General features: G+C 47.6%; 232 protein-coding genes, 4 pseudogenes and 2 riboswitches (2 of these 238 cut by a window edge). Of the genes and pseudogenes, 159 read left to right on the forward strand and 77 right to left on the reverse strand.

Annotated elements, in window-relative coordinates; translation table 11 throughout:
- The 3 genes from ACWJJX_RS08725 to ACWJJX_RS08735 all read left to right on the forward strand — a co-directional run.
- A protein-coding gene (locus ACWJJX_RS08725; protein ID WP_454022905.1) for a heavy metal translocating P-type ATPase crosses the window boundary here: on the forward strand, positions 1-321 show its final stretch. 1,791 nt of this gene lie to the left of the window's left edge; 321 of the gene's 2,112 nt are visible here — the last part of the coding sequence; its start codon lies beyond the left edge, outside the window; its stop codon occupies positions 319-321.
- 117 nt (positions 322-438) lie between these two features.
- Complete coding sequence (locus ACWJJX_RS08730; protein WP_043867421.1) at positions 439-1,110, forward strand: DsbA family protein; 672 nt, start codon at positions 439-441, stop codon at positions 1,108-1,110.
- Entirely contained in the window at positions 1,100-1,519 is a 420-nt protein-coding gene (locus ACWJJX_RS08735) for a disulfide oxidoreductase (RefSeq protein WP_007410015.1), read from the forward strand. The genes ACWJJX_RS08730 and ACWJJX_RS08735 overlap by 11 nt, the downstream gene beginning before the upstream one ends.
- Before the next feature lie 34 nt (positions 1,520-1,553).
- On the opposite strand, the gene ACWJJX_RS08740 is transcribed toward ACWJJX_RS08735, so the two are convergent.
- On the reverse strand, positions 1,554-2,354 hold the full coding sequence (locus tag ACWJJX_RS08740) for a zinc-dependent metalloprotease (RefSeq protein WP_014305811.1): 801 nt from the start codon (positions 2,352-2,354) through the stop codon (positions 1,554-1,556).
- Between the two features lie 222 nt (positions 2,355-2,576).
- On the opposite strand from ACWJJX_RS08740, the gene ACWJJX_RS08745 reads away from it, so the two are divergent.
- From ACWJJX_RS08745 to ACWJJX_RS08765, 5 genes are all read left to right on the forward strand, one after another.
- The gene (locus tag ACWJJX_RS08745) at positions 2,577-3,185 is read left to right on the forward strand and encodes a trimeric intracellular cation channel family protein (protein ID WP_003151732.1); all 609 of its coding nucleotides are present in this window, start codon (positions 2,577-2,579) and stop codon (positions 3,183-3,185) included.
- 172 nt (positions 3,186-3,357) lie between these two features.
- Positions 3,358-5,673 (forward strand): RNA polymerase recycling motor HelD, encoded by a 2,316-nt coding sequence (helD, locus tag ACWJJX_RS08750; RefSeq protein ID WP_454022906.1) that lies wholly within the window; start codon positions 3,358-3,360, stop codon positions 5,671-5,673.
- Between the two features lie 174 nt (positions 5,674-5,847).
- Positions 5,848-7,656: an assimilatory sulfite reductase (NADPH) flavoprotein subunit gene (locus ACWJJX_RS08755; protein ID WP_015387718.1), complete on the forward strand. Its 1,809-nt coding sequence runs from the start codon at positions 5,848-5,850 to the stop codon at positions 7,654-7,656.
- Between the two features lie 27 nt (positions 7,657-7,683).
- Entirely contained in the window at positions 7,684-9,399 is a 1,716-nt protein-coding gene (gene cysI / locus ACWJJX_RS08760; protein ID WP_095324127.1) for an assimilatory sulfite reductase (NADPH) hemoprotein subunit, read from the forward strand.
- 346 nt (positions 9,400-9,745) lie between these two features.
- On the forward strand, positions 9,746-11,761 hold the full coding sequence (locus ACWJJX_RS08765; RefSeq protein WP_015418205.1) for a Na+/H+ antiporter: 2,016 nt from the start codon (positions 9,746-9,748) through the stop codon (positions 11,759-11,761).
- 36 nt (positions 11,762-11,797) lie between these two features.
- Here ACWJJX_RS08765 and ACWJJX_RS08770 read toward each other — a convergent pair whose 3' ends face one another.
- A complete protein-coding gene (locus ACWJJX_RS08770; protein WP_003151740.1) occupies positions 11,798-12,283 on the reverse strand; it encodes a hypothetical protein in 486 nt (161 codons plus the stop codon).
- Positions 12,284-12,504: 221 nt separating this feature from the next.
- On the opposite strand from ACWJJX_RS08770, the gene ACWJJX_RS08775 reads away from it, so the two are divergent.
- Entirely contained in the window at positions 12,505-13,335 is an 831-nt protein-coding gene (locus tag ACWJJX_RS08775; protein WP_025853860.1) for an aldo/keto reductase, read from the forward strand.
- Between the two features lie 32 nt (positions 13,336-13,367).
- Here the strand turns inward: ACWJJX_RS08775 and ACWJJX_RS08780 are convergent, their stop codons facing one another.
- From ACWJJX_RS08780 to modA, 7 genes are all read right to left on the reverse strand, one after another.
- Positions 13,368-14,513 carry an ABC transporter permease gene (locus tag ACWJJX_RS08780; RefSeq protein WP_454022907.1) on the reverse strand — a complete coding sequence of 382 codons (1,146 nt, stop codon included), beginning with the start codon at positions 14,511-14,513 and terminating at the stop codon, positions 13,368-13,370.
- Position 14,514: 1 nt separating this feature from the next.
- Positions 14,515-15,609, reverse strand: coding sequence for an ABC transporter permease (locus ACWJJX_RS08785; RefSeq protein ID WP_014305808.1), 1,095 nt, complete (start codon positions 15,607-15,609; stop codon positions 14,515-14,517).
- A gap of 23 nt (positions 15,610-15,632) precedes the next feature.
- Entirely contained in the window at positions 15,633-16,568 is a 936-nt protein-coding gene (locus ACWJJX_RS08790) for an ABC transporter ATP-binding protein (protein ID WP_003151751.1), read from the reverse strand.
- Positions 16,569-16,687: 119 nt separating this feature from the next.
- On the reverse strand, positions 16,688-17,791 hold the full coding sequence (locus tag ACWJJX_RS08795; protein WP_046341496.1) for a sensor histidine kinase: 1,104 nt from the start codon (positions 17,789-17,791) through the stop codon (positions 16,688-16,690).
- Positions 17,792-17,796: 5 nt separating this feature from the next.
- Complete coding sequence (locus tag ACWJJX_RS08800) at positions 17,797-18,444, reverse strand: response regulator transcription factor (protein WP_014305805.1); 648 nt, start codon at positions 18,442-18,444, stop codon at positions 17,797-17,799.
- A gap of 93 nt (positions 18,445-18,537) precedes the next feature.
- Positions 18,538-19,221, reverse strand: a complete 684-nt coding sequence (gene modB / locus ACWJJX_RS08805) for a molybdate ABC transporter permease subunit (RefSeq protein ID WP_014305804.1) — start codon at positions 19,219-19,221, stop codon at positions 18,538-18,540.
- Positions 19,202-19,999 (reverse strand): molybdate ABC transporter substrate-binding protein, encoded by a 798-nt coding sequence (gene modA, locus ACWJJX_RS08810; protein ID WP_014305803.1) that lies wholly within the window; start codon positions 19,997-19,999, stop codon positions 19,202-19,204. Before modA ends, modB begins: the two co-directional genes overlap by 20 nt.
- Positions 20,000-20,116: 117 nt before the next feature.
- On the opposite strand from modA, the gene ACWJJX_RS08815 reads away from it, so the two are divergent.
- Positions 20,117-21,043 carry a substrate-binding domain-containing protein gene (locus ACWJJX_RS08815; protein WP_015387723.1) on the forward strand — a complete coding sequence of 309 codons (927 nt, stop codon included), beginning with the start codon at positions 20,117-20,119 and terminating at the stop codon, positions 21,041-21,043.
- Positions 21,044-21,073: 30 nt separating this feature from the next.
- On the opposite strand, the gene ACWJJX_RS08820 is transcribed toward ACWJJX_RS08815, so the two are convergent.
- Together ACWJJX_RS08820 and ACWJJX_RS08825 are read right to left on the reverse strand one after the other, a co-directional pair.
- The gene (locus ACWJJX_RS08820) at positions 21,074-22,930 is read right to left on the reverse strand and encodes an LTA synthase family protein (protein ID WP_139885427.1); all 1,857 of its coding nucleotides are present in this window, start codon (positions 22,928-22,930) and stop codon (positions 21,074-21,076) included.
- Between the two features lie 42 nt (positions 22,931-22,972).
- Complete coding sequence (locus ACWJJX_RS08825; protein WP_003151759.1) at positions 22,973-23,455, reverse strand: metal-dependent hydrolase; 483 nt, start codon at positions 23,453-23,455, stop codon at positions 22,973-22,975.
- A 183-nt stretch (positions 23,456-23,638) separates the two neighbouring features.
- Here ACWJJX_RS08825 and sspJ point away from each other — a divergent pair, with 183 nt between their 5' ends.
- Entirely contained in the window at positions 23,639-23,779 is a 141-nt protein-coding gene (gene sspJ / locus ACWJJX_RS08830; protein ID WP_003151760.1) for a small acid-soluble spore protein SspJ, read from the forward strand.
- A gap of 122 nt (positions 23,780-23,901) precedes the next feature.
- Positions 23,902-24,083, forward strand: a riboswitch (Lysine riboswitch).
- 110 nt (positions 24,084-24,193) lie between these two features.
- Positions 24,194-25,606: an amino acid permease gene (locus tag ACWJJX_RS08835; protein ID WP_454022908.1), complete on the forward strand. Its 1,413-nt coding sequence runs from the start codon at positions 24,194-24,196 to the stop codon at positions 25,604-25,606.
- 52 nt (positions 25,607-25,658) lie between these two features.
- On the opposite strand, the gene ACWJJX_RS08840 is transcribed toward ACWJJX_RS08835, so the two are convergent.
- Together ACWJJX_RS08840 and ACWJJX_RS08845 are read right to left on the reverse strand one after the other, a co-directional pair.
- Positions 25,659-26,573, reverse strand: a complete 915-nt coding sequence (locus ACWJJX_RS08840) for a class I SAM-dependent methyltransferase (RefSeq protein ID WP_454022909.1) — start codon at positions 26,571-26,573, stop codon at positions 25,659-25,661.
- A 146-nt stretch (positions 26,574-26,719) separates the two neighbouring features.
- Positions 26,720-27,658, reverse strand: coding sequence for an iron-hydroxamate ABC transporter substrate-binding protein (locus tag ACWJJX_RS08845; RefSeq protein WP_168237168.1), 939 nt, complete (start codon positions 27,656-27,658; stop codon positions 26,720-26,722).
- A gap of 247 nt (positions 27,659-27,905) precedes the next feature.
- On the opposite strand from ACWJJX_RS08845, the gene ACWJJX_RS08850 reads away from it, so the two are divergent.
- The 3 genes from ACWJJX_RS08850 to ACWJJX_RS08860 are packed head-to-tail and all read left to right on the forward strand — an operon-like array spanning position 27,906 to position 30,778.
- Positions 27,906-28,943: a FecCD family ABC transporter permease gene (locus ACWJJX_RS08850; protein WP_172401312.1), complete on the forward strand. Its 1,038-nt coding sequence runs from the start codon at positions 27,906-27,908 to the stop codon at positions 28,941-28,943.
- Positions 28,943-29,953, forward strand: coding sequence for a FecCD family ABC transporter permease (locus ACWJJX_RS08855; RefSeq protein ID WP_025853867.1), 1,011 nt, complete (start codon positions 28,943-28,945; stop codon positions 29,951-29,953). The genes ACWJJX_RS08850 and ACWJJX_RS08855 overlap by 1 nt, the downstream gene beginning before the upstream one ends.
- 18 nt (positions 29,954-29,971) lie before the next feature.
- Positions 29,972-30,778: an ABC transporter ATP-binding protein gene (locus ACWJJX_RS08860; protein ID WP_454022910.1), complete on the forward strand. Its 807-nt coding sequence runs from the start codon at positions 29,972-29,974 to the stop codon at positions 30,776-30,778.
- A gap of 34 nt (positions 30,779-30,812) precedes the next feature.
- Here ACWJJX_RS08860 and ACWJJX_RS08865 read toward each other — a convergent pair whose 3' ends face one another.
- The 3 genes from ACWJJX_RS08865 to ACWJJX_RS08875 form a co-directional block, all read right to left on the reverse strand.
- The gene (locus ACWJJX_RS08865) at positions 30,813-31,235 is read right to left on the reverse strand and encodes a YrvL family regulatory protein (protein ID WP_173613639.1); all 423 of its coding nucleotides are present in this window, start codon (positions 31,233-31,235) and stop codon (positions 30,813-30,815) included.
- 66 nt (positions 31,236-31,301) lie between these two features.
- Positions 31,302-32,462, reverse strand: a complete 1,161-nt coding sequence (locus ACWJJX_RS08870) for an oxalate decarboxylase family bicupin (RefSeq protein ID WP_007410043.1) — start codon at positions 32,460-32,462, stop codon at positions 31,302-31,304.
- A 110-nt stretch (positions 32,463-32,572) separates the two neighbouring features.
- A complete protein-coding gene (locus ACWJJX_RS08875; RefSeq protein WP_003151774.1) occupies positions 32,573-32,728 on the reverse strand; it encodes a YvrJ family protein in 156 nt (51 codons plus the stop codon).
- Between the two features lie 240 nt (positions 32,729-32,968).
- On the opposite strand from ACWJJX_RS08875, the gene ACWJJX_RS08880 reads away from it, so the two are divergent.
- The 5 genes from ACWJJX_RS08880 to ACWJJX_RS08900 all read left to right on the forward strand — a co-directional run bounded on the left by ACWJJX_RS08880 (position 32,969) and on the right by ACWJJX_RS08900 (position 37,312).
- On the forward strand, positions 32,969-33,505 hold the full coding sequence (locus ACWJJX_RS08880; protein ID WP_088005512.1) for a sigma-70 family RNA polymerase sigma factor: 537 nt from the start codon (positions 32,969-32,971) through the stop codon (positions 33,503-33,505).
- The gene (gene rsoA, locus ACWJJX_RS08885; protein ID WP_003151778.1) at positions 33,502-33,738 is read left to right on the forward strand and encodes a sigma-O factor regulator RsoA; all 237 of its coding nucleotides are present in this window, start codon (positions 33,502-33,504) and stop codon (positions 33,736-33,738) included. The genes ACWJJX_RS08880 and rsoA overlap by 4 nt, the downstream gene beginning before the upstream one ends.
- A gap of 173 nt (positions 33,739-33,911) precedes the next feature.
- Positions 33,912-34,631 carry a response regulator transcription factor gene (locus ACWJJX_RS08890; protein ID WP_071392261.1) on the forward strand — a complete coding sequence of 240 codons (720 nt, stop codon included), beginning with the start codon at positions 33,912-33,914 and terminating at the stop codon, positions 34,629-34,631.
- Complete coding sequence (locus ACWJJX_RS08895) at positions 34,628-36,370, forward strand: HAMP domain-containing sensor histidine kinase (RefSeq protein ID WP_070082351.1); 1,743 nt, start codon at positions 34,628-34,630, stop codon at positions 36,368-36,370. Before ACWJJX_RS08890 ends, ACWJJX_RS08895 begins: the two co-directional genes overlap by 4 nt.
- A 63-nt stretch (positions 36,371-36,433) precedes the next feature.
- On the forward strand, positions 36,434-37,312 hold the full coding sequence (locus ACWJJX_RS08900; RefSeq protein WP_070082350.1) for an SMP-30/gluconolactonase/LRE family protein: 879 nt from the start codon (positions 36,434-36,436) through the stop codon (positions 37,310-37,312).
- 51 nt (positions 37,313-37,363) lie between these two features.
- Here the strand turns inward: ACWJJX_RS08900 and ACWJJX_RS08905 are convergent, their stop codons facing one another.
- Positions 37,364-38,155 carry an SDR family NAD(P)-dependent oxidoreductase gene (locus tag ACWJJX_RS08905; protein WP_172614964.1) on the reverse strand — a complete coding sequence of 264 codons (792 nt, stop codon included), beginning with the start codon at positions 38,153-38,155 and terminating at the stop codon, positions 37,364-37,366.
- A 187-nt stretch (positions 38,156-38,342) separates the two neighbouring features.
- Here ACWJJX_RS08905 and ACWJJX_RS08910 point away from each other — a divergent pair, with 187 nt between their 5' ends.
- The 11 genes from ACWJJX_RS08910 to ACWJJX_RS08960 all read left to right on the forward strand — a co-directional run bounded on the left by ACWJJX_RS08910 (position 38,343) and on the right by ACWJJX_RS08960 (position 48,178).
- Positions 38,343-39,287 carry an ABC transporter substrate-binding protein gene (locus ACWJJX_RS08910; protein ID WP_017418938.1) on the forward strand — a complete coding sequence of 315 codons (945 nt, stop codon included), beginning with the start codon at positions 38,343-38,345 and terminating at the stop codon, positions 39,285-39,287.
- Positions 39,250-40,296, forward strand: coding sequence for a FecCD family ABC transporter permease (locus ACWJJX_RS08915; RefSeq protein ID WP_454022911.1), 1,047 nt, complete (start codon positions 39,250-39,252; stop codon positions 40,294-40,296). Before ACWJJX_RS08910 ends, ACWJJX_RS08915 begins: the two co-directional genes overlap by 38 nt.
- Positions 40,293-41,519 (forward strand): ABC transporter ATP-binding protein, encoded by a 1,227-nt coding sequence (locus ACWJJX_RS08920; protein WP_454022912.1) that lies wholly within the window; start codon positions 40,293-40,295, stop codon positions 41,517-41,519. The genes ACWJJX_RS08915 and ACWJJX_RS08920 overlap by 4 nt, the downstream gene beginning before the upstream one ends.
- Positions 41,516-42,085, forward strand: a complete 570-nt coding sequence (locus tag ACWJJX_RS08925; protein WP_102422523.1) for a cob(I)yrinic acid a,c-diamide adenosyltransferase — start codon at positions 41,516-41,518, stop codon at positions 42,083-42,085. Before ACWJJX_RS08920 ends, ACWJJX_RS08925 begins: the two co-directional genes overlap by 4 nt.
- Positions 42,086-42,249: 164 nt before the next feature.
- Positions 42,250-43,518: an MFS transporter gene (locus ACWJJX_RS08930; RefSeq protein ID WP_070082346.1), complete on the forward strand. Its 1,269-nt coding sequence runs from the start codon at positions 42,250-42,252 to the stop codon at positions 43,516-43,518.
- A gap of 166 nt (positions 43,519-43,684) precedes the next feature.
- Positions 43,685-44,065 carry a protein liaI gene (locus ACWJJX_RS08935; protein ID WP_003151789.1) on the forward strand — a complete coding sequence of 127 codons (381 nt, stop codon included), beginning with the start codon at positions 43,685-43,687 and terminating at the stop codon, positions 44,063-44,065.
- Between the two features lie 13 nt (positions 44,066-44,078).
- The gene (gene liaH / locus ACWJJX_RS08940; protein WP_003151791.1) at positions 44,079-44,756 is read left to right on the forward strand and encodes a stress responsive protein LiaH; all 678 of its coding nucleotides are present in this window, start codon (positions 44,079-44,081) and stop codon (positions 44,754-44,756) included.
- A 105-nt stretch (positions 44,757-44,861) separates the two neighbouring features.
- On the forward strand, positions 44,862-45,731 hold the full coding sequence (liaG, locus tag ACWJJX_RS08945) for a LiaG family protein (protein WP_088037297.1): 870 nt from the start codon (positions 44,862-44,864) through the stop codon (positions 45,729-45,731).
- A gap of 26 nt (positions 45,732-45,757) precedes the next feature.
- On the forward strand, positions 45,758-46,489 hold the full coding sequence (gene liaF, locus ACWJJX_RS08950) for a cell wall-active antibiotics response protein LiaF (RefSeq protein ID WP_326355169.1): 732 nt from the start codon (positions 45,758-45,760) through the stop codon (positions 46,487-46,489).
- Positions 46,486-47,568 (forward strand): two-component system sensor histidine kinase LiaS, encoded by a 1,083-nt coding sequence (gene liaS / locus ACWJJX_RS08955; protein WP_003151796.1) that lies wholly within the window; start codon positions 46,486-46,488, stop codon positions 47,566-47,568. Before liaF ends, liaS begins: the two co-directional genes overlap by 4 nt.
- On the forward strand, positions 47,546-48,178 hold the full coding sequence (locus ACWJJX_RS08960; protein WP_003151798.1) for a response regulator transcription factor: 633 nt from the start codon (positions 47,546-47,548) through the stop codon (positions 48,176-48,178). Before liaS ends, ACWJJX_RS08960 begins: the two co-directional genes overlap by 23 nt.
- Before the next feature lie 42 nt (positions 48,179-48,220).
- Here the strand turns inward: ACWJJX_RS08960 and ACWJJX_RS08965 are convergent, their stop codons facing one another.
- Genes ACWJJX_RS08965 through ACWJJX_RS08975 form a run of 3 tightly spaced genes read right to left on the reverse strand, consistent with a single transcriptional unit; the run spans position 48,221 to position 51,847 of the window.
- On the reverse strand, positions 48,221-49,333 hold the full coding sequence (locus ACWJJX_RS08965; RefSeq protein ID WP_173612824.1) for a Ger(x)C family spore germination protein: 1,113 nt from the start codon (positions 49,331-49,333) through the stop codon (positions 48,221-48,223).
- On the reverse strand, positions 49,330-50,430 hold the full coding sequence (locus ACWJJX_RS08970) for a spore germination protein (protein WP_326355168.1): 1,101 nt from the start codon (positions 50,428-50,430) through the stop codon (positions 49,330-49,332). The genes ACWJJX_RS08965 and ACWJJX_RS08970 overlap by 4 nt, the downstream gene beginning before the upstream one ends.
- The gene (locus ACWJJX_RS08975) at positions 50,405-51,847 is read right to left on the reverse strand and encodes a spore germination protein (RefSeq protein ID WP_039253912.1); all 1,443 of its coding nucleotides are present in this window, start codon (positions 51,845-51,847) and stop codon (positions 50,405-50,407) included. The genes ACWJJX_RS08970 and ACWJJX_RS08975 overlap by 26 nt, the downstream gene beginning before the upstream one ends.
- A gap of 116 nt (positions 51,848-51,963) precedes the next feature.
- Here ACWJJX_RS08975 and ACWJJX_RS08980 point away from each other — a divergent pair, with 116 nt between their 5' ends.
- Together ACWJJX_RS08980 and fumC are read left to right on the forward strand one after the other, a co-directional pair.
- Entirely contained in the window at positions 51,964-52,149 is a 186-nt protein-coding gene (locus tag ACWJJX_RS08980; RefSeq protein ID WP_003151806.1) for a YvzF family protein, read from the forward strand.
- A 67-nt stretch (positions 52,150-52,216) separates the two neighbouring features.
- Positions 52,217-53,605, forward strand: a complete 1,389-nt coding sequence (fumC, locus tag ACWJJX_RS08985; RefSeq protein WP_007410064.1) for a class II fumarate hydratase — start codon at positions 52,217-52,219, stop codon at positions 53,603-53,605.
- 36 nt (positions 53,606-53,641) lie between these two features.
- On the opposite strand, the gene ACWJJX_RS08990 is transcribed toward fumC, so the two are convergent.
- Positions 53,642-54,517 carry a TetR/AcrR family transcriptional regulator gene (locus ACWJJX_RS08990; protein ID WP_014305782.1) on the reverse strand — a complete coding sequence of 292 codons (876 nt, stop codon included), beginning with the start codon at positions 54,515-54,517 and terminating at the stop codon, positions 53,642-53,644.
- Positions 54,518-54,695: 178 nt separating this feature from the next.
- Between ACWJJX_RS08990 and spxO the strand changes: the two genes are divergently transcribed.
- Entirely contained in the window at positions 54,696-54,860 is a 165-nt protein-coding gene (gene spxO, locus ACWJJX_RS08995; protein ID WP_003151811.1) for an anti-adapter protein SpxO, read from the forward strand.
- A gap of 27 nt (positions 54,861-54,887) precedes the next feature.
- On the opposite strand, the gene ACWJJX_RS09000 is transcribed toward spxO, so the two are convergent.
- On the reverse strand, positions 54,888-56,243 hold the full coding sequence (locus tag ACWJJX_RS09000) for a sensor histidine kinase (protein ID WP_265210246.1): 1,356 nt from the start codon (positions 56,241-56,243) through the stop codon (positions 54,888-54,890).
- A complete protein-coding gene (locus ACWJJX_RS09005; RefSeq protein WP_007410069.1) occupies positions 56,240-56,917 on the reverse strand; it encodes a response regulator transcription factor in 678 nt (225 codons plus the stop codon). Before ACWJJX_RS09005 ends, ACWJJX_RS09000 begins: the two co-directional genes overlap by 4 nt.
- Positions 56,918-57,193: 276 nt before the next feature.
- Between ACWJJX_RS09005 and ACWJJX_RS09010 the strand changes: the two genes are divergently transcribed.
- A complete protein-coding gene (locus ACWJJX_RS09010) occupies positions 57,194-58,555 on the forward strand; it encodes a S1C family serine protease (protein ID WP_146284087.1) in 1,362 nt (453 codons plus the stop codon).
- Positions 58,556-58,601: 46 nt separating this feature from the next.
- On the opposite strand, the gene ACWJJX_RS09015 is transcribed toward ACWJJX_RS09010, so the two are convergent.
- Positions 58,602-59,066, reverse strand: a complete 465-nt coding sequence (locus ACWJJX_RS09015; protein ID WP_007410071.1) for a Dps family protein — start codon at positions 59,064-59,066, stop codon at positions 58,602-58,604.
- 88 nt (positions 59,067-59,154) lie between these two features.
- Positions 59,155-59,997: an oxidoreductase gene (locus ACWJJX_RS09020; protein ID WP_317461637.1), complete on the reverse strand. Its 843-nt coding sequence runs from the start codon at positions 59,995-59,997 to the stop codon at positions 59,155-59,157.
- Positions 59,998-60,129: 132 nt separating this feature from the next.
- On the opposite strand from ACWJJX_RS09020, the gene ACWJJX_RS09025 reads away from it, so the two are divergent.
- The 4 genes and pseudogenes from ACWJJX_RS09025 (at position 60,130) to ACWJJX_RS09040 (ending at position 63,718) form a co-directional block, all read left to right on the forward strand.
- Entirely contained in the window at positions 60,130-61,911 is a 1,782-nt protein-coding gene (locus tag ACWJJX_RS09025; RefSeq protein ID WP_454022913.1) for a M3 family oligoendopeptidase, read from the forward strand.
- Positions 61,912-62,030: 119 nt separating this feature from the next.
- Positions 62,031-62,468 (forward strand): YusW family protein, encoded by a 438-nt coding sequence (locus ACWJJX_RS09030; RefSeq protein ID WP_369614406.1) that lies wholly within the window; start codon positions 62,031-62,033, stop codon positions 62,466-62,468.
- A 155-nt stretch (positions 62,469-62,623) separates the two neighbouring features.
- On the forward strand, positions 62,624-63,448 hold the full coding sequence (locus ACWJJX_RS09035) for an ABC transporter ATP-binding protein (protein WP_003151820.1): 825 nt from the start codon (positions 62,624-62,626) through the stop codon (positions 63,446-63,448).
- A 2-nt stretch (positions 63,449-63,450) separates the two neighbouring features.
- Positions 63,451-63,718, forward strand: a pseudogene (locus ACWJJX_RS09040) (YusU family protein).
- A gap of 176 nt (positions 63,719-63,894) precedes the next feature.
- Here ACWJJX_RS09040 and ACWJJX_RS09045 read toward each other — a convergent pair.
- Positions 63,895-64,935, reverse strand: coding sequence for a ketopantoate reductase family protein (locus ACWJJX_RS09045; protein WP_454022914.1), 1,041 nt, complete (start codon positions 64,933-64,935; stop codon positions 63,895-63,897).
- A gap of 12 nt (positions 64,936-64,947) precedes the next feature.
- Positions 64,948-65,694 carry an acetoacetate decarboxylase gene (locus tag ACWJJX_RS09050; protein WP_003151825.1) on the reverse strand — a complete coding sequence of 249 codons (747 nt, stop codon included), beginning with the start codon at positions 65,692-65,694 and terminating at the stop codon, positions 64,948-64,950.
- A 121-nt stretch (positions 65,695-65,815) separates the two neighbouring features.
- Here ACWJJX_RS09050 and ACWJJX_RS09055 point away from each other — a divergent pair, with 121 nt between their 5' ends.
- Positions 65,816-66,703 (forward strand): LysR family transcriptional regulator, encoded by an 888-nt coding sequence (locus ACWJJX_RS09055; protein ID WP_077722807.1) that lies wholly within the window; start codon positions 65,816-65,818, stop codon positions 66,701-66,703.
- A 109-nt stretch (positions 66,704-66,812) separates the two neighbouring features.
- On the opposite strand, the gene ACWJJX_RS09060 is transcribed toward ACWJJX_RS09055, so the two are convergent.
- From ACWJJX_RS09060 to ACWJJX_RS09075, 4 genes are all read right to left on the reverse strand, one after another.
- Complete coding sequence (locus ACWJJX_RS09060; RefSeq protein ID WP_007410079.1) at positions 66,813-68,408, reverse strand: MDR family MFS transporter; 1,596 nt, start codon at positions 68,406-68,408, stop codon at positions 66,813-66,815.
- A gap of 19 nt (positions 68,409-68,427) precedes the next feature.
- On the reverse strand, positions 68,428-68,889 hold the full coding sequence (locus tag ACWJJX_RS09065; protein WP_003151828.1) for a MarR family winged helix-turn-helix transcriptional regulator: 462 nt from the start codon (positions 68,887-68,889) through the stop codon (positions 68,428-68,430).
- Between the two features lie 137 nt (positions 68,890-69,026).
- Complete coding sequence (locus ACWJJX_RS09070; RefSeq protein ID WP_003151830.1) at positions 69,027-69,359, reverse strand: spore coat protein; 333 nt, start codon at positions 69,357-69,359, stop codon at positions 69,027-69,029.
- 11 nt (positions 69,360-69,370) lie between these two features.
- Complete coding sequence (locus tag ACWJJX_RS09075; RefSeq protein WP_015418171.1) at positions 69,371-69,628, reverse strand: hypothetical protein; 258 nt, start codon at positions 69,626-69,628, stop codon at positions 69,371-69,373.
- An 89-nt stretch (positions 69,629-69,717) separates the two neighbouring features.
- Between ACWJJX_RS09075 and ACWJJX_RS09080 the strand changes: the two genes are divergently transcribed.
- Positions 69,718-70,626 carry a proline dehydrogenase family protein gene (locus ACWJJX_RS09080; RefSeq protein ID WP_077722805.1) on the forward strand — a complete coding sequence of 303 codons (909 nt, stop codon included), beginning with the start codon at positions 69,718-69,720 and terminating at the stop codon, positions 70,624-70,626.
- Between the two features lie 29 nt (positions 70,627-70,655).
- On the opposite strand, the gene ACWJJX_RS09085 is transcribed toward ACWJJX_RS09080, so the two are convergent.
- Positions 70,656-70,796: a YuzL family protein gene (locus ACWJJX_RS09085; RefSeq protein ID WP_003151836.1), complete on the reverse strand. Its 141-nt coding sequence runs from the start codon at positions 70,794-70,796 to the stop codon at positions 70,656-70,658.
- A gap of 190 nt (positions 70,797-70,986) precedes the next feature.
- On the opposite strand from ACWJJX_RS09085, the gene ACWJJX_RS09090 reads away from it, so the two are divergent.
- The 19 genes from ACWJJX_RS09090 to sufB all read left to right on the forward strand — a co-directional run bounded on the left by ACWJJX_RS09090 (position 70,987) and on the right by sufB (position 87,771).
- Positions 70,987-73,356 carry a 3-hydroxyacyl-CoA dehydrogenase NAD-binding domain-containing protein gene (locus ACWJJX_RS09090; RefSeq protein ID WP_454022915.1) on the forward strand — a complete coding sequence of 790 codons (2,370 nt, stop codon included), beginning with the start codon at positions 70,987-70,989 and terminating at the stop codon, positions 73,354-73,356.
- Positions 73,357-73,366: 10 nt separating this feature from the next.
- Positions 73,367-74,542, forward strand: coding sequence for an acetyl-CoA C-acetyltransferase (locus ACWJJX_RS09095; protein WP_003151841.1), 1,176 nt, complete (start codon positions 73,367-73,369; stop codon positions 74,540-74,542).
- A gap of 19 nt (positions 74,543-74,561) precedes the next feature.
- Positions 74,562-76,346: an acyl-CoA dehydrogenase family protein gene (locus ACWJJX_RS09100; RefSeq protein WP_182069480.1), complete on the forward strand. Its 1,785-nt coding sequence runs from the start codon at positions 74,562-74,564 to the stop codon at positions 76,344-76,346.
- A 113-nt stretch (positions 76,347-76,459) separates the two neighbouring features.
- Entirely contained in the window at positions 76,460-76,816 is a 357-nt protein-coding gene (locus ACWJJX_RS09105) for an arsenate reductase family protein (protein WP_003151843.1), read from the forward strand.
- 59 nt (positions 76,817-76,875) lie between these two features.
- Positions 76,876-77,259, forward strand: coding sequence for a glycine cleavage system protein GcvH (gene gcvH, locus ACWJJX_RS09110; protein ID WP_003151844.1), 384 nt, complete (start codon positions 76,876-76,878; stop codon positions 77,257-77,259).
- Between the two features lie 54 nt (positions 77,260-77,313).
- Positions 77,314-77,550 carry a YusG family protein gene (locus ACWJJX_RS09115; RefSeq protein WP_003151845.1) on the forward strand — a complete coding sequence of 79 codons (237 nt, stop codon included), beginning with the start codon at positions 77,314-77,316 and terminating at the stop codon, positions 77,548-77,550.
- 69 nt (positions 77,551-77,619) lie between these two features.
- Complete coding sequence (locus ACWJJX_RS09120) at positions 77,620-77,985, forward strand: toprim domain-containing protein (protein WP_017418962.1); 366 nt, start codon at positions 77,620-77,622, stop codon at positions 77,983-77,985.
- 2 nt (positions 77,986-77,987) lie between these two features.
- Positions 77,988-78,308: a thioredoxin family protein gene (locus ACWJJX_RS09125; RefSeq protein ID WP_454022916.1), complete on the forward strand. Its 321-nt coding sequence runs from the start codon at positions 77,988-77,990 to the stop codon at positions 78,306-78,308.
- A gap of 96 nt (positions 78,309-78,404) precedes the next feature.
- On the forward strand, positions 78,405-78,755 hold the full coding sequence (locus ACWJJX_RS09130; protein WP_003151848.1) for an SCP2 sterol-binding domain-containing protein: 351 nt from the start codon (positions 78,405-78,407) through the stop codon (positions 78,753-78,755).
- A gap of 110 nt (positions 78,756-78,865) precedes the next feature.
- A riboswitch (SAM riboswitch) is annotated at positions 78,866-78,972 on the forward strand.
- A 105-nt stretch (positions 78,973-79,077) separates the two neighbouring features.
- Positions 79,078-80,103 (forward strand): methionine ABC transporter ATP-binding protein MetN, encoded by a 1,026-nt coding sequence (gene metN, locus ACWJJX_RS09135; RefSeq protein WP_003151850.1) that lies wholly within the window; start codon positions 79,078-79,080, stop codon positions 80,101-80,103.
- Positions 80,096-80,764 carry a methionine ABC transporter permease gene (locus ACWJJX_RS09140; protein ID WP_003151851.1) on the forward strand — a complete coding sequence of 223 codons (669 nt, stop codon included), beginning with the start codon at positions 80,096-80,098 and terminating at the stop codon, positions 80,762-80,764. The genes metN and ACWJJX_RS09140 overlap by 8 nt, the downstream gene beginning before the upstream one ends.
- A gap of 13 nt (positions 80,765-80,777) precedes the next feature.
- Positions 80,778-81,593, forward strand: coding sequence for a methionine ABC transporter substrate-binding lipoprotein MetQ (metQ, locus tag ACWJJX_RS09145; RefSeq protein WP_015418164.1), 816 nt, complete (start codon positions 80,778-80,780; stop codon positions 81,591-81,593).
- Between the two features lie 92 nt (positions 81,594-81,685).
- Positions 81,686-82,063, forward strand: a complete 378-nt coding sequence (locus tag ACWJJX_RS09150; RefSeq protein WP_031306536.1) for a carboxymuconolactone decarboxylase family protein — start codon at positions 81,686-81,688, stop codon at positions 82,061-82,063.
- A gap of 192 nt (positions 82,064-82,255) precedes the next feature.
- Positions 82,256-82,408 carry a hypothetical protein gene (locus ACWJJX_RS09155; RefSeq protein ID WP_003151857.1) on the forward strand — a complete coding sequence of 51 codons (153 nt, stop codon included), beginning with the start codon at positions 82,256-82,258 and terminating at the stop codon, positions 82,406-82,408.
- Positions 82,409-82,584: 176 nt separating this feature from the next.
- Entirely contained in the window at positions 82,585-83,370 is a 786-nt protein-coding gene (gene sufC / locus ACWJJX_RS09160) for a Fe-S cluster assembly ATPase SufC (protein WP_003151872.1), read from the forward strand.
- A gap of 17 nt (positions 83,371-83,387) precedes the next feature.
- Entirely contained in the window at positions 83,388-84,701 is a 1,314-nt protein-coding gene (sufD, locus tag ACWJJX_RS09165; RefSeq protein ID WP_003151874.1) for a Fe-S cluster assembly protein SufD, read from the forward strand.
- Positions 84,701-85,921 carry a cysteine desulfurase SufS gene (gene sufS, locus ACWJJX_RS09170; protein ID WP_007410089.1) on the forward strand — a complete coding sequence of 407 codons (1,221 nt, stop codon included), beginning with the start codon at positions 84,701-84,703 and terminating at the stop codon, positions 85,919-85,921. The genes sufD and sufS overlap by 1 nt, the downstream gene beginning before the upstream one ends.
- A complete protein-coding gene (sufU, locus tag ACWJJX_RS09175) occupies positions 85,911-86,354 on the forward strand; it encodes a Fe-S cluster assembly sulfur transfer protein SufU (RefSeq protein WP_007613601.1) in 444 nt (147 codons plus the stop codon). The genes sufS and sufU overlap by 11 nt, the downstream gene beginning before the upstream one ends.
- Before the next feature lie 19 nt (positions 86,355-86,373).
- Positions 86,374-87,771, forward strand: coding sequence for a Fe-S cluster assembly protein SufB (gene sufB, locus ACWJJX_RS09180; protein WP_003151878.1), 1,398 nt, complete (start codon positions 86,374-86,376; stop codon positions 87,769-87,771).
- Between the two features lie 35 nt (positions 87,772-87,806).
- Here sufB and csn read toward each other — a convergent pair whose 3' ends face one another.
- Entirely contained in the window at positions 87,807-88,643 is an 837-nt protein-coding gene (gene csn, locus ACWJJX_RS09185) for a chitosanase (RefSeq protein ID WP_454022917.1), read from the reverse strand.
- Between the two features lie 133 nt (positions 88,644-88,776).
- On the reverse strand, positions 88,777-89,241 hold the full coding sequence (locus ACWJJX_RS09190; RefSeq protein ID WP_070082327.1) for a DUF2691 family protein: 465 nt from the start codon (positions 89,239-89,241) through the stop codon (positions 88,777-88,779).
- Between the two features lie 211 nt (positions 89,242-89,452).
- Here ACWJJX_RS09190 and ACWJJX_RS09195 point away from each other — a divergent pair, with 211 nt between their 5' ends.
- From ACWJJX_RS09195 to ACWJJX_RS09205, 3 genes are all read left to right on the forward strand, one after another.
- Complete coding sequence (locus ACWJJX_RS09195) at positions 89,453-90,019, forward strand: class I SAM-dependent methyltransferase (RefSeq protein ID WP_454022918.1); 567 nt, start codon at positions 89,453-89,455, stop codon at positions 90,017-90,019.
- A 37-nt stretch (positions 90,020-90,056) separates the two neighbouring features.
- Positions 90,057-91,172, forward strand: a complete 1,116-nt coding sequence (locus ACWJJX_RS09200; RefSeq protein WP_454022919.1) for an NAD(P)/FAD-dependent oxidoreductase — start codon at positions 90,057-90,059, stop codon at positions 91,170-91,172.
- 66 nt (positions 91,173-91,238) lie between these two features.
- On the forward strand, positions 91,239-91,613 hold the full coding sequence (locus ACWJJX_RS09205) for a nucleotide excision repair endonuclease (protein ID WP_007410094.1): 375 nt from the start codon (positions 91,239-91,241) through the stop codon (positions 91,611-91,613).
- A gap of 38 nt (positions 91,614-91,651) precedes the next feature.
- Here ACWJJX_RS09205 and ACWJJX_RS09210 read toward each other — a convergent pair whose 3' ends face one another.
- A complete protein-coding gene (locus ACWJJX_RS09210) occupies positions 91,652-91,924 on the reverse strand; it encodes a DUF1648 domain-containing protein (protein ID WP_007410095.1) in 273 nt (90 codons plus the stop codon).
- 124 nt (positions 91,925-92,048) lie between these two features.
- On the opposite strand from ACWJJX_RS09210, the gene ACWJJX_RS09215 reads away from it, so the two are divergent.
- The 3 genes from ACWJJX_RS09215 to ACWJJX_RS09225 are packed head-to-tail and all read left to right on the forward strand — an operon-like array spanning position 92,049 to position 94,103.
- Positions 92,049-92,579, forward strand: coding sequence for an SdpA family antimicrobial peptide system protein (locus ACWJJX_RS09215; protein WP_029973606.1), 531 nt, complete (start codon positions 92,049-92,051; stop codon positions 92,577-92,579).
- On the forward strand, positions 92,576-93,520 hold the full coding sequence (locus ACWJJX_RS09220; RefSeq protein WP_454022920.1) for a sporulation-delaying protein SdpB family protein: 945 nt from the start codon (positions 92,576-92,578) through the stop codon (positions 93,518-93,520). The genes ACWJJX_RS09215 and ACWJJX_RS09220 overlap by 4 nt, the downstream gene beginning before the upstream one ends.
- Positions 93,513-94,103: a sporulation delaying protein family toxin gene (locus ACWJJX_RS09225; protein ID WP_077722795.1), complete on the forward strand. Its 591-nt coding sequence runs from the start codon at positions 93,513-93,515 to the stop codon at positions 94,101-94,103. The genes ACWJJX_RS09220 and ACWJJX_RS09225 overlap by 8 nt, the downstream gene beginning before the upstream one ends.
- A gap of 33 nt (positions 94,104-94,136) precedes the next feature.
- Here ACWJJX_RS09225 and ACWJJX_RS09230 read toward each other — a convergent pair whose 3' ends face one another.
- Positions 94,137-95,063: a MerR family transcriptional regulator gene (locus tag ACWJJX_RS09230; protein WP_071392251.1), complete on the reverse strand. Its 927-nt coding sequence runs from the start codon at positions 95,061-95,063 to the stop codon at positions 94,137-94,139.
- Positions 95,064-95,259: 196 nt separating this feature from the next.
- Here ACWJJX_RS09230 and ACWJJX_RS09235 point away from each other — a divergent pair, with 196 nt between their 5' ends.
- The 5 genes from ACWJJX_RS09235 to ACWJJX_RS09255 all read left to right on the forward strand — a co-directional run bounded on the left by ACWJJX_RS09235 (position 95,260) and on the right by ACWJJX_RS09255 (position 100,256).
- A complete protein-coding gene (locus tag ACWJJX_RS09235) occupies positions 95,260-96,246 on the forward strand; it encodes an SIS domain-containing protein (protein ID WP_071392250.1) in 987 nt (328 codons plus the stop codon).
- 73 nt (positions 96,247-96,319) lie between these two features.
- Positions 96,320-97,585: an ABC transporter substrate-binding protein gene (locus tag ACWJJX_RS09240; RefSeq protein WP_454022953.1), complete on the forward strand. Its 1,266-nt coding sequence runs from the start codon at positions 96,320-96,322 to the stop codon at positions 97,583-97,585.
- A gap of 24 nt (positions 97,586-97,609) precedes the next feature.
- Complete coding sequence (locus tag ACWJJX_RS09245; RefSeq protein WP_454022921.1) at positions 97,610-98,500, forward strand: carbohydrate ABC transporter permease; 891 nt, start codon at positions 97,610-97,612, stop codon at positions 98,498-98,500.
- A gap of 3 nt (positions 98,501-98,503) precedes the next feature.
- Entirely contained in the window at positions 98,504-99,388 is an 885-nt protein-coding gene (locus tag ACWJJX_RS09250) for a carbohydrate ABC transporter permease (protein WP_003151895.1), read from the forward strand.
- Positions 99,389-99,401: 13 nt separating this feature from the next.
- Complete coding sequence (locus tag ACWJJX_RS09255) at positions 99,402-100,256, forward strand: PfkB family carbohydrate kinase (protein ID WP_071392249.1); 855 nt, start codon at positions 99,402-99,404, stop codon at positions 100,254-100,256.
- Positions 100,257-100,280: 24 nt separating this feature from the next.
- On the opposite strand, the gene ACWJJX_RS09260 is transcribed toward ACWJJX_RS09255, so the two are convergent.
- Positions 100,281-101,009, reverse strand: a complete 729-nt coding sequence (locus ACWJJX_RS09260) for a GntR family transcriptional regulator (RefSeq protein WP_012118372.1) — start codon at positions 101,007-101,009, stop codon at positions 100,281-100,283.
- A gap of 155 nt (positions 101,010-101,164) precedes the next feature.
- Here ACWJJX_RS09260 and ACWJJX_RS09265 point away from each other — a divergent pair, with 155 nt between their 5' ends.
- Positions 101,165-102,271, forward strand: a complete 1,107-nt coding sequence (locus tag ACWJJX_RS09265) for an ABC transporter ATP-binding protein (protein ID WP_168237164.1) — start codon at positions 101,165-101,167, stop codon at positions 102,269-102,271.
- A 48-nt stretch (positions 102,272-102,319) separates the two neighbouring features.
- Here ACWJJX_RS09265 and ACWJJX_RS09270 read toward each other — a convergent pair whose 3' ends face one another.
- Complete coding sequence (locus ACWJJX_RS09270) at positions 102,320-103,189, reverse strand: endonuclease I family protein (protein WP_070082321.1); 870 nt, start codon at positions 103,187-103,189, stop codon at positions 102,320-102,322.
- Positions 103,190-103,408: 219 nt separating this feature from the next.
- Between ACWJJX_RS09270 and allC the strand changes: the two genes are divergently transcribed.
- The 5 genes and pseudogenes from allC to ACWJJX_RS09295 form a co-directional block, all read left to right on the forward strand.
- Entirely contained in the window at positions 103,409-104,650 is a 1,242-nt protein-coding gene (gene allC / locus ACWJJX_RS09275; RefSeq protein ID WP_454022922.1) for an allantoate deiminase, read from the forward strand.
- A gap of 60 nt (positions 104,651-104,710) precedes the next feature.
- On the forward strand, positions 104,711-105,922 hold the full coding sequence (locus ACWJJX_RS09280) for a pyridoxal-phosphate-dependent aminotransferase family protein (RefSeq protein WP_217904225.1): 1,212 nt from the start codon (positions 104,711-104,713) through the stop codon (positions 105,920-105,922).
- 121 nt (positions 105,923-106,043) lie between these two features.
- Positions 106,044-107,240, forward strand: coding sequence for an MFS transporter (locus tag ACWJJX_RS09285; RefSeq protein WP_102422539.1), 1,197 nt, complete (start codon positions 106,044-106,046; stop codon positions 107,238-107,240).
- 1,283 nt (positions 107,241-108,523) lie between these two features.
- Positions 108,524-108,802 carry a hypothetical protein gene (locus tag ACWJJX_RS09290; protein ID WP_077722787.1) on the forward strand — a complete coding sequence of 93 codons (279 nt, stop codon included), beginning with the start codon at positions 108,524-108,526 and terminating at the stop codon, positions 108,800-108,802.
- Between the two features lie 61 nt (positions 108,803-108,863).
- Positions 108,864-108,998: pseudogene (locus ACWJJX_RS09295) on the forward strand (XkdF-like putative serine protease domain-containing protein); the annotation flags it as partial.
- A gap of 108 nt (positions 108,999-109,106) precedes the next feature.
- Here ACWJJX_RS09295 and ACWJJX_RS09300 read toward each other — a convergent pair.
- Positions 109,107-110,702: a PucR family transcriptional regulator gene (locus tag ACWJJX_RS09300; protein WP_014305757.1), complete on the reverse strand. Its 1,596-nt coding sequence runs from the start codon at positions 110,700-110,702 to the stop codon at positions 109,107-109,109.
- 179 nt (positions 110,703-110,881) lie between these two features.
- On the opposite strand from ACWJJX_RS09300, the gene ACWJJX_RS09305 reads away from it, so the two are divergent.
- From ACWJJX_RS09305 to yunB, 6 genes are all read left to right on the forward strand, one after another.
- Positions 110,882-112,243 (forward strand): allantoinase, encoded by a 1,362-nt coding sequence (locus ACWJJX_RS09305; protein ID WP_176283517.1) that lies wholly within the window; start codon positions 110,882-110,884, stop codon positions 112,241-112,243.
- Positions 112,244-112,315: 72 nt separating this feature from the next.
- Entirely contained in the window at positions 112,316-112,669 is a 354-nt protein-coding gene (locus ACWJJX_RS09310) for a YunG family protein (RefSeq protein WP_454022923.1), read from the forward strand.
- Positions 112,670-112,695: 26 nt separating this feature from the next.
- The gene (locus ACWJJX_RS09315) at positions 112,696-113,547 is read left to right on the forward strand and encodes a DUF72 domain-containing protein (RefSeq protein ID WP_014418802.1); all 852 of its coding nucleotides are present in this window, start codon (positions 112,696-112,698) and stop codon (positions 113,545-113,547) included.
- Positions 113,548-113,566: 19 nt separating this feature from the next.
- Complete coding sequence (locus ACWJJX_RS09320) at positions 113,567-114,388, forward strand: sulfite exporter TauE/SafE family protein (RefSeq protein WP_003151913.1); 822 nt, start codon at positions 113,567-113,569, stop codon at positions 114,386-114,388.
- Positions 114,389-114,405: 17 nt separating this feature from the next.
- Positions 114,406-115,800: a bifunctional metallophosphatase/5'-nucleotidase gene (locus tag ACWJJX_RS09325; RefSeq protein ID WP_454022924.1), complete on the forward strand. Its 1,395-nt coding sequence runs from the start codon at positions 114,406-114,408 to the stop codon at positions 115,798-115,800.
- Positions 115,801-115,926: 126 nt separating this feature from the next.
- Positions 115,927-116,685: a sporulation protein YunB gene (yunB, locus tag ACWJJX_RS09330; protein ID WP_039253993.1), complete on the forward strand. Its 759-nt coding sequence runs from the start codon at positions 115,927-115,929 to the stop codon at positions 116,683-116,685.
- Positions 116,686-116,722: 37 nt separating this feature from the next.
- Here the strand turns inward: yunB and lytH are convergent, their stop codons facing one another.
- On the reverse strand, positions 116,723-117,700 hold the full coding sequence (lytH, locus tag ACWJJX_RS09335) for an L-Ala--D-Glu endopeptidase (RefSeq protein ID WP_003151918.1): 978 nt from the start codon (positions 117,698-117,700) through the stop codon (positions 116,723-116,725).
- A gap of 201 nt (positions 117,701-117,901) precedes the next feature.
- Here lytH and lipA point away from each other — a divergent pair, with 201 nt between their 5' ends.
- From lipA to ACWJJX_RS09355, 4 genes are all read left to right on the forward strand, one after another.
- Entirely contained in the window at positions 117,902-118,798 is an 897-nt protein-coding gene (gene lipA, locus ACWJJX_RS09340) for a lipoyl synthase (RefSeq protein WP_003151923.1), read from the forward strand.
- 218 nt (positions 118,799-119,016) lie between these two features.
- The gene (locus ACWJJX_RS09345; RefSeq protein WP_003151928.1) at positions 119,017-119,292 is read left to right on the forward strand and encodes a YutD family protein; all 276 of its coding nucleotides are present in this window, start codon (positions 119,017-119,019) and stop codon (positions 119,290-119,292) included.
- A 25-nt stretch (positions 119,293-119,317) separates the two neighbouring features.
- Positions 119,318-119,752, forward strand: a complete 435-nt coding sequence (locus ACWJJX_RS09350; RefSeq protein ID WP_003151930.1) for a DUF86 domain-containing protein — start codon at positions 119,318-119,320, stop codon at positions 119,750-119,752.
- Positions 119,753-119,785: 33 nt separating this feature from the next.
- A complete protein-coding gene (locus tag ACWJJX_RS09355) occupies positions 119,786-120,556 on the forward strand; it encodes a TIGR01457 family HAD-type hydrolase (protein ID WP_165409391.1) in 771 nt (256 codons plus the stop codon).
- 26 nt (positions 120,557-120,582) lie between these two features.
- Here the strand turns inward: ACWJJX_RS09355 and ACWJJX_RS09360 are convergent, their stop codons facing one another.
- Positions 120,583-121,083, reverse strand: a complete 501-nt coding sequence (locus ACWJJX_RS09360; RefSeq protein ID WP_070082311.1) for a phosphatidylglycerophosphatase A family protein — start codon at positions 121,081-121,083, stop codon at positions 120,583-120,585.
- A 154-nt stretch (positions 121,084-121,237) separates the two neighbouring features.
- Here ACWJJX_RS09360 and yutH point away from each other — a divergent pair, with 154 nt between their 5' ends.
- From yutH to ACWJJX_RS09385, 5 genes are all read left to right on the forward strand, one after another.
- Complete coding sequence (gene yutH, locus ACWJJX_RS09365; protein ID WP_454022925.1) at positions 121,238-122,254, forward strand: spore coat putative kinase YutH; 1,017 nt, start codon at positions 121,238-121,240, stop codon at positions 122,252-122,254.
- A gap of 201 nt (positions 122,255-122,455) precedes the next feature.
- Positions 122,456-123,757 (forward strand): homoserine dehydrogenase, encoded by a 1,302-nt coding sequence (locus ACWJJX_RS09370; protein WP_003151938.1) that lies wholly within the window; start codon positions 122,456-122,458, stop codon positions 123,755-123,757.
- Positions 123,757-124,815 carry a threonine synthase gene (gene thrC, locus ACWJJX_RS09375; RefSeq protein WP_326358917.1) on the forward strand — a complete coding sequence of 353 codons (1,059 nt, stop codon included), beginning with the start codon at positions 123,757-123,759 and terminating at the stop codon, positions 124,813-124,815. Before ACWJJX_RS09370 ends, thrC begins: the two co-directional genes overlap by 1 nt.
- Entirely contained in the window at positions 124,812-125,741 is a 930-nt protein-coding gene (gene thrB, locus ACWJJX_RS09380) for a homoserine kinase (protein ID WP_454022926.1), read from the forward strand. Before thrC ends, thrB begins: the two co-directional genes overlap by 4 nt.
- A gap of 103 nt (positions 125,742-125,844) precedes the next feature.
- Positions 125,845-127,815 carry a S9 family peptidase gene (locus ACWJJX_RS09385; RefSeq protein ID WP_454022927.1) on the forward strand — a complete coding sequence of 657 codons (1,971 nt, stop codon included), beginning with the start codon at positions 125,845-125,847 and terminating at the stop codon, positions 127,813-127,815.
- Between the two features lie 40 nt (positions 127,816-127,855).
- Here the strand turns inward: ACWJJX_RS09385 and ACWJJX_RS09390 are convergent, their stop codons facing one another.
- Positions 127,856-128,191 (reverse strand): NifU family protein, encoded by a 336-nt coding sequence (locus ACWJJX_RS09390; RefSeq protein ID WP_169510385.1) that lies wholly within the window; start codon positions 128,189-128,191, stop codon positions 127,856-127,858.
- Between the two features lie 79 nt (positions 128,192-128,270).
- Here ACWJJX_RS09390 and ACWJJX_RS09395 point away from each other — a divergent pair, with 79 nt between their 5' ends.
- Positions 128,271-128,597: a YuzD family protein gene (locus ACWJJX_RS09395; protein WP_044052935.1), complete on the forward strand. Its 327-nt coding sequence runs from the start codon at positions 128,271-128,273 to the stop codon at positions 128,595-128,597.
- Positions 128,598-128,635: 38 nt separating this feature from the next.
- On the opposite strand, the gene ACWJJX_RS09400 is transcribed toward ACWJJX_RS09395, so the two are convergent.
- Positions 128,636-129,703 carry an NAD(P)/FAD-dependent oxidoreductase gene (locus tag ACWJJX_RS09400; RefSeq protein ID WP_454022928.1) on the reverse strand — a complete coding sequence of 356 codons (1,068 nt, stop codon included), beginning with the start codon at positions 129,701-129,703 and terminating at the stop codon, positions 128,636-128,638.
- A 266-nt stretch (positions 129,704-129,969) separates the two neighbouring features.
- On the opposite strand from ACWJJX_RS09400, the gene ACWJJX_RS09405 reads away from it, so the two are divergent.
- The 4 genes from ACWJJX_RS09405 (at position 129,970) to ACWJJX_RS09420 (ending at position 132,974) form a co-directional block, all read left to right on the forward strand.
- A complete protein-coding gene (locus ACWJJX_RS09405; protein WP_007408721.1) occupies positions 129,970-130,206 on the forward strand; it encodes a YuzB family protein in 237 nt (78 codons plus the stop codon).
- Positions 130,207-130,339: 133 nt separating this feature from the next.
- Positions 130,340-131,557, forward strand: coding sequence for a NupC/NupG family nucleoside CNT transporter (locus ACWJJX_RS09410; protein WP_024085753.1), 1,218 nt, complete (start codon positions 130,340-130,342; stop codon positions 131,555-131,557).
- 123 nt (positions 131,558-131,680) lie between these two features.
- Positions 131,681-132,535, forward strand: coding sequence for a diaminopimelate epimerase (gene dapF / locus ACWJJX_RS09415; RefSeq protein WP_012118345.1), 855 nt, complete (start codon positions 131,681-131,683; stop codon positions 132,533-132,535).
- Positions 132,536-132,611: 76 nt separating this feature from the next.
- On the forward strand, positions 132,612-132,974 hold the full coding sequence (locus ACWJJX_RS09420; protein WP_003151967.1) for a HesB/IscA family protein: 363 nt from the start codon (positions 132,612-132,614) through the stop codon (positions 132,972-132,974).
- Positions 132,975-133,117: 143 nt separating this feature from the next.
- Here ACWJJX_RS09420 and ACWJJX_RS09425 read toward each other — a convergent pair whose 3' ends face one another.
- Positions 133,118-133,879, reverse strand: a complete 762-nt coding sequence (locus tag ACWJJX_RS09425; protein ID WP_454022929.1) for an SDR family oxidoreductase — start codon at positions 133,877-133,879, stop codon at positions 133,118-133,120.
- A 453-nt stretch (positions 133,880-134,332) separates the two neighbouring features.
- On the opposite strand from ACWJJX_RS09425, the pseudogene ACWJJX_RS09430 reads away from it, so the two are divergent.
- The 7 genes and pseudogenes from ACWJJX_RS09430 to ACWJJX_RS09460 all read left to right on the forward strand — a co-directional run bounded on the left by ACWJJX_RS09430 (position 134,333) and on the right by ACWJJX_RS09460 (position 139,203).
- A pseudogene (locus tag ACWJJX_RS09430) lies at positions 134,333-134,769 on the forward strand (GNAT family N-acetyltransferase).
- A 262-nt stretch (positions 134,770-135,031) separates the two neighbouring features.
- Positions 135,032-135,604 (forward strand): hypothetical protein, encoded by a 573-nt coding sequence (locus ACWJJX_RS09435; protein ID WP_017419448.1) that lies wholly within the window; start codon positions 135,032-135,034, stop codon positions 135,602-135,604.
- 66 nt (positions 135,605-135,670) lie between these two features.
- Positions 135,671-136,006: an uberolysin/carnocyclin family circular bacteriocin gene (locus ACWJJX_RS09440; RefSeq protein ID WP_003151973.1), complete on the forward strand. Its 336-nt coding sequence runs from the start codon at positions 135,671-135,673 to the stop codon at positions 136,004-136,006.
- A gap of 82 nt (positions 136,007-136,088) precedes the next feature.
- Positions 136,089-137,744: a hypothetical protein gene (locus tag ACWJJX_RS09445; protein WP_003151974.1), complete on the forward strand. Its 1,656-nt coding sequence runs from the start codon at positions 136,089-136,091 to the stop codon at positions 137,742-137,744.
- Entirely contained in the window at positions 137,737-138,441 is a 705-nt protein-coding gene (locus tag ACWJJX_RS09450) for an ABC transporter ATP-binding protein (RefSeq protein ID WP_003151975.1), read from the forward strand. The genes ACWJJX_RS09445 and ACWJJX_RS09450 overlap by 8 nt, the downstream gene beginning before the upstream one ends.
- Positions 138,438-138,965 carry a stage II sporulation protein M gene (locus ACWJJX_RS09455; RefSeq protein WP_176283514.1) on the forward strand — a complete coding sequence of 176 codons (528 nt, stop codon included), beginning with the start codon at positions 138,438-138,440 and terminating at the stop codon, positions 138,963-138,965. The genes ACWJJX_RS09450 and ACWJJX_RS09455 overlap by 4 nt, the downstream gene beginning before the upstream one ends.
- Before the next feature lie 16 nt (positions 138,966-138,981).
- Positions 138,982-139,203, forward strand: coding sequence for a DUF5970 family protein (locus ACWJJX_RS09460; protein WP_003151978.1), 222 nt, complete (start codon positions 138,982-138,984; stop codon positions 139,201-139,203).
- Between the two features lie 62 nt (positions 139,204-139,265).
- On the opposite strand, the gene guaC is transcribed toward ACWJJX_RS09460, so the two are convergent.
- Positions 139,266-140,246 carry a GMP reductase gene (gene guaC, locus ACWJJX_RS09465; RefSeq protein ID WP_031378398.1) on the reverse strand — a complete coding sequence of 327 codons (981 nt, stop codon included), beginning with the start codon at positions 140,244-140,246 and terminating at the stop codon, positions 139,266-139,268.
- A 217-nt stretch (positions 140,247-140,463) separates the two neighbouring features.
- On the opposite strand from guaC, the gene ACWJJX_RS09470 reads away from it, so the two are divergent.
- A complete protein-coding gene (locus tag ACWJJX_RS09470; protein WP_176212298.1) occupies positions 140,464-140,607 on the forward strand; it encodes a hypothetical protein in 144 nt (47 codons plus the stop codon).
- A gap of 40 nt (positions 140,608-140,647) precedes the next feature.
- Here the strand turns inward: ACWJJX_RS09470 and yumC are convergent, their stop codons facing one another.
- The gene (gene yumC / locus ACWJJX_RS09475; protein WP_020956286.1) at positions 140,648-141,643 is read right to left on the reverse strand and encodes a ferredoxin--NADP reductase 2; all 996 of its coding nucleotides are present in this window, start codon (positions 141,641-141,643) and stop codon (positions 140,648-140,650) included.
- Between the two features lie 311 nt (positions 141,644-141,954).
- Between yumC and ACWJJX_RS09480 the strand changes: the two genes are divergently transcribed.
- The 4 genes from ACWJJX_RS09480 (at position 141,955) to ACWJJX_RS09495 (ending at position 144,604) form a co-directional block, all read left to right on the forward strand.
- Positions 141,955-143,175, forward strand: a complete 1,221-nt coding sequence (locus ACWJJX_RS09480) for an NAD(P)/FAD-dependent oxidoreductase (RefSeq protein ID WP_454022930.1) — start codon at positions 141,955-141,957, stop codon at positions 143,173-143,175.
- A gap of 173 nt (positions 143,176-143,348) precedes the next feature.
- A complete protein-coding gene (locus tag ACWJJX_RS09485; RefSeq protein ID WP_007408708.1) occupies positions 143,349-143,474 on the forward strand; it encodes a YuiA family protein in 126 nt (41 codons plus the stop codon).
- A gap of 68 nt (positions 143,475-143,542) precedes the next feature.
- Positions 143,543-143,863 carry a YuiB family protein gene (locus ACWJJX_RS09490; protein WP_003151989.1) on the forward strand — a complete coding sequence of 107 codons (321 nt, stop codon included), beginning with the start codon at positions 143,543-143,545 and terminating at the stop codon, positions 143,861-143,863.
- Between the two features lie 99 nt (positions 143,864-143,962).
- Positions 143,963-144,604 carry a 3D domain-containing protein gene (locus ACWJJX_RS09495; protein WP_003151990.1) on the forward strand — a complete coding sequence of 214 codons (642 nt, stop codon included), beginning with the start codon at positions 143,963-143,965 and terminating at the stop codon, positions 144,602-144,604.
- 28 nt (positions 144,605-144,632) lie between these two features.
- Here the strand turns inward: ACWJJX_RS09495 and ACWJJX_RS09500 are convergent, their stop codons facing one another.
- A complete protein-coding gene (locus tag ACWJJX_RS09500; RefSeq protein ID WP_003151991.1) occupies positions 144,633-145,109 on the reverse strand; it encodes a divergent PAP2 family protein in 477 nt (158 codons plus the stop codon).
- A gap of 147 nt (positions 145,110-145,256) precedes the next feature.
- Here ACWJJX_RS09500 and ACWJJX_RS09505 point away from each other — a divergent pair, with 147 nt between their 5' ends.
- Complete coding sequence (locus tag ACWJJX_RS09505) at positions 145,257-146,747, forward strand: leucyl aminopeptidase (RefSeq protein WP_003151992.1); 1,491 nt, start codon at positions 145,257-145,259, stop codon at positions 146,745-146,747.
- Positions 146,748-146,879: 132 nt separating this feature from the next.
- Complete coding sequence (locus ACWJJX_RS09510; RefSeq protein ID WP_025650207.1) at positions 146,880-148,208, forward strand: Na+/H+ antiporter NhaC family protein; 1,329 nt, start codon at positions 146,880-146,882, stop codon at positions 148,206-148,208.
- A gap of 45 nt (positions 148,209-148,253) precedes the next feature.
- On the opposite strand, the gene ACWJJX_RS09515 is transcribed toward ACWJJX_RS09510, so the two are convergent.
- Positions 148,254-148,847, reverse strand: coding sequence for a biotin transporter BioY (locus ACWJJX_RS09515; protein WP_102422012.1), 594 nt, complete (start codon positions 148,845-148,847; stop codon positions 148,254-148,256).
- Between the two features lie 99 nt (positions 148,848-148,946).
- Here ACWJJX_RS09515 and ACWJJX_RS09520 point away from each other — a divergent pair, with 99 nt between their 5' ends.
- The 8 genes from ACWJJX_RS09520 (at position 148,947) to ACWJJX_RS09555 (ending at position 162,694) form a co-directional block, all read left to right on the forward strand.
- Positions 148,947-149,543, forward strand: a complete 597-nt coding sequence (locus tag ACWJJX_RS09520; protein ID WP_070082300.1) for a sulfite oxidase-like oxidoreductase — start codon at positions 148,947-148,949, stop codon at positions 149,541-149,543.
- A gap of 175 nt (positions 149,544-149,718) precedes the next feature.
- Positions 149,719-150,588: an alpha/beta hydrolase gene (locus tag ACWJJX_RS09525; RefSeq protein WP_454022931.1), complete on the forward strand. Its 870-nt coding sequence runs from the start codon at positions 149,719-149,721 to the stop codon at positions 150,586-150,588.
- A 135-nt stretch (positions 150,589-150,723) separates the two neighbouring features.
- Positions 150,724-151,509 (forward strand): 2,3-dihydro-2,3-dihydroxybenzoate dehydrogenase, encoded by a 786-nt coding sequence (locus tag ACWJJX_RS09530; protein ID WP_014305732.1) that lies wholly within the window; start codon positions 150,724-150,726, stop codon positions 151,507-151,509.
- 23 nt (positions 151,510-151,532) lie between these two features.
- Entirely contained in the window at positions 151,533-152,729 is a 1,197-nt protein-coding gene (dhbC, locus tag ACWJJX_RS09535; protein WP_063174630.1) for an isochorismate synthase DhbC, read from the forward strand.
- Positions 152,730-152,747: 18 nt separating this feature from the next.
- Complete coding sequence (locus ACWJJX_RS09540) at positions 152,748-154,373, forward strand: (2,3-dihydroxybenzoyl)adenylate synthase (RefSeq protein WP_128574726.1); 1,626 nt, start codon at positions 152,748-152,750, stop codon at positions 154,371-154,373.
- A gap of 18 nt (positions 154,374-154,391) precedes the next feature.
- Positions 154,392-155,318: an isochorismatase gene (locus ACWJJX_RS09545; RefSeq protein WP_003152006.1), complete on the forward strand. Its 927-nt coding sequence runs from the start codon at positions 154,392-154,394 to the stop codon at positions 155,316-155,318.
- Between the two features lie 14 nt (positions 155,319-155,332).
- Complete coding sequence (locus ACWJJX_RS09550) at positions 155,333-162,460, forward strand: amino acid adenylation domain-containing protein (RefSeq protein ID WP_454022932.1); 7,128 nt, start codon at positions 155,333-155,335, stop codon at positions 162,458-162,460.
- 18 nt (positions 162,461-162,478) lie between these two features.
- A complete protein-coding gene (locus ACWJJX_RS09555; RefSeq protein WP_316275806.1) occupies positions 162,479-162,694 on the forward strand; it encodes an MbtH family protein in 216 nt (71 codons plus the stop codon).
- A 44-nt stretch (positions 162,695-162,738) separates the two neighbouring features.
- On the opposite strand, the gene ACWJJX_RS09560 is transcribed toward ACWJJX_RS09555, so the two are convergent.
- The 3 genes from ACWJJX_RS09560 to ACWJJX_RS09570 form a co-directional block, all read right to left on the reverse strand.
- A complete protein-coding gene (locus ACWJJX_RS09560; protein ID WP_039254039.1) occupies positions 162,739-163,416 on the reverse strand; it encodes a YukJ family protein in 678 nt (225 codons plus the stop codon).
- A 117-nt stretch (positions 163,417-163,533) separates the two neighbouring features.
- Positions 163,534-164,664 (reverse strand): alanine dehydrogenase, encoded by a 1,131-nt coding sequence (ald, locus tag ACWJJX_RS09565; RefSeq protein WP_454022933.1) that lies wholly within the window; start codon positions 164,662-164,664, stop codon positions 163,534-163,536.
- 103 nt (positions 164,665-164,767) lie between these two features.
- Entirely contained in the window at positions 164,768-165,997 is a 1,230-nt protein-coding gene (locus ACWJJX_RS09570) for a PucR family transcriptional regulator (protein WP_454022934.1), read from the reverse strand.
- A gap of 315 nt (positions 165,998-166,312) precedes the next feature.
- Between ACWJJX_RS09570 and ACWJJX_RS09575 the strand changes: the two genes are divergently transcribed.
- The 16 genes from ACWJJX_RS09575 (at position 166,313) to ACWJJX_RS09650 (ending at position 184,011) form a co-directional block, all read left to right on the forward strand.
- Positions 166,313-166,606, forward strand: coding sequence for a WXG100 family type VII secretion target (locus tag ACWJJX_RS09575; protein ID WP_003152013.1), 294 nt, complete (start codon positions 166,313-166,315; stop codon positions 166,604-166,606).
- 75 nt (positions 166,607-166,681) lie between these two features.
- A complete protein-coding gene (locus ACWJJX_RS09580; protein ID WP_003152015.1) occupies positions 166,682-166,921 on the forward strand; it encodes an EsaB/YukD family protein in 240 nt (79 codons plus the stop codon).
- 14 nt (positions 166,922-166,935) lie between these two features.
- Positions 166,936-168,222, forward strand: coding sequence for a type VII secretion protein EssB (gene essB / locus ACWJJX_RS09585; RefSeq protein WP_025650213.1), 1,287 nt, complete (start codon positions 166,936-166,938; stop codon positions 168,220-168,222).
- Between the two features lie 57 nt (positions 168,223-168,279).
- On the forward strand, positions 168,280-172,755 hold the full coding sequence (gene essC / locus ACWJJX_RS09590; protein WP_454022935.1) for a type VII secretion protein EssC: 4,476 nt from the start codon (positions 168,280-168,282) through the stop codon (positions 172,753-172,755).
- Complete coding sequence (gene esaA / locus ACWJJX_RS09595; protein WP_454022936.1) at positions 172,752-175,877, forward strand: type VII secretion protein EsaA; 3,126 nt, start codon at positions 172,752-172,754, stop codon at positions 175,875-175,877. Before essC ends, esaA begins: the two co-directional genes overlap by 4 nt.
- Before the next feature lie 7 nt (positions 175,878-175,884).
- Positions 175,885-176,358 (forward strand): type VII secretion protein EssA, encoded by a 474-nt coding sequence (gene essA / locus ACWJJX_RS09600; RefSeq protein WP_454022937.1) that lies wholly within the window; start codon positions 175,885-175,887, stop codon positions 176,356-176,358.
- A 60-nt stretch (positions 176,359-176,418) separates the two neighbouring features.
- Positions 176,419-177,150: a (S)-benzoin forming benzil reductase gene (locus ACWJJX_RS09605; protein WP_182069452.1), complete on the forward strand. Its 732-nt coding sequence runs from the start codon at positions 176,419-176,421 to the stop codon at positions 177,148-177,150.
- Positions 177,151-177,314: 164 nt separating this feature from the next.
- Complete coding sequence (locus ACWJJX_RS09610) at positions 177,315-177,845, forward strand: HD domain-containing protein (RefSeq protein WP_003152022.1); 531 nt, start codon at positions 177,315-177,317, stop codon at positions 177,843-177,845.
- Positions 177,846-177,982: 137 nt separating this feature from the next.
- Entirely contained in the window at positions 177,983-178,219 is a 237-nt protein-coding gene (locus ACWJJX_RS09615; protein WP_003152023.1) for a DUF2642 domain-containing protein, read from the forward strand.
- Between the two features lie 135 nt (positions 178,220-178,354).
- A complete protein-coding gene (locus tag ACWJJX_RS09620) occupies positions 178,355-179,461 on the forward strand; it encodes an AI-2E family transporter (RefSeq protein ID WP_014418769.1) in 1,107 nt (368 codons plus the stop codon).
- A gap of 61 nt (positions 179,462-179,522) precedes the next feature.
- A complete protein-coding gene (locus ACWJJX_RS09625) occupies positions 179,523-179,744 on the forward strand; it encodes a spore germination protein (RefSeq protein WP_003152026.1) in 222 nt (73 codons plus the stop codon).
- A 72-nt stretch (positions 179,745-179,816) separates the two neighbouring features.
- Positions 179,817-180,065, forward strand: coding sequence for a YueH family protein (locus ACWJJX_RS09630; protein WP_003152028.1), 249 nt, complete (start codon positions 179,817-179,819; stop codon positions 180,063-180,065).
- Positions 180,066-180,130: 65 nt separating this feature from the next.
- Positions 180,131-180,529, forward strand: coding sequence for a YueI family protein (locus ACWJJX_RS09635; RefSeq protein WP_003152031.1), 399 nt, complete (start codon positions 180,131-180,133; stop codon positions 180,527-180,529).
- Between the two features lie 96 nt (positions 180,530-180,625).
- The gene (locus ACWJJX_RS09640) at positions 180,626-181,177 is read left to right on the forward strand and encodes a cysteine hydrolase family protein (protein ID WP_025853916.1); all 552 of its coding nucleotides are present in this window, start codon (positions 180,626-180,628) and stop codon (positions 181,175-181,177) included.
- A gap of 17 nt (positions 181,178-181,194) precedes the next feature.
- Positions 181,195-182,661: a nicotinate phosphoribosyltransferase gene (locus tag ACWJJX_RS09645; protein WP_014305722.1), complete on the forward strand. Its 1,467-nt coding sequence runs from the start codon at positions 181,195-181,197 to the stop codon at positions 182,659-182,661.
- A gap of 129 nt (positions 182,662-182,790) precedes the next feature.
- Positions 182,791-184,011, forward strand: coding sequence for an EAL and HDOD domain-containing protein (locus tag ACWJJX_RS09650; RefSeq protein WP_070082287.1), 1,221 nt, complete (start codon positions 182,791-182,793; stop codon positions 184,009-184,011).
- Between the two features lie 6 nt (positions 184,012-184,017).
- Here the strand turns inward: ACWJJX_RS09650 and ACWJJX_RS09655 are convergent, their stop codons facing one another.
- Entirely contained in the window at positions 184,018-184,359 is a 342-nt protein-coding gene (locus ACWJJX_RS09655) for a hypothetical protein (RefSeq protein ID WP_454022938.1), read from the reverse strand.
- Positions 184,360-184,823: 464 nt separating this feature from the next.
- On the opposite strand from ACWJJX_RS09655, the gene degQ reads away from it, so the two are divergent.
- The 6 genes from degQ to ACWJJX_RS09685 all read left to right on the forward strand — a co-directional run bounded on the left by degQ (position 184,824) and on the right by ACWJJX_RS09685 (position 189,637).
- On the forward strand, positions 184,824-184,964 hold the full coding sequence (degQ, locus tag ACWJJX_RS09660; protein WP_003152043.1) for a degradation enzyme regulation protein DegQ: 141 nt from the start codon (positions 184,824-184,826) through the stop codon (positions 184,962-184,964).
- 151 nt (positions 184,965-185,115) lie between these two features.
- Positions 185,116-185,991, forward strand: a complete 876-nt coding sequence (locus ACWJJX_RS09665; RefSeq protein WP_146277410.1) for a polyprenyl synthetase family protein — start codon at positions 185,116-185,118, stop codon at positions 185,989-185,991.
- A gap of 14 nt (positions 185,992-186,005) precedes the next feature.
- Positions 186,006-186,182 (forward strand): competence pheromone ComX, encoded by a 177-nt coding sequence (comX, locus tag ACWJJX_RS09670; RefSeq protein WP_044052947.1) that lies wholly within the window; start codon positions 186,006-186,008, stop codon positions 186,180-186,182.
- Between the two features lie 18 nt (positions 186,183-186,200).
- The gene (locus ACWJJX_RS09675) at positions 186,201-188,507 is read left to right on the forward strand and encodes a sensor histidine kinase (RefSeq protein WP_153986739.1); all 2,307 of its coding nucleotides are present in this window, start codon (positions 186,201-186,203) and stop codon (positions 188,505-188,507) included.
- An 80-nt stretch (positions 188,508-188,587) separates the two neighbouring features.
- Positions 188,588-189,232: a response regulator transcription factor gene (locus tag ACWJJX_RS09680; protein ID WP_003152052.1), complete on the forward strand. Its 645-nt coding sequence runs from the start codon at positions 188,588-188,590 to the stop codon at positions 189,230-189,232.
- A gap of 21 nt (positions 189,233-189,253) precedes the next feature.
- A complete protein-coding gene (locus ACWJJX_RS09685) occupies positions 189,254-189,637 on the forward strand; it encodes a hotdog fold thioesterase (RefSeq protein ID WP_007613430.1) in 384 nt (127 codons plus the stop codon).
- A 39-nt stretch (positions 189,638-189,676) separates the two neighbouring features.
- Here the strand turns inward: ACWJJX_RS09685 and mnhG are convergent, their stop codons facing one another.
- Genes mnhG through ACWJJX_RS09720 form a run of 7 tightly spaced genes read right to left on the reverse strand, consistent with a single transcriptional unit; the run spans position 189,677 to position 195,446 of the window.
- Positions 189,677-190,051, reverse strand: a complete 375-nt coding sequence (gene mnhG, locus ACWJJX_RS09690) for a monovalent cation/H(+) antiporter subunit G (RefSeq protein WP_003152056.1) — start codon at positions 190,049-190,051, stop codon at positions 189,677-189,679.
- On the reverse strand, positions 190,035-190,319 hold the full coding sequence (locus tag ACWJJX_RS09695; protein ID WP_003152057.1) for a Na(+)/H(+) antiporter subunit F1: 285 nt from the start codon (positions 190,317-190,319) through the stop codon (positions 190,035-190,037). The genes mnhG and ACWJJX_RS09695 overlap by 17 nt, the downstream gene beginning before the upstream one ends.
- A complete protein-coding gene (locus ACWJJX_RS09700; RefSeq protein ID WP_278071272.1) occupies positions 190,319-190,795 on the reverse strand; it encodes a Na+/H+ antiporter subunit E in 477 nt (158 codons plus the stop codon). The genes ACWJJX_RS09695 and ACWJJX_RS09700 overlap by 1 nt, the downstream gene beginning before the upstream one ends.
- A 5-nt stretch (positions 190,796-190,800) precedes the next feature.
- On the reverse strand, positions 190,801-192,282 hold the full coding sequence (locus ACWJJX_RS09705; RefSeq protein WP_454022939.1) for a Na+/H+ antiporter subunit D: 1,482 nt from the start codon (positions 192,280-192,282) through the stop codon (positions 190,801-190,803).
- Entirely contained in the window at positions 192,275-192,616 is a 342-nt protein-coding gene (locus ACWJJX_RS09710; protein ID WP_003152063.1) for a Na(+)/H(+) antiporter subunit C, read from the reverse strand. The genes ACWJJX_RS09705 and ACWJJX_RS09710 overlap by 8 nt, the downstream gene beginning before the upstream one ends.
- Positions 192,616-193,047, reverse strand: coding sequence for a Na(+)/H(+) antiporter subunit B (locus ACWJJX_RS09715; RefSeq protein WP_007613424.1), 432 nt, complete (start codon positions 193,045-193,047; stop codon positions 192,616-192,618). Before ACWJJX_RS09715 ends, ACWJJX_RS09710 begins: the two co-directional genes overlap by 1 nt.
- On the reverse strand, positions 193,044-195,446 hold the full coding sequence (locus ACWJJX_RS09720; RefSeq protein WP_454022940.1) for a Na+/H+ antiporter subunit A: 2,403 nt from the start codon (positions 195,444-195,446) through the stop codon (positions 193,044-193,046). Before ACWJJX_RS09720 ends, ACWJJX_RS09715 begins: the two co-directional genes overlap by 4 nt.
- Before the next feature lie 242 nt (positions 195,447-195,688).
- Here ACWJJX_RS09720 and ACWJJX_RS09725 point away from each other — a divergent pair, with 242 nt between their 5' ends.
- Positions 195,689-195,907 (forward strand): hypothetical protein, encoded by a 219-nt coding sequence (locus tag ACWJJX_RS09725; protein WP_070082282.1) that lies wholly within the window; start codon positions 195,689-195,691, stop codon positions 195,905-195,907.
- 44 nt (positions 195,908-195,951) lie between these two features.
- Here ACWJJX_RS09725 and nupQ read toward each other — a convergent pair whose 3' ends face one another.
- The 6 genes from nupQ to malK form a co-directional block, all read right to left on the reverse strand.
- Positions 195,952-196,911 (reverse strand): guanosine ABC transporter permease NupQ, encoded by a 960-nt coding sequence (gene nupQ, locus ACWJJX_RS09730; RefSeq protein ID WP_003152071.1) that lies wholly within the window; start codon positions 196,909-196,911, stop codon positions 195,952-195,954.
- Positions 196,912-197,958: an ABC transporter permease gene (locus ACWJJX_RS09735; protein ID WP_454022941.1), complete on the reverse strand. Its 1,047-nt coding sequence runs from the start codon at positions 197,956-197,958 to the stop codon at positions 196,912-196,914.
- The gene (locus ACWJJX_RS09740; RefSeq protein ID WP_015387787.1) at positions 197,951-199,483 is read right to left on the reverse strand and encodes an ABC transporter ATP-binding protein; all 1,533 of its coding nucleotides are present in this window, start codon (positions 199,481-199,483) and stop codon (positions 197,951-197,953) included. The genes ACWJJX_RS09735 and ACWJJX_RS09740 overlap by 8 nt, the downstream gene beginning before the upstream one ends.
- Positions 199,484-199,624: 141 nt before the next feature.
- Entirely contained in the window at positions 199,625-200,698 is a 1,074-nt protein-coding gene (locus ACWJJX_RS09745; protein WP_007408665.1) for a BMP family lipoprotein, read from the reverse strand.
- A 401-nt stretch (positions 200,699-201,099) separates the two neighbouring features.
- On the reverse strand, positions 201,100-201,807 hold the full coding sequence (locus ACWJJX_RS09750; protein ID WP_003152077.1) for a response regulator: 708 nt from the start codon (positions 201,805-201,807) through the stop codon (positions 201,100-201,102).
- Positions 201,800-203,401 (reverse strand): malate sensor histidine kinase MalK, encoded by a 1,602-nt coding sequence (malK, locus tag ACWJJX_RS09755; RefSeq protein WP_003152078.1) that lies wholly within the window; start codon positions 203,399-203,401, stop codon positions 201,800-201,802. Before malK ends, ACWJJX_RS09750 begins: the two co-directional genes overlap by 8 nt.
- Positions 203,402-203,575: 174 nt before the next feature.
- Between malK and ACWJJX_RS09760 the strand changes: the two genes are divergently transcribed.
- Complete coding sequence (locus tag ACWJJX_RS09760; protein ID WP_007408662.1) at positions 203,576-204,133, forward strand: YufK family protein; 558 nt, start codon at positions 203,576-203,578, stop codon at positions 204,131-204,133.
- Positions 204,134-204,147: 14 nt separating this feature from the next.
- On the opposite strand, the gene ACWJJX_RS09765 is transcribed toward ACWJJX_RS09760, so the two are convergent.
- The 3 genes from ACWJJX_RS09765 to ACWJJX_RS09775 all read right to left on the reverse strand — a co-directional run bounded on the left by ACWJJX_RS09765 (position 204,148) and on the right by ACWJJX_RS09775 (position 207,791).
- On the reverse strand, positions 204,148-204,561 hold the full coding sequence (locus ACWJJX_RS09765) for a thiol-disulfide oxidoreductase DCC family protein (protein ID WP_003152080.1): 414 nt from the start codon (positions 204,559-204,561) through the stop codon (positions 204,148-204,150).
- Positions 204,562-204,582: 21 nt separating this feature from the next.
- Positions 204,583-206,457 carry a transglycosylase domain-containing protein gene (locus tag ACWJJX_RS09770; protein ID WP_014305709.1) on the reverse strand — a complete coding sequence of 625 codons (1,875 nt, stop codon included), beginning with the start codon at positions 206,455-206,457 and terminating at the stop codon, positions 204,583-204,585.
- A gap of 89 nt (positions 206,458-206,546) precedes the next feature.
- Positions 206,547-207,791, reverse strand: a complete 1,245-nt coding sequence (locus ACWJJX_RS09775) for a multidrug efflux MFS transporter (RefSeq protein WP_032862488.1) — start codon at positions 207,789-207,791, stop codon at positions 206,547-206,549.
- A gap of 150 nt (positions 207,792-207,941) precedes the next feature.
- On the opposite strand from ACWJJX_RS09775, the gene kapD reads away from it, so the two are divergent.
- A complete protein-coding gene (kapD, locus tag ACWJJX_RS09780; RefSeq protein WP_003152084.1) occupies positions 207,942-208,559 on the forward strand; it encodes a 3'-5' exonuclease KapD in 618 nt (205 codons plus the stop codon).
- Between the two features lie 24 nt (positions 208,560-208,583).
- On the opposite strand, the gene ACWJJX_RS09785 is transcribed toward kapD, so the two are convergent.
- From ACWJJX_RS09785 to ACWJJX_RS09795, 3 genes are all read right to left on the reverse strand, one after another.
- Positions 208,584-208,970 carry a kinase-associated lipoprotein B gene (locus ACWJJX_RS09785; RefSeq protein ID WP_003152087.1) on the reverse strand — a complete coding sequence of 129 codons (387 nt, stop codon included), beginning with the start codon at positions 208,968-208,970 and terminating at the stop codon, positions 208,584-208,586.
- A gap of 47 nt (positions 208,971-209,017) precedes the next feature.
- Complete coding sequence (locus tag ACWJJX_RS09790; RefSeq protein ID WP_454022942.1) at positions 209,018-210,301, reverse strand: ATP-binding protein; 1,284 nt, start codon at positions 210,299-210,301, stop codon at positions 209,018-209,020.
- Between the two features lie 122 nt (positions 210,302-210,423).
- Positions 210,424-211,587: a MalY/PatB family protein gene (locus tag ACWJJX_RS09795; protein WP_266121865.1), complete on the reverse strand. Its 1,164-nt coding sequence runs from the start codon at positions 211,585-211,587 to the stop codon at positions 210,424-210,426.
- Between the two features lie 86 nt (positions 211,588-211,673).
- Here ACWJJX_RS09795 and ACWJJX_RS09800 point away from each other — a divergent pair, with 86 nt between their 5' ends.
- On the forward strand, positions 211,674-211,934 hold the full coding sequence (locus ACWJJX_RS09800; RefSeq protein WP_003152094.1) for a DUF1871 family protein: 261 nt from the start codon (positions 211,674-211,676) through the stop codon (positions 211,932-211,934).
- Between the two features lie 25 nt (positions 211,935-211,959).
- Here the strand turns inward: ACWJJX_RS09800 and ACWJJX_RS09805 are convergent, their stop codons facing one another.
- Entirely contained in the window at positions 211,960-212,781 is an 822-nt protein-coding gene (locus ACWJJX_RS09805; protein ID WP_003152096.1) for an alpha/beta fold hydrolase, read from the reverse strand.
- A 152-nt stretch (positions 212,782-212,933) separates the two neighbouring features.
- Between ACWJJX_RS09805 and ACWJJX_RS09810 the strand changes: the two genes are divergently transcribed.
- From ACWJJX_RS09810 to yugI, 3 genes are all read left to right on the forward strand, one after another.
- Positions 212,934-213,434 (forward strand): Lrp/AsnC family transcriptional regulator, encoded by a 501-nt coding sequence (locus tag ACWJJX_RS09810; RefSeq protein WP_003152098.1) that lies wholly within the window; start codon positions 212,934-212,936, stop codon positions 213,432-213,434.
- Positions 213,435-214,604, forward strand: coding sequence for an aminotransferase (locus ACWJJX_RS09815; protein WP_003152100.1), 1,170 nt, complete (start codon positions 213,435-213,437; stop codon positions 214,602-214,604).
- Positions 214,605-214,799: 195 nt separating this feature from the next.
- On the forward strand, positions 214,800-215,192 hold the full coding sequence (yugI, locus tag ACWJJX_RS09820; protein ID WP_003152102.1) for a S1 domain-containing post-transcriptional regulator GSP13: 393 nt from the start codon (positions 214,800-214,802) through the stop codon (positions 215,190-215,192).
- A 47-nt stretch (positions 215,193-215,239) separates the two neighbouring features.
- Here yugI and ACWJJX_RS09825 read toward each other — a convergent pair whose 3' ends face one another.
- The gene (locus ACWJJX_RS09825) at positions 215,240-215,476 is read right to left on the reverse strand and encodes a DUF378 domain-containing protein (protein WP_003152104.1); all 237 of its coding nucleotides are present in this window, start codon (positions 215,474-215,476) and stop codon (positions 215,240-215,242) included.
- Between the two features lie 230 nt (positions 215,477-215,706).
- Here ACWJJX_RS09825 and ACWJJX_RS09830 point away from each other — a divergent pair, with 230 nt between their 5' ends.
- Together ACWJJX_RS09830 and ACWJJX_RS09835 are read left to right on the forward strand one after the other, a co-directional pair.
- Positions 215,707-216,870, forward strand: a complete 1,164-nt coding sequence (locus ACWJJX_RS09830; protein ID WP_326358872.1) for an iron-containing alcohol dehydrogenase — start codon at positions 215,707-215,709, stop codon at positions 216,868-216,870.
- 85 nt (positions 216,871-216,955) lie between these two features.
- A complete protein-coding gene (locus tag ACWJJX_RS09835; RefSeq protein WP_326362475.1) occupies positions 216,956-218,128 on the forward strand; it encodes an iron-containing alcohol dehydrogenase in 1,173 nt (390 codons plus the stop codon).
- Between the two features lie 301 nt (positions 218,129-218,429).
- Here the strand turns inward: ACWJJX_RS09835 and ycaC are convergent, their stop codons facing one another.
- Positions 218,430-219,074 carry an isochorismate family cysteine hydrolase YcaC gene (gene ycaC, locus ACWJJX_RS09840; protein WP_003152112.1) on the reverse strand — a complete coding sequence of 215 codons (645 nt, stop codon included), beginning with the start codon at positions 219,072-219,074 and terminating at the stop codon, positions 218,430-218,432.
- Positions 219,075-219,198: 124 nt separating this feature from the next.
- Positions 219,199-219,754, reverse strand: a pseudogene (locus ACWJJX_RS09845) (NADPH-dependent FMN reductase).
- Positions 219,755-220,151: 397 nt separating this feature from the next.
- Between ACWJJX_RS09845 and ACWJJX_RS09850 the strand changes: the two are divergent.
- From ACWJJX_RS09850 to ACWJJX_RS09860, 3 genes are read left to right on the forward strand one after another with little or no spacing between them, the layout of a single operon-like run.
- Complete coding sequence (locus ACWJJX_RS09850; RefSeq protein ID WP_007408647.1) at positions 220,152-221,504, forward strand: glucose-6-phosphate isomerase; 1,353 nt, start codon at positions 220,152-220,154, stop codon at positions 221,502-221,504.
- A gap of 21 nt (positions 221,505-221,525) precedes the next feature.
- A complete protein-coding gene (locus ACWJJX_RS09855) occupies positions 221,526-221,924 on the forward strand; it encodes a transporter (RefSeq protein WP_070082274.1) in 399 nt (132 codons plus the stop codon).
- A 22-nt stretch (positions 221,925-221,946) separates the two neighbouring features.
- Entirely contained in the window at positions 221,947-222,351 is a 405-nt protein-coding gene (locus ACWJJX_RS09860) for a YugN-like family protein (RefSeq protein WP_003152121.1), read from the forward strand.
- On the opposite strand, the gene ACWJJX_RS09865 is transcribed toward ACWJJX_RS09860, so the two are convergent.
- Both ACWJJX_RS09865 and ACWJJX_RS09870 read right to left on the reverse strand, forming a co-directional pair.
- Positions 222,348-223,334 carry a potassium channel family protein gene (locus ACWJJX_RS09865; RefSeq protein ID WP_024085731.1) on the reverse strand — a complete coding sequence of 329 codons (987 nt, stop codon included), beginning with the start codon at positions 223,332-223,334 and terminating at the stop codon, positions 222,348-222,350. The genes ACWJJX_RS09860 and ACWJJX_RS09865 overlap by 4 nt on opposite strands.
- Entirely contained in the window at positions 223,331-223,585 is a 255-nt protein-coding gene (locus ACWJJX_RS09870) for a protein mistic (RefSeq protein ID WP_003152123.1), read from the reverse strand. The genes ACWJJX_RS09865 and ACWJJX_RS09870 overlap by 4 nt, the downstream gene beginning before the upstream one ends.
- A gap of 132 nt (positions 223,586-223,717) precedes the next feature.
- Here ACWJJX_RS09870 and ACWJJX_RS09875 point away from each other — a divergent pair, with 132 nt between their 5' ends.
- The 6 genes from ACWJJX_RS09875 to ACWJJX_RS09900 form a co-directional block, all read left to right on the forward strand.
- Complete coding sequence (locus ACWJJX_RS09875; protein WP_014305698.1) at positions 223,718-223,981, forward strand: hypothetical protein; 264 nt, start codon at positions 223,718-223,720, stop codon at positions 223,979-223,981.
- A gap of 46 nt (positions 223,982-224,027) precedes the next feature.
- Positions 224,028-224,705: a zinc metallopeptidase gene (locus ACWJJX_RS09880; protein ID WP_454022943.1), complete on the forward strand. Its 678-nt coding sequence runs from the start codon at positions 224,028-224,030 to the stop codon at positions 224,703-224,705.
- 42 nt (positions 224,706-224,747) lie between these two features.
- Positions 224,748-226,037, forward strand: a complete 1,290-nt coding sequence (locus ACWJJX_RS09885) for a hemolysin family protein (RefSeq protein ID WP_007408640.1) — start codon at positions 224,748-224,750, stop codon at positions 226,035-226,037.
- An 89-nt stretch (positions 226,038-226,126) separates the two neighbouring features.
- Positions 226,127-227,785, forward strand: a complete 1,659-nt coding sequence (locus ACWJJX_RS09890) for a glycoside hydrolase family 13 protein (RefSeq protein ID WP_454022944.1) — start codon at positions 226,127-226,129, stop codon at positions 227,783-227,785.
- 121 nt (positions 227,786-227,906) lie between these two features.
- The gene (locus tag ACWJJX_RS09895) at positions 227,907-228,323 is read left to right on the forward strand and encodes a secondary thiamine-phosphate synthase enzyme YjbQ (protein ID WP_167860377.1); all 417 of its coding nucleotides are present in this window, start codon (positions 227,907-227,909) and stop codon (positions 228,321-228,323) included.
- A protein-coding gene (locus tag ACWJJX_RS09900) for an NAD(P)H-dependent flavin oxidoreductase (RefSeq protein ID WP_103526672.1) crosses the window boundary here: on the forward strand, positions 228,320-228,550 show its 5' end (the start). It continues 801 nt past the right edge of the window; 231 of the gene's 1,032 nt are visible here — the first part of the coding sequence; its start codon is at positions 228,320-228,322; its stop codon lies off the right edge, out of view. The genes ACWJJX_RS09895 and ACWJJX_RS09900 overlap by 4 nt, the downstream gene beginning before the upstream one ends.

Genomic DNA, 228,550 nt, shown 5'->3' on the forward strand with positions numbered 1-228,550 from the left:
ATTAATGATACGCCTGTGCTTGCCAGAGCTGACATCGGAGCTGCCATGGGGGCTCTCGGTTCTGATGCCGCCGTCGAAGCGGCCGATGTCGTCCTGATGACAGACCAGCCGTCAAAAGCAGCCGAAGCCATCCGGATTGCACGCCGCACACGCCGGATCGTCTGGCAGAACATCGGATTTGCTTTAGGTGTAAAAATCATTTTTCTCCTGCTTGGCGCATTCGGATTCGCCACCATGTGGGAAGCGGTCTTTTCAGATGTAGGCGTCACGCTGATCGCCGTTGCCAACGCGATGCGCGTCATGAGAGTGAAAGCGGAATAATTGTCAAAGATAATTCGTTTTTCAGGGTTTTCTTAAACAAGGTTGTCTTGGTAAAATAGAGAAGCGGGCCATCCGGCATCCGCTTCTTTTTTATTTTAAAAACAATGAGGTGTCTGAGTGAAAAAGAAACAATCGTCTGCGAAATTTGCGGTGATTCTGACGTTAATCGTTGTCGTTTTATTTGCGGCCATCGTAATTATTAACAACCAAACGGAAAAAGCGGGCGAAACAGTCGCCGAACAGCCTTCCATTAAAGGACAGCCCGTGCTCGGCAAAGACAGCGCGCCTGTTACGGTAGTTGAATTCGGAGATTACAAATGTCCGTCATGCAAAGTATTTAACAGCGATATCTTTCCGAAAATCAAAAAAGATTTTATTGATAAAGGCGACGTGAAATTTTCATTTGTGAACGTCATGTACCACGGAAGCGGCTCGCGTCTGGCGGCACTTGCTTCAGAAGAGGTGTGGAAGGAAGACCCGGCATCATTCTGGACTTTCCATGAGAAGCTGTTTGAAGAGCAGCCGTCAAGCGAACAGGAATGGGTCACGCCTGCATTGCTTGAAAAAACGGTCAAAAGCACCGCGAAAAAGGTTGATCCTGACAAGCTGAAGGAAAACCTTGATAAAGAGACTTTTGCAAAAGAGCTGAAAGCTGACACTGACCTGAATGATAAATTAAACATTACGGCGACACCGACGATTTACGTAAATGACAAAGTGATTAAAGACTTCTCTGATTATGAGGAGATTTCAAAAACGATTAAGAAAGAGCTGAAAAATGAAAAATAGAATCGTATTTTTATATGCTTCTTGGGTGATAGCTCTTGCTGCCATGCTCGGCAGCCTTTATTTCAGCGAGATCAGAAAATTCATACCGTGCGAGCTGTGCTGGTATCAAAGAATTCTCATGTATCCGCTTGTCCTGATTTTAGGAATCGCCACCTTCCAGGGTGACACGCGCGTGAAAAAATATGTGCTGCCGATGGCCGTCATCGGCGCGTTTATATCGATCATGCATTACCTTGAGCAGAAGGTGCCCGGTTTCAGCGGCATCAAGCCGTGTGTCTACGGCGTGCCTTGCTCATCTGAATATATTAACTGGTTCGGTTTCATTACCATTCCTTTCTTGGCATTGACGGCATTTATTCTCATTATTATCTGCATGTGTTTTGTCAAAACGGAACGCACGGCAAAATAAAGAGCCTGCTCCATGGGGAGCGGCTCTTTTTCTATTATCTGTACCAAGCTTTGTTTGTCGCAATCTGTCTGTTATGGGAGCTGTCCCAAATATCCACGGAATAGGCATAATCATAATTCATGACGCAGCGGATGCCGCTGCCTTGGGCGTCATGCTGAAGTCCGAAGTTATGGGAAAACTCGTGCTGTGCCGCTTTCGCCGTGTTGGCCGTTCCTTGATCAAGGTTCACGCTGAAAGCCGGGCCGCTCGGTTTGCCGTTATATACATACGCGATACCGCCGGCGTCAAAACTTGATTTTGCGGTAAAACCGACGACAAAATGATAATTTTGATTTCTGAAGCTGCTTTGGAGATTCGATAAAATCTGAGAACTGTTTGAGCCGGAGGAATTCCAAGCCTGCACGGCCTGTACGACGAAATCAATGTTGTGATCACGGTTAAAAGCGACATCCGCCTGCTCCACGATCTGGACGATTCGCGTTTGCCAGTCGCTGTATTTGGCGCGGTATTCAGCGTCCGCCACCGCCAGCACTCTGACCTTCTGGGAGCCCGTGCTGGCTTTAGTTGAGGCTTTATCCTGACTGACATTGGCATTGAATCGTTTCGTGCCGACCTGCTTGCCGTTCTCATCCAGAATTTTTGTGTCAACCGTCTGTTCAACTTGGACCGGGCCCTTCAGATCTTTAAAATGATCGGCTTTCGGAAGCGGGTCCGTATATACCGTTTTCGCCGGCTCCGCATGAGTGTGCGAATGCGTATGGCTTTCGGCTGACGGCAGGCCGGGAATTAATCCGGCGGCCAATAAAACAGGAAAAACAAGTGAACTGATTTTCATCTCATAACCCCCTTTTTGTTAGAGAAAGTATTCAATGAAACTTCCAATAAACCTTCCATTAAAGTATAAAATAGGAAAATATTCTCGCTCTCAGCGGTTGCGGGTGAGGTTGTCCCGGATTAGGAATCAGAATCTTTCAAAAATAAGGTTGATTTTAAGAGAAAGCGATTATAAAATCTAATGGTCGTCAGAAAATTTAACAAATAAAAAGGAGCATATGGAATGGCCTGGGAGCTGCTTAGTGTAATCGGCATCATTGCGTTTGCGGTCAGCGGAGCGATTGTTGCGATGGAAGAGGAGTATGATATTTTAGGCGTGTATATCTTGGGGATTGTAACGGCGTTCGGCGGCGGAGCCATCCGAAACCTGCTGATCGGTGTTCCGGTCTCCGCCTTGTGGGAGCAAGGCGCTTTTTTTCAAATCGCTCTCGCATCAGTTACGATTGTCTTTTTGTTTCCGAAGCTGCTGTTAAGGCATTGGAGTAAATGGGGCAACCTATCCGATGCCATTGGGCTTTCGGCGTTTGCCATCCAAGGCGCTTTATATGCTGTGAAAATGGGCCATCCGCTCAGTGCGGTGATTGCGGCAGCGGTCCTGACCGGCAGCGGGGGCGGCATCATACGGGATCTGCTCGCGGGCAGAAAGCCGCTTGTGCTCAAGGCGGAAATATATGCAGTCTGGGCCGCGCTCGGAGGGTTAATCGTGGGCCTCGGCTGGGCCGGGGATGCCGCCGGTTTGTATGTGCTGTTTCTTGTGCTTGTGGCATGCCGCATCTGCAGTTATGTGTTCAGGTGGCGCCTGCCGATTCGTTCCTATCATATAGAACAGTAAAAAAACCGATTTCACAAACGAAATCGGTTTTTTTGCATAACGACTTCTGATAAAAAAAGACGCCCGATATGATAAGAAAAAGGGTATTTGACCATAATGCTGAATAATATGTTGCATATATGTTTGTATGATGAAAGCCGGACTTGTCAGCTTGATGTCGGAGGTGCCGCTGATGGCAAAACGTGATAAAGAGTGGAAAGAAGAGCAGGAAAGAATCAATTTTGTCATGAAGGAACTGGAACAGAAACAAACTCATCTTGAAGCCTCATCGGGCGGATTAAAGCAGGATATTGTCGGCCTGAGAAAAACGTTTTGGGATGATGTCACCGTGAATATGGATGACGCCCATGAAGCGGCTGAGACATTTTCAAGCATTAAACAGCAGGCGGAAATGCTTTCAGAACGTGAACGGACGCATCGGCTTCAATACCGGCAGCTTCAAAAAATCCAAAAGCTGAAAACCTCTCCTTACTTCGGCCGTGTCGACTTTATGGAAAAAGGGGAGTCCTCTTCCGAGCGGATTTATATCGGGCTGACTTCTTTGATGGATGAAAACAACGAGCAATTTCTCATTTATGATTGGCGCGCGCCCATCTCATCTCTTTACTATCAATATTCCCCGGGAAAAGCCCGCTATGAAGTTCCGGAAGAAACGATAGAGGGAGACATCACACTGAAGCGGCAGTTTATCATTAAAAACGGGACGCTTAAAGCGATGTTTAACACGGATATGACGATTGGTGACGAAATGCTGCAAGAGGTGCTGAGCGGCCATTCCGGACAGCATATGAAAAACATCGTGTCAACCATCCAAAAAGAACAGAACGAAATCATCCGGGATGAAAAAAGCAAATATCTCATCGTTCAGGGAGCCGCCGGAAGCGGGAAAACATCCGCGGCGCTTCAGCGGGCCGCTTACTTGCTGTACCGCGGGCGCGGGGTGCTTGATGCCCGTCAGATTGTATTGTTTTCCCCGAACATTTTGTTCAACAGTTATGTGTCCGCCGTATTGCCGGAATTGGGAGAAGAGAATATGGAGCAGGCCACCTTTCAGGAATATATCATCCGCCGTCTCGGACGAAAGTTTGATTGTGAAAGCCCGTACGAGCAGCTTGAATATTGCCTGACTGAACAAAATAAGGACGCACTTTCCGTAAGGCTCGCAGCCATTGCTTACAAAGCGTCATCAGCTTTTCAGGCCATGATTGACCGCTATGCCGGCTCGCTTTCGGTCTCGGGCCTGAAATGTAAACAGATCAGCTTCCGGGGAGACATCCTGATTTCAAAAGAGCGGATTGAAGCCTATTTTTATTCGCTTGATCAGCAGCTGCCGATTCCGAACAGAGCGGAGCTGACGGCGGAATGGCTTCTCGCGGAAATCAGCACTCTCGAAAAAAAGGAGCGTAAGAAGGAATGGGTCTTGCAGGAGAGCGAGCTGCTTGATAAGGAAGACTATGCTGAGGTTTATCAAACACTCAAGAAGCAGGCGGCAGATGATGAACCTGCATTTGACGACCATCAGCGCGAACAGCGCCTGCTTGGCGCCATTATTGTCGGCAAAGCCTTTAAACCGATTAAGCAGGCCGTCAGACGGCTCGGCTTTCTCGATATAAAACGGATGTATCTCCGGCTGTTTTCAGACTGGGGAGCTGATGAAAAGCCCGATCATTGGGAGAGCATCGGCGCTTTGACCAGAAACGCATTTGCAGAACGGTCGCTTCCGTATGAAGATGCCGCTCCGTATCTGTATTTGCAGGATCTGTTAGAAGGAAAAAGAAAAAACACACAAATGAAGCACGTCTTCATTGATGAAGCGCAGGATTATTCCCCATTTCAGCTCACATATATTCAAAGCATCTTCCCGGCGGCAAAGATGACGGTGCTCGGTGATGTCAGCCAGTCGATTTATGCCCACACCATTACGGGCCCTTCTTCCCTCGCCGGCTGCTTTCGCAATGGTGCAGAAAAGTATGTCAGCCTGAAGCGGACTTACAGATCGACGCGGCAGATTGTTGAATTTACGAAAGCGCTGCTGGCTGACGGCGATGACATTGAGCCTTTTAACCGGAACGGGGAAAAACCGCGTGTTTTGCGGACGGATACAGAAAATGCGCGGCGGGAACAATTGGCGGATACAATCCGGGAGCTCAGACAAAAAGGCTGGGAGACGGTCGCCGTCATCTGCAAAACGGCCGCGGAAGCCAAAAAAGTGTTTCAGGCAGTCAGCGCCGAGAGCGGTGTCCGCTTGATCAATAAAGAAAACCAGCCTTTTCAAAAAGGGGTATGCGTCATTCCCGTTTATTTGGCAAAAGGCATTGAGTTTGACGCCGTCATTGCCGCTGACGCCTCTGCTGCCCAGTACAATAGCGAACATGACCGTAAGCTGTTATATACGGCCTGTACGCGGGCGATGCATCATTTGACCGTATTGTCTCCGGGAGAACCCTCTCCTTTTATAAAAGAAGTGCCCGCCGGCTTATTCGTATAAGCCCTTTGCCGAGTGCAAAGGGCTTTTTATCATTAGTAATCTTAATCGTTGTCATCATGATTATATATTTTACTTACATACAAACTTTCGGTAAAGTTTCAATTAGAATATTATTTTGACAATTCCTATAGAAATAACGTACGTTACGTTTAATTCCTTGTGAGGTGGATATCGTTGCAACTTCAGGTCATGAACAGTCCGTTTAATCAGGAGCAGGCAGAGCTCCTTAACCGCCTTCTGCCGACCTTGACAGAATCACAGAAAATCTGGCTGAGCGGTTATTTGGCTGCGGCCCGGTCCGAATCCGGTGAAACAGCCGCGCCCGCTGCTCCGGCTCCTGCAGAAAGCCCGGCAGTCTCGAAAGAAGTGACCGTATTATACGGATCGCAAACGGGAAATGCGGAAGGTCTTGCGAAACAGACGGTAAAGACGCTTGAGGAACGGGGATTCCAGGTCACCGTCGCGTCGATGAACGATTTTAAGCCGAATAATCTGAAAAAAGTAAACAATTTACTGATCGTGGTGAGCACGCACGGAGAAGGCGATCCGCCGGATAACGCGCTGGCCTTTCATGAATTTCTTCACGGCAGACGCGCGCCGAAGCTTGAAGCGCTCCGTTACTCCGTTTTGGCGCTCGGGGACAGCTCGTATGAATTTTTCTGCCAGACCGGCAAAGAGTTTGACGAGCGTCTTCAAGAGCTCGGCGGCACCCAGCTTGCGCCGCGGGTTGATTGCGATCTTGATTATGATGAGCCGTTTTCGGAATGGCTTGACGCGGTTATCGGCGGTTTGAACGAAGGAGCGGGAAATCAAACAGCCGAAGCGCCTGCCGAGACGCCCGCTCTCGGTGAATCCGTATATTCCAGAACGAACCCGTTTCGGGCGGAGGTTCTTGAGAACATCAATCTGAACGGACGCGGTTCGAATAAAGAAACACGTCATCTTGAGCTTTCGCTTGAAGGATCGGGCCTCGCGTATCAGCCCGGAGACAGCCTCGGCATCTATCCGGAAAATGATCCGGCGCTCGTTGATGAGCTGATCAATGAGCTGAAATGGAATCCGGAACAGGAAGTGGCGGTGAATAAACAAGGAGAGCGCCGTCCGCTGAAAGACGCGCTTACTTCTCATTTTGAAATTACCGTCTTAACAAAGCCGCTTTTGCAAAAGGCCGCACAGTTTACGGCTGATCAAAAGCTGAGTGAACTTCTGGCCGAAGGAAACGAAGAGCAGCTGAAAGCATACACCAACGGCCGTGATCTGCTTGATCTCGTCCGGGATTTCGGTCCGTGGGAAGCTTCCGCGGAAGACTTTCTTTCCATCCTACGTAAAATGCCGGCCCGGCTCTATTCGATCGCAAGCAGTTTAGAAGCGAATCCGGAAGAGGTGCATCTGACAATCGGAGCGGTCAGATATGACGCGCACGGCAGAGAACGCAAAGGCGTGTGCAGCATTTTGTGTGCGGAAAGACTCCAGCCGGGAGATACGCTTCCGATTTACATTCAGCACAACCAAAACTTCAAGCTGCCGGAAAACCCGGATACACCGATCATTATGGTCGGGCCGGGGACAGGCATCGCACCGTTCCGTTCCTTTATGCAGGAGCGTGAAGAAACCGGAGCTGAAGGGAAAACATGGCTGTTTTTCGGGGATCAGCACTTTGTCACTGATTTTCTGTACCAGACGGAATGGCAAAAATGGCTGCAAAACGGTGTTCTCACAAAAATGGACGTCGCTTTTTCCCGGGATTCGGAGGAAAAAGTATATGTGCAGCACCGCATGAAAGAACAAAGCAAAGAGCTGTATGAATGGCTGCAGCAGGGAGCCGCCGTATACATCTGCGGTGATGAACAGCATATGGCGCATGACGTGCACCAGGCGCTTCTCGATATCATTCAGGAAGAAGGCGGCATGAGCCGTGAAAAAGCGGAAAGCTTCCTGGCAGACATGCAGCAGAAAAAACGCTATCAGCGTGACGTATATTGATTTTGGTTTGAAAGGAGCTTATTCAGCATGGTGAACAACATTTTAAAAGCGCCGGAAGGCCCTCCAAGTGATGTTGAGGAAATTAAAGAAAAAAGTGATTATTTGCGCGGCACATTGAAAGAAGTCATGCTCGACCGGATTTCAGCCGGCATCCCGGACGATGACAACCGGCTGATGAAGCATCACGGAAGCTACTTGCAGGATGACCGCGATCTCCGTAATGAACGTCAAAAACAAAAGCTTGAACCGGCTTATCAGTTCATGCTGCGCGTCCGGATGCCAGGCGGCGTGTCAACTCCGGAACAATGGCTTGTCATGGATGAACTGGCGCAAAAATACGGAAACAATACATTGAAGCTGACAACGCGTGAAACGTTCCAAATGCACGGAATTTTAAAATGGAACATGAAAAAAACGATTCAGAAAATCAATGCGGCGCTGCTTGATACCATTGCGGCCTGCGGAGATGTCAACCGAAACGTCATGTGCGCTTCAAATCCGCACCAGTCTGAAATTCATGCGGAAGTATACGAATGGTCGAAGAAATTGAGCGATGACCTTCTTCCGCGCACGAGAGCCTATCATGAAATCTGGCTTGATGAGGAACGTGTGGCGGGAACTCCTGACACGGAAACGGAACCGATGTACGGGCCGCTGTATTTGCCGCGGAAATTCAAAATCGGAATCGCCGTGCCTCCGTCCAATGATATCGATGTCTTTTCTCAAGATCTCGGCTTCATTGCCATCGTGGAGGAAGGCCGTCTTATCGGATTCAACGTGGCAATCGGCGGCGGTATGGGAATGACGCACGGCGATACGGCCACTTATCCGCAGCTTTCAAAAGTCATCGGCTTCTGCAAACCGGAGCAGCTGTATGATGTAGCGGAAAAAACCATTACAATTCAGCGCGATTACGGAAACCGTTCCGTCAGAAAGAATGCCCGATTCAAGTACACCGTTGACCGTCTCGGGCTGGAAAACGTAAAAGCCGAGCTGGAAAACCGCCTCGGCTGGCAGCTGGATGAAGCGAAACCTTATCATTTTGACCATAACGGCGACCGTTACGGATGGGTGAAGGGCGTAAAAGGGAAATGGCACTTTACGATGTTTATCGAAGGCGGCCGCGTCACGGACTATGAGAATTATAAGCTGATGACGGGATTGCGTGAAATCGCCAAAGTCCATACAGGGGATTTCCGTCTCACTTCTAATCAAAACCTGATTATCGGCAATGTCTCGAGCCAGAAAAAGAAACAAATCAGCGCATTAATCGAACAATACGGTCTGACAGACGGCCGGCAGCATTCCGCCCTCCGCCGCAGTTCAATGGCTTGCGTCGCGCTTCCGACATGCGGGCTCGCCATGGCCGAAGCCGAGCGGTATCTGCCGAAATTGATTGATAAGATTGAAGACATTATTGACGAAAACGGGCTGCGGGATGAAGAAATCACCATCCGTATGACCGGGTGCCCGAATGGCTGCGCCCGCCATGCACTCGGCGAAATCGGATTTATCGGAAAGGCGCCCGGAAAATATAATATGTATTTAGGAGCGGCGTTTGACGGCAGCCGTTTGAGCAAAATGTACCGGGAAAATATCGGTGAAGAGGAAATTCTGAGTGAGCTTCGCACTATTCTCCCGCGCTACGCGAAAGAGCGTGAGGAAGGCGAACACTTCGGCGATTTCGTCATCCGCGCCGGCATCATTAAAGCGACGACAGACGGCACGAATTTTCACGAATAAGATGAGCTCTTAAAACCAAGGATAGAGACACACTGGCGGTGGTTCTCTATCCTTTGCTAAGCAGCATAAACGCTGCACCGCGTCATGAAACAGATGACGCAGCTTGCGAAAAAGCCTGTTTTCAGAGAAAACAGGCTTTTTCTTTTTCCGGAAAAAATGTAGCCGAAGGCAAAAAAAGTTCGCCGTGAGCGCGTTATGAGAAATTTTAAATAAAAACGGGTAAAATAAAAGAAGAATGGTTGCGTGCGGAAAATATATTGAATCTGCCCGATCATCGGCTCCGGCCTTTGACAAGGGCAGAGAACAGACAATAATGATATGATGCAGCAGATGAAGGAGGTCAGCTTTGGACATATTTTTAGTCGTACTCGTACTTTTAACCATTATCGCGATCTCAAATATCGTAAATCGGTTTGTCCCCTTTATCCCGGTGCCTTTGATTCAGGTGGCGCTCGGTATCATTGCGGCGTCATTTCCGCAGGGGCTTCATTTTGAACTGAATACTGAATTGTTTTTTGTTTTGTTTATCGCGCCGCTGCTTTTTAACGATGGAAAACGGACGCCGCGTGCGGAACTTTGGAATTTAAGAGCGCCGATTCTGCTGCTTGCGCTCGGGCTCGTGTTTGCCACGGTGATTGTCGGCGGTTACACGATTCATTGGATGATTCCGAGCATTCCGCTGGCCGCCGCGTTCGGGCTGGCGGCGATCCTGTCACCGACTGACGTCGTCGCGGTCAGCGCGCTGTCAGGGCGTGTGAAGATGCCAAAAGGCATTCTGCGTCTCCTTGAAGGAGAAGGACTGATGAATGACGCATCCGGCCTGGTCGCTTTTAAATTTGCGATTGCGGCGGCCGTGACGGGCGCATTTTCGCTGGCGCAGGCCGCCTTCAGTTTCGTTCTGATTTCAGCCGGCGGTTTACTCAGCGGTGTCGTCATTTCTTTTTTGATTATCCGTTTCCGGCTGTTTATGCGGCGCCTCGGCATGCAGGATGTCACGATGCATATGCTGATTCAAATTCTGACGCCGTTCGTCATCTATCTCGCGGCTGAAGAAATCGGCGTTTCCGGCATTTTAGCGGTTGTGGCCGGCGGCATCACGCATGCGGTGGAGCAGGACCGTCTTGAATCAACGATGGTCAAACTGCAAATCGTCTCTTCAAGTACGTGGAATATTATTTTGTTCATTCTGAACGGTCTTGTTTTCGTTATTTTAGGTGCGCAAATACCGGACGTGGTTTCCGTCATCTTTAATGATACCGCGTTTAACAATATGATGGTCATCGGGTATATTATCGTCATTACGCTGACGTTAATGATTCTCAGGTTTTTGTGGGTGCTGTTTTTTTGGAACGGCAAGTGGTTTTTTAACAAGGATCAGAGCATTTATAAACCCGGCCTGCGCTCGACCCTGCTGATTTCGGTTTCAGGCGTCAGGGGAGCGGTCACGCTTGCGGGTTCCTTTTCCATTCCTTACGTGCTCTCTGACGGCTCACCGTTTCCTGAACGGAATTTGATTCTCTTTTTAGCCGCGGGCGTTATTTTGTGCACATTGGTGCTGGCGACAATCGTACTGCCGATTTTGACAGATAAGCCGGAAGACAATGTGAAAGAGAAGAAAGTCAAATTGCTGACAGCGAGACGGAAGCTGATAAAAGCTGCCTTAACCGCCATTAAAGAAAATATGAATGAGACAAACAAAACGGCTTCTTTTGCGGTCATTGCCGAATACAATGAGAAAATGAAAAATCTCAGGTTTCAGCAGTTCACCGTCAAAAATCGCACGAAAAAAGATGAGCGGAAAGTCCGCGCCCAAGGGATACAGGCAGAACAGGAAGAATTGCTGCGGCTGATTGAGCGGGGCGACATACCGGAAGAAACGGCTGACAGCCTTCAGGAACGGTTTGATGAACTGGAAGTGCTGTATACGAATCCGTTTAAAGTCGGCTTATCTAAGAAAAAGCTGAAACGCCTGATGTACTGGATCTTTTTCGGTGAACATAAAAAGCCGGAAATGTCGATTTTAAATGAAGAAGGTCTCATTCGCTCCACAAGGGTTAAAACGGCAAAAGCGGCCATTGAAAGCCTGAAAAAACACATGACTGAAGAAAATAAAGATGTGACGCTTGCCGTCATTTCCTTTTACAATCACTTGATTTTCAGGCTGGGGCACTCGTATCACGAACAGAATCCGAGCCGCCGTTTTGAAAATCAAAAACTCGAAATCAAACTGCGGGCCGTACAGGCCATCCGCAACGAAATCCAAACATTATTCGAAGAGCGGGAAATTTCCCGCGACATGTCGCATGAGCTTCGCCAATACATCAATGATGTGGAAGCGGCCATGCTTGACGGAGATGAATAAAAAAAGTCCGGCATCTGTTCGCCGGACTTTTTTAGATTACGGACGATGGAATTCGACGTGATCGCCGTCGCGGTCAAACCAGCCTCTGAAGGCCCAGTTGATCCAGCCGCCATCTCCTTTGTTGGTGAAGCTTCCGTCTTCAAACACCCAAATGCCGTACGTGATGCCGTCATAAACGGCGGAACCGTAAAACTGAACGCCGTTAAAATGATCTTCATATTCCTGGCTTAAATTAAACACCATGACATTATATTTTTGTCCGGAAGCGTAGAATGAAGATTCCATTAAGTTTTTGACGAAGCCGTCACGGTTTTGCGCCGACTTAATCGCGTCAGCAATCGAATTGCCGATGCCGAGCAGGTCAACGTCAATGTTTAATCCGACATCTTTTGCTGAGACATCTGATGTTTGCTGAGCCATGTTTTGAGGAGCCGGGTTTTCTTTTGCGGATACAAAGGACAGAGGAGTCAGAGACAAAGCGGCGCCAAGGGCAACGGACATCGGGATACGCATACGTTTCATATGATTTCCTCCTTCAATTGTGTGGTGGCTACAGTAGCGATTTACCCGGACAGTTACCCAATTAACCGGAATTTTTGAAAAATAGGAAAATAATAACGTTGGTGGTACTTGGGCACTAAAGATGGTTTTTGTGATAATGATGAGCGTATAATTGGTTTCTTACGGCGGAAATGTGAGATAATAATAACCGTTTACATAATGACTAGAAAGGATGGTTCAACGTGGCAAAAAGCTTAAAAGATACTGTAAAGCTTCATAATGGCGTTGAAATGCCGTGGTTCGGCCTTGGCGTCTTCAAGGTGGAAAACGGAAGCGTAGCGGCGGACTCCGTCGAAGCGGCAATCAGAAACGGCTACCGCAGCATTGATACGGCGGCTATTTATAAAAATGAAGAGGGTGTCGGCGAAGGCATCAGAGCTGCGGGCGTTGCCAGAGAAGAGCTGTTCATCACGTCAAAAGTGTGGAATGAAGATCAAGGATACGAAACGACACTTGACGCGTTTGAGAAAAGCCTTGAGCGCCTCGGCCTCGATTACCTCGACCTTTACCTGATTCACTGGCCGGGCAAGGATAAATATAAAGACACATGGCGCGCTCTTGAAAAGCTGTACAAAGACGGAAAAATCCGCGCCATCGGCGTCAGCAACTTCCAAGTGCATCATTTAGAAGAACTGCTGAAAGATGCTAAAATCAAGCCGATGGTCAACCAGATTGAATTCCACCCGCGCCTGACTCAAAAAGAAGTAAGAGATTTCTGCAAAGCGCAGGGCATTCAAGTGGAAGCGTGGTCTCCATTGATGCAGGGACAGCTCCTTGATAACGAAGTGCTGTCACAAATTGCGGAAAAACATAACAAATCGGTTGCTCAAGTGATTTTGCGCTGGGATCTTCAGAACGAAGTCGTTACCATTCCGAAATCGATTAAAGAGCACCGCATCATAGAAAATGCCGATATTTTTGATTTCGAACTGTCACAGGAAGAAATGGAAAAGATCAGCGCATTGAACAAAGACGAGCGTGTCGGACCGAATCCGGACGAGCTTCTGTTCTAAGAAAAAACAGCCCTTTACGGGGCTGTTTTTCTTTACATAAATGTCTGTGTCTGACGTTTTACGCTGAACCTGTATGCGGCTATTAATAACAGGGCGGCGGCGAAGGCTCCCAAAATGATGATGTTCAGCGTCAGGCTTTGGAGCGTGCGGCCGTGCTGTAATTGATCGACCGTATCAAGCACCCAGCGCTGAGGCAGAAATTCGGCGATTGTCTGCACTGTTTTCGGCATAATATTGCCCGGAAAAAAGCAGCCGGCGAGCAAGCATGTCGGCACGACGATCAAATTCAAAAGCGCCGATGCCGAAGCGCTGCTGTTGGAAAAACCGACGGCAATAAAGGCGATCCCGATTGCGCTTAATGCAAACAGCATCATCAGGACGAACAGCTGCCACAGCGGGAATGACGGATGAATATGAAAAGCGGCGCCCATAAAGAGAACGGCGAATAGAATTTGGACGGCCATGATAATTATATTCACTGCTGCATTTGCCAATACATACTGCTTTGACGTGATCGGCGTTGACAGAAGCCTGTAGTACGTCCTGTTTTCTCTTTCTTTAATCATCAGTTCCGTCAGGTTGCCGGCGGAATAGAGCATAATGATAATGAGATACCCGATGACTGAGTAAGTCATTTCTTTATGGTTCGAAGTATCTTTCAAAACAGCGGACTCCGTTTGAATCGGAGAATGCTTGAAATCGGCGTACATCGCCTGAAAGGCTTTCTCGTCTCCGCCGGAAGATTTGCCGATTGAGGCGGCGCTGTTCATATAATTGTACAAATAAGAGCTGACATATCCGGTGACCTGGGCGCCCTTCAGCGAGGTCATGCCGATGTGAGACGGTTTCCCGTCTTTTACGCTTTGGGAGAAGCCTTTTTCAAACGTAATGAGCGCCTCCATTTTTCCTGAAGCGATCTTTGATGAGGCGGACGCAGCCGTTTCCTCCGAAATCTTCACATGATCCAGTCCTTTTAAAAACGTGACCGTATTCTGTGCCACTTCTCCGCCGTCTTGATTGAGAATGCCGATATTGAGCGTTTCGGCTCCGCCGTTGGCATTGGTCATGAAGGAGAGGAAGACGCCGATCAGCGGAGCCCCGATATAAAGAATGAGCTGTTTTTTGCTTTTTGTAATTCCTTTGAGAGTGTGTGCAAACAGCCACCAGAAGTTTTTCATATTACAGTCCCTCCCGTCTTTGAAACGTAAATGCGGCGATCAGCAAAAAGAGTGCCGCCAATGCTGTATTTAAACCGAGTGCAGGCCATGCCGCTGATACATCATTTGCGTAAATGATGTTGTTAATCGCCTTATTGATCCAGGATAAGGGCGACAGGGCGGAAATCCCCCCTCCTTCATATTTGTAATAGGCGCCGCCGATAATGGACATCACCTGCACGATGATGACGGTGATTAATCTGGCGCTTTCGGGTTTTCTGGTCAAATAGCTCAGGCTGAGCCCGAAGCTGACGGCCAAAAGAATTTCAGAAACGAGAATCAACAGCACAAGTCCCATGTGGCTGCCCCAGTTCGCTTTCAAGATAAATTTGCTGAAGGCGACAACGGCAAGAATCGTCAGAACATTCACAGCCAAAATGCCGAGCATCTTTCCAAGAAAGATATCGCTTTTCCGGAGCGGGGCGGCGATCAGGCGATCCGCGGTGTGCCGTATTCTTTCCCCGCGGAATAAGGAGCTTGCAAAAATCGAGGCGTACAGCCCGATCATCGTCGTCATGGATATCGCGTAAAAATCTTTCGCCTTCGGTTCTTTTGCTTTGTGTAAAGACGTCTGCTTCATATAATCGCTTTTGATTTGTCCGGCGGAAGGTGGCTTATGCGCCTTGTAAGCGGCGGCGCCTGCTTTGTATTGATTGGTAAAAGCGGTCAGCATGCCTTGGACGATCGTGCCGTTGATGCCGCTCCGGTCATTTGTATAGACTTGAAAACCGGTGTTTTTTACAGTGACGAAAGCATCCGCCTGATTTTCACGAACCTCGTTTTTGCCTTTTGCCTCCGTGTCCGCTTTTTGAAAATAGACATGCTCTTTTTTGGCGTTTTTCATAAACTCAGTAAAGTAATGAGAAAGTGTGCCGTTTGATTGATCCGTATATACGACCTTGATGTTCCCGACCGTCACCTCTGAATCAAAGGCGTTTGATAATGCCGCGGTAAAAATCAGCATGAAGACGATCGGAAAAGCAAGCATGAAAATAAAAGTCCGTCTGTCGCGGAAACTGATTTTGATTTCTTTCCCGGCGATGTGCAGAATATTCATTTGCAATCCTCCTTTCAATAGGGTCAGTCGCGCAGGCTTCTGCCTGTCAGCGTGAGAAATACCGTTTCTAAGTCAGGTGCCTGTTCCTGCAAGGAGCGGATTTCAATGCCTTTGTCCATGAAGTACCGGATCAGGCGGTTTAAATTGTTGACCCCTGTGTCAGAGCTGATTTTCACGCTGTTTTCTTCCAGTACGGCGGCTCTGACGCCGGGCAGCTCCTGAATATCGCCGAGGCTGATGCCGTTTCCGGATGACAGCTCAATCACGACGTCCTTCGTGTCGGTAATGATGGAAGTCAGCTGTTCTTTTGTGCCTTCTGCGATGACTTTTCCGTGGTCGATGATGGCGATGCGCGTGCATATTTCTTCCACTTCCTCCATGTAGTGGCTCGTGTAAATGATCGTGCAGCCCATTTCATTGAGCTTTTTCACTGATTGCAGAATATAATTTCTTGATTGCGGATCAATGCCGACCGTCGGTTCATCCATGATGATCAGTTTCGGCCGGTGGGCAAGGGCGCAGGCGATATTAAGCCGGCGTTTCATTCCCCCGGAAAAATGCTTCGGCAAATATTTGTGTTTATCGCTCAAGCCGACGAATGTCAGGGCTTCCTCGACCCGTTCTTTCAGAGCCGCCCCTCTCAGGCCGTACAGACCTGCGAAGAACTTCACATTTTCATAGGCGTTTAATTCCTCGTAAATTGCGAGGTCTTGAGGGACGATGCCGATATTCATTTTCGTTGCTTTGCTATATTTGAAAATATCTTTTCCGAGAAACAGAATGTCACCGCCTGAAGGTTTTAAAAGACCTGAGATCATATTGATCGTCGTGCTTTTTCCGGCTCCGTTTGCGCCGAGAAACCCGAAAATCTCACCTTCTTTTACGGCAAGCGACATCTGGTCAACGGCGGCATAATCACCGAATTTCTTACTCAGCTGTTTGAGCTCCAAAATGTTCATGTTTCCACCTCTATGTCTTATGATGCTCTTATTATAAAAAAAAGAATGAACGGCCGTTAGTGCAGCTGTTCATTCCTTTGACATGAGAATCTTCATATTTTTCACATGAAAACATTCACTTATTCAACCGGAAGCAATGTCGTGACGGAAAAACCGGCCGTGCCGTCAAAAATAACGGTTCCGTGCAGGACGGCCGCCCGTTCTTCCATACCGAGCATGCCGAGGCCTTTTTTAAAGCGGACGGCGCCGTTTCCGTTATCTTTCACTTCCGCTTTCACGGCTTTATTCAGCACATGGATATCAATGAAAATCTGCGTGGCATCGGCGTATTTCATCGCATTGGTTAAAGCTTCGGTTACGTTTTCCTGAATGACTCTCCAATGCATTTGCGTCAGCCTGTCCAAATCGCCTTGATGCGTAAACGGAACCGGCATCCCGTTTTTGGCCGAAAATTCATCAATAAACGTTCTTAATCTGTGAATGCCCATTTGTTCAGCGGGCGGTTTCATATTTTTCAGCGTTATGCGGATATCCTCTATGCCCTCTTTGGAAATGGTAATGGCGTTTTGGAGCAGTTCAGCCGCTTTGTCCGGATGGGAGCCGAGCATCCGCTTCGCCGCTTCCATCTGAATGAGCGCGCCGGTCATCGAATGGCCGATTTTGTCATGGATGGCTTGGGACAATCTGTTTCTTTCCTCGAGTTTGCCGGTGTACTCCGATTGTTTGATATATTCTGTGCTGCTGTGCAGCTGTTTCGTCAGTTTTTCAATGCTTGAGCGCATGCTGTCCGACTGTTCTTCATATTTCTTCAGCCGATTGCCGGACCGGGCGGCCAAAACGAAAATCGCCAGACAGAACAAGGTTATGACGATATAAGTCGGAAGGTCGCCGTACGGGATAAATAAAAACGGCAAAAACACGAGCAGGCAGAACACATAGCGGTGAACCGGATATTCGGCAAGAACCGCAAAAATGGCGGGCGGCAAAAGAAACAGAAACGCCGGATGGCCTAAGGCGGAAAGCCAAGCGGTCAATGCCAGCGTCATGAGGGTGATCCCGCGCCTCCAAGCGGGCGGCCTGATCATGCAGACCGCGATGCCCAAAGACAGATAAAGCAGCAGAAATAAGACGGCGTACGGCGTGTAAGGGCGGTCTACCGATACGAACAAAAAAGCCGTATAAAAAATAGCGATCAGTCTGCTCATCAGCATCCAAAAATCCATACCGTTCAACGCCCGTTATCCACCTTCCCGGTGATATAAAAAATGGCGATCTGCGTTCTGTGCTCAAGCCCCGTTTTCCCTAAAATAGATGAAATATAATTGGCCGTCGTCCCTTCAGAAATGAAAAGCTGTTTTGAAATTTCCCTGTTCGAGAATCCTTTCGCAATAAGCGACATGATGCTGAGCTCTCTTTCAGTAAACTGGCTTTCATCAATCTGATGCGCGGCTTCCGCCGGCCGGAAAAGGCTGTCTTTTATTTTGTCCAGCACGGTGTCCTGAAGAATGCTGTGCCCGTTGAAAACGCTTTTGATCGCATCGCGGATCCGTTCCGGTTCGGTGTTTTTTAATAAATATCCTTTCGCGCCGTTTTTAATTGCTTCTAAAATATACTCATCGTCGTCAAATGTCGTCAGGATCATCGGCTTCGTATCCGTTTCCTCAGCGATCCGTTTTGCGGCTTCGACGCCGTTCATCACCGGCATGCGGACGTCCAGCAAGGCGATATCGACGGGGTTGTGCTTACAATACTCTGCCGCCTCGAGTCCGTTTTCCAACGTTGCTGATACAGTAAATTCCTCATATGTATGCAAAATGATTTTCATTCCTTCTCTGATGAAAGAATTATCATCCGCGATAATGACATTAATCTTCATAGCCGCACCCTTTGTGTGTTTTTGTTTCATTATATACCATCCGATTTTAAATCAAAAAGCCTCCCGGCGAAAGGTGCGCGGAAGGCAGATCGGTCAAGCGGGCTTTTTCAATTGGATGAAAAACAGCATCAGAAAAGAAATGATCACAATACAGATCACCCACACCCAGGCGAGTGTTTCATTGCCGGAGTCCATCGCGACGTAAATCGCCGTCGGCAGCGTTTGGGTGACGCCGGGAATATTTCCCGCAAACATTAAAGTCGCCCCGAATTCACCTAGCGCCCTTGCAATACTGAGAATGCTTCCGGTCAAGAGGGAGGGAAAGGCAAGCGGGACGGAAATACGGGTGAACACCTGCCACCTGCCGGCTCCGTCTACTTTCGCCGCTCCCTCGATGTCAGCATCAACCGCGGCGAAGCCGGTTTTAGCGGACTGATACATAAGCGGGAAGGCGACAATGGCCGAAGCGATCACCGCGGCCGACCACGTGAAAATGACGGGCTGGTGAAAAATCCGCTCAATCGCCCGGCCGATAAAGCTGTGTTTCCCGAAAATGATAATGAGAATGAAGCCGACAACGGTAGGCGGAAGAACGAGCGGGAGCATAAACAGGGTCTCCACAGCCGTTTTTCCGGGAAATCGCGCTTTCGCCATCCAGGCGCCGGCAAGCGTTCCGAGAATGATGACGGCGATGCCCGACGCCAAAGCCACCTCAAATGACAGTACGACGGGAGTGAAAAACTCCGAAGCCGTAATGTTACTTGGCAGTAAATCCATATTTCTTAAACACTTTCATCGCTTCATCTGACTGCAGATACTGATAAAACGCTTCTGCTTCTTTACGGTGCTTTGTATCCTTGACGATGCCGACAGGATACACGATCGGATCGTGCGTTTTCGCCGGCGCTTCATCGGTGATTTTCACCTTTTTCGAAATCAGCGCGTCTGTTTTATAGACAAGCCCGGCATCGACATTTCCGGTTTCAACATAAGAAAGCACCTGGCGGACGTCTTTTGCATAGACGGCTTTATCTTTTACCTTGTCCCACAGGGATAATGCCGTCAGTGACTGTTTGGCGTATTGTCCGGCCGGAACGGATTCAGGCGTGCCGAGCGCGATTTTTTCCGTGCTGTCTTTTTTCAGGTCATTCAGATGTGTCAGGTGTGCGCTGTTTTTCTCAGGCACGATCATGACGAGATCATTTTTCAAAAGATCCGTGCTGTCCTTTTTGTCGATATCTCCGTCATGAACGAGCTTTTCGAATTTATCTTCGGCTGCCGAGAAGAATAAATCAGCTCCCGCGCCTTGTGAAATTTGTTTTTGCAATGTGCCTGATGATCCGAAGTTGTCTTGAATGGTTACGTTTGAATGTGATTTTTCGTAGTTGGTCTGGATTTCTTCAAGTGCATCCTGAGCGCTGGCTGCTGCAGAAACGGTCAGCGTGACGTTTTCGTTTTGTCCGCCTTTGGACGATTGTCCGGAAGAGCAGCCCGCAGTTGCGAGGAAAACGGCCATAGCCGCAGTTGTGAGTAGTGTCGCTTTCTTTTTCAACATTGTGCACCCCTTATAGCTAAATATCATTAGATCAAACTAATTATAACGCAATTGTACGTGATGGTGCGGTTTTTTTTCAATATCTGAACAGTTATAATAAAAACGGAGCGTGATAATATGACAGAAGCCACTTCCTATACAATAGAAGAAGTTGCGGGCCTTTTGAAGGTCTCCAAACTGACAGTATATGATTTGATAAAAAAAGGACTCATTCCGGCGTACAGGGTCGGAAGACAGATGAGGGTCGATGAAGAGGACTTAAAACAATATAAAGCAAACATGAGAATGTCAAAAAAGCCATCCGCAGCAGAAGCGCCTGACCCGTCACGCGGGCGGGAGCCGGAAAAAAGGCAGTCTGTTATCATCAGCGGGCAGGATGTGTCGATGGACCTCCTCAGCAAACAGCTGGAACAAACAATACAGGCAGCTCCGCTCCGCAAGTACAGCGGCAGTTTGAACAGCCTGATCGAGATGTACCGCGGGGCTTGTGACATCGTCAGTCTGCATTTATACGATGGGGAGACGGGGCAGTATAACATCCCGTATGTGAAGCGCATTCTTTCAGGGGAGCCGTTTGCGCTTTTTCATGTCGTGCTGCGGCAGGCCGGATTATATGTGAAAAAGGGCAATCCGCTGAACATTCAGGGCTTTCAGGACATGAGCCGAAAGGATGTCCGCATCGTCAATCGCGAAAAAGGATCAGGCGCGAGGGTGCTGCTGGATGAACAGCTCAGATCATTCGGCATCACGCCGTCTGATGTCGCCGGATATCATGACATTGTCACGGATCATCTGTCAGCGGCTTCACAAGTATCAAGCGGAAAGGCGGATATCGGAGTCGGGTCGCTGCATGCGGCGCATATGGCAGGCACGGACTTTATCCCGGTGATCAGTGAGCAGTACGATGTGGTCGTCTTAAAACAAAACCGGGAGCTTGTTCAAAGCGTGCGGGACATTCTTAATTCTGAGGAATTCAAGTCTCAGCTTTCTCAATTATCCGGATATGATACGAAAATGACAGGACGGCTCATATATGAAACATGAAAAATCCCTCCATATAACGGAGGGATTTTTTTATTGTTTATAAAACCGCAGCAGGTCGCCGTTTAATATTTTATCGGAAAGCATCAGCTCTTGTTCCGCTTTTTCTTTCTCATCGCTGCACGCGCTCATGTCAGAAAGCGGTTCACCCGTTTTACGGCTGTAACACGTATTTTTCGTATAAATATGGTCATCCGTGATAAAGCTGCCGTTTCTCAGCACCGCAAACGGTGTCCGCTCTCCGGAAAACAGATCATTGCCGAACTGAATGCTGCCTTTCGTTTCAATGCCGAGCAGGTGAAGCAGCGTCGGCCTTACATCAACCTGTCCCGCGGCCGAAGCAATCGTTTCCGGCGCACGGTCGGTCACCCCGGGAATATGAATGATAAACGGCACGCGCTGAAGCTGAACCGTATCAAACGGAGTGATTTCCTCTTTCCCTAAGAATTCGGCAAGTCCTTGATTATGGGCTTCGGATATACCGTAATGATCTCCCATCAGGACGATCATCGCGTTGTCATACAGCCCTTCTTTTTTCAGCTTCTTGAAAAAGTGTTTCAGAGCCTCATCTTCATAGCGGACCGTCGTCACATAGCGGTTTAATAACTCGCTGCTTGTGTCCGGTTCCTCAATGAGCTGATCCTGTTGATCAATTTCAAAAGGGAAATGGTTGGTCAAAGTCAGCAGGCTTGCGTAAAACGGCTGCGGAAGCTTCTTTAATTTTTCCGCTGACTGTTCGAGAAACTCCTTATCCTTCAGGCCCCAGCCTGTTGAATTTTCCTGTGTCACCTTAAATTCATCCGCGTCGAAAAAACGGTCGATTCCGAATGCCCCGTACATCTCATCCCGGTTCCAAAAGGCTTTATGATTGGCATGCAGAACGGCTGAATAGTATTGACGGTCTTTTAACATATGGTACATCGTATTGAACCGGTGGCCGCTTTTTGTGAAAAAAACGGCGCCGCTTGAAGACGGATACAGCGAATTCGCAGTAATGAATTCTGAATCTGATGTTTTTCCCTGTTCAGTCTGCTGATAAAAATGAGTGAAGTCATAACTTTTTTTTCGCAGTTTGTTTAAAAACGGGGTAATCTCCCGTCCGCTGACCCGCTCATCCATTACAAAACGCTGTGTTGATTCGAGCGTAACAAAAATCACATTGCGCCCCTTTGCAAGCCCGAATTTTGAATCGGACGGCCTGCTGTAGCCGGCTTGAGTGTAATTCGCGACCGCCGCAAGGCTGTCTTCATCGGCAAACGCTTTAGCCCCTGCATTCAGCGTCTGCGAAATGGTGTCATACAAATGAAAGTGGAACAGGCCGATTCCTTTTACGAGCGCTTCACGATCAAAAGGGTGCTTGAACAGCTTCGGCTGCTCGGCCTCAGACAGCGCAAGGTTGCACAGCATGAGGCCGGCTGATGCCCACGCATACGCTTTAACGGTACGGGCGCCCGCTTTTCCTTTATCGGCTTTATGCCTTTTTCCAAGATAAAACAAAATCGCAATATCCAAAAATAAAGCGATATAAAGCGGGTGAAACAGCTCTTGGACGCTGCTTCCCATATCACCCATATTGCTTGCCTGAAACAAAACCGGTATGGTGATAAAATCAATATAAAACCCGTAAAACACCGTATTCGCGATTAAAATTCCCGTCAGCATCACATTTGCCGAAAGCAGAAAGATCCGCTGTTTTTTTTCCGTCAGCAAGAGGGCGATGCCGAACAGCGGCACAATGAAGCTCAGCGGATTAATAAGGAGCAGACATTCCTCAAGAACCGAATTGTTCTGCAGACCGAAACCGAGCTTATACACGGCATAGGTTTTCACCCACATGAACAGGATGGACAGGCATAAAAACCGATGATTGCTGAAAAAGGTTTTCTTCATATGTATGACTCCTCACCCTAAAAGCGAAAAGACGCTTTTTGTTTAAGAGATGCGGCCGTGAACCAGTTCGTATAAATAATAGCAGGATACAATCGTTAAGCCGGCCAGCACAAGCTGCTCCGAAAAGCTCCCCGTTCTCATATAAAGGGGAAGACGGAAGCGGATGGCGGACGGAAACAGCAGTTTAATGCCGTTGACGGTCCATGCGTCAAGCACAAGGTGGCTCGCCATTCCGATCATCAGTCCGGCGGAAATGCTCGGATTCGGAATATAGGTTGCCGTAATGAAAAACATAATAAGCATAAACAGCAGGCTGTGTGTAAACGTTCTGTGGCCGAACACCGTGCTTACGATTTTGGACAGAACGGGCAGCGTTCTGCCGATTTTGCTTTTCGTATGGCATATGTCGGGAATCAGCGCCCCGAGGGCACCCGCTGAGGTCATAAGGACCGGATCATACCCATAATAATACGCAATTGCGGAACAAGAAGCGATGCCTCCCATGATGTGTGTTTTTCCTGTCATTTTTCGCTTCTCCTTTTTATTTTTGCCAAAATCCCCTGAATTACAAATATATCAAGAGAATGCATGTTTGATCAACAAACTTTACCTGTTCCGCCAAAAGGAAGGAGACGCGGATTCCGCATATTCTGCCGCGGAAAAAGACACATTATAGGTGTACCTATATTTGATAAAGAGGTGATACAGATGGCTTTCTTTAACAAAGAAAAAGGAAAAAACAGCGATAAAAACAAAAACGTCATTCAAGGCGCGCTTGACGACGCCAGTGCAGCGCTGAAAGACGATCCGCTTCAAGAAGCTGTTCAAAAGAAAAAAAACAACCGCTGACCATATAAGACGGGTAGGGCGAACGCTCTATCCGTTTTCCGTCTAATATTTCCCTTTGACAGATCTTTTTATCTCTGATAACCTCTGAGTAGAATTGAATGATAAAAATCCTCACTCTTTCTCGGTGAGGTAGAGGTTGCGCTTGATGATGAGTCGCACATGCCAGGCTGATAAGGGGCCGCAAAACATGTGTTAAAGGCATCAGCGCCGAAGTGTAAAGAAAGCCGATCCTTCTTTATGCTGGGACTGTATCTGAATAAGTGCAGGACTGCCGCGTGCTTTTTCGCGGAGGGCTATCCGGAGATCAAGGGTGTGTGTGTTTCTTTAAGCATGGACTTTTGTTCAGGCTTTTTTTGCGTGTAAATATGGTCTCGGGGTCTGGTCCGTACGAATGAACAACCAGGAGGTACAGGAATGGAACAGACGAAAAAATGGGGTTTTTGGTTATTAACGGCGTTTGTCGTAGGAAATATGGTAGGCTCGGGCATCTTTTCGCTTCCGAGTACGCTCGCAAAAATCGCGAGCCCGTTCGGCGCCACATCGGCATGGCTTTTAACGGGAGCCGGTGTGTTAATGATCGCGCTGGTCTTCGGCCACTTATCCATCCGCAAGCCTGAGCTGACGGCGGGGCCGCAAAGCTATGCGCGTGCGCTGTTCAGCGATCGGAAAAAAGGGAATGCAGCGGGCTTCACGATGGTGTGGGGCTACTGGGTGGCGAGCTGGATCAGCAACGTGGCGATCATCACGAGCCTTGCCGGATATTTAACATCATTTTTCCCGATTTTAACGGATAAGCGTGAAATGTTTTCGATCGGCGGTCAGGCGGTTACGCTCGGCCAGCTGCTGACGTTTGCCGTATGTACGGTTTTATTATGGGGCACTCACACGATCCTCGTCACCAGCATTAACGGTGCGAGTAAATTAAATTTCGTCACGACGTTTTCAAAAGTATTAGGATTTATCTTCTTTATCATTGCAGGTTTGTTTGTATTTCAAACGTCGTTTTTCGATCATTTTTATTTTCCTGTTCAAACAGGTCCTCACACGGTTGAGGGAATCGGCGGACAGATCCACAATGCGGCGATTTCAACATTATGGGCGTTCGTCGGAATTGAATCGGCAGTCATTTTATCCGGGCGCGCCCGTTCGCAGCGCGACGTGAAACGCGCCACCATTACCGGATTATTGATCGCGCTCAGCATCTATATCATCGTGACATTGATTACGATGGGTGTGCTTCCGCATGGTAAGCTTGTCGGCTCGGAAAAACCGTTTGTTGACGTATTGTACGCGATCGTCGGCAGCGCGGGAAGCGTCATTATGGCGATTCTGGCGATTTTGTGTCTGTTCGGAACGATGCTCGGCTGGATTCTTCTCGGTTCTGAAGTTCCGTATCAAGCGGCGAAATCAGGAGACTTTCCCGCTGCTTTTGCAAAAACGAATAAACAGGGGAGCCCGGTTGTGTCGTTAATCGTAACGAACGTAATGTCACAGATCTTTATCTTTTCGGTTATTTCCCGGACGATCAGTGACGCGTTTACGTTTTTAACGACGGCGGCGACGCTCGCTTATCTGATTCCGTATCTCGTGTCAGCGTTTTACAGCCTGAAGCTCATTTTTACGGGTGAAACGTATGACGAGATAAAGGGCTCAAGAGTAAGAGACGGTATCATCGCCATCCTTGCCTGCATTTATTCTTTTTACGTCATTATTACCGGAACGGCCGATTTAACGACCTTTATTCTCGGTATCGGGCTGTTTTTCGTCGGTTTGCTGTTATATCCTTTCGTCTCAAAGAAATTTGCAAACAACAGACCATCGGTATGACAAAAAGACATCTCACGTCTGTGAGATGTCTTTTTTTGTTGGCGGCAGCGGATTACTTTTTGACGGCGTGTATATAATGAATGGTCTCAAATGCGGTTAAATGGTCAGTGCGTCCGCTGAAAAAACGGTCATTGACGTCCGCCGGAGATACATGTTCATAAATAAGCAGACCTGATGATTCTAATATTTTTTCGATTTCTTTATAACTGAAACACGATAACATCGGTTCCCCGCCTGCTGCAGCCATTTTCACCATGTTTTCCACTCTGTTTGACAGTCCTCTTTCTTCAAAGAGCGACTCATCTGCATAATCAAACACGATAGAGCTTCCCAGCGGGACTTCGGCAAATAATTGTGTGAGCAGGCGGGCGAGATGCTCTTTCGTAAGGTAGTATGACACACCGAGCAGGCTGAAAAAGGTTTTTTGGCGTGAAAAACCTTCCTGATACAGACGGCTGAAAGAAAGCGAAGCGGCGAAGTCCATCGGTACAAAATGAAGATGATGGGAAATGTCGAGATTCAGATGTTTCAATCTGTTTATTTTGTCTTCCTGTGAAGCGGGATGATCGATTTCAAATATGTCTAAGGCGTTTGTCACTTCAGGATGTCTGAAACAGAAAGTATCCAGTCCTGCGCCAAGGATAACATACTGTTTGGCCCCGAGCTTCACTTCATTCAAAAGCACTTCTTCACAATATGCGGCACGGGCTAACGGTGTAGGAGACAGCTGTACTTGAGTCACCCATTTTAAGATGTCATCCGGTTGGCCTTGAAGCCTCTGTGCCATGTCTTTGCTGAAAAATGATATACCTTGAATGAGATGATCGCGGATGTCCGAATGCTCTTTTTCAGAAATCAGATCTTGTGCCAAAAAATCATCAAATATCACCGGGGTGTCGTATTTACTATGGTACGCCCTTCCGAAAGCGGACAGCAGGGAAGTCATACTCGCCTTGTTTTCTTTCATATAAAGATCCTCCGTTATTTACATCAATCTCCGGCCGGGAGAATCTTATTATACATGTTAATCCAAAAATGTAAATTATAGCATAAATAAATTTTTTTGTCAAGTTTTAAGCGTAATAAAAAGCCGCTGTGACAGCGGCTTCGGGGTTACTTCGTTAAGCTTTTTGTGATGTAGTCGAGCTGGCCTTCAAGTGAGATCGGGTCTGAGAAATAGAAGCCGATCGGATCAATGCGGTAGACATGGTTTTGTTTGACGGCATCGAGGTTCTTCCAGATTGAGCTGTCAAGCACGCCTTTGTCGTCACCGCCGGCCTGCCATGGCCCCATAAAGATGTAGTCTCCCGCGAAGTCAGGCAGTTTCTCGAGTGAAATGCTGGCGTAGCCCGGCCCTTGATTAATGGCTTTTTCCTGCGTCAGTTTTGTGGCCTTCAGCCCGAGTTTGTCATAAATAATGCTTCCGCCGCGGCCGAAGTCTTTACCGAATACATAGATGTCTTTTCCGTTTGTCTGCATGATGGAGATGGTTTTTGAGCCGACCGCTTTTTGAACCTTTGTTTTAGCGGCAGCGGTTTTTTTATCCCATTCAGCCAGCCATTTTTCTGCTTTATCTTCAGTGCCTGTCATTTTCGCAAACTCTTTGAATTGATCAATGTTGCTGCGCTTGTCATATTTAATGGCGATTGTCGGCGCGATTTTTTCCAGTTTTTCAATGTCGGCGCCTTGTGTCGTCCAGACAACGATTAAATCCGGCTTTAAATCAATGATTTTTTCAACGGACGTGCCGTCGCCGATGTTTGTCACACCTTTTGTTTCCCCTTTGTAATAAGGGTTTTTAAATACGTTTTGCGGCGCGCCGACAACATTGATGCCGAGCTGTTTGAAGTCGCCGTAGTAGCCGTCAGCCATGACGACGACCCGTTTCGGGTGCTTCGGGATTTTAATATTGCCGTTTTCGGCTTTATACGTGATGGTTTCTTCTTTTTCAGAAGAACCTTTTGTGTCTGAAGAATTGCCGCATGCGGCCAAAGCGGCGATGAGCAGCATGGCAATCAGCGCTGCGCCGATTTTCTTGTATGTATGGAACATCTGACATTCCTTCTTTCATAAAAATTAGTGATAAAGAGAATCATTATCAGTGTGATTATATCACTGCTTTCATAGAGAAGCACGCTCTTTTTTAAGAAAAACTTTCTTTTTTTATATGAAATTAGGTCTATTAAAAGAGAAGATAAAAGTGCTATACTGAAACAAGTCATTGATAATCATTATCATTACCATTCTTGTTTTGAGAAAGGAAGAACGAGTGTTGGGTCTATTGAAAAAGAAACAGACAATGACGGCTCAAGGGGCATCGGGGAGTGAAATCCAGTGGACGGCGCGTTCATTCAGAGCGGCTGTGCTGCTGTGTGCCGGTATTGCGGTTTTATTGATCGGCGCCGCTCTGTCTGTTTCCATCGGAGCTGCCGATATTCATCTGCGGACGGTGTGGGATGCTCTCTTTCACTTTCAGCCGCAAAATACATCTCATCAAATCATACGTGATCTGAGGCTGCCGAGAACCGCCGCCGCTGCGCTCGTCGGGGCTTTTTTAGCTGTGTCCGGAGCGATTATGCAGGGGCTGACGCGGAACCCGCTTGCTGAGCCTTCCATTATGGGCGTGACGTCGGGGTCAGGATTTGCGATCGCATTGGCATTTGCTTTTTTTCCGGGTCTGTCTGCGGCGGGACTTGTTTTGTGGTCCTTTGCGGGAGCGGGAATCGGAGCGCTTATTGTGTTTGGCATCGGCCTGTTTTCAAAAGGCGGGCTGACACCGGTGAAGCTCGCGCTGGCCGGTACGGCAGTCGGCTATTTCTTAACGGGGCTTTCAAGCGCGATTGCGATCCGTTTTGATGTCGCTCAGGATGTGAAGTTCTGGTATGCCGGAGGAGTTGCTTCCGTGAAATGGGAAGGCGTGCAGCTACTGTTGGCGGCCGGTGTTATCGGACTATTGCTGGCATTTCTGATTGCGCGCTCAGTGACGGTGCTGAGCTTGGGTGAGGAACTGGCCAAAGGGCTCGGGCAGTACACATCGCTTGTGAAAGTAATCGGAATGTTTGTCGTTGTCCTCTTGACGGGGGCTTCAGTCTCAGTCGCCGGAGCCATTTCTTTTATCGGCTTGGTGATTCCGCATATCACCCGATTTTTAGTCGGGGTAGATTACAGGTGGATCATTCCCTGTTCGGCGGTATTCGGCGCCGTTCTGTTAGTCTTCAGTGATATTGCCGCAAGACTCGTCAATGCGCCGTTTGAAACACCGGTCGGCGCTTTAACCGCCCTTATCGGCGTTCCCTTTTTCTTTTATTTGGCGCGCAGGGAAAGGAGAGGGCTGTAATGAATGTAAAATCGAAAAAACCGCTGGCGGTCATGGCCGTTACGTTTGTGCTCATATGCATCGTCTTTTTTATCAGCTTAAACATGGGTGTGATCCGGATTGCGCCACTTGATACGATGCGTGTCTTTTTCGGACAGGGGGATGCCCGGGATCAGCTCGTTTTATTTGAATTCAGACTGCCGCGCATGGTGCTGTCATTGCTTGTCGGCGCAGGAATCGCGGTTTCAGGCGCGATTTTTCAAAGCGTGTCTCAAAATGACTTGGCGGAGCCGGGCATTCTCGGCATTAACGCCGGGGCGTCTTTGGCAGTCGTTCTGTTTATCTTCTTTTTCCAAGGGTCAGCTGTTGATCTAAGCATGGCCAGTACATGGCTGCTTCCGGTGAGCGCTTTGGCGGGAGCTTTTCTGGCTGCGCTGCTCATCTATGTGCTGGCTTGGAAAAAAGGCGTTTCACCTGTCCGGCTCGTTTTGGTCGGAATCGGTGTCAATGCGGGGTTTAATGCGCTTCTCTTGATTTTTCAGCTGAAAATGGACCCGCGGGATTTCATGCAGGCGCTTGTATGGATTTCCGGTTCGATTTGGAACGCCAATTGGAAAATGGTGCTGTCCATTTTGCCGTGGCTGCTGGTTCTTTTACCGTTCAGCCTCTATAAAGCCAGGTATTTAAATGTGCTCCAGCTCGGTGATCAGCTGGCGGCGGGGCTTGGCACCCGGGTTGAAAAGGAGCGGCGCGTTCTGCTGATGTCCGCCGTTGCCCTGACCGCGTCATGTGTTGCGGCAGCCGGCGGAATCGCTTTTCTCGGACTCATTGCGCCGCATTTGGCCAGAAGGCTTACCGGGCCGCGCCACCAGACGCTTATTCCGGTTTCAGCTTTGATCGGAGCATTTCTATTTCTGCTTGCCGATACGCTGGCGAGAAATGTGCTTGCACCGTCCGAAGTTCCCGTCGGCCTGGTGATTTCCGTACTCGGAGCGCCGTATTTTGTATATTTGCTGATGAAAACGAAATAGAGGAAGGAGACTGCCGCGATGAACTCATTATCGGCGGAACAGCTTACTGTCGGTTATGGCGACCGTTTGATAGCGAAAGAATTGGATATCGCCATCCCGAAAGGAAAAATTACAACGCTGATCGGTCCGAACGGCTGCGGAAAATCGACGGTTCTCAAAACGATGTCAAGAATCATGAAACCGAAATCCGGCGCCGTCTATTTAAACGGACAGGCGATCATGCAAAAATCCACGAAGGACATCGCCAAGGAAATGGCCATCCTTCCGCAGACGCCTGAAGCGCCGAGCGGGCTGACGGTGTACGAACTTGTTTCTTACGGCAGGTTTCCGCATCAGTCCGGAATGGGCCGCTTGAGTGATAAAGACCGTGACATGATCAAATGGGCGCTTGAAGAGACGGGAATGACCGAATTTTACGACCGGCCGATCGAAGCGCTTTCCGGGGGGCAGCGGCAGCGTGTGTGGATCGCCATGGCGCTCGCTCAAGAAACGGAGCTGCTGCTTCTTGATGAACCGACCACTTATTTAGATCTCGCCCATCAGCTTGAAATTTTGCAGCTGCTGGACAAATTAAACAAGGAGCAGGGCCGCACCATTTTAATGGTCATTCACGATCTGAACCATGCCGCCCGTTTTTCCCAATACATGATCGCCTTGAAAAAAGGGCGCATCATCAAGGAAGGAACGGCGGAGGAAGTCATGACTCCCGGCATATTGGAAGACGTGTTTCAAATTGACGCACAGATTGTAAAAGATCCGCGCACGAACAAACCGGTCTGCTTAACCTACGATTTAATCCGGCATGAAAACGCAACGGTAAGATGAAAAAAAACGCAGAGCCATTCCGGCCTGCGTTTTTTTATTGCGTCCGGGGCTGCTTTTGTCCGGAGACGCATTTATCCAAAACGAAAAAAACCCCCGCCACAATCAGCTCCTCCGTCGTTGACAGCCAAATCTTTTCAATCAGTTTATCCGTCGTATACGCGGTCATCCAGAGGAACAGCAGCTGAACGGTGCTGGCTAAAAGGAGAAAAGGCAGCCTGCCCGTCCCAAAAAAGGTAAAGCTATGTATCATCAGCCGTTCAAGCGGTTCAAAACATAAACCGAGAAGAATAAAAAGCACGGAAAAAAGCAGGACGTACGCCATCGATCCGTAGCTCGTCCCGGCTAATGAAAATACGGCCATCATCACGATGAAATACCCGAGTAATACGGCAGCGGCTGCCAGGGCATACCGGAGCACCTGAAGAAAAAACATTTTCGTCCTGTTTTGATTGATCATCTGTTCAGCTCCTTTTCACACAGAGGAGACTTGCAGAGACGGAACTCTGCAAGTCGGTGTGTGTCTTCAGCATTTCTTTTTGACGACAGGGTGTTTCTCTTTCGAAAGAATATCCGTAAAGTCTTTGCCCAGATCCAGATGCTGCTGGACGAATTTCTCAGGAAGCATGGCAAGCCATTGGTTCAGGGACACATCGGCATAGTGGTCATCCTTGAAGATTTCCAGGAAGACGAGCGGCTCATCCCCCAAATTCTCCACATAGTGGCCCATTGCGAACGGAACGTAACCGACATCCCCGGCCTGATAGTTAAATGTTCTTGCATGGCCGTCCGATGCAAAAACCGTCATCCGCCCTTTACCGGAAATATAATACTGCCATTCATGCGTATTCGGATGCCAGTGCAGCTCTCTCATTGCGCCCGGTTCGACCACGACAAGCGCTGAAGCGATCGTTTTGGACACTTTGAAGTTTGTGGAATCCGCGATATATACTTTGCCGCCGTCCGTCTCAGCAGTCGGACCTTCATCCAGCAGGCGGTAAGTGAACGGATAAGGCACTTCGCCGTTCGGGCCTTCCACAATGTCATCTTTCAGCTTCCCGGGAACCGGCTCTTCAAAGATATATTTTTCTTTCCCGGGCAGGCCGGCGAGGTCTTTTTCTGAAACCCCGAAGTTGTTGGCGATGACATCAAGCGGCGTGTGGGCAAGCCAGTCAGTCACTTGGAATGTGCTGTTTTCTGAGAAGGAACCGTCATCAAACACCAAGAGGAATTCACAGCCTTCTTTCAGCGCCTGAATGGAGTGCGGCAGGCCTGACGGGAAGTACCACAGATCTCCTTCCTTCACGTCATCGATAAAACTGCGTCCCTGTTCATCAACGATCGTGACCCGCGCTTTGCCCGTCAGCATATATGCCCATTCGGCTTCTTTATGCCAGTGCAGTTCACGGATGGCGCCCGGTTTTAAACGCATGTTGACAGATGCCAGATTTTCAGAAATCGGCAGCTCGCGAACGGTCACCTCACGCGCGTACCCGCCCTTTTCCAGCCGGTTGTGCACATCTGAGAAAGAGAATTTCATATTATCCACTGTGCCGTGATCCGTTTCCGGCGGCGTCAGCATATCCGGATTTTGGCGGTCTCTTTCAAGATTGCGCGGAATCGTGACGGTCGCTCCTTTGTCTCCTCTGATCGGCTGCGGGATATTGCAGTTGTTTTCTTTTGACATGTAAATCGTCTCCTCTCAAGCTTTGTGAAAGAGAATGTGAAAGGCCTTTCGTTTTCCCTTCTGCTTTGTTAAGTGATGCGTTCCGATGAAAAGTCAACTTCGTGTGAAAATTAATTTTTCATTTTCTGCTCTTTCAGTTCCGTCATCAGTTCGATCAGGGCGTCAAACTTCTTCTCAAACCGTGTGAGAAGATACATGGCAATCAGAGCCGGAAAGCCGAGATTGCCGATCTGTCTGACCGCTTCTTCTATAAAAACCTGATCCATCACCAGCCACCTCCTGACTTGACCTGCAGTCATGTATATAAGTGAAAGAAAGAGCGGCTCCTGTAAACCTGATATCCCGGTTGAGGGTCTTTTTTGTTCCGGCAAATCCGGGACATAAGGAATGCGGAATCTTAGTCGGAAAGGAGTAGTTTACTTTTTTTTGCTTTCTTTCATTTAATTTAAATAGGGGGCGGTTTTATGGACTATCAAGTTCTTTTACGGTCAAAATGCAAGGAAATTATGAAACATCCGATCGTTAAACATTTTTTAAGTGACCCAAAGCATTACGAGAAATTTAAAAATGTGCTGGAACATTCAGACGAGAAGGATGCAAAATCATTGGACGACCATTTTAAACAGTTTTATAAGGAAATCCGGATCATCAAATATATGAACTCTATGATCCGGATTTTCTCCATCGATTTTGACAAGCGCATCCGTAAAAATCAGAATCGCTATCCGCTGACGGTGGATCAGCCGGAGGGAGGTGAAGCGCTTCCCTATGAAATGGGAAAAGACGCGTATGAAGAGTTTCTGCGGAAGCAGGGAGATTTGAGCCAGCATGTCCAAAACCGTGATTTATACGAAGCGCTTCAGACGTTAACCGATAAACAAAAAAGCGTGCTGACGAATATTTATCTTCACGGAGCGACGATGAAAGAGATTGCCGAGTCGCTGGGTGAATCACGGCAGAACATTTCCAATATTCATAAAAAAGGGCTCGACAATCTCAGAAAGCAGCTGGACAAGCAAAAAAAGGGGGAAAATAAGCAGTGAACGGGCCATTTGACTTCAACAAAGAGAACACAGATACCGACGAAATGGAACTTTTGATTTCGCGTTTTTCGCCAATGATAAAAAAAAAACTGAGCAATACATCATACCAGGAAAGAGAAGACCTTGAACAAGAATTGAAGATTAAAATAGTTGAAAAAGCGGACATGCTGTTATGCCAGGAAGTGCCGGGTTTTTGGGAATTTATACTTCATCTTATAAATGAAAGCTCCTGACAAAAGCGGCGGGATGATGGATATTCCGCTCTGACACCGTGAGAAAAACGAGAAGAGATGTCCGGTCTCGTTTTTCTTTTCTGTTTCCCCGCAAGACCTCCGCACTAAAAAAGTACCAAATCTTATCCATATAATGATATGATGAAAAAAACAAAGAGAAAGGAACGTCCAAGGTGGAAAATGCGTCAATTTTAATTGTAGACGATGAGAAGGCGATCGTTGATATGGTCAAACGCGTTCTCGTCAAAGAAGGCTATCACAACATTAAGACAGCCGGAAGCGCTGAGGAAGCGATTGAGTTTGTTAAACATGAATCCGCGGATCTGCTCGTGCTGGATGTGATGATGGAAGGCATGTCCGGTTTTGAAGCATGCACCGAAATCCGGAACTATACCGACGCTCCGATCTTTTTTCTGACTGCCCGTTCTTCTGATGCGGATAAGCTGTCAGGATTTGCATTGGGAGCTGACGATTATATAACAAAGCCGTTTAATCCGCTCGAATTGGCGGCGCGGATCAGAGCGACGTTAAAGAGAACCTATAAGCGCGAAGAGAAAGCGGCGGTAAAAACGTATTCATACAGCCATTTTTCCTATTCGCCGCAAAACGCCGAGCTGATCGTCGGGGGCGAGCCCGTCAGCTGCTCCGCACAGCTTCTGCAATTGCTTCAATATTTCTGTGAACACCCTGATGTGGTGCTCTCTAAAGATCAGATCTATGAAAAAGTGTGGGGATATCCGTCTTACGGCGACAACAACACCGTCATGGTTCACATCCGCAAGCTCAGAGAAAAGATTGAAAAAGACCCCAGCAATCCGTCCTATATTGTAACGGTGCGCGGCCTCGGCTATCGGTTTATTCCCGATCAAGGAGAAAAAGGAACCCGCTCATGAGAATGCGCGGAAAATTTCTGCTCCACTTTTTCGGACAGCTTCTGCTTGTCATCCTGCTGATGTCCGTTTTGGCCGTCGCTTCTTTCTTCTATTTGGATTGGCGTTTCAGCGAAGCGGAAGCCAATGCGGGACTGACCAAAGCGACGGCAGACTCGTTTGAAGCGTGGCTTGATAAAAACGAAGACGGCACATGGGATGTCGATGAATTTTTAAAGATGTCGGTCAGAAAGCAGAAGGGCTGGCTGCAGATCATTAATGACAAAGAAAAAACCGACTACGCGTACAGAGTGCCGAAAGACGTCCCGAGCCATTACAGCAGAAAAGACCTCTTATCCATTTACCAGTACCGGAATTTTGACAACTACAAGCTGAATTACTGGACGGTCACGATAAATGATGAGACCTATTTGATTCTGTTCGGCTGGAAATCCGCCAGTGAGCAGCTTCTCACTTACATCGAATCACAGGAGCCATCCCTCGCTTCCCTTTCTCAATATAAAAAAAGCACGGTTGATTATATTAAACGGGAAAAAGGGGCGGTCTACCTTCTCGAAGACAGCGGCAGACTGCTCGGGGATATCAACAGCACGAAAAAAGAACGGAACACCGTCAATGAGCTTGAATTGCTGAAATACAGTTCCAAGCCGTGGAATTACAAACGGGAAATTTCTTTTAAAAGACTCGATAAAACGAAATGGATGGTCGCGTCGGTGCCGAACCCCGTGTACATCCCCGATCACGAGTTTAACAAATCATTTTTGAGAAATGTGATGAAAACCCTCTTCCTCTTGATCGGAATCCTGGTATTTATGATCTGCATCCTGACCATTTGGTACTCTTTCCGTTTCGGCTGGCCGCTGTTTCATACCATCAAATGGCTTGTCAATTTATCAAAGGGCCGGCTTGAAGAGCCGAAGAACCGCAAAGGACAGCCGGTCAGCAAAAACAAAAAAGGCAAAACAAAACAGCCGTTCCGCTTTTTCGCCGAGATTTTCGAATCGATGGATCAGCTGACCGACACGCTGAAGCGGGATAAGAAAAACAGAGAAAAAATCCAGGCGACAAGGGAAGAATGGATCGCCGGGCTGAGCCATGACTTAAAAACCCCGCTGAGCACGATTTACGGCTACAGCATGATGCTTGAATCGAAGCAATACGACTGGACACCGGAAGAAGTCAAAGAAATGGGGCAGATCGTCCGGGAAAAATCAGAATATATGTCGAAGCTGATTGAGGACTTAAACTTAACATATCGCCTCAAAAACGCGGCCCTCCCGATCGAACGGCGGCTGATCAACGTCGTGCCGTTTATCAGAAACGTCACGAACGATTTCACGAAAAACACGTTCTCGGAAGGCTATGACATCGCCTTTGAAACCAAAAAGGAAGACATTCTTTTCGCCATTGATGAAGCGTGGTTCCGCCGTATTCTGGAGAATCTGCTGGCAAACGCGGTTAAGCATAATAAGAAAGGGACCGCCATTCGGGTCGTGCTTGAGGAATCAGCCGAACAGCTCATTCTGAAGGTGAAAGATAACGGAAGAGGAATGGACGATGAAACGATTCACCAGCTGTTTAACCGTTATTACCGGGGAACGAATACGAAGGGGCCGTCAGAAGGAACTGGACTCGGGCTCGCCATTGCCAAAGAGCTGGTTCACCTTCATAACGGAACCATCCATGTCAACAGCAGAATCAGCGCCGGAACGGTGATTACGATTCTTTTTAAAAAAGATTGAGTTTGGACGCCGCTTTGTCGGGAATAACAATAGAAGACTGACAAGCAAAAGAGGTGTTCACACATGGAAGCAGCATTACGAGCAGATACGAGAGCAGTTATCGGAGAAGGCCCTTTATGGGACAAGGATAAGGAATGCCTGTACTGGGTGGATATACTGGGCAGCCAGCTCCATATCTTCACTCCGGCTGACGGAATCAACCGTTCCGTTAAATTCAAATCATTTGTCACGGCTCTGGCCTTGTATTCAAAGGAAGAGCTGGTGATGACGATGAAAGACGGGTTTTACCTGTACAATCTGCGGGAAGACACATTGACGAAGATGAAGCAGCCGAAAGACATGCGGGAAGATATCCGTTTCAATGATGCAAAATGCGACCCGTCCGGCAGATTATGGGCGGGAACGACGAGCATGGAAGGCAAAGAAGAGGAGGCTTCGCTGTACCGTCTGAATACGGACGGCAGCCTTGCCAAAATAAAAGACCAGGTCTCTACCTCGAACGGTTTGGATTGGGATCGGGACCGAAACCTGATGTACTATATTGATACTCCGACGCAGGAAATCGTCTGTTATGCATACGATCCTGAAACCGGAGCCGTATCAGATCCGAAAACGGTCTACCGCTTTCCGGAGTCGCAAGGATCTCCCGACGGAATGACCATTGACCGTGACGGAATGCTGTGGGTGGCTTTGTTCGGAGGCGGCCGTGCCGTCCGGATTGACCCGTTCTTGCATAAGGAAATTGCATCTATCGAAGTTCCGGCGAAATACGTCACCTGCTGCGCGTTCGGAGGCAGAGAATTGAACACGTTATACATTACGACCGCGACGGAAAAATTGACGGAAGCCGAAAGACTTGAGCAGCCGCATGCGGGCGGCCTGTTTTCAGCAGAGCTTGAGACGGGCGGCTGGGAGCCGGTTCCGTTTGCAGGCATGATGTAAAAAAAAGCCCTGGCATATGGGGAAGTTCCCATTGTGCCGGGCTTTTTTGTGTTAAATGGAGCGGATGATGCCGCCTTCAACCCGCTGTGCGGTGCCGTTAATGGCAGAAGCAGCTGATGAAGCGAGAAATACAATCGTATTGGCGACTTCTTCCGGGGTTGCATAGCGCTGAATCAAAGATGTCGGTTCATTCACTTTAAAATAATCCCGGACGAAGCTGTCCGTGTCTTCTCCGGCAGCCTTTGCGGCTCCTTCCATGTAAGAAGCGACGCCTTCGGTCCATGTCGGTCCCGGCAGCACGGAGTTGACCGTGACATTTGTGCCTTTCGTCATTTCTGCCATTCCCCGGGACAAGCTGATTAACGCCGTTTTCGTCATTGAATACGGAATCATTTGCGCAAGCGGTTTGACTCCGGCTTCACTGGAGATGTTCAAAATCCGTCCGCTGTTTCTTTCAAGCATTTGCGGCAGAAAACGCCGGCACAGGCGCACGGCGCTCATAACATTCACTTCAAAATACCGAGTCCATTCGTCATCAGACACCTCAGCGAAGTCCTTTACTTCAAAAAAACCGAGATTATTGACGAGAATATCGACTTCCCCGATTCCCCCGGCGCGCTTGATCAAGTCATCCGACTCATCCTGACGCGATAAATCCGCAGCGATGCCGTGAACCGTTCCGTAAGCGGAAAGCTCCTCAACCGTCCGTTCCACAGTTTCTTTTTTTCTTCCGTTTACAATCACCTCGGCGCCTTCGGCTAAAAAGCTTTTTGCCGCGGCTTTTCCGATCCCTGAAGTTGATCCTGTAATCAACACGAGCTTTCGTTCAAGCTGTAATTCCATGATAATCCTCCTTTTTACACCATTGTGTAACAGTATACATGATGAATTTTAGTGTGTACGAACAATTTGCTTTCATGCAAAAAGGCCGGATATACAAGCCTTAAAGACTTATAGTATAATTACTGCGAAAAAAGGATACGAATGTCAAAGAGACAATCGTTTACCATAATCAGGGGGAGTTAAAAGAATGAAGAAGATCACTGCCGTCTGGGCGGCGCTCTTGGTCACCGCCTTTGTGATCGCCGGCTGTTCCGGCGCACAGGGAGAAGGAAGCGCGGCCAAACAAAAAGCCGTCTCAACCGAAGCATTCCCGGTAACCATTAAGGATGCCGCGAACGAAAAAGTAACCATAAAGCAGGCACCGGAAAAAATCGTTTCCCTCATGCCGAGCAATACGGAAATTACATACGCGCTCGGACTGGGAGATAAGGTCGCAGGCGTCACGACAAATGATACATATCCGAAAGAAGCCGTAAAAAAACCGAAAGTCGGAGATATGAATGTGAACGCTGAAAAAGTCATCGCGCTGAAGCCGGATCTCGTGCTTGCCCATGCGTCCTCTATGTCCGCTTCCGCCGATGCGATGAAGCAGCTGAAAGATGCGGGCATCACCGTCTTAACGGTCAATGATGCGCAATCGTTCCAAGATGTGTACAAATCAATCAGCATGATCGGAAAAGCGGCCGGCAAAGAAAAGCAGGCGGATCAGCTGATCCAATCGATGAAATCCGACCTTTCCGGCATAGAAAAGAAAGCGGCGGCCATTTCTGAAAAAGACGAAAAGAAAGTATTCGTCGAAGTGTCTCCTGACGGCTACACGACGGGGAAAGGCACGTTTATGAACGAAATGCTTGAAGATATACATGCGAAAAACGCCGCCGGCAGCCAGACCGGCTGGGTGCAGCTGACGGATGAAGCGATTGTCAAAATGAATCCGGACGTCATCATTACGACAGACGGCGTAAAGGCCGCTGAAGTGGAAAAACGCGCCGGCTGGGGTGCCGTCAATGCGGTCAAACACCACAATGTCTATTCTGTTGATCCTGACCTTGTCACACGCTCAGGCCCGCGCCTTGTCAAAGGGGTCGAGAAGCTTGCAGAAAGCGTTTATCCTGAAACGTTTAAAAAGTAACCGCCCGCTGGCCTACACGGTCAGCCTGCTGTTTTTAGCCGTTTGTACGGCACTCGGCATTTCAATCGGCAGTCTGCATATTCCTTTATCTGACGTTTTTTGGATCGGGATCGGCCGGACATCCTCTGTTGATCCCATGAATGTAAATATTATGATCAATATCCGCCTGCCGAGAGTCGTTCTGGCCGCTCTTGTCGGAGCCGCGTTATCCATTGCGGGGGCGGCGTTTCAGGGACTTCTGAAAAATTCGCTCGCCGACCCTTATACACTCGGGGTATCTTCGGGAGCCTCGGCGGGAGCCGTTATCACCTTGTTTTTCGGCATTCAGATTCCCGTCATCGGCCGGTTCACACTTCCGGTTGTCAGCATCGCCGCTGCCATTGCGGTTATGGCGGCGGTTCTGTTTTTCAGCCGCCTCGTTCATGCGTCGATGTCGGTTTCGACGCTCATTTTGACAGGCATCATTATGAATTCTTTTCTCGGGGCTCTCATTTCGCTTGTGATCGCTTTAACGGGAAATGATCTGCTCCCGATTGTCCGCTGGCTGTTGGGAAGCGTGTCAATGAGGGGCTGGGGCTATGTCGCGCTGTTTCTGCCTTTTTTTCTGGCCGGGACGGCGCTTCTGCTTATCAATGGCAGAGAATTAAACATTATGACTTATGGAGAAGAAAAGGCAAGGCTGTTAGGCGTCAGTACGGGAAAAAGAAAACTGCTGATGATCGCCGCCGGATCTCTGCTGACGGGAGGCGCGGTTGCCGTCTCGGGGACGATCGGGTTTGTCGGCCTTGTCATTCCCCATGTGACTCGGCTTTTGTGGGGGACGGATCATCGCCATTTACTGCCGCTGTCAGCATTGACGGGCGCCGGATTTCTCATTTTGGCGGATTTGTTTTCCCGCACCGTCATTGAGCCTGTCGAATTGCCGATCGGCATTATGACGGCCTTGGCGGGAGCGCCTGTTTTTGCCTTGATTCTGCTTCGCCAGCATCATGGAGGGAACCGCTTATGATCAGAGTTAACAGCCTGTCCGGCGGGTACGGAGGCCGGATGATTGTAGAAGATGTCAGTTTTACCGCCGGAAAAGGTGAATTTGTCGGCATACTCGGTCCGAACGGCTCAGGAAAAACAACGCTGATGAAATTGCTGACGGGAATGCTCTCTCCGTCAAAGGGCGAGGTGCTCGTCGCAGGCAGGCCCGCGGGCAGATACAAGCCTCGGGAGCTTGCGAAAATCATGGCCGTTTTGCCGCAGCATACGGAGCAAGCTTTTACATTTACCGTTAAGGAAACGGTGTCCTTCGGCAGATACCCGTATCAAAAAGGACTATTCAGACAGATGGATCAACATGACGAGGACATCGTCCGGGAAGCGATGGAAATGACGGGCATCGACCGATATGCACAGCAATCCGTCCGTAATCTGAGCGGAGGGGAGCGGCAGCGCGTCTATCTGGCGCAGGCGCTGGCTCAGCAGCCTGAGGTGCTGTGTCTGGATGAGCCGACGACCTTTCTTGATCTCAAATATCAAAAAGACCTGCTTGATACGGTAAAGCGGCTGACGAGAGAAAGAGGCCTGACGGTCATCAGTATTTTTCACGACCTCAACGCCGCAAGCCAATATTGTGATCAGCTCCTGATGATGAAAGACGGACGCGCTTTTCCGAAGCAGCCGCCGGATCAGGCTTTGAAAAAAGAGACGATTGAAGACATTTACGGCATTACCGTCAGCGCTGTTGCCCGGCAATCGTCGCCGAAACCGCTGATCGCTTTCATGCCGGAAGCGCGGGAGGAAAGAGAGCCCGCCGGCGTTCCGTTCGCCTCTCTGATAAACAAAAGCGGAAATACCGTAACGCTTCATACAGAACGGCCGTTCAGAATGCTGTCAACCGCATCTGACGGCCCGGGCTTTTCGTGGAACCGCCGGCTTTCCGGCTCGGCGGCAGCTGGTTTAATCTGCCATACGTTTGATTCGGTCACAATTGCCGTGACTGCGCAGTATACCGTTTGGGTGCTGATCAGCGGACGTTTATCGGAACAGGGATTTGTTCGGCTGTTAACGGCAGCGGCTGAAGCGAGAATGCAGGCCCTTTCCGGCAGACAGGCAAAAGGCGACATTGTCATTTGTGCCTTGCAGACAGGAGAGGCAATGGACGTCCCTCACGCGGAAAGAGCCGTCAGAAGAGGAACCGCGGCATGTGTAAAAGCGGCGGAAGAAGGAGGAATACAACGATGAAGCTGTATACGAAAACCGGCGATCAAGGACAGACAAGCCTGATCGGCGGCAGAACGGATAAAGACAGTCTGCGGGTTGAAAGCTACGGGACGATTGATGAGCTGAACAGCTTTATCGGGCTTGCGCTTGCGGAGCTAGATGATTGTGAGAATTGCGGTGATGTGAAAGCCGAACTCCGAAACATTCAGCATGAGCTGTTTGACTGCGGCAGCGACTTGGCGACGGTCACTGAACATAGAAACTATACATTAAGAGAGACATCTATTTCCGCATTGGAAGACTGCATAGACCGTTACACGGCTGAAGCGCCCCCGCTTGAGAAATTTATTCTTCCGGGCGGGCATAAGGCGGCTGCTCAGCTTCATATCGCGCGGACCGTCACAAGACGGGCTGAGCGTCTCGTCGTGAAACTGGGCAAAACAGAAGAGATAAACGATACGGTGATGCGTTACTTGAACCGCCTGTCTGATTATTTTTTCGCGGCGGCAAGAGCAGTTAACGCAAGACAGGGCGTTCAGGATATAGAGTATGAAAGAAGCGCCGCGGTATTCCGTGATGATGAATAACGTTTTGTTCAGCCGGCAGCAGCAAGCCGGCTGTTTTTTTATAGAGATATCCATCAATTGAACCTTTATTGACAGAAGGAAAATGTATCTTATGCATTATTGACTGAAAAATTAAAAAATGAGATATTATAAGAAACATTGTAAAATAATGGGGGATTTGATAGATGGATACATATAATAAGAGCGAGAGCATCTGGAATAAAAATTTCACCCTTCTGTTTATCTCGAGGCTTGTTAAATTGTCGGGCGACGGTTTTGCCTTTAATTCCATTCTGTGGTTTTTGATTTTTGACGGGGAAGGCGCGATCGGCACGTCCCTACTCATTGCGGTCACGTTCCTTCCGGAGGCGATGCTGGCGCCGATTACCGGGCCTTTTATGAAGCAGCATACGCTGAAATTCTGGATGTATTTCTCCGATCTCACGCGCGCGGCGGTCGTGTTGATCATTCCGGTCTGTTACTTTAACGGTTTTTCTCCTTTATGGTTTGTCATGCTTCTCATGATTTTGCATTCAGCCACGGGAGCCGCTTATAATCCTGCATCTATCTCATTAATCCCCAATATTGTCGGAGAAAACAGCCTGCAGAAAGCGAATGCGGTCATCCAGTCATCAGGGCAGATCGTCAGGCTTGCCGCCATTACGCTGAGCGGGGTGTTCTTAACATTTATCAGTCCCGCTTATTCTTTGTTTATCGCTCTTATATTCTATCTTCTATCAGGTTTTCTCGTACTCTTTATGTCATACCAAGTCCAGCATGCCAAACAGGATACCGTCGCCGTCAGACAGCGCGGGACGTATTTCGGAAGGCTCAAACGGGGTTTCGTTCTTGTCAGGAAACACCAGATTTTATACCCGCTCGCCATCTATTGTATCTTCATGAATTTTGCGGCCGCTCCGTGGGAGGCGCTCTCTGCCGTTTATGTCGCCGAAGATTTAAACATGCCGCCGATCATCTACTCGCTTTTGAAAGCGACAGGCACGGGCGGAGCCTTTTTAATGGGTTTTATTTTGGCTAAGGTGAAGGTGAACAAATACGGTCTCCTGTTTGTGTCAGCGGGAATCATAGAAGGGGCGGCATTTTTCATCACCGGCCTCAACACTTTTCTGCCGCTCGTTTTCCTCGCCGCGTTTGCTTTCGGATCTGCCGTCAGCGCGATTAATGTGCCGGAATATACGATTATTCAGACGTCTGTGGACCATGATGACCAGCCGCAAGTCTATGCCGTCATCCACATGATCTCAAACATATCCATTCCGCTCGGCGCGGTTCTTTGCGGATACGCGGCTAATGCCTTCGGTCCCGGAAAAGTCATTGCCGCCGGCGGTCTCGTTGAAGTCCTGTCCGGTCTCGGAATATTGATCTTTACGAAGCTGGCCAAAGCTGAACGCTCAGATCTCATCAGGGAAAAAGAAGCGAGCATCAGAATATAGATTTTTCGTGAAACGCCCTGCGCCGTCCGGTGCAGCGGCGTTTTTTTATGCGAAGGTCCGGGGGGTTATACGACTCCGGTCTGATATGAAAATCAATCTCTGACTCGTTTTGCCGGCCGCGGGATTTGTTTATAGTAAAGACAAGGAAAACGAAAGGAGGATCTGCATGAATATAAATGTAAAAACGGCAGGCGGCTTTCTGCTGATTGTGTTCGGACTTTCTGTCTTTTTCGGAGGAGGCCATTTCGCATTTATCATCCCGCTGGCGATCGGAGGCCTGATGCTTTACTGGGGAATCAAACGTTTTTCAAAAGGCCGGGCGGTATCGGGTATCATCGCGGGCTTCATCGGAGCTATGATTCTCGTCGGTTCTCTTCCATTTATCGTTGCCATCGGACTGGCCGGCGCCATGGTGTATTTCGGGTGGAAGATGATGAAGCAGGGCGGCTCAGACACCGCTTCCCGCCAGTATGAACCGGAAGCGGCATCACCGGGCTATCAATCCGGATTTGACACTGAATGGGAAGAATTTCTGAAGAAAAAATAAGGAGGAAGACAAAATGGTCTTAAAAAGAATAAGAAATATGTTCGTCGCATCTGTTAACGAAGGGCTTGATAAATTAGAAAATCCGAAAGTCATGCTGAATCAATATGTGCGTGATATGGAAAGTGACATCGCTAAGGCGAAACAAACGATTGTCAAACAGCACACGATCGTCCATCAGTTTAAGAAAAAACAGGAAGACGCCTCCGAAACGGCGGCAAAACGGAAAAACCAGGCTCAGCTTGCTTTTGACGCCGGGGAAGAGGAGCTTGCGAAAAAGGCGCTGACTGAAATGAAATACCTTGAGGGAAAAGCGGCCGAACATGAAAAAGCGTATGAGCAGGCGAAAACACAGCTGGCAGAGCTGAAAGAGCAGCTAGAAACTTTAGAAACGCGCCTCCGCGACGTAAAGGATAAAAAACAGGCGCTCATCGCCCGCGCCAACGCGGCAAAAGCGAAGGAACATATGAACGCTTCTTTCGACAAAATTGACAGTGAAAGCGCCTATAGAGAGTTCCTTCGAATGGAAAGCCGCATTGAAGAAATGGAAGTCCGCGTCAAATACGGCACTTCAGCTGAGGCGAACACAGAATACAGCCGCTCCCAATATTCAGACGAGGTGGAAGCTGAGATTGAAAAAATGCGCTCGCTTTCTCTGGAGAAAACAGAGCATCAAAAAGCGGCTCATGAATAATGTGCACAAGGGAAGATCGGCGCTTTTACGCCTCTTCCCTATACGCACGTATCAATTCTCCGGCTTTTCCTTTATAATAAAATGAATGAAAAAGGATGGAACGTAATGAAGCGTAAGATTGCCAAAGGACTGATGGCGGCGTCCGTTCTGATCTGCTGTCTGTTTTTGGTGAAAGAAGTGTTTGCCGGGCGTTTTTTTCCGCTGTACGAAACAGAAGCGGAATCGGCAAGCATACCGCCGCGTGCCGTCAACAGCCTGTCGGTTTCATCGGAACAGACGGATGTAAAAATCATCGCGGAAGCGCGGAATGATATCGCGGCAAACATGGCGGGACCGGCGGGGAAAATGTTTGTCCAAAGCAGGGGAAAAACCCTCAATCTCAAAGCGAAGGAGAAAGGGTTTCAATTTCTGAATCTCTTTCAGCGTCCTCTGCTGATTGTCCGCATTCCGTATGATTATCATCGGGACATCACCGTCCATACGTCAAGCGGCACCATTGCCGTTGACGGAAACAAGGGGCTGTCTCTTGCGCACCTCGGCGTCCGTTCTGTAAGCGGGAATATGTCGCTGAAGCACGTGAAGACGGATGTGTTTGAAGCGAAGGGGCTGTCGGGCAACCTCACAGCATCAGGCCTTGCGGCGAAAACGGGGGATATCCGCTTATCCTCCGGACATGTCGGGCTTCAACATGCGGCGGGCGCCCTTGACGTGCGGGTCGCTTCCGGCAGTGTCGACGCCTCGCTTGAGACGGCGGATGCTCCCGTATCCGTCAGGCTTGCGAGCGGCAGCGCAGCGATCAGCCTGCCGAAAGACGGAAGTTTTACGGTGAACGCCGAGACGGCAAGCGGAAGGATTCAGCCGTCTTATTTCTTTGAGAAAACGAGTAAGGACGGCGGGGCATTCACCGGTATGAAGGGCAGCGGCGCCAGGCCGATTGATATAAAAGTGACGAGCGGCAATATTGCACTGCAATAGTCAAGGAAAGGAGGGGCAGGCAGCTGATGGCAAAAAAACAGATTCTCGGACTTATCATCGCCTTATTAGGCGTCAGCATGTTTTTGCGTATTATCGGCATCGGCGACTTCTTGTTTTGGCCGCTCTTTTTTCTGATCACAGGCTATATTTTTAATAAATATTCCCGCGGCTGGCTCGGCTCCGTCCTGTATATCTTCGCCGCTTTTTTATTTTTGAGAAACCTGTTCAGCGCCACCTTTAACCTGTTCGGCTATGCCTTCGCCGCCTTTCTCATATACGCGGGCTACAGGCTCCTGAAAGGAAAGCGCGTGTATGAACATAAAGAGAAGAAAATCAATCTTGAAAAAGAAGAGCAGCCAAAGCCTTCCGCCCAGACGGAAAGCAGACAGCCGGACCTCCGCAGCTTTTTTATCGGCGAGCTGCGGATGATGAAGGACCCGTTTGAGCTGAATGATTTAAATGTTTCCGGATTCATCGGCGATGTGAAAATTGATTTGTCAAAAGCGATGATTCCCGAAGGAGAAAGCACGATGACCATCAGCGGTGTCATCGGCAATGTCGATGTGTACGTCCCGTCGGATATCGAAGTGTCCGTCAGTTCATCGGCTTTTATCGGCGATATGAACCTGCTCGGCTCTAAGAAAAGCGGCATGAGCCCGAATCTTTATAAAGTATCGTCTGAGTACGGCGACTCGCCGCGGCGGATTAAAATTTCAATTTCGTTATTCATCGGCGATGTGGATGTGAAGTATTTATGAGGAAAAAATTACTCGCCAATATTCAGTGGCGCGCCATGCGGATGACCGCGGGGCTCAGTCTGCTCCTTTGCGCGGTGTTTATTACGCTGATGCTGCTGTATTACGGGCTTGACCCGATGCTGCTGTTTTCTTCCGGCTGGTTCGGTATTCCGTTTGTGGTCATCCTGCTTCTGGCGTCTCTTTCGGCCGGATTGATTTCCGGTTATGTATACGGAGGCCGCCTGAAAACAAGAATGGATACACTGATTGAAGCGGTTTTGAAATTTGAAAACGGCAATTTCGCTTATCGGGTGCCGCCGCTCGGCGATGATGAAATCGGTCTGGCGGCAGATCAGCTCAACGAAATGGCCAAGCGGGTCGAGCTCCAAGTCACATCGCTGCAAAAGCTCTCCAACGAGCGGGCGGAATGGCAGGATCAAATGAAAAAATCGGTCATCACTGAAGAACGCCAGCGGCTGGCGCGCGATCTGCACGATGCCGTCAGCCAGCAGCTCTTTGCCATTTCTATGATGACATCCGCCGTCTTAGAGCAGGTGAAAGATGCGGATGACAAAATCGTCAAACGGATTCGCATGGTTGAACATATGGCGGGGGAAGCGCAAAACGAGATGAGAGCGCTGCTATTGCATCTGCGGCCCGTCACTTTAGAAGGAAAAGGCTTAAAAGAAGGGCTGATTGAGCTGTTAAAAGAGTTCAAAGCGAAGCAGCCGCTGGATATTGAGTGGGACATCAGCGATACGGGTGTGTCAAAAGGCGTTGAAGACCATCTGTTCCGCATCGTGCAGGAGGCGCTTTCCAACGTTTTCAGACATTCAAAGGCGACCAAGGTCACCGTCAGGCTCGGCGCGAAACATCAAAAGCTGCAGCTTAAAGTCATTGATAACGGGGCGGGTTTTACGATGGATCAAGTGAAAGCATCCTCATACGGGCTGCATTCCATCAAGGAAAGAGCGAGTGAAATCGGCGGCATAGCGGAAATTATCTCCGTAAAGGGAAAAGGCACGCAGATCGACGTGAAAGTCCCGATTTATCAGAAAACAAAAGGAGAGAACGACAGTGATTCGAGTGTTACTGATTGATGATCATGAGATGGTCAGGATGGGTCTGGCCGCATTTTTAGAAGCACAGCCGGACATTGAAGTCGCCGGTGAAGCATCAGACGGGCAGCAGGGCGTCGATCTGGCCGCAGAGCTTTTGCCGGATGTGATTTTAATGGACCTTGTCATGGACGGCATGGACGGCATCGAAGCGACAAAACAGATCTGCGCGAAACTCAATGACCCGAAAATCATCGTGCTGACGAGCTTTATTGATGACGACAAAGTGTATCCGGTGATCGAAGCGGGAGCGCTCAGCTATTTGCTGAAAACGTCCAAGGCGGCAGAAATAGCCGAAGCCATCAGAGCGGCTGCCAAGGGTGAACCGAAGCTTGAATCGAAAGTGGCGGGAAAAGTGCTGTCAAGGCTGCGCCATTCAGAGAATCAGCTTCCGCATGAAACGCTGACGAAAAGAGAACTGGAAATCCTCTGTCTCGTCGCGGAAGGCAAGACGAATAAAGAGATTGGTGAAGAGCTCTTCATTACGATTAAAACGGTAAAAACCCACATTACGAATATATTGTCAAAGCTTGATGTCAGTGACCGCACGCAGGCAGCCGTATATGCCCACCGCAATCATCTCGTGACATAAGAAAAGGAGAGCGGCGCCGGCACACTCTCCCGAGGGACGGGGTCATTGGGACATTCCCTTTGTTCCGAAATCCCTGATGGCGACTTTGACTTTATATTCGATATCCGATTCACTGAAATGATGATCCCAGTCAGAGGATATCTTTTTCCATTTATCGGGATAATGTATCCGGACTTGATCGCCTAACCCGGTAATATCCACTTTCAACTCATGCTGCATGTAATCAATGAATGCCATGACATCTGAATGAATGCTGCGTTTTACCGCGTTTTTGATTTCATTTATATAGGACTCCTTGAAAGAATCTTCTTTCGGATTCCAATCCTCAGACAGACGGCCTTCAACAAACCGGGTGACGATAAACTTGAATTTTCCATTTTTATATTGTGTTTTTACATCATATTTGCTGGAAAATACCTCGAAGGATAAATAATAATTGTCATGCTTTGCAAACGTGACGCCTCCCTTTACCGTGCCTGTGAACAGGTTCATATTCTGGACTTGTAAAGGCGTTAAATTCGCATACCAGAATTTATTTTTAATAATGGTAGCGCCCCAGATTTCCAGTCTGCTGCCCACTTTGCGCACTTGAGGAAGGGCAAAGGTCTCGCCTTTGGCGATTTTCTCTGATATTTCCCCCAATGTCACGGGCTCCATCATCCGGATGGTGACCGCATTGTTCTCCGTTAAGTCATAGATCGTATTTGACGCAGGCTCTCCCTGGTCACTGATATTGAAAATATCTTTCGTTTTATCCGGCACCGTCATCACATTGCAGCTTCTTCTCGTACCGTTGTCCCTGATAAACTGGTTCATCAATGCGTCAAGCGGGATGTGATCCTTTAACAGCGCTTCGGAAAACAGCATGATACGCAAGTGCTGGGAGAAGGCGGGGTGATTTTTTAACGATGCCGTTCGTAATGCTTGATGGACGGTTTCCCCTGGAGTGGAAGTCACCTTTGTCGTGTCACCTGACGATGACTGCTGGGCACTTGCTTTTTGCGGAACCAGAATCTGCTGTGTCACTTCCACATTTTCTTCCTCGGGTTTATCGAGCCCGACTCCGATAACGAGGCTCAAGTCTTCTAAATTGCGGCTGTCCCAGCACCCGGCCAAAAGCAATGTGCAAAATATGATTACGATGTATTTCTTCATTGCGCTTTTTTCACCTTCCTTTTCACAGCGACGACTGCAAATATCAGTAAAGGCAGCAAAAAGAAAACCAAGAAGATATAGCCGAGAATATCACTGAACAGCATCAGCTTGTTCGCATCCTTTGGCATCAATGACCCCAAGAATGTCGCAATCCCGACGAAGATGACGCCCTTTTTCTGCTTCAGCCCGAAAATTTTATGAAGAGCTGATGTCGCGAAATATCCGTATGATACATAGGTGGCGAAAAACTGGATGATCCAGACAACAAGCAAAAAGGACTCGAACCTTTCAATAAAAAGCCCTTTGATTTCAAATGATTGAAAGAGCGCGATCGTTGGCCAGATCATTGTTTTGACATCCTGGGTGGTTAAGGCGCCGACGACGAGAACGTAGGTAATGATGTATAAAATAATCGGGATGCCAAAGCCTATGGCCGACATGCGGAATGTGTGCTTTTTATTTTTGAGGTACTCGGGGAGAAACAGCATAATCTCAATTCCCAAGAAGGAAACAGAAACGACGGTCAAGGAAGCCATAACGGGAGAAAATCCCTGCCCGAGCACCGGCCGCAGGTTGTCGATATCAAATATTTTAAAGCTGAAAGAAAACACCACCAGCAAAATAATGATCGTAATCGTTAAATAGAAAGGAAAGAGCCTGCCGATATCGCTCATGCCGCCGATAATTAAATAAACGGAACAGGCGATAAAGATAAACAGCGTGACCGGCACGGGCGTTCTTTCCAATAAAAAAAACTTGACCATTTCCGCCATCGCCCGGGCTTCGAAGCTGGCGACTCCTATAAAATAGAGACAGATCATAAGATTGACGATATTTCCCGCCCATTTGCCGAGTCCTTCATTCATATAGTCAAATAATGATCCGTACTGATGCTTTTTCATAATGAGCGTATTGAGATAAATCAAAAAGATAAAGATGACGCCTTCCAGACATAACGCGATCCAGCCGTCCGGCGAATTTGCCCTGGATGACAGCGCCCGCGGCATGGTGAGAAGCCCCGCGCCGAGCATCGTGTTTGCAATCAATGCTGTCCCTTGATAGCTTGTAAGCTTATTGTGAGTTGTTTTCTGGCTCATTTATGTTTTTCGCCTCTTTTGGTTGATTTTTAATAGGGAGACGGAGAATAGAGTCGTTTGCGTTTTTTAAGCTGAAAAATCCATTCGGCGAGAAATACGGAGAACCGAAGCTTCGCTGTCTCGATAAATGAGTGTAGATCGCCAGCATAAATAAAATCATGCCGTACAGCCCGAAAGCTGCCGCGGTAAACATCGAAATAAAACGGAGCACACGGAACGACAGACCCATCCCGTACTGCGGCACCGTAAATGAAGCGAGCGCGACAATGCTGACCACGATGACCATGATGGAGCTGACAATATTCGCTTCAACGGCCGCCTGGCCGATGACGACTCCGCCCACCAATCCGATCGTCTGGCCGAGCGGGCTGGGAAGCCTCAAGCCCGCTTCCCTCAGCAGCTCGATCGTAATTTCCATCACCATCGCTTCAATAATAGGCGGGAAGGGAACGTTTTCTCTGTTCGCCGCGATGGTGACTGCAAGCGACGTCGGCAGCAGCCCTTGGTGAAACGAAACGAGGGCGATATAAATGGACGAAAAAAACAGCGTAATAAAAATAGACGTAAACCTGAGCGCCCGGATGAGCGAGGCGGAAATCCACCGTTCATAATAATCATCGGGAGACTGCATTAAAATTCCTAAAGAAGCCGGAACCACCAGCGCAAACGGCGAGTTGTCGACAAGGATGGCGACGCGGCCGTTGAACAAGGCGGAAGAGACTTTATCAGGCCGTTCCGTATTTTGTATTTGCGGAAAGGGCGAATACTTATTATCCTCAATAAGCTCCTCAAGCGTTCCGGAATCCTGGATGTCGTCCATCTTCACTTCGCTGAGGCGCTTTACAACATCGCTGACGACAGACGGGTCCGCCTTATCATCTATGTACATGACCGTGGCGTATTTTAACTTGTTTTCTCCGATCGGAACCTTTTTCGTTTTCAGCTTCGGATGGTTCGTGCGCTGCCTGATCATGGCGATGTTTGTATCAGAATCTTCTATGAAGGCGATTTTCGGACCTCTTACGACCTTTTCGGATGTGGGTTCATTCACGCTTCTTTTTTCTCTTTTTCCCGTGGACAAAATGTATACGCTGTCAAGTCCGTTAATAAACACGGCGCATTTTCCCCGCAGAATGGAGATGACGGCTTCCTTCGACGTAAAGACGGGACGGGCGTCGATCTTATCAAGACGTTTCGTCACCGTATCCAGCGTCAGAGTGTCTTCCTCACGAAGCAGCGTTTCAATCGCTTCTTTTATTTTGTCTTCGTCGTTCATTTCACTCAGATACATATAATAAAAAACAAGCCCGTTCGGAAGCATCTTTTTATTTTGAACCAGGTCATCATTCTGCTCTACGTGGGGAAGCACCAGTGCCAGGTTAACGTGTATGTATTCCTTGAATTCCGATTGCGCCATCGACAGTCACCCGCCTTCCAATCCTTAATTGAGGTTATCTTTTCCTGTTAAAAAAATGATATACTATGATAAAGTATTTAATGGTACAAGTTTTTTTATGAAAGCGGAGGAGAGATGTGGCACAAGTCAGACTGGCAGGGAATGCCGAAGAAATTGAACAGCTCATCAAATCATTTGAAGCGCATTACGAAGTGGCTTACACGTCGAAAGAATACCGTAAAACAAATCCGAAGTATAAATACTCTAAGGATTCGCGCGTCTATCTTGAGCTGAAATTAAAAACGGCCAAGGCCGAAAAATAAAAAGGGTTTCATCTGTTACTGGCGAATAATACTCAGGGTGAAGCAACTGTTATGGAGGGATACATAAATGGACTACAGAATTGAAAAAGACACCATGGGAGAAGTTAAAGTTCCGGCAGATAAATTTTGGGGCGCTCAGACACAGCGCAGCAAGGAGAACTTCAAAATCGGTTCAGAAAAAATGCCTCAGCGTGTTGTGAAGGCGTTTGCAATATTGAAAAGAAGCACAGCGATCGCCAACGAACGCCTCGGCAACTTAGAGTCTGAAAAAGCACAGGCGATTGCCGCTGTATGTGACGATGTTTTAAACGGCAAATACGACGATAACTTTCCGCTCGTTGTCTGGCAGACGGGAAGCGGCACGCAAAGCAACATGAACATGAATGAAGTGGTGGCCAACCGCGCGACTGCTTTATTGAAAGAAAAAAATTCCGAGCTGAAGATTCATCCGAATGATGACGTCAACCGCAGCCAAAGCTCAAACGATACATTCCCGACGGCGATGCACGTTGCGGCGGTTCTTGCCGTATATGAGCAGCTCGTTCCGGCGCTTGATCAGCTGCGCGCGACGCTTGATGAAAAAGCGAAGGCTTATCAGGATATTGTGAAAATCGGACGCACGCATTTGCAGGACGCCACTCCGCTGACGCTCGGACAGGAAATCAGCGGCTGGGTATACATGCTTGACCGTTCGAAAGAAATGATTCTTGAGTCAACGGAAAAAATCCGCGCGCTTGCCATCGGCGGCACGGCAGTCGGCACGGGAATCAACGCCCATCCGCAGTTCGGTGAATTCGTCGCGGAAGAAATCACAAAAGTAACGGGGCAGACATTCAAAAGTTCGCCTAACAAATTCCACGCGCTCACAAGCCATGATGAAATCACTCACGTTCACGGCGCGTTAAAAGCATTGGCTGCCGACCTGATGAAGATTGCCAACGATGTCAGATGGCTGGCTAGCGGCCCGCGCTGCGGAATCGGCGAAATCGTCATTCCTGAAAATGAGCCGGGAAGCTCTATCATGCCGGGCAAAGTCAACCCGACGCAAAGTGAGGCGCTGACAATGATCGCCGCGCAAGTGATGGGAAATGACGCGACAATCGGATTTGCGGCCAGCCAAGGAAACTTTGAGCTGAATGTCTTCAAACCGGTTATTATTTATAACTTCCTGCAGACCGTGCAGCTGCTCAGTGACGGAATGAATTCCTTCCATGACAAATGCGCTGTCGGTATTGAGCCGAACCAAGAGACGATTCAGGAAAATCTCTCTAACTCATTAATGCTTGTTACGGCGCTTAACCCGCACATCGGTTATGAAAACGCCGCGAAAATCGCCAAGCTTGCCCACAAAGAAGGCCTGACACTGAAAGAAGCGGCATTACAGCTGAACCTTCTGACAGAAGAACAATTTAATGAAATGGTGCGTCCGGAAGATATGGTGCACCCGAAAGCATAAAAAGAAAGAACGGCTGCAGTTATTGCGGCCGTTCTTCTAAATAAACTGCTGTTTCAGTAAAAATCTGAGCTGTTCTGCATCTTCAGCCAGCAGGTCGGATTCCTTCAAATTCAAAATCATTCCTTTGATGATTGCCGGTTTCGGTGACTTTTTCTTCATTTCCGCTTCCAGAATATCCAAGCTCTCGGTGAATTCAGATGCTTGCGCCTTGTCCATCGTGCCGATGCGCGTGCGGAGGGTCTGCAAGATCGATTGACTTAAAGGATCGGGCTGCCCGTTATGAAGGGGCCCAAACAGTGAGCTTGCCTCATCAAGAGAAATAAACGCTTCATCATGTCTGTCCGCCATTCCGTTTACGATGTCATCAATTCTGTGAATCACGGTATTTGCCAGAAGCGAAGGCTGTACGGACCGGCCGGTCAGAATCAGATACTCAAGATACATCTGACTGATTCCTTCTATTAAAAAACAAAGCTCGGCTGTGTAGGGTTCAGCTTTTTCTCCGTAAATAGCAAGAAGACTGTCGATATGAAACTGCAGGATCGACCGGCGGATTCTCTTTCCGCACTGCGCCGCTTCTTCGGTATAAGGAAGTGAACCGTCTTTCATCTGCATGGTAATAAAATCCTGATGGGCGAGAATCGATTCGTAAAACACCGCAAGCTGTTTTTGGTAGGCGGCTCTCGGACTGTCACCCTCCGTTTGGATCGTCGTGATTCGGGTAAACGTTTTATCATAGTAGTAATTCAGCATGGATAGAAGCAGTGCTTCTTTGGAAGGAAAGTAAAGATAAAAAGCGCCTTTTGAGATTTTGCATTCATCGGCGATTTCCTGAACCGATGTAGATTTGTACCCTTTTCGGGCAAACAGTTTGATTGCTGCTTCAATGATCAGCTTTTCTTTTTCCTTCAATGGTTCCACCCTTTCGGAGCCAGGAGGCTGGCTTGTGCTTCTCATGTATGACTATATGGTCATATTGATATTCCGTAAATTTAACCTGATTGTAACTTGTTTTTTTGTTTTGTTTTATTTATATTATAAAGTGAGCTGACCGAATGGTCAAAGTTCTGGCGAAAGGGTGAATCTGAAAATGAAAGAATTAGATGAAATGATCAGCCGCTTGCGAAACAGAGGAATTAAAGTCGAAAAGGTGAAATATCCGAAAAAGACAATTTGTGAAAAGAAATGGGTTCATCAATGCCAAAAACCGCTGAAAGCAAACTACAGAGATTTTAACGGCTATTCCTTCACATAAAAAAAGACTGCAATGAAACACTACAGTCTACTTTGGTATGATAATTCGGTAGATTACACCCGATTGGTCATTTTCAATTGAAATTGATGCTTTATGCAGGGTTAAAATCCGTTTTACGATGCTGAGGCCTATGCCGAACTCGCCTTTCTTCCCTTTATTAAAAGGCTCGTACAAGCTGGATAGCATCTCATCCTCAATCGGAGGCCCGTCATTTTTAACCGTCATGACAATCTGCTGCTGATTTTGGCTGATCCGAATGTGAATCGCCGTTTCTGCATAGCGGATTTGATTTTCGAGAATGTTTTCAAGAAGTTTGCTCCATTGTTCCGGATCACCGGGCATCATTAATGCATCTTCTGTATCAACGCTCCACAATAATTCCTTCCGGGCCCATTTGAGCCGTTCAATGACTTCTTCCGTGACCTTCACAATGTCAAATGTCTCATGGTGCACCCGCTGCTTCATTAAATAATCAAGCTTGGTTAAATATAATAAATCCTTAATTTTCTTCTCAAGTTTTTCTGCTTCGCCTTCAATGACATCAATTGTGGTTTCCAGATCCCCCTTAGGAAAAATCCCGTCCTTTATTGATTGAGTATAGCCCCTTATCACCATGACAGGCGTTTTTAAATCATGAGAGATATTTTGCAGGAGCGTTCTTTCCGTTTCATCCTTTTGCACCAGCTTGCTCCGCATGTCTTCAATGGTATGGCCTAATTTTCCGATTTCGTCTTTTCTGTCGACGATGACCGGATCATCCCAGTCCTGTTCGGAAATCCGTTTGACATGCTTCTCTAAGGAAACGAGCGGGCGCGAGAGATATTTGGCAAGCCAAATCGCCGGAATCCAGCTTAACAAAATCACGCCGGCAATGATAAAGAGAAGCTGCTTGAACAGGGTGAATGCCAGATCATCACGATAAGAATCAAGGGCGTAAGACAGCATCATCGCATCCTGGCCGTTAATGGTGAGGCCTTTTTTAATGACGAAAAATACTTTTTCACCGCTGATGTCCGCGCTGTATCGTTTCGTGACGCTGTGCTGGCGGCCCGCGAGCTTGTACACCTTATGGATAAAGGAAGAAGAAAAGTAGTTCAAGTCTTTGTCACTGGCCGATTCCTCCCGTTCCGGCAGAAGAACGTGCTGAACGGATCGGAAAGTCGTCGGAGCGGTCGCATCCTCGCTGTAATATCCCCGCTCGATCGATCCAGGCAGCCGGTACTCCGTCAGTACATGCTGTTCATTTTCAATGGTCGTATACGTTTCATCCGTGAAAAAATGACGCAGCGTATTTGAGAACAGCACGAGAAGCAGAATCGAAATGGCTAAGAGGATGCCTGAGATGACCACCCATATTTGAAAAGCAAGCGGCTTATTTTTCATGACGTCATCATCCTGTAGCCGAATCCGTAAATGGTCTCAACCTTTAACCCGGGCATTTTTTTTCTCAGCCTCCGCACAAGGTCATCGACCACCCGGTCAGTGCCGAAATAATCATGGCCCCATATTTTCAGCAGGATATCTTCTCTGGAAAAGGGGTGTCCTTTATGGTGAAGAAATAAAAGCAGCAGATCAAATTCCTTAGACGTCAAATTGACCAGGCTGCCGGTTTCATCATAAACCTCTCGGGCATCTTCGATCACATTGTAGGAAGAAACGGTGATGCCGGTTTTTTTTGCGGCGGGCTGTTCTTTATACACGAGCTCGAGCAGTTTCTGGACCCGTATAATAAGCTCTCTCGGCAAAAAAGGCTTGGCGATATAATCATTGCTTCCAAGCTCTAACCCGAGGACTCTGTCAATATCGGCATCCCGCGCGGAAATGAAAATGACCGGCACATCGGGATCTTTTTCTTTTATTTCTTTTATCAATGTATAGCCGTCCGTATCCGGAAGCATGATGTCAAGAATCCACAAGTGGGGAGACGGCTGCATCTGCTTTCTGGCATCTTCGCCTTTTGTGAAAGATGTAATGTTCCAGCCTTCATTCTCTAAATATTTTGTGAGCAGTTCATTCAGGTTATCCTCATCTTCAACTAGATAAATGGTGTATGACAAGGCATTTCACATCCTTTCAACGTCATTATACTAGTTTTAACATACTCAAGCCGCATTTTCATAATTTCACATATTCTTTTCATTTTTATCCCACAATGTTTGTTTATGATGTGTATAAGGGAAGAAAGGAAGAAAAAAAGCGGGGAAGATAACATGTTCAAACACATTTTGTTTTGGAGCTTTGCTTTTCTCCTTATTATTGGGACAATAGAACTTGTACATGCGATGAATATGTAATCGATAGAATGAAAACATGCTGAAGGAGTGTGCGTGAATATGAACGATCATCGAGATGACGGCAGAAGCCGCGATCAGTCAGATCTTTCACATACGGAGCAAAACAGAAATGAACAGCAGCAGATCAGCCATCAGGAGCCCGAGCTGCTTGAAGGGCCCGTCTCGAAAGAACCGGAAAACGAGACGGCTGCCGGTACGGAATTTGAAAAAACGGCTGCCGTGAAAAAAGAAAAAAAACGGAGAGCCGCTTGGCTGAGCCCGATTTTAGGCGGCATTATCGGCGGCGGCCTCGTGCTTGGCATCGTGCCGAACCTGCCGGGTGAGCAGCATAAGACAGAAGCCGTTTCTGATACGAAACAAGTTCAGTCTTCGAATTTTACGTCAACGCCTTTGAAAAATACCTCAAGCGTAGCGGATATGGTAGAAGAGTTGGAGCCTGCGATTGTCGGAGTGTCCAACTACCAAGCTTCGCAAAGCAGCCAGTTCGGACTTGACGGCGGTTCAAACTCTGAAACGGAAAGCGGCACGGGGTCAGGCGTCATCTTCAAAAAAGACGGCGAAAAAGCGTACATCATTACAAACAATCATGTCGTAGAAGGGGCGAACAAACTGTCGGTCACTCTTTACAATGGGAAAACCGAAACGGCAAAGCTTGTCGGAAAGGATGCCATCAGTGACTTGGCTGTATTGGAAATCAGCTCGTCCAATGTCAAAAAAGCGGCCAGCTTCGGGGATTCCTCCAAGCTCCGCATTGCTGATAAAGTGATTGCCATCGGCAACCCGCTCGGCCAGCAGTTTTCCGGCACCGTCACACAAGGTGTCATCAGCGGGCTGAACAGAACGGTGGACGCCGATACATCCCAAGGCACGGTGGAAATGAACGTAATTCAGACGGATGCGGCGATTAACCCCGGAAACAGCGGCGGCCCGTTAATCAACTCAAGCGGCCAGGTCATCGGGATCAACAGCATGAAAGTCAGTGAAAACGGCGTGGAGTCACTGGGCTTTGCCATTCCGAGCAATGATGTAGAACCGATAGTCGACCAGCTGCTTGCAAAAGGAAAAGTGGAGCGCCCATTTTTAGGTGTGCAGATGATTGACATGGCGCAAGTGCCGGAAACCTATCAGGAAAACACGCTCGGACTGTTCGGCGACCAGCTGTCTAAGGGTGTTTATGTAAAAGAAGTGCAATCCGGCTCACCGGCTGCGAAAGCGGGCATCAAATCAAATGACGTCATTGTACAATTGAACGGCAAAGATGTCGACAGCAGCGCCGATATCAGACAGATCTTATATAACCAGCTGAAAATCGGCGATAAAACGACTGTTCAAGTGCTCAGAAGCGGAAGCAAAAAGACGCTGAACGTCACATTAACGAAACAAACTGAAAGCGCAAGCTGAACGCATAAAAAAAGCTGAACCTTCAACTGAGGTTCAGCTTTTTTCGTCATTCTCCCAAGTAGGCTGACAGCATCCACACATGCTTGTCCGCTTCTTCAACTAATCCGACAAACAGGTCGGCAGTTGACGGGTCATTTTGTTCCTCGGCGATGCCGATGACAAATTTTGATTCGCGGCTGATTTGTTTATAGTCTTGAACCAGTGATTCCACCATTTCAGACGCCGTTTTTTCCTGACCTTCATCCGTAATGGAAGCTTGTTCAAGGTAAGTGTGCAAAGTCGCCGCAGGCTGTCCGCCGATGGCCAGAAGGCGCTCTGCGATGGCGTCCGCCGTTTCCGCCGCTTCGTTATACAGTTCTTCAAATTTTTCATGAAGCGTAAAGAAGTGAGGGCCTTTTACATACCAATGGAAGCGGTGCAGCTTAGAGTAAAGGATAAACCAGTTTGATAATTGTGTGTTCATTGATTTCTCAACAAGAGTTTCAGTTTTTTTCGCGTTTTGTGTATTCATATTCATCGTCCTCCCTGTGATCTGTTAATTTAATTATATCACGTATCAAATAAAAATCAATACTAAATTATAATTATTATAATTTAGTTTAAGTGAACAGCTTTTTCTTTATAATCGATTCCCAAGCGGACCACGGAAAGAGTGAGCGGAAAGCCAATGTCAGCTTAACGCCTCTGCCGATCGGATACCGCAGTTTCTTCAGCCGTTTCCTTTGTGCCAATTGATAAATCAGTTCCGCTACGTCATCAGGATCGCCGCTTTTGGATGCGTTGGCTTTGAAGTAAGCTTCAAGGGGCTGATAAAAGCGATAATAAGGCGAGTCTTTGCCGGGCGCCGTAATATGGCTGGAGAGAGACGTCTCCCAAATAGACGTTTTATAGGAGCCCGGTTCTATTAAAGCGGCATCAATTCCTAAAGGCAGAAGCTCGAGGCGCAGACACTCTGTAAACCCTTCAACCGCGAACTTGGAAGAGACATACGGAGATAGAGCCGGGAAACCGGTCAGTCCGCTGATACTGCTGATATTGAAGATTTTCGCCCCGCCATGTTTCCGCATATAAGGCAGCACGGTTTTTGTGACATGAATCAGACCGAATACATTTGTTTCATACTGCTGTCTGTAATGTTCCATCAGCACATCTTCAATAAACCCCCCGTACGCAGTGCCGGCGTTATTGACAAGCAGGTCAATCGGTCCGAAACCGCTGATGGTGTTCCCGAAGTCAGACACCGACTGCTCATTTGTCACATCTAAAGAAACGACCGTAACATGTTCGGATGCACCCGCTTGAGCGGCGGCCTCTTTCAGTATTACAGCTTTCTCCGGCTGTCTGGCTGTTGCGATGACGTGATAAGACCGGGTGAGCTTCAGCGCTGTCAGCATCCCGAATCCGCTCGTTGCGCCGGTTACAATGGCAACTTTTCTGTTCATCTTATAATCCTCCCCGTTTGTTCTTATCTCATAGTGTATAACATCTCGCGGAAAGAAGGAGAAATCGTTCGGAAATATGTCAGAATTGTTTTATAATGGAGTCAGCTTCGGGTAGAAAGGGGTAAAGAAAAGATGGCATTAGAGGGATTGAAGGAAACATGGGATTTAAACTCCATTTTTGAGGGCGGGAGCCGGTCGGAAGAGTTTCAGCAATACATACAAGAGCTCAAAAAGCATCTAAGCGCTTTTCAACATGCGGTTGAAGCATTTACAGTTCCGACGCACGCGGATGAAAGCCGGGAGCTGATCAACCTGATTGATAGGTTTGAACGGTCAGCGATCATGATCAGGCAGGCGGGAGCGTTCGTCGGCTGTCTTCAGGCTCAGAACACTCATGATCAGAAAGCGAATGAATGGAGGGCGCGGATCAATCAGCTGAGCAGTGATTTTAAATCCGCTCTGGTCACCCTTGACGATACACTTGCCCGGATTGACGAGCGGGTCTGGGAGGAGCTGCTGCAAAAACCGGAACTTCAGGATCTCACATATGTCTTAAATGAGAGAAGAGACCGTGTCAGAGAGAAGCTCAGCGCTTCAGAAGAAAGGCTGATTGAAGGCCTGGCCGTTGACGGCTACCACGCATGGGGCGACCTGTATAATGCGGCTGTCGGCAGAATGAAGATTCCGTTTGAGAATAAAGAGCTGTCGGTCGGCCAAGCGGAAAATATGATGGCGCACCCGGATCGCCGCATCAGACGTCAAGTGTTCAAAGAGCTTAATGAAGCCTGGAAAGGAGAAGAGGAGCTTTTCGGCAGCACGCTGAACCATCTGGCCGGCTTCCGCACGGAAATCTATAAAGCGCGGGGCTGGAAAAGCGCTTTGGAAGAGCCGCTTGCGATCAATCGGATGAAAAAAGAAACGCTGGATGTCATGTGGCAGGTCATTACCGATCATAAAAAGCCTTTTGCCGAATACCTGAATCGAAAGGCGTCTCTTTTAGGGCTTGAGCGGCTGAACTGGTATGATGTGGACGCGCCGATCGGCGAAGCTCCGAAAGAATACACATATGATGAAGCGGCTAATCTGATCGTCAGCCAATTTTCGACGTTTGGCAAAAAGCTGTCGGCATTTACGGAAAAAGCGTTCCGCGATCGGTGGATAGAAGCGGAAGACCGCAGCGGCAAACGGGTCGGCGGTTTCTGCACCAGCTTTCCCGACAGCGGAGAATCCCGGATTTTTATGACGTTTTCCGGAAGCGCTTCGAATGTATCGACGCTGGCGCATGAGCTCGGTCACGCGTTCCATCAGGAGGCCATGCTTCAAGTGCGGCAGCTGAACAGAGCCTACGCCATGAATGTGGCTGAAACAGCCTCGACCTTTGCGGAAATGATCGTCGCCGACGCCGCTTTGAAACAAGCGGAGACAAAGGATGAAAAGCTGTTCTTGCTTGAAGATAAAATTCAAAGAAGCGTAGCCATGTTTATGAATATTCATGCGAGATTTTTATTTGAAACGCGTTTTTATGAAGAGCGGAAGCAGGGCGTCGTTCCGGCTGATAAATTGAATGAATTGATGGAAGCGGCGCAGAAAGAAGCATTTTGCGATTCATTAGGGGAATACCACCCTCATTTCTGGGCATCAAAACTGCATTTTCATATTACGGGAGTGCCGTTCTACAATTTTCCGTACACGTTCGGTTATTTATTTTCGCTTGGAATATACGCAAGAGCTCTTCGGGAAAAAGCGGATTTTGAAGAAAAATATATCGCGCTTTTGTGTGACACGGCTTCGATGACCGTTGAGGATTTGGCGATGAAGCACCTTGGAGCGGATCTCACGGAACGGTCGTTTTGGGAAGACGCGGTCCGCCTTGCCGTACAGGATGTGCAGGAATTTTTAAAGCTGACTGAATGATAATCTGGAGATGAACCGGCCGGAGCTGTTACCGCTCCGGTTCTTTTTTGTTCCGTGAATGACAGCCGCCTCCCTTGGAAATACCTAAAAACGATCGGAATGGAATGGGAGTGAATCGCATGAAATGGATCAGAACGGCGGGCGTTTTATGTCTTACGCTGATGCTGATTGCCGGCTGCCGATTGAATGAAGAAAAACGGGAAGCGGAACAAGACAGCATACCCGTGTCATCCGCGAAGCCGGTTCCTTACAGCAGCTTTTCCCTTCGCGTCAGCTACGGAGCCGGAGAGCATAACCGCTATGAAGGTTTGTATGAAAGAAAAAGCGGTCATGAAAAGGCGGACATCCGGGACAAGCTCTCAGGGGTTCACAGAGAGGGCGAGGAAGCGCTTGATGAAATGAAGATGATCCTCGGAGAACTTGCCGTAAACGGCCGGATGCAGGAAAGCGAGGTCGTCCGGCAGGTGCTCTCGGCTTTTAATTTAGACAGCCGCTATGAACATTTTTATCTGAAACTGGAAAAGAACGACGGAGAAATGACGGAAATAAAAAAATAACCGCCGTCCGCTGCTTTTTTGCCCAAAACTAATTGATAATGATATTCAGAGTCATTAATTTCTGTTACAATATAATCATGATCTCACGTTGAATGTTTAGGCAATTTGTTTATATACATAGTGTTGGGAAACTCAAAAAAGGAGCGGTTAGCGGTATGAGTGCAATTTCTACAGAGACGCTGAGCTTAGGGTACGGAGAGACTGTTATCATTGACGAATTGGATGTCGCGATTCCAAAAGGCGAAATCACTGTATTGATCGGAAGCAACGGCTGCGGAAAATCGACGCTTTTACGTTCATTGGCCCGTCTGATGAAACCGAGAGGCGGTTCTGTGCTTTTAGAAGGAAAAGCCATCGCTAAGCTTCCGACGAAGGAAGTGGCAAGAGAGCTCGCTATTTTGCCGCAGAGTCCGTCAGCTCCCGAAGGCCTGACGGTGCACCAGCTTGTGAAGCAGGGAAGATACCCTTATCAAAGCTGGCTGAAGCAATGGTCCAAAGAGGACGAAGACGCAGTCACAAAAGCGCTAAAAGCGACGAAGCTTGAGGAAATGGCCGACCGTCCTGTGGATTCCTTGTCAGGCGGACAGCGCCAGCGTGCATGGATTGCGATGACACTCGCTCAGGATACGGATATCATTCTGCTTGACGAGCCGACAACTTATCTCGACATGACGCATCAAATTGAAATTCTTGATTTGCTGTTTGAATTAAATGAAAAAGAAAAACGCACAATCGTCATGGTGCTGCACGACCTCAATCTGGCATGCCGTTATGCCCATTATCTGGTCGCCATTAAGGATAAACAGATTTACGCAGAGGGCCGTCCCGAAGAAGTCATCACTTGCGAGCTTGTACAGCAGGTCTTTGCGATGAACTGCCAGGTAACGCAAGATCCGCTGTTCGGCACGCCGCTTTGCATTCCGCACGGACGCGGCAGATGTATCGTGCAGGAAGCGGCCCTCACCGCCCGATTGTCATAATCATGAAAAAGGGAAGGAAACGGTATGGAAGAGAAACTGCAGCAGCAGCTGGACGGCCTGCTTGAGAAATACACGGAACTATTGCTTGGCGAAACAAACCCGGATGTAAAGGAAGAAGTCAGGCAGTGGATTTTGTATACACATATCGCAAAAAGCATGCCGCCGCTCGTCAAACATTGGAATCAATCCTACCCGGACGCCAAAGAGGGCATCAAAGCTGCGATACAGCACATTAAACAGCTCAATGAAGCTCACAGAAAAAAACAATAAAAAGCTTTCGGCATCAAAGAGAGGTGCCGGAAGCTTTTTTTGCTGAAAAGGAATCAATAAAGGCGCCGTTCAATTCATAACGAAGAACTTTTATGTAACTAACACACCCGTTTGTTTACTTGCTGAACCAAGAAAAAAGGACCGCCGCAGCAATCCCTTTCTCTCTTTCCTATATATCACATTTCCTTTCGGATACGTAATAACTCTTCATAGGCTTTTATATTTGTATCAAAATTGGGCACTGTTTGAGATTCCTCGGCACATTTGACTTGTGCTACAACCAAATCATTAAAAGGTGTTGAAATTCCAGTACCTTCTGCCGTTTTGGGAATGACTCCATTAATATAATCAATTTCAGTTTTGCGTTTCTTCTCAAGATCCTGAAGCATACTTGCTCTTAAAAGCCTGGATGGTTCCATGGCTGCCCTAAATGTTTGAATACGTTCAGGAATCTCATTTTCACTTCTTAATTCCAAAGATTCTAAATCAAGGCCGCCCATTTTCGCAAATTTGACACCATTGGCGTGTCCAACCTTAATCGTCTCATCTGCGATATGAACTGCGCTGACAATGCCGATTTCATGGTCAAGAATGTCTCCGTATTCTCCGTTTAATGCTGCCGATAAACCACTGAACGCATTATTGATAAGTAATTTTGACCACTTCGTTCCAACTAAATTATCGGAAATATGTGTTCCGCCGATAAGGTCTAAAACCGATTTAATACGCTGGATTCTTTCTGTTGTTTCGCCATTTAATTCTCCAATTTGAAAAGCGTACTCTTTAAATTGAGTATACTCAGTTGTAAGTCTGGATACGCCTGGTTCAATAAACGTAGCACCAAATTCAACAGAACCCGCAATAACACGTTCATCACCAACGATCGAAGCAACTTTCTGTTCAGGTATACCGTTTTGTAAGGAACATACTACACTGTCATCCTTTAAAAAAGGCAGTAACTCTTTAAGAATGGAGTCATTATATAATTGTTTCGTCAGAAGTAATATTAAATCATACTTGCCTGATTTGTTTTCTGGGGTAATGGCTTTTACCTTTGCCTGAAATGCCGTTGTACCAAATACTTTAGCACCTATTTGATTTAAAGTATCTACATGTTCTTTGTATGAATCAATCAATTCGACATCCATTCCGCCAGCAGACAGATATGCTCCAACTATGGTTCCTAAAGAACCTGCTCCTAAAATTGCAATTCTCATTGTAACGTCTCCTTATTTTTCCTCTAAGTAGTTATAAACCGGCTGTGCTGCATTTAAGGTTAAATCCGTAATAATATGAGATGCTGAAACGACTTCTAATACAGGCAAATCTGCAAGAGGCGCCAGAGCATGTTCAAATAATTGAAGCCGCGCCGGTCCAGACCAGGCACCTTTAACTTCTATATTCGTTATTTGCGTGCGCACCAAATCGCAAACCCTTAAATCACCGTTGTAATCAGTAGCAATCTTAACCATAAAATTAGGTCGGCAAATTTCCCTTTTCGCTTTTTCCTTGTCCATTTCGAAATGTTTATATCCCATAGTCGCAGCTGCCACACGAAGACTGCCATAATCTAATGTGCCAACGAGAGTATCAGAGTCTATATACAGCTTAGGGGCGCCCAATTTCTTTGGATATGCAGTAAGTTCCCGTCCGCTTGCAATAGCCGGGAAATTGTCTACATACATAGAATGTACATAATCTCCTTCTTCACCATTAAAGCTGACAGGGATGACTTGTCCCGCCTCTGTATAGGCACCAAGTCCGGAAACATCGGGCATCCGCATCACTTCGAATTTCACTAAAGGTTCAGTAATTTCAAGAGGTTCTGGCACTGCCGCACGTAAAGCTTTTTCATCCGTTCGGTAAATAATATTTAAATATTCACGGTTAACAAATTTATAATTTGGGATAGGATAAGCAGGAGCCGTTAGTGGCGTATTTAAATTTTTTGCTATATCTTTCACATCAATTTTCATTGCATGACACCCTTTCCTTTTCTTTAACTATGCTATTATCTTACATCCGCATTTACATTTAATCTAATACATAATAAGTTATATATATATTTATTGAAATAAATGAGGGGGATGCAGACAGATGGAATTGCTGCAGCTAAAATACTTTCAGACAGTTGCCTATACTGAGCATATTTCTAAAGCAGCAGAACAATTAAAGATTGCCCAGCCTTCTTTAAGTCTCACTATAAAAAGACTTGAGAATGAACTGGGAACAGCTTTGTTTGAGAGAAAAGGCAGAAATATTAAGCTGAGTTCATCAGGGAAGATTCTTTTAAAACATGTAAACAGGATTTTTACTGAGATTGAAAATGCACAAACGGAGATTCAATTGGAGGAACATCAAATTTCTGATACCATAAGAATATCTATTTCCAATCCAAGATTCCTTGCAGGACTGATGAGTGAATATATCAACCGCTCCCCTCAATCAAAAATTCTCCAAGCCATCGGAGTTAAAAGCGGGATCATAACAAGTTTAAAAAAAGGGGACATTGATTTAGGAATAACAGGTCATCCGATTCAAGATGAAGAGATAGAGAGTTGTGTGCTGGTAAATGAAGATATTGTTCTGGCTTTGCCCTCAAACCACCGATTTACGGGTAAAACAGAAATTTCTTTACGTCTTGTCGCCGATGAACCATTTATTACCCTTGCTAATAATGAGGAGTATAGCGGTTTTACAGCCTCGCTTTGTGAGAAAGCTGGTTTCACCCCAAATATTGCATTTGAGGCGGATTCTCATTTACTTGTCGAGATTATAAAGCTGGATCGAGGTGTTGCGTTGCTTCCTATTTCAGTTTGCAGAACATTGGGGCTGAATTTTATAAAAGTGACTGATCACTCTGCTTCATATCCAGTCGGCTTATCTTGGATGAGACATAGGCTGTTATCTTCTTCGGTAAGAAATTTTCGTGACTTTATTATGTCGTACTATAAAGATAACGATGAAATGTTTAAGGTTTATTAAATAATTTTCACCCCCCCGATTTCCAATGAGGCGGAAGACTGGTCATTTGGAAACGGAGAGGCACAGATGATATAAAAAAATCCCGCGGCATCCGCGGGATTTTTCTTTGTTAAACGGCTTTCGCCTTTTCTTCTTGTTTGCCTGTCTTTTTGTTTGTCAGCTTAATTGATTTAACAAACAGCGTGAGGATCAATCCGGCAGCGATAAAGGCCAGGCCTGTGAAAAACACGCTGTGAAGCGAATCCATCAGTGACGTTTTCAAAACCGGCACGATATGGGAAGAAAATGCGGCCGGAATCTGCTTAATCGATTCCTGACTGAACAAGGATTGAAGCAGCCCTTCAGGATTCTTGTCAATCATACCTTTAAACTGGGCGGCAAAGGCACTTGCCTGTTTCGGGAGTGAATCTAAGTAAGGCACCAGTCTGTCGGTTAAAAGGCTTCCTGATCTGGCATTCATGACAGCGCCGAGCACCGTAATGCCGAACGTTCCCCCGATCATCCGGAAAAATTGGCTTGATGAAGTCACAACGCCCAGCTCTTCTTTTGAAAACGTTTCTTGCAGAGCGAGTGTGAGAAGCGGCATGACAAGCCCCATTCCCAGACCGATCACGGCCATATAGCATGTAGCCGCGAGCTTGCTTGTATCCAGCTGCAAGGTCGTTAATAAGAAGAAGCCGACGGCCATGATCAGCATGCCGATCATGATTTGCGGTTTAATACCGATCTTATAAACCAGCTGGCCTCCGATAATACTTGTGATAATCATAGATACCATCATCGGCGTCATAATCGTGCCGGACGCGGTGGCGCTGACTCCGATAATTCCCTGCATAAAGAAAGGAACGAACGTAACGGCGCCGAACATGCCGATACTCATGAAAAAGCCGATCAGATTCAGTACGGTAAACGTTCTGTTTTTAAACAGGTACATCGGCAGAATCGGTTCTTTTGCTTTGATTTCAGCGAAAATGAATCCGACAATCCCGGCAAGCGCAAGCGCAAAGAGACCGAGAATCTGCCAAGAGCCCCATGCGTAATCCTTTCCTCCGAAGCTGAGCGCGAGAAGGAGGCTGACGATTCCGACAATCATTGTGAAAATGCCGGCGATGTCAAAGTTAATCGGCCCAGTCTGTTTTCTGCCTTGAAGTCCTCTTGCGATAAAGATCACGGCTAAGATTCCGACTGGCAGGTTGATATAGAAAACCCATTTCCAATTTAAAGAGTCAACAATCCAGCCCCCGATTTGCGGGCCGATAACGGAAGCAAGCCCGTAAATCGCCCCGAAAAGCCCTTGGAACTTGGCACGCTGTTTCCCTGTGAACAAATCCCCGATGACGATCATGGCCATCGGCATCATGACACCGCCGCCGATTCCCTGAAGTCCGCGGAAAATAATCAGTTCCGTCATGTTGCTGGCCATTCCGCACAGTGCGGAAGCTCCCATAAAAATCAATAAACCTGACACATAAACGACGCGGCGCCCCAATAAATCTGCAAGTTTCCCCGCAATCGGAACGATCGTCGTCGAAGTTAAAAGATATGCCGTGGTCAGCCACGTCATCATGCTTAATCCCCCGAGGTCACCCACGATTTTAGGAATCGCCGTTCCTACGATGGTGCCGTCAAGGGCTGAGAAAAACATGGCGATGATTAAGCCTGTTATTAATAATGTGCGTTTTGGATCTTTCTTTTCAATGCTCATGTTTTGGCAGCTCCTCTTTCTATTCGTTTTCTTTTTGATCAGCCGCGTATTTCTCGGCGGCTTCCGCTACTTTGCGGATGATGTTCACGGACTGAATCAGTTCGTCGTCAGTCAGAACGGACAGGTTTCGCGCCAGTATCGCTTTCCGTCCTTCCACAACATCTTCGAATTTTGTTTCGCCTTTTTTAGTGAGGCTGATGTCGATGACGCGTCTGTCCTGCTGGTTATGTTTGCGGACGATAAGTCCTTTTTGTTCGAGGCGGTCGGCCATCAGCGTCACTGCGCTCGGCTTTACCTCCATGCGTTCCGCAATTTCGGAAACTTTGCAGCTCCCGTGTTTTTTCAGGCTGGCTAAAACAAATAATTGGGCAGGCGTCACCTCGTGTTTTGCCATGCTTTCCACCATTTCAGGCTGTATGTTTTGCAGCAGCGTCTGAAGGGATTTCTGAATGTCAGACACATATTGATCCGCGTTTTTCATAACTCCTCCTCATCTTGTTCCTCGAGAAAATAATTAACATTAGTTAAATATAAATAAGGATTAATGATAAGTCAATCTTTTTGTGCAAAAATAAAAAAGGACTGATGCTTGGCGAAAACATCAAATCCTTCTTCATTTTACTGCTGGTAGGGAGACTGCTGCTGAATGGTCTGCCGGAACTTCTGATACGATTGCTGAAGCTTTTGGGTATCGGCTGCTTCAATGGAATACCAGCCATTTTGAAACATCACATCGTATAATCTTCTTTGCGCTTTTTGTGACTCATCGAAAATCGCCTGAATATCTTGATAAAGAGACTCGTGGCTGAACTCGTGCAGGGCTGTGCAATATGAAGCCGTGATGTATTTTTCCGTCGTCAGCAGCTCATTGACCAAGTCTCTGTCATTCATTTGCGCCGTATTGGGCACGGGCGTTTGCGGATTCGTGATTTTTTGATTTTGCTGTTCCATGTATTGTCCTCCTATTGCATGTAGCCTGTTGTTGTCTGTCCGCCTTGATCGGGGTTCAAGCGGCCCAATATGTGCTGATAATGCTTCTGATGCATCCGGCCGATCTGATCAAGCTCTTGTTTTAACGTCTGATTCTGGCAGTGTTCCGCCATAAAATGCGCTTTTTTCATGGCAAGCAGATTCCAGTTCAGCATGTCCTCAAGATACAAATGGTCTTTCGTTGAGATGACGGCAGGCGGCAAGTTTCCGTGCTGCTCTTGGTTGTTCATATAAACGCCTCCTTCAATTCTGTTCTTTTTAGCTTTCTCTGCGACCGGAAATTCATACACGAATAAAAGAAAAAGGAGGGAGTTCATCCTTGCTGCGGAGCATATGTTTATTTTTGTCGAAAAATAAAATGCTTACAAAATTCGCCCAGGCTTACGGAATCCGCTTCGGCGCGGGAAGGTTCGTTGCAGGGGAAACGCTCACGGAAGCTGTGAAAACGGTAAAGCGGCTGAACCAAAAAGGGCTGTCGGCTTCGATTGATTATCTAGGTGAATATGCGGGTTCAGAGAAGGATGCGAAAAGGACGGCGGAAGAATGTAAAAAAGCAATCAGGGCGATTGCCGAGAATCAACTGGATTGTGAGCTGTCGCTGAAATTAACATCCATCGGTCTGGATATTTCCGAGGAACTCGCGGAACAGCATGTCAGAGACATATTGACGGAGGCAAAAGAACGCGGCGTGCCTGTAACGATTGATATGGAGGACTATTCAAGATGCGGCCGTACGCTTGAGCTGTATAAGCGGTGCAAGCCGGATTTTCCGATGCTCGGCACCGTCATTCAGGCTTATTTGTACCGGGCAGCTGAAGACATCAGCGGTCTGATGCCATATAAGCCGCGGCTCAGGCTTGTAAAAGGCGCTTATAAAGAATCGGCGGCCGTTGCGTTCCCTGATAAAAAAGCAACCGATCTTCATTTTCAGCAGCTGATTAAGCTGCAGCTTTTGAGCGGCCATGAAACGGCGGTGGCAACACATGATGATGACATCATTTCTTATACGAAAACACTCATCAGCGAGCATCAGATTCCACGGGAGCAGTTTGAATTCCAAATGCTGTACGGCATCAGAACGGAGCGCCAGAAGGAGCTTGCCGAAGAAGGATACAGGATGAGGGTGTATGTCCCGTACGGCACCGATTGGTACGGGTACTTGATGAGAAGAATTGCCGAGCGCCCAGCAAATGCGGCGTTTGTGCTGAAAGGGATCTTTAAAAAATAACGGCTGCTCCAAAAAGCAGCCGCAGTATGTTATTCCATGTTGTCTTTTTTATATTGCTGATTTTGGCTCGTCCGTTTGCCGCCGCCGTATTTTTGCTTCGGTCCCGCATTTCCTTTCATGCTGGCCGCGCTCACTGCGGCAGAAGACGGATCTTTTCTCCCTCGCACCATTCCCTTCACCTCCGGGTTTAAGTTTCCCGCCCGCGCCATGGAACATGCGGAAGCCGAAAAATTTAAAAAAATTCCATATTTGCTATTGAAGTCATCCTGAAAATCTTTTAAGATGAAAGAAGAAAAGGGTTTCATTTTTTTTGCCGAAAAAATGAATGACTATTCATTCAAAGTTCAAGGGGGATGACTCATGCACAAGTTTATAAAGAAAGCAGCCGTTCTCGGATCAGGCGTCATGGGGTCCGGAATTGCCGCGCACTTGGCTAACATCGGAATTCCCGTCCTGCTGCTTGATATTGTGCCAAACGAGCTGACAAAGGATGAGATGAAAAAAGGGCTGACATTAGAAAGCCCGGAGGTCCGCAGCAGACTGAGCCGATCGGCTATGCAAAAGCTGCTGAAGCAAAAACCGGCGCCGCTGACTTCGGCTGCCAATCTCGACTATATAACGGCGGGGAATTTGGAAGATGACGCAGCTCAATTGAAGGATGCTGATTGGATTATTGAAGTCGTCGTCGAAAATCTTGACGTAAAAAAACAGATTTTCTCACTCGTTGATGAATACCGGAAACCGGGAAGCATCGTGTCGAGCAATACGTCCGGTATCTCCGTCACAAAAATGGCGGAAGGCCGATCTGCCGATTTTAAAGCTCATTTCTTAGGAACCCATTTCTTTAATCCGGCCCGCTACTTGAAGCTTCTGGAAATCATTCCGATTCAGGAAACGGATCCTGACGTGCTGGAGTTTATGACTTCATTTGCAGAAAACACGCTTGGGAAAGGTGTCGTCAACGCAAAAGACACGCCTAACTTTATCGCCAACCGCATCGGTACGTACGGCCTGCTGGTCACGGTAAGAGAAATGCTTTCTTCCGGCTGCCGCATCGGCGAGGTGGACACGGTGACCGGGCCTTTGATCGGCAGACCGAAAAGCGCGACCTTCAGAACCCTTGACGTTGTGGGGCTTGATACTTTCGCTCATGTGGCAAAAAATGTGTATGATAAAGCCGACGGCGCTGAAAAAGACATGTTTAAGCTTCCTGAATTTATGAATGACATGCTGAAAAACAATTGGCTGGGCAGCAAATCAGGCCAAGGATTTTACAAAAAAGAAGGTAAAACAATATATGAACTCGATCCGCTGACCATGACATACGGTGAGCGCTCGAAAATGAAGACGCCCGCTTTAGAAGCCGCCAAACAGGCAAAGGGTGCCAAAGGCAAAATGAAAGCGCTTGTATATTCCGATGACCGCGCCGGACGCCTGCTTTGGAATATCACATCGCAAACACTCTTATACTCAGCCCGGCTTTTAGGTGAGATCGCTGATGATATTAAAGCAATTGATGACGCCATGAAATGGGGCTTCGGATGGGAGCTCGGACCGTTTGAGATGTGGGATGCCATCGGCGTCAGAAAATCAGCGGAGCGGCTCGAAGAAGAAGGCGCAGCACTCCCCGGCTGGGTGAAAGAAATGCTTGATCAGGACCATGAAACATTTTATATGAAGGAAAACGGAACACAATTTTATTATTCAGACGGCCAATACAGGGCTGTGAAAGAAAATCCGAAACGGATCAGCCTGCAAACGTTAAAAGAAACAAAAGGCGTTATCACTAAAAACAGCGGCGCAAGTCTGATTGATCTCGGCGATGATGTCGCGCTGCTGGAATTTCATACGAAAAGCAACGCGATCGGCTTAGACATTATTCAGATGATTGACAATGCGCTTGAGGAAACGGAGCGGAATTATAAAGGTCTTGTCATCGGTAACCAAGGCAGACATTTCTGCGCGGGAGCAAACCTTGCGATGATTTTAATGGAAGCCCAGGATGATAACTTCATGGAAGTCGATTTTGTCATCCGCCGTTTTCAGCAGACGATGCTGAACATCAAATACAGCGCTAAACCCGTTGTAGCGGCGCCATTCGGGATGACACTCGGCGGCGGCACGGAAGTCTGTCTCCCGGCGGCACGCGTTCAGGCGGCGAGCGAATCGTATATGGGTCTCGTTGAAACCGGCGTCGGCCTTATTCCGGGCGGCGGAGGAAACAAAGAGCTGTACATCAATTATTTGGACGGCGGAAGTGAACTGATGGACGCAGCGATTAAAACCTTTGAAACAATCGCGCTTGCCAAGGTGTCCGGTTCGGCACACGAAGCCCGTGACATGAAGATTTTGTCCGCGGCAGACCGTATCAGCATGAATCAGGATCACCTGCTGCACGATGCGAAACAGCTGGCTGCTTCCTTATATGACAGCGGATACCGTCCGCCTGCCCGCAAAAAAGTGAAAGTCACCGGAGAAACCGGCTGTGCGGCATTACTGCTCGGAGCAGACCAAATGAGACGGTCGGGTTATTTATCCGATCACGATATGAAGATTGCGAAGAAGCTGGCCCATGTCATTGCCGGCGGAAGAGTCCCGTTCGGCACGGAGGTTTCAGAAGAATATTTACTCGAGATTGAAAGAGAAGCCTTTTTAAGCCTCGCTGGCGAGGCGAAATCTCAAGCGAGAATGCAGCATATGCTCGTCAAAGGCAAACCTTTACGGAACTAGGAGGGTGTTTATGAGAGAAGCAGTCATTGTGGCCGGTGCGAGAACCCCGGTCGGTAAAGCGAAAAAAGGCTCGCTTGCAGCCGTTCGTCCTGATGATTTAGGCGCGCTTTGTGTAAAAGAAACGCTGAAACGGGCAGGCGGCTATGAAGGAAATATCGATGACTTAATTATCGGATGTGCAACACCTGAAGCCGAACAAGGATTAAATATGGCGCGGAATATCGGTGCGCTGGCGGGGCTTCCTCATACAGTGCCGGCCATTACGGTGAACCGCTACTGCTCTTCCGGACTCCAGTCCATCGCTTACGGTGCGGAAAAAATCATGATCGGCGCGGGCGACACCGTAATCGCCGGCGGTGCGGAATCCATGTCGCAAGTTCCGATGATGGGGCATGTGACACGGCCGAATATCGCTTTGGCGGAGCATGCGCCTGAGTATTACATGAGCATGGGGCATACGGCGGAGCAAGTCGCCGAAACGTACGGGGTATCCAGAGAAGATCAGGATGCATTTGCAGTCCGCAGCCATCAGAATGCCGCAAAAGCCCTTAAGGAAGGGAAATTCAATGACGAAATCGTGCCGGTTGAAGTATCGCTGACAGAAGTCGGGGATGACCATAAGCCGCGGAAAAAACAATTTACCTTTTCTCAGGATGAAGGCGTGCGCCCCGGCACATCGGCTGACGTCTTGGCGAAGCTCCGCCCGGCTTTTTCTAAAACGGGAACCGTGACGGCCGGGAACTCTTCACAAACAAGTGACGGCGCGGCGGCTGTCATGCTGATGGATCGCGAAAAAGCTTCTTCGCTCGGATTGGCGCCGCTAGTCAAATTCCGTTCCTTTGCCGTAGGCGGCGTTCCCCCTGAGGTAATGGGAATCGGTCCGATTGAAGCCATTCCGCGGGCGCTCAAGCTTGCCGGACTCGAATTACAGGATATCGGGCTTTTTGAATTGAATGAGGCCTTTGCTTCACAGGCCATTCAAGTCATCAGATCGCTCGGGATTGATGAAGAAAAGGTGAACGTCAACGGAGGCGCCATCGCGCTCGGACATCCGCTCGGATGCACGGGGACGAAGCTGACCCTGTCACTCATTCATGAAATGAAACGGAGAAACGAGCAATTCGGCGTGGTGACGATGTGCATCGGAGGCGGCATGGGCGCTGCCGGCGTATTTGAGCTCATTTAAAACAAGGGGGAAACGAAGCATGAAACAGGAAACGGTCAACGTCAAAAAAGGCGGCAGCTTTCTGATTGAAGAGACGGGATATGATCAAATATTCACTCCGGAGGACTTTACAGACGAACATAAAATGATCGGCAAAACGACAGAAGACTATGTCGTAAACGATGTGCTTCCTTATATAGATGAAATTGAAAACCATCAGTTCGAGCATTCGGTCAGACTGCTGAAAAAAGCCGGAGATCTCGGCCTCCTCGGAGCAGACGTGCCTGAAGAGTACGGCGGAATCGGCCTGGATAAAATCAGTTCAGCCTTCATTACGGAAAAGTTTTCACGTGCCGGCAGCTTTTCGCTATCTTACGGCGCTCACGTCGGGATCGGTTCATTGCCGATTGTGTTCTTCGGAACGGAAGAACAGAAAAAAACCTATTTGCCGGACTTGGCTTCAGGACAAAGAATCGCGGCATACGCCTTAACTGAGCCCGGTTCAGGTTCAGATGCCCTCGGCGCGAAAACGACGGCTGTTTTGAATGAAGCGGGCACACACTATATTCTTAACGGGGAAAAGCAATGGATTACAAACTCCGCCTTTGCAGATGTCTTTGTCGTCTACGCTAAAGTGGACGGAGATAAATTTTCCGCATTTATCGTAGAAAAGAACTATCCGGGCGTATCAACGGGACCGGAAGAGAAAAAAATGGGGATTAAGGGTTCATCGACAAGAACGCTGATTTTAGATCAGGCGGAAGTCCCGAAAGAAAATCTTCTCGGCGAAATCGGAAAAGGCCATGTCATCGCCTTTAATATTCTGAATATCGGGCGCTACAAGCTTGCCGTCGGCACAATCGGCGCTTCAAAACGGGTGATTGAGCTGTCTGCCGCTTATGCAAACCAGCGCCGGCAATTTAAAACGCCGATCGCAAGCTTCACGCTCACTCAGGAAAAGCTTGCGACGATGTCAGCCCGGCTTTACGCCATGGAGAGCTCTGTATACAGAACAGTAGGCTTATTCGAAGATAATATGAGCAGACTGACGGAAGAGGAGCAAAAAGACGGACGCGAAGTCGCGAAGTCCATCGCCGAGTACGCGATTGAATGCTCGCTCAACAAAATGTGCGGTTCTGAAACGCTTGATTACATTGCCGACGAAGGCGTTCAAATTCACGGCGGTTACGGGTTTATGCAGGAATATGAAGTGGAGCGCGCCTATCGCGACTCAAGAATCAACAGGATTTTTGAAGGCACAAATGAAATCAACCGCCTGATCGTAACGAGCACGTTTCTGAAAAAAGCCGTAAAAGGTCAGCTGCCGCTCTTTGAAAAAGCAAAAGCGCTCCAAGATGAACTCATGATGCTGATGCCTGAAGAGCCGGGCTCAGAACCTCTTGAACAGGAAAAATACATTGTCAGACAGGCGAAAAAAATCGCCCTCTTGACAGCGGGCCTCGCGGCGCAGAAATACGGCAAAGAGATTGAAGGCGAGCAGGAAATCATGGTGAACATTGCCGATATTGTCAGCGCGCTGTATGCTTTGGAATCTGCCGTCCTCAGAACCGAAAAAGCAATTGCGGCGGACGGTGCCGAAAAAGCCGCGCAGAAGCTGTTATATACGGAAATCTTTGCCCAGGAAGCCCTTCAGAACATTGAAGCGCACGCCAAAGAATCACTGATCGCCATGGAGGAAGGAGATTCCCTCCGCATGATGCTTTCCGTGCTGCGCAAACTGACGCGCCTGACGCCGAAGAACCTCATTCAGAAAAAACGTGAAGCGGCAGCAGCCGTCTTCCGTGAAGAAAAATATACGGTCTGATCACATGCTGAAAGCGCTCCTTCATCAGGGGCGCTTTTTCATGAAGCAACGTTATAGGTTTTTACAAGTGATTGTGTTAAAATAACGACGATCATTTACAAGGGGTGAAGAAGATGTCGTTAAATTTTTACTGGTACCCTAAATGCGGAACGTGCCGTAATGCGAAAAAATGGCTGGAAGACCGCGGTAAGGAAATAAACGAAATACATATCGCGGAGGAAACTCCGTCGAAAGAAGAAATTAAAGACCTCTATGAAAAGAGCGGTCTTGAGCTGAAAAAGTTTTTCAACACGAGCGGAATGAAATACCGCGAGCTGAACTTAAAGGAAAAACTGTATCATATGTCAGAGGATGAACAGCTTGAACTCCTTGCATCAGACGGTATGCTCCTGAAACGCCCGATTACGACAGACGGCGAAAAAGTCACTGTCGGCTTTAAAGAAGACCAATTCGAAAAATATTGGATGTAATGCCAGGTTCAAAGAATTATGGTATCTTCTTATTATAAGAAAAAAATGGAGGGATTTAGATGAGCACACCGAAAGATATGCGTTATTCCAAAGAGCACGAATGGGTCAAAGTTGAGGACGGAAAAGCCCGTATCGGGATTACACATTTCGCGCAAGCCGAACTTGGCGACATCGTATTTGTCGAGCTTCCGGAAGTCGGCGCCGAAATTAAAGCGGACGAGCCATTCGGCAGCGTGGAATCCGTCAAAACCGTATCCGAACTGTACGCACCGATTAACGGAACGGTGACGGAAGTGAACGAAGACCTTGATGACAGTCCGGAATTCGTAAACGAGTCTCCGTATGAAAAAGCGTGGATGATCGTCGTGGAACCGGCTGATGCTGAAGAAATCGAAAACCTCATGACTTCTGAGCAATATGACGAAATGACACAGGAAGACTGATCGGATAGCAAAGGGGCCATTTGGACACTCTATCTGTAACGGGAGGTGTCTAAAATGGCTTTTGATAAACAAAAGGTCGATGTGACGGAGAACGTCACGGGCCGCTTTCAAAACGGCCGGTTTTCCTTGTTTCATGAAAATGAAGCCATCGGCGAGATGACAGGCATGGACCAGTACGAGCTCAAACAGGGCTTTTCATTTGAAAATCAAAAATTTTATAAAACAGCCGATGTCATAAACGGCAGCGATCCGAAATATGTCGATTGCGATTATGAGAATGGCTGGTGTTAACAGTTGGCGGTGAATTTCACTGCCTTCTTTTTCAATCTGACGCTAAAACAATCGGCAGGTGACGCGCTTATGTACAACGGAGATGAAAAGGTCATTATCGTAGAAGGAAAATCTGATAAAATCAAAGTCAGGGAAGTGCTCATCGAACCCGCGGAAATCGTCTGTACAAACGGGACGATCGGCCAAACCGAACTGGAAGATTTGGCGGACCGCCTGTTTGACAGAGACGTCTATATTTTAACGGACGCAGATGACTCGGGAGATAAACTAAGAAAACAGCTGAAACGGGAGCTTCCCGAAGCGCGCCATATTTATATAGACAGAACATACAGGCAAGTCGAGTCGTGCCCGGGCCATCATCTCGCATCTGTGCTGATCAGAGCCGGCTTTGATGCTGACACTGTATTTTTGAAAAAGAACGACCTGAGGTGGTAATCATGAAAGAACTCCAAGAAAATGAACTCGAATCGATTCAGGATGACGTTTATCTCCTGTATTTGTACACCCCGTTTTGCGGCACATGCCAGCTGGCGTCCAAAATGCTTACTGTCGTCGAAGAAATGCTGCCCGGCGCCGCCTTCTATAAAAACAACGTGAATTATTCCCCCGCATTCGCCAAAGCCTATCAGATTGAAGGCGTTCCGTGCTTTTTGCTGTTTAAAGGCGGAGAGCTTGTTGAGAAAGGATACGCCTTCCGCTCCGTTTCCTATTTATATGAGCTGATTAAACAAAAAACATCGCAAACGTTCCCGATGTGACAATATTTACAGGAAAATGTCGTGCGGTTTATAAAGGGTTCTGTCCGTTAAAAAGAGAAAGTGTATGTATGGCCATTAAAACGGGAGGTTATACGAGTGGAGAAAATAGAAGTTTCAGAGAATGACGGACAGCATCTGTTTTTGAAACCGCTATTAAACGCCTCAACGCTGCTGATTACATTCCAAGGAGAAACAGAAGCCTTAACGGTCTCAATTAACGGACAGGGAGAAATGAGAAAAACGTCGGCTTCAAAGGAAAAATCTAATTTGACCTTTTACGGAAACCAGACGGAAATCATCCATCTCCTGCATGGTGATGTCTCTTTGCAAAAGCTTATCCAAAGCGGAAAACTCAAAGTGAAAGGATCATTCAGAGCCCTGCTGAAGCTGGAGGCCATCCTCTGGCTGACAAACGGATTTTTTCAGGCGATCAGTAAACGGCCGTAACTGCCAATCTACTATGTGACAATAGCTTCCAATATTTATTTTATTGACTTTTTATCATTCGCCGTGCTATTCTACAGTAAGAATTTCCGGACGAAAATACGATATGTTTTCTCTTATCAAGAGAGGTGGAGGGAAGTGCCCTATGAAGCCCGGCAACCATCAACAATGTTGAAATGGTGCCAATTCACTCGAAGCGGTCTGCTTTGAAAGATGAGAGAAAGGCCTTTTTCAATAAGCCTTTCTGCTCATTTTTGCAGAAAGGCTTTTCTTTTGCGGAGAAACCCGGAAGATTTCTTAGAATAGTGTAAGGCGGGTGATTGCTTTGATCCATCTTCAAAATGTTTCAAAAATTTACAAAGCGAAGCATGGGGATGTCAATGCTGTCCAAGATGTCACTCTTGATATCAAAAAGGGCGAAATATTTGGAATTATAGGATATAGCGGAGCTGGTAAAAGTTCCTTAATCCGTCTCCTGAACGGCCTTGAAAAGCCGACGTCGGGAACCGTGGAAGTCGCGGGGACGGAATTAAATAAAGTAAGCAGCCGCGGGCTGAGAAAAGCGCGCCAGGAAATCAGCATGATCTTCCAGCATTTTAACCTTCTGTGGTCGCGCACCGTCCGGGAGAACATTATGTTCCCGCTGGAAATCGCCGGCGTGAAAAAAAGCGAACGGGTCCGCCGCGCTGATGAATTGATTAAACTGGTCGGATTAGAGGGGAAAGAAAAATCTTATCCGTCGCAGCTGAGCGGCGGTCAAAAGCAGCGTGTCGGCATCGCCCGGGCGCTCGCCAATAATCCGAAAGTCCTTCTGTGCGATGAAGCGACATCAGCGCTCGATCCGCAGACGACCGATTCAATTTTGGATCTTTTATCCGATATAAATGACAGACTCGGTCTGACGATCGTGCTCATTACCCATGAAATGCACGTCATCCGAAAAATCTGCAACAGAGTCGCCGTCATGGAAAACGGGAAAGTCGTTGAAGAAGGCGAAGTACTCCAAGTTTTCAGAAACCCGCGCGAACCGATGACCAAGCGTTTCGTTCAGCAGGTGACAGAACCGGAAGAGACGAAAGAAACCATCCAGCATTTTCTGCAGGAAACAGCGACAGGGAAAACGATTCAGCTTTCATTTGTCGGGCAGGCCGCCGAGCAGCCCCTCATTACGGAAATGATCCGAAACTTTGATGTGGACGTCAATATTCTGCAGGGGAAAATTTCACAGACGAAGGACGGAGCCTACGGTTCATTATTCATTCATATTGACGGTCAGGAAAAAGAAGTAGAAAACGTGATCCGGTTCATCAAAGACAAACAGGTAGAAGCAGAGGTGATCACAAATGTTTGAAAAATGGTTCCCGAACGTTGATATAACCGAGCTGTGGACGGCCACATACGAGACCCTTTATATGACGGTTATCGCTTTAGTTTTTTCATTTATCATCGGAGCGATTCTCGGTCTTCTGCTCTTTTTAACGGGCAAGGGAAGCTTATGGGAAAATAAAATTATTAACACCGTGATTGCGGCGGTCGTTAATATTTTCAGGTCTATTCCGTTTCTTATTTTAATTATTCTGCTTCTCGGCTTTACTAAGATTTTGGTCGGATCGATTTTAGGACCGAATGCCGCATTGCCGGCGCTGATTATCGGCTCCGCGCCGTTTTACGCCCGTCTTGCGGAAATTGCGCTCCGGGAAGTCGATAAAGGAGTCATCGAAGCTGCCAGATCAATGGGAGCAAAGACATCGACGATTATCTTCAAAGTGCTGATTCCTGAATCAATGCCTGCGTTAATTTCAGGCATCACCGTGACGGCCATCGCCCTGATCGGATCTACCGCCATTGCCGGCGCCATCGGTTCAGGCGGACTCGGAAACCTTGCATATGTAGAAGGCTACCAGTCCAATAATACGGATGTAACGTTTGTAGCGACAGTATTTATACTCATCATCGTCTTTATCATTCAGATTATCGGTGATGTAATTACAAATATAATAGACAAAAGATAAGGGAGGATTTACATTGAAAAAGATTGTATTAAGTGCGCTGCTGCTTGTGTTCGCGGGAGTTTTAGCCGCCTGCGGATCAAACGGCTCGAATAAAAAGGAAATCGTTGTCGCCGCGACAAAAACACCGCATGCTGAAATCTTAAAAGAAGCGGAACCGCTCTTGAAGGAAAAAGGCTACACATTAAAAGTAAAAGTGCTGAACGATTACAAAATGTACAACAAAGCGTTAGCTGATAATGAAGTGGATGCGAACTACTTCCAGCACGTTCCTTACCTTGAACAGGAAATGAAAGAAAATAAAGATTACAAACTCGTGAATGCCGGAGCGGTTCACCTTGAGCCATTCGGAATTTACACGAAAAAATACAAATCACTGAAAGACCTGCCTAAAGACGCGACCATCATCATGACTAACAATGTCGCTGAACAAGGCCGTATGCTGGCGATGCTTGAAAAAGCCGGACTGATCACACTTGATCCGAAGGTAAAAACGATTGAAGCGACGACGAAAAACATTACGAAAAACCCGAAAAACCTGACATTCAAAAAAATCGCCCCTGAATTAACGGCGAAAGCATATAATGAAGAAGAAGGCGATGCAGTCTTCATTAACGTCAACTATGCGATACAAAACAAACTGAATCCGTTAAAAGATGCGATTCAAGTGGAATCAACGAAAAACAACCCGTACGCAAACATCATCGCCGTACGCAAAGGTGACGAAAAATCAGAGAAAATCAAAGCGCTTATGGAAGTGCTTCACTCTAAGAAAATCAAAGACTTTATTGAGAAAAAATACGACGGAGCCGTGCTTCCCGTATCTGAATAAAGCGAAAACCCCGGATGAATCATCCGGGGTTTTTTTCGGGTATTAATCGGAGAACTGTCCATAATAAAAAGGAAGGTTAACGATTGGAGGGAATGGCAGTGGCTCAATACCAGGATAACGGAAAAAGCGTGCATGACGCATTGAAACAATATAAAGAAGGTTTAGGCATATTCGAGCAAAAAATGCCGATGATGGGGAGGAAGTTTAATGAATTTACTGAGCAGTGTTTCTCAGCAGATTCATTAACTGAAAAAGAGAAACAATTAATCGCTCTGGGCATCAGCATCAGCGCTCAAGATGAATTTTGCATGATTTATCATACGAAGGGCTGCCTTGACCAAGGGGCCACAGAAGAAAACATCCTTGAGGTCATCAGCGTCGCGGCGGCATTCGGGGGCGGCGCGGCTCTCAGTCAGGGAGTGACCCTCGTGCAGCAGTGCATTCAGGAATTCGGACATACGACGCATTAGAATGAGCAATCGTGTGAATACCGTTTTTCAGATAAAGCGAGCGCCGGTTTCCGGCACATTCGAAAGGATTCAGGGGCACACACTCTTTGGCCGGAGCAGCGGATCATTGTTACAATAGAAACAAATATATGAAGGGATTGATTCATTATCTGCACCAGCCACGAGAGACTGGACCTTGACTATACGCCTGAAATGGAAAAAGCGATGCAGAAGTCACACGGCATCGGCTACGAGGAATACGGACGGCGTCTTTCAAAAAGGATGGAAGTCGAACGGCAGAGGGAGCTTGAATATCAAAAAAGCAAGTTCCTCGCAGCGCAGCTTAATGAGAAAATCGGTCAGTGAAAAAGGGTGGATTTCCGCCCTTTTTCTGTTTCAAACAGCTTTAATTACGCCTTGATCTTTGATAAACTTTAGGAATGTTCCGGGTAATATAAAAAGTTGTATTTACTTTTCATTTGTTATAAAATTAGAATGAGAATAAATTGAGAATAATGATTATATATTTTGGAGGTATAGATATGGCTGCTTCAACATTAACGATCAAGGATCTTCACGTTGAAATCGAAGGAAAAGAGATCTTAAAAGGTGTAAACCTTGAAATAAAAGGCGGCGAATTCCACGCTGTCATGGGGCCGAACGGTACCGGTAAATCCACGCTCTCAGCAGCGATTATGGGACACCCGAAATACGAAGTTACAAAAGGCAGCATCACGCTTGACGGCAAAGATGTACTGGAAATGGAAGTGGACGAGCGCGCTCAGGCGGGTCTTTTCCTTGCGATGCAGTACCCAAGCGAAATCAGCGGTGTGACAAATGCCGATTTCCTTCGCTCTGCGATTAACGCACGCCGTGAAGAAGGCGATGAAATTTCTCTTATGAAATTCATCCGCAAAATGGACGAAAACATGGAGTTCCTTGAAATGGACCCTGAAATGGCGCAGCGTTACCTGAACGAAGGTTTCTCAGGCGGGGAGAAAAAACGCAACGAAATCCTTCAGCTTATGATGATCGAGCCGAAAATCGCCATTCTTGACGAGATCGATTCAGGTCTTGATATCGATGCGCTTAAAGTCGTTTCTAAAGGAATCAACAAAATGCGCAGCGAAAACTTCGGCTGCTTAATGATCACTCACTACCAGCGCCTTCTGAACTACATCACGCCTGATGTCGTTCACGTTATGATGCAGGGACGCGTAGTGAAATCCGGCGGCGCGGAGCTTGCACAGCGCCTTGAAGCGGAAGGTTATGACTGGATTAAACAAGAACTAGGCATTGAAGACGAAACTGTAGGCCAAGAAGCGTAAGCGTTAGGGGGATAATCATGACATTGGAAACGAAACTATCCGTAGATCAGGAATATGTCAAAGGCTTTTCCGAAAAGCATCAAGAACCTGCCTGGCTGAAAAACCTGCGCTTACAGGCTCTTGAAAAAGCTGAAGATCTGCCGCTGCCTAAGCCTGATAAAACAAAAATCACAAATTGGAACTTTACAAAGTTCAACAAGCATACAGTAGAAAACGCGCCGCTTGCTTCTTTAGAAGATTTAGCTGATGAAGCAAAAGCGCTGATCGATATCGAAAACGAAGACAAAACGTTATATGTGCAGCGTGATCAAACGCCTGCTTTCCTTTCTCTTTCCAAAGAACTGAAAGACAAAGGCGTCATTTTCACGGACATCTTAACGGCTGCCCGTGAGCACAGCGACCTCGTTGAGAAATACTTCATGAAAGACGGCGTAAAGGTCGACGAACATAAACTGACTGCGCTTCATGCGGCATTAATGAACGGCGGGGCATTCCTTTATGTTCCTAAAAACGTTCAGGTGGAGACGCCTGTTCAGGCCGTTTACGTTCATGAAAGCAATGACACGGCATTGTTCAACCACGTGCTGATCGTCGCTGAAGACCACAGCTCCGTCACTTACGTTGAGAACTACATCAGCACGGTGAATCCGAAAGAAGCGGTATTCAACATTATCAGTGAAGTGGTCACAGGTGATAATGCCAGCGTGACGTACGGCGCCGTTGACAACCTGTCAGCAGGTGTCACAACATACGTCAACCGCCGCGGAGCCGCGCGCGGACGCGACAGCAAAATCGAGTGGGCGCTCGGACTGATGAACGACGGCGACACGATTTCTGAAAATACGACAAACCTCTACGGAGACGGCACATACGGCGATACGAAAACCGTAGTTGTCGGAAGAGGAGAACAGACGGAAAACTTTACGACGCAGATCATCCACTTCGGTAAGGCTTCTGAAGGCTATATCCTGAAGCACGGAGTCATGAAAGATGCCGCATCTTCCATCTTTAACGGAATCGGCAAAATCGAGCACGGCGCGTCTAAAGCAAACGCTGAACAGGAATCCCGCGTCCTGATGCTGAGTGAAAAAGCACGCGGAGATGCAAACCCGATTCTCTTAATTGATGAAGACGATGTAACTGCAGGACATGCGGCATCTGTCGGCCGTGTGGATCCGATCCAGCTTTACTACTTAATGAGCCGCGGAATTCCGAAAGAAGAAGCGGAGCGCTTAGTCATTTACGGATTCCTTGCTCCGGTGGTAAAAGAGCTTCCGATTGAAGGAGTTAAGAAACAGCTCGTCTCCGTCATCGAAAGGAAAGTAAAATAATGAATATCACCGATATTCGTGAACAGTTCCCGATCCTTCATCAGCAAGTGAACGGACATGACCTCGTGTACCTTGACAGCGCGGCGACTTCCCAGAAGCCGCGTGCTGTCATTGAAGCAGTGGATCAGTATTACAGCAAATACAATTCCAATGTCCACAGAGGCGTTCATACTCTTGGCACGAGAGCGACAGACGGCTATGAAGGTGCGCGTGAAAAAGTCCGTAAGTTTATCAATGCGAAGTCAATGGCTGAGGTCATTTTCACAAAAGGCACGACAACTTCACTGAATATGGTGGCGCTGAGCTATGCCCGCGCCAGCTTAAAACCCGGTGATGAGGTGGTCATCACCCAAATGGAGCATCATGCGAATATCATTCCGTGGCAGCAGGCAGTAAAAGCAACCGGCGCGACTTTAAAATATATCCCGATGCAGGAAGACGGCACGCTTTCACTGGACGACGTCCGGCAGACTGTCACAAGCCATACGAAGATCGTGGCAGTCGCTCATGTGTCAAATGTGCTCGGCACGATCAACCCGATTAAAGAGATCGCCAAAATCGCTCATGATAATGGCGCGGTCATCGTGGTGGACGGGGCGCAAAGCACACCGCACATGAAAATCGACGTCCAGGACTTGGATTGCGACTTCTTCGCGCTTTCTTCCCATAAAATGTGCGGCCCGACGGGAATCGGCGTGCTGTACGGCAAGAAAGAACTGCTTGAGAATATGGAGCCGGCCGAATTTGGCGGCGAAATGATCGACTTTGTAGGGCTTTATGAATCAACTTGGAAAGAGCTTCCGTGGAAATTTGAAGCAGGCACGCCGATTATCGCAGGCGCGATCGGATTGGGAGCCGCGATTGATTTTCTTGAAGAGATCGGACTCGACGAGATTTCCCGGCATGAGCATAAACTTGCAGCCTATGCGCTTGACCGTTTCGAGCAGCTAGACGGCGTGACGGTATACGGTCCGAAAGAGCGGGCGGGACTTGTGACATTTAATCTTGATGAGGTTCACCCTCATGATGTCGCGACTGTCCTCGATGCTGAGGGCATTGCGGTCAGAGCCGGCCATCATTGCGCCCAGCCGCTCATGAAATGGCTGGATGTATCTGCTACTGCGAGAGCGAGTTTTTATCTGTATAATACAGAGGAAGAGATCGATAAGCTCGCGGAAGCCCTCCAAAAGACAAAGGAGTACTTTACAAATGTCTTTTAATGCAAATTTAGATACATTATACAGACAAGTGATCATGGATCATTACAAAAATCCGCGCAACAAAGGGGTTTTGGATGACAGCATCGTCGTCGATATGAACAACCCGACTTGCGGCGACCGGATCAGACTGACAATGAAGCTTGACGGCGATACCGTTCAGGAAGCGAAGTTTGAAGGGGAAGGCTGCTCCATCTCCATGGCTTCAGCTTCCATGATGACGCAGGCGATTAAAGGAAAAGATATTGATACCGCCCTTTCCATGTCTAAGGTTTTCTCAGACATGATGCAAGGGAAAGAGTATGACGACTCGATAGATCTCGGGGATATTGAAGCTCTTCAAGGCGTTTCGAAATTCCCGGCCCGGATTAAATGTGCCACCCTTTCATGGAAAGCACTTGAAAAAGGAGTCGCTGGCGAAAAAGGCGGCAATTAAAAGATTGGAGTGAAAATGGATGGCTAAAAAAATGCCTGAAATTGGTGAATACAAGTACGGTTTTCACGATAAGGACGTTTCCATTTTCCGTTCAGAGCGCGGATTGACAAAAGAAATCGTAGAAGAAATTTCACGCATGAAAGAAGAGCCTCAATGGATGCTTGATTTCCGCCTGAAATCTCTTGAGCATTTCTACAACATGCCGATGCCGCAGTGGGGCGGGGATTTAAACTCTTTAAACTTTGACGAAATTACGTACTACGTAAAACCGTCTGAGCGTTCAGAGCGTTCTTGGGATGAAGTGCCTGAGGAAATTAAACAGACATTCGACAAACTCGGTATTCCTGAAGCTGAGCAAAAATACCTTGCCGGTGTTTCTGCACAGTACGAATCTGAGGTTGTGTACCACAACATGAAAGAAGATCTTGAAGCGCAAGGCATTGTCTTCAAAGACACAGACAGCGCGCTGAAAGAAAATGAAGACATTTTCCGCGAGCACTGGGCGAAAGTCATTCCGCCGACTGATAACAAGTTTGCGGCGCTGAACTCAGCTGTTTGGTCCGGCGGATCTTTCATCTACGTGCCTAAAGGCGTGAAGGTTGAAACACCGCTTCAAGCTTACTTCCGCATCAACTCTGAAAACATGGGTCAGTTCGAACGTACGCTGATCATCGTTGACGAAGAAGCAAGCGTTCATTACGTAGAGGGCTGTACGGCTCCTGTGTACACAACAAACTCGCTTCACAGCGCGGTTGTTGAAATCATCGTTAAAAAAGGCGGCTACTGCCGTTATACAACAATTCAAAACTGGGCGAACAACGTTTACAACTTAGTAACGAAACGTACGGTTTGTGAAGAAAACGCGACGATGGAATGGGTTGACGGAAACATCGGTTCTAAATTGACGATGAAATATCCGGCTGTCATTCTGAAAGGTGAAGGCGCGCGCGGCATGACGCTCTCTATCGCTCTTGCGGGCAAAGGACAGCATCAGGACGCAGGTGCGAAAATGATTCACCTTGCACCGAATACGTCATCCACAATCGTATCAAAATCGATTTCGAAACAGGGCGGAAAAGTAACATACCGCGGTATCGTCCACTTCGGACGGAAAGCGGACGGCGCCCGTTCAAACATCGAGTGTGATACGCTCATTATGGATAACAAATCAACTTCTGATACAATCCCTTACAATGAAATCCTGAACGACAACATTTCATTGGAGCACGAAGCGAAAGTATCAAAAGTTTCTGAAGAACAGCTTTTCTACTTGATGAGCCGCGGTATTTCTGAAGAAGAAGCAACAGAAATGATCGTTATGGGCTTCATCGAGCCATTCACAAAAGAACTTCCGATGGAATACGCAGTTGAAATGAACCGTTTGATTAAGTTCGAAATGGAAGGCTCCATCGGTTAATAGTAAAACCCCGCCATATGGCGGGGTTTTTTTATTTATTGAATAGTGAAATTTCCGTATTCGCTTGACCGGACATGAATCGGCCCGTTTAAATTGTAGTTCTTCTCTTTGACAATATCGCGGAAAACGTCGACTCGGGCAACCGATTCTCTCCATTCATCCTGGGTGTCCTCATCTGACGGATTCATCAGATCGTCATAGCGCACATCCAAGAATTTATTGAGCCATTTCTTCTCGTCCGTTCCGTCTTTCGGTGACCCGCCCATTTTTTTGTTCGTGCGTTTAATCAGGGCATAAAAGGAGTCTGGATCATCACCGTCACCATGCTGAATCACCGTATCGTACATCACCGCTTTGGCCAAGGCCGTTTTCAGTCCGGCATTTTCTGAACGTTTCATCGCCGGCTGATAATACAAGCTGTCATTTACCTTATCCTGGGCAGCGCGGAAGGCTTTATCATTGCCAAGTGAGCGCCAGGCAGAAGCGAATCCTTTCAGATTGCTGATGTCATCGCTTTCGTCCTTCGCAAGACGGCGCAATTCAGGTAAATACTTTTTCAATTTGTTATTCGGCACCGCTTTCGTGTATACTTCGACTACTTCCAGCGCATCTCCGGTAGCCGTCGTAAAGCCGGCCCGCCCGCAGGTGTAACCTCTTCCGTCATCCAATGCTTCAACATAGCCGTATTGGATTTCCGTCTTTCCGTTTTCAAAGATGCTGGTCAGCTGTTCCGCCCGGCGCTTCTGATCCTTATTCAGCCCGGCCGCAAAAACCGTACCGCTCATCATCAGGGAAAAAAACAGGGTGAAAATAAGAGATGAAACCGCCGTCTTCTTCCAAAAACCTGCTTTTTTCTTCAAACTGATTTTCATTGTCATACCCCTTTCATATGTAAGTTACGCACTCAGTATACATGAGGGGGTGGTTTTGTTGTTGAAAACACACGAATTTGCCAATATTTTGAATCCTAAGCCCTATCCGGTGCTTCATAAAAAGAACGCATCTTCACCAGACAGACAATCCCGTTCTCGCGTCATTCTCATCTGTAACATAGTCAACGCGGTGAAACCCGCATTGTACAGCCTGCTGAAAAAGGGCTTCGAGCATGTCCGGATCTTTGCAATATAACGTTACATACGAGCAATCTGCAATGAGAAGCACAAGTTCACAGGAACTATCCAAATATTCCTCATACGTATTGATTTCCGTTACCATCCTGCTCGGGAAAGCTTTCAATTCAGCAAAAATCATATAATAAGGGTCTCCTTCCAGACGCTGACGGAGTTCTTGGCCCTGAATGATGCGCTGATTTTGCGGAAACAGGTCTGTATCGGTGTCTTCATTGAATTCAGTATACGCCTCTCCATCACCGATAAACCATGTATAGGAAGAGATGGGGAACGGTTGTAATATATCTGCCGCAAACCGTCCGAATTGATTTGGGATGTTAAAAGTAATCCCGCGTTTCATATGGTCGTATCTCCTTTCGGCTTTTGCTAGAATAATATGGTATACCATTTGGATAAATATTGAAAGGGGTGAGTGTTATGACAACACGATACGGAATTGATGCGCCTTATGGAGCGTTTGGATTTATCTTTCTTGCGCTCCTTTATGCCGCAGGCACATTATACGGCATGATTCCTCTTTTCTGGGCTGGCTGACGGGTGCCTTGTTTTTAGTGCTTGGTCTTTGGATGCTCTTGTATTCAACGGCCATTAAACTTTCACACCGCCATCGCATTCTTGCGCTTTCCGGTTTAAAGCCGGACATGAAGGTGCTTGATATTGGGACGGGACGGGGGCTGCTAGCCATCGCCGCGGCTCAAAAAGGCGCTGACGTCTCAGCGATTGACAAATGGTCAGGCTGGGATCTGGGCGGAAACGGGAGAGACGCATTTGAAAAGAACAGACGGGCAGAAGGAGCGCCGGAAATTGATTTGTATGACGGACTCGCGCAAGCCATGCCGTTTCCTGATAAAACGTTTGACCTTGTCATTTCACATTTTACCTTACACAACATTTCAGGCAGAAAAGAGAGGGAACGGGCGATCACGGAAATGGTGAGGGTGCTGAAGCCTGGCGGCACATTGGCCGTGTCAGATATAAAAAATACATCACAATACAGAGCAATTCTTGAGGAAAACGGCTTTCAGACAAGAACGTATTCCTTTTATTATACGTTTCCGTTTTCGAAACTTATCATTGCTGTCAGGACTCCGGTAGGAACCGGGCGCTCCATTTGTTAAAATAAATAAGACAAAACAGATAGAAAAGGTGTTACACATGAAATCTTATATGATTATCGGAGCCGGCATTCTCGGTGCGTCCGCGGCTTATCATCTCGCAAAGGCCGGTGCGGATGTAACGGTCTTTGACAGGAAACACCCGGGGCAGGCGACTGACGCCGCGGCAGGGATCGTCTGCCCGTGGCTGTCGCAGCGCCGCAATCAGGCATGGTATGCGATCGCAAAAGGCGGAGCCCGCTATTATAACCAATTGATACAGCAGCTTGAAGCTGACGGAGAAACGGACACCGGCTATCAAAAGATCGGTGCCGTCAGTCTCCATACGGATGAAAAAAAGCTCAGCCAAATGGAGGAAAGAGCTTATAAAAGAAGAGAGGACGCTCCTGAAATCGGTGACATTACGAGACTGACTCCGGCAGAAACGAAGGCATTGTTTCCTGCGCTGTCGGAGGAATACGGGGCGGTTCATGTCAGCGGCGCGGCCCGGGTGAACGGGAGGGCGCTTCGTAAGGCGCTGTTAAACGCGGCCGTTAAGCACGGAGCTGCTGTTTACAATGAAGAAACGTCAATATTGACAGAGGACGGTGCCGTCATCGGTGTGAAAACCGCAGAACGCACGCTTACTGCCGACCAGGTTCTCGTAACGGCCGGCGCTTGGGCGAGAGAGCTGCTTGAACCGCTCGGCATCCGTTTTTCAGTATCATACCAAAAGGCGCAGATCGTTCATTTAGAGCTTCAGGGAGAGGAGACGGGCGGCTGGCCCGTCGTCATGCCCCCAAACGATCAATACATTCTCGCCTTTGACAGCGGCAGAATCATAGCGGGTGCGACTCATGAAAACGATACCGGCATGGATTTGCGGGTGACGGCCGGCGGCCTCCGCGAGATTTTTGACAAAGCATTAACCGTGGCGCCGGGGCTTTCAGACAGTACTATGATAGAGACAAGAGTCGGTTTCAGGCCGTTTACTCCCGGTTTTCTTCCCGTCATCGGCAAAGTGCCGAATATCAGCGGACTCCTCGTTGCCAACGGGCTGGGCGCCTCAGGGCTGACGAGCGGGCCGTATCTGGGGGCGGAACTGGCAAAACTCGCACTCGGCCAGCAGACGGAAATTGATTTGAGCCTTTATGATCCGGCCGGGGCGCTTGAATAAAAAATAGCTTTTGGCGCATTCTTATGATAGGATGGAGCTTTAATGAATAAGAGGACGTGACCCATTTTGATAAAAATAAACCTTCCTGCTCCTGATGTAACCATTACGGAACGGCAGCAGTCACCGTCGGAAAATGAACCGGCGATTAAAGCGATTTACGGTTTCATTGATTTTCACCAAATTCCGAGAGACAAAGGCGGCATCTTTATGTTTTATAACATTCATGATGAGCTGCTGTTTGTCGGGAAAGCCCGTAAATTAAGACAAAGAATCAAAAAGCATTTTGAAGACAATGTGTCGCCTGTTAAACATCACAGGGACGAAGTGTATAAAATTGAAGTATGTGTCGTCAATGATCCGATGGAAAGGGAGATTTACGAAACGTACGCGATCAATACCCTTCAGTCGAAATACAACATTGAGAAAGTATTTTATAAATAAGAAAAACCGGAGCTTAAGGGCTCCGGTTTTCTTTATGTTTACAGTGCCAGCCACATCACTGCAATATGCACGATCAGCAGACAGTAAACGACGAGGAACAGCTGGACGACCTTTTTTCTGAATAACATGCAGATCATCATGAGCACAGGAAAAATCAGGACGCCGGCCGTTTTATTGATTGATGTATTCGGACGATTCGACACGTCATAGTGAATGGCCATATCAGCAGGAAGAAACGGATAAAACACAATCGACAGAATAAAGGCGAGAACCACAGCTCCCCACAGCACCTTATCATTCATCAAAAACATATGAACACTCCCTTTTTTACATATAATAGTATATTAGTCCGAAAAATCTAATTTATCAATATTTTACCTGTTGAATGGTGTATAATCATGTCAATGAAATTTCCATACGCTAGGAGGGTTTCAATTGACTGACAAGAAGCAAACCAGCATGTTTTCATTCTTTCTTTTTATCATGGCCGCCTGGATCATCGTTTTGTTTTTTACCATCATCGCGGCACTGCCAAGCTCCGCCATCCAATTAACCAAGCACCAATCCAAAACCGTTTCCATGATTTATCCGCAAAGCTGGGGATTTTTCAGTAAAGATCCGAGAGAAGACAGCTTGAACATCTATCTTCTTGATGCCGATGAGGAGCTCAGATGGCCGAATAATTCTCTGAAAAATGTGATCGGCTTAAACCGTTACGGCCGGACGCAAGGGATAGAGCTCGGCCTTATGCTGGAAAAGCTGCCTTCCAAAGAGAAGTGGGAAGACTTCACGACTGGCCAAGACATTAAGGATACCACATTTTTGAAAATGAAAAATGAGTCTCCCTCCCCAAGGCTGAAAGGGAAAATGATCATTACATATGAACGCATTACCCCATGGGCATGGAGCCAGCATACCGAAACGAAAAGAACCATCAAAAAATACATCGGAGTGGATGTCAATTGATTCAGGATGCAAAAAAGCAGCTCACCTTATGGATGATGAAGAATCCGCCTTGGACAAATGTGTACGGGCTTGCCAGAAGCTTAATCGCGATCGGCACGCTGCTGACATTGCTGTTCAATCCGGCGTCTGTCTTCTTCAAAACGCAAAATCAAATGCTCAGCTTTTCCGACACGTTCAGCCTGTTTCTGCTGTTTCCCGATTTCCGTTACATTGAGATCGTCAAAGCCGTCTGTATCTGTATGTTAATCCTTGTCGTCATTGGCTGGCGGCCCCGCCTCACCGGTTTTTTTCACTGGTGGATTTCGTACAGCTTTCAAAACTCCGCCGTTACCCTTGACGGGGGAGATCAAGTGGCTGCCGTTTTTACGCTGCTGCTGCTCCCGCTGACATTAACCGATCCGCGGAAATGGCACTGGTCTCCGTACGAGGCGTCTTTTGAGAAAAGGCCGCTTGAGCCTTATTACCGCTCCTTATGCTGGGCGACACTGACAATCATCAGAATACAGGTCGCGATGCTATACTTTAACTCTGTCATTGCCAAACTGATGGAAGAAGAGTGGCAGAACGGGACCGCCGTTTATTACTATTTGAATGATCCGATGCTGGGTCTGCCGGATGCGCTTCACAGTCTGTTTGACTTTATCCTGCAGTCCAAGCTTGTCATCATCCCGACTTGGGGCACGCTCATTGTGCAAACCATTATGTTCTGCGCTTTGTTCGCTCCGAAAACATATTGGCGTCCGATATTGTTTATATCCATTTTTATGCACGAAATCTTTGCCGTTATGCTGGGGCTGACCTCGTTTTCCATTACGGTGGCTGGTATTTTGGTCCTGTTTTTGGTGCCGGCAGAGAAAACAGTAGCTTTGAACCATTACAATCCCCTTTTTATCAGATACAATTTTTTCAATAAAAGGAAAAGGAGGAAATTATATGGTTAAAAGCAAGAAGTCCGCAGCTGCCATGATGCTGGTGTTTGTTTTAATGGTCGCATTAGCCGGCCCGCATGCCGCGGCAAAAACTGAGCCGTCCGTCTCTTATTCGGGTGAAGACATTTTTTCCGGCATCTTTTTCGGACAAGGTGAGGTCGCAAAGCTCCTTCCTGAAGTATGGGATACCAAGGCTGTTAAAAAGATTGATCAGGATGAATTAAAGCAAGTTTCCGATCAGGTGATTGCTGATATTAAAAAGTCATCGCCGGATTATTTTAAAGAGTTAAAAGCGGCGGTCTACAGCGGCGATTATGAGAAAGTGAACAGCGTCATTGATCAAGGTTCGCAGATTATGGCGAAAGTGCTGAAAGAAGAGTTTGACAAAAAGAGCATGGACAAAGGAAAATCAACGGCCATCGGCCAATGCGCAACGGCTGTATGGGTATTCTTAAACGCGGCGGCCGCCATTGAGACGATCGCTCTTGCGGTAGCGGCTATCATTTTGACAGTAGCAAGCGTTGACGAAGATTCCGATTTAGGAAAAGAGCAGCTCATCGCTAATGTCGTTGACCGCATTAACGCGCAGCACTGAGGCTGAAGAAAGAAAACGCTAAGGAGACGAACCTTAGCGTTTTTTTGATTGAAGCATCTGTTTTAAATATGCTTCTGAATCAAAGCCGAGTTCCTCGTCGGCTTCTTTTTTCAGTTCAAGCTGAAGTCGCACATACGTGTCATATTTCGGGCTGAGCTTTTGAAGTAGATTGCTGAAAGGCGATCCTTCCTTCAGCGCGGGCAGATCAGAAGCGGATTCTCCGACCTTGATCAGGCTTTCTCTGTATTCTTCATCTGTCTGCACTCTTTTCACAAGCTGAATGATGATGTTTTTATGAGTGTCCCAAGTGGCGGGGTCTCTCTCCAAAATCCGCTCGATAAATTGGTCATGCTGGACTTTGTGCTGCTGGAGCTGAGCCGGATCCTCCCTGCCGACCAGCTGCATCATCGGGTGTGCAGCCGGAACTTCTTCCATATCATCCAATACTTTAATAAGCTTTGCCCATATCGTTTTTTTCTCATCTGTATCAATAGAAAAGTCGAGGAACGGTTCAAACAGCGCGGCGATAAATTCTCCGAAATCTCCCGGGAACAGTTTTTTCAGCTGAAGTCCCATATACTTCGGTTCATCTATTTTGACCTCGCCGATATCATGCAGAATTGAATCGACATTTTCCGCATCTTCCACGCGCTTGATCAGCATTTCAGTCAGTTTCCGTTCCTGCTCAAGCTCTTCAATCTGCCGGCTGAGCTTTTGATGCTGCTGGCGCAGTATATCATGCAGACTGCTGCCCTCTAAGAGGAACGCTTTAATATCGCTTACAGACAGTGCCAGCATTCGGAGGGCGGCAATCATTTTCAGCGTATTCACGTTCTGAGCGGAATACTCACGGTATCCGTTATCAGGGTTTTTGCTGACGGTGATTAAACCTTCCTGCTCATAATATTTGATGGCTTTTTTCGTGAGACCCGTCTGCCTGGCGGCTTCTTTTATATTCATTCTGAATCACTCCCTGCTTTTCATTCTAAACGTGTCTCTAAGGGTCAGGTCAAGAGAGGGCGGGAAATAAGACGGTTTTATTTTATATTTTAGAAATTTCAGAAAATATGATTGACAACGCACCTTTGTTGCGATTAATATAACGTTATATAATGTTATATAACGTTATATAATAAAACACTGAGGAGTGAAGGATTTGAGTCAAACTGCCGCACAAGTGAATCACAAGGTTCAGGCTTTCTTGGATGATCTGAAAGGAAAAACGATTGACCACGTCTTTTTCGTCGCTTGCGGGGGTTCTTCAGCCATTATGTATCCGAGCAAGTACGTGTTTGACAGAGAGGCGAAAGCCATCAGCTCTGATCTCTACAGTTCAAATGAATTTATTCAGCGCAATCCCATTCAGCTCGGAGAGAACTCTCTCGTGATTTTATGTTCTCAGTCAGGCAATACGCCGGAAACGGTGAAAGCCGCCGGTTTCGCCAGAAAAAAAGGCGCGCTTACGATTGCGATGACCTTTGAGCCTGATTCGCCGTTAGCGAAAGAAGCCGAATATGTCGCGGTGTATGACTGGGGTGAGAACGCACAGGCGATAAATACGAATTACGGGGTTCTGTATCAAATCGTGTTCGGCGCTTTACACGTGCTGGAAAACCATCCCGCGTTTGAGCAGGCGATCGACGGACTCAATAAGCTCCAGACCGTATATGACAAAGCGCTTAAACAAGAAGCGGATCACGCAAAGGCATTCGCGAAAGCCCACGAAAAAGAAGATATCATTTACACGATGGCAAGCGGTGCGAACTACGGCGTCGCTTACTCCTACAGCATCTGCATTCTCATGGAAATGCAATGGATTCATTCCCACGCCATTCATGCCGGAGAATATTTTCACGGACCGTTCGAAATCATTGATGAATCCGTTCCATTTATTATCCTGCTCGGCTTAGACGAAACAAGACCCCTTGAAGAGCGGGCGCTTTCCTTCTCAAAAAGATACGGCAAAAAACTGACTGTGCTTGATGCGGCAGCATATGATTTTTCCGAAATTGACGATTCTGTAAAAGGCTATCTGGCTCCTCTCGTATTAAACCGGGTGCTCAGAAGCTATGCGGATGCGCTGGCGGAAGCAAGGAACCATCCGTTAAGCCAGCGGCGTTACATGTGGAAAGTCGAATATTAAGAACGCGCATTATATTTCACCGGACTATAATGATATATAACGTTATAGTCCGGTGACAAAGGAGGAAAAGCATCTGAAAAAGCTCATCTGCCTGTTCGTTCTGTTAGCTGTATGTCTGTCAGCCGCCGCCTGTTCAAGCCAAAGCAGTTCCTCTGACGGAAAAGTGACCCTGAAGTTTTTTCACAGGTGGCCGAAGGAGCCGGAAAAAAGCTATTTTGAAGAAGCGGTCAAAGAATTTGAAGCCGCTCATCCGGATATTCATATCCAAACGGAGGCGGTCTTGAACGATTCTTATAAAGACAAGGTGAAAGTCATGCTCGGAACAACGAGCCCCCCTGATATTTTCTTTTCTTGGAGCGACCGGTTTGCTTATAAATTCATCAAAGGAGATAAAGCCCTCGATCTGTCGTCTTACTATCAGCAGGATAAAGATTGGTCCTCACAGCTTGTGCAGTCACAAATCAAACCCTTTACGCATGACGGAAAACAGTACGGTGTTCCGTGGCAAATGGACGCTAAATCATTCTTTTATAATAAAGACATTTTTAATACATTACATTTGAAGCCCCCGGCGACATGGGATGAACTGATCACAGTCTGTGAGAAATTGAAAGAGAACGGATATATTCCGATCAGTTTCGGCACAAAAGCGCCTTGGACCATTTCTCATTATATCGGGACGCTGAACCAGCGTATGGTGGATGAAAAAACGCGGGCGAAGGATTACAGCCCGGAAACCGGGGAGTTTACGGACGAAGGCTATGTCAAAGCGCTTGAAAAGCTTCAGGAACTTCTGCCGTACTTTACAAAGCACGTGAACTCCGTTGATCACGAATACGTGCGCCAGCAGTTTACGAGCGGCAAAGCGGCGGTGATTTATGCGGAAACGGCAGAAATTAAGCTCGTCGAACCGGTCAATCTGGGCTTGTTTCCTTTCCCAAAAATCAGCGGCGAAAAGGGATCTCCCCGTGCACTGACCGGATCTCCGGAAGGATTTATGATTTCCTCAAAAACGAAGCACCCGAAAGAAGCTATGGAATTTCTTCAGTTTTTAACCTCGAAAAAAATGGGAGAGAAGCTGATAAAAGACGTCGGTAAATACAGCGCGGTTCAGGGAACGGCGACAGAAAACAATTCCACCCCGATCCAGCGCGAAGCCGTGCAGGATATCGTCCACGCCGAAACAATGGTGCCGTGGTTTGATATGGATGTTGACGTTGAAATCGCCGATGTGTATGCGGCAGGCGTTCAGCAGATGCTCGGCGGCACAATGACACCGCGCGAGGTGATGAATTCCGTGCAGAAAGCGGCGCGTCAGGTCAAAGCGTCATCTGAATAGAACAGATTTCTTTGGAGAAAGGAGATGAGGATTTCCTTGGTCAGCCGAAAACGTTTCATTCCGTATCTGTTTCTCGCGCCCGCGCTGATTTTTCTGCTGTTCGTTTACATTCCGATTATTGAAAATGTGTTTTTCAGTCTGTTTGAATGGAGCTCATTTCAACCCGAAAAGACGTTTATCGGTTTGAAAAATTATATTGACCTGTTTCACGATCCCGTGTTTTTTACAGCACTCCGCAACAATGTGCTGTATGCGGTCATATCGCTGATTTTCCAGGTTGGCGGCGGCTTAATTCTGGCGGCCGTGCTGGAAGACAGATTGGTAAGAAAATGGTCGCCGTTTTTCCGTACGGTATTTTTTCTTCCGGTCGTCATTTCCATGACCGTCATTGCGCTGTTGTTTGATTTTATTTATAACCCGGAAATCGGGCTTTTGAATCAGCTGCTGGAAGCGGTCGGACTTGATGAACTGACCCGCGCGTGGCTGGGCGATGAAAACACCGCTATGCTGTCTGTCATTTTTGTGTCTCAATGGCAGTCTGTCGGTTACATCGCCATGCTGTACATTGTCTCGATTCAGAGCATTCCCGCTGAATTATATGAATCGGCGCAGCTGGACGGAGCCGGAAAAATCCAGCAGTTTTTTCACATTACGGTGCCGCAGACGAAAGAAATGTCGTTTGTTGCCGTGGTGATGACGCTGACCGGCGCATTTACCGTATTTAATGAACCATATATTCTGACCGGCGGAGGGCCGGGCAATGCTTCAGAAGTGCTGAGCACATTTTTGTATAAGAGTGCTTTTACAAAGGATATGATGGGCTACGCTTCTGCGATCGCCACGGTGGTGCTTTTGCTGACGCTTGCTCTGTCGCTTATTCAGATTAAATTCTTTAAGACCGGAAAGGAGGAGTAGCCGATGCTTCCTGAAAAGACGGACTTGCGTCATGCCCGTCAGGCCGTCAGAACAGGCGGAAAACCGAGAAAATGGTATGTCGGGGAAACGTCTGTGTGGCTGTTTCTCTTTATCTACCTCATTGCCGTTGCATATCCGCTGCTATGGATGGCGGTCAGCGCCTTTAAAAGCTCGGATGAGATTTTTGAGCACAGCTGGTCGCTGCCCTCTGTCTGGCATCCCGAAAACTTCGTATCCGCATGGAACCAAGGGATTTCCGCTTATTTTATGAACAGCGTCATTGTGACCGTGCTGACTTGTCTCATCACCGTATTTGTGAGCGCCTGGGCGGCATACGGGCTGGCCCGTTTTCAATTTAAAGGAAAAGGGTTTGTGCTGATCATTTGTCTTGGCGGCTTGATGCTGACGCCGCAGGTCAGTCTTGTGCCGCTGTACTCCATTATCCAGTCATTGGGACTGTACAATACGTATTGGGCATTGATTCTTCCGTACGCAGCCTACCGTATTCCGTTTACCGTGATTCTGATCCGTTCCTATTTTTTGTCGATTTCCAAAGAGCTTGAGGAAGCGGCCTATCTGGATGGGTGTACAAGTTTCGGAATATTTTTCAGAATATTCTTACCTATGAGCGTGCCGATTCTGGTGACATCAGGCATTTTGACGGCTTACCATACATGGAATGAGTTTATGTTTGCGATTATTTTTATCGATGATGAAAATTTACGGACGATTCCGGCCGGGCTGATGCAGTTCAGAGATGCGCTGCAGACGGATTGGGGCGTGCTGCTGGCCGGGCTGACGATTTCTGCTGCTCCGATCATCGCGCTGTTTTTATTGATGCAGAGATATTTTATCCGCGGCATTGCAGCGGGAAGCGTGAAAGGATAAGGGGGATGAAAAGATGAAACTGATAGCGGCCGGAGATAATGTAGTAGATTATTATCAGGATCAGGAGACGTTTTACCCGGGCGGAAATGCGTTAAATGTAGCCGTGCTTGCCCGGCGCTTAGGCCACGAAACTTCTTATATCGGGATTCTCGGCAGTGATGAAGCGGCGGATCACGTATTGAATGTGCTGAAACTGGAGAAGGTGAATGCCGATCTGATCCGCCGGGCATACGGGGAAAACGGGATGGCGGTCGTCACGCTTGATGAAAAAGGGGACAGGATATTTGCCGGATCAAATAAAGGCGGCGTGCAATCGCGTCTGACGCTCGCTTTTCAGGAGAATGACATCTCATTTATCTCCGGACATGATCTGCTGCATACGAGCGTATACAGCAGGATAGAACGTGACCTTCCGATGCTGAGCGGCCATGTGCCGATTTCCTTTGACTTCTCTGTAAAACGTGACGAAGCCTATTTAGAAGCGGTCTGTCCGTACGTAACGTATGCATTTTTTTCCGGGAGTGATTTGAGTGAAAGTGAATGTGTGCGGCTTGCCGAAAAAGCCCGCGGTTTCGGAGCGAAAATCGTCTGTCTGACAAGGGGAGAACATGGCGCGGTGTTATCGGATGGGGAACGCGTCTATCATCAGCCGGTGGTAAGAGCTGATATAATAGATACATTGGGCGCGGGTGATTCTTTTATTGCCGGGTTTCTTACCGATTTCTTCGAGCATCAGGATATTCGGCGAGCGCTTACTGCGGCCGCCGGGACGGCTGCCAAAACATGCGGAGGGTTCGGAGCGTTCGGTTACGGGCATCCCTACAGGCCGGACGGCGGGAAAAGCAGTGAAAAAACGAGAATACGATAAGCATTGTCTCGTTTTTTATACTTGTTACGCATAGGGGCTGTTAATGGTAAACGTAACGCGGTCGGTATGCATTAAAAACAGCGAGCTGTATATCGGCTGGTCTTTTGACATAAAAGCGGTTTTGTCAATTTCAAAAAGCGCATCCCCGATATCACAAGCCAGATAGCGGCTTTCTTCCTGCTTGGCGTATACGACATTTAACAGCTTCGTATTATGGGTGGGCACCACCTGATAGTGCTGTTTCAAAATGTCATGCATCGACACGCCGCCTTTAATATGCTTGCCGATGTCGGGAAATAAACTGAGCGGATAGTGGGCGATTTCGAATGAGAGCGGCTGGTCGTCGTGAAATAAAATGCGTTTTAATTCAAGAACGGGACTTTCGGAAGCGACGCGAAGTTTTTGAGCGATGGATTTAGGCGCTTCAATGATTTCATGGGAAAGGATCTGGTGTTTCGGTTTTTTTCCCGTTGATTCCATAAATTCAGAGTAGCCGTTGACCGCGATGAGCTCCCGCTTCAGTTTAGGGCTTTTAACGAACGTTCCCTTTCCCTGCTGCCGGACGAGCCAGCCTTCTTCCACAAGATCAAGGATGGCCTTCCTGACCGTTATGCGGCTGACGTTGTACGTTTCGCACAGCTCATTTTCAGTCGGCAGTTTTACGGACGGCGAATAAACGCCCTTCTTGATATCGTCCGCGATAATTTGTTTCAGCTGAATATATAAAGGTTTCGAGCTCCCGTTATTTAACAATGGGACGGACCTCCTTTGTCAAGTAGTAGTACTATTATATGTATTATGACGTTATAATACAAATTTGCTTTTCATTTATGAATCTGTCAGAAACCCCGAACATTTTTAACATAACAGAAAGATGTGGCGGTTTCCAGTATTGGAGGAGGTTTCGAATGGCATCATTAACATTTGACCATATCAAAAAAACATACGGCGCCCAATCGGCGGCAGTGAAGGATTTTCACTTAGATGTAAAGGATGAGGAGCTGCTGGTGCTTGTCGGTCCCTCCGGCTGCGGCAAATCTACGACACTCAGAATGATTGCCGGACTGGAGAGCATTTCTGAAGGGAAGCTTTATATCGATGGAGACGCGGTGAACGATCTGCCCCCGAAGGATCGTGATATCGCAATGGTTTTTCAGAATTATGCGCTGTATCCCCACATGACGGTGTTTGACAATATGGCGTTCGGTTTGAAGCTCAGAAAGCTGCCGAAAAAAGAAATCGCAGAGCGAGTCCGGACGGCCGCTGATATTTTGGAAATCGGGCATCTGCTCAAGCGGAAACCGAAGGCTCTTTCAGGCGGGCAGCGGCAGCGGGTTGCGCTCGGCCGGTCGATCGTGCGGGAGCCGAAAGTGTTTCTGATGGACGAGCCGCTTTCCAACTTAGATGCGAAATTGCGTGTGACGATGCGCGCCGAAATCAGCAAGCTCCATCAGCGTTTGAAAGCGACCATCGTTTATGTGACGCATGATCAGACGGAAGCGATGACAATGGGCGACCGGATTGTCGTGATGAATGAAGGAGATATTCAGCAGGCCGCAAGCCCCCATGAGATTTATCATTATCCGGCGAATATGTTTGTGGCGGGTTTTATCGGTTCTCCGAGTATGAATTTTATAAAAGGCGTCATAGAAGAAAGTCACGGGCAATGGTATTTTGCCGGTTCGTCCGTTCGTCTGCCCATTCCGAAAGAAAAAGCGGCCGTTCTTGTGCAGAAAGGATACAGCGGTAAGGAGATGACTGCGGGGCTGCGTCCGGAGCATTTGACGCTTGCCGGACAATCAGAGCACCCGCCTGAAGCGGTGTGCCGCGCTGTGGCGGAAGTATGTGAGAACTTAGGCGCGGAGATGTACGTTCATGCGGTGAGCGGAGATAACCGCATGACGATCCGTCTTGACGGCGCTTCAGAGGTGAAACCCGGCGATGCCATTCTGCTTGCGGTCAATATGAACCGGGCCGTCTTTTTTGATGCCGACACTGAAAACGCCGTATATTGAAAAAGGGAGCCTGATGATGGGGCTCCCTTATCACTTCTTATGATACGATTACCAGATTTCGTCCGCCCATTCCGGGTGGTCGATAAACGGATTGCGGTTATGCTGATAGTCTTCGTAAATGATTTCGTTCCGCCGTTTTTCCTTACTGTCGACGGGGTCTTGTTTATTCCATTTGAGCAAAACGGACAGTTTTCCCATGTAAGGAGCTGAGCCGTTTCCGGTTTTATCATTCAGCTCAAGGTCGGGATACCCGTCGCCGCCTTCATAACGCACCGCCATGTAAAACAGCATGCGGGCGACGTCTCCTTTGACCTCATCGCGCGGCTCCCAGGAATCACCGTCATAATAATTGCCCGGCGCTTTCGGGTATTCTGAGCCTCCGTTATCAAAATCCATGTTTCCTCTGGCGCTGTTCACCTGGACGTCTGCAGGGCGCAGATGATGAATGTCCGTCCCGGGGCCGGCAGCTGTTCCGAAGTTTCCGTGTGACTTTGCCCACACGTGTTCACGGTTCCAGTCCCCGACGCTGCCGCCGTTTTTACTTTTGGCCCGTGATTCCTGGGTGTAGAGCAAGATGACATTGTTCGGGTTTGCCGGATCTTCGTCAGTTTCCTTCAATGCATTCCATACTTGGCTGTAAGACAGCTTAGTATGTCCGCTGATGATGCGGTGCAGGGCGCTCTTTAAGGCTGTTCCGCTTTTTCCGGAAGCTTCTTTGTAATATGTGTCCGTATCCGCAGACGGAGTGATGACAGCTGAGGCAGTTTGCGGAAAAAGAGTTGTGCCGCCGGAAGTTGAAACCGCGAGCCGGCTGTACAGATTTGTGTCAGCCGGCGCGCCCGCAGAGGCTGACGGCGCAGCCCATCCAAAAATGAAAAACAGGCAGACAATCGGCAGAAACCAAAGTTTTTTTGTCATGACTTGCCCTCCTTTACCTCTATTATCCAAAAAATAAATCTAATATTCTATCTTTTTTGAAAAATAGTTCCTTCGGCTTATGGGACAGAGGGGCGGTTTCTTGGTCAAAGCATCCGGAAAATCATTGATTTTTTAGAGGATATGATAATGAACTCATAATGCGCTCCTTCTATAATGAAGATCATCTTGTCAGTTTTTCAGTTTAAAAGGAGGGCGTGTATGGAACATCAGCAGCTTTCGGCGGCGAATATCGGGATTTCCGACGACATACAATGGCTGTCTCAATTCGGCGCTTCCGCTTCCGGCGGAGTGACGAGGCTTTTATATACGAAAGAATGGATGGACGCCCAGCTTGCCGTCAAAAAGAAAATGGAGGCGTTCGGGCTGGAAACGGCATTTGACGATGTCGGTAACGTGTTCGGCCGTCTGAGCGGCACAGAATCGCCTGATGAGGTGATTCTGACCGGATCGCATATTGACACCGTTATTGACGGCGGCAAATATGACGGTGCGTTCGGCGTGCTGGCGGGCATGCTGGCGATCCGGCATTTGCATGAGACGTGCGGGCGTCCGAAAAAAACGCTGGAGGCTGTGTCGCTCTGTGAAGAGGAAGGGAGCCGTTTTCCCATCACCTATTGGGGCTCAGGCAATATCACCGGTGCTTTCTCGCTTTCAGATGCGGAAACGCCGAAAGACGCGTCCGGCATTTCTCTGAAAGAAGCCATGCGGCAGAACGGCTTCGGTGCAGGCCGTTATCCGGCGCCGCTGCGCACTGATATTAGTGTCTTTCTGGAAATTCATATAGAACAGGGGCAAACGCTTGAACGATCGGGAAAGGATATCGGGATTGTCACCGGGATTGCCGGACAGAGACGCTATACCGTTACGCTTGACGGTGAATGCAACCATGCGGGGACCACTTCAATGAAATGGCGGAAAGATCCGCTCGCGGCGGGAAGCAGCATCATCCACGAACTCATGCTCTCAGCGGAAAGACAGCCGGAAGAGCTCCGCCTGACGTGCGGGAAAATGACGATTGAGCCGAATATGGCGAATGTCATTCCGGGCCGTATCCAGTTTTCCGTTGATATTCGCCACCAGCAGGAAGACGTGCTGGCAGCCTTCCATCAGAAACTGGTGTCGATTATTGAAAACATCAGCCGCAGCAAAGGAGTCAGACCTGTTATTGATGAATATATGAGGATAGAGCCGGTTCAAATGGATCAGACACTGACACGAACCGCAGCAGAGGCTGCAAAAGAGCAGGGGGCGGACCCGGAGAAGATCGTAAGCGGAGCGGGACATGACGCCCAGATGCTCGGCAGAACCTTTCCGGCCTGCATGCTGTTTGTGCCGAGCCGTGGCGGGATCAGCCACTCGCCGCTTGAATTCACACCCGCACATCAGCTTGAAACCGGCGTCCTTACGCTGGCGAATGTATTACATAAACTTGCCTATTAACGTAAAGGGGGAATCGGCGTGCCGACCAGAAAAGAATTGTGCATTCCGCAAAGAACGATTATGACACCGGGACCGACAGAAGCTGAACCGAGAGTGCTGAGGGCGATGGGCGCTCCGATCCTCGGCCAGTTTGACCCGGCATTTACCGGCATCATGAATGAAACGATGCAAATGCTCCGTGAATTGTTTCAAACGGAAAACCGCTGGGCCTATCCGATTGACGGCACATCAAGAGCGGGGATTGAGGCTGTTCTCGCAAGTGTGATAGAACCGGGCGACAGCGTGCTCGTTCCGATATACGGACGCTTCGGATACCTGCTGACTGAAATCGCCGAGCGGTACGGAGCGGACGTTCATACGATCGAGTGTGAATGGGGAACGGTCTTCCGGCCTGAAGAGATTATCAGCGAGATGAAAAAGATTTCCCCGAAAATCGTCGCTATGGTGCACGGAGAAACATCAACGGGGCGGATTCACCCGCTGAAAGAAATCGGGGAAGCGTGCCGCGCCCAAGACGCACTCTTTATCGTGGATGCCGTAGCCACGATTGGCGGATGCGCCGTAAAAACGGATGAATGGAAGATTGACGCAGTCATCGGGGGAACGCAAAAATGCCTATCGGTCCCTTCCGGAATGGCGCCGATTACTTATAATGACCGGACGGCAGCTGTCATTGCCGCGCGTAAAAAGGTAGAACGTGGCATTGCGACGGCAGCTGACGGTAAAATGCTGTCCGGTCATCGGCCGGTTACGAGCAACTATTTTGATCTGAGCCAGCTCGAAGATTATTGGAGTGAAAGAAGGCTGAATCACCATACAGAAGCGACAGCAATGCTTTATGCGCTGCGGGAGGGTGTGCGCCTTGTCCTGGAAGAAGGACTTGAAGAACGGTTCCGCAGGCATCAGCGTCATGAAAAAGCGCTTACGGCGGGACTTGCAGCGATGGGCCTTGATTTATTCGGCGATCCGGAGGCGAAGCTGCCTGTCGTCACATGTGTGAAGATTCCGCCGGAAGCAGACGGCGAATCGATCAGGAGTATGCTTTTGTCTCAATTCGGAATTGAAATCGCCAGCTCGTTCGGTCCGCTGCAGGGGAAAATTTGGCGAATCGGAACGATGGGCTACAGCTGCAGAAAGGAAAATGTGCTGTTTGTGCTGGCCGGACTTGAAGCGGTTCTGATCAGACACGGAGTTGCAGTTAAAGCCGGGGAAGCGCTGCAGGCGGCCCTTAACATATATGATCTGCCGGCTGAAACCGGTGTGCTGTCATGAGATATGAAAACGAGATTGAAATCATCTGGACTTTTTTCCCTTTTCCCCGTTATACTGAATGGTATAAAAAATGACAAATATGGAATGATCATCTGTTTGTCTGGGGAGAAGGTAAGAAATCATGGCGTACATAGGCCGATTGTCAATTTTAATGCTGAATATGTTTATTGCGATGCTTGGAATCGGATTGATTATTCCGATTATGCCCGCATATATTACCGAATTCGGAGCGACGGGGAGCACGATGGGTCTGCTTGTTGCAGCGGCGGGGCTTACACAGCTTTTATTTGCGCCTATTGCCGGGGAAATAACCGACAAATACGGACGGCGGAAACTGATTATTTTCGGCATTGCCGCCTTTGCCGTGTCACAATTGATCTTCGCCTTTGCCGGAAGCCTGTGGCAATTGTTCGCATCCCGGCTTTTGGGCGGGATGGGCGCGGCGTTTTTAATGCCGTCAATGTTCGCTTACATTGCGGATATTACGACCGAAGAAGAACGCGGGAAAGGAATGGGGCTGTTCAGCGCGGCGATGACGCTCGGTGTCGTCATCGGGCCCGGTGTCGGAGGCTATTTGGTTCATTACGGCATGTCTGTGCCGTTTATCGTGTCCGCAAGTCTCGCCTGCTTTTCAACGGTGCTTTCATTTTTCTTTCTGCCCGAAACGCTTGGACGTGAAAAGCAGCTGGAAGCCCGGGCAAAAACGGAAAAACGTGAGCATCTGTTTAAGCAAATGTCACGCGCGCTCAAATCGCGGATCGCGTTTATGCTGATTCTGGTTTTTGTGCTGAACTTCGGAATTATGAACTTTGAATCCGTTTTCGGCCTTTACGTTGACCATAAACACGGATTTAAAGCCTCTGATATTGCCTTTATTATTACGGCTGCGGGTCTCATCGGCGTGTTTGTGCAGGCGGTCGGCGTCAGTTATCTCGTCCGCAGGTTCGGGGAAAAGCGCGTCATTAACGTGACGTTGATCGGGGCTGCTGCAGGACTTGTGTGGTGCCGGTTTGCGGGTTCATATTGGGCCGTTTTTGCCGCGGCAATCTTTTTCCTGACGCTGACATCGCTGCTCCGGCCGGCCGTTAATACGATGCTGTCGAAGCTCGCCGGTGACCAGCAGGGGTTTGCCGGCGGGATGAACACCTCATTCATCAGCTTAGCGAATATCGCCGGACCGTCAGCCGCCGGTTTTCTCTTTGATGTAAATATGGAATTTCCGTATATGCTGGGAGCGGCCATTCTCGCCATCAGTTTTCTGGCCGCGCTTGGCTGGGGCAAAAAGACACAGACCCGGCCGTTCACGCAGCAAGGATAAGAATCAAAAGCCTCCGGGTATCCGGAGGCTTTTTGTTGATTGTCGTTTATTCTGCGGCGGTCTGCATCTCTGAAATTGCAGGGATGCGCATAGAGGGAAAATCATATCGAACCAGTTGTTTCGTATGCAGGGGGAGAGCATTCTGATAAAACGGGTCATTGAAATAATACGAACTGTTCAGTAGGGGGCGATTGGTGACAACAAGGAGAGGTTATCTTATAACCTCTCACGGAAGATGTTGTGATGGTTCTCCTGCACGAATTTTGCAGATTAAAACCCGCAATTAGGCCAACACACAATTATGCAAGAGACAATCATCTAAAAAGGGTGTCGGTAAGTACAATATGGTGTACGGAAAAGGAGTTGAAAATGTTGTATTATTACCCGTCATTCCATTTGTATCAGCGGCAAGAATTTAATTATTATCCATGGGCCCATCAATTGACTCATTCAGGGAGCTCTCCCTATGTTTCCGCGCGCCCTCCTTTTTATAATTCTCCATGTTACAGAGAGTGCATAAGAAGCGGAGCGGATAGTTATTTCTGCTGCTATATCTGCGGTTTCTGTTAAAAAGAAAGACTTATAGAAGTAAGTGATCTTTCCAAGATGACAGTGAGACCATTATCCAGACAGCCATTAGTCAACACACGAAGCTTTATTACGGTTCACGGAGGGGAAGCGCCCCTCCTTTTTTGGAGAGATTTTTTCCGCTGTGAACGGAGAATGTATCAGCGTAGCCAAAACTCCGCGTGAAAAAGGAAAAGAGCATTTCCTCTTTCCTTTAGGAGGAAGTCATTTCTGCGTATCAAAATTTAAACAATGAAAGTGCCTTCTCGGGAGGGCGACTGAAGTATGCAGTATTGTGCGCGGATAGTCACGGGGAACACAAGCAGTGAAATCTCATTGCAAGGAAAGTCTTTTTAAACCGGCTCTTCATTTTCTTTGCTTACCTTCTGAGGAATAAAGCGGCGGGCCGCAAATAAATAAAAGCGAATAGCGTAAGGCGGTGCTTATTCGGCAAGGAGAAATGAAAGAAAGATGAAGATGAGAGACGTTTTATCTGCTGACACGAAACAGCAGCTTAAAAAAGTGTTAAGTCCTTCTACAAAGGCAGATGAACAGGAATTGGGAAGAAATCATGGGAACGAGACGTGACACCTCAGACGTATAGGCGGCTGTATACGTAGGAAATGAGCCTTTTGTTCCACACACGAATTTTCAATATATGGAATATACAATTATTGTAAGGTGAATTCATTATATAGGAAAGAGGTAAATGTTCAATGTATCCAAATTATTATTACCCATATTTTGGGGAAAGTCGTGCTTTTGAAGGTTTAATTGGTCAATTTCACACTCTCCTTTTTAATCTAACTTTGCCAAATGGACGGTTGCTTACTGCTGGTACACGTGTGTTTATACACAGGTCTGAGTATACACCAGCAGGTCAAGAATTTGTTACTATAGTATTTCCTTTGTCTATTGGCGGAAACTGTATAGCTGGTTCAGCTGTAGTTTCGGCTAGTCAACTCACTCCTGGAGGAATCCAAACAGTTAGATAAAATACTAATTTAAGTATCATCTTTTGAGATGATACTTATTTATTTTGAGGAAGAGAGGTAAGTGAAGATCCTTGCGAAAGAAGCAGACGCACAAAAACTTGTTTACGGTATCGTTTATGAGCCGGACACCGTGGATGCTCACGAGGATTTCATGACAGCTGCAGAAATTGAGAAGGCCGCTCACGGCTTCCTGAAAGGATACTCGTCAGGGTTTTGATGGCAGCATTTTTTGAGGATTTAGCTGAATGATTCACCTTAAATAGGATGCGGGAGAACACCCCGCATCCCTGTCTCTAACGATTCCTTAACCGATCAGCCGCTGCATTCTCAGCGCGAGCCGCAGGCGCATCGTCGTCTCCGGATCTTTTAAGCTTTTGCCGAGCAGTTCCTCGCATTTTTCTAAACGATAGATCACCGTATTTCGATGGACGTACAGGCGCTTAGCCGTTTCTGAAATCTGGCAGTGGGTCTCCAGGTAAACAGACAGCGTATGAAGCAGGCTCTGATCTTCCTTTTGCCGGTCGGCCAGGCTTTGGAGGGTGGCTTCGTAAAACTTCTTCACATCTTCCGCCGGAAGCAGGCGGAGCAGCTCCGGCACGTCTTTGGCATGATAGATTTGAATAAACTCCGCGCTTCTGGACAAATGCCCGGATGAAATGGCGTCTGAAGCTTCAGTAAAAGCGTCAGGGACGTCGATCAGCTTTTGGCATATGTTTGAGATGCCGAAGGAGACAGTCCGTTTAAACTGCGTCCGGACCTGCTTTTGAAACTGCTCCAAAAAGCTGATGACAGACGCGTGCATTTCATTCCAGCTGTCTGTCGCTTCAATTAAAAGAATACCGACATTTCCTTTAATAAAGAGATGAGGGGGAAACGGAAAGGATGACAGCTCCCCTTCAAGCAGATCAAATACATGATCGGAAACGAGCTGATTTTCGGTAAAGCTGATCGTTTTCTCATTTCGGTCGAGTTTTCCGCAAATGCACATGTATTTCTGATCCCAGCGGAGCCGGAATTCTTTGGCACGGCTTTTGATTTCTTCATGGCCTGTAAACGAGCGGTCGATGAAATTGCTGAAAAATTCATTGCGCGCCCGTCTGCCGAATTGTTTGACGGCATTTTCTTTCAGCAGTTCAAAGGAAATGACGTTGGCCGCCTGTTCAATTGTCAAAATCATGCCTTTATCAGCGGTCTGCACCAGCTCCGGAATCACCAGATAACCGCAGTTTTTTTCAACATTCAGAATCGGCAGGACAGAATACGCCTTTCTGTCGGAGAGCATGGAAAAGCAGGTGAAATAAGGACCGGAAAGGGAATAACAGATGTTTTTCAATAAAGACGTGTCAATGGGTATGCTGTGGGACGATGATAAGAGTTTTGTATGCTGATCCAAAAGCAGCACGGGAAGCCGGAGAATGTCTGAGAGCTTCTTAAGCAGGGATTGCAGCCCTTTGCCGCTCATGATGTGGTTTGTGAATTTTTTATGGGCGTAAATGGCCTGCTGCAGCTCATTTGAACGCATATCAAGAATATGGCTCAGTGTGGCGTTGACGATATCTCCCAGCCTGATGTCTTCCGGCAGCTCAATAATCGGAAATTCATACCGGTCGGCAAGCTCCGCGGCATCTTTCGGAATGACATTAAGATAACGCTTCGTTTTGATCCCCAGTCCCGCGCAGCCCCGTTTTGCCATGAGGCGGATCAAATCTTTCAACAGCTGCGGGCGGTCCTTCAAGTGGTAAGCCGTCGTGACGAGCAGTTCATTTTTATGTAAAAAATCAGCGATGTCCGGCGCATCCATCATGTTGACGTGCTGCACCTCCCTCCAGCCGCCGGATCTGCCTGCGATTAATGCCGCCCGCTCATAAGCGGGAATCTTCATCACATCATAAATGTTCATCAGTCAATCTCCTTTCAGGTTCTAAAGACAACCATTAGTTAATATGAATAAAAATCATCAAAAAATATAGCGGTTTTGCTGATGTATTACGATCATAGTAGCAGTAAACTGGCAATCATAGACGCATGTTGTGATAAAAACTGACAGAAAATCGTCATCCTTACAGGGAGGAAGATAAAATGGCCTATGACGTAATTGTAAAGGGTGCGAAAGCTGTGCGAAAAGGCGGGACAGAGCGGGCCGATATCGCCGTCAAGGACGGGAAAATCGCATTGATCGAGCCCGGCATTGACGAAAACGCGGACCAAGTGGTGCAGGCAGACGGCATGTATGTGTTTCCAGGCGCGGTCGATTGTCACGTGCATTTCAATGAACCCGGACGCGAAGAATGGGAAGGCATTGAAACCGGCTCAAACATGCTTGCTGCCGGCGGCTGTACGGCATATTTTGACATGCCGCTTAACTGCATTCCTTCGACGGTAACTGCTGAAAACCTGCTGGCAAAGGCGGAAATCGCCGAACGGAAGTCAGCGGTTGATTTTGCGCTTTGGGGCGGTTTGATGCCCGGGTATACCGAACATATCCGGCCGATGGCAGAAGCGGGAGCGATCGGGTTTAAAGCGTTTCTGTCTAAATCGGGAACGGATGAATTTCAATCAGCCGATGAACGGACTCTTTTAAAGGGAATGAAGGAAATCGCAGCGTGCGGCAAGATTTTGGCCCTGCACGCAGAAAGCGACGCCCTCACCCGATTCCTTGAAGCCGAGTACGCGCTCCAAGGGAAAATTGATGCCCGCGCTTACGCTTCCTCCCGTCCGGAAGAAGCCGAATGCGAGGCTGTGCAGCGGGCGATTGAATATGCAAGAGCGACGGGATGCGCGCTTCATTTTGTACATATCAGCACGAAACGGGCCGTGCTCTCCATTCAGCAGGCGAAAAAAGACGGATTGGATGTCACCGTTGAAACGTGTCCGCACTACTTATTATTCAGCTTTGAAGACTTCCTCAAAAAAGGGGCGGCCGCCAAATGCGCTCCGCCGCTCCGCTCAGAGGCTGATAAAGAGGGATTGATCGGGGTTTTGGCTGAGGGCCTGATTGATATGGTGTCTTCGGATCATTCTCCCTGTCATCCGTCTTTGAAACGCGAGGATAATATGTTCCTGTCGTGGGGCGGGATCAGCGGAGGCCAATTTACGCTTCTCGGCATGATTCAATTAGCGATCGATCATGGGATTCCGTTTGAACATGTGGCCCGATGGACGGCCGAAGCACCTGCCAAGCGCTTCGGTTTAACGAATAAAGGCCGGCTTGAAGAAGGATTTGACGCTGATTTTGCCATTGTCCGGCCGGAACCTTTTACCGTCACAAAAGAAACGATGTTTTCCAAACATAAGCAAAGCTTGTATGAAGGCCGCACCTTTCCATACCGAATTGCTGCGACCTACAGCAAGGGACGCTGTGTGTACCAAGATGGTCGTAAGCAGAGCGGGGCTTTCGGAACATTTCTGAAGCCTTCTGAAATAAAAGAGCCGATTCTCTGATGAGAATCGGCTTTTTTTGTCGTTTGGAGAGCGGGTCTCGTGGTATCTTTTTATAAAAAGGAGTAAAACACATTGTATAATCAAATCTTGAACATATTAACGGCATCCTGGTCGCGCAAGACTAGTACAAAATGGACGGAAGATTGCCCGGCCAAAGGCCAGTGCGGCGTGACGGCTTTAGTCATCCAAGATGTTTACGGCGGTGACATTCTCAAAACAAAAACCGGTACAAGCTGGCATTTTTATAATCGAATAGACGGGGAGATATATGATTTCACGAGCGGTCAGTTTTCAGAGCCGATCGTCTATCAGCATATTCTTTCTTCCAGAGATGAGGCATTTTCGGACACCAATGAACATCAGTACCGTTACCTGAAAAGTGCATTCAGAAAAAACATGGAAACGGAAAGAGAAAAACACCTGTGATAAACTAGAATGAGAGGTGAAGGATTGTGATTTATATCGGACTGACGGGGTGGGGGGATCATGACAGCATCTATCCGCCTAAAACAGCGGGCCCGCAAAAACTGCAGGCGTATTCCTCCCATTTTCCCATCGTTGAGCTGGACGCGAGCTTTTACGCGATACAGCCCGCCCGCAATAACGAAAGATGGGTCAAAGAGACGCCGGAATCTTTTCAATTTGTCATTAAGGCATATCAAGGAATGACGGGTCATCAGCGCGGCGATATTCCCTTTGAATCGAAGGAAGAAATGTTTGAGGCGTTTAAGCTGTCATTATCGCCGTATATAGAGCATGGAAAGCTTGCCATGGTGCTGTTCCAATTCCCGCCGTGGTTTGACTGCAAGAAAGAAAACGTCGCATATTTAAGATGGTGCAGGCAGCAGATGGGCGATATCCCGTGCGCGCTTGAATTCCGCAACCGGTCTTGGTTTTCCCCGCCATTTTACGAACAGACCCTTTCCTTTATGAAGGAGGAAGGCTGGATTCACAGCATATGTGACGAGCCGCAGATCGGTGAGGGCAGCATTCCGACCGTCCTGAAAGCAACGGATGAAGAAAAAACGCTTGTCCGTTTTCACGGACGGAACAAGCAGGGCTGGATTAAACCTGACGGCGGACAAAACTGGCGTGAGGTCAGATATTTATACCGCTATAACAAACAGGAGCTCAAAGATTGGAAAAACAATCTTCAGGAGCTGAAAAAGCAGTCGCGCAATCTGTATGTGCTCTTCAACAATAACTCAGGCGGAGACGCCGCCGATAACGGGCTTGAGATGCTTGAAATGTTAGATATCTCATATACCGGGCTTGCTCCGAAGCAGCTCGACCTATTCAGCTAGAAAAGAGGTTTCAAGACACATGTCTTATCTTATTTTGATCATATTGGGATTTATCGCGGGAACGGTCGGCAGCCTGATCGGGCTTGGGGGAGGAATTATCATCGTGCCGGCGATGCTCTATTTAAGCACGATGACCCCGTTTTTCCATGACGTAACACCGCAGACTGCCATCGGCACGTCCCTTTTGGTGATTATTTTTACGGGCCTGTCATCAACTCTGGCCTATATGAAATATAAAACCGTTGACTACAAAAGCGGACTGATCTTTTTTATCGGTTCCGGCCCGGGAAGCATCATCGGCGCGTATTTGTCTAAACTTTTTAATGCGCATACGTTTTCCGTCTGGTTCGGACTTTTTATGATTTTGATTTCTATTACATTAATGCTGAAGGCGAAAGCAAAACCGGTCAATAAAGCGCATAAAGGCATGATCCGGACTTATGAGGATGAATCGGGTGAGCTTTATACATATTCGTACCGTATTTTTACCGGTATCGCCATTGCCTTTTTCGTCGGTTTATTGGGCGGTCTTTTCGGCATCGGCGGCGGCTCTCTTATGGTTCCGGCCATGATGCTGTTATTTTTGTTCCCGCCGAAAGTGGCTGTGGCGACGTCAATGCTCATTATTTTCTTATCCTCCGTGACGGGTTCCGTGTCACATATCGCAGAAGGCCATGTCAATTGGCTGTATGCGCTGTGCCTCGTTCCGGGCGCGTGGTTCGGCGGCAAAATGGGCGCGTGGGTCAATAAGCGGGTGCAGACGAAAACGATCGTGCTTTTCATGCGGGTCGTCTTGATTTTGATCGGCTGTGAATTGATTTATCAAGGGATATTCAGCTAAAAGGTAGGAGAGATGGTATGTTAGAGAAGCTCCGTTTATATCATACGAATGATTTGCACAGCCATTTCGAAAATTGGCCGAAAATCGTACATTATATTGAGCAGAAGAGAAGTGAGCATGAAAAAAACGGGGAGGAAACACTCGTATTCGACATCGGCGATCATATGGACCGATTCCAAATGATAACGGAAGCGACCTTCGGCAAAGCGAATGTCGACTTGTTAAACCGTCTTGAGATTGATGCGGCTGCCGTCGGGAATAATGAAGGAATTACGCTGCCTCACGATGAGCTGGCGGGTTTATATACTCATGCCGCGTTTCCCGTCATTGTGTCCAACCTGTTTGACGAGGACGGACATCGGCCGGAATGGGCCAAGCCCTACGTGATCAAAACGCTGAAAAACGGGATGACCGCCGGCATACTCGGCGTCACGGTGCCGTATTATCCCGTCTATCAAAAACTCGGCTGGACGGTGACGGATGCGGAAAAAAGCATTCAAGAATCACTTGACGATATCAAGGGCAAAGCGGACATCATCATTCTGCTTTCTCATTTAGGCCTGATCGATGACCGGGCCGCAGCGGAAAAATTTCCCGACATCGATGTCATTCTTGAATCACATACGCACCATCTTCTTGAGGACGGACAGGACATAAACGGCGTATTGCTTGCATGTGCGGAGAAATACGGGAACTATGTCGGCTGTGTCGAGCTGACGATAGAAAGTGAATCACGAACCATTGTCAGCAAACAGGCATCTGTACAGCAAATGGCTGATTGGCACGGGGAATCTGAAGATACGGCGGCTTTTCTGAAAGAGAAAGAACGGGAAGCGGAAAACCTGCTCTCCGTACAAGTCGCCAATCTGAATGAAGAAGCCGGCGTGAAGTGGTTTGAGGAATCGCCGCTGCCGCTTCTATTAGCCGAAGCGCTGAAAAGCTGGTGCGGCTGTGAAGTCAGCATGGTGAATTCCGGCGTCATTTTGGGGCCTTTACAGAAGGGGCCTGTCACAAAGCTTGACTTGCACCGCATCTGCCCTCATCCGATCAATCCGGTCGCCGTTCGTCTTTCAGGCAGGGAACTCCAGGAAACAATCAGCCAGGCCGCCTCGGAACAAATGGAGCAGCTGCGGATTAAAGGCCTCGGCTTCCGCGGGGAAGTGATGGGCAGGATGGTATATGCCGGAGCGGAGGCAGAGGCCGGCATTCTTGAAGACGGTGTGACGCATCTCCTCAATGTGAAAGTGAACGGAGAAGAGGTGGATCCGGAGCGGATATACTCGGTTGCCGTTCTCGACATGTTTACACTCGGCAAGCTGTTCCCTTACATCCGCGATTCAAAAGAAAAACAATACTTTATGCCGGAGTTTTTAAGAGATCTGCTCGCCTGGAAGCTCGCGCGGCAAGCGTAATGTCAGATATCCGCCGGCCGTTCCATCTCACCCGAGTGAAGGTAAACGGGACTTTTTAAGAGTAAAAATAAAATACTATGTCCCCCCTTACAAGCATACATTGTGATATGTAAGGGGGGATTTTTCTTGCCTAGATACCGGAGCGCTCTTCGCAAGAGAGGGCCTTTGCCTTTTCGATATGTGCTTCTTCTGTCGTTTGCTTTTTTTATCATATCGACGGTCATCAGCCTCTGGATGATCAACTCCTCAATCAAACCGGTGCTGATGAACATAGGAGAAATGGAAACCAAACGGGTGGCGACAGAGGTCATTACGGAATCCATTGAAGAATACATGTCTCACAGCGACAATGTGAAAGATATGGTCGATATGAAAACGGATGAAAACGGAAAAGTCACAACGATGGATTTTAATACACAAATGGTCAACAGTATGAAGGCGAAAGTGACAAAGCAGCTTCAGGCTCATTTGAAGGAAGCGGAGTCGAACAATAAGCAGCATGAAACGGAAAAAGGCGCGAAAACGGCCGATGAAATTATGATTAACATCCCTTTAGGGCAGGTCACGGGAAACAGCATTCTCGGAAATCTGGGGCCGAAAATCCCCGTGCGCTTTAACCTGATCGGTGATGCGTTAACTGATGTGAAAACAAAAATAAAGCCGTACGGCATTAACAATGCCCTGATCGATATCAGTATTTTTGTGGAAATTAAGGTAAAGGTTATTATCCCGTTTGCCAGTAAAACATCAGTCGTGACAAATAATATTCCGGTCTCCATTAAAGCGATTCAAGGAGAGGTGCCGCAGTTTTATAACGGAAGCGGCGGATCAGGTGTGACGCCTTCCATTCAGCTGCCGAATGAAAAACAGAAGAAAGATAAATAAAAACACACAGCCGCAATCTTTCCTGGCGGCTGTGTGTTTACTTTTTCCTGCGGATTTCTTTTCGCTCCCATGCCCTTAAATGGGGATACGGGTCAAAAGACCATTCCGATCTGCCGTTATCTTTATACATCCCGTAGTGAAGATGCGGCGGAAATTTTCCCGCGGTGCCCGGCGGTCCGTATCCGGAACTGCCGACAGAGCCGATCACTTCTCCGGGTTTGACGATCTGGCCTTTATGCACACCTTTTGCAAAGCCGTTCAGGTGAGCGAAGTAGTGATACGTGTTATTGATATCCCTGATGCCGATTCTCCAGCCGCCGAAACGGTTCCAGCCCTTCATTTCAACAATACCGTAGCAGGTCGATCTGACGGGGAGCCCGTAATGGGCGAACAGATCCGTTCCTTCGTGAATCCGGCGACCGCCGAAACCCCGCGCGGCACCCCATGTGCTGCGGTAGCTGTAATCCGTCTTCACGGGAAGCGGAAAAGCGTGCTCTCCGAGATCAAGGCGGCCGAACGTTTTAAACAGTGTCATGAATTCGGTGATAATGCCGACCGTCTGATCACGGCGGTAATAATTCCAGAGGCCGATGCGGATATGGTCAAGATCCGTTCCGAATCCCGCTAAATACTGTGCAAATGTATAAAGAATATCCTCATCATTGCTGACCTCGGCTTTTCCGTCGCCGTCGCCGTCCAGGCCGATCCCGTCAAATACTTTAATGCTGAGGGGCGCCTCGTCCTTAGGATTTGGATTTTCAGGCCCGCTCCACAAATGATCCGGAATATAAATGCTGATGATTCCCGCTTTTTCCGGCAGATCCTTTCGGTTCGAGCGGACATTTTCTTCATATTGATCAACCGCCGCAAGCACATACCAAGGAATCTGCGTGACTGCTTCGGCTTTGCGGTACAACTGCATCCGTTCGCCGTAAACAGGAGCCGATTGTTCTTTCCCGCTTGCAGCCGGACAGAAAAATGATAAAAGGAGAAGAGCAGATAACAGAACTTTCACAACATGATCTCCTTTCAGGATTAATACAAATAGTTTGCGGCAACAATCCGAGAAAATGTAAGTAATTCTCTTCCCTTGTCGAGAAATTTTTCCTATGTTAAAGTGACTATTGAATAGAAATCTGCAAGTTTTATATCCATCGTGAAATAGAAATTTTTCGCACACGAACATGAATAAAGGGATAATGGAGATGATGGGGAAATGGCAAAGAAAGACGAGCATCTGAGAAAGCCGGAATGGCTCAAAATAAAGCTGAACACGAATGAAAACTATACGGGTCTGAAAAAATTAATGCGTGAAAATAATCTGCATACCGTATGTGAAGAAGCAAAATGCCCGAACATCCATGAATGCTGGGCTGTCAGACGTACGGCGACGTTCATGATTCTCGGTTCCGTCTGTACGAGAGCATGCCGCTTCTGCGCTGTCAAAACGGGTCTGCCGACTGAGCTGGATCTGCAGGAACCGGAACGCGTAGCTGATTCGGTTGCACTGATGAACTTAAAACACGCCGTCATCACGGCCGTGGCGCGTGATGATCAGAAAGACGGCGGAGCAGGCGTCTTTGCGGAAACTGTCCGGGCGATCCGCAGAAAAAGCCCGTTCACGACAATTGAAGTGCTGCCATCCGATATGGGCGGAAATTACGACAACCTGAAAACATTAATGGATACCCGTCCTGATATTCTGAACCACAACATTGAAACCGTGCGCCGCCTGACACCGAGAGTCCGGGCCCGCGCAACATATGACCGTTCTTTGGAATTCTTGCGCCGTGCGAAAGAAATGCAGCCCGACATCCCGACGAAATCAAGCATTATGATCGGTCTCGGCGAAACGAAGGAAGAAATTATTGAAGTGATGGACGACCTGCTTGCGAACAATGTCGACATCATGGCGATCGGCCAATACCTGCAGCCGTCGAAAAAACATTTAAAAGTCCAAAAATATTATCATCCGGACGAATTTGCCGAACTGAAAGAAATCGCGATGCAAAAAGGCTTCAGCCACTGTGAAGCAGGCCCGCTTGTCCGTTCTTCCTACCATGCGGATGAACAAGTGAACGAAGCGTCTAAAAAACGCCAGGCCCAAGCATAAGATAAGCCGAAAAAACCCAAAACGCCGCAGGTTTTGGGTTTTTTGTGATGGAGCCGTCTGTGCAGGGAAAAAGTCATTCTTGAATAAGGATCGTCAGAACCGCTACACTGGATATAAAAGGGGAAAATTTTTCCGTCCGTCAGAACCGTCTCATTTTGCAATTGATGGACAGAAGTCAATGAATTATGATAGTAAAGAGTGATAAAAGAGGTGAAGACATGATTCTTATTCAAAATGCCGAGTTTGAACTCGTACACGATTTTAAAAACGGCTTTAATGAAGAAGCGTTCAAAGCCCGCTATTCGGACATATTAAATAAATATGATTACATTGTGGGAGACTGGGGATACAGTCAGCTGCGGCTCAAAGGCTTCTTTGATGACCAGAATCAAAAAGCAACCTTTGAAACGAAAATCAGCACATTGGACGAATACATTTACGAATACTGCAATTTCGGCTGCGCGTATTTTGTTTTAAAACGAATCAGAAAATAATTGATGCAGAAGGGGATGCTGTCACGTGTATTTTGTTGACAGAAATAATATCGAACAAACACTCCGTTTTTTTGAGACCCAGCTGGCGCTGTTTGACAGCACGCCTGCATGGCAGAGCGAAATCGAAAAAAGGGCGCTTGAGCGGATCAGCCATCTTATGATCGAATGCATTCTCGATGTCGGAAATGATATGATTGACGGCTTTATCATGCGCGATCCGGGGAGTTATGACGACATCATGGATATTCTGACGGATGAAAAGGTGGTAGCTGAGGATGAAGCGAATAAGCTCAAGCAGCTGATCTCTTCCAGAAAGCGGCTTGTTCAGGAATATCAGCAAGCCGATCATCAGGAGCTGTTTACGCTGATCACGTCAAACAGGGATGTGCTGAAAGCCTTTCCGGCCCGTGTAAGAACCTACCTGGAAACAGAATTAGGGCCTGTTTCCGCATTTAAATAACAACGAGTGAGAAAATCCACAGGAGTGTTGAGTATGAAGGATTATAAAGGATATTTGATAGATTTGGACGGCACAATGTACAACGGGACGGAAAAAATCGAAGAAGCGTGTGAATTCGTGAGAACGCTTAAAGCGCGCGGCATTCCGTATTTATTCGTGACGAACAATTCTTCCCGGACGCCGAAGCAGGTGGCGGACAAGCTGATGAGGTTTGACATTCCGGCATCTGAAGAGCAGGTCTTCACGACGAGCATGGCGACTGCGCAGCATATCGCCCAGCAGAAAAAAGACGCGTCGGTGTATGTGATCGGCGAAGAAGGCATCCGCCAGGCCATTGAAGAAAACGGGCTGAGCTTCGGAGAAGAAAACGCGGACTTTGTCGTTGTGGGAATCGACCGCGGCATTACATATGAAAAGTTGGCAACGGGATGCCTTGCGATCAGAAACGGCGCCCGGTTCATTTCAACAAACGGCGACGTCGCCATTCCGACTGAAAGAGGGCTTTTACCAGGGAACGGTTCGCTCACATCCGTTTTGACGGTGTCAACGGGCGTTGAGCCTGTCTTTATCGGCAAGCCTGAATCGATTATTATGGAACAGGCGATGCGTGTGCTCGGAACGGATATTTCCGAAACACTCATGGTCGGCGATAACTATGCAACGGATATTATGGCCGGCATCAATGCGGGCATGGATACGCTGCTGGTTCATACCGGAGTGACAAAGCGTGAGCATATGGCAGATTACGATCGGAAGCCGACATATGCGATTGACTCTTTAACCGAATGGATTGAACATCTATAAAAAAGGGACGGCCATGACGGCCGTCCTTATTCTGTATTTCTGGCGCTGTGGGCAAGCCGGCTTGAAGCCGCTGCTGCGATTGCGCCGACGATATCATCAAGAAACGTATGGCATTCGCCCGTAGATTTATCATTTAACCGCCCGAGAATGCCGGGTTTTTCTTTGTCAATGTAGCCGTAATTCGTAAAGCCGATTGAGCCGTATATATTCACGATAGAGAAGGCGAGCACCTCGTCAACCCCATACAGGCTTTCATCAATCGCCAGAATGGTCTGAAGCGGTTCAGACAGCTTTTTTTGTTCGGCGAGCACATCTAATTCTATTCCCGTTAAAATGGCGTTTTGCACCTCGCGTTTTGCGATGACACGGTCCACATTGAGCCTGCATACTTCCATCGTCAAATCAGGATGATATTTTTTCTGAAGGAAATACACCAGCTCGGCAATATCGTCCGTCTCAACCCCCCGTTCTTTTAAACGCGTTCTGGCGACAGCTTCCACGTGATTCAGTTGTTCCTTTTCTGACATTTGCTTCACCCAATCTTTTTTTACTAGTTTATACAACACCCTTCCGATGTGTACGATGTTTCTCCACTTGATTCAAAGGATTACAATATGTATTCATAATTCCGCCGGCGTATGACTACGATGTGAATAGCTCTAATTTTTCAGGCAGGTGATTATGATGAAAAGCATCATTAAAGAAAAGTACGGCATCCACGTCAGACAGCTTTCCGTTTATCAGAAATACCAATGCTTCCAGACGCCTAATTCCTTCTTTCTTATTATTCCCGTTTCCGGATTTTCGCAATCAGAGCTGACGGAGCTTTACTACATGAGTCAGTATTTACAAGAACAAAGTGACCCATACGTTTCAGTGTTTATCTTTACGAAGGAAGGAGAACTGACCTTTGAGGACGAAGGCAAAACGTATGCGCTCTTAAAAGCGCCGATCCCCGTCGCAAACCGGTCGTTTTCTGTCGGAGGGGAGCTTGCCGAATTTCACAGAAAAGGGCGGGGTTTTCCGTACGAAGTGAAAGAAGCGGGCAGGATCGGCCAATGGAAGGACTTATGGGGAAAACGGGTGGATCAGCTGGAATCATTCTGGATGCAGAAAATTCATATGTCTCCGCTCGAACCGTTCGAAAAGAAAATGATCGAAGCATTTCCTTATTATTCAGGCTTAGCGGAAAATGCGATTCAATATTTAGTGGATACGGAGCTGGATGACAATCCCGGCGCAGAAGACTCGGGGACAATCTGCCATCAGCGGATGGAATGGGATACCTGGTCGGAGGAATCATTGATCCGCATTCCGGGCGATTGGGTATTCGACCATGCCGCCCGTGATATTGCGGAATATATGCGCAGCACATATTTGTATCATCGTGACGACTTGCTTAACGAAGGGTTTTCGTTTTTGCAGGAATATGAGCAAGTTACGCCGTTATCCTCCTTTTCCAAGCGCCTGTTTTACAGCCGCCTGCTGTTTCCGCTTCATTTCTTTGAGACGGTGGAGAGCTATTACATTTCTCATGATTCTGAAAAACAGTTTTACGAAGAGCAGCTTGACTACATTCTTGCAGACTGCACCCGCTATGAACAGTTTTTGCAGACATGTCACGACATGCTGAATGTCAGAGCGGCGCAGGTTTTTGTCCCGCCTGTGGCGTGGCTCGGAAAAGGAATCAGTTCGTAAGAAAATATGACGTAAAAATATTTAGAAAATAGGGAATCTTGTCATATCAGTGTGTTAAGCGTTTTCATAGCCGCAGAAACAATATTCAGCCGCTTGTCAAAACAAATGCGGGCTTATATAATATTTGTAACTTAAATGTCTGTGAAGGGTTAACAATTGTCCTTTTCTAGTGGACAAAAGGAAGAAAGGTGGAGTTTCTCTTTGGAAGCGATTCGTATTGGACTGTTAGGACTGGGAACCGTGGGAAGCGGAGTCGTCAAAATTATACAAGATCATCAGGATAAGCTTATGCACCAGGTCGGCTGTCCGGTGACGATCAAAAAAGTGCTAGTTAAAGATATTGATAAAAAACGAGACGCAGACCTGCCGAAAGAAGTGCTGACGACAGAAGTCTATGATGTGATCGATGACCCTGAGGTCGACGTGATTATTGAAGTCATCGGCGGTGTCGAACAGACGAAGCAATATCTTCTTGATGCCTTGAAAGCGAAAAAACATGTTGTGACCGCAAATAAAGATCTGATCGCCGTATACGGGTCAGAGCTTTTAGCCGCCGCAAAGGAAAATGGCTGTGACTTGTATTATGAAGCGAGTGTCGCCGGCGGAATCCCGATTTTACGCACGCTCGAAGAAGGCCTTTCCTCTGACCGGATCACAAAAATGATGGGAATCGTCAACGGAACGACGAACTTCATCTTAACGAAAATGATTAAAGAAAAAAGCCCGTATGAAGAAGTGCTGAAGGAAGCGCAGGATCTCGGATTCGCGGAAGCGGACCCGACCGCCGATGTAGAAGGACTCGATGCCGCACGCAAGATGGCGATTTTAGCCCGTCTCGGCTTCTCTATGAACGTCGATCTGGACGATGTCAAAGTAAAAGGAATTTCCCGGATTACGGATGAAGACATCAGCTTCAGCAAACGGCTCGGCTATACGATGAAGCTGATCGGCATCGCCCAGCGTGATGACAATAAAATCGAAGTCAGCGTTCAGCCGACACTGCTCCCGGATCATCATCCGCTCTCTGCGGTGCATAACGAGTTTAATGCCGTTTACGTGTACGGAGAAGCGGTAGGCGAAACGATGTTTTACGGCCCCGGAGCCGGAAGCATGCCGACTGCGACATCAGTCGTTTCCGATCTGGTCGCGGTCATGAAAAACATGCGTCTCGGCGTAAACGGAAACAGCTTTGTCGCCCCGCAGTTTGAAAGAAATCTGAAGCAGCCGTCTGATATCTACGCCCAGCAGTTTTTAAGAATTCATGTCAAAGACCAGGTCGGCTCTTTTTCAAAAATCACATCAGCCTTCTCAGAGCGCGGCGTCAGCTTTGAAAAAATTCTGCAGCTGCCGATCAAAGGCCATGACGATCTCGCGGAAATCGTTATCGTCACGCATCATACATCGGAAGAAGATTTCAGTGACATTCTGCAAAACTTAAATGATCTCGAAGTTGTACAAGAAGTAAAAAGCACATATCGTGTAGAAGGGAACGGTTGGAGCTAATGTGGAAAGGACTCATCCATCAATATAAAGAATTTCTGCCGGTGACGGATCGGACGCCGGCCCTGACATTGCATGAAGGCAACACGCCGCTGATTCACCTCCCGAAGCTTTCTGAAAAGCTCGGAATTGAACTGCATGTGAAAACAGAGGGCGTTAATCCGACGGGATCTTTTAAAGACCGCGGCATGGTCATGGCGGTCGCCAAAGCGAAAGAAGAAGGCAATGATACCATCATGTGCGCCTCAACAGGCAACACATCCGCGGCGGCTGCGGCATACGCGGCGAGAGCAGGCATGAAATGCATCGTCATCATCCCGGACGGGAAAATCGCCTTCGGAAAGCTTGCGCAAGCCGTCATGTACGGTGCGGAAATCATCGCGATTGACGGAAACTTTGACGACGCGCTGGCCATCGTCCGGTCGATTTGTGAAAAATCACCGATTGCATTAGTGAATTCAGTAAACCCTTACCGGATTGAAGGGCAAAAAACAGCAGCCTTTGAAGTATGCGAACAGCTCGGCGAAGCGCCGGACATTCTGGCGATCCCGGTAGGAAACGCCGGGAATATCACGGCCTACTGGAAAGGGTTCAAAGAATATCATGAGAAAAACGGCACCGGACTTCCGAAGATGCGCGGTTTTGAGGCGGAAGGTTCTGCGGCCATCGTTCGCGGCGAGGTCATTAAAAATCCCGAAACCGTTGCGACAGCAATCCGGATCGGGAACCCTGCCAGCTGGGACAAAGCCGTGCTCGCTGCGGAAGAATCAGCCGGAAAAATTGATGAAGTCACAGATGAAGAAATTCTTCACGCTTATCAGCTGATTGCCCGTGAAGAAGGCGTGTTTGCCGAACCGGGCTCCTGTGCATCCATCGCCGGCGTTTTGAAACAGGTGAAATCCGGTGAAATTCCAAAAGGCAGCAAGGTTGTCGCAGTCTTGACCGGAAACGGCCTGAAAGATCCGAACACGGCTGTGGACGTATCTGACATAAAACCGATCACGCTGCCGACAAATGAGGACAGTATTCTGGAATACTTAAATGGAGCGGCGCGTGTATGAATGAGGCGGAGATGCTGTTTTCCATTACGGTTCCGGGAAGCACCGCCAACTTAGGGCCTGGGTTTGATTCCATCGGGATGGCGCTCAGCAGATATTTGAAGCTTTCGGTTTTCCGAAACGATGAATGGCAGTTCTCGGCGGAAACCGAAACTGTCGCGGGCATCCCTCAAGGAACGGACAACCTCATCTACCAAGTCGCCAAACGGACGGCTGACCGCTATCAGAAAGAGCTGCCGCCCGCCCATGTCAAAGTATGGAGTGACATCCCCCTTGCGCGGGGGCTCGGAAGCAGCGCGGCCGCTATCGTCGCCGCCATTGAGCTTGCGGATGAGTTATGCGGCCTGCAGCTGTCGGAAAGCGACAAGCTGCACTTAGCCAGTCTTGAAGAGGGACACCCTGATAATGCCGCTGCTTCCCTTGCAGGAGGGCTTGTGATCGGCCTTCACGAAGAAGATGAAACACATATCGTGCGTGTTGCCGAAGCGGATATCGACGTTGTGGCAGTGATTCCGTTTTACGAAGTTCTGACCAGGGACGCAAGAGACGTGCTCCCGAAAGAGCTGTCGTACCGACGCGCCGTTAAAGCAAGCGCCGTCAGCAACCTTCTCGTTGCTGCGATCATGTCAAATGACTGGGCGCTCGCCGGGAAAATGATGAGAAAAGACATCCTCCATCAGCCGTACCGCGCCATGCTTGTTCCTGAGCTTTCAAAGGTGGAACATGCGGCCGAAATGAAAGGCGCTTACGGAACGGCGCTGAGCGGAGCGGGACCGACGATTCTTGTCCTGATTGAAAAAGGAAAGGGAGAAGAGCTGAGAAAGCAGCTTTCTGAGCATTTCCCTCACTGTGAGATTGCGGCGCTTACCGTCCCGTCAGAAGGAAGCGTAATTGAACGGAATCCTTTAGAACAGGTGAAAAGTGTATAATGATAAAAAAGCGTTCTTCCCATCAGAGAAGGACGCTTTCTTTTTCTGGAGAAGGATTTTTATTTAGGGAAGCGAAATAAAAAAGAAAAGGAGGAGAAACGATTTGAAAAAACTCATAACCGAGGAGGACATTGCGTCTCTCGTATCCGTGACAGACCCGCAATATGCCCCTGACGGCAGAAGAGCCGCTTACGTCCGGACAACAGTCAATCAGGATTCCTATTCCTCAGCCATTATGGTATATGACACAGAATCCGGCATCTCAAACCCATGGACTTTCGGGGACGATAAAAATACAAGTCCGCGGTGGTCGCCTGACGGACGGCGCCTCGCCTTTGTTTCTGACAGGGAGGACGGCATCCCTCAGCTGTACATCATCGACGCTGCCGGCGGAGAGGCGGAACAGGCGGCCGATATTCCTTGGGGCGTATCAGATCCGATATGGGCGCCCGACGGCAGATCCGTGCTTGTGTCCGTCAGTCTGACATCAGCGGAGCGCGCCGAGGAGAAAGAAAAAAAGAAGCATGACGAGTATGAGCCGGTTGAGATTCAATCATTAACATATAAACGTGACGGGAAAGGCCTGCTGAACGGAAGCTGGGCCCAGCTTGTGCTGATTCATCTTGAAACGGGTGAGATTCAGCAGCTGACGGATCATGAAGCGGATCATTATGGCGCGGCCTTTTCACCGGATGGCAGGCAGCTTGCGTTTACCGCCAATTTATGCGAGCCGGGTGACGCCGGAAAGCCGAGCGATGTCTATCTGATGAATCTGGCGGACGGAAGCCTGAAGCAGATTACGCCGCACCGCGGTTCTTTCGGTTCCTGCGTGTTTTCACCGGACGGTTCTTATATCGCGATGCTGGGCCATGAGAATGAATTTCGCAATGCGACTTTAGAGAAAGCGTGGCTGTACGACGTGAAAACTGAGCGGCTGTCCTGCCTGACCGACATGCTGGATGTTCATTTGAGCGATGCGCTGATTGCGGATTCAATCATAGGAGGAGTGACGCCCCGGCCGGTATGGACAAACGACGGGCAGGGTTTTTACGTTCTCGGGAGCGAGCAGGGAAGCACCGGTATTTATTATATCTCGATTGACGGCCTCGTATATCCGATCCGATTAGAAGAAGAATACGTGAACGGTTTTGCTTTTCATCCCCATCAGAAAAGCTGTATCGCTGTCATTGCCAAACCCGCACAGCCTTCCGAGCTTTACAGCATTTCACTTGAAAATGGGGAAGAAAAGCAATTGACATTTGACAATGATCGGTTTATAGAGGAGCGTATCATATCCGTGCCGGAAAAGCTGCAATATGAAACAAAGGACGGGCTGACGGTAAACGGCTGGTTTTTAAAGCCCGCCGTTTTTGAAGAGGGTCAAACATATCCCCTCATTCTATACATACACGGCGGGCCTCACATGATGTACGGCCATACGTATTTTCACGAATTCCAAGTGCTGGCCGCACAAGGATATGCTGTCGTGTATGTCAACCCGAGAGGAAGCCACGGCTACGGGCAGGATTTTGTCAATCGTGTCAGGGGTGATTACGGAGGCGGAGATTACCGTGATGTCATGCAGGCGGTGGATGAAGCCGTTCAGGCGTATCCGTTTATTGACAGCGGCCGTCTCGGTGTGACAGGCGGAAGCTACGGGGGGTTTATGACGAATTGGATTGTCGGACAGACAGGCCGTTTTAAAGCAGCCGTCACGCAGCGCTCCATTTCAAATTGGTACAGCTTCCACGGTGTCAGCGATATCGGCTTCTTTTTTACCGACTGGCAGCTCGGACATGATTTGTTTGAGGAAGCGGATAAGCTGTGGGATCGTTCTCCTGTAAAATATGTATCCCGCGTTTCGACGCCGCTTTTGATCCTGCACGGTGAGCGAGATGACCGCTGTCCGATAGAGCAGGCGGAGCAGCTCTTTACCGCGTTGAAGAAACTGAACAAAACGACGTCGTTCATCCGATTTCCGAAAGCTACGCATGAGCTGTCGAGAAGCGGCCATCCCGAACAGCGAATGAAACGCATCCGTTATATTTGTTCATGGTTTGATGACTATTTGTAAAAATAAAAAAACCAGGCTGTCATGCAGCCTGGTTTTATGATTAAAATACTTGTTCTACTTCAACGACACCCGGTACTTCTTCAAGAAGGGCGCGTTCAATTCCGGCTTTCAGCGTAATCGTTGAACTTGGGCAGCTGCCGCATGCGCCAAGGAGGCGAAGCTTTACAATGCCTTCGTCTACATCAACAAGCTCACAGTCACCGCCGTCACGAAGCAGAAACGGACGTAATTTATCCAATACTTCCTGTACTTGCTCTTTCATTTCAACCTCAGTCATGAGATTCGCTCCTTTCATATACATAAAACCATTATATTCACAGTAACGGTAAAAATCTAATGTTTGGTTTGCAAAGCTGCTTTCTCCATTATAGCATATTTAAACTTGAACATAAAAACCGTTTTTTATACAAAAGCTGCCCCGTCCTTTGTATACTGGTGTAAAGGGGATGATATACATGACAAAGCCGGTTACGCTCAGTGTTTACGGCGCTGAAACGCTTTGCGCAAGCTGCGTGAATATGCCGAGCGCCAAAGATACGTTTGAATGGCTGGAGGCGGCGCTGAAACGGAAATACCCGGAGCAGCCTTTTAACATGCGGTATATTGATATTGACGCACCGCCTCAGCAAAAGGAGACAGAAGAGCTTGCGGAGCGCATCAAGAACGATGAATTTTTCTATCCGCTCGTGCTGGTGGAGGATGTCATTGTGGGGGAAGGGAATCCGCATTTAAAAGATATATATGAAGAAATGGAAAAGCGCGGCTATGTGGCGGGCTCTTAAAAATGGCCGCTGATCGCAATCAGCGGCTTTTTTTCTTATCAGCCGTTATGATGCTTGTACATCCATAAAAGGCCTGATTTTAATAAACGGGGCACACGCCCGATGAGCGGACGGTCGTTGACAAGACCGAAGCCCGCTTTTTTTCCGAGTGAACCGAGAACGCCTTTCAGCTTAAATTGCGGCATTGTTTCCGGCAGCTCTTCATTGTTCCAGCGTTTCAGGAGGATCTGCACAATTTGTTCCGCCTGTGCTTCAGCCAGCTGGGCGCTCGGCGCATGCGGCAGGCTCGCGCAATCACCGACGACGTAAACATGCTCATCGCCCGGAAGGTTGTGATGCGGTGTTAAAACGATGCGGCCTTGCGGGTCTTTTTCAGCGTCCAGTTCTCTGACGGCTTTATTCGGCTGAATTCCCGCCGTCCACACGATGGCATCGGCCGGTATTCCTTCATCATGATTATAAACGATGCCGTCTTCCGCTTTTGTAATATTCGCATTATTGATAATGGTGACGCCGTGTTCTTCAAACCATTTCTGAACGTACTTGCTGAGTCTTTTCGGAAAGCTTGATAAAATCAGGTCGCCCCGGTCAAATAACATAATCTTCAGGTCGTCACGGCTCTCTCTTAATTCACTGGCAAGCTCCACGCCGCTTAATCCCGCTCCGACGATAGCGACAGATGCATTGGCGCCGAGGTTGTTCAGCTTTTGATAGGCTTCGCGTGACTGATCAATGGTCTGAATGCTGTAAGTATGTTCCGGCGCGCCGGGCACGTTATGATACTTATCCTCACAGCCCAGTCCGATCACCGCGTCATCGTAAGAAATCGGTTCGCGGTCATGAAACAGAACCTGTTTGTTTTTCGTGTCGACGGAAGCCACCTCACCGTATTGAACATCCAGATTCGGATGCTCAGGAAAAGACACCCTGATATGATGATCAGAAATCGTGCCGGCTGCGAGCGCATAATATTCTGTTTTTAAGCAGTGATACGGGTTTCTGTCAATCAGCGTGATGGATACATCTGACGGAAGCTGGTTCGGCAGTAAGCGGTGCAGCACCCGCATGTTTCCGTAACCCCCGCCGATCAAGACCAATTTTTTCATAATGATTCCCCTTTTGCCCGAAAAATATGGTAGTCAATATTGTTACAAAATAACGAACTATGTAAAATAACATCTAGAATTATATCGAATTTGATCTAAAACCACAATAATAGTTTTAAAATAACCTACAAATTGACCAGAAAACACGCAATAGTAAAACCTTTAACCTGAATTAATATGTTACGATAACATTGAGCGTGAAACCGGATCTTTGACGAATAGAGGAAATTCCGTTAGGATAAGGTACATATGTGAGGTGAAACCGCATGAATCCGATGATTGAATTCTGTGTCAGCAATTTAGCGCGCGGTTCCCAGGAAGCACTTGAGATCTTAGAGAAGGATCCGAACTTGGACGTGCTTGAGTACGGCTGTTTAAGCTACTGCGGAAAATGCATGGAGTCCCTGTTTGCCCTGGTTAACGGCGAAGTGGTCACGGGGGGCACGCCTGCTGAGTTGGTTGACAACATATATACATTCATAGAAGAAAATCCGATGTTTTAATCAGAGGCTCCGAACGGGGTCTCTTTTTTATTGCGCCTGGGTTTTGGCAAAATAAAAAATTTGTAGACAGCAAAAATAAATATTGTTATCTTAATAAAGACTTTTTTTAAATAAAATTTTAGAGGTGGATTCATTGAATATCGTTTGGGGGCTGCTCGGGGCAGTTGCTATATTAGCCATTGCTTTTTTGTTATCAGAGAAGAAAAGCAAAATTAACCTGCGAACCGTCATTGTCGGTTTATGTTTACAAATGGCCTTCGGATTCATCGTATTAAAGTGGGACGCCGGCCGGGCCGTATTTTTATGGTTCTCAAGCCGTGTGCAGCTTCTCATTGATTATGCGAACGAAGGCATCAGCTTTATTTTTGGCCCGCTGTTAAAAGTGGGCAGCAGCCCGGCTTTCGCGCTGAGCGTTCTGCCGGTCATTATCTTTTTCTCAGCGCTGATTGCCGTTTTGTATCACTTGAAAATCATGCAGCTCATCTTTCGCGTTATCGGAGGCGGACTGTCAAAACTTCTTGGGACAAGCAGAACGGAATCGCTTGCGGCGGCTGCGAATATTTTTGTCGGACAGTCTGAATCACCGCTTGCCATTAAACCGCTGATTGCGGGATTGACCCGTTCCGAGCTGTTTACGATTATGACGAGCGGCCTTTCGGCTGTAGCGGGTTCGACGCTTTTCGGTTACGCCCTGTTAGGCATTCCGATTGAATACTTGCTGGCGGCCAGCTTTATGGCGGCTCCCGCCGGTCTCGTGTTCGGAAAAATGTTAATACCTGAAACAGAAAAAACGCAGACGATAAAAGGCGATTTTAATATGGACGAAGAAGGCGAAGGCGCCGCTAATGTGATTGATGCAGCGGCAAAAGGCGCATCCACGGGCCTTCAGATTGCTCTAAATGTCGGCGCCATGCTGCTTGCGTTTGTCGCGCTCATCGCCGTAGTGAACGGAATTCTCGGCGGAATCGGCGGCTGGTTCGGTTTCAAACATATTACATTAGAATCCATTCTCGGTTACGTGTTTTCACCGATCGCATTTGTAATCGGCGTTCCTTGGCATGAAGCGCTTGGAGCGGGAAGCTATATCGGACAGAAACTTGTGCTGAATGAGTTTGTCGCTTATTCAAACTTCGGTCCGCACATTGCGGACTTTTCTAAAAAAACGTCTACGATTATCAGCTTTGCGCTGTGCGGATTTGCCAACTTCTCTTCGATTGCGATTATGCTCGGCACACTGGGCGGTTTGGCCCCAAGCCGCCGTTCGGACATTGCGCGCCTCGGATTAAGAGCGGTTATTGCGGGAACACTCGCAAACCTTCTCAGCGCGGCGATTGCCGGCATGTTTATTTAGTAAACGATAAAAGCTCCCTGCATATGCAGGGAGCTTTTATGTATGAAAAACGGGGGATATTTGTATTGTGTCCGAGGGGAAGAGCTTTTATACTAAGTAAAAGAAAAAAAGTTGGAGGCCGATATGAATTCATTCCGTTTTACCAAGATGCACGGTCTTGGAAACAGTTATATATATGTAAATCAATTTGAAGAACAGCTGCCGGAAGAACGGCTGGCTGAGATTGCCGTTAAAGTGTCCAGCATTCACACGGGCATCGGCTCTGACGGAATGATCCTCATCTGTCCGTCAGAAAAAGCGCCGGTCAAAATGCGGATTTTTAATAATGACGGCTCAGAAGGGAAAAATTGCGGCAACGGCCTTCGCTGTGTGGCAAAGTACGCATACGAACATAAGCTGACAGAAGAAACGTCCTTTTTCATTGAGACGCTTTCAGGCCTTGTGAAAGCAGATATTACGGAAGACAACGGGATTGTGCGTGAAGTCGCCGTCGATATGGGCGAACCGCGCCTCACCAAAAAAGAGCTGCCGATGCTCGGCAATGAAGATGAACGGACGATCGATGAAACCTTTGTTTTTGGAGAAACGGAGCTTTCCGGAACAGCCGTATCAATGGGAAACCCCCATATTGTTTTTCCGGTTGCGGATATCAATCAAGCGCCTCTTACAACGCTCGGTCCCGTCATTGAAAAAGACCCGAGATTTCCGGAAGGCGTCAATGTCGAATTTGTGGAAACCGTCAGCGCCGATGAACTTCATTTCCGCGTATGGGAACGCGGCTCCGGCATTACACAGGCTTGCGGAACGGGCGCCTGTGCGGCGGCTGTCGCATCCGTATTGAACGGTGTTTCCGAACGAAACCGGGATATCACCGTTCATTTAGCGGGAGGCGACCTTGTGATAAATTGGCAGGACAACGGGCACGTGCTGATGACGGGACCCGCCGAAACCGTATGCAGCGGCGTCTATTATTTGTAAACAGCTCGTTTGAGAAATACGCTCCTCAAGGTTTATAATAGTATCAGCATCCGTTTTTAAAAAAGGAGGTCTACCTATGAGTGTTCCAGTAACCATCACTGAAGCAGCGGCTTTGCATATAAAAGATATGATGAAAGAGCATGAAGAAGAAAACGCGTTTCTCCGTGTGGGTGTAAAAGGCGGCGGCTGCAGCGGCCTGTCTTACGGAATGGGATTTGAGCACGAAAAAGGCGAAAAAGACAGCATGTTTGAACAGCACGGAATCACCGTTTTGGTCGACAGCGAAAGCCTTGATATTATGACCGGCACGATCATTGACTTCAAACAGTCCATGATGGGCGGCGGTTTCACCATTGACAACCCGAATGCCATCGCTTCCTGCGGCTGCGGATCTTCTTTCCGCACGGCCAAAAACGCCGGTACGCCGGAAGAGTGCTAAGGGTCAGCCCGCCATTCTCAGGATGAAAAAATAGGACGTCTTTCTTTTCGATGGCGCTTGCACCATTGTTAAGAAAGGCGTTTATCTGTTTAATAAAAGCCAAAACCCGCTCAATAGAAGCGGGTTTTGCTTTTTCAAAGATGTTATTCAATTGTATGTTTCATCGCATTGTACATATTAGCGGTATGTTCATCGGCTTTATCCCGTGACATGCGCAGCCGTTCTGCTGAAGAACCATAGCCGATTTCTAGTTTGCCCTCTTTCAGTCCTTTAAAAATCCCCTCAGCGAATTCATCCAGCGGTTCTCCTTGAGTATGCAGCCCTGCTCCGCCTAAATCTGTATTCACCGCCGGAGGCGCAACTTCAATCACTTCTACAGATGAATCAGAAAGCTGATGTCTCAGACTCATTGTAAATGAGTGAAGCGCCGCTTTCGTTGCTGAATAGATCGGTGCAATGGCAAGCGGTGTAAAAGCCAATCCCGAAGAGACGTTAATGACAGCCGCATCTTCTTTTCCGGCAAAAAACGGAGCGAACAGCATAGACAGGTGGAAGGGAGCTTCAATGTTCGTTGTGATTTCTTTATTAAAATAGTCCCAATTGTCCTTCGCGTCCGCTTTCAGCACATGAAAACGTTGTTGAATCCCCGCGTTGTTTACTAACACATTCACTTCCGGATAATTTTCTTTCACCCAATCAAACAGTGATACACGTTCAGATGGAATGCTCAAATCACTGACATAGGTAATAAGATCCGGGAATATTTCCTTTGCTTTTTGAAGAGCGTGCTCACGCCGTCCGGTCACGATGACTTTATTTCCCGCTTTTAAAAACCGTTCTGCGAAAGCCAATCCTATTCCGGCATTTCCGCCTGTAATCAGTATTGTATTTCCCGTCAGTTTCATATTAACTCCTCTTTTCCGATTGTTTTACATTTCTTTGTCAACATTTCAGCTTTGATCCAATCAATATATTGCTTCATCCCGCAACTAAGACAGCAGTGATTCTGTAAAATTGATTTTTAGATCATCGGGAAACCCGCCAAAACTATTCTTTCCTTGTCACAATATGATGATACGGCTTATAGCGCGGTTTAAGTCAACAGAAGAACCTTGTGATTTCGTTTGCACGAAAGGAAAGGTGAACGTAAAGTCTTGGATTTTCTCGATGCGATAAAGCGTACCGTATAACAAGGGTGAGAGGCAATTAAAAAACGTTTCTGATCAAAACAAAAGGACGGTGATGCCGATGTATATGCAGGAGGAAACAGCGTTGATATCAGGCCGCTCAGCCTGAATGATGCAGAGCAGGAGCTGGTTTTGCAGACGGAAAACCGCACGTTTTTTGAACGGTTTGCCATGTCGAGACAGGAGGATTTTTATACGCTGGAAGGCCGGAAAAACGAATTGAACAATCACTGAAGAATGCGAAAAATGACACAGAATACAACTTCTTCGGCATTTTTCTTCAGGATCAGACCCTGATTGGCACGATCAGCCTTTTTCAGGTGGTTCGGGGCGCCATCCAAAGCGCTTTCATCGGTTATTTTTTAGATGGTGAACATAACGGAAAAGGCTATGCGACGAAGGCTGTCAAGCTGGCAGTCGATTATGCATTCAATGAGCTGAAACTGCATCGGATAGAAGCCGGAGTCATGCCGCACAATAAGGCGTCAATCCGGGTGCTCGAAAAAGCTGGGTTTCATAAAGAAGACATTGCGAGAAAAAATGTAAAGATAAATGGAAAATGGGAAGATCATCAGGTGCTGGCGATCATACACCCGGAGGATAAATAACAATATCCTCCCTTTTTATACCCTGCGTCTCATTCCACAGATCATTCTTCTCTAATACCTCAAATCCATTGTCCAAATCATACTATTTGCAAATTCGGAAAAAAATAAAGGGGATATAGAACTAAAAAATCTGAAAGGTGTGCTCTTAGTCAACACGTTCTAAAGTCATATTTTTCGAAAGGATATTGATTTTTTGATAGGAATAAACTAAATTGTAAAAGTATAGAATAGTTAATTTATTTTGTAAGAAAAGGATGATAATATGATAGGTCAATTGAGCAATAAAAAAATATTTTTAAGTTCTTTTTTCATCATTTTGATCTGTTCATTACTCTTCCAATTCAGTATTTCTGATAAAGTTCTGCAGTCGTATTATTCTTCCGTCGGAGAAAGTACCTACGATATCGGGGAGAAAAGTGTTCGTACGATTGTCATGTTTCTGCAAGGGTTTATGATCTTCACAACTTTTGTGGAAATTCTGATAGGCGGATTTCTATTATTCGTTGCCGCTTTTATTCTCGGTACAAAAAAACCGAAAAAAATATATTTGCTTCTATATACACTGACTTCTTTAATCTCGGCATTTAAAATGTTGATTCTTTCAGTTGTTAACTACTTAACGGCTGATTCCTCGCTTATATATTCTGCCGGCGGCACCAGCTTGAGTCTGCAGCTGCTGGATCCATTTCTGCTCATATCAATTGCGGCTCTTTATGCTGCCGCAGGAAAACTGACCGATCTCAGTAAAGGCAAGAGAATCATTTTGACTGGATGTTTTATTTTATTAAAACTCTTTACTATTTTCTTTAATTATTTTATGGCGGATAAAATTTAGCTCGGGAGAGAGTCAATTAAGCTGAATTTTATTATAAATTAAAAAACAGAGTAGGGAGATGTTATGATGAACTTAGTAAAATCTAATAAAAAGTCTTTCATTTTGTTTGGCGCGGCTCTTGCTGCAGCAACATTGGTTTATGCACTATTATTAACGGGAACTGAATTAAACGTGGCGGCGGCTCATGCATTCTCAGCCAATGCTGAATTAGCTTCGACTCTAGGCATCTCTACAGCAGCAGCTAAAAAAGCAATTGATATTATTGATGCGGCATCAACAATTGCTTCTATCATTTCTCTCATCGGTATCGTTACAGGCGCAGGCGCAATTTCTTATGCAATCGTTGCAACAGCAAAAACAATGATTAAGAAATACGGCAAAAAATACGCAGCTGCTTGGTAAAATCGACCAATAAATAATTGCTCTTTTTGTACAAGCTGCAAAAAGAGCCTCTCTCCCAAATACATATGTAAGGATTGAAAGTATGATAGTCAAACAAATTGCGGCTCTTATCAAATATAATACCCTGTCATCGTTTCGAAAAAGAAAGGAAGATTGGGGCATTCCTCAACTCAACAGCAAACTGCTGTCTGCCATTATTATTTCTCTGTTATGTTTATATCTCGTTTTCCTGGGATGCGGTGTTGTATTCGGGACAAAACTGATTCAGCTGCCCCTCAGCGCATGGGGGCAATTTGTTTTAATCGCCGTTTCACTTGAGCAGCTTTTTTGGGCTGCCGGCTTCTTTAAAGAACATCACAATGCCTTTCTGCTGGATACGCGCAAGGTCATTCATCAATTAAAAAAGGTGCGTTTTTTACAGCTGTTTTCTGTTTTTGCCGGCCAGGCAATCAAAAAAACCATTTTCGTATGGTATCTTTTTGTTTTTCCGGTCTTTTTGTTTTTATCAAGCGCAGGCATGACCGGGTCTGCGGCGATCATCGTATTTTTCTTGGGCTTCGTTTATTTTCTTCTCAATTTATTTTTATCTATGCTGTTTTCTTATGTTGTTTATCTTCTTACAAATATATGGAGCAAATTGTTTTACTTGAAAATCCTGAAAGGCATTTTATTCAGCGTCAGCCTGCTGGTTCCGCTTGCAGTCGGGTATGCCGTTTATCTTCTCGTGTTTGGGGAGTATACCGCAAAGGATATTTCAAGCTTTACGGAGTCACCGGCTTTCCGGAACATCCTCATGAATACGCCGTATGTATGGTTAGCATTCCGCTCACATTCCGTGCTCGTTTTCGCTGCGGTGTTTGCGGCTGCCGTCCTTTTAACGGCGGGGATGTTTAAACTGTGGTCGGCCACGCTGAAGAAAATGGACCTTATTCCTTATATGTTTTTGACAAACGCTGATTTTGCGCCAAAGCTGAAATTATATAGAAATAACAAAATATTTCATGCCGTTTTTCAAAAGGATCTGCTGTTTTTATCGAGAATTGACGGGTTTTTTATCAGGAACTTCGGCAGTATGCTGTATTTGTTCATGCTGTTTTTAGGTTTTTGTATTCCGCTTCTATCGCATCACTTTATCGGGTATTCGGCAGCCGCCATCGTGTCTGCGGCGGTTATCATTGCGAACTTTTCGTATCAGCTCGTCGGAGATGCGCTCAAAACAGTATTATCAGTTGACGGGGAAATAAAAAATCAGCATCTGTTTCACCGGAATATCAAACATGCGTGGCAGCTGGTGTTTCCGAAAGTATGTATTTATAATCTCGCCGCTCTTATCTATTCGTTCATCATCACCATTTTGATTACGGTGTTTTTTCCGTCTTCCGCGGCGCTGACGATTTACTTGTTTATTGTGTTTTTATGTTCGGGTTTTTTATACAGTCTTGTCCAGATTTCAAGCACCGCCCTGTATCCTAAGAAAAACTGGGAGCATCTGTACGAAATTGGAGAAGCGGGGAAAGCAAAGACGTATAACAACTTATACAGTTCTTTCATTTTCATTGTGTCGCTTCAAATCGCTGCGATCACGTCCTATTTTATCTATAAAAAGCCGGAACTTGAAACGATGCTTATTCATTCTGCATCAGGTATTTTTGTCCTGTTCACACTATTAAACTATGGAGTCATGTTTCTGTTTCTTCGCAGAATCAATATGGCGGAAAGGTTTGCGAACAATGATTAAATTAGTGAATATACAAAAAAACTATAGTGAAAAACAGGTATTGAAAGATATTTCGTTTGAGGTGAAAAAAGGCTCAATCTATGCTTTGCTGGGGACTAATGGAGTCGGGAAAACAACGACTTTGAAAATCATTTCGGGCCTGCTTAAACCGACTTCAGGCCGCGTCATGATTGACGGCAAGGAACTGGATTCAGAAGAGGGGGGGCAAATATCGGCTGATATCGGTTTTGTGCCCGACCATGCCTTTTTGTATGATTATTTAACGGGAGTCGAATACTTGCGCTTTACAGCGGAGATGTTTCAAGTTCCGTCTCAGCGGACAAATGATTATATAAAGAATATGTTGGAGACGCTGAAGCTTTCTCAAGACGGAAATCAGCTGATTAAAACTTATTCACATGGAATGAAACAAAAATTATCAATTGCGGCAGCGCTCATTCATCAGCCAAAGATATTAATTCTTGATGAGCCGCTGACGGGCATTGATTTAATCAGCGGTAAAACGATACGGACGTTATTAAAGGAGTACGTCAAGCAGGGAAATACAGTCCTGTTATCGACTCACCTGCTGGAGCTGGCGCATTCGCTGTGCGATACGATCGGTATTATACATGAAGGCGTTTTTGCGGCGGAGTATCAGTCATCTGAGCATTCATTAGAAGAGATTGAAGAATTGGCTGAGCGTATCTATACATGATGAACCGCATGTTGCCGGCAATCAGAACGTCCGCCATTCCGTTAATCGCGTCAGTGCTGTTTTTTTCAGGCGGTGTGGTCGCTGCGTTTTTTTTCGATCACTTTGTTTCATCAGCGGCTTACAACGGCTCGTCAGGCGCGGTTGAACTGCTGAAAAATAATGCAATCGCTTGTCTGTTTTTAGCCGCGGGTTTTCTTACCTTTGGGTTGACCTCTATCTTTTATTTATTCACTAACGGGTTTATTTTAAGCGGCTCTATTATAGAAAATCTGCATAGCGGGGTTCCTTTTTATCAGATTTTTTTACTGCTAATTCCTCATGGTATATTTGAAGTTCCCGCGTTATTATTAAGTGGCGCCATTGGTTTTAAGGGCGTTGAATTGGTCATCAGGCTGTGTTTTTCTAAGGAAAAAAAGATAATGGCTTCAATGTTCAGGCATATTGGAATATTGGTGCTGCTTATTATTTGTCTGCTGATCGCCGCTGCCATTATTGAAGCTTACATCACACCAATTTTTAAGTAAAAGGGGCAGAAATCATATGAGAAGTAAATTATCATTAATCGGTGTGCCGATTGTTATGATTATCGGTTATATCATTTCTTTATCCTTTGAGTGGCTGTTTCCTGTTCTTACTTTTGGGGTTGCAGGACTATATCTCTTTATATTTGCTCCGGTGCAAAATAAATTCATTCGTTACATCTTTTTGTTTATTTTTGTGATTAATCTGTTAGCCAGTGCGGCTCTTTATTTCGGTATTTAATAAAAAAAATGACATTCATATTGAATGTCATTTTTTTTATCTTCGATCGGCTCTGCTGCGTGTTAAAATCTGTCGCCGTTGAAAATAGAGTTTTTTACGATTACATAGTCGACATTACGGATGGCTTCGAGTGTATTGCCGCCTGCGTAAGAGATGGAAGATTGCAGATCCTGCTCCATTTCAACCAGCGTGTCCTGCAAAGACCCTTTATGTTCGACATGCATTTTTTTGCCCTCGACGTTTTTCTTTTCGCCTTTTTGAAATTCAGAAGCGGAGCCGAAATATTCTTTGTACAGCTTTCCGTCGATTTCAATCGTTTGTCCCGGTGATTCTTCGTGGCCGGCGAATAATGATCCGATCATGACCATAGACGCGCCGAATCGGATGGATTTCGCGATATCGCCGTGCGTGCGGATGCCGCCGTCAGCAATGATCGGTTTGCTCGCCGCTTTTGCGCACCAGCGAAGCGCGGCTAATTGCCACCCGCCTGTTCCGAAGCCGGTTTTAATTTTGGTGATGCAGACTTTCCCGGGGCCGATTCCCACTTTTGTCGCGTCAGCGCCCGCGCGTTCCAGCTCCCTTACGGCTTCAGGCGTCCCGACATTCCCTGCGATGACAAAGCTTTCCGGGACATGTTCTTTAATAAATTGAATCATGCTGATCACGGCATTGGAATGGCCGTGCGCGATATCAATGGTAATATAATCCGGCACCAGCTCCTGTTCTTTCAGCTCCCGGATGAATTCATAGTCATTTTCCTTCACGCCGACACTGATGGAAGAAATCAGTCCGCGCGCTTTCATATCCCGGACAAAAGCCAGGCGTTTTTCCGGCTCGAAGCGGTGCATGATATAAAAATACCCGTTTTCCGCGAGCCAGGCCGCGATGTTTTCATCTATAATCGTCTGCATGTTGGCCGGTACGACCGGAAGTTTAAATGTGTGTCCGCCCAACGTAACTGATGTATCACATTCAGATCGGCTTTCAACAATGCATTTTGCAGGAATCAGCTGAATATCTTCGTAATCAAATACATTTTCCATATATAACACCCCTAAAAGCGAATAATATAATTAAATAAAATTAAAATGTTCGTCTTTTTATAATGTACTTCGTTTTGTCAGGAATGTCAAATGATTTCATGCTGCCTCATATGCGGTCAGCTTGTCATCCATTTGCAGTTTGGTTATCATAGTAGTATTGGTTGTTGTAAGATATTTGTTACGATAGATAGATTTGCAGAAGAAGGGAGGGGCCGGTATGGAACAAAAACAGCCCGGGCACAGCCCGAAAACCCAGAAAATTCAGGACCGGATTATTTTAGGCACGATTTGGGTCGTGTCAGCGCTTGTCATTGCGCTCGTTGTCGGAACCGTCATGAATTATATTTGGATGTTTAAATAAAAAAGAGTCTGTGCCGGTATGACACAGACTCTTTTTTATATTATTTTTCAAACATGCTTGTAGAATGCATTGGCTGGACGCGCGCTTTCGGGTCCATGTAAGCCTTCGCGTTGTTCACGGCTGTCGGAGCTTCGCCGAAACCGCTGGCGATCAGCTTGACTTTGCCTTCATATGTGCAGATATCTCCGGCGGCAAAGAAGCCTTCAATATTCGTTTCCATCGTGCTTTTGACGACGATGGAATTTTTCTCGATGTCAAGGCCCCAGTTTTTAATCGGGCCGAGAGAAGAAACAAAGCCGTAGTTTACGATCAGGTCATCAATTTCAATGATTTCTTTACGGTCGCCTTTCACTTCTTCGAGAACGAGCTGTTCGATCCGGTCTTCACCGACAAGTTCAGCGGGAACAAACGGTGTCAGCACGTTGACTTTAGAATTATGCAGGTTTTCGACACTGTGCTCATGCGCGCGGAATTTATCACGGCGGTGGATGATGCTGACTTCTTTAGCAATCGGCTCAAGCATGAGCGCCCAGTCAACAGCGGAATCGCCGCCGCCCAGAACGGCAACGCGTCTGCCTGCGAATTGATTGAGGTCGTCAATGAAGTAGTGCAGGTTTTTGCCTTCATATTGTTCCGCTGATTCCAGCTCAAGCTTTCTCGGCTTAAATGCGCCGTTTCCCGCGGTGATAATGACCGTTTTTGAATAATGCGTTTCTGAATTCGTGACAAGCTTAAACACACCGTCCGCCTGTTTTTCAACAGATTCGACGGCCTGCTCTAAGCAGATGGTCTGATCGAACTTTGCCATTTGCTCTTTTAAGTTATTCACAAGTTCCTGGGCGCGGATTTTCGGGAATCCGGCTACATCATAAATATATTTTTCAGGGTACAGCGCGCTGAGCTGGCCGCCAAGCTGAGGCAGGCTCTCGATGATTTTGACGCTCGCCTGTCTCATTCCCCCGTAAAAAGCGGTAAACAGGCCGACCGGGCCGCCGCCGATGACCGTAATATCATAAACCTTTGAATCCTCTTGCATACCAAATTGCCTCCTAATTGAAAATTGTTATTAATTATAACATAGAATTTGAAAGGATGACGAGTGCCGAAAACCGCCCGGCCGCTTCATTCTTGAAAAAAATTGCGGCCGCCGCTAAGATGGGGACAAATTCCAATCTGTTTTTTCCTGAATGTTTTCCGATTCTTCCGGATAGTATGGTGATATGCAGACATGTGTGGTTTTCTAAAAAATTTTATATTTCATTTCATAAAATCCCGCCAATAAGCTGAAGCTAATACAAATGTTGATTTGATTATGCGTCTAACAGCAAAAAAAAGAAGGTGGATGTGATGGCATTGAATAAACCCAAAATCGTGGTTTTAGGTGCAGGTTATGGTGGATTAATGACAGTAACAAGGCTTCCGAAGCATATCGGGGCAAATGACGCCGACATTACTTTGGTCAATAAACACAATTATCATTATGAAACGACATGGATGCATGAAGCGAGCGCAGGAACGCTGCATCATGACCGCTGCAGATATCAAATAAAAGATGTAATCAATGAATCACGGGTTAAATTTGTGCAGGATACCGTAAAAGCGATAGATGTGCAAAATAAAAAGGTGACGCTTTCACAAGGGGACATCCCTTATGATTATCTCGTCATCGGGCTTGGCGCCGTCCCTGAAACATTCGGGATTAAAGGCTTAAAAGAATTCGCTTTTCCGATCGCGAATATTAATACGTCGCGCCAGCTGAAAGACCATATTGAGCTCCAATTTGCGACATACAATACGGAGGCCGAAAAACGCCCTGACCGCTTAACCATCGTTGTCGGCGGAGCGGGCTTTACGGGAATTGAATTTCTCGGTGAACTTGCGAACCGCAAGCCGGAGTTATGCAGATATTATGATATAGATGAAAGTCTCGTCCGGATCGTCTGTGTCGAGGCCGCCCCGACGGTTTTGCCGGGATTTGATCCGGAGCTTGTCGATTACGCCGTTCAATACCTTGAGAGCAAAGGCGTTGAATTTAAAATCGGCACCGCGGTTCAAGAATGCCGCGCAGACGGTGTCACAGTCGGCAAGAAAGATGAAGAGCCGGAAGAAATCAAATCGCAGACAGTTGTCTGGGCCGCGGGTGTGCGCGGACATCCGATCGTGGAGGAAGCGGGTTTTGAAAATATGCGCGGCCGTGTCAAAGTCAACCCTGATCTTCGGGCGCCGGGACATGATGACGTTTTTATTCTCGGCGACAGCTCGCTCTTTATCAATGAAGAGACGGAACGGCCGTACCCGCCGACTGCTCAGATCGCGATGCAGCAAGGAGAAACGGTCGCCAAAAATCTGGGCGGTTTGATTACAGGAGGCCAGCTTGAAGAGTTTAAGCCTGACATTAAAGGAACGGTCGCCTCCCTCGGTGAGCATAACGCTGTCGGAGTCGTATACGGCAGGAAGCTCAAAGGCATGCCGGCGTCCTTTATGAAAAAGGTCATTGATAACCGCTCGCTATTTATGATCGGCGGGCTGGGCCTGACGCTGAAAAAAGGGAAGTTTAAATTCTTCTGAAAACCCGCGGCCGCGGGTTTTCTCTTCTTTTAAAAAAGAGCGCTATAAAAAGCATGTAAAAGAAAAAAATGAATGTTTCCGCTTACATGAGTTGTTATGTTACATATTCTGACTTGTTGCTTGACAAGTAAATATGATATATTATCAGAAAATTAAGAAAAAGGGTGGTCCGCATGAAAACGACAGCAAAAAGCACGGCGGCGTGTCCGTTCTGCTCAGGTAAAGGGTATTTTCAATTGCTTCTTGGCGGCTCCGAAACATGTCCCTCCTGCCAGGGAAGCGGCAAAGAGAGACGCTGATTTTTCCAGACGTTGACTTTTTTACCGCCCCCGAGGTACACTGAAAGTGCTGTAGGGGGTGGATGTTTGTGATTAGTTTGCCGGTTGTCCTGATCTCAATCGTACTATTTTTTGTACTGTTTTTCGGCATAGGCTTTCTGTTGAACATGCTGCTTAGAATGTCGTGGATTATGGCTGTTGTCTATCCGATTGTATGCCTTTTCATTATCAGCAATAAAAAGATGATCAGTTACGTGCAGGCGCCGGGGGAATCCTTTCAAAGCCTGTTTCAGCGCATCATGTCATTAGCGGTTGCGGATGTCGTGATTTTGGCGGGCGGACTGGCGGGAGCCATCATGTCAGGCATTGCCATAAAGGCGCTCAGAAAAAGAGGATATCAAATGTTTTAAGCCGCTTTCTTATTCAAGAAAGCTTTTTTGTGTCGCGGCGCTTTTTGTATAGCACCTCACCGAGTTGGGAACAATGACTCGGAGGAGAGTGATTTCAGATTGACGATAATCAGACGCGTATTCATGATCGTGCTCTTTTTGGGCGCATGCCATGCGACATACTTTTCCATAACCGGTGTTGAAGCAAAGGATCTGACAAATTGGATGACGGAACATCGCGGCGCCGTTTTGAAAAACATCGGCACTCCGTTTCAATCCTTACAGAATCAGCCGGAAAAGAAGGCATCAGGCAGGGTAAAGCCGCTGGAAGAAGCTTTTGACTGGGAGCGCTATCCGTCACAAAAGGTGACGGCCACCGGTTATACCGCCGGAGCGGAATCTACCGGAAAATCTCCGGGTCATCCGCAGTACGGAATTACATATTCGGGCGTGAAGGTCAAACGCGATTTATATTCAACTGTTGCGGCCGATCCGTCTGTTTTCCCGATCGGGACGATTCTGTTTATACCGAATTACGGTTACGGGGTTGTCGCCGATACCGGCTCAAAAATTAAAGGCAGCCGCCTTGACCTCTACTTTGACACCGTCAAGGACGTCTATAACAATTGGGGCAAAAAAACACTTGAAGTCTACATTATTAAAAAAGGGAACGGCACAGTGACTGAGGACGAACTTGTAAAGCTGAACGAAACAAAGTCGCTGCAAGTGTTCAGAAATCAATACAAAACGGTAAAAGAATAAAAACGCTTCAGCATCCGCTGAAGCGTTTTTACATAAAGAAATAATCTAAAATCAATGTCAGCACAATACCGGTGACGCCGCCGAAGAACACTTCAATCGGCTGATGGCCGAGCAGTTCTTTCAGTTTCTTTTGTTTTTCTTTCTCTTCCGCTTTCTGAAAGTCCTTCGCTTCGCTGACAAACCGATTAAAGTCGATGACCAGTTTATTAATGACTGTCGCCTGTTCACCCGCATGCCGCCTGACACCTGTAGCATCGAACATCGTAATGACGGCGAAAATCGCGGCGACTGCAAACAGGGGCGAGTCCAGTCCCTGTTCCAAAGCGATTCCGGTTGACAGCGCGGTGACGGCAGCGGAATGGGAGCTCGGCATGCCGCCGGTGCTCGTCACAAGAGACCAGTCAAGTTTTTTGGATACGATAAATTGAATAGGCACTTTTACAACTTGGGCAAAAATAATGGCGGCAAAACTCGCCAGTAAAGGAAAATTCATAAGTACATCCATATGCGACATCCTTTCTGTATCTGCTGATTCCGATCGTATCGAAAAACTGCAGAAAACGCCCTTAGTTTGGTAAAATAAAATCAATGAAAAATGTTTTTTCATTATACCACTTTACATAACAAATACCCACATAAGGAGTGTGTACTCATGTTTTATGCATCTGATCAACTGCGGCATCCCGAAACACTGGTCATCGGTCTTTTTCAAAAAAGCACGCTGAACGGATTTACGAAGGAATTGGATGATAAATTGGACGGTCATCTGACCCAGCTGTTAAAGGATGGTGATGTGTCCGCCAAACGCAATCGTGTATCAAAAGTATACCCTCCGGCTGCGACCGGTATGAAACGTATTTATTTTATCGGCCTGGGAAGAGAAGCGGATTATTCGTTTGAAGATACGAAAGAATGCTTTGCACGAGTATTTCAGCAGATTCATCAAGATAAAAAACAGGAAGTATCCGTGTTGCTCGATACATTCGTCTCCGGGGAAGTGCCTGCCGCCGATGCCGCTCATGCGCTTTCGGAAAGCTGTCTGCTTGCGGTTTACGAAGTGCAGGATTATAAACATAAATCGAATGAGCCGGATCAGGAACTGAAATCAGTCTGCGCCGTGACCGAAGAAGACCTGAGGGAAGTGCAGGCCGGCCTGAACGTCGGCGCGGCATACGGCCAAGGGACGAATTCAGCCCGCACGCTTGTGAATATGCCGGGTAATATGCTGACGGCCACTGATTTGGCGTCATATGCCGCTGAGCTTGCGGCAAAATACGATTTCGAGTGTGAAATTTTAGAAAAAGATGAAATGGAAGAGCTCGGCATGGGCGGGCTGCTTGCTGTTAACAAAGGCTCATCCGAACCGCCGAAAATGATCGTTCTGAAGTATCAGGGCAAAGATCAGTGGGAAGACGTCATCGGCCTGGTCGGTAAAGGAATTACCTTTGATACGGGCGGATATTCAATTAAGCCGAAAACCGGCATCGTCGGCATGAAAAGCGATATGGGAGGGGCCGCCTCGGTATTGGGCGCAATGGAAATTATCGGCGAACTCCGGCCTGAACAAAACGTGCTCGCCGTCATACCGTCTACGGACAACATGATTTCGTCCGATGCTATGAAGCCTGATGACGTCATCGTCTCGCTCAGCGGAAAAACCATTGAGATCCTGAACACCGATGCGGAAGGGCGTCTCGTGCTTGCCGACGGCATCACATACGCCAAGCAGCACGGAGCCTCTGTCCTTGTAGACGTCGCAACGTTAACGGGCGGTGTCATTGTCGCCTTAGGGAACGAAATGACGGGCGCCATGACCAATCACGCCGCGTTTTATGAACAAGTGGCGGAATCGGCGAAAGAATCCGGCGAGCCGATCTGGCAGCTTCCGATTACAGAAAAGGATAAAAAACGGGTGAGAAACAGTCAGATGGCTGATTTGAACAATTCCCCGGGAAGAGAAGGCCACGCGATTATGGCGGGGGCATTCCTTGGTGAATTCGCGGAAAACACGCCGTGGGTTCATCTCGATATTGCGGGAACTGCGACAGCGAATAAAGCGACATGCTTCGGCCCTGCCGGCGCAACAGGCGTCATGGCAAGGACGTTGGCTGTTTTGACTGAGCGGTTTACGCCCGAAAGATAACAGCATCCCGCTGCCTTGATGCAGCGGGTTTTTTGATTTCCAAAATCTTTAGTTGACTAAAGCGCAGAATGTATGTTAACTTTAATTATCTACTACATTAGCAAACTAAAGGATTTTTGGAGGGACTCATCAATGAATGCTGTTGTTGTCGCAGTATTGCTTATGCTCGTCTTAAGCCTGCTGCGTGTCAATATTATTATAGCTTTAATGATCGGCGCGCTTGCCGGCGGGCTGACCGGCGGCTTAGGCCTCGGAGAGACGGTGAAGGCTTTTACGGACGGTCTCGGCGGAAATGCCACCGTCGCGGTCAGCTACGCGCTGCTCGGAGCATTTGCCGCGGCGCTGACAAAGACGGGGCTTCCCGATGCAATGGTGGAAGCGTCTGTCAAACTAATCGGAAAAAAGGAAGATTCGCGGAAAAAAGCACTGTCAAAAGTGTTAATCGTACTGATTATTTTAATCATATCCTGTTTCTCGCAAAACGTGGTGCCCGTTCACATTGCGTTTATTCCTGTATTGATTCCGCCGCTTTTAAAAATATTTAACGAACTTGAAATAGACCGCAGACTGATCGCGTGTGTGATGACATTCGGACTGACTGCGCCGTATATCGTTCTGCCTGTCGGATTCGGACAGATTTTCCAGGGGATGCTGAGAGATAATATGGCGTCAGCCGGTTTAAAGGTGCCGCTCAGTGATATTCCGTATGCTTTAATCATCCCGACGGCCGGGATGGTAGTCGGTTTAATTTTATCCGTCATCGTCTTCCGGAAACCGAAGAAATATGAGACGAAGGAGATTGCCGGACTGTCGTCTTCTCCTTATACGAAAAAAAGCATTGCCATCGCTCTGATCTCCATTGCCGTGTCGCTTGCCGTTCAGCTCTATCTGTCACAAGTGCTCGGAGTGGAAGGTATGATCATGGGCGCGCTTGCCGGCTTGTTTACGCTGTTTATCAGCGGAGTCATGAAGCGCAATGAAGCGGATAAGCTGATCACGGACGGCATGATTCTGATGGCTTTTATCGGGTTTGTCATGCTTGTTGCGGCCGGTTTTTCAAATGTATTGAACAAAACGGGCGATGTGGCTTCCTTGGTCAAAGCATCAACAGGCTTTATCGGTCACAGTCAATCATTAGGCGCGCTCCTGATGCTGGTGGTCGGTTTATTAATCACGATGGGAATCGGATCATCATTTGCAACCGTACCCGTCATTACGACCATATTTGTCCCGCTGTGCGCTCAGCTCGGATTCAGCCCGATGGCGACGATCGCCGTAATCGGAGCGGCCGCCGCGGTCGGTGATGCGGGTTCTCCTGCAAGTGACAGTACGCTCGGCCCGACGTCAGGCCTCAGCGCTGACGGACAGCACCACCACATTTGGGATACGTGCGTACCGACATTTATTTTCTATAACATTCCGCTTGTGATATTCGGGTGGATTGCCGCGCTTGTTCTGTAAAAAAGGCTCCCGGAAAGGGGAGCCTTTTTGTATGCTGAGAACATCTTACGCCGGATTTCTGCTGAACCCCGTCGCTTTATGAATAGACCTGTATACGGCAGGCGTGATAGATGCCAATAACAGTGCTAAAATGATATCTTTTATGAAAAACCATATCATGTAAAACCAGGCCATTCCGTAGCTGATCGGAGCATGAAGCCATAATTTCAGCGCAATATACGTATAGGACGTGCCAATGATATAAATGACGGCGGTACCGATCAAAGAGGCCCATGCATAATGCAGGCGGCCGGGTTTTTTTGTTTTTTCCAGCAGCCATCCGGCTGCAAATGCCGCCGGGATGTAAGCGAGAATAAATCCGCCGCTCTTTCCGATAAACGGCGCAAAGCCTGCTGAGAATTGAGCGAAAACAGGCGCCCCCGCGAGTCCGGCCAATGCGTATACCGTCATTGCAATGGCTGCCCGTCTGGCGCCGAGAAGCATCGCAGCTAACAGACAAAAGAAAGGCTGCAGCGATAACGGGATTCCCGCAACTTGCAAAAAAGGAGCCATTGATGTAATGTTGGCGCCGACGGCCATCAGGGCGGCAAACATGCCGATAAGCGCCATATCGCCCGCGCGAAGGTTGCGTTGTTTCATTTGTTTTTCCCCCTTACACTTGTACCAGATTAGCGTAATCGAAGGGTGATTGATTGTCAACAAAGATTTAATATAGGTTTACTAAATGGAGGGAGCCATATGTTTTTCGGGAAAACGAGACAAACAAAACAGTCGGAACGGATTCCGCCAAATCAAAATGTCACAACGAAGTTTCCCGTGCTTCACGCCGGAAATGTTCCTTATTATGAAGATATGTCAAAATGGAATCTGCAAGTGTACGGGCTTGTTGACCGTCCTATGCTGTTAAGCTTTGAAGATATCAAAGCTTTTCCGGAAGCCGAAGTGAAAAATGATATTCATTGCGTCACGGGCTGGTCCCGTCTTGATAATATCTGGCAGGGAATACGCGCCAAAGACATCGCTGAGAAAGCGGGTGTGCACAAAGAAGCGGGATTCGTCATTCTGCACGCTGAAGAGGGCTGGACGGCCAACCTGCCGCTTTCTGATTTTACGCGGGAAACATCCCTGCTGGCATATGCGCATAACGGCGAGCCGTTAACGCCAGAGCACGGCTATCCGCTCAGAGGCGTTTTCCCCCATCTTTATTTCTGGAAAAGCGCAAAATGGCTGCGCGGCATTCAGTTCACAAAGGAAAACCACCCCGGCTTTTGGGAGAAAAACGGCTACCATATGAGGGGAGATCCATGGAAGAATGAGCGCTTTACATGGGATTAAGCCCCTATCCCTACATAGTTCTTAGGTACCTTATTGAAATAAGGTGCTTTTTTTATATCAAAAATCCATTGACTTTGTTTGGCAAAAAACCTATTATTTGAGGTGTCTTTTGATATTGAAAATCATTATCAATAAGGATAGATAAAGCAATTGCCACAAAGGGGATGAACACATAATGGACGGAAAACAAATAAACCGGGGGTTCGCGCCGGCCGGCCGATACGCGGTTCCGGGCACAGAAGTAAGAGAAATGCGCTCAAAAGGAGGCCGTACGTATCGTATCTTTGTCTCTTTACCTCAGGAAGAACCGCCTGCATCCGGCTTCCCTGTCATATACCTGCTCGATGCGAATTCCGTGTTCGGCACAATGGCCGAAGCTTTGCGGGTACAAAGCCGACGGCCTGAAAAAACAGGCGTTGTGCCGGCGGTGATTGTCGGAATCGGCTACCCGACAGATCAGCCGTTTTCCGCCGAACGGCACAGTGATTTTACGATGCCGCTTTCTGAATCAGAACTACCGGTGCATCCGCGCGGCGCGGCATGGCCCGAACAGGGAGGGGCGGAAGCGTTTCTGGAGTTTATAGAAGAAGAAGTAAAGCCCGCGATGGAGCGGGATTATCCGATCGACAGAGGCAGGCAGACGATTTTCGGCCATTCGCTGGGCGGTCTTTTTGTGCTGCAAGTGCTTTTGACGAGGCCGGACATGTTCCAGACCTATGTTGCGGGAAGTCCGTCAATTCATTGGAACAAGCGTTTTATTCAGGAAAACGCGGAACGTTTGTCAGACCGGCTCTCTGCGGAAAATCTTCAAGTCAGCGTATTGCTGGCTGCGGGAGAAATTGAAAAAACACATAAAAGCAGAATCCCGGAGCACGCAGAGGCGCTGTACTCTTTATTATCCGGATTTGAAGGTGATGGAGTCCGCGCTGAATACAGCGAGTTTGAAGGAGAGGGCCATATTTCTGTCCTGCCCGTTTTAATCAGCAGAGCCCTGCGTTTCTGCCTGAATCCGGGAGGGCCGCATACCCCGTATTCTCCCGCATGAGAAAAAACAGGCCCTTCGAACTAAATGCGGCTGATTCTAATTTTCTAATTGACTGCGTGTTTTGATTTGGATATGATTGTCTTGAATCATAATTGATAATGATAATCATTATCAATATAGAAAGGGAATGATAATATGGACGCATTGGGAATGAAAGGGAAAACGGCCGTTGTCACCGGCGCCGCTCAAGGCATCGGAGAAGCAACAGCGCTTGCCCTTGCTGAACAAGGCGTAAATGTGGCAGCTATAGATACAAATGAAGACCTGCTTCCCGGGCTAACTGACAGACTTCGGCAAAAAGGCGTGCAGGCGCAGGGGTTTGCCGCAGATGTATCTGACAGTGCGGCTGTCAATGATATCATCGCTGCCGTTGAACGTGACATGGGGCCTATTGAAATATTGGCGAACGTTGCGGGCGTGCTGCGGCCGGGTCCGGTGCAATCCCTCAGTGATGAAGATTGGGATCAAACATTTTCTGTTAATACGACCGGCGTATTTCATGTATCGCGGGCTGTCAGCCGGTACATGATGGAGCGGAAAAAAGGCGCCATCATAACGGTCGGTTCGAATGCAGCCGGCGTTCCGCGTGCTTCCATGGCGGCTTATGCGGCGTCGAAAGCGGCTGCCGCCATGTTTACGAAATGCCTCGGACTGGAGCTTGCGGCCTATCATATCCGCTGCAACATCGTATCTCCCGGTTCAACGGAAACCGACATGCAGCGGGCGCTGTGGCGGGATGAAAACGGAGCACAGGACGTTATCAGAGGTTCGCTTGATACATATAAAACGGGAATTCCGCTTCAAAAGCTGGCAAAGCCTTCTGATATTGCAAATGCCGTTTTGTTTCTGGCCTCTGAACAGGCAAGCCATATCACGATGCATGATTTATGCGTTGATGGCGGCGCTACTTTAGGCGTTTGATGTAACGAAAAGGAGGGACAAACATGACAAATCAACCTGTATTGACGGAAGTGGCTGCAAAAAAGGTGCTGGATACTTACAAGCCCGGGGCGTTCTTTTTAGCTTCCCCGAAAAGGACGATGCTTGCGGAAGGTGTGTTTGCAAAAGTGCCGGATGCAGACGCGGAGAATCAGCTGGATTCACTGCCTGAACGTGTGAGACAGACGCTTCTTGAGGCAAAGCAAGCCGGCATCAAACATCCGATTGCGGCCGGCGCCATTCCTTTTGACGGAAGAAAAGCTTCCCGGCTTTTTGTACCGAAGATTGTCCATACGGCAGGCCCGCTTTCGTTTGCGGAATCTTCCGCAGAAAAGCCGCAATCCAATACATATGACATCCGTCCCGTTCCGGAGCCTGAGGGCTTTATGAGCGGTGTGGAACAAGGCGTATTCAACATTACGGACGGTCCGCTCAGCAAAATCGTGCTGTCAAGGACGCTTCATCTGACCGCTGAAAAGGATATCGACATTCCTCAGGCCGTCAAGCATTTGGCGCAGCACAACCCGCGCGGCTATACATTCGCTGCGGATGTGACGGGAACGTCAGAAACAAGAAAAACGCTTTTCGGCGCAAGTCCTGAACTGCTGCTGTCCAAAAACGGAACATCGATTCTGTCCAATCCGCTGGCAGGTTCCAGACCTCGCAGCGCAGATCCCGCCGAGGATCAGAGAAGAGCGGAAGAACTGCTGCAATCAGCAAAAGATCTGCATGAACATGCCGTAGTCGTGGCCGCCGTGGCCGCCGCCCTAAAACCGTTCTGCCGTGTGCTTGATGTGCCGGAAAAACCGTCACTCATTAAAACTGAGGCGATGTGGCACCTGTCCACCGAGGTAAAGGGAGAGCTTAGTGATCCGTCAACGACATCACTTGAGCTGGCCATCGCCCTGCATCCGACGCCCGCGGTATGCGGAACGCCGACGGATGCGGCGAGAGAAGCGATTCAGGATATTGAACCGTTTGACCGCAATTTCTATACGGGAATGGCGGGCTGGTGTGATGCTGAAGGCGACGGAGAATGGATTATCGCACTCCGCTGCGCCGAAGCGGAAACAAGGTCTCTCCGGCTCTTTGCGGGTGCCGGGATTGTCGCCGGATCAAAGCCGCAGGATGAATTGGACGAGACATCGGCGAAATTCCGCACCATGCTCCGGGCGATGGGGCTTTACCAAGATGAGTTGTAAAAAAGGAGGGAACGGATCGTGCTGACTGGATTTACGCCATGGCCGGAAGAATGGGCTGACAAATACCGAAAAGACGGCTGCTGGAAGGGTGAGACGTTCGGAGGAATGCTGAAAGAGCGCGCGGCTTTATACGGAAATCAAACTGCCGTGACGTGTAAAGATGTACATTGGACCTACAAAGAATTAGATGAAAGGGCCGATCGTTTAGCGGCGGGACTGCATAAGCTCGGAATTCAAAAGGAAGACCGCGTTGTCGTGCAGCTGCCGAATATCGCTGAGTTTTTTGAAGTGATTTTCGCGCTGTTCCGTCTCGGAGCACTGCCCGTTTTCGCGCTGCCTTCTCATAGAAGCAGTGAGATTACGTATTTCTGCGAGTTTGCAGAGGCGAAAGCATACATCATTCCTGATACGCATTCAGGTTTTGATTACAGGGCGCTGGCCAGACAGGTGAAAGACAAACTTCCGGATTTGGCGCATGTCATTGTGGCCGGCGAAACTGAAGAGTTTCAGGAACTGAGCAGCCTGCATAGAGAGCCTGTTCAGCTGGAAGAGGTAAGCCCGGCGGAAGTCGCCTTTTTACAGCTTTCAGGAGGCAGTACGGGGCTGTCCAAGCTGATTCCGCGAACACACGACGATTACATATACAGTTTGCGCCTCAGCGCGGAAATATGCGGCTTGGATCATCACAGCGTTTATTTGGCCGCTCTGCCGACAGCGCATAATTATCCGCTCAGCTCGCCCGGTGTGCTGGGAACTTTATATGCCGGAGGCCGGGTTGTTCTGTCACCGACGCCGAGTCCGGATGACTGCTTCCCGTTAATTGAAAAAGAACGTGTCACGATTACAGCGCTCGTCCCGCCGCTTGCGATGGTGTGGATGGACGCATCCGGTTCACGAAGTGATGATTTATCAAGCCTTCAAGTGCTGCAGGTGGGAGGCGCCAAATTCAGTGCTGAGGCCGCCCGCCGCGTAAAGAGCGCTTTCGGATGCACCCTTCAGCAGGTTTTCGGAATGGCGGAAGGATTGGTGAATTATACGAGACTGGATGATCCTGAAGAGATCATTGTCAATACGCAAGGCAGACCGATGTCACCTTTTGATGAGGTAAGGGTTTTAGACGATGACGGGCGGGATGTCGCCCCCGGTGAAGCGGGACATTTGTTTACACGCGGCCCTTACACGATTCGCGGATATTATAAAGCGCCTGAACATAATGAAAGATCATTCACAGCCGACGGATTTTATCAGACCGGCGATATCGTCAAACTGACGGCGGACGGCTATATCATCGTCGAAGGACGTGCGAAAGATCAAATCAATCGGGGCGGGGAAAAAATAGCCGCTGAGGAGGTGGAAAATCACCTTCTTGCGCACCCTGCCGTTCATGATGCGGCCATGGTTTCAATGCCGGATGATTTTCTCGGAGAGCGATCCTGTGTGTTCGTCATCCCGAAAGGAGAAGCGCCGAAACCGGGAGAGCTGAAAGCATTTTTACGTGAGCGCGGATTGGCGGCATATAAAATCCCCGACCGGATTGAATTTATCGCTTCTTTCCCGAAAACCGGCGTCGGCAAGGTCAGTAAAAAGGACCTTCGCGAAACGATCGCCCAAAAAGTAAAGCCGGCTGAAATCAAACAATCTTAAAAAAAGGAAGTGTTGACATTGGCTATACCGTCTATTCCCGCATATGCGCTGCCGACAGCGTCAGATATGCCTGAAAATAAAGTATCGTGGACGCTGAACCCGAAACGCGCGGTGCTTCTGATCCATGACATGCAGAATTATTTCGTCGATGCTTTTGAGAAAGGGAAGGCTCCGATCACGGAGGCGGCTCAGAATATCAAAAAAATAAAAGAACAATGCAAAGCACTCGGCATTCCGGTGGTGTATACCGCGCAGCCGGGCAGCCAAGACCCGGCGGACCGCGCGCTGCTGACGGATTTTTGGGGACCGGGGCTGAAAAGCGGGCCTTATGAAGAAAAGGTCATTCCGGAGCTTGCCCCGGATGATCAGGACATAGTCCTCACAAAGTGGAGATACAGTGCGTTTAAACGGACGAATCTCCTTGACATCATGCGTGAAAGCGGCAGAGACCAGCTCATGATTACGGGAATTTATGCACACATCGGCTGTCTCGTCACAGCCTGTGAAGCATTTATGGATGATATCCAAAGCTTCTTTATCGGAGACGCCGTTGCTGATTTTTCTTCAGAAAAACATAAGATGGCCATCGAATATGCGTCTCAGCGCTGCGCTTACACGGCTTTGACAAACGAAGTGCTGGAGCTGCTGGGCGGCGCGCCGGTTTCTGAAGGAGAAGGGAAGACTTCCGCCGTATTGACAAAAGACCGGGTGCGGGAACAAATTGCGGCGATTCTTCAAGAATCACCGTCTGATATTCCGGATCATGAAGACCTGCTGGACAGAGGCCTTGATTCCGTCAGAATCATGAGCCTTGTCGAACAATGGCGCCGTGACGGAGCTGAAGTGACGTTTGTGGAACTGGCGGAGAACCCGACGCTTGAAGAGTGGTGGAGACTTCTTTCTTCCCGATCTCAAAAAGTCTTGCCGAACGCAGATTATTTATAAAGGGAGAGAATAGAATGCATGATACACAACAGCTGCCTCTGACAGGCGCACAGGCCGGTATCTGGTTTGCGCAGCAGCTTGATCCTGATAATCCGATTTACAATACAGGCGAGTACGTTGAGATAAACGGCGCGATCGATGTGAACATATTTAAAACCGCTCTCGAACGCGTGCTGACGGAAGCTGCGTCATTACACGCCCGCTTCGAAGAGGGAGCAGACGGGCCGAAGCAGATCATCAATCCTCCATTTGAGGCTGCGATCGATGTCATAGATGTGAGTTCAGAAGCTGATCCGAAGCAGGCCGCACTCAGACTCATGCAGACAGATTTGGCTGAGCCCGTTGATATGGCGGCCGGGCCTTTGTTCCGCGACATTTTATTTCAGGCGGGACCGGAACGCTTTTTCTGGTATCAGCGCATTCACCACATTGCGATAGACGGCTACGGTTTTTCACTGCTGGCACGGCGTACGGCGCAAATGTACACCGCAATACGGGAAGGACGTCCGGATAACGGGCGCTCCTTCGGCTCTTTGGAGGAGCTGGTAAAAGAAGATCAAGAATACCGCGCGTCTGATCAATTCCTGAAAGATCGGGAATTTTGGATGGAGAAATTTGCGGATGAACCTGATGTCGTCAGTTTGGCAGAAAGAGCGCCGAGAACGTCAACAAGCTTTCGGAGAAGCACGGCTTATCTTTCTGAAACGGCTTTGCAGCATGTAAAAGCGATTCCGAACTGGCATGAAGCCGTCACAGCCGCAGCGGCGGTATATGTCCACCGGATGACAAACGCAGGGGATATCGTGCTCGGTTTACCGATGATGGGGCGGATCGGCTCGATTTCACTGAATATTCCGAGTATGGTCATGAATCTTCTGCCTTTGCGGCTTTCTCTCCGACCGGATATGAATTTTCATGAGGCCGTCAGCCAAGTGGCAAAAGAAATCCGAAACATTCGGCGCCATCAGAAATACCGCCATGAAGACATGCGCCGCGACCTTAAATTGCTCGGAGAAAATCGCAGGCTGTTCGGCCCGCAAGTCAATGTGATGCCGTTTGACTATGCGCTTGATTTCGCCGGAGCGCCAGGCACCGTCCATAACTTATCAGCCGGGCCCGTTGATGATTTGTCAATTAACGTTTACGACAGAGCGGACGGAAGCGGAATGCGTGTGGACTTTGATGCGAATCCGGAAGTGTACAGCGCCGAAGATATTGAAAACCATCAAAAACGATTCCTGCTTCTGCTGGAATCCGCTGTGAAAGACCAGACACAAAAAATCGGCACACTCAACCTTCTGCCTGAAAGTGAACGTCTCTGCGTACTGGAAAGCTGGAATGACACGCGCAAGGCCGGGAAGCAGAAAAGTCTGCCGGAGCTGTTTTACGAACAGGCCGTAAAAACACCGGACCGGCCGGCAATCATCACCGAAAACGAAGAGCTCACCTATGCTGAATTGAACAAGCGCGCGAACCAGCTTGCCGGCATGCTAAAGGAAAAGGGGCTCGGACCGGAACAATTTGCCGCTTTGCTGCTTCCGCGGTCACAGGAGTTGGCCGTGAGCATGCTGGCCGTTTTGAAAACGGGAGCCGCATACCTGCCGCTTGATCCTGATTTTCCTTCTGAGCGGATCACATACATGCTCAAAGATGCACAGCCTGCATGCCTGATTACAACGATGGACTTATCCGGCCGCATGCCGGAAGACAGTGATGCAAAAAGGATCATTCTCGATGACCCCGATACGGTAAAAACCGTTGCCGCTCAAAATGCTGACTGTCCCGCTCAGGCGGAATGTTCGCCTTTGCACCCCGCTTATATCATCTATACATCGGGTTCAACGGGCAAACCGAAAGGCGTAGTCGTGACATTAAAAAGCGTAAGCAATTTCCTCTTATCCATGCGGGAAATGTTCCCGCTCGGCGCACAAGACCGCCTGCTTGCCGTTACGACTGCGGCGTTTGATATTTCCGGACTTGAGCTCTTCCTTCCGCTCATCAGCGGGGCGGGGTGCGTCATCGCACGTAAAGAGACGATTCAGGAACCGCGGGCGCTTGCGAACATGATTCACTCATACGGTATTTCAATCATGCAGGCAACGCCGACATTGTGGCATTCATTAGTCACCAATGAACCGGATTCACTCCGGGAGCTGCAGGTGCTTGTCGGAGGTGAGGCGCTTCCGAACGCGCTTATGCATGCTCTGCTTGAATCAGGCTGTACGGTGACGAATCTGTACGGGCCGACTGAAACAACAATCTGGTCGGCCGCACAGCCGCTTGCAAAAGACCATACAGGGGCCCCTCCGATCGGAAAGCCGATTTGGAACACGCGGGTATACGTGCTGGACGCCGCATTGCAGCCAGTCCCGCCGGGAATTGCGGGCGAGCTTTATATAGCGGGCGAGGGGCTTGCCAGAGGTTATTATAATCGTCCTGATTTAACAGCTGAAAGATTCATTGCCGATCCGTACGGACCCGCGGGCGCGAGGATGTACCGGACGGGAGATCTCGTGCGCTGGCGTGAGGACGGCTCGCTTGATTATATCAGCAGAGCCGATCACCAAATTAAAATCCGCGGGTTCCGGATAGAATTAGGAGAAATTGAGTCAGTGCTGTCGAAATACCCGGGTATTTCGCAGGCCGCCGTCATTGTCCGTGAAGACCAGCCGGGAGATAAGCGGCTGGCGGCTTATGCTGTCGCGGATCAGCCCCTTGATATCGGCGGACTTCGTGAATATATGGGCGAAAGCCTGCCGGATTATATGGTGCCGGGCGCGTTTGTACAGCTGAAAGAATTGCCGCTGACGCCGAATAAGAAGCTCGATCGCAGCGCTCTGCCTGCACCTGATTTTTCCGCTGTCCTGTCTGACAGAGGGCCGCGGACGCCGCAGGAAGAAATATTATGCGATCTGTTTGCCGAAGTTCTCGGTCTCGCGCGGGTCGGAATTGATGACGGGTTCTTTGAATTGGGCGGACATTCGCTCTTAGCCGGACGCCTGATGAGCCGGGTCCGGGAGACGATGGGCGCAGAGCTTGGCATCGGCCGTCTGTTTGATACGCCGACCGTTGCCGGGCTCGCCGCACAGCTTGACACCGCAAAGAGTGCGCGCCCTAAGCTCAAGCCGTTTGACCGGCCGGAGCACATCCCGCTGTCATTTGCGCAGCTGCGTCTTTGGTTTCTCTACTGTCTTGAAGGGCCGAGCCCGACTTACAACATTCCGGTGATTGTCCGCATGTCAGGCAAGCTTGACCAATCAGCGCTGAAACACGCCTTTTACGATGTTGTCAGCCGTCATGAAAGCCTGCGCACCGTTTTTCCGGAAAATAAGGGATCATCCCATCAGCTCATTTTACCTGCTGAAGAAGCCCGCCCTGTGTTTACAGTGACACAAGCAGACAAAAACGAGCTCCAAGACATGCTTGCCGCTGCGGCACGATACCGGTTTGATCTCGCTAAAGAGCCGGCCGTCCGGGCTGAGCTGTTTGATCTTGGTGACGGCGAATATACGCTGATGGTTCTCCTGCATCACATCGCAGGCGACGGCTGGTCCTTGAATCCGCTCATGCGTGACTTATCCATAGCCTATATCGCCCGGCAAACAGGTGAAAAAGCAGAATGGGCGCCGCTGGCGGTTCAATATGCTGATTATGCGCTTTGGCAGCAGCAGCTTTTAGGCAGCGCGTCTGATTCTGAGAGCTTAATTGCGCGCCAGCTGGATTTCTGGAAGAAAACGCTTGAAAATGTACCGGATCAGCTGGAGCTGCCGTCTGATTTTCCGCGTCCCGCTGAATCAAGCTACAGGGGCGGCGTCATTCCGGTCAACATCGGCCAAGAGCTTCATGCCCGTCTTCTCTCACTTGCCAGAAATCAGCGCGTAAGCCTGTTTATGGTGCTTCAATCAGGGCTTTCCGCACTGCTGACCCGGCTCGGGGCGGGAACCGATATTCCGATCGGCAGTCCGATAGCCGGCCGCAGTGATGACGCATTAGGAGACCTTGTGGGTATGTTCATTAATACACTCGTACTGAGAACCGATACCTCTGGCGATCCGAGCTTTTGTGAGCTTCTTGAAAGGGTCAGGGAAATGAATCTCGCAGCATATGAACATCAGGACGTGCCGTTTGAACGTCTCGTGGAAGAATTGAATCCGGTTCGCTCCCGGTCAAGACATCCGCTGTTCCAAGTGATGCTCGCATTCCAAAATACGCCTGACCCTGTACTCAGTCTTCCTGATATGGAAACAAGCCTGCAAATCAGCAGTGTCGGATCGTCCAAATTTGATTTGACGCTGGAATTGGCTGAACAGCGCCATGACGACGGCACGCCTGCCGGTATTGAAGGCCTGCTGGAGTTCAGTACGGACTTATTCAGAAAAGAAACGGCTGAAGCACTTGCCGGACGCCTGCTTCTTTTGCTCGAAGATGCCGCATCACATCCGGATAAACCGATCGGAAGCTTAACCATTCTTTCTGATGAAGAGCGCCGGAAGCTTTTGCCGGTTAAACAGGCAAAACAGCATATTCAGCCTCGGCAGACACTGCCTGAACTGTTTGAAATACAGGCCGCCGCAAAATCGGATGAAACGGCGGCAGTATTTGAAGAGAGCGGACTCACTTATCAAGAGCTGAATGAAAGAGCCAATCAGCTCGCCCACATGATGATTGCCCGCGGCGTCGGCCCGGAGCAGTTTGTCGCACTGGCGCTGCCGCGTTCTTTAGATATGATTGTCGGGCTGTTAGCCGTCCTGAAGACGGGGGCAGCATATTTGCCGCTTGATCCTGATTATCCCGCGGACCGCATCGCTTTTATGTTACATGATGCCAAGCCTGTATTTATGCTCACCAATCGTGAAGGCGCAAGTAAGCTCTCTGGCGAAAACGGCATGCCGGCCTTCATCCTGGATGATCCGCAGAATAAGGAAACACTTCGGCAATATGCCGTCACGAACCCTGAGAATGCCGACCGGATTCGTCCGCTGTCACCGCTTCACCCGGCCTATGTCATTTACACGTCGGGATCAACAGGTGTGCCGAAAGGTGTCATCATTCCGCACAGCAATGTTATTCGGCTGTTTGAGTCGACGCGGCATTGGTATCACTTTAATTCTGATGATGTATGGACGATGTTTCACTCCTACGCTTTCGATTTCTCTGTCTGGGAAATATGGGGGCCGCTGCTTCACGGCGGACGTCTCGTCGTCGTGCCGCATGACATCAGCAGATCGCCGGAAGCGTTTCTGCATCTCCTCGTGAAAGAGCGAGTGACCGTACTTAACCAAACGCCGTCAGCGTTTTACCAGCTGATGCATGCGGAAAAAGAACACAAAGAGCTGGGGCGTCAGCTCGCACTCAGATATATCATCTTTGGCGGCGAGGCGCTTGAGCTGAGCCGGCTTGAGGATTGGTACAGCCGCCACGCGGACAATCAGCCGGTGCTCGTGAATATGTACGGCATTACGGAAACGACGGTACACGTCAGTTACCTTGAATTAGACAAAAACATTGCCGAACTAAGAGCAAACAGCCTCATCGGCTGCGGCATTCCTGATCTGAACGTATATGTGCTTGATGACCGGCTGGAGCCTGTGCCTCCGGGGATCACGGGCGAAATGTATGTTGCCGGAGGGGGCGTGGCACGAGGCTACTTAGGGCGGCAAAGTCTGACCGCCGAACGCTTTGTGGCTGATCCGTACGGCCCGCCGGGAACGAGAATGTACCGGACGGGGGATTTAGCCCGTCTGCGGACGGACGGTTCTCTTGATTATATGGGCAGGGCGGACCACCAGATTAAAATCCGCGGCTTCCGGATTGAATTGGGAGAAATCGAAGCGGTTCTCGTCAAACATCCGGATGTCGAGGATGCCGCCGCAGTCGTCCGTGAAGACCGGCCGGGAGATAAACGGCTGGCCGCCTACCTTGTCCGATCTGCCGGCAGCACCTTGGACGCTGGGGACATCCGCCGGTTTGCCGAAGAAAGCCTGCCGGATTACATGATTCCGTCAGCTTTTGTCCAAATGAATGAACTGCCGCTGACACCGAATGGAAAGCTTGACCGAAAAGCGCTCCCTGCGCCTGACTTCCAAACGGAGGTCACCGGCCGGGGACCGAGAACGCCGCAGGAAGAAATGCTGTGTGAGCTGTTTGCAGAGGTGCTTCATCTGCCGCGTGTCGGTATTGATGACAGATTTTTTGATTTAGGCGGCCATTCTTTGCTTGCGGTTCATTTAATGAGCCGTATTCGGGAAGCGATGGGAGCCGAGCTCAGTATCGGAACATTATTTGAAGCTCCTACGGTGGCAAGCCTTGCTGAAAGACTTGAGTCAGGAACGGGCACAAGCGCGCTTGATGTTCTTCTTCCGCTCAGAACGGCAGGAGAAGAAACACCGTTGTTCTGTGTCCATCCGGCCGGCGGTCTCAGCTGGTGTTATGCCGGGCTGATGTCTTCTTTAGAGGCTGATTATCCGATATACGGCTTACAGGCGAGAGGCATCGGAAAAAAAGAACCGCTTCCGCAAAGCTTAGATGACATGGCGGCGGATTATATTGAAAAAATCCGCACCGTGCAGCCGAAAGGGCCGTACCGTCTGCTCGGCTGGTCTCTCGGAGGGAATGTCATTCAGGCCATGGCGACACAATTACAGAGCCGGGGCGAAGAGGTTTCGCTTTTGGTGATGCTTGACGCGTATCCGAATCATTTTCTGCCGATAAAAAATGCGCCTGATGACGAGGAAGCCGTCATTGCGCTGCTTGCCCTGGGAGGGTACGACCCGGACAGCCTCGGGGATCAGCCGCTTGATTTTGACACCGCGCTGACCATTCTCCGCCGTGAGGGGAGCGCATTAGCCAGCCTGGACGAGTCAGTGATGATGAATCTGAAAGACACGTACGTTAATTCTGTCGGGCTGTTAGGAACATACAAGCCGAAGCCGTTCCACGGAGATGTGCTGTTCTTCAGATCCACGATTATTCCGGAGTGGTTTGACCCGATTGAGCCGGATACTTGGAAACCGTATATTACGGGGAAAATCGAGCGGTATGACCTAGACTGCCGCCATAAAGATATGTGCCAGCCGGGCCCGCTTGCCGACATCGGCGCGATTCTGGCAGAGAAATTAAACGGACGGCGTACAGTCCGGTAAAGAAAGGAAAGAGATGATATGACAAATCCATTTGAACGGGAAGACGGTTCATACCATGTGCTCGTCAATGCTGAAGGCCAGTACTCACTGTGGCCGGCCTATCTGGATGTGCCGGACGGCTGGGAAACCCGCCTGACGAATGAAACCCGCCCCGTTTGTCTCAAATATATTGAAACAAACTGGCGTGATATGAGGCCGGAAAGCCTGAAACAGACCGAAGCCGCTAAAATGTAATAAGAAAAGCCTGCCGTTATCTCGGCAGGCTTTTTATGCGGACATCAGCCGTTAAGCTGTGTATGATCACAAAATGTATAGGGGTGGCCTTCTTCATCCGTGCACCATGACTGAGACAGAAAAGCCAAAAAGACCGCGGCCCACTGGTCTGCAAACTGGATTAAAATACCGCCGTCGTGCCACGTTCCGTTATCCTTCTTCCAGCGTGTATCAATTGGGTTTCCCTGATTCATATGAATATTATGCATGCCGTTTGTCGGCTTGAACCCGAAAATCTTATCAGCGCCCGGCTCCGGCCCAAATTTAGAGCCGTAAATATAGACGGTGGCTTTTTCTGATTTGGCTTTTTGCATGTACGTCTCAATAAAGTCATTTAAGTCATTATCCGGACCGGTGACTTCATGCGGGAGGGGCACCATGTTCCGGGGATCAAACAATCCGCCGCGGACATAATCCAGCGCCAGCTCACGGCTGGTTTCATCAATTGGGGTATATCCATACGGAATGTTCGGCAGCAGGGTGATCGCGCTTGCGTCAAAATGATCGCGTGCCGCATACAGAACCTCTGATTCTTTTGAACTTGACATGACATTGATCGCACAGCGATAGCGCGTATCAGGCTCGCCTAGCACCTCGACTTGAAAATGCGGAGAATCATCATCTGTTTCCCTTTTCATATCTAACACAGTGCCTTTTAATACACCATAGTGCTGAACAGCCATATGAATCCTCCTTTTTCTTCCGGGATATGAATTGATATTCGAGACAGGGGGCCGTTTTTCCTTTTGTGAGAAAGAAAAAAAGACAGCCCGCTGATCAGGCTGTCCTCTTCATCTCTATTAAGCTTTTGCAGCCGAACCTTGCATTGCTTTTTCAGCAGGCACGTAGTCATAGCCTAAGTCTCTGGCTACCGCTTCATACGTGACATGTCCGTTAGCCGTATTTAAGCCCGCTTTAAGCGCAGGGCTGTCTGCAATGGCTTGTGCCGAGCCTTTATTGGCGATTTGCAGCGCGTAAGGAACGGTTACATTCGTTAATGCGAGCGTAGACGTACGCGGTACGGCGCCCGGCATATTGGCGACAGCGTAGTGAACGACGCCGTGTTTTTCGTAAGTCGGATTATCGTGGGTTGTAATATGATCAACGGTTTCCACAATGCCGCCCTGATCGATGGCAACATCAACAATGACGGAACCCGGTTTCATTTGTTTAACCATTTCTTCCGTAACGAGAGTCGGCGCTTTGGCTCCCGGGATGAGCACGGCGCAGATCAGAAGGTCCGCTTCCGCAACGGAATCTGCAATATTTACAGGGTTTGACATCAATGTTTTAATCTGATGCCCGAAAATATCATCAAGCTGACGCAGGCGGTCTGCGTTCAAATCGATCATTGTCACATCGGCACCGAGTCCGACAGCCATTTTCGCGGCATTTGTTCCGACGCCGCCCCCTCCGATGATCGTGACTTTTCCGCGGGATACACCCGGTACGCCGGCTAATAAAATTCCTTTTCCGCCCTTTGGTTTTTCAAGAAACTGTGCTCCGATCTGCGCGGCCATTCTGCCGGCCACTTCGGACATCGGCGTAAGCAGCGGAAGGGAACGTCCGTCCGTTACCGTTTCGTACGCGATAGCTGTCACGCCTTTTTCTGTAAGCGCTTTAGCTAATTCCGGCTCTGCGGCTAAATGAAGGTAAGTGAACAAGACCAGACCTTGACGGAAATACGCATACTCTTCAGCCAGCGGTTCTTTTACCTTCATGACCATTTCCGCATCCCATACTTGCTTTCTGTCCTCCAGAATTTCCGCCCCTGCTGATACATAATCTTCATTTGTAAAGCCGCTTCCGAGTCCCGCTCCGGATTCCACAAGAACCCGATGGCCGTTTCCGATAAGCTGTGAAACGCCTCCAGGTGTTAATGCCACTCGATTTTCATTGTTTTTGATTTCTTTTGGAACCCCGATAATCATGTCTGTTTCCCCCAATGTTTGTGTGATGCTTCAAGTGTAGCGCGATTTTTGTGAAAATTCTTTGTTTGAAACAGAAAATAAAAAAACACGGATTTGTGAAATTTCACGAACCCATGCTGCGAAGTTTGATATCAAGGTAAATCGTAAACTTCTCATTCACATTTTTTAAGTCGATTTCTGCGATCTGGCTGATTCTTTTCAGCCTGTAATTCAATGTATTGACATGGATGTTAAGCGCTTTAGCGGCGGTGTTGACATTGCTGTCGGCATCAATAAAATGTTCGAGCGTTTTTACCATATCGGCTTGGTGCTCCCTGTCATACTGCTCAAGCTTTGACAGGGAATAGTTCATATAGCCGCTGTGCTTGCGTTTTTCATCCAACACATCAAGGTACTGATAAATGCCGAGTTCAGAAAAGCTGAAAAGGTGTTTGGTTTCTCTCACAAACCGCTCTTTCGCTTTTAATACGGAAAGCGCTTCCTGATAGGATCGGTAAACGTAAGAAATCGATTCGTAAATACCGCCGATCGCAATCGACGCATCCTCAATTTTATATCGTTCCTTCAGCTGTTTTTGAATATGAAGAGCGAAGTGCTTTAAATCTTTAAAAGGCTGATCGGTTTTCGGCGCGGCTAATAAGATTAATTCATTTGAATCAACAGTCGCCAGCATGACATGAATCTGCTGTGTCGTTTCCTGCAAATATTGCAGCTGCTGTTCCGTCTTTTCAGTCAGCTCATCATGTAAACGGATGATCATGACACTGAACACGGACGGCAGCGCCATTCCGAGCTTATGAAACCCTTCGGCCATCTCGGCTTCCTGATAAATATGGCCTGTCAGCATTTTCCAAAAAAACTCCTGGCCCCGCTCTTCGATTTTCGTTTTGCGGATCTGCAGGTGCAAAAGCTTGTTCCGCACCGCTTTAGCGGCCAGCTGAAGTGTCTTCAGATCTTCGTCCTTAAGCTTTTTTTTGATCTCAAGCGCCCAAATAAATCCGAGAACCTGACTGTTTTTCCAGATGGAAATCGCCACGCGGTTGCTTAGGCCCACCTCGTCAATTTCTTTCACTTTGATCGGCTGGTCCGTTTTTAAAAGGGCCGGAATGGTTCCGTCTTTCCACAGTTTGTTGATGACTTTTTCCGGCACCCTCCGCCCGATAATCGTCGACGTCCGGGCCGGATCTGTACAATCGCTGTGCGTGCTGTATGCAAGCAGTTTATGATTAACGTCTTCTATTGTAATGGGGCATTGAAGAACTTCACTGATATGGTCGGCAACATCTTCAAGTCTGTCGAAACTGTACTTAAATGGATCCTTTGGATTGGTCATCTGTATCCCTACTTTTTCATAGCTTCATATCTTGATCTTACCATCTTGCTTTTCAGACTGAAAGGCATCTTTGCAGGGAAATAGACTAGGACAATAAGATCATTCAGTGAAAACGAAAATAATAAGAAAATCATACTATCGTATTTACAAAATGTGTAAATATGACGAAAAATCCAATATATCATAAGACTCATTTTGTAAAATTAAAACAGATTTGTTTGACTGTGCCGATTGGTTGTTTTTATAATAATGACGTTCAAAAAATAAGTGAATTAGCCCATATTTAGGCTGATGACACAGGAGGGTATAAGGAATATGTCTGGATTAATTCGTGTCACACCCGAAGAGCTAAGAGCGATGGCTAAGCAATATGGCGTTGAAAGTCAGGAAGTCATGAATCAGGTTGACCGCCTGAACCGCATGATTTCTGATTTGAAAGGCATGTGGGAAGGTGCTTCAAGTGAAGCATTCGCGGATCAATATGAGCAGCTGAAACCTTCATTTATTAAAATGTCTGAATTGCTTCAAGATGTGAATCATCAGCTCGATCAAACGGCAAATACGCTTGAGTCTACCGACCAAGATATCGCTAACCAAATTCGCGGATAATAAGATGAATGAAGAAACGGAGCGCCTGATTCAATCAAGAAGACGGCGCTCTTTCTATGTAAGGGTGATATGAATATGTATATCGATATTACAATAGATTTAACACATTATAACGGCAGCGTCTTCGATCTCAGATTGTCAGATTACCATTCTGTGAAAAAAGTCATTGATATTGCCCGGCAGGCTCAGCATGTATCCGTTCCGCCGCGTGAAGGCTATTGGATCAGAGTGGTCAATAAAGAAACGGTTTTTTCCGGAGAACAAAAGCTATCTGACTGCGGCATTACGAACGGAGACCGCCTTGAAATTTTATGAAAGGATATGGTGGAATGACAGGTCATAACAGATCTTATTTAGAAACAGAATTAGACGCCGTCCGGGAAGAAACCGAATCAGGCTTCACGTTCACCTTCCAGCGGGAAAAAATCAAGCTTCTTGACGGGCTGGAAGCGAATGTGATTAAAGATGCCGATCCTTTTTTTCAAAAAGAGGTCTCAGTTTCAGAAGACGAAGTAACCATCACAATCAAACCTCCTTCTTCTTATCAGGCTTTCCGCTATATAAAAGGAAAAGATAAAAAAAGCAGGTGGCAATTTGCCTACCGTCTCGTCCAAGCCGTGAAACAGCATAAGCTGAAACGTCTCAATCTGATTGCCGCCCCTGAAAATATCGTGTTTGATAAAGCGCTGACGCCTTACTTTCTTCATTACGGCGTAAAGGAGAGCCTTCCGCCTTATGAGGAAGATAGAGAAAGGGTGTTAAAAGAGCTCAAAGCCTGTGCGGCGCTTGCGGCTGACGGGGCGTACACCTTCGATGAATATTTGAAGTACAAGGAGACGCTTCATTTCTCTCCTGAGGTGAAAAGCGTGTTAGAGGCGGAGACGATTGAAGAACTGGAAGAAGCCATTCAAACCGCAATCGATTCCCTCGAAGAAAGGGACAAGACATACATAAAACTGCCGAAAAAGAAATGGAAAATCCAAAGATACGCCGGTCTGGCGCTTGCCGTCCTCCTTGTGCCGGCACTTCTTTACTCCTTATACGTTCTGTTTTTCGTCCAGCCGAAGCAAGAGGCAATTACGGAAAGCAACCGCTATTTTTTAAATCAGCAGTACAGCAAAGTCATTGACACACTCGCTAAATACGATGCGGAAAGCCTCCCGGAATCTGTGCAGTACGAGCTTGCTTCCTCTTATGTGGCAGTTGAAAATCTGAGGGAAGAACAGCGGAAATACATCGGGAATCTGGTCACGCTGCAATCAGACCCGAAGCACTTCCTTTATTGGATTGATATCGGCAGAGGGGAAAATGAAGAAGCCATCAAAATCGGCCGCAATCTTGAGTACAACCCGTACATCTGGCTCGGACTTACAAAATATAAACAGCAATTATTAGCGGATGACAGTATGAAAGACGACGAAAAGCAGAAAGAACTGGACGCCGTGGAAAGCGAGCTTGCGAAGGCGAAAAAAGAGGCGGAGGAACAGCATAAAGAAGCGGAGGAAAACAGTGACACCGCCGAAGCTTCCGCCGGACAAGATGAAAGCAAACAAGACAAAGCGAAAGATAACAAAGAGAACGACAAGAAAGATGAGAAAAAAGATGAAAAAAAATAACAGCACACATCAAATGGCCGCATGTAACGATCAGGCTGTCGTCAGGAGGTTCGCCATATGAGTCTGTTATGGGTCTTTTACCGAGAGCACGTACAAAAGGTTCAGCTGTCTGAACTCCCGCCCTCTCAGCCGATTACGATCGGTCCGGATATGAAAGATACAATCACGGTCGGCACACTTCCGTTACGGCAAAACGCCGCAACCCTTTATCGGAAAGAAACAGATCGTTATGATGTTTTCCTGGGAAATAACTGTGCCGGCGAATTGACAATAGGAAATGAAATGCCCTGCCGGATTGAAGAAGAGACGATGCGGCTTCTGCTCACCCCTGACCAGGAAGAATCCTCCGTGTATTTTATCGGAGGGAAGGATGAGATCGTTTTCTCATCAGAAACAGAGGAAGCGGATATATACAAAGAGCCGTCCTCCGCTCAAACAGAGGCTTTTTATCTGAGAAAGTCGGGAGGATGCTGGTCTGTCGTCCCTGATGGTCAGGAAGTTTATGTGAACGGAAAGCTTGCAGAAGCTCCCGAAAGGCTCCGGACGGGAGATGAGCTGCTGTGGAATTTTCTGCGTGTGAGGCTGACGGAGGACGACCTTTTAGAAATCGTTCATCACGAAAAGCTTCAAGCCGGTTTAACCAAAACGGTAAAACCAAGCACCGAAATGAAAAAGAAATACCCGCAATATCGAAGAACGCCGCGCATGGTCTACGATCTTCCCGAAGACCGCGTTTCATTCAGCTTTCCCTCGCAGGAAAGCGAACAGAATAACCGGGGGCTGTGGCTCGTCATTCTGCCTCCTGTGGTCATGCTGATTGTAATGGGGGTTGTCGCCATTATACAGCCGAGGGGCATATTCATCCTTGTCTCTTTGGCGATGTTTATGATGACTCTCATTACGTCCACCGTGCAGTATTTCCGTGAAAAAAACCAGCGGAAAAAACGGGAGGAAAAACGGGAGCGTGTGTACAAGCAGTATTTAGAAAGCAAACGGAAAGAGCTTCAGACGCTGTCGGAAAAACAGCTGCTAGTGCTGACGCATCATTTTCCCCCGTTTGAAAAAATGAAATATTTAACTTCTGAAATCAGCGGCCGCATTTGGGAGAAATCGCTGGAAAGCAGGGATTTTCTGATGCTTCGGCTCGGAACGGGCACGGTCCCGTCAAGCTACGAGATTTCAATGAGCGGCGGAGACCTGGCGAACCGTGATGTGGATGACTTGATGGAGCAGTCGCAGCACATGCAGCGTGTGTATAAAGATATCCGCCATGCGCCCGTGACCGTTGATTTACAAGAAGGGCCGATGGGGCTTGTCGGGAAACCTCAGATCGTCAAAAATGAAATTCACCAGCTGATCGGCCAGCTCGCGTTCTTCAACAGCTACCATGACCTGCGATTTGTCTTTATCTTTCATGAGGACGAATATAAGGAATGGGAATGGATGAAGTGGCTGCCGCAATTTCAGCTGCCTCATATGTATGCGAAAGGATTTATTTACAATGAACAGACCCGCGATCAATTGTTATCGTCCATTTACGAGCTGCTGCGGGAGCGGGATTTGGAAGAGGATAAAGAAAAAAAGATCTTTCAGCCGCATTTTGTCTTTGTCATCACAAATCAGCAGCTGATCGCAGAGCACGTCATTTTAGAATACATTGAAGGCCGGCATGAGCATCTCGGCATCTCGGCAATCATCGCCGCGGAAACGAAGGAAAGCCTGGCAGAAAACATTCACACCCTCGTCCGCTACATTAATGAAGATGAGGGAGACATTCTCATTCAGCAGAAAAAAGCGGTGCAGATCCCGTTTAAGCTGGACAGGCATGAACGGACAAACAACGAGCGGTTTTCCCGGACGCTTCGGACATTGCACCATCAGGTCGGAATGACGAATTCCATTCCTGAAACGGTCTCATTTCTCGAGCTGTTTCATGCGAAGGAAGTAAAAGAAATCGGCATCAGGCAGAAGTGGGAGACAAGTGAGTCTGCAAAATCGCTGGCTGTTCCGATCGGCTATAAAGGAAAAGACGACATCGTCTATTTAAACCTGCATGAAAAAGCGCACGGGCCGCACGGATTGCTGGCGGGAACGACCGGCTCCGGGAAAAGTGAATTTCTGCAAACGTATATCCTGTCATTGGCCGTTCACTTTCACCCGCATGAAGCGGCGTTTTTGCTGATTGACTATAAGGGCGGAGGAATGGCGCAGCCGTTCCGCAAAATGCCGCACCTTCTCGGAACCATCACGAATATTGAAGGAAGCAGAAACTTCAGTATCAGGGCGCTTGCATCCATTAAGAGCGAGCTGAAAAAACGGCAGCGGCTGTTTGATCAATATCGCGTCAATCACATCAATGATTATACAAAGCTGTATAAACAGGGAGAAACGGATATTCCGATGCCGCACCTGTTTTTGATTTCAGATGAATTCGCCGAGCTGAAAAGCGAAGAGCCTGACTTTATCAGGGAGCTTGTCAGTGCGGCCCGCATCGGACGGAGCCTTGGTGTGCATTTAATACTCGCCACGCAAAAGCCGGGCGGCATCATTGACGACCAAATATGGAGCAACTCACGCTTTAAGGTCGCGCTGAAAGTGCAGGATGCAAGTGACAGTAAAGAAATCCTGAAAAACAGTGATGCGGCGAATATTACGGTCACCGGACGCGGCTACTTGCAAGTCGGAAATAACGAAGTGTATGAGCAGTTCCAGTCTGCCTGGAGCGGCGCCCCTTACATGGAAGATGTATACGGCACCGAGGATGACATTGCCATCGTTACCGATACCGGCTTAATTCCGCTGTCTGAGGTGGATGCGGATGATGCGGCGAAAAAAGACGCCCCGGCAGAAATAGAAGCCGTAGTCGAAGAAATCGAGCGGATTCAAAATGAAATGGGCATTGAAAAGCTGCCGAGCCCGTGGCTTCCGCCGCTTGCCGAACGTATCCCGCGCACGCTTTACCCCGCGCAGGAAAAAGACCGCTTCTTCATTGCCTGCGTTGATGAGCCTGATCAGCAAAGACAGGCGCCTCTCGCTTACACGATGATGGATGACGGCAATATCGGCATTTTCGGCTCATCCGGCTACGGCAAGTCAGTGGCTGCCATCACCTTCCTGATGAACTTCGCGGAAGGATACACGCCGGAAGAGCTTCATATGTACATCTTTGACTTCGGAAACGGCACGCTTCTGCCATTGGCAAAGCTTCCGCACACCGCAGACTATTTCTTAATGGATCAAATGAGAAAGATCGAAAAATTCATGATCCGCATCAAGGAAGAAATCGAGCGGCGGAAACGGCTGTTCAGAGAAAAAGAAGTCAGTCATATCAAAATGTACAATTCGCTCAGTGAAGAAGAGCTGCCGTTTATATTTATCACAATTGACAATTTCGACATCGTCAAAGATGAAATGCATGAATTAGAAACGGAATTTATCCAGATTTCACGCGACGGGCAAAGCTTAGGTATTTACTTCCTGCTGACCGCAACGAGGGTAAACGCCGTCCGCCAGTCGCTGTTAAACAATATAAAAACGAAAGTCGTCCATTATTTAATGGATCAGTCAGAAGGATACTCCATTTACGGGCGTCCGCCGTTCAGTCTCGAACCGATCCCGGGCCGCGTCATGATCCAAAAAGAAGAACTGTATTTCGCGCAAATGTTTCTTCCGGCTGAAGCGGAAAATGACCTCGAGATGTTCCAGACGCTGAAAGCCGATGTCAAAGCTTTAGCTGAGCGCCACGCCGGAACAGCCGGCCCAGACCCGATTCCGATGCTTCCGGATATGCTGACGGCCGGCGAATTTTCACTCCGTCTCGGCCCGGAACAAGAACCGTTCCGCATTCCTGTCGGGCTTCATGAGGAAAAGGTCAGCCCTGTGTACTTTGATCTGGGTAAAAATAAACATTGTCTTATTTTGGGCCAGACACAGCGTGGAAAAACAAATATCCTGAAAGTGATGCTGAATCACCTGCTGCGTGAAGGTACGGAACGGGTCGGGCTGTTTGACTCGATTGACCGCGGACTGTCGCAGTATGCGCAGGAAACAAAGGTCAGCTATCTGGACACAAAAGAAGACGTCCGGCAGTGGATCGAAACGGCAGAAGCCATTTTCACGGAGCGCGAAGCTCAGTATGCGCAGGCCGTCAAAAATGGCGATGTGCACAAACTTAGTTTCTCTCCTGTCGTGTTAATGGCCGACGGCATTACAAGATTCCAGCAGACGATCGACACCGCCATACAGGACAAGCTGGCGATGTTTATGAAATCTTACGCGCATGTGGGCTTCAGTTTTATCCCGGCGGGCAATCACAGCGAATTCTCAAAAGGCTATGATTCCTTAACGACGGAAATGAAACAGATCCGCCACGCGATGCTGCTTGTGAAAAAATCCGAACAAAATGTCATTCCGCTGCCTTACCAAAGGCAGGAACCGGACATTCAGCCGGGCTTCGGCTATTTGGTTGAAAACGGGAAGGAGCAAAAAATCCAAATACCTTTATGTTCAGCGGAAAGGGAGGCCGTCAGATGACCGAACAACGAAAAAGCCTGATCAAATTAATAGCCGCGGTCGTCATCATTCTGCTGCTGCCGGTGCTGTTTTTCCGGTTTATCGGTGATGACCCGGGAAAACAAAAAATCAACGCCACCCGCCAAATCGCAGTCGTGAATGAAGACATGGGCTTACAAACAGATGAAAATGAGGAAGAGGAATCCGTCCATTTCGGCAAAGAAGTAGCGGCCGCTCTCGGCGGCCGTCCGGATTATTCATGGACGGTTGTCAACAGGAGCGCGGCTGAAAACGGTCTGGCGGCTAAGAAGTATGACGCCGTCGTTTACATTCCATCCGATTTTTCAAAAGACATCTTAAGCTATGACAAGGAGCGTCCGCAAAAAGCCACGCTGACATTCAATATTCAAAGCAACCTGAACGCCGTCAACAAAGAAAAAGTGCAGCGTGAGCTTGAAGACGCCCAAAAATCAATGAATAAAAAAATGTCAGCATTATATTGGAATTTCGTCTCACAAAAAGTGAACAATGTCCGAGGCGATTTTGACAAGATCGTCAATAAAGAATCAGAGTTTCAAAACGTCATGTACAACTTTTACAAGCCGAGCTCCAATGACTTGGCAGGTGAAATCAAACGGCAAAAAGACCTGATTGACGAACTGAAAAAATCAATGAATGAAGCGCAGGGCGCGGCAAAAGAAAAACTGACCTCGGCAGATGAAGCCAAAACCACGCTCAAAGACTTTGCCGACACGGTCGAGCGCTACAAACAATATCAAGAAAATCAGAAAAAACTGCTGATGGCCGCGCAGGAACAAAATCAAAAGCAAATCACAACCGGACTGAACGCCATTAAAGCACAGCAGGCCGCCAACCAGTTCAGCACGATGATGAGCGGGCTGTCTTCAGGAATAAACCGGGCGCAGACACAGCTTGACCAGACGGGATCGGCTCTTTTTGCCGCCCAACAGGTGAGAGAAGCGCAGATTCCTGAGCAGGAACGCGGGATGGCGAATATTCAATCCAATTTACTGGACAATTATTTGACTCAATATAAAGCGCAAGCAAGATTTGAAACACTGAACAGCATCCAAACCCTTATGAAAAGGGATCGGCCGGCATTAACTGTTCCGGAAAAGGACCCGGGGGATGACGGCTCGGATGAACCGAAAGAAGAAGAAAAACCGGAAGAAGAAAAACCCGGCGATCTGAAAATTGACCTTGACGATCAGCGTGAAGAATTAAAACGCATCTCCGCTGAAATCAATCACATTTCTGACGGATTAAAAGAACCGGAAAAAGAAAATCCGGCCCCTGAAAAACCGGGCCAAGGCGATGACGGTGAAAACTCCGGCGATACCGATCCGAATAACGGAACGAATCCCGGAGAAGACGGAAAAACGGAAGACGGCACAAAAGGAGAGCAGCCTGCTTCCGATAACACAGGCGATCAGGAGCCAAAAACCGTCCAGACCTCGACAGCCGCTGAAAACGTTACTCCGCCTGCTGATGAGCCGGCGGACGATCCGAACGATTCTGAAGGGGACGGCGGCACGGACATAACTGAGGCGAAAGAAAGGCTGAACCAAGCCGCAGAACGCATTCAGCAACTTGAAAAAGAGCTGGAAGAGAAACAGCAGACTCATAATGAAGAACTGAAAAAACGTCTCGATGCTCTTGATGAAGAAATCCAAGGCCTTAAAGACCAGATTGATGACGTCAAAAAACGCGCAGAAAAATTAAAGAAAAATCTGGAAGAATCAGAAGAAACGAGAAAACAAGACTTCAATACCGTTTACAGAATGATTGTAAGAACAGAACAGAACATTCTGAACTACCCGTCATTGGACAGCGGCCGCAAATCTGCTCTTGAACAGATATTTGCCGCTGACATTAATACAAAAAAGATATCCGATTTAATGAGTTACTATAATGATTTATCCCTGTATGAGGCGACACTCTATCACTCTCTTGACGCGGGCTCGCTGCCTGATGTGAAAAACCGGGTGCTGAAAGCCCAGCAAGGCGAAGTCCAAACCGTTCTCGCCATCAAACCGGAAGAAACGGCAAGCTGGGAAAATCTGAAAAACAATAAAATGCAGACAGATGAAGACATCAGCAATTTTATTAAAGGCATGACCGAATTCTCGGATAACTACAGCTCGTATATCAGAGATGAACAAGCGGGAGTGCTCAATGAGCTTGCCAGCATTTCAGACAGCGCGGCGAAAGCATCCGATCAGCTGGCTGAAGGTGCTGTGCAGGAAGCGGCCGCGTTCAGCGGAGACGGATTAACCGGAACGATGGCGCTCGGCGCTCAGGATACCGTCGGCCGCGAAGTCCTGCAAATGTCTGACACGATGGGCCATCTGTCAGAACGCCAGTCCGGCATCATCAGCTATACCGACAATATGCAGCAAAGCGTAAATGACGTCCAGCAAAAAGCGGACACCCTGAACAGCAACTGGGGCAAAAACGTCGATTCCACGAAATTGATCAGAAATGACGTGTACGGCATTTTAGGGAACGCGCTCGTTGACGGACAGGAAAACGGCTATGTTTACGATTATCTCGCCAATCCGCTTAAAATCAGCGGAGAGGTGCCGGAAGACCGGGTTCAGAATGTTCCGCCGGTCGTCATTTTGGTGATCGTCCTGATCAGCAGTCTTCTGATCGGCTATTTCAGCTCGTATTATCAGCAGGCGCCGCTTCTTGTCAAAGGCGCGCTCTTTGGGATTTTAAACATTATGGTCGGATTGATGATCAGTCTGTTCGGTCTGAATATCTATTCGCTTCCGGATGATCAGACGATTAAATGGTCAGTCTTTACGATTCTCCTGCTTGCGGCGAGTTCAGCTTTTATCCGGGCAGTCTTTGTCTTCAGCTCAATTACCGGATGGATCGCATCATCAGCGCTCATTCTCTTTTATGTGGCGCCTTTGATCGACCTGATTATGCCGAACTTCACCTTTGACAGTCCGGTTTCGAAAGTCTATATCGATATTCAATACGGAACGGGCCATCTGTTTGCGTTGGGGGTAACGGTTCTTGCGATCATTACGCTGATTGCGGCGGCGCTTCCGCTCGTCATTCGGCTGTTTGCGGAAAAAACGGAGGAAAGTGATCAGTCTTATGAGGCGTAACATGTTCATGGAAAAAGGGTTGCTGCTGTTTGCTCTCTCCTTTTTCCTTTTCCTTCCCCAAGCCGCAGCCGCGAATGAGGAAAATACTGATGTCAAGCCGAATGAATATGAAAAGAAAGACATTGAAATTCGTACGGATTACCTGCACGACGATGCCTACTCCGAGGAAAAAACGGCGCTTCCGAAAGAACAGAAGGATATCAAGTTTGATCAGCCGTCCGAAAACCCGGATGACAAACTGATATCAAATCTGTTTACATCGTCAGACATGGAGCCGAATACGATCAAAGCGCAATCGAAACAACTGGGTATCACATTTGCCGAGCCGGCGGTGCGGCATACCTCGGCAGATATGGAAACGGAAGAGAAAAAGACTTCTTATCTGCTTCCTGTTATTTATGCCGTCTTGATCCTCCTCGGGATTGCGGCGATGATCTATCTGATCCCGAAAGTCACGGCGCAGGAAAAGGCAAGGCGGTAAACGGATCGCTTGTGTTTGCGGGAAGACAGCCCGTAAAATAAGAAAAAAAGGAGGAGTTTCATGCAGTTTTTTCTTATAACAGGCGCGTCAAAAGGCTTGGGCCGGGCGCTTACGGAACAGGCGCTTCAAGAAGGAGCCGAAGTCGCCGCGCTTTCAAGAACGATAAGCGGGGAAAAGCGCGAGGGACTGACAGAATACAGTGTTGATTTAACCGATCTCGCAGATACCGGGCGGCAGATGGAGGCGATTCTTGATCAAGCAGAGGAGAAGGGGTACTCCGCCGTCACACTGATCAACAATGCCGGAATGGTGGAACCGATCAAGCGGGCGAAAGAGGCTTCCGCCGAAGAATTAAACCGCCATTACACCCTTAATCTGACGGCGCCTGTTTTGCTCAGCCAAATGTTCACAAAGCGTTTCGAAGCGTTCAGCGGCAGCAAAACAATTGTCAACATCACATCGGGTGCGGCAAAAAATCCTTATAAAGGCTGGAGCGCGTATTGCAGCTCAAAAGCGGGGCTTGATATGTTTACGAGAACATTCGGGTTTGAACAGGAAGATGAAGAGCTGCCGGTCCGCATGATCTCATTCTCGCCGGGAGTGATGGATACAGACATGCAGGCTGTCATCCGTTCTTCGTCAAAAGAAGATTTCCATGACATCGAACGGTTCCGCAATCTGAAAGAAACGAAAAACCTCAGAAGTCCTGAATACATCGCCGGCGTCATTCACTCACTGATCGCGGGCGAGCCGGAAAACGGACGGATATACGATATCAAAGAATTTTTGTAGAGCAGCTTTCACGCTGCTCTTTTTTTGTTTGTACAATCACTTAGGGGTCCGGCGGCATATGATGAATGAAACAACATATAAGGGGTATAAGAAATGTATCAGATGAATTGAGTTTCTTCTCGATTTATGTTAGGATTCTAAAAATATATGAAGGAGGGGTTTCCATGAGAAATGTAACGTTAATGGATGTCTTCACCCATCCAATCGCACAAAAGTATTTACAGCGTTCCGGTGTCGCCCATGCGATCGCCTGCGCGTTTCATGCATACCGTCTTGCCGTAAAAGCAGGTGTCAGCCCGGATCTGGCGGCGAAAGCGGCGTTACTGCATGACGTCGGCCATTATGAATGGTACACAGACGGCAAATGGGATTATGAAAAGTACAGAAGAAACGATATCCATGCCATTAAAGGCGCGGAACGGGCGCATAAGCTGCTCATCCGGCTCGGTGAAGAACCGAAAGCGGCGAAGGACATTGCGCTGGCGATTCTGCTTCACACCGATTCCTATCTGCCTGAAGGCGAACTGGACAAGAATACGCTCCAGCAAATCGTGAAACAAGCGGATGAACTCGATGAAGAACCCGGCGGACATCACCATTACCGCCAAATGGATCACACGGCCGCGCTCAAACAAATCCAAAAGCTTGATCAGTTAATTGACCGAGCCCAATATCCCATAAGAAGCTCAGTCTAGGCCACTCATGCGGCCTTTTCCGCTTACATAACTCCGCATGCTCACTAACACCTTTTCCGCTCCGATAGACGTACTGTGTCAAAGCCTTTGTCCGCTGCATATGCTGAAGGAAAACATAGTAAAGGGGATCAGCGAAAATGGCCCATCAAGGAAGCCCGCAAATCGTCTCGTTAGTGGATCCTTACGTTTATCAGACCATCCATAAGCTTATCGGCTCAAGGTTTATCATTCAAACCGTCAGACGCATTGTCAGAGGACGGCTGATTGATGCCACTCCGGATCACATCGCCATTGAAGAGACGCATGACCGTGTATTTTATATCAGAAACCGCCATGTGGTTTCCGTCATGCCTGATTATACCGAACGCGTGTAACAGCCCGAAAAGGCGCAAACCGGAGGCGGCACTATAGAACCCCGGTGCGTCTTCTTTTTTGAGATACATAGATGCACGGCGGTTTTTTTTGGTACAATCACAGTACAAGTTCACATGACAATAGGAGGAAACCGCTTGTTGAAATCAAAGGTCCATTTTTGGACGCTGCAAATTTTGCTCGTTTTGCTCATTATTTACGTATCAACGAAAGTCTCGTTTATTTTTCAGCCGTTTTTCGGTTTTATCACCACTCTGTTTTTTCCGATTTTGATCTCAGGCATTTTGTTTTTCATTTTTAATCCGATCGTGCGCCTGCTTGAGAAAAAAATCCCCCGGACATTGGCGATCCTGCTCATTTATCTCGTTTTCATAGGCCTGATTGCCTTTATGTTCACTGCCATCGGGCCGATTGTGGCTTCCCAGGTCACGGGGCTGATTAACAATTTCCCTGATTACATTCATCAGATTCAAGTCTTGACTGCGCAATTATCCCATTCCAAATGGTTTACGTGGATGATGACGCAGGATTATGTGTCGATAGAAAAAATCCAGCAGTCTCTGACGGGATTTTTACAAAGCCTTCCGCAAAATATTACGGCAAGCCTGTCGGCCGTGTTCGGCGTCGTTACGAATATCACGCTTGTCGTGATCACCGTTCCGTTCATTTTGTTTTATATGCTGAAGGACGGCCGGCGGTTTCCGCTCTTGGCGGTCAAAATCCTGCCTTCTTCCTACCGGGCGGAAGGTCGGAAAATATTTAACGACTTATATGTCACATTGGCCGCCTATTTCCAAGGCCAGCTGCTGATTTGTCTCTTTGTCGGAACGGCATGCTTTATCGGATATTGGATCATCGGCCTGCAGTATGCGTTAATTCTCGGGATGGTGATCGCCGTCACCAATATCATTCCGTACCTGGGGCCGTTTCTCGGGGCGGCGCCCGCGGTGATTATCGCGTTTATGGATTCGCCGGCTAAGGCGCTCTTTGCCGTTATTGTTGTCGTTGTCGTCCAGCAGCTTGACGGGAACCTGCTTTCTCCGCTTGTGATTGGGAAACGGCTGAATACCCACCCGCTCACCATTATTCTTCTGCTTATCGGAGCGGGCAGTTTCGGCGGCATTCTCGCAATGATTCTGGCCGTGCCGGTTTACGCAGTTTTAAAAGCTTTCGTCTTAAATATCGTCCGGCTTATCAAACTTCGTCAGCGGTCAAAGCTCGAAGACAGCCGCAAGCCGAAATAAAAACGGGCACAACTCCCGGTGCAGCGCATAAAATGCTGTAAAGAAAAGCGGAGGTGTGGGTATGCCTGCAATTGTAGGACCGATTTATATTATGAGTTTAGCCGGAGACGCTGCGGCGAGCTTCGGTGACGTGTTTGCCATTTCTCCCAAAGCCGTTGACCACTCAGGCGCGGGGGCAGGGGCGTTTCATTCCGGAGATTTTGTCAAAATTACTAATAAATTCAGCAAAACGCGCTTTGAAGACATCGATGTGTTTGACGAACCTGATTGGTTTAACGCGTGACAGCCTCCTTTTAGGAGGCTGTCGCTTTTTTGTAGTATAATAGAATCAGTCTTTATAAAAGGGGAATGTTTTATGAAAATCAGAAAAGCGAATATTACCGTGCAGTCCGGAATGATCGGTGATGTATATCTGCATGAAAATAAAAAAGAACAGCATACCCTTGTAGCCGTTCCGGAACTTGAGTGGAGCACGATCATTTCCTATGAGGAAGAGAAAAAGGCGCTGGCGCAGCGGCTTTTACAATCATTCAGCAAGCTGATTGAAGAAGAACCCGCCGGAGAGCTCGCCGGCAAGATCTCCCATTGGGTGGCTGAAATGTAACGAAAACGGTTTACCGCGTCCCGTCCGGGGCGATAATTGTAAAACAAGCTGGGAGGGACAGGCCGATGAGCGACAAAACGGTTGACCTTTATTTACAGCAGGGGATGTACGGCCCTCTGCAGACGAAACCGGATGAACGCCATTTATTTTTAGGCTCGCTGCGTGAAAGAGTCATCATTGCCCTGACGAAGGGACAGGTGCTGCAAAAGCAGCCGTATGAAGAAGTGAAACAGGCGCTGAAAAGCCGAAAAGACGCGGTGCTCTATATAAACGGAAGGCTCCCGTATCATGCTTATTCACCATATATGAAGCTTGCCGCACTTGCCGGTGTCCGAAGCTCCGTCATCTCGGACCTTCAATTCGAAACGCCGCTCGGCCTGGTTTTTGCCGCCGATTATGCCGTGAACCTTGACGGCATTTACGTGCAGGATGACATTTTTCAGCGCTCACTCCTGAAATCTTAAAAGGGCAAAACACCGTTTGTCATTTTACAATGCCAATTCACTTACAAGTGGAGATAGGATATAATGGTTTTCATATGAATGGCGGGGAGGCCGGCTATGAAAAAAGCATTTATATGCATTGATTATACGAATGATTTTGCAGCTGAGAACGGGGCATTAACTTGCGGAGAACCCGCGAGACAGATTGAAGATACGATTGTCAGTTTGACGCAAGCATTTATAGAAAACGGTGATTACGTTGTCTTTGCGGTAGATTCGCATGATGCAGACGATGACTTTCATCCCGAGACACACCTGTTTCCTCCGCATAATATTAACGGCACGGAGGGCAAAGAGCTGTACGGAAGGCTATCGCCTCTTTATGAGAAACATAAACACGCAAAAAACGTAAATTATATGGAAAAAACGAGATATTCTGCTTTTGCGGGAACGGATTTAGAGCTGAAACTGCGGGAACGGCAGATCACTGAGCTGCATCTTGCGGGCCTGTGCACCGACATCTGCGTTCTTCACACGGCGGTTGACGCCTACAACAAGGGCTTTCAGATCGTCATTCATCAAAACGCTGTGGCCAGCTTTAATCCGGAAGGGCATGAATGGGCCCTGTCCCATTTTAAGAACAGCATCGGAGCGCAAGTGGCAGAGTAAGGAAGGGGAAAACAATTTTGGTGGAGCATGGTTTTAAAGACGACAGTTTGTCTTTACATACAGATCTTTATCAAATTAATATGGCCGAAACGTACTGGAGAGACGGCATTCATGAGAAAAAAGCGATTTTTGAGCTTTTTTTCAGAAAGCTTCCCTTTGAAAACGGCTATGCGGTATTTGCGGGCTTAGAAAAAGCAATCGAATACTTGGAGAACTTCAAATTTACCGACAGCGATCTGAATTATTTAAAAACGGAATTGCACTATGCTGATGATTTCATTGATTATTTACGGGATCTTTCTTTTACCGGATCTCTTTACAGCATGAAAGAAGGCGAGCTCGTTTTTAACAACGAACCGATTATGCGGGTCGAAGCGCCCCTGATTGAAGCGCAGCTGATTGAGACGGCTCTGCTTAACATTGTGAATTACCAAACATTAATCGCCACGAAAGCGGCCCGCATTAAAGGCGTTGTCGGTGACGAAGACGCCCTCGAATTCGGAACGCGGCGCGCCCATGAAATGGATGCGGCCATGTGGGGAGCGAGAGCGGCTTTGATCGGCGGCTTCAGCGCGACGAGTAATGTAAGAGCCGGAAAGCGTTTTAATATACCGGTATCCGGCACGCACGCTCATGCGCTCGTACAAGCGTACCGCGATGAATATACGGCATTTAAGAAATATGCGGAGACCCACAAAGACTGCGTATTTCTCGTAGATACGTACGATACGATCCGTTCAGGCATGCCGAATGCGATTAAAGTCGCAAAGGAATTCGGCGACCGGATCAACTTCATCGGCATCCGCCTGGACAGCGGGGACTTGGCGTACCTGTCAAAAAAAGCGCGTGAAATGCTTGATGAAGCGGGTTTCACAGACGCAAAGGTCATTGCTTCAAGCGATCTTGATGAGCACACGATATTAAATCTGAAATCCCAAGGAGCGAAAATCGATACGTGGGGCATCGGCACGAAGCTGATTACCGCATACGATCAGCCGGCTCTCGGTGCGGTTTATAAGCTTGTCGCCATTGAAGAGGACGGCAAACTGACCGACACCATTAAAATTTCGTCAAACCCTGAAAAAGTGACAACGCCGGGAAGAAAGAGAGTATACCGGATTATCAACAAGCTGAATCACCACTCGGAAGGTGATTATATCGCGCTTTATGACGAGCGGGTAAATGATCAGAAACGCTTAAAAATGTTCCATCCCGTCCACACGTTCGTCAGCAAATTCGTCACTGATTTCTATGCGAAAGACTTGCATGAGCCGATCTTTGAAAACGGCGTTTTATGCTATGATAATCCCGAAATTACCGACATCCAGCAATACGTGCAGGATAACCTCAAACTTCTGTGGGAGGAATACAAACGGATCAGCAAGCCGGAAGAATATCCGGTCGATTTAAGCGAAGACTGCTGGAGCAACAAGATGCAGCGGATTCATGAAATCAAAAGCAAGCTGAAACGGGAACTTGAATAGAAAACAAAGCGGCCTTTCCTATCTCTGGAAAGGCTTTTTTGTTGTGATAATATTTTTCACATTTAGACAAATTTCGTCAAGTTATTTGATATACTTATGTTCGAAGGCCGCATCTAAGGGGGTAAATGAATGAAGGTGTTTGTTGCGAGACAGCCTATCTTCAACAGAAACGAACAGGTTGTTGCTTATGAACTTCTTTACCGGGAGAGCGAAGAGAACCGTTATTCGGCCGCGGACGGAGATAAAGCTACGACGGATCTCATTATTAACAGCTTTATCAACATCGGAATCGAAAAGCTGACTGAGGGGAAACGCTGCTTTGTGAATTTTACAGAAAGCCTGATGTTTTCAGATCTCCCTACCTCCTTTGATCCTGACCAGCTTATTATCGAAATTCTTGAGGACATACCGATCACTCCGGCACTCATCTCAAGATGCAGACAGCTGAAGAAATTAGGATATACATTAGCACTTGATGATTTTTACGCCATCAATCCGGAAAATGAAGAGTTAGTGGAACAGCTGATGAAATATATTGATATTTTAAAAATCGACTTTTTGCAATCCTCGCGTCTGGAGCGCAAAAAAATCATTCAGACGTACAGCTGTAAAAGTCTGATTTATTTAGCGGAGAAAGTGGAGACGAGAAAAGATTATAAACAGGCGGCCATAGACGGCTTTCACCTGTTTCAAGGATATTTTTTCAGTGAACCGCGTGTCATCAGCGGAAATGATCTGACGTTTCATTTTCATTCTTACTACCAGCTTTTAAGCGAATTAAACAATGACCAGCCTAATATACAGCGCGTGACGGAATACATAGAGCGTGACGTCAGCTTATCGTATCAGATTCTGCGTTTTTTAAACGGATCGCAAACAAGGCTGAAAAAAAAGATAGACAGCATCCAGCAGGCTATCATGATGCTCGGGCTGAATGAGATTAAGCGCTTGATTTACATTCTTTCATTCAGAGATTTAACGGCGAAAAGCCACTCAAGCCAAAAAGAAATCATTAAGATTTCCTTAATCAGGGCCAAACTGTGCGAACTGCTGGCGAAAAGAACCGGAAGGCCCCAGCCCTCTTCTTACATGCTGATCGGCATGTTTTCGCTCATCGATACGCTTCTCCACAGGGAACTGGAGGATATCATCAAAGAACTGCCTTTAATCGATGAAGTCGGACAGGCGCTGCTCGGTTATGAAAACGATTATTATCAGATGCTCGCGCTCGTCAAAGCCATTGAATGCAACAACTGGGACTGTGACGAGTGGGGAAAAGAACTGAACAAAGAAGAAGCGTATGAATGTTACTTACAGGCGATCGAATGGTGCCGGCAGCTGATCGATTGAGCCGCTTTAAGCCGACCACCTGAGGGCGATGATAAACCGGCTTTGCTCTCTGATCAGACTGACACGGATGCCGTCGGGATTATACGTCACGTCAAAGTCATTTTTGATGCCGGTCTGCTTAATGAGCCGCTTGACCGCTGCGGTGTCAGATGATTGCGCTGCGGTGAGGATGCTGCGCGCAAGCTCTTTTGACGCCGACAGCCGCGCAAGGAGCAGGCGCGCATCCTCCAGCATGCCCGCAGCTTCTTTTGCGGACGCTGTCAAAATATCTGCGTGAACCGGGGCACTGGGCGCTGGATGCCGGTATGGCGCGGCGAAAATAGGGCAGCATGGATACACATAATGCATACGGCGGCCTCCTTCCTGAGAAAACATTCGTTATACATGAGTATAGGCGGCGTGATAACGAGTTATGACATGCAAAAAGACCACAATGTGGGGTTGCGGTCTTTTCGGTGTTTGTCGGTGGTTATGCGACGCTGTTCGCCCATTCTGTTTTGAAATTGCGACGGCAGGGACTATAGTCCCTGCCGGTTTGTCGGAAAACCGTTGAAAAAACAGCAGAACCGCCAGATTGGTCTGCTTTATCCTAAACGTCTGCCATTATGGTAGTTATATAGTCCTGTTCGCTAAATGCCCTGTTCGGGACTATGGAATTACCATGGTTTGCGGTGTCACGCAGATACTTTTACACATACTTTTCGGTGAAAAATCCCGCAAAACCGTTTACACTATTAGTAACAGATCAAATACCTAGGACTCGTTCACCATACACAATTCATTGATCTTTCAAAAAAAGGAGTGTGGAAACGGTGGAAAACAAATTAGAAGAAGTAAAGCAATTATTATTCCGACTTGAAAATGATATCAGAGAAACAACCGACTCATTACGAAACATTAACAAAAGCATTGATCAGCTCGATAAATTCTCATATGCAATGAAAATTTCTTAAAAAGACTTGGAAACAAGTCTTTTTTTTGTGCATTTTTTATCCATTTCATGGATAAAGTATTATACGATTGTTAAAAAACAAAAAACCTGCTGTCTTTCATCACCTGCATTTAGTAAAATAGAATGGGAGGGTGAAGACAATTATTGAGCAAATGTGTTTAGATGCCGAAACGATTAAAGAGAAGATGAAGGAAATTGTTGGGGAGAAAATAAATAATCCACATTTAAAAGACACCCTTCAGACTTTTATAAATGAAAAAAATCATTTTGCTTTTGGTGTTCTTGCATTTAAGCATTATGTGGCTTTCGATGGTGAGCATTATTCGGATATTACGTTATTGGCTTCAGGAATTGAATTGTTAATTTTAGCTTTTGATATTTTTGACGATATAGAGGATGAAGATAACTTGGATAAGGAATGGATGAAGATAGATCAATCTATCTCTTTAAATGCAGCCACTTCTCTTTATTCAATAAGTCTTCAAGTGATTTGTGAGCTTAAAACGAACTCCGATTTTCCCCGGCTTGCTATGAAATATGCTTTAAATGCAATGCAAGGTCAGCATAATGACCTCGAAAATTTCCCCGAAACTGAAGACGAATGTCTTCAAATGATTAAACAAAAATCAGGCTCGCTTACTGCAATGTCAGCTGTATTAGGAACAATGCTTGCAAATGGGGAGTTTAACGAAGAAATTGAGAATTATTCTTATAAAATTGGAATTGTTAAACAGATTGAAAATGATTATTATGGTCTTTTTAATAAAAATCGTAGTGATATCAGAAAGGGAAGAAAAACATTAATTCTGTTGTATCTAAAGCGAAGATTTAATGCTGCTTCAGAAAAAATCTTGGATTTAATGAATGCAGAAGCAAGTTACCATTCATTCCTCATTGATAATAAAAAAAGCCTTGAAGACCTGCTATTTGATGCAGGAGTTAGCCAGTATGTTTCAATGTTAATTAAAATGTACGAGGAAGAAATTACGACAAGTATAAAAGATTTAAATATAATGTTAGAACTTTAATGGAGGAAATTACAGTGAAGCAAGATATCGTACATTATCTTATGGAAAATCCACTTGTACTTACAAAGTTAGCGTGTGGGGAAGCTAGTTTAATAGGAGTTCCGGATAAACTGTTACCTGCCATTGTTGAGATTTTTGAAAGAGACTTAAGTCAATCAAAAAAATGCAGGGGAATTTTTTGGGAACAATGATTGAGAGAGTGAGATCTATTGAAAAAATTCATTAGAAATTTTTCGATTGTATTGTTATTCGTCAGTCTCTTTTACGTCGCTCATATTATATATTTTACTCAAAACGGAATTTTGGTAGGAACCTATGTGGTTGAAAACAATAACCATGAATTGCAGGTTGTAAAACTCTCCAAGTCTACGTATGGTAAATATATGGGCTTAAAAGAGGGAGACAGGATAATTGAAATAAGCGGAAAAACACCGACAGAAGAGAATATAAGAGGTCAATATCTAGCGAAAGCTGAACATATGAAAATAATAAGGGGTAATAGTAAAATAGACTTACATAATACTGAGTTTATTTCCTTAAATAGCTCTTATAGTTTTTTTATCTATATTATCCCATGCATATTATTTGCTTTAAGCATGTTATGCATTTTTTATATTTATAAAGTTAACAGAGTAAAAGATACTTATTCAGCCTATATTTTGATTATTTTTTTATTGTGTACATCCATTGCATATTTAAGCGCAGGTGGAGTAACTAGAGGATATGAAATAAACAGATATATTAACCTTTTTACATTTTTGAACGTACCTGTATTATACTTTCACTTTTTGTATCAATACTTTAAAGAATTAAAATTGAAATTTTCAGCTGGTTATGTTGTGTCTACTCTCTATATATTGCCGGTTATTAATATAATAATCGAGATATTCCAGAAGCATTTTGCCTTCCAACTTGTTACGAATATTAATTTAGTAACATTTTTTTTGGAAATGATGGTCGTCTATACATCCATTATTTTTTATGGACTAGTCTACCGAAAAAAGGATCACTTTTATTTGCTGAAAGTGTTACTTATATCTAATACCATAGCCTTTTTTCCGTTTACAGTATTTTATATTATACCTGAGGTGTTGTTCGGACAGTATATTTATTCTGCTATAGTTACGGCACCATTTTTAATAATTATTCCATTAGCTTTAGTCTATCAATTCGTGGTCAATAAAATCTACGATATAGACTTCTTGTTGGGCAGAATCAGGTACTATGGTTTCCTTTCCATTATTCCGACTATTGGAGTTGTATGGCTGAATATATTATTCGACAGCAAGGGGAATAACTTTAACATTATTCAAATCACTGTATATGTATTTTTGATTTTTTTAGCGGTATTTTATATTAAGGAGTTATTAGACTACAAATTTCGCCTGAAACGTTTTTCAGAAAAATATAATTATCAAGACAGCATTTATAAATATACACAGCTTCTTAAAAGCGTATCAGCTTTAAATCAAGTGTTTATGAATTTGAAAAAGACTATTTTGGACGTCTTGCCTGTTAGTAAAGCTTATATATTTGAAATCAATTCTGACGGAGACATTCTGTATTTTGATAAACAGAACAGTGAACCGAACTGGCAGCCGTATAAAAAAGAATTTGATAAAGTCACATCAGAGATTGGCAAGATTTTTGAAGTAAATCAAGGTTTTCTGATGAAGATTGGAGAAAGAGGGGCAAACTCATACGTTCTGCTTTGTTTGTCGAGCATTAATACTCCGAGACTGACAAGAGATGAGATATCTTGGTTAAAGACATTGTCTTTTTATACAAGTGTTTCGATGGAAAACATATTGCAGATCGAAGAACTCATGAACCATTTACAAGACCTGAAACAACAAGGTTCAAACCCAGTTTGGCTCAAAAAGCTGATGTTTACAATCGAGGAAAAGCAGCGGTCGGATTTGGCCCGGGATCTGCATGATTCGGTGCTGCAGGACTTGATTTCTTTGAAGCGCCAGTGTGAGCTGTTTCTGGCCGATTTTAAGAAAGAGGAGCCCTGCCACATAGAGGTGCAGGACAAGCTTCATCAGATGAATGAGCAGATGTCGGATGTCATTTTGATGACCCGGGAGACGTGCCATGAGCTTCGGCCTCAGCTGCTGTATGATTTGGGTCTGGTCAAGGCGGTATCCAAGCTTGCCGCGCAGCAGCAGGAGCGTGCGCCGTTTCATATCCGTCTGAATACGGGCCGGTTTACGGCGGCGCTGGATTTGGATACGCAGCTGAATTTGTACCGCATTATTCAGGAATTTCTTTCGAACGCCATGAAGCATTCACAGGCGAATGAGGTGCTGATTATGCTGATCAGCATTCAAAATAAAGTGATTCTGCATTATGAAGACGACGGTGTCGGCTGCAATCAGGAAGAAGGCGGCGGACAGTCGATGAGCATGGGTCTTTCGGGTATTAAGGAGCGCGTCCGTGCGCTTGACGGACGGATGAAAATCGACACAAGTGAAGGAAACGGTTTTAAAGCGGATATTGAAATGGAATTGTAACCAATTTATCACCAAATCGACTTGGCAGAAGCCAAGTCTTTTTAATAAAATGGAAATGAGTGAGTAAAAGGGAGGAAACCATGAAAAAGATACTAGTGATTGATGATCATCCGGCTGTCATGGAGGGCACCAAGACGATTCTGGAAACGGACACGAATCTTTCTGTCGATTGCCTTAGTCCTGATGCCAGTGAACAATTCGTTCTCCGGCATGATTTTTCAGCTTACGATCTCATATTAATGGATTTAAATCTGGGTGATGACATCAGCGGCATAGAGCTTTCCAAGAAAATCTTAAAAGAGAATCCTCTCTGCAAAATCATTGTCTACACAGGCTATGAGGTTGAAGATTATTTTGAAGAATCCATCCGCGCGGGCCTGCATGGCGCCATCAGCAAAACCGAATCTAAAGAGAAAATCATGCAATACATATATCACGTGCTCAACGGACAGATTTTAGTTGATTTCTCCTATTTCAAACAGCTGATGACCCAGCAAAAAACAAAAACGTCTTCTTCCCCTCAAAGTGAGCAGGATCGGTTAACTCCGAGAGAGCGCCATATTCTCCAAGAGGTCGAAAAAGGTTTGACCAATCAGGAAATCGCAGATGCGCTTCACTTAAGCAAGCGGTCGATTGAATACAGCCTGACATCCATTTTTAATAAGCTGAATGTCGGCTCCCGTACTGAAGCGGTGCTGATCGCCAAGTCAGATAACGTACTATAAATCTTGAAGGGAGAATGACCTATGAATCTGAACAATACATTGCTCGGCGCACTCGGTATTGAAATCACTGAAAACACGCCGGAGAGATGCGTGGCGGTGATGCCGGTGGATAAGAGGACGGTGCAGCCTTTCGGATATCTGCATGGGGGCGCGTCAGCAGCGCTGGCGGAGACTGTTGCAAGTGTCGGGGCCCAGCATTTTATCGACCGGTCGAAACAGGCGTGTGTCGGGCTTGAGATTAATGCCAATCATTTAAAGTCCGTGAAAGAGGGCGGAACGGTCACGGCGATAGCGGAACCCGTTCACACAGGCAGGGCAACCATTGTGTACGGGATTAACATTTTCGATGAACGAGAAAGGCTGATCTGTGTTTCCCGCTGCACGCTGGCTGTTATAACAAAATAAACAAACAGCCGGAACCCTGAATCGTCCGGCTGTTTGTTTTTACAAATATGAATCTTCTTTTCGTTTGATCACAAAGTTTCTGATCCCTTTGTAATCATCCTGAACGCTTCTTTTATCAAGCGCCGCTCCCGAATTGTACGCGGCCCTGCATATGAGGTGCGCTCCGACCGGCGCCGTCAGCAGGATAAAAATGATGCCGAGCAGTATTTTTACAGAAATTTCTCCGGTCAGCATCCACAAGTAGCCTAACACCCCGAGCAATACCAAATTAACGCCGAGTGTCGAGCCTTTTGAAGAGGCGTGGGCGCGCGTATACACATCAGGAAGCCTGAGTGTGCCGAAAGACGCGACCAGGCAGATCAGCGATCCCATCAGAATACAAACGGCGACAGCCCATTTAACGATTTCGATCATTTTCGATAATCTCTCCTTTCTCCAAAAACTTAGCAAAGGCAATCGTGCCGATAAACGATAAAATGCCAAGCAGCAGAATGATGTCCAAAAAGGCCGATGTGTTTAAGAGAATGGATACAAGCGCGGTCATGGCAATCAGATTAATGCCGATCCCATCAAGCGCGACGACCCGGTCCGGTATCGTTGGCCCTTTCATGACGCGAATGACGTACAGAAGAGTAGAAACCGCCATAATGCCGAGTGATAATTGCAGAATAAACGTAAACATCAGCGGCTCACCTCCTGAATGGCTTTCTCAAAAGAGACGCGGATGTCATGGATCGCTTTCTCCGCATCTTCAATGTCCATGGCGTGTATATAAAGAATCGACCGGTCATCGGAGATATCCATCACGAGCGTACCCGGTGTTAAAGTAATTAACAGCGAGAGCAGTGTGATCTCCCAATCCTCCGTCAATTCCGTCTTAAACGCGAAAATGCCCGGGCGGATGTTCAGTTTCGGCGCTATAACGGTTTTCAGCACGCTGACATTGGCCAAATATAATTCCTTTATAAAGATCATCGCCAGTCTGATGACTGACCATATTTTCCAAATGTAAAATGGCCGCGAGAAGAAGCGCCGGAAAAAAAACAGCGCCGCCAAGCCCGCGATAAATCCGGTTATAAAACCCGCCGTGCTGAGGCTGTTTGTGAGAAACATCCAGCAAACAGCGAGAAGAACATTTAATAAAAGTTGAAAAGCCATGCCATCTACTCCTTCAAAACAGCTTCAATGTATTTTTCCGGATTCAGCAGATTCTCAGCCGTCTGATTGACATACGGCGAAACCCATTCGGTTCCGAGCCCGAACAGAAGCGACAAAAGGAGAAAAGCGGCTGCCGGATAAAGAAGTCCTTTTGCGGACCGTCCGCCTGCGCCGGGGATTTCTTTTTCTTCCCCCCAAAAAGCCGTCGTAAAAACCTTCAGCACCGAATAGAGCACAAGCAGGCTTGATAAGAGAATCAATACGGAAAACAATGTTTCCCCCTTATCGAACCCGCCTTCCGCGATCTTCAGCTTGCCCACAAATCCGCTGAACGGCGGGATGCCGGCCAAAGATATGGCTGAAATAAAGAACATCCATCCTAAAACGGGATAACGGTTGATCAGTCCGCCCATTTTATGCAGGCTGGCAGTGCCTGTCAATGCGATAAGCGAGCCGGCAAGCATAAACAGCGCTCCTTTAATCAGCATATCGTGAATCAAGTAATAAACCGCTCCTTGAATGGAGGCCGGCGTGTTCATGGCAATGCCGAACAAAATCACGCCGACGGCTGTAATAATATTGTAGATGACGATTTTCATGACATCCGAAAAGGCGATAGATCCGATTACGCCGAATAGCACCGTCAGCATCGCAAGCCACATCATCAATTGGTGGGTAAAGCCCGTATCGTGAATAAAGATCAGGGTGAATACTCTTAAAATGGCATACAGGCCGACTTTCGTCAAAAGAGACCCGAATAAAGCTGAAATTGCAGCCGGCGGGGCGTAATAAGAGCCCGGCATCCAGAAATACAGCGGGAATATCCCGCCCTTTAAACCGAAAACGACGAGAAGAAGGACGCCGATCACGGTTATTAGCCCGGTCTGGCCCGATTCGCTTATTTTTACGCTTAGATCAGCCATATTCAGCGTGCCCGTCACCGCATATAAGTAACCGACGCCGATGACAAAAAACGCGGATGACACAATGTTAAACACGATATACTTCAATGATTCTCTTAATTGAATTTTCGTTCCGCCAAGCACGATCAGCATGTAGGACGCGATAAGCAGAAGCTCAAAAAAGACGTACATGTTGAACAGGTCACCCGTCAAAAACGCTCCGCTTACGCCGGCCAGAAGAAACTGCACCCCTGAATAATAGAAAGCGCGCTCCCTTTTTTCTCCGATGGAGCGGAAGGAGTACAGGATGACGAGCAGCCCGATTATGGCGGTTGTCAAAACAAGCAGTGCGGCGAGCTGATCCGCGGCGAGCACAATGCCGTACGGCGCTTTCCAGCCGCCGAGTGTCAGCGTCTGAATCCCGTGTGTGAAAACCGTCTGAACGAGAGCGGCGCTGATGACGATGGAGACACAGGAAGCGGCAGTGCTGAATATCCGCATCAGCATCACGTGCCTGTTCATAAAAATCAGCAGCACTGCGGCAAGCAGCGGCACCAGAATGGGCAATATCACAAAGTTATTCATGTTGATCATTTCCCCTCATTCGATCCATATCGTCCGTTTTCAGTTCCTGATAGGCGCGAAACGCCATCACAAGCAGGAAGGACGTGACGCCGAACGAAATAACGATCGCCGTCAGTATGAGTGCCTGCGGCAGCGGATCGACAAACGATGTGCTTTTTCCGCCCAGTATGGGAGGAGCGCCTTTTTTCAGTCCGCCCATGGTCAGGAGCAGCAAATGGACGCCGTGGCTCAAAAGCGCGGTGCCGATAATCACGCGCAGCAGACTTTTAGAAAGCAGCAGGTAGGTTGCCGCCATAAACAAAATACCGGCAATGACAGACATTAAGATTTCCACTATTCTTCCTCTCCAATCGTTTGAATAATGGTCATCGTCACGCCGACAACAACGAGATACACACCTAAATCAAACAAAGTGGCCGTCGCAAGCTCCGTATTCCCGAGCACCGGGAGATGAAAATGGCCGAATGTATGGGTGAGAAAGGGCGCTCCGAATAAGAACGAACCTGCACCCGTTGCAATCGCGATAAGCAGACCCGCGCCCGCCACATAAATAAAATTGACGGGCAAAATCGATTTGACGGTTTTTAAATCAAAGGCCAAAAGCAGCAGCACGATGGCCGAAGACGTAATCAGTCCGCCGACAAATCCTCCGCCGGGAGCGTTATGCCCCGATAAAAATAAATAGAAAGAGAAAAGCAGAATGATAAAAGATACAAGCTTCGTTGCCGTCTGAAGGATGATGTCGTTTGTTTTTTGCTGTCTCAACGCTCTTCTCCCTCCTCTTTTACTTTTGTTCTGATCATGCCGTAAATCCCGAGTGCGGCGATCGACAGCACCGTGATTTCAAACATCGTGTCAAATCCCCTGAAATCAACGAGGATGACGTTGACGATATTGTTTCCTCCCCCGAGCTTATGGCTGTAAGCGGTGAAAAAGGAGGAGATGCTGTCTTTTGTTTTTTCGCTGGAAGACGCGATTCCGAGCATTGTCACGATGACGCCGACACCGAGAGAAATGATAAAATTCGTCATCCGGAATGTTCTTGTCTTCTTTTTCCGCCGCATTTTCGGCAGATGGTAAAAACAAAGAAGAAACAAGGCGACGGATATCGTCTCAATGACGAGCTGCGTGAGCGCCAGATCGGGCGCTCTGAAAATCACAAAAAACAGCGCGAGTGTGTACCCGACAACACCGAGTGAGATAATGGCCGTCAGCCGCGATTTGGCGAACACAGTCGCAATCGTTGCGCTCACCATAACGAGGGACAGCACGATTTCATACAGGCCGATTTCAGCCATGCCTTTCGCTGTCATGGAAAAGCCGCCTTTCATGACGAACGACGCTCCGATGAGAATGATAAACGCCGCAAAAATATACAGCAGATAATCCCGCAAAAATCCGGTCATATAAGATGACGTCAGCTGGTAAGATCTTTTTTCCATACTGCCCGTCACCGCATCGTAAAGCTTGTTCAGCGTCAGTTTTTTCGGAAACAGACCGTACAGACGCTCCCATTTAGACAGCGTTACGTAACCGATCGTGCCGACAATGATGATGCCGAGGGTCATCATTACCTCAGCCGTCACCCCGTGCCACTGGGAAATATGGACATGGAATGTATCTCCGCCGGTTAACAGAGCCGGATAAATGGAGTTCATCGCCGGTTCAATCAGGCTGTAAGACAAAACGTTCGGGGCAAAAAACAGACTGACGGCGCAAGCGGCAAGAATCACCGGCGAAATCAGCATGCCGAGCGGAGCTTCATGCGGCGTCTTTTCAAGCTGAGCAGATTTACGCGCGCCGCTGAACGTTCTGAAAAACAGCTTCATGCTGTAGATGAAAGTGAAGACGCTCCCGATCCATGCGAGAACGGGGAACAGCACGCCCCACGTATCCAGGCTGAAAATATCTGCATGAGCAATCCGCAGCATACTTGTAAAGAACATTTCTTTACTTAAAAAGCCGTTAAACGGAGGGAGGCCGGCCATGGAAAACGTTCCGATCAGTGAAACGGTGAACGTTACCGGCATAAGCGCCATCAGGCCGCCGAGCCTGCGGATATCCCGCGTTCCCGTTTCATGGTCGATAATGCCGACCGCCATGAATAAACTTCCTTTAAAAGTAGCATGGTTAATTAAGTGAAACACAGCCGCGGTGACAGCCGCCGTAAAATACTCTGAATGCTGATAATGAAGCGCGGCGGCTCCTGCGCCGAGCATCGATACAATCATACCGAGCTGGCTGACTGTGGAAAATGCCAGAATCGCTTTTAAATCGGTTTGTTTAATCGCATTAAAGGAAGCCCATACCATCGTGATCAGACCGACTGAGGCAACCGTCCAAAACCAGACGGGTGAAAAAGCAAAAACCGGACTGAATCTGGCAATCAGATAAATACCCGCTTTCACCATTGTAGCCGAGTGCAGATAGGCGCTGACAGGAGTCGGCGCCTCCATGGCATCAGGCAGCCAGATATAAAACGGAAACTGCGCTGATTTCGTAAAGGCCCCCAATAACAGGAGAACCATCGCCGGAATAAAGAACGGATGGCCTGCGATAATATGCACCTGGTTGACCATTTCCCTGATACTGAAAGAATCCGTCATCAGATACAGCAGGATAAAGCCGCCGAGCATGCACAGCCCGCCGCCGACGGTAATCAGCAGTGATTTTTCCGCCCCGTAGCGTGATTTCTTCCGCTTATGCCAATACCCGATTAATAAGAAGGATGACAGGCTTGTCAGCTCCCAGAACATATAAAGCACGATGACGTTATCGACGAGCACAACGCCGAGCATCGCGCCCATAAACATCAGCAGGTACACATAAAAGGGGCCGAGCTTTTCTTTGTCCTTCGATAAGTAAAAAATACTGTAAAGCGTCACCAAAGAGCCGATGCCCGTAATCAATAAAGCGAATAACAGCCCGAGTCCGTCAATATAAACGGTATAGTTAATACCGAGGGACGGAATCCATTCGGCCGCATACCGGACGGTTTCCCCAGCCATTGTGACAGGGAGCTTGCTGATAAAGTAAACAAACAGCACAACGGGCACTATCAGCACAAACCAGCCTGTATGGACTTGTTTTACCCGTTTATAAAGAAAGGGAACGATAAATGCAAATAAAAAAGGCGCCAAAATCGCGAAATGTAACAGCTGCAACAGAAGACCTCCTTTGCTTGTTTTTTCATCAAGCAACTGCTTTATGTAAGAATGAATCAATCAATTCACGGTCATAGGACCCAGTACAAATTATATCGCACTTTTTTTTACCCTGCTACGGCATAATGTATTCCTCTTTGTGTTTTTGTGGTCTTTTGAACCCAAAATAAATTTATCAAATATCCGGATCTTTGTATATACATTTCTTTTTCAGATCAAGCTTTACAAAAGGAGCTGGTCAGATGAAGAGAAAGGCGGCGGCCTGTATTGGAATATTTTGTTCTATTATTGCAGGAACATTCATAGCGGATGATTTCTGCAAAACGCGGCAGCAGACGGAGGCAGATGATTGGGAGCGTTTTTTTCTCGGTGCGGAATACGCTGAAGACAAGCTGAGTGCGGCTGAATCAATGCAAACGCCGTTTCAGCCGCGTGAGTATATCAGAATCGTATATAGATGAAAAGAGTTCCGGCACCAAGGTGCGGAACTCTTTTTGTGTGGCAATCAGCGTTTTCCTTTAATATAAGGGATGCCGTTGGCTTTAGGCGCATCCGCTCGGCCGATGAAGCCGGCAAGCGCGAGAATGGTCAGAATGTAAGGAGCCATCAGCATGTATACATTCGGAATGTCTTTGAACAGGGGCAAAAGCGAGCCGATAATGCTCAAACTCTGCGCAAACCCGAAGAACAGCGCAGCCCCGAGCGCGCCGATCGGATGCCATTTGCCGAAAACAAGCGCGGCGAGAGCGATAAAGCCTTGCCCGGAAATGGTGGAGTGCGTGAAATCAAGCGCGATCGTGGAAGCATACACACCGCCGCCGAGCCCGCCGAACAGTCCGCTGATCATGACGCCGATATAGCGCATGCCGAACACGTTGATTCCCATCGTATCGGCCGCCATCGGATGTTCCCCGACAGAACGGATGCGGAGGCCGAACGGCGTTTTGAATAAAATAAACCAGGAAACAAAGGCCAGTACGATGGCTAAAATCGACGTATAATATACGTCAGAAAAGAAAATCTTTCCTAAAACCGGAATATCGCTTAACCCGGGAATGTTCGTTTTGTAAAAGGGCTCCGGGATTTTATCAGTCTGCGCTTTTCCGTAGATCAGCTTGACGATAAACAGTGTTGCTCCTAACGCGAGCATATTGATCGCCACACCGGTTACCGTCTGATCGGCGCGGAAAGAAACCGCGGCAGCCGCGTGGATCAGTGAGAACAGTCCGCCGGCAATCATAGCCGCAGCCAAGGCGAGCCACGGAGCGGCGGCGCCAAGCTCGCGTCCGAAAAATAAGTTGAACATGACGCTTGTAAAGGCGCCGATGATCATCAGTCCTTCAAGACCGATGTTGACAACCCCCGATCTTTCAGAAAACACGCCGCCGAGAGCGGTTAAAATAAGCGGAGCCGCATATACGAGTGTTGCCGGGACAATAATGGATAAAATCTGCAGGAAGTCCACTTACTTCGCCCCCTTTTTCTTCAATTTATCAAGGATGAGACGGATGGCGTAGCTTGCTGCCACAAACAAAATAATAATGGCGATGACGATGTCAACGACTTCAGAAGGCACCCCGGATTCAATCGGCATATTTAATGCCCCGACTTTAAGGCCGCCGAGAAGACATGCCGCCAGAACAACGCCGATTGCCGTGCTGCCGCCGAGAAGCGCAACCGCAATGCCGTCGAAGCCGACGCCGGTAAAGGCGCCCTTAACCGCCGCATATTGAAAGGTTCCGAGTCCTTCCATCGCGCCGGCAAGCCCTGCGAAGGCGCCGGAAATCATCATGGCGTACATCATATTTTTTCTGACGCTCATTCCGGCGTATTGTGCGGCGTGCTGGTTAAAGCCGACAGCCCGGAATTCAAATCCGCTTTTTGTTTTATGAATGATAAACCACATGAGGACTGCGGCAAACAGAGCGATCAGAATGCCCCAGTGAAGGCGGGAGTAATCTGTCAGCTGCTCTAAAAACGGCGAGCGGAGCGACGCGCTTTCATGAATTTTGTCTGTTTTGTCCCGGTGGTCCGTCATGACATCGGAAATGAGATAATTGGTTAAATGAAGAGCGATATAATTCATCATGATCGTGACAATCACTTCGTGGACAAAAAAACGGGCTTTTAAAAATCCGGGAATCAGGCCCCAAATGCCGCCCGCAGCCGCAGCCGCCAATAACGAAAGCGGAAGGTGGATGTAAGCGGGGGCGTCAAAGGAAGCGCCGACCCACACCGCGGCGGTCCAGCCGACAAGGAGCTGTCCTTCAACCCCGATATTAAACAGGCCGGTCCGAAATGCGAATGCCACGGCCAATCCGGACAAAATATATGGCGTAATCTGCCGGATCGATTCCCCGATGTAATACACTTCACCGAAAATGCCGCTCCAAAGAGCCGAATACCCGCTTACGACATTGTAGCCGCTGGCGAGCATGATGACCGCACCCGCAGCTAACCCAAGGATGATCGCAATCAGCGGCACAGCCAGATGAGAAAGTCGATTAATCATGTGTTTTCCCCGCCTCCATTTGCTTACTTCCCGCCATTAAAAGTCCGAGCTCCTGCTCGTTTGTTTCAAGCGGATTGACGTTTGCGATGATGCTGCCTTCAAAGATGACGGCGATGCGATCGCTGAGATTCATTATTTCATCAAGTTCAAAAGATAACAGAAGCACCGCTTTACCGGCATCACGCTGCTCAATGAGCTTTTTATGGACGAATTCAATCGCGCCGACATCGAGTCCCCGCGTCGGCTGGGCCGCAATTAAAAGATCCGGATTTCTGTCCACTTCCCGGCCGATAATGGCCTTTTGCTGATTCCCCCCGGAGAGAGCGCGCGCAGGCGTATATTCATCAGGTGTTCTGACATCGTATTCTTCAATCAGGCTTCGCGCTTTGTCATAAATCGTGTGTTTATTTAATATGCCGAAAGAAGAGTAGGGCTTTTGGTAATAACTTTGCAGCACGATATTTTCTCCGATCGGAAAATCAAGGACGAGCCCGTGTTTATGCCTGTCCTGCGGAATATGCCCGATGCCGGCTTCAGTGACTTTCCTGGGCGGCATGTTTTGGAGCTGTTTGCCGTTTAACATGATCGTGCCGGCATTTGTTTTTCTGAGACCTGTAATGGCTTCAATTAATTCAGACTGGCCGTTTCCGTCAACGCCCGCAATGCCGACGATTTCACCGGCTCTGACAGAGAGGGAGAGCTGTTTGACCGCCTCAACGCCGCGCGCGTCTTTCACCGTTACATCAGAAAGCGAAAGCACTTCCTGTTTTGGTTCGGCCGGCTGTTTATCCGTCTTGAATGACACTTCGCGTCCGACCATAAGGCTTGCCAGTTCATCTTGATCCGTATGTGCGACATCAAGTGTTGTAATGCCTTTTCCTTTCCGGATGATGGTGACACGGTCGCAGACTTCCATAATCTCTTTTAATTTGTGGGTGATGAGGATAATTGATTTTCCTTCATTGACAAGATTTTTCATAATCTGAATCAGTTCTTGAATTTCGTGCGGAGTCAGCACCGCGGTCGGCTCGTCAAAAATGAGAATGTCGGCGCCCCGGTAGAGGGTCTTTAATATTTCCGCCCGCTGCTGCATACCGACGGAGATATCGGCAACTTTGGCTTCAGGATCAATGTGCAGGCCGTAACGGTCGGAAATATCACGCACGTCCCGGGCGGCGCGCTGTCTGTCAATTCGGCCGAAAGTTTTCGGCTCTTTTCCGAGAATGATATTTTCTGAGACGGTGAAGGTATCCACAAGCATAAAATGCTGGTGCACCATCCCGATGCCGAGATCGTTGGCTTTGTTCGGGCTGTTGATGTGAACGCGTTCGCCACGCACCCGGATCTCGCCTTTTTCCGGCTGATACAGGCCGAATAAAACGTTCATGAGTGTCGATTTTCCGGCGCCGTTTTCACCGAGAAGGGCGTGTATTTCGCCTTTTTTCACTTGAAGCGTGACGTCATCATTGGCGACGATTCCGGGAAATTCCTTGCGTATATTAAGCATTTCAATGATATAATCCACCGATTTGTCGCTCCTTTTCAGAGATACTTTGATGAGAAAGAGCTTGGCAAAAGAAAAGCTGCAAGAGATGCAGCTTTTCCTTCACCGCTCTTTTCAAAAAAGAGAGGGGATAAGCACGGAAGTCTCCTTATCCCCTGGTTCTTACTCAGCCTTGAAGGATTTCAATTCTTTTTCAGTTGAAGGGATCTCGAGTCCGTCCGCGATTTTCTTCTTCCAATCGTCTGTTGCTTTGATGACATCGTCAGAAAGGTTCTCCTTATGATCCGAGATGCCGACTGCATCTTGCGCCAAACCGTATGTTAATGTTTTGCCGCCCGGGAATTTACCGTCACTCGCTTTTTTCGTTAAGTCCTCCACGGCAGTATCCACTTTTTTGACCATTGATGTGAGAGTGACATTGTCTTTTGTGCCTTTGACTTGGCCTTCCGCGTACTGGTCTTTATCAACACCGATAACCCATACGTTCCGCTTCGGATCTTCTTTTTTCAGATTTTTCGCTTCTGTGAAGACGCCCGTTCCCGTTGCGCCGGCCGCGTGATAAATGACGTCAACGCCTGATTTGTACATGCTTTCAGCCGTCGCCTTGCCGACATCGGCTTTGTCAAACCCGCCCGCATATTTCACTTCGACGGTCGCTTTCGGATTTGCGGCTTGTACACCCGCGCGGAAGCCGATTTCGAATTTTTTGATCAATTCAGACTCCATTCCGCCCACGAATCCGACTTTTCCCGTTTTGCTCGATAGCGCAGCGGCCGCTCCCACGAGGAATGAGCCTTCCTGCTCTTTAAATGTAAGGCTCGCCACGTTGTCTTTTTTGACAACGGCATCAATGATCGCAAAATTTGTGTCTTTGCGCTGATCGGCGATTTCGCTGATGGAATCCTGCATCAGATACCCGACGCCGTAAATCAGGTCAAAGTGTTCCCGCGCTAATTTATTTAAGTTCGTTGTATAATCTGCATCTGATTTTGATTGAAGATAGTCAAAACCGCTTTTGCCTTTTGTAAGCCCGTTGTCTTTTCCGAATGCCTGGATGCCTTCCCAGGCGGACTGGTTAAATGATTTGTCATCAACACCGCCGATATCCGTTACCATGCCGACGGTAAAGTTTTTGCTGCCGGAGCCGTTTGCTTTGTCACTTGAACCGCATGCGCTTAATATGGTTCCGGCCGCTGCGATGAGCGCCATCGCCATTCCGATTTTGCGTTTTTTCAAAGATATAACCCCCCTGTAAAATATGGCTGTGCCGTTCAATTCAGACTTGAGTCCCCGTGCCGGATGCAGAATCGAAAAAACTTTCTGATAATAATGATGAGACGTCTCTTTTTTTCCCGCCTTGAGCGGCTGTCTCTTCCGGGTTCGGGACTTATGACTTATCTGAAAAGATCTGCTAACCAATCATAATTTATCATTTTACCCGCCATAAATAAATAGAAATTTGCTTATTTTTTAAAAAATATCAATTTTATGAATCGGCTTCCTCATCTGGTTAAAACAGAGGAGGATCAGCCGGGTCATTATCCTTATATAGCATATCAAAAAGGAATCTCAAGCCTTTTGTCACGGGATATGACAGTAAAAAAGCACCGTTCACAGCGAAACGGCGCTTTTTGACATTATAAATATTGTTTGATGCTGCTGACATTGCCGGTGTTGATATGATATTGAAAGACGGGTCTGCCGATCGTGCCGTACGCCATCTCTACATTCAGCACTTGTATGTCTTCCAGAAATTTAAGGTATTTCCGGATGGAGACTTGCGAGATTTCAGTATGCTTGGCGAGATCTTCCGTGGTAAAAGAGCCGTCGCCGAAAGACTCAATGCTCGCCCAGATGAGTTTAAGCGTGCTCTTTGTCAATCCCTTCGGAAGGTGAACCTTTTCCGCCGCTTCTTTCTTTTGAAAAAGCTCGGCATCCAATTCTTTCTGTGTCATGCTTCTGTGTGATTGATAAACTTTCTGCTTGCGTCTGTAGTCGGAAAGAGCGGTTTGAAAGCGGTCAAATTCAAATGGTTTGATTAAATAATCGACGGCGCCGTACCGAAGCGTTTTTTTAATGACGTCCAGCTCGCTTGCGGCCGAAATGACGATGACATCAACCGATTCATTCTGCTTGCGGATTTCCGTTAAAAGCTCAAGCCCGTTTTTTCCCGGCATGTAAATGTCAAGAAGGATGAGATCGATATGATGCTCGCTCAGCACGTGCAGCGCGCTTTGAAAGGATGATGCGATCCCTTTCAGCTGAAATCCTTCAATCTGGCTGAGATAGCGTTTATTTAATTCACCCACCATGGGGTCGTCTTCAACTATGAGTACATTAATCATCATTTTCCTCCTTCGGTTCATACGGAATGCGAAGACTGAAAGTCGTTCCTTCATTCTTTTCACTTGTCACAATCATATGGCCTTTTAAATTTTCTGTTGCCTGCTGGGTGAAATAGAGGCCGAACCCCCGGTTTGTCCCTTTCGTGGAATAACCTTGTTCAAAAATACGGGCTTGGTCTGCCGCAGACATTCCGGCTCCCGTATCCGTAATCTCTATATCAAGCTGGCGATCCTGAAACCGCATCGAGCACGTAATGTTTTTTTTCGGCATCTGCGCCACCGCGTCGAGCGCGTTGTTTAACAGGTTTCCGATAATCGTAATGAGCTCATGGATGACGGCCGGATCCGCCGCATTCGGAATCAGGCTGCCGAGCTGAATGTCCAGATCAGCGCCCTGCTCGCGTATGTAGCTTTGTTTTCCCAGAAGAAATCCTGCGAGAACCGGACTTTTGACATCACTTATAATCTCGCTTGTTTCCGTCTTCTGCTGAATGGCAATGTCTTTAATGTAAGTGCCGAGATCATCGTATTCTTTTAACTGGACAAGCCCTAAAATGACATGAAGCTTATTCATGAATTCATGAGACTGGGCTCTCAATGCGTTTGCATACATTTTAACACCGGACAGCTGTTCTGCTAAATGTTTGACCTCCGTTTTGTCCCTGAACGTGGCGATCGCTCCCACGGTTTGTCCTTTCAGATGAATCGGAACTTCATTAAAGACCAGCTCAAGTCCGTTAATGCGGATATCCCTGTCCTGAAGCGGTTTTTTCGTTTCAATCACCTGTTTCAGCCGGCTTTTCGGGAGAATATCGTTCACATCTTGATCGACCGGATTAGTCGGAATACCCATTTTAATAAAAAGCCGTTTCGCTTCCGCATTGGCAAGCTTAATTTTTCCCCGCGCGTCAACCGCCAGGATGCCTTCCTTCGTTGATTCGAGCATGGCGCTCCGCTCTTCCAGGAGGGTGGCGATTTCATAAGGCTCAAGACCGTACATAATGTTTTTGACGGTGCGGGCGACAATCACGGCTCCGATGACGCCGACAAAAATACTTACGCAGATGATGAAATAAAGCGGTCTCAAACTGTGGCTGACGACATCCTGTATTTTGTTAAGCGAAATTCCGACCGAAACGACGCCCACTTGTTTTTTATCTTTTCCATAGATCGGTACGAAGGCTCTCATGGATTTTCCGAGAGTGCCCGCTGATGTGCTCGTTTTGATATGGCCGTGCATTGCCGGCTGTTCGTCTCCGCCGGTGAATTTCTTCCCGATTTTATTTGCGTCGGGGTGGGTGAGGCGGATGCTGTTCATATCCATCACCACGACAAATTCGGTTCCTGTCGTATGCTGGACATCCAGTGTATAATTCCGGAGCTCTTTCAGCCCTTTTCTTGTTTGCAATGCCTGCGCGACACTCGGTGTTTCCGCGACCAGCTTTGCGGTGCGCAGCGCGGTTGTCCGTTCTTCTTCTTTCACGCGGTCTGCGGTCTGGACGCTGATCGTGAAAAAGGTGATACAAAGTGCGATAAGGACGACAATACAGACGAATATCGTTAATCGGGTTTGCAATTTTAATGTTTTTTTCATAACAGCCTTCCTTACGTTTATCATTCCCGCGTTCTACTTTACTCCGAAAAAGCCGGTTTGTGAAGATCAGGCCCTTATTTCGTAAAAGTGAGGAAAAATGGAATTTTTTATCTTGTCAATGTGTTTTAAGTCCTCCATAATAAGTGAGGTAGATTACAGAAAGGGACTTTTTATATGAAAAATACTTATTGGACGGGTTATTTTCCGCTCGTTGCGATTCTGCTTTTTAGTTCGTCATTATCCATTTCTACCTCGCTTTATGTCATGAAGATACTTCAGACGCTCGGCATGTATCAGGGGATGCTGGATTATTTCTCTGAGAAAGGGATCAGACTGGCGCTTTTTGCAGCGTTCGCCCTTGTGTATTTTATGCTTTTTTCGGCTTTGAAGCTGATTGCAAACACAGTGACAGAGCTGTCTCTTTTGTTTTTCACAAATGACCCTGAAGGGGACAATCTGAAAAAAATCAGATTAGGCTCTTTAATTTATGTAGGCGGAGGAATTCTTTCCTTTGCGCTCGTGCAGAATGGTTTTTGGATTGCGGCGTTATTTGCCGTTGTTACGCTCGTTTATTTGATTTTCATGGTGTACAGAATCTATTCGACCCTCTCGATCGTTTCGCTGATCGGTTTTATATTGCTTGAGATTCTGTTTTGGTTTACTTTTGTTATCGGTATTTTGTACATCTTTATCAAGCTTTATAATAGCATAATGGCTAGCTTACCTGTGTAAGCTAGCCATTTTTGTTAAGACAGAAATCTGTTTTTGATCTCAGGGGAGGGGAGCATGCATGCTTCCCTTTTTCCGAACCATTTGTAACGGCGCCGGGCGATGAAAGAATAGGCTCTGTCCCTGAGGGGGCGGGGCACTGCGAAAAAAATCGCTGACAGCCGCCAGGCTCCGCGGAGATGACGGGAAACCTTTAACACGGCTGCGGATTTTTTGTATATCCGCCCGTTTTCGATGAAAATCATGCTGTCAAATTGTTCTGTCGGAAGTCCTTCTGATGCCAAAAGCTCCCGGGCGGTATCTGATTGCAATGAAGCAAATGAGATTTTGCCGGCCGGATCGCGTTTAATGATGAATTGAACGGCGCCGCTGCATAAGTTGCAGACACCGTCAAACAAAAGCACGCGGTCCGGAAGCTGAGCTGGTTTCAAAGCGGATCCCCTCCGTTATCTTTAATAAGCTGCCTGCAGCGTGTTTTTCCAGATCGAAAGCTGAGGGCTTGCGTCATGAAGGTATTCGACGCTTGACGGTGTATCCTTGCCGACCCATACCCCCATCGTATAAGCATCCGTCAGGCCGACAAACCACATATCGTGATAGTCATTTGACGTTCCTGATTTTCCGCCGACGTACGGAGCTTTAAAGTTCGCTTTCTTTCCTGTTCCGCTTTTGACGACGGCTTTCATCATTTCTTTGATCTGCATGTTGGTCCGCACGCTGAATACCTGCGCCGGCTCATCTTTCCATTTTAATATCGTTTTTCCTTTTAAATCAGTCACTTTTGTAATCGCGTGACTCGGCGTATAAACGCCGTTGTTGCCGAACGTGGTGTACGCATTGGTCATTTCAAGCGGCGTCATGCCGTTTGTAAAACCGCCCAGCGCCGCAGGCAGACGGTAATCCGCGCTGACCAGCTTCGCGAAATGAAACGGTTCAAGGTAGCTGAACGCCTTATTGACGCCGACGCGGTCCATGATTCTGATGGCCGGTGTGTTGTACGAGTATTTAAACGCCGTTTCCAGCGTAACCGTGCCGTACGTGCGGTTATTATAGTTCTGCGGGCAGTAATCCGCACTGCAGAATTTGCTTGCGTCAATCTTGCTGTGTGGCGTTGCGCCGGTCTTTTCAATGTAAGGTCCGTAATCAAGCAGCGGCTTAATGGATGAACCGGGCTGTCTGTATGCTTGATAGGCGCGGTTGAAATCATATTTATGATAATCTTTCCCGCCTGAAAGCGCGATAATCTGATGTGTCTGATGATTAATCACGGCCGCTCCGCCCTGGACGCCTGCATACGGCAGATTTTGATTCACTTGGGCGACGACCTGGTTTTGCATATACGGATTCAGCGCCGTATAAATCTTCACGCCGTCTTTTAACAATGTGCTGACTCTGTCGGAAAGCTCACTCTGTATTTTTTGTTTCGCCTTTCCGGAAGCTTTTTCAAGACGTTTGTCATAGCCTTCGGATGAGGAAACAAGCTGTGTGAATTCATCATTTACATAGGAAACATAGTCAGGATATTTATTTGTTTTTTCGTTTATATCAAGCTTGATCTTTTCCTTTTCGGCTTTTTTCAGCTGTTTCCCGGATATAACGCCTGCTTTTTTCAATCCGTTAAGCAATCTGACTTGTCGTTTTTTCGTATAATCAAAATGCTTGAGAGGATCATATAATGTAGGGTTATTAGGAATGGCGCAGATAAAGGCCATCTCTCCCAAAGTGAGAGATTTCAGCGGTTTGCTGAAATAAAATTGTGCCGCTGAACCGACACCGTATACGCCGTTATTAAAATAAATTGTATTTAAGTAGCCTTCTAAAATCTCATCTTTGCTGTATTTTTTCTCAAGCTGATAGGAATAGGCCAGCTCCGTCAATTTTCGGCTGAAGGTGCGTTCATGGCTTAAATACACATTCCTTGCCAGCTGCTGGGTGATGGTGCTGGCGCCCTGGTCAATTTTATGATCTTTGAAATTGGAGGCGGCCGCCCTGACCATCCCCATAAAGTCAAACCCTTTATGCTCATAAAAATGGCGGTCTTCAGAGGTTAAAAACAGCTGTTTTACCTCATTCGGTATTTTATTAAAGGGCACGATCACGCGGTTCTCATGATCGCTGACAATCTCAGAAACAAGGCTTCCGTCCCTGTCATACATGTAACTGTTTTGAACCAGGTTGATCGCTTTTAAGTCAATATGTTTATCGAGCACCTGATCAAAAGGCTTGATTTGTTTTACCTCTTTGCCGGAAGCAATAACTGTAAATGCACACAACGGGATAATGCCGAGCAGCAAAATCCATCCGATTATTTTACGTACCATGGTCACTCTCTTTTCTCCTGATTTCTAGCCATATCGTATCATTCTTTTAAGAATACGAGAAGGTTAAATTTAGAAGAAATCGTGATCGCTGCCGGTCAGCCCGCATTTGACGCTGTATCCTTTTGCAGATGTCCCGCCATCCATAAAAGCCCCGCGCCTATTAAAAAGAGAAAGGCGGTGACGTAGAAAGCAGCCGAAATAGAAAAACCGCTTGAGACCGCACCTCCGAGCAGAGGGCCGAGCACGTTTCCGAGAAAACGAAAGCTGACGTTATAGCCGAGCACCTCTCCCTGGATGCTGCCCGGCGCCCTGACGCGGATCGCGGCCGTAATGCAGGGGAGCGTGCCGCCCATGACCATGCCGAACAGAAATCTGAAGACTAACAGAATGGAGAGGGAGGAGGCGAGCGCCTGCGGAATAAAAAACACCGCTGATGCAATCAAAAGCACGATTAAGATCCGGCTGTGGCCGAAGCGGTCGCCGAAGTCCCCCCATTTCCGGGCAAGCAATAAGCTTCCGAGTCCGGTCGCTGAAAACGCCATTCCGGAGAAAAAGGCTAAATTAACAGGTCCGTGCAGCTCATTGACATATAAAGCGAGCAGCGGCTGGATGCTGAAATTGCCGGTCTGCACGATCATGGTAAGCACCATCATCGCCCAAAGCGCGGGCTGGTGAAAAATATAGGAGAGCACCTGTTTTCTGGAATAGGTTTTCCGCTTGTTTTGTTTCTCGCCGAGCGGCTGCTCATTCACCTGAAATAAAACGAGAAGCACGGATACGAAAATAACAAAAGACGTAATAAAAAATGTGTACGTAAACCCGAAGCTGTCAGCGAGCAGCCCGCCCAGCATCGGTCCGAATAAAGTGCCTGACACCTGACCCATCTGCAGTGTGCCGAGCGTTTTCCCGGCAGTCTCTTTCGGCGTCTGCGCCGAAATCATGGCAAGCGATGTCGGAACAAAGCCTGTTACAAGGCCCATAAGCAGCCGCAGGACAAACAGCTGATAAACCGATGTCACAAACCCCATCAATAAAATGCTGACGGCAATGCCGGTGCCTGTGATCAAGAGAATTTTTTTGTAGCCGCGCTTATCGCCGAATCTGCCCCAAAACGGGGAAATCACAAACGCCATTAAAAACGTGACGCCGAACACATACCCGCTCCATCTCTGCACATACCCGCCCGAATGGGGGCTGATCGTTTCGATATATAACGAAAGAAACGGAACAATCATGGTCATGCTGGCGGAAATAAAGAAATTTGTAATCCAAATGACGACGAAGTTCTTCTTACGGACAGAAATAACATCACCTTCTTTAATTTTCGTGTGTCTAATCATTAGTATATAGGAATGAATCCGGTATTTGTATTTTCGATGCGGATATAGGAAAATTCATTATTTTTAGAAAATGAAGAAAGTTTCAGAGGGGAAACTGATATACTATCATAAAATATCATTTTTGATCGGAGGAAAGGCAGGTGTAAAAAAGTGGATCAGCGCAGTCTGCTCATTATTGATTTTGAATTTACGATGCCTGACGGAAAATACAGCCCGCAAAATTTCTTTCCTGAGATTATTGAAGCGGGGATTGTCAAGACGGTGAATGATGAAGTGACTGAAACGTTTTCGAGTTATATCAAACCGAAAAAATTTCCAAAGCTGACGAAACGATGCAAAACCTTTCTGAACATCACCCAAAAAGACGTGGACGGCGGAATCACGTTTAATGAATTCATCCGCAAATTAAATGAGCTTGATCCTGATAAAAACTGCACGATCGTCACCTGGGGCAATATGGATATGAAAGTGTTAAAGCAAAATTGCATGTTTAACCACATCCCTTTTCCGTTCAAAGGAGAACTTCGGGATCTGTCCCTTGAATACAAAAACTTCTTCGGCGACAGAACATTGACCGGCCTTTGGAAAGCGGCGGAAGAGTATGGCGATAAAGGAACGGGCACACATCACAAAGCGCTGGATGATGCGCGGACGACATACAAATTATTCAAGCTTGTCGAGCGGGATAAACAATATCTTGAAAAACCGAAACCTCCGACGATCGGTGATCGCGTCGATCTGACTGAACTGTTTCGCCGGGCCACATAAAAAAACCCAATCATGCCGACTGGGTCAAGTTCTTTTAAAATAGTCACGCTCTAACGCGGCCAAGTTGGCGAGCGAACGTTCCGCCCATTCTGAGCCGTCCGCTGTAAGCTGATCTTTCAGCCGGGCAGACGCCGCTTGTAAGGAAGCCGTATAATCAGGAACTTCGCCATCAAACGGTTTGACCATCTGATGCGGTATGTTTGTCTGTTCCCCGAATGCAAGCGCTCTTCTTTCATGAAAGAACGGAACATCCGCCTGCTTCGGATGATGAAGATCTCCTTGAGCGGGATGCGTCAGAACGGCTTTAATTTTCACTAAATAGTGATTGGGCCTGACGTCTGTCACTTCCCCTATGTATGCTCCTGTTTTATAAAACCCTTTTACGATTGTGCCGATTTCAAACGAATTCATAGCGTTCACCTCTCTCTAGTTATTCTATAAAAGATCAACGCGATTGGCTAGTGAACAGCTGCCGGAAGCCTGACTGAAGCCGTTGTGCCCGAGTACTCGCCGCTGGTGAAATAGACGGAGCCTTCATGATGCTGAATAATCGAGAATGTCACGGTAAGCCCGAGCCCGGTGCCGTTCGTTTTCAGCGTATAATACGGTTTGCCGAGTTTCTGCAGTTCTTCATCGGACATGCCGATTCCGTTATCCGTAATCTGAATGAGAATCATCTCTTCCTGTTTTTGGACGGAGACCTCGATTCGGCCGTTTTCAGAGGGCACGGCTTCAATACTGTTTTTAATCAGATTAATGAAGGCCTGTTTCAGTTTTTTTACATCGCCGAACACATATAAATCAGGCTCGCTTTGAACAGTCACGGTCACCGATTTAAAATTGGCATAAGACTCCATTAAGGAACCTGTTTCCTTTACGAGCAGAGAAATATCAAACTTTTCTTTTTCATAGTCATCCTGCTTCGCCATATCAAGATAATTCGTAATGATCGTCTGAGCCCGGTCGAGTTCGGACAGCACAAGTTTCTGATATCCGGAGTGGGATTTGTCCTGAAGCTGCTCGCCGCTGAACAGCAGCTGCACAAAACCTCTGACGACCGTAAGCGGATTGCGGACTTCATGGGCGACGCTTGCCGCAAGCTCGCTGACGACGGCCATTTTTTCTGAGTTAATCAGCCTTGCCCGCATGGACGCATTCTCATCGATGATCTCAATCAAATAAATGCACAGCAAAAGGGCGCTGACTTGAAAAAAAACGGATACTGCCGCCTCATAATAAACGGAAGATAGATTTTGAAAATTGAAAATATTGGTCGCGGAATAGATGAAGACAGATGCGGTTAATAAGGCGGTTTCAGTGCAGCCGATGAGAAGAGCGAAAAGCAGTTTCTTCCGCTTTGAGAAAAAAGGCCATTTCGTTTGGAGCTGGATAGGGATGATGATTAAAAAAGGAATTAAGGATAAGAAAAAAAGAGCGGAAGGTTCAAACCATATGAGCTGAAAAAAAACGGATGCCGCCCCTGCGGCAAGTCCTGCTGCGGTACCGGAATAAAGCAGGCAGACGATAATGGGAATCAGCTGCAAACCGTAACGGACGGAATGAAGCTCCTGAATGGGAAAAGCCGTACATAATAATGAAGATGACGCTGCAAATACGGCGACCAGCAGGCGGTTCGCTCTCGGTACAAGCAAATCGGGCTTGCTGAGCCAGAAGACTTGATAAAGAAAAATAGGGAATAAAATAAAAGAGAAGTGAAGCAGGTAATCCTTTACAATCTCCATTTATGCGAAATCCTTTCCTATGTAAATATGAATCTATTATAACATCTTTACCGGCAAAAAAAGTATATATTTCTCTAAAGCGAACGCCCTTATCTCGTCTGATAAAGGCGTTCTTTCCGCTGCTAAGCGAGCGCTGCTTTCATTCTCTCAAGCCCTTCTTTTACGGCGGCGGCTGAACAGCCGACATTAAGTCTCATAAATCCTTCGCCGCCCGGTCCGTATTTCGTTCCCGGCTCTAATATGATTTTCCCTTTTTTGAGCATTCTTTCTTTGAGCTCGGCATCCGAAAATCCGTATCCGCTGAAATCCATCCAGATCAAATAGGAAGCGTCAGGTTTCATCATGCGGACTTTCGGCAATTCTTTTCTTAAAAAGTCCTCAGCCAATTTCATATTCCCTTCAATGTAAGGAATCAGCGCGTCAAGCCAAGGGCCTCCCTTTGTATAAGCCGCTTCGATTGCTGCAACCGCAAATGTGTTGAGGCTGGAAATCCCGTTCTGATGCAATGCGGCGGAGAATTTCGCCCGCTTATAACGGTCGGGAATGATAATGGCGGATGCCTGAATGCCGGCAATATTAAACGTCTTGCTCGGCGCGACACAAGTAACGGAAATCCGCGCAAACTCCTCAGACAGAGAAGCAAAAGGCGTATGCGGCTTTCCGTACAGCATCAAGTCGGAATGTATCTCGTCAGAAACGACGGTGACGTTATGGGCGGCGCACAGCGATCCGAGCTTCATAAGCTCATCCCGGCTCCACGCTCTGCCGGACGGATTGTGGGGATTACAAAGAATCATCAGCTTGACCTCAGAATCGTTCAGCTTTTTCTCAAGATCCTCAAAATCCATGCAGTAGACGCCGTTTTCTTCCCGTAATGGGTTATGTAAAACCTGCCGTTTGTTTTCCTTGATCATCTGATAAAAAGGCGTATACACCGGTGATTGAATCAACACCTGATCGCCCGGTTCGGTAAAGGCTTGTACTGCCATGCTGATTGCCGTGACAACTCCGGGACTGAACGTGATGCTTGCGGGATCGGGCCGGTAGCCGTGCCGTGTCTCAAGCCATGAAGCGACAGCTTCTCTTGTGTTTTCGTCAGGAGACGTATAACCGAATATGCCGTGGTCAAGGCGGGCTTTTAAGGCGTCAGTGACCGCTTCGGGAGCGCGGAAATCCATATCGGCAACCCACATCGGAAGTGCATCCGATACGCCGAATAACGCTTCCGCCTTGTCCCATTTCACCGATTGTGTGCCAAGACGGTTTTCTCGAAGATCAAAGTTCATGTATGTCACTCCTGTAGTATCATTATTTTGCACAGCGTATCTATGATAAAATAGATTTGCAAACTTTATTATAAGCGGTGATGAAAATGGAAGAAAGCCAAGCGGTCATGGAAATGATGAAAATCATTGCCAAGTGGGACCCGTTTAAATATGGAGAAGATTTTTATGAGACAGAAGCCGTCGACATCGTTCAGGCCGTCTACAGTGAAGACCGTGCCGACAAGCTGGCAGCAGCCATTCAGGATATCTTTGAAGCTTCATTTGAGCAAAAGCTTCCGATCGAAGGCTGCCAAAAGGCCGCCGAGCAGCTTTTGTTCATAAAAGAAAGCAGCTCCTGCACCCCTTGAAAACCGGCGGTTCCCGCCGGTTTTTTTATTGAATAAATTCAAAAATCCGCTCTGAAACAAACTCCGGGCGCTCTTCGGGTACGAGGTGTCCCGTATCTTTGAGTGAATACAGAATGGAATCCGGCAGGTCGTCATGAAGCCGTTTTCCGACTGAGACCGGAACGACCCGGTCTTCTTCTCCCCATATTAAAAGAGCGGGGTTTTGCACTTTCTTCAAATCCTCGGGCTCTAAATCGCCCTCCCTGTGTCTGATGAACCTTGTCATCGCTTTGAAAATCTGGCGGTCTGTAAATGGTTTTTCGTAACCGTCAATCATTTCCTGATCGATAAGCGTCCGGTCGTGAACGACATTTAACAGGTTTTTCAGCACACCGTCTTTTGAAAGCCAATACTTAAGATACAGGTCAAAACAAGGGAGGTGCGTCCCGAATATAATCGACGGGTGCGAGCGCTTTAAATACCCCGAGCTGCACAGCAGGACGATTTTTGAAAAAAGCTCGGGTCTGAGAAGAGACGCGGATAAGGAAATCTGGCCGCCCATCGAATGGCCGATGAGTGCGGCCCGGCTGATACCGAGCTTTTCCAGAAGTCCGATCAGAAGCTTGGCGAGGTTTGCGTAAGTATATACGAAAGTCCGTGACTTTTCCGATTGCCCGAAAGGAGGCAGGTCAACGGCGATAATATCATAATGGTTTCTGAGCAGCGGGATCAGTTTTCTGAAGCTGAATGCCGAAGATAAAAAACCGTGTACGCAGACGAGTGTCTGTCTGCCGGGATTTTCATAATGCTCGTAATACAGCTCAACTCCGTCTATCGCGGCCCGTTTAATCGGTGAAACAGCTTCCATGAGAGCCTTCGCCGTCCTTTCTTTGTTGTAATGTAAAGGCTTTTTTGATTGTCAGATTTTAGCTCTGATTTCTTTCGGGTTTTTCTTAGCATTTGTCGAAAATCGTGATATAATGTCATGAAGATTTTTGATAATGCAAAGGTGTGAAACGTATGAAGCTGACCGAAAAAGAAACAGAAATATTAGAAATTTTAGACGAAAACAGCCGCGTTGATGCGGAAACGATCGCGAAAATGGCGAACATTCCCGCCGAAGAAGTCAAAAGCATCATTGAAAAGCTTGAAAAGGAAAAAGTCATCATTGATTATGCGGCGATGATCGACTGGCGCAAAGTCGACGGGCTGGAAGGCGTCACGGCGATGATTGACGTAAAAGTCACTCCGAAACGAAATGTCGGCTTTGATGAAGTCGCTGAACGGATATACAGATTCCAGGAAGTTGAATCAGTGTACCTGATGTCAGGGGTGTATGACTTATCTGTCGTTATTCGCGGCAACACGATGTCAGACGTGGCAAGCTTCGTGTCTGAAAAATTGTCCACCCTTGAGTCTGTCGTTTCCACGACAACGCACTTTATCCTGAAAAAATATAAGCATGACGGCAAAGTCTTTGAAAGCGGAGACGATGACAAAAGAATCGTGGTGTCTCCGTAAATGGAAACGAAGACTTCTTATTTATCTGACTACGTGCAGCAGATTAAACCGTCAGGCATCCGCAAATTCTTTGATCTGGCTGCTACGATGGAAGGCGTCATTTCATTGGGAGTGGGAGAGCCTGACTTTGTGACGGCCTGGAACGTGAGGGAAGCGAGTATTCTTTCTTTAGAACAGGGTTATACGGCCTATACGGCAAATGCGGGTCTTTATGAACTGAGAGAAGAAATCAGCCGCTATTTAGATCAGCGGTTCGGGCTGAGTTATTCGCCTGACAGTGAACTGATCGTTACGGTAGGGGCAAGCCAGGCGCTTGATCTCGCTGTCCGCGCTATTATGAATCCCGGAGAGGAAATGTTAATTCCCGAACCGTGTTTTGTCGCATATGAATCACTCGTGACCCTGACGGGGGCGAAGCCGGTGCCGATTCAGACTGTAGCTGCAAAAGGTTTCAAAGCATCAGCAGCCGATTTTGAAGCGGCCCTGACGGACAAAACAAAAGCGCTGCTTCTATGCTCGCCGTCAAATCCGACTGGTTCCGTCTATTCGAAAGAAGAGCTTGAATCCATCGCTGCTTTCGCTGAAAAACACGACTTGATCGTGCTTGCCGATGAAATTTATGCCGAACTGACATATGATGAGCCATTCACGAGCATGGGGGCCATCCGCGGCATGAAGGAGCGGACGATTTTGATTTCAGGTTTCTCCAAAGCATTTGCCATGACGGGGTGGAGACTCGGATTTACGGCGGCGCCTCCCGTGATCAGGGATGCCATGCTCAAAATTCATCAGCACGCGATGATGTGTGCGCCTTCCATGGCTCAGTACGCGGCGCTTGAAGGGCTGAAAAACGGTCAGGAAGACGTCGAAAGAATGAAAAAAAGCTACCGGAGACGCCGAAACCTGATTGTGGAAACATTGAACGAGATCGGACTCGGCTGCCACCACCCCGGCGGAGCGTTTTACGCCTTTCCTTCCATTCAATCGACCGGCATGAGTTCAGAAGAATTCGCGGAACAGCTGCTCATTGAAGAAAAAGTAGCCGTCGTTCCGGGGAATGTATTCGGCCCGAGCGGCGAAGGCTACATCAGATGTTCCTATGCGACATCCATTGAGCAGATTCAGGAAGCGCTCGTCAGAATCAAACGGTTTGTTGAAAAAAGGGCATAAAAAAAGATACGAACCCGGTTCGCATCCAAATAAAAGGGGGGAATACTAGAAAGCCTTCGTAATCATAGTATACCCCCTTTATCTGTGCTTAAACATGATCATGTAAAAAAGTTCTCTTTGCGAAAAACAAACTTGTATGATATAATTTTAAATTGCGTATAATCTGTATTTAATTTAACTTAGGAGTTGTTATGAATGGCAGCAAAATTTGAAGTGGGCAGTGTTTACACTGGTAAAGTAACAGGATTACAAGCGTATGGTGCGTTTGTTGCATTAGATGAAGAAACTCAAGGACTTGTTCACATTTCTGAAGTCACTCACGGTTTCGTAAAAGACATTAATGAACACCTTTCTATCGGTGACGAAGTACAAGTAAAAGTACTTGCAGTTGACGAAGAAAAAGGCAAAATCAGCCTTTCTATCCGTGCGACTCAAGCGGCGCCTGAAAGAAAAGAAAGCAAACCAAGAAAACCGAAAGCGGCACAAGTTTCTGAAGAAACATCTGCTCCGCAAGGTTTCAACACATTGAAAGATAAGCTTGAAGAGTGGATCGAACAGTCCAACCGCAAAGACCTTATCAAAAAATAACCATCAAAAAAAGCACCGGATATGTATGTTCGGTGCTTTTTTTATGTTTATCTGACTTCCGGATTTGCCGCTTCCTCGCGGGATGTTTCTTCGTTCGGCTTAAACAGCAGGCCGAGATTGATCAGACCGGCGATGCCGACAAGACCGTAAATAATCCGCGACAGAGCTGATCCTTGGCCGCCGAAGATGGCTGCTACTAAATCAAATTGGAAAAATCCGATCAGTCCCCAGTTAATAGCGCCGATAATCGTTAATACGAGACAGATACGCTGAATAACACTCATGTAAACAACCTCCTCTATAAATTCGTGAAACAGTTATAGATTGTGACAAAGCAAAGAATCTATGCATACTACATTCTCCGCCGTGTAAATCACACACTGTCTCAAGCTGTACAAGTGCCTTTCCCGGGAAACCGCTGTCTGTAAACCGTGTGATGTGCCGTCAAAAAAGCGGATTGCTTTACATTGAACGTCAACTTTCTGCATAATATAAATCCAAAGGAGGAGATGTCATGCAAAACTTTACATATTGGAATCCGACCAAATTGATTTTCGGAAAGGGAGAGGTCGAAAAACTTCCTGAAGAAATCAAGCCGTACGGAAAGAACGTACTGCTCGTATACGGAGGCGGCAGCATTAAGCGCAGCGGTCTTTATGATCAAGTAACCGACCTGCTGAAAAAAGCAGGAGTTACCGTACATGAATTAGCAGGCGTAGAGCCGAATCCGCGTGTCTCAACGGTGAACAAAGGTGTTGCGATCTGTAAAGAAAACAGCATCGATTTCTTATTGGCCGTCGGCGGCGGAAGTGTCATTGACTGCACGAAAGCCATCGCGGCGGGCGCTAAATATGACGGCGACGCGTGGGATATCGTCACGAAAAAACACCAGCCGAAAGAAGCGCTGCCGTTCGGAACAGTGCTGACACTTGCGGCGACCGGTTCAGAGATGAACTCCGGATCAGTCATCACAAACTGGGAGACACAAGAGAAATATGGATGGGGGAGCCCGCTCGTTTACCCTAAATTCTCTATTCTCGATCCGGTAAACACCTTTACCGTTCCGAAAGACCACACCATTTACGGCATGGTCGATATGATGAGCCATGTGTTTGAACAATATTTCCACCACACGTCAAACACGCCGTATCAGGACCGGATGTGTGAATCGCTTCTGCGCACGGTGATTGAAACAGCGCCGAAGCTGATCAATGATCTGGAGAACTACGAGCTTCGTGAGACGATTTTATATACAGGCACGATCGCATTAAACGGAATGCTGTCAATGGGCGCAAGAGGGGATTGGGCCACACACAACATCGAGCATGCGGTATCAGCGGTTTACGATATACCGCACGCCGGAGGTTTAGCGATTCTGTTCCCGAACTGGATGAGACATGTGCTCAAAGAAAATCCGGCCCGCTTTAAACAGCTTGCCGTCCGTGTTTTCGATATTGACGAGACAGGCAAATCAGATGAAGAGATCGCACTTGAAGGAATCAGCAGGCTGTCTGATTTCTGGACGAGTCTCGGCGCTCCGAACAGACTCGCTGATTATGATATTTCTGATGAGAAGCTGGATACGATTGCAGATAAAGCGATGGCAAACGGAGCATTCGGACAGTTCAAGTCACTGCAGAAAGAAGATGTGCTTGCGATACTGAAAGCATCATTGTAATAACATAAAGGGGCGGCCGGATTGGCAGCTCCTTTTTTTCTGTGTTATAGTAATTCCCTTACGATTTTTTTGGAGGTCATGATAAATGGAGAACTTTACGTACTACAATCCGACGAAACTGATTTTCGGAAAAGGTCAAATCGACCAATTGAAAAAAGAGCTGAAGCAATACGGGAAAAACGTGCTGCTTGTTTACGGAGGCGGCAGCATTAAGCGAAACGGCCTGTATGACCAAGTAACAGGCATCTTAAAAGAAGAAGGCGCAGCCGTTCATGAGCTTGCGGGCGTTGAACCGAACCCGCGTCTGGAAACGGTAAATAAAGGAATTGAGATGTGCAGACAGCATGAGATTGATTTCCTTCTCGCAGTCGGCGGCGGAAGTGTCATCGACTGTACAAAAGCGATTGCGGCCGGTGCGAAATATGACGGCGACGCATGGGACATTTACAGCAAAAAAGTAACGGCGCAGGACGCGCTCCCGTTCGGCACGGTGCTGACGCTTGCGGCGACAGGCTCTGAAATGAACCCTGATTCCGTTATCACAAATTGGGAAACAAACGAAAAATTCGTATGGGGCAGCAATGTCACTCATCCGCGTTTCTCCATTTTAGATCCAGAGAATACTTTCAGCGTTCCGGAAAACCAAACCGTATACGGCATGGTGGATATGATGAGCCACGTATTTGAACAATACTTCCACAATGTTGAAAACACGCCGCTTCAGGACAGAATGTGTTTTGCGGTCCTTCAGACGGTAATTGAAACAGCGCCGAAACTTTTGGAAGACCTTGAGAACTATAAGCACCGCGAAACGATTTTATACGCGGGTACGATCGCATTAAACGGCACGCTGCAAATGGGCTATTTCGGCGATTGGGCTTCCCATACGATGGAGCACGCCGTATCAGCGGTTTATGACATCCCTCACGCAGGAGGACTTGCGATTCTGTTCCCGAACTGGATGAGATACACGCTTGATACGAATGTAGACCGTTTTAAAAACCTCATGCTTAATATGTTTGACATTGATACTGAAGGCAAAACGGATAAAGAAATTGCGCTTGAAGGAATCGATAAATTGTCCGCATTCTGGACAAGCCTCGGCGCACCGTCCCGCCTTGCGGATTATGACATCGGCGAAGACAAGCTTGAGCTGATCGCAGACATCGCCGCAAAAGAAATGGAATACGGCGGATTCGGCAATTTCCAAAAACTGAACAAAGATGACGTACTTGCCATCTTAAAGGCGTCACTGTAAGATCACATTCCAGGCCGGAGTGGTTTTCAAGCTGCAGATGTAACCGTTTTGGGAGTCCCTCTTTCCGGATTTTCTATTAGTTCATTAGGAGCAAGTGAAACACCCTTTGCCATGAGACAACTATGGAAATCGTTTCATCCGTATCACATGATGCGGATTTGACTCCCTGTTTCTGTACATTTAGCAGAAAAGGACCAATTAACTTTGCGATTGCCTGTCATCTATTTACACGAAATCTAAATCATGAAGATAAAGAGCCGCGAATTTAAAAAAGGGGCGCTGATTCAATCAGCGCTCCTTTTTATGCATTTTGTGTACTAAGGTCCCGCTGCGCCCCCATATAGCTTCCCATTAAGTTTTGATAACCGGGAAGATGACTGGAGATTAATGCGCCAAAACCTTCAACGTCGTTGCGCCAATCACGCTGTAACTCGCATGCTGCGCTGAACCAGTTCATCAGCTGCGCGCCGCCATGAGCCATACGGGTTAACGAAGCATCTGCTACTTGCTTATTAAACGTCCCCGAAGCATCTGTCACAACAAACACTTCGTAACCTGCTTTAATGGCAGAAAGCGCAGGAAAAGCAACGCAGACGTCTGTTACCACCCCCGCGATAATCAGCTGTTTTTTGCCGGTCGCTTCAATGGCTTTAACAAAGTCTTCATTGTCCCATGCGTTAATTTGTCCGGGACGGGCTATTTTTGGCGCATCAGGAAAGAGATCAGCGAGTTCTTGCATGAGCGGTCCGTTGGGTCCATTTTCAAAGCTGGTTGTTAAAATAACCGGTAAATCAAAGAATTTAGCCGTATCACCGAGAGCCAATACATTGTTTTTAAATTCATCAACGCCATAGTCACGCACGAGACCGGAAATAAGGCCGGTTTGATGGTCAACTAAAAGCACGGCAGCATCATCTTTTGAAAGACGGGAATAAAGATCAGACATTTTATCATCCTCCTTGAATTAAGGCAAGTCAGTTTGTCAATGGAAAACGGTAAATCTATTCATATGCTGTATAGATAGAAAGTTATTTCTGAGGTGACTTTTCGTGAGGGTGATGATCCTTCAATTAATCCGGAACGGGAACCGGAGCATGATCAATCCAATGGATGAACTGTTGTAAATAGCGTTGAAGATAACGTTTTGTTTGTTCATCCGTAAGTATGTTTTGAGCGGAATCAATTTTCTCATGGACTTGCGAAATCAGCATTTTTTGAAAGGGCAGAACATTGACTTGCATAGCTTCGAGTACTTCTCTCATTTGCATTTGACCAAAGGAGGTGCCGAACCCTCCGGGGGTTGCGCCGATTAAGCCAACCGGTTTTCTGTTTAAAACAGAAGAGGTCCGCGGTCTCGATGCCCAGTCCAATGCATTTTTAAATCCCGGAATTGTATTCTGGACTTACAATGATGACGCCGTCAACGTCTTGTAAATCAGCTCTAAAGGATGTTACGGAGTCTGGTGCTCCTGCAATTTCTAAATCTTCGTTAAAAAAAGGAAGACTGTCTATTTCAACCCAGCGAAATTGAGCCGCATTATCGAAGTCAATCAATGATTGAGCAATCACTCGATTATACGAGTTTTTTCGTAAACTTCCACAAATAAGACCAATGGTTTTAGTCATAAAATCACCTCCCGATTTAAAATTATTTTCATCTTAACATGATACCCCAAATATAGACACTATTTTTAAAAATGGACATTTATTCCTTGATATACCTGCACGGCATCCTCTCAAGAGGAGTACTATATAAAAAGAACCGTCCCATCGGTATTGGCGATGGATGTCAACCTGCTCCAAAGTAAAGGTGATACGTTCCTGGATCACCAACATTCGATTCGTTACTTCTTTCACGATTATTACAAATATAACTATTTCGAATCCGGGATATTGTATAAAAAATGAACGCATCTTTAGCGCAAATCCCGTATTCATCATGCCTTCTTCATGACTTGATTTAGCGGGTGAGTTCATATAAAGTGAAAGAGAAAACAATTCACCGTGATGGAGGGACAAGCAAATGACGCATGTACGCTTTGATTACTCAAGAGCGTTACCTTTTTTCAATGAACATGAACTTACATACGCACGTGATTTCGTAAAAACGGCACACCATAATATCCATGAAAAAACAGGCGCCGGAAGCGACTTTTTAGGCTGGGTGGACCTCCCTGAAAACTATGATAAAGAAGAATTCGCGCGCATTAAAAAAAGCGCTGAAAAAATCAAATCAGATTCTGACGTGCTTCTCGTCGTGGGTATCGGCGGTTCATACTTAGGCGCCCGCGCGGCGATTGAAGCGCTCAATCATTCTTTCTATAATGTTTTGCCGAAAGATAAGCGCAAAAACCCTCAAGTTATCTTTATCGGCAATAATATCAGCTCAACTTATATGAAAGATGTTATGGATCTTTTGGAAGACGCTGATTTCTCTATCAATGTCATTTCTAAGTCAGGCACGACGACGGAACCTGCAATCGCTTTCCGGATTTTCCGCAAACTTCTTGAAGAAAAATACGGAAAAGAAGAAGCGAAAGCGCGGATTTACGCGACAACAGATAAAGAGCGCGGCGCTTTAAAAACGCTTTCTAATGAAGAAGGCTTCGAATCATTCGTTATTCCTGATGATGTCGGCGGACGTTTCTCCGTTCTGACTGCGGTAGGCCTTCTGCCGATTGCGGTAAGCGGGGCTGATATCGATGAAATGATGAAAGGCGCTCTTGATGCAAGCAAAGACTTTTCCAGCTCGGAATTAGAAGAGAACGCGGCTTACCAATACGCCGTCGTCCGCAACGTTCTGTATAATAAAGGAAGAACCATTGAAATGCTCATCAACTATGAGCCTGCGCTGCAATACTTTGCGGAATGGTGGAAGCAGCTCTTCGGCGAAAGTGAAGGAAAAGATGAAAAAGGCATCTATCCTTCTTCCGCTAACTTCTCAACTGACCTTCACTCTCTCGGTCAATACGTGCAGGAAGGCAGACGCGATCTGTTTGAAACCGTGTTGAACGTTGAAAAACCGAAGCATGAGCTGACAATTGAAGAAGCGGAAAATGATCTCGACGGCTTAAATTACTTAGCCGGCAAAACGGTCGATTTCGTCAACAAAAAAGCGTTTGAAGGCACGATGCTTGCCCATACAGACGGAAAAGTGCCTAACTTAATTGTCAATATTCCGGAGCTTAACGCATATACATTTGGATATCTCGTCTATTTCTTTGAAAAAGCGGTGGCGATGAGCGGTTATCTGCTCGGAGTCAACCCGTTTGATCAGCCGGGTGTTGAAGCCTATAAGGTGAATATGTTCGCGCTTCTCGGCAAACCGGGCTTTGAAGAGAAAAAAGCAGAGCTTGAAAAACGCCTTGAAAAATAAAAAGAAGGGCTGGCCCTCAGCATGACGGGTCAGCCTTTTTTAAACCGTGAAAGGTGTGATGATGAATTGATGCGGCTTTTATGTAAGCATGTCTTCATTTCCGTCTGTTCCGCCGCTATCGTCTATTCGGCACTAAAACTGTCTCCTGAATCCCTCTTGCAAACCATCCTGTTTTTCGCTTTTCCTCTCGGCTTGTTTACGGACATGGTCCGGCTGAAACTGAAGGTTGGCCGGATGCATACGCTGATCACGAAGTGCTGTCTCTATGCCGCCGTTTTCTATATTTCAACGGAAGCCGTTCTCTCCGCAATTGTGACGTATGTTCTGATTGAATGCGCCGTTACCTCTTTTCAGCGTCTGTCTGCCGCTCCCGGTTCTTCCCGGACGCCGTATGAAGATACCGCAGAGCGGGGACGCTAAAGACAAAAAGGAGCATATGCACATGATCAGCATACCATCTTCACTTGAAGGGCAATCGTTTTTACTCCGCGAATTGGAACAGGTGATGAAACCGATCGGTTATACCATCGGAGGCGGCTGGGAGTATGACCGCGGGTTCTTTGATTACAAAATTTCCGATCAGGACGGCTATTTATTTCTCCGTATCCCTGTTGAAGCAAATAAGGGACACCTGGATGAACGGGGGGCCGCCGTTACAATCGGCACACCCTTTTTGCTCAGGCACGTTTATCAGCAGGAAACGGATGATGCAGCAGGCGGCGGTGTTTTTGAGTCATTATTCAACCAATTCTCCGAGCCGAAACGGCGGGATGCGGCAATTGACCGCTCATATACAGATATCGGCATCTCGCTTGTGAAAGAGCTGGAAGACGTCCTGCTGCATTAAAGAGCCAAAAACAGATCAGTATCGAGCACCTGGTATGACAGGGGAGGGGTCAGCATCGGCCCCTCTTCTTTTTGTATGCCGATGATCGTGGTATTCCGTCTGAGATAATAGAGCGCGCAGTCATGATAAGATGAGCCCTTTAGTTCCTCGGGGACGGGAATGATGCGCACCTTTTTCTCCAGCGTCAGATCTGACAGCGTTTGCGGTTTGGCAAGCTGCAGCTTGACCCGGTAATGCTCAAACATCACCCGGCTCGACAGGCGTGATGTGCACAGAATCTTATTGGCTCCTGCGCGCTCGGCGTTTTTGACATACCGTTCCGTTAAAATTTCTACGATACAATAAACAGACGGATGCAGCCCTTTGATGGCGAGAAGCGTTAATACCGACAGCATATCAGCTTCGGATTCATTTTTCTGCTGGTCCGCTGTCAGAATGACGGTATCAGCTTCCGTAATATTCGCCTTATTGAGCGTGCTGTCATCAGCGGCATGTCCGCGGATGAAATGGACGTTTTCAATAAGCGGCCCTTCCCTTAATGAATCATCAATCAGGACGACAGTTTTTGACGGTGCGATGTGCTGCAGCTCTTTCAGCAGCATATGCGATTTTTCATTCCATCCGATAAGAATGACGTGCCCCTTGCCTTTAAAGGCGACCTTCCCTTCAACATAGCGGTGCTGTTTGCTGAATACGGCTGAAGAAAGCGTGGCGAAATAGGCGGTCACAAAACTCGCTCCGCTTAATACAAGCACCATGCCGGCAATCTGCCCGAGCGGCGTCTGCGGAACGTAATCGCCGTAGCCGACTGTGGCCACCGTAATCACCGCCCACCAAACCCCTTCAAACACAGACGTGAACTGCTTCGGTTCGAGCATGTATATGAGTTGGCCGAACAATAAAATCAAGGCGATAATGATCAGCCCGATCCGAACATATAACGGCCATCTCAGCCAGGAAATAAAAATACGGTTTGATTTCATTCGTCCGGCTCTTCTTTCGACAGAGAGATGGATAAAATCTGCTTAATAATGGTGTTTAGTTTTTCGTCCAGCTGTTCCTGGCCGTATGAGTCACGCGCATGTCTGATTAAATCGGCCGTCTCATCTTCAAACTGAATGAGAGGTTCGTCGTTTTCCGATTCATTATAGAGCTGGATGAAGGCGTCAAGCCCTTCGTTCATTCTGTCTATCGCATTGCTCAGCTGTTCTTTCTCGCCATTTGTCACTTTCATGTCGATCACACCTGTATCTTTTTTTATACAGTATGTCCCAGTTCGTTTGATGTCTTTCAAAAATCACCGAAAACATATTCACCCTTATTTTTTCATATGATAAAGAAAGCGGACCGAAAAAGGGTGAGTCAAATGACGGTCATTCAAAAACTGCTGGCGGCGCTGGCCGGAGCGCAGCTGCTCGCTTCGGCGGCCGTATTGCTTATTTTCGATTTGAATGGATACAATCACATGTCCGGCGGATTTTCATGGCTTGTTTTTGCAAAAGAGACCGCAGGCACGTTTCCGTTTTACATCGGAATGGCCGGGTGTATCCTCATCATGCTCGGAGGATTGATTCCTGTCAGAAAAAAGAAGCGGATTTCTGTACAGGAAAGCGGGCAATCATTAAAATAATATATAAGCAGATCGTACGATATAAGAGAAAAAGGAAGAGGATAATATGCTGTTTATCTTTTTAACAATTGCTGCATTGGGATTGTCGTTTTGGGCACAATTTAAAGTGAAAAGCAATTTTCAGAAATACTCAGTCGTGGAAGCCTCCAGTCAGCGGACGGGGGCGGAAACGGCAAGACGGATTCTTGATATTAACGGTTTATATGATGTGCCGGTAGAACCGGTAAGAGGCACTTTAACAGACCATTACGACCCGACGGAGCGGGTGGTGCGTTTATCTGAGCCGGTATATTACGGCCGCTCCATTTCCGCCATTTCCGTCGCTTCTCATGAAGTCGGACATGCTTTGCAGCATCAGGAATCATACGGCGCGCTTGTGCTGAGGCACAAAATTTTTCCGGTCGTCAATTTTGCCTCCGGGGTTGCCCCTCTGCTTTTCTTGGGCGGGATGCTCCTGGGCAGCTTGAACTTAATCGGACTCGGCATTATTTTGTTTTCGGCCGCTGTTTTTTTCCAGCTTGTCACACTGCCTGTCGAGTTTAATGCCAGCGCGAGGGCGAAGCGGATTATCGTGTCGGAAGGATTCATTCGCAACAGTGAAGAACACGGCGTGAATAAAGTGCTAAACGCCGCCGCGCTGACGTATGTGGCTGCGGCGCTCGTTTCATTATTCGAGCTGCTTCGTTTTGTGATGATTTTCTTAAATGGTCGTGATGAGAATTAACACGAAGGAGGTGGCCCCTTACCGTTTGCGGTAGGGGTTTTTTTGCTTATATTAAAACTGATTCTCATTATGCTGTTAATCGGATTAACGGCCATCTTTGTCGCTGCGGAATTTGCGATTGTCAAAATCCGCGGTTCAAAAATCGCGGAGCTGGTTGAAACCGGAGACAGCCGGGCGCTCGCGGCGCACAGGGTGATTTCAAATCTCGATGAATATTTATCAGCGTGCCAGCTCGGCATTACGATTACGGCGCTCGGACTCGGCTGGCTCGGTGAACCGACGATTCAGCGGCTTCTTCATCCTGTTTTCAGCCTGATCGGAATGCCGTCATCTATTACGCACGTCGTCACGTTTATTGCGGCGTTTATCGCCGTCACGTATCTGCACGTCGTCATCGGAGAGCTTGCGCCGAAAACGATATCCATTCAAAAAGCCGAAGCCGTCAGTCTGTGGACGGCGAAACCGCTCATTCTGTTTTATAAAGTGATGTATCCGTTTATTAAGCTGTTAAACGGCTCAGCCGGATTTTTGGTCAAGCTGTTCGGTTTTCATTCGGTGAAAGAACATGAGGTCGTGGTCAGTGAAGAAGAATTGCGGCTGATTTTGTCCGAAAGCTATAAAAAAGGTCAAATCAATCAATCTGAATTCCGTTACGTCAATAAAATATTTGAATTCGATAATCGGGTCGCCAGAGAAATCATGGTGCCGCGCACCGAAATCGCCGCCATCTCGCTTGAACAGTCAGTTGATGAAGCCATACATTTGATCATCAACGAACGGTATACGCGATATCCGGTTATTAAGGAAGACAAAGATCACATTCTCGGCATTATTAACAATAAGGATTTATTTAAAGCGTATTTTCTCGGCCGCTCCATTGAATTAAAAGAAATTATGCGTCCGGTCATCAGAGTCATTGAAAGCATCCCCGTTCAGGAGCTTTTGATCCGCATGCAGAAGGAGCGGATTCATATGGCGATTCTCGTTGACGAATACGGCGGCACGGCGGGACTTGTGACCGTCGAAGACATATTGGAGGAAATCGTCGGGGAAATCCGTGATGAATATGACCAGGATGAAATGCCCCACATCGTCAAAAAAGGCGAACACCATTATGTGATGGACGGCAAGGCGCTCATAGAAGAGGTGAATGATCTCCTTGATATCGCCATCGAAAATGAAGACATTGACACAATTGCCGGCTGGCTCTTAACACAAAAAATGGAGCTGAAAAATGGTGATGTGTTTCATGCCGAAGGGTGTGAATTTAAGGTGCTGGAAGCGGAAGACCATCATATCCGCTTCGTTGAAATTAAAAAAACTGATTTCTGAGCCTCCTGCTTTTGCAATGAGGCTTTTTTTATGGAAAAAATGCTTCTTCGTCCCGCTCCTTCATATGCTGTAAAGAAAGGAGTGTCGGTATGAAAACGGATTGGTGGAAAACGGCGGCCGTCTATCAAATTTATCCCCGAAGCTTTATGGATTCGAACGGGGACGGAATCGGCGATATTAACGGCATCAGAGCAAAGCTTCATTACATAAAAGAGTTGGGGGCGGATGTGATTTGGCTTTGTCCCGTTTTTGACTCGCCGGGCGCGGACAACGGCTACGATATTCGAAATTATAAACAAATTGCCGGCGAATTCGGGACGATGGAGGATTTTGACCGGCTCCTTGCGGATGTCCATGCGCTCGGCATGAAGCTGATTATAGACCTCGTCATTAACCATACAAGCGATGAGCACCCTTGGTTTATCGAATCACGCTCAGCGAAAGATTCCGAAAAACGGGACTGGTACATCTGGAGAGACGGAAAAAACGGCAAAGAGCCGAACAATTGGGAAAGCATTTTCGGCGGATCGGCGTGGGAATATGATCAAGAGACCGGCCAGTATTACCTGCACCTGTTTGACAAAAAACAGCCTGATTTAAATTGGGAAAACGAAGCGATGAGGCAGTCCGTTTATGAGATGGTCCGCTGGTGGCTTGATAAAGGCATAGACGGCTTCCGGGTGGATGCCATTTCTCACATTAAGAAAAAAGAAGGGCTCCCTGACATGCCGAACCCGGACGGTCTCCCGTACGTCCCGTCTTTCCCGTATCATATGAATGGGGAAGGCATAATGGATCTCTTAAAAGAGCTGAAGCGGGAAACATTTTCTCGCTATCCGATCATGACGGTCGGCGAGGCGAACGGAGTGGCGGCTTGGGAGGCGGCTGATTGGGCCGGTGAAGAAAACGGCGTCTTTCAAATGATTTTTCAATTTGAACATCTCGGCCTCTGGGATACGGAAGATGATCAAAGCATCTCCATTCCGGCGCTTAAGCGCGTCTTGTCCGACTGGCAGAACAGCCTTGAAGGAAAGGGCTGGAATGCGTTATTTATGGAGAACCATGATCAGCCCCGTTCCGTTTCGGTATGGGGTGACGAACGGTTTTTGACAGAAAGCGCCAAGGCACTCGCCGCGATGTATATGCTGATGAAAGGCACGCCGTTTATTTACCAGGGGCAGGAGCTCGGAATGACCAATGTTTCGTTCCCATCCATTGAAGATTATGATGACGCCGCAATTAAATATCTGTATGAAAAAGAGACGTCCCGCGGCGTTCCGCATGAACAAGTGATGAAGATCATCTGGAAGAAGGGCCGGGATAATTCACGGACACCGATGCAATGGAGCGATGAGGCGAACGGCGGGTTTTCTGATGTTTCTCCGTGGCTCGGAGTGAATCCGAATCACACATGGCTGAACGCCGCATCACAATTGCAGGATGAAACATCCGTATACCATTTCTACAAACGGCTGCTCGCCCTCAGAAAAGAACACGGCGTATTGATCAGCGGCACATATGAATTGCTGCTTCCGAATGACCGGCAGATTTATGCCTATCTAAGAAAAAACGGAACAAAAACCGCCCTGATCATCACAAATCTGTCCCGAACCCCCGCTTTATACAGGCATCCCGGTTATCCGCTTGACTCCGATTCTCTCGTGCTTGCAAACGCGGAAACAGAAGCGCACCGCCATGTGACATCCTTTCTGTTAAAGCCTTATGAGGCCCGCGTGTATATATGGTGAAAAACTTCAGTCCCGAGGCTGAAGTTTTTTGTGATCTGCGTTTATCATCGCGATCCGACAGGAAAAGACAAATACAGAAACGAATATGGGAAAGGAAGAGAAAAAGAAAGGAGGCATTCATATGCTGAAAAAATTGCAGATTCAAACAAACAAAAGGGATGAAATGATCGACATCACACATGAAGCCGAATCGTTTCTCCGCGAAACAGGCGTAAAAAACGGTTTGGCGCTCATATACTGTCCCCATACCACCGCCGGCATTACCATCAATGAAAATGCCGACCCGGATGTGAAGAGGGATATGCTCAGAAGGTTTGATGAAATGTATCCGTGGGAGCACGAACTGGACCGGCATATGGAGGGAAATACGGCGGCACATATGAAAGCGAGTACAACCGGCGCCTCTCAGCATGTCATCATAGAAGACGGGCGCCTGATACTCGGAACATGGCAGGGCGTTTATTTTTGCGAATTTGACGGTCCGCGAAACAGAACATGTTATATCAAAATACAGGCTGAAACGGAGGAAAACAAATGAGTGAGTGGATGGGTCCATTATCATTAACAAAGCCCGTCATTCAGGCCCCGATGGCCGGCGGGCTGGTCACGCCGCGTCTGGCTTCGGCGGTATCAAATGAAGGGGCGCTCGGAAGCCTCGCTTCAGGATACGTCAGCCCGCAAGCGCTTGAAAAACAGCTTATCGAGATGAAAGAGCTGACGGACCGCTCCTTTCAAGTAAATCTTTTCGTCCCGGAAGAAAGACAG

This window comes from Bacillus sp. YH3-2-B2 (genome assembly GCF_053663335.1).

What these genes read in the sequence shown, in the direction of transcription:
- ACWJJX_RS08735 (WP_007410015.1), top strand. Translation starts at nt 1,100, where the DNA reads ATGAAAAATAGAATCGTATTTTTATATGCTTCTTGGGTGATAGCTCTT.
- ACWJJX_RS08740 (WP_014305811.1), bottom strand. Translation starts at nt 2,354, where the DNA reads ATGAAAATCAGTTCACTTGTTTTTCCTGTTTTATTGGCCGCCGGATTA.
- ACWJJX_RS08745 (WP_003151732.1), top strand. Translation starts at nt 2,577, where the DNA reads ATGGCCTGGGAGCTGCTTAGTGTAATCGGCATCATTGCGTTTGCGGTC.
- helD (WP_454022906.1), top strand. Translation starts at nt 3,358, where the DNA reads ATGGCAAAACGTGATAAAGAGTGGAAAGAAGAGCAGGAAAGAATCAAT.
- cysI (WP_095324127.1), top strand. Translation starts at nt 7,684, where the DNA reads ATGGTGAACAACATTTTAAAAGCGCCGGAAGGCCCTCCAAGTGATGTT.
- ACWJJX_RS08770 (WP_003151740.1), bottom strand. Translation starts at nt 12,283, where the DNA reads ATGAAACGTATGCGTATCCCGATGTCCGTTGCCCTTGGCGCCGCTTTG.
- ACWJJX_RS08780 (WP_454022907.1), bottom strand. Translation starts at nt 14,513, where the DNA reads ATGAAAAACTTCTGGTGGCTGTTTGCACACACTCTCAAAGGAATTACA.
- ACWJJX_RS08785 (WP_014305808.1), bottom strand. Translation starts at nt 15,609, where the DNA reads ATGAATATTCTGCACATCGCCGGGAAAGAAATCAAAATCAGTTTCCGC.
- ACWJJX_RS08790 (WP_003151751.1), bottom strand. Translation starts at nt 16,568, where the DNA reads ATGAACATTTTGGAGCTCAAACAGCTGAGTAAGAAATTCGGTGATTAT.
- ACWJJX_RS08795 (WP_046341496.1), bottom strand. Translation starts at nt 17,791, where the DNA reads ATGGATTTTTGGATGCTGATGAGCAGACTGATCGCTATTTTTTATACG.
- ACWJJX_RS08800 (WP_014305805.1), bottom strand. Translation starts at nt 18,444, where the DNA reads ATGAAGATTAATGTCATTATCGCGGATGATAATTCTTTCATCAGAGAA.
- modB (WP_014305804.1), bottom strand. Translation starts at nt 19,221, where the DNA reads ATGGATTTACTGCCAAGTAACATTACGGCTTCGGAGTTTTTCACTCCC.
- modA (WP_014305803.1), bottom strand. Translation starts at nt 19,999, where the DNA reads ATGTTGAAAAAGAAAGCGACACTACTCACAACTGCGGCTATGGCCGTT.
- ACWJJX_RS08815 (WP_015387723.1), top strand. Translation starts at nt 20,117, where the DNA reads ATGACAGAAGCCACTTCCTATACAATAGAAGAAGTTGCGGGCCTTTTG.
- ACWJJX_RS08820 (WP_139885427.1), bottom strand. Translation starts at nt 22,930, where the DNA reads ATGAAGAAAACCTTTTTCAGCAATCATCGGTTTTTATGCCTGTCCATC.
- ACWJJX_RS08825 (WP_003151759.1), bottom strand. Translation starts at nt 23,455, where the DNA reads ATGACAGGAAAAACACACATCATGGGAGGCATCGCTTCTTGTTCCGCA.
- sspJ (WP_003151760.1), top strand. Translation starts at nt 23,639, where the DNA reads ATGGCTTTCTTTAACAAAGAAAAAGGAAAAAACAGCGATAAAAACAAA.
- ACWJJX_RS08835 (WP_454022908.1), top strand. Translation starts at nt 24,194, where the DNA reads ATGGAACAGACGAAAAAATGGGGTTTTTGGTTATTAACGGCGTTTGTC.
- ACWJJX_RS08840 (WP_454022909.1), bottom strand. Translation starts at nt 26,573, where the DNA reads ATGAAAGAAAACAAGGCGAGTATGACTTCCCTGCTGTCCGCTTTCGGA.
- ACWJJX_RS08845 (WP_168237168.1), bottom strand. Translation starts at nt 27,658, where the DNA reads ATGTTCCATACATACAAGAAAATCGGCGCAGCGCTGATTGCCATGCTG.
- ACWJJX_RS08850 (WP_172401312.1), top strand. Translation starts at nt 27,906, where the DNA reads ATGACGGCTCAAGGGGCATCGGGGAGTGAAATCCAGTGGACGGCGCGT.
- ACWJJX_RS08855 (WP_025853867.1), top strand. Translation starts at nt 28,943, where the DNA reads ATGAATGTAAAATCGAAAAAACCGCTGGCGGTCATGGCCGTTACGTTT.
- ACWJJX_RS08860 (WP_454022910.1), top strand. Translation starts at nt 29,972, where the DNA reads ATGAACTCATTATCGGCGGAACAGCTTACTGTCGGTTATGGCGACCGT.
- ACWJJX_RS08865 (WP_173613639.1), bottom strand. Translation starts at nt 31,235, where the DNA reads ATGATCAATCAAAACAGGACGAAAATGTTTTTTCTTCAGGTGCTCCGG.
- ACWJJX_RS08870 (WP_007410043.1), bottom strand. Translation starts at nt 32,462, where the DNA reads ATGTCAAAAGAAAACAACTGCAATATCCCGCAGCCGATCAGAGGAGAC.
- ACWJJX_RS08875 (WP_003151774.1), bottom strand. Translation starts at nt 32,728, where the DNA reads ATGGATCAGGTTTTTATAGAAGAAGCGGTCAGACAGATCGGCAATCTC.
- ACWJJX_RS08880 (WP_088005512.1), top strand. Translation starts at nt 32,969, where the DNA reads ATGAAACATCCGATCGTTAAACATTTTTTAAGTGACCCAAAGCATTAC.
- ACWJJX_RS08895 (WP_070082351.1), top strand. Translation starts at nt 34,628, where the DNA reads ATGAGAATGCGCGGAAAATTTCTGCTCCACTTTTTCGGACAGCTTCTG.
- ACWJJX_RS08900 (WP_070082350.1), top strand. Translation starts at nt 36,434, where the DNA reads ATGGAAGCAGCATTACGAGCAGATACGAGAGCAGTTATCGGAGAAGGC.
- ACWJJX_RS08905 (WP_172614964.1), bottom strand. Translation starts at nt 38,155, where the DNA reads ATGGAATTACAGCTTGAACGAAAGCTCGTGTTGATTACAGGATCAACT.
- ACWJJX_RS08910 (WP_017418938.1), top strand. Translation starts at nt 38,343, where the DNA reads ATGAAGAAGATCACTGCCGTCTGGGCGGCGCTCTTGGTCACCGCCTTT.
- ACWJJX_RS08920 (WP_454022912.1), top strand. Translation starts at nt 40,293, where the DNA reads ATGATCAGAGTTAACAGCCTGTCCGGCGGGTACGGAGGCCGGATGATT.
- ACWJJX_RS08925 (WP_102422523.1), top strand. Translation starts at nt 41,516, where the DNA reads ATGAAGCTGTATACGAAAACCGGCGATCAAGGACAGACAAGCCTGATC.
- ACWJJX_RS08930 (WP_070082346.1), top strand. Translation starts at nt 42,250, where the DNA reads ATGGATACATATAATAAGAGCGAGAGCATCTGGAATAAAAATTTCACC.
- ACWJJX_RS08935 (WP_003151789.1), top strand. Translation starts at nt 43,685, where the DNA reads ATGAATATAAATGTAAAAACGGCAGGCGGCTTTCTGCTGATTGTGTTC.
- liaH (WP_003151791.1), top strand. Translation starts at nt 44,079, where the DNA reads ATGGTCTTAAAAAGAATAAGAAATATGTTCGTCGCATCTGTTAACGAA.
- liaG (WP_088037297.1), top strand. Translation starts at nt 44,862, where the DNA reads ATGAAGCGTAAGATTGCCAAAGGACTGATGGCGGCGTCCGTTCTGATC.
- liaF (WP_326355169.1), top strand. Translation starts at nt 45,758, where the DNA reads ATGGCAAAAAAACAGATTCTCGGACTTATCATCGCCTTATTAGGCGTC.
- liaS (WP_003151796.1), top strand. Translation starts at nt 46,486, where the DNA reads ATGAGGAAAAAATTACTCGCCAATATTCAGTGGCGCGCCATGCGGATG.
- ACWJJX_RS08965 (WP_173612824.1), bottom strand. Translation starts at nt 49,333, where the DNA reads ATGAAGAAATACATCGTAATCATATTTTGCACATTGCTTTTGGCCGGG.
- ACWJJX_RS08970 (WP_326355168.1), bottom strand. Translation starts at nt 50,430, where the DNA reads ATGAGCCAGAAAACAACTCACAATAAGCTTACAAGCTATCAAGGGACA.
- ACWJJX_RS08975 (WP_039253912.1), bottom strand. Translation starts at nt 51,847, where the DNA reads ATGGCGCAATCGGAATTCAAGGAATACATACACGTTAACCTGGCACTG.
- fumC (WP_007410064.1), top strand. Translation starts at nt 52,217, where the DNA reads ATGGACTACAGAATTGAAAAAGACACCATGGGAGAAGTTAAAGTTCCG.
- spxO (WP_003151811.1), top strand. Translation starts at nt 54,696, where the DNA reads ATGAAAGAATTAGATGAAATGATCAGCCGCTTGCGAAACAGAGGAATT.
- ACWJJX_RS09000 (WP_265210246.1), bottom strand. Translation starts at nt 56,243, where the DNA reads ATGAAAAATAAGCCGCTTGCTTTTCAAATATGGGTGGTCATCTCAGGC.
- ACWJJX_RS09010 (WP_146284087.1), top strand. Translation starts at nt 57,194, where the DNA reads ATGAACGATCATCGAGATGACGGCAGAAGCCGCGATCAGTCAGATCTT.
- ACWJJX_RS09015 (WP_007410071.1), bottom strand. Translation starts at nt 59,066, where the DNA reads ATGAATACACAAAACGCGAAAAAAACTGAAACTCTTGTTGAGAAATCA.
- ACWJJX_RS09020 (WP_317461637.1), bottom strand. Translation starts at nt 59,997, where the DNA reads ATGAACAGAAAAGTTGCCATTGTAACCGGCGCAACGAGCGGATTCGGG.
- ACWJJX_RS09025 (WP_454022913.1), top strand. Translation starts at nt 60,130, where the DNA reads ATGGCATTAGAGGGATTGAAGGAAACATGGGATTTAAACTCCATTTTT.
- ACWJJX_RS09030 (WP_369614406.1), top strand. Translation starts at nt 62,031, where the DNA reads ATGAAATGGATCAGAACGGCGGGCGTTTTATGTCTTACGCTGATGCTG.
- ACWJJX_RS09035 (WP_003151820.1), top strand. Translation starts at nt 62,624, where the DNA reads ATGAGTGCAATTTCTACAGAGACGCTGAGCTTAGGGTACGGAGAGACT.
- ACWJJX_RS09045 (WP_454022914.1), bottom strand. Translation starts at nt 64,935, where the DNA reads ATGAGAATTGCAATTTTAGGAGCAGGTTCTTTAGGAACCATAGTTGGA.
- ACWJJX_RS09050 (WP_003151825.1), bottom strand. Translation starts at nt 65,694, where the DNA reads ATGAAAATTGATGTGAAAGATATAGCAAAAAATTTAAATACGCCACTA.
- ACWJJX_RS09055 (WP_077722807.1), top strand. Translation starts at nt 65,816, where the DNA reads ATGGAATTGCTGCAGCTAAAATACTTTCAGACAGTTGCCTATACTGAG.
- ACWJJX_RS09060 (WP_007410079.1), bottom strand. Translation starts at nt 68,408, where the DNA reads ATGAGCATTGAAAAGAAAGATCCAAAACGCACATTATTAATAACAGGC.
- ACWJJX_RS09065 (WP_003151828.1), bottom strand. Translation starts at nt 68,889, where the DNA reads ATGAAAAACGCGGATCAATATGTGTCTGACATTCAGAAATCCCTTCAG.
- ACWJJX_RS09070 (WP_003151830.1), bottom strand. Translation starts at nt 69,359, where the DNA reads ATGGAACAGCAAAATCAAAAAATCACGAATCCGCAAACGCCCGTGCCC.
- ACWJJX_RS09075 (WP_015418171.1), bottom strand. Translation starts at nt 69,628, where the DNA reads ATGAACAACCAAGAGCAGCACGGAAACTTGCCGCCTGCCGTCATCTCA.
- ACWJJX_RS09085 (WP_003151836.1), bottom strand. Translation starts at nt 70,796, where the DNA reads ATGGTGCGAGGGAGAAAAGATCCGTCTTCTGCCGCAGTGAGCGCGGCC.
- ACWJJX_RS09090 (WP_454022915.1), top strand. Translation starts at nt 70,987, where the DNA reads ATGCACAAGTTTATAAAGAAAGCAGCCGTTCTCGGATCAGGCGTCATG.
- ACWJJX_RS09095 (WP_003151841.1), top strand. Translation starts at nt 73,367, where the DNA reads ATGAGAGAAGCAGTCATTGTGGCCGGTGCGAGAACCCCGGTCGGTAAA.
- ACWJJX_RS09100 (WP_182069480.1), top strand. Translation starts at nt 74,562, where the DNA reads ATGAAACAGGAAACGGTCAACGTCAAAAAAGGCGGCAGCTTTCTGATT.
- ACWJJX_RS09105 (WP_003151843.1), top strand. Translation starts at nt 76,460, where the DNA reads ATGTCGTTAAATTTTTACTGGTACCCTAAATGCGGAACGTGCCGTAAT.
- gcvH (WP_003151844.1), top strand. Translation starts at nt 76,876, where the DNA reads ATGAGCACACCGAAAGATATGCGTTATTCCAAAGAGCACGAATGGGTC.
- ACWJJX_RS09115 (WP_003151845.1), top strand. Translation starts at nt 77,314, where the DNA reads ATGGCTTTTGATAAACAAAAGGTCGATGTGACGGAGAACGTCACGGGC.
- ACWJJX_RS09120 (WP_017418962.1), top strand. Translation starts at nt 77,620, where the DNA reads ATGTACAACGGAGATGAAAAGGTCATTATCGTAGAAGGAAAATCTGAT.
- ACWJJX_RS09125 (WP_454022916.1), top strand. Translation starts at nt 77,988, where the DNA reads ATGAAAGAACTCCAAGAAAATGAACTCGAATCGATTCAGGATGACGTT.
- ACWJJX_RS09140 (WP_003151851.1), top strand. Translation starts at nt 80,096, where the DNA reads ATGTTTGAAAAATGGTTCCCGAACGTTGATATAACCGAGCTGTGGACG.
- ACWJJX_RS09150 (WP_031306536.1), top strand. Translation starts at nt 81,686, where the DNA reads ATGGCAGTGGCTCAATACCAGGATAACGGAAAAAGCGTGCATGACGCA.
- ACWJJX_RS09155 (WP_003151857.1), top strand. Translation starts at nt 82,256, where the DNA reads ATGGAAAAAGCGATGCAGAAGTCACACGGCATCGGCTACGAGGAATAC.
- sufC (WP_003151872.1), top strand. Translation starts at nt 82,585, where the DNA reads ATGGCTGCTTCAACATTAACGATCAAGGATCTTCACGTTGAAATCGAA.
- sufD (WP_003151874.1), top strand. Translation starts at nt 83,388, where the DNA reads ATGACATTGGAAACGAAACTATCCGTAGATCAGGAATATGTCAAAGGC.
- sufS (WP_007410089.1), top strand. Translation starts at nt 84,701, where the DNA reads ATGAATATCACCGATATTCGTGAACAGTTCCCGATCCTTCATCAGCAA.
- sufU (WP_007613601.1), top strand. Translation starts at nt 85,911, where the DNA reads ATGTCTTTTAATGCAAATTTAGATACATTATACAGACAAGTGATCATG.
- sufB (WP_003151878.1), top strand. Translation starts at nt 86,374, where the DNA reads ATGGCTAAAAAAATGCCTGAAATTGGTGAATACAAGTACGGTTTTCAC.
- csn (WP_454022917.1), bottom strand. Translation starts at nt 88,643, where the DNA reads ATGAAAATCAGTTTGAAGAAAAAAGCAGGTTTTTGGAAGAAGACGGCG.
- ACWJJX_RS09190 (WP_070082327.1), bottom strand. Translation starts at nt 89,241, where the DNA reads ATGAAACGCGGGATTACTTTTAACATCCCAAATCAATTCGGACGGTTT.
- ACWJJX_RS09200 (WP_454022919.1), top strand. Translation starts at nt 90,057, where the DNA reads ATGAAATCTTATATGATTATCGGAGCCGGCATTCTCGGTGCGTCCGCG.
- ACWJJX_RS09210 (WP_007410095.1), bottom strand. Translation starts at nt 91,924, where the DNA reads ATGTTTTTGATGAATGATAAGGTGCTGTGGGGAGCTGTGGTTCTCGCC.
- ACWJJX_RS09225 (WP_077722795.1), top strand. Translation starts at nt 93,513, where the DNA reads ATGGTTAAAAGCAAGAAGTCCGCAGCTGCCATGATGCTGGTGTTTGTT.
- ACWJJX_RS09230 (WP_071392251.1), bottom strand. Translation starts at nt 95,063, where the DNA reads ATGAATATAAAAGAAGCCGCCAGGCAGACGGGTCTCACGAAAAAAGCC.
- ACWJJX_RS09245 (WP_454022921.1), top strand. Translation starts at nt 97,610, where the DNA reads ATGAGGATTTCCTTGGTCAGCCGAAAACGTTTCATTCCGTATCTGTTT.
- ACWJJX_RS09250 (WP_003151895.1), top strand. Translation starts at nt 98,504, where the DNA reads ATGCTTCCTGAAAAGACGGACTTGCGTCATGCCCGTCAGGCCGTCAGA.
- ACWJJX_RS09255 (WP_071392249.1), top strand. Translation starts at nt 99,402, where the DNA reads ATGAAACTGATAGCGGCCGGAGATAATGTAGTAGATTATTATCAGGAT.
- ACWJJX_RS09265 (WP_168237164.1), top strand. Translation starts at nt 101,165, where the DNA reads ATGGCATCATTAACATTTGACCATATCAAAAAAACATACGGCGCCCAA.
- ACWJJX_RS09270 (WP_070082321.1), bottom strand. Translation starts at nt 103,189, where the DNA reads ATGACAAAAAAACTTTGGTTTCTGCCGATTGTCTGCCTGTTTTTCATT.
- allC (WP_454022922.1), top strand. Translation starts at nt 103,409, where the DNA reads ATGGAACATCAGCAGCTTTCGGCGGCGAATATCGGGATTTCCGACGAC.
- ACWJJX_RS09280 (WP_217904225.1), top strand. Translation starts at nt 104,711, where the DNA reads ATGACACCGGGACCGACAGAAGCTGAACCGAGAGTGCTGAGGGCGATG.
- ACWJJX_RS09285 (WP_102422539.1), top strand. Translation starts at nt 106,044, where the DNA reads ATGGCGTACATAGGCCGATTGTCAATTTTAATGCTGAATATGTTTATT.
- ACWJJX_RS09290 (WP_077722787.1), top strand. Translation starts at nt 108,524, where the DNA reads ATGTATCCAAATTATTATTACCCATATTTTGGGGAAAGTCGTGCTTTT.
- ACWJJX_RS09300 (WP_014305757.1), bottom strand. Translation starts at nt 110,702, where the DNA reads ATGAACATTTATGATGTGATGAAGATTCCCGCTTATGAGCGGGCGGCA.
- ACWJJX_RS09305 (WP_176283517.1), top strand. Translation starts at nt 110,882, where the DNA reads ATGGCCTATGACGTAATTGTAAAGGGTGCGAAAGCTGTGCGAAAAGGC.
- ACWJJX_RS09320 (WP_003151913.1), top strand. Translation starts at nt 113,567, where the DNA reads ATGTCTTATCTTATTTTGATCATATTGGGATTTATCGCGGGAACGGTC.
- ACWJJX_RS09325 (WP_454022924.1), top strand. Translation starts at nt 114,406, where the DNA reads ATGTTAGAGAAGCTCCGTTTATATCATACGAATGATTTGCACAGCCAT.
- lipA (WP_003151923.1), top strand. Translation starts at nt 117,902, where the DNA reads ATGGCAAAGAAAGACGAGCATCTGAGAAAGCCGGAATGGCTCAAAATA.
- ACWJJX_RS09345 (WP_003151928.1), top strand. Translation starts at nt 119,017, where the DNA reads ATGATTCTTATTCAAAATGCCGAGTTTGAACTCGTACACGATTTTAAA.
- ACWJJX_RS09355 (WP_165409391.1), top strand. Translation starts at nt 119,786, where the DNA reads ATGAAGGATTATAAAGGATATTTGATAGATTTGGACGGCACAATGTAC.
- ACWJJX_RS09360 (WP_070082311.1), bottom strand. Translation starts at nt 121,083, where the DNA reads ATGTCAGAAAAGGAACAACTGAATCACGTGGAAGCTGTCGCCAGAACG.
- yutH (WP_454022925.1), top strand. Translation starts at nt 121,238, where the DNA reads ATGATGAAAAGCATCATTAAAGAAAAGTACGGCATCCACGTCAGACAG.
- thrC (WP_326358917.1), top strand. Translation starts at nt 123,757, where the DNA reads ATGTGGAAAGGACTCATCCATCAATATAAAGAATTTCTGCCGGTGACG.
- thrB (WP_454022926.1), top strand. Translation starts at nt 124,812, where the DNA reads ATGAATGAGGCGGAGATGCTGTTTTCCATTACGGTTCCGGGAAGCACC.
- ACWJJX_RS09395 (WP_044052935.1), top strand. Translation starts at nt 128,271, where the DNA reads ATGACAAAGCCGGTTACGCTCAGTGTTTACGGCGCTGAAACGCTTTGC.
- ACWJJX_RS09400 (WP_454022928.1), bottom strand. Translation starts at nt 129,703, where the DNA reads ATGAAAAAATTGGTCTTGATCGGCGGGGGTTACGGAAACATGCGGGTG.
- ACWJJX_RS09405 (WP_007408721.1), top strand. Translation starts at nt 129,970, where the DNA reads ATGAATCCGATGATTGAATTCTGTGTCAGCAATTTAGCGCGCGGTTCC.
- dapF (WP_012118345.1), top strand. Translation starts at nt 131,681, where the DNA reads ATGAATTCATTCCGTTTTACCAAGATGCACGGTCTTGGAAACAGTTAT.
- ACWJJX_RS09420 (WP_003151967.1), top strand. Translation starts at nt 132,612, where the DNA reads ATGAGTGTTCCAGTAACCATCACTGAAGCAGCGGCTTTGCATATAAAA.
- ACWJJX_RS09425 (WP_454022929.1), bottom strand. Translation starts at nt 133,879, where the DNA reads ATGAAACTGACGGGAAATACAATACTGATTACAGGCGGAAATGCCGGA.
- ACWJJX_RS09435 (WP_017419448.1), top strand. Translation starts at nt 135,032, where the DNA reads ATGATAGGTCAATTGAGCAATAAAAAAATATTTTTAAGTTCTTTTTTC.
- ACWJJX_RS09440 (WP_003151973.1), top strand. Translation starts at nt 135,671, where the DNA reads ATGAACTTAGTAAAATCTAATAAAAAGTCTTTCATTTTGTTTGGCGCG.
- ACWJJX_RS09445 (WP_003151974.1), top strand. Translation starts at nt 136,089, where the DNA reads ATGATAGTCAAACAAATTGCGGCTCTTATCAAATATAATACCCTGTCA.
- ACWJJX_RS09450 (WP_003151975.1), top strand. Translation starts at nt 137,737, where the DNA reads ATGATTAAATTAGTGAATATACAAAAAAACTATAGTGAAAAACAGGTA.
- ACWJJX_RS09455 (WP_176283514.1), top strand. Translation starts at nt 138,438, where the DNA reads ATGATGAACCGCATGTTGCCGGCAATCAGAACGTCCGCCATTCCGTTA.
- ACWJJX_RS09460 (WP_003151978.1), top strand. Translation starts at nt 138,982, where the DNA reads ATGAGAAGTAAATTATCATTAATCGGTGTGCCGATTGTTATGATTATC.
- guaC (WP_031378398.1), bottom strand. Translation starts at nt 140,246, where the DNA reads ATGGAAAATGTATTTGATTACGAAGATATTCAGCTGATTCCTGCAAAA.
- ACWJJX_RS09470 (WP_176212298.1), top strand. Translation starts at nt 140,464, where the DNA reads ATGGAACAAAAACAGCCCGGGCACAGCCCGAAAACCCAGAAAATTCAG.
- yumC (WP_020956286.1), bottom strand. Translation starts at nt 141,643, where the DNA reads ATGCAAGAGGATTCAAAGGTTTATGATATTACGGTCATCGGCGGCGGC.
- ACWJJX_RS09480 (WP_454022930.1), top strand. Translation starts at nt 141,955, where the DNA reads ATGGCATTGAATAAACCCAAAATCGTGGTTTTAGGTGCAGGTTATGGT.
- ACWJJX_RS09485 (WP_007408708.1), top strand. Translation starts at nt 143,349, where the DNA reads ATGAAAACGACAGCAAAAAGCACGGCGGCGTGTCCGTTCTGCTCAGGT.
- ACWJJX_RS09500 (WP_003151991.1), bottom strand. Translation starts at nt 145,109, where the DNA reads ATGGATGTACTTATGAATTTTCCTTTACTGGCGAGTTTTGCCGCCATT.
- ACWJJX_RS09505 (WP_003151992.1), top strand. Translation starts at nt 145,257, where the DNA reads ATGTTTTATGCATCTGATCAACTGCGGCATCCCGAAACACTGGTCATC.
- ACWJJX_RS09510 (WP_025650207.1), top strand. Translation starts at nt 146,880, where the DNA reads ATGAATGCTGTTGTTGTCGCAGTATTGCTTATGCTCGTCTTAAGCCTG.
- ACWJJX_RS09515 (WP_102422012.1), bottom strand. Translation starts at nt 148,847, where the DNA reads ATGAAACAACGCAACCTTCGCGCGGGCGATATGGCGCTTATCGGCATG.
- ACWJJX_RS09520 (WP_070082300.1), top strand. Translation starts at nt 148,947, where the DNA reads ATGTTTTTCGGGAAAACGAGACAAACAAAACAGTCGGAACGGATTCCG.
- ACWJJX_RS09525 (WP_454022931.1), top strand. Translation starts at nt 149,719, where the DNA reads ATGGACGGAAAACAAATAAACCGGGGGTTCGCGCCGGCCGGCCGATAC.
- ACWJJX_RS09530 (WP_014305732.1), top strand. Translation starts at nt 150,724, where the DNA reads ATGGACGCATTGGGAATGAAAGGGAAAACGGCCGTTGTCACCGGCGCC.
- dhbC (WP_063174630.1), top strand. Translation starts at nt 151,533, where the DNA reads ATGACAAATCAACCTGTATTGACGGAAGTGGCTGCAAAAAAGGTGCTG.
- ACWJJX_RS09550 (WP_454022932.1), top strand. Translation starts at nt 155,333, where the DNA reads ATGCATGATACACAACAGCTGCCTCTGACAGGCGCACAGGCCGGTATC.
- ACWJJX_RS09555 (WP_316275806.1), top strand. Translation starts at nt 162,479, where the DNA reads ATGACAAATCCATTTGAACGGGAAGACGGTTCATACCATGTGCTCGTC.
- ACWJJX_RS09560 (WP_039254039.1), bottom strand. Translation starts at nt 163,416, where the DNA reads ATGGCTGTTCAGCACTATGGTGTATTAAAAGGCACTGTGTTAGATATG.
- ald (WP_454022933.1), bottom strand. Translation starts at nt 164,664, where the DNA reads ATGATTATCGGGGTTCCAAAAGAAATCAAAAACAATGAAAATCGAGTG.
- ACWJJX_RS09570 (WP_454022934.1), bottom strand. Translation starts at nt 165,997, where the DNA reads ATGACCAATCCAAAGGATCCATTTAAGTACAGTTTCGACAGACTTGAA.
- ACWJJX_RS09575 (WP_003152013.1), top strand. Translation starts at nt 166,313, where the DNA reads ATGTCTGGATTAATTCGTGTCACACCCGAAGAGCTAAGAGCGATGGCT.
- ACWJJX_RS09580 (WP_003152015.1), top strand. Translation starts at nt 166,682, where the DNA reads ATGTATATCGATATTACAATAGATTTAACACATTATAACGGCAGCGTC.
- essB (WP_025650213.1), top strand. Translation starts at nt 166,936, where the DNA reads ATGACAGGTCATAACAGATCTTATTTAGAAACAGAATTAGACGCCGTC.
- essC (WP_454022935.1), top strand. Translation starts at nt 168,280, where the DNA reads ATGAGTCTGTTATGGGTCTTTTACCGAGAGCACGTACAAAAGGTTCAG.
- esaA (WP_454022936.1), top strand. Translation starts at nt 172,752, where the DNA reads ATGACCGAACAACGAAAAAGCCTGATCAAATTAATAGCCGCGGTCGTC.
- essA (WP_454022937.1), top strand. Translation starts at nt 175,885, where the DNA reads ATGGAAAAAGGGTTGCTGCTGTTTGCTCTCTCCTTTTTCCTTTTCCTT.
- ACWJJX_RS09605 (WP_182069452.1), top strand. Translation starts at nt 176,419, where the DNA reads ATGCAGTTTTTTCTTATAACAGGCGCGTCAAAAGGCTTGGGCCGGGCG.
- ACWJJX_RS09610 (WP_003152022.1), top strand. Translation starts at nt 177,315, where the DNA reads ATGAGAAATGTAACGTTAATGGATGTCTTCACCCATCCAATCGCACAA.
- ACWJJX_RS09615 (WP_003152023.1), top strand. Translation starts at nt 177,983, where the DNA reads ATGGCCCATCAAGGAAGCCCGCAAATCGTCTCGTTAGTGGATCCTTAC.
- ACWJJX_RS09625 (WP_003152026.1), top strand. Translation starts at nt 179,523, where the DNA reads ATGCCTGCAATTGTAGGACCGATTTATATTATGAGTTTAGCCGGAGAC.
- ACWJJX_RS09630 (WP_003152028.1), top strand. Translation starts at nt 179,817, where the DNA reads ATGAAAATCAGAAAAGCGAATATTACCGTGCAGTCCGGAATGATCGGT.
- ACWJJX_RS09635 (WP_003152031.1), top strand. Translation starts at nt 180,131, where the DNA reads ATGAGCGACAAAACGGTTGACCTTTATTTACAGCAGGGGATGTACGGC.
- ACWJJX_RS09640 (WP_025853916.1), top strand. Translation starts at nt 180,626, where the DNA reads ATGAAAAAAGCATTTATATGCATTGATTATACGAATGATTTTGCAGCT.
- ACWJJX_RS09650 (WP_070082287.1), top strand. Translation starts at nt 182,791, where the DNA reads ATGAAGGTGTTTGTTGCGAGACAGCCTATCTTCAACAGAAACGAACAG.
- ACWJJX_RS09655 (WP_454022938.1), bottom strand. Translation starts at nt 184,359, where the DNA reads ATGCATTATGTGTATCCATGCTGCCCTATTTTCGCCGCGCCATACCGG.
- ACWJJX_RS09665 (WP_146277410.1), top strand. Translation starts at nt 185,116, where the DNA reads ATGTGTTTAGATGCCGAAACGATTAAAGAGAAGATGAAGGAAATTGTT.
- ACWJJX_RS09680 (WP_003152052.1), top strand. Translation starts at nt 188,588, where the DNA reads ATGAAAAAGATACTAGTGATTGATGATCATCCGGCTGTCATGGAGGGC.
- ACWJJX_RS09685 (WP_007613430.1), top strand. Translation starts at nt 189,254, where the DNA reads ATGAATCTGAACAATACATTGCTCGGCGCACTCGGTATTGAAATCACT.
- mnhG (WP_003152056.1), bottom strand. Translation starts at nt 190,051, where the DNA reads ATGATCGAAATCGTTAAATGGGCTGTCGCCGTTTGTATTCTGATGGGA.
- ACWJJX_RS09695 (WP_003152057.1), bottom strand. Translation starts at nt 190,319, where the DNA reads ATGTTTACGTTTATTCTGCAATTATCACTCGGCATTATGGCGGTTTCT.
- ACWJJX_RS09700 (WP_278071272.1), bottom strand. Translation starts at nt 190,795, where the DNA reads ATGGCTTTTCAACTTTTATTAAATGTTCTTCTCGCTGTTTGCTGGATG.
- ACWJJX_RS09705 (WP_454022939.1), bottom strand. Translation starts at nt 192,282, where the DNA reads ATGAATAACTTTGTGATATTGCCCATTCTGGTGCCGCTGCTTGCCGCA.
- ACWJJX_RS09725 (WP_070082282.1), top strand. Translation starts at nt 195,689, where the DNA reads ATGAAGAGAAAGGCGGCGGCCTGTATTGGAATATTTTGTTCTATTATT.
- ACWJJX_RS09735 (WP_454022941.1), bottom strand. Translation starts at nt 197,958, where the DNA reads ATGATTAATCGACTTTCTCATCTGGCTGTGCCGCTGATTGCGATCATC.
- ACWJJX_RS09750 (WP_003152077.1), bottom strand. Translation starts at nt 201,807, where the DNA reads ATGATTAATGTACTCATAGTTGAAGACGACCCCATGGTGGGTGAATTA.
- malK (WP_003152078.1), bottom strand. Translation starts at nt 203,401, where the DNA reads ATGAAAAAAACATTAAAATTGCAAACCCGATTAACGATATTCGTCTGT.
- ACWJJX_RS09760 (WP_007408662.1), top strand. Translation starts at nt 203,576, where the DNA reads ATGAAAAATACTTATTGGACGGGTTATTTTCCGCTCGTTGCGATTCTG.
- ACWJJX_RS09775 (WP_032862488.1), bottom strand. Translation starts at nt 207,791, where the DNA reads ATGATTAGACACACGAAAATTAAAGAAGGTGATGTTATTTCTGTCCGT.
- ACWJJX_RS09785 (WP_003152087.1), bottom strand. Translation starts at nt 208,970, where the DNA reads ATGAATTCGTTTGAAATCGGCACAATCGTAAAAGGGTTTTATAAAACA.
- ACWJJX_RS09790 (WP_454022942.1), bottom strand. Translation starts at nt 210,301, where the DNA reads ATGGAGATTGTAAAGGATTACCTGCTTCACTTCTCTTTTATTTTATTC.
- ACWJJX_RS09795 (WP_266121865.1), bottom strand. Translation starts at nt 211,587, where the DNA reads ATGAACTTTGATCTTCGAGAAAACCGTCTTGGCACACAATCGGTGAAA.
- ACWJJX_RS09800 (WP_003152094.1), top strand. Translation starts at nt 211,674, where the DNA reads ATGGAAGAAAGCCAAGCGGTCATGGAAATGATGAAAATCATTGCCAAG.
- ACWJJX_RS09805 (WP_003152096.1), bottom strand. Translation starts at nt 212,781, where the DNA reads ATGGAAGCTGTTTCACCGATTAAACGGGCCGCGATAGACGGAGTTGAG.
- ACWJJX_RS09810 (WP_003152098.1), top strand. Translation starts at nt 212,934, where the DNA reads ATGAAGCTGACCGAAAAAGAAACAGAAATATTAGAAATTTTAGACGAA.
- ACWJJX_RS09815 (WP_003152100.1), top strand. Translation starts at nt 213,435, where the DNA reads ATGGAAACGAAGACTTCTTATTTATCTGACTACGTGCAGCAGATTAAA.
- yugI (WP_003152102.1), top strand. Translation starts at nt 214,800, where the DNA reads ATGGCAGCAAAATTTGAAGTGGGCAGTGTTTACACTGGTAAAGTAACA.
- ACWJJX_RS09825 (WP_003152104.1), bottom strand. Translation starts at nt 215,476, where the DNA reads ATGAGTGTTATTCAGCGTATCTGTCTCGTATTAACGATTATCGGCGCT.
- ACWJJX_RS09830 (WP_326358872.1), top strand. Translation starts at nt 215,707, where the DNA reads ATGCAAAACTTTACATATTGGAATCCGACCAAATTGATTTTCGGAAAG.
- ACWJJX_RS09835 (WP_326362475.1), top strand. Translation starts at nt 216,956, where the DNA reads ATGGAGAACTTTACGTACTACAATCCGACGAAACTGATTTTCGGAAAA.
- ycaC (WP_003152112.1), bottom strand. Translation starts at nt 219,074, where the DNA reads ATGTCTGATCTTTATTCCCGTCTTTCAAAAGATGATGCTGCCGTGCTT.
- ACWJJX_RS09850 (WP_007408647.1), top strand. Translation starts at nt 220,152, where the DNA reads ATGACGCATGTACGCTTTGATTACTCAAGAGCGTTACCTTTTTTCAAT.
- ACWJJX_RS09855 (WP_070082274.1), top strand. Translation starts at nt 221,526, where the DNA reads ATGACGGGTCAGCCTTTTTTAAACCGTGAAAGGTGTGATGATGAATTG.
- ACWJJX_RS09860 (WP_003152121.1), top strand. Translation starts at nt 221,947, where the DNA reads ATGATCAGCATACCATCTTCACTTGAAGGGCAATCGTTTTTACTCCGC.
- ACWJJX_RS09865 (WP_024085731.1), bottom strand. Translation starts at nt 223,334, where the DNA reads ATGAAATCAAACCGTATTTTTATTTCCTGGCTGAGATGGCCGTTATAT.
- ACWJJX_RS09870 (WP_003152123.1), bottom strand. Translation starts at nt 223,585, where the DNA reads ATGAAAGTGACAAATGGCGAGAAAGAACAGCTGAGCAATGCGATAGAC.
- ACWJJX_RS09875 (WP_014305698.1), top strand. Translation starts at nt 223,718, where the DNA reads ATGACGGTCATTCAAAAACTGCTGGCGGCGCTGGCCGGAGCGCAGCTG.
- ACWJJX_RS09880 (WP_454022943.1), top strand. Translation starts at nt 224,028, where the DNA reads ATGCTGTTTATCTTTTTAACAATTGCTGCATTGGGATTGTCGTTTTGG.
- ACWJJX_RS09890 (WP_454022944.1), top strand. Translation starts at nt 226,127, where the DNA reads ATGAAAACGGATTGGTGGAAAACGGCGGCCGTCTATCAAATTTATCCC.
- ACWJJX_RS09895 (WP_167860377.1), top strand. Translation starts at nt 227,907, where the DNA reads ATGCTGAAAAAATTGCAGATTCAAACAAACAAAAGGGATGAAATGATC.